Source organism: Pseudorhodoplanes sp., from assembly GCF_059499825.1.
The window spans coordinates 112,284-338,726 of sequence record NZ_JCABZI010000009.1 but is presented as its reverse complement, the minus strand read 5'-3'; the positions used below and the strand labels follow the sequence as shown (position 1 = coordinate 338,726).

The following is a 226,443-nucleotide window of genomic DNA, read 5'->3' as shown; positions in this document are numbered from 1 at the left end:
GAGAAACGAACTGCCGCCGGGGCCCGGGACGATTGTGGTCGCCACTTCGGTTGGATCGGTCGCATCGGCTTTCACATCGGAACAGGTCGCCCAAACGAATGACGACGCGAAACCCGGTGTATGCTCAAAGTCCTTCGACCATGGCGGTGTACCGTCATGCACGATGACAGATTTGCCTTGGCTGTCTCGGCCTGTAACGATGCGTCGGACGATCATCGGCGGTCTCCAGCTATCCGATCCATCTGAGAACCCCAAGTGACAGGAATGGAATGTAGGTAATCAGCATCAGCACGACGATGCTGAGCCAGATGAAGGGCAGCACACCTTGATAGATGACGCCAACAGGCTCCTTAAATACGGCCTGCGCGATGAAGATGTTCACACCAAAGGGCGGCGTGAAGCAGCCGATGCTTAGGTTGGCCGTCATCACCACGCCAAAATGAATCGGGTCGATCCCGGCGTCTTTGACGATCGGCATCAGGATCGGCGTGAGGAGAAGGATGGCCGGTGGCGGATCGAGAAAGATCCCAATAAGCAGAAGAAATACGTTTATAAGAAGCAATAGCAACCAGGGTTCCAGCGCCCATTGCTTGAAGATAGCGGTGATCGCCGGGGCCGCGCCGCTGGTTGTGAGAAGCCAAGAGTAAACACCCGCTGCCGCCAGCACGATCATCACCTGCGCGGTGATGTAGCTTGCGCGCATCCCCAAATTACCGAGGTCGTTCCAGCGGACTTCGCGGTAGATCAGAACCGATACAAGGATGGCATAGACGCATGCGACGCCCCCGGCTTCGGTCGCGGTAATAATCCCGGAATAGATTCCCCCGAGTATGAGGACCGGCAAACCTAGCGCCCAGAATGCATTTCCAGTCTGCGCCATGAGCCGCGGCACGCTGAAAGGCTCCGGTTGATCCACTGCACTGCGATGGCCCTTGACCCAGACATAGGAAGCAAAGGCCAGCGCGAACAAAATGCCCGGCACGATTCCCGCGGAAAACAGGCTTACCACCGACTGCTCCGCGATCGCGGCGAACAGGATCATCGCAATCGACGGCGGGATCATGTTGTCGATCAGCCCAGACGCCGTCAGAAGTCCGACCGCAAACTTACGATCGTAGCCGGCTTCGATCATCGGCCTGTAGGTGATCCGGCCGACTGAGGCTACGGTTGCTGCAGATGAGCCGGAGATAGAACCGAACACCACGCAGGTCGAGATCGTCGTGATCGGCAAACTGGCCCGCGTGCCGCCGAACAGCGACCTCGACCAATCAACCAGACGGCGGGAGATGCCGCCAGTTCCCATGATCTCGCCAGCCAGTATGAAAAAGGGCACCGCGAGGAGCGCGGAATTGTCCAGCGACCCGAACATGATCTGTGGCAGCGCGGTCGCTGGAATCGAATAGAAGAACACGATAACGATCGCACAGGTCGCCAGTAGTGTGATGTAAATCGGTAGGCCCGCAAGCAGCAGAGCAGCGGGCAGCAGCGTCATCGCCCAAGTCATAAGCCGGTCTCAACGCGACCTGGTCCTAACGGTCCGGCATCTTTCTCGTTCAGAAGGAATCGGGCCGTGACGGCACCCGCGATCATCACGAACCCAAACGTCAGGGAGGCCTGTGGAACTGCCATCGGAACGTCCAGCGCCACAGAATTCTGGCCGTTGCGCATGAGTATGCGCAGTAGCGCAAGTGATTGTGTCGCCATGAACAGGCACACGAGAACCGTCGCACTCGTCATGACCGCGTCCGCCAACCGCTTCCATCGCTTCGGTAGCCAAGAGGAGAAGAAGTCCATGGCAAGTTCTGCGCGATCATAGGCGACCGCTATAGCGGCCAGGAATACGGCCCAGATCGCAAGAAAGACCATGGCTTCTTCAGCCCAGAAAATCGCAGCCCCGAAGAAATAGCGGCCGACCGCATTAATGAAGTTGATCGTGACGCCGGTTGCCAGCAACGCGGCCGCGAGCCCAAGCGGAAGCTGACGGAAAACAAGTCGGCAGAAGCGAGATATACTCGGTTGATCCATCCGATCGGCACTCAGCGTGTCGAACGCGCCTGCCTGGACAGGCACCCCCAGGCAGACGCGGTCTCGATAACCTGCGACTTCAGTTCTTTTCCACCACTGACTTTATACGATTGTAAAAGGTGTTCAGCGCCGGATTTGATTTGGTCACTTCGGCGCCAACCGGTTTCAGAATCTCGGTCAGTCTGGCCTGATCCGCGGCCGGCAAAGTCACAATCTCGCCGCCGGCGTTAATCCACTTCTTGCGCATTTCATCGACGACCTCAAACGAGCGCGCCTGAACCTTGCCTTGCAACTTTCGGCCTTCATCGATCACCAGCTTTTGCAGGTCGGGCGGCAGCTTGTCGAGCCACGCCTTGCTGACCACAGCAATCGGTACCAGCATCGTATCGTCGGTCTGAGTGAGAACCTTGCCTAGGTCGCTGTATTTGAAGTTGACGAAAAGGGCGATCGCGCTTTGGGTGCCGTCGATCGCACCCCGTTGCAGGGCGGGCACAACTTCATTAGTCGGCAGTGGTACCGCGGTCGCGCCCAGTACGCGCATTCGCTCGCGTTCGGCGGGGGTAGCATTGATGCGGAATTTCTTGCCCTTAAAGTCGTCGAGTTTGCGGATTGGATCCTTGCCGAAATAATCGGCCGCCGAATAGACGAAGGCGGTAATCCCGACCATGCCTTTGCTTTCGCCGAGATCGAGAATTTCTTTGTTTAGCGCGGGATCGGCGATGGCGGCAGCCGCGTTTTTCATGTCCTTGAACAGGCCGGGAATGCTGAACACGCCATATCGTGGGTCAAGGCCCACGAAGAAATCGGCCGGAAGCAGGACGGCTTCGATGGTCCCAAGCTGCACGCCCTCTATCTGTCGCGGAACAGGTCCGAGTTGGCTTGCCGGGAAGATCTGCACTTCGATGCGCCCGTTACTGCCCTTTTCGACGGCTTCCTTGTACCAGTTGGCCCATTGCTGATTCTGGTCGTTGATAGTGACGAAGCCGATTTTCATGGTGAAGTCGGCGGCGTGAGAGAAGCCTGCGCTGGCGGCGATGAAGACCGCGGCGACCAAGTTTGCAGCCAGTCGTTGTGACGCTGTTTTCATAATCTCCTCCCATGCGACTTGGCGCTTGCGCGCTCGTTGCGTCGTCTGGGAAAAACCTTCCCATAGTTTTCGACCCATGGCAATATTTTCGAAAATCATGTATTTGTCGAATATTGCCTGATTGCGGGTGTCACGGAGGCCGGATTTCAACATGCAGACGACGATGCGGGCCGCGCGAATGCACGCGGTGGGTCAGCCGATGACGATTGACACGATCCCGGTGCCGAAACCTGGCTCAACTGATGTGCTGGTTCAGGTTAAGGCCTGCGGAATGGTGCCCAATCTAGGCAATGTGCTTGCCAACTGGACGAAGTGGTTTCCGCAACTTCCGCTGCCCAAGCTGCCGGCGATCTTCGGGCTGGATCCCGCTGGTGTTGTGGTCGAAGTCGGCGACCAGGTCGTGGACGTGCGTGTGGGGGAGCGAGTCTATGTCAATCCGCTGCGGTCGTGCGGTGCCTGCCAGATGTGCCGCGGTGGCGAGCGCAATCGTTGCCGATACTTCGTGTTCAACGGCTACTTCGGTTTCGGCCCAGATGCCCAGAAAATCTACGACATCTATCCGTATGGTGGGTTCTGCGAATACATGACTGCGCCGCAATATGCGCTGGTCAAGCTGCCGGATAACGTGACCTTCGAGCAGGCCGCCCGTTTTGGATATACCGGCACATCATATGGGGCCTTGAAGAAGGCGCAGGCTGTTGCTGGCCAATCCATGCTGGTGGATGGGATCAGCGGTACGCTTGGGCTCGGTGCCGCCCTTCTCGGTCTTGCGATGGGGATTACGCGCATCTTCGGCACTGGCCGCAACCGCCAGCTTCTTGGGAGGGTTAAGGCGCTCGCGCCCAACCGCATCGAGGTTCAGTCGCTCGATGACGGCTCGACGTCCGCGTGGGTTAAGTCGCGCACAGGCGGCGAGGGAGTCGATTTCATGATCAGTGCGCTCGGGCCCGGTGCGCCAGCGAGCACCATGGTCGACGCCCTGCAATCGGTCCGGCGAGGCGGTCGGGCAGTCAATGTCGGCGCCGTCGCCGAGACATTGCCGCTCGACATTCACTGGCTGATGGACGAGCAGATCCAAGTCATCGGGTCGAACTGGTTCACGGCGGCCCAAGGCCAGGAGATGGCGGAACTTGCGCGCGCCGGCTTGCTCGACATGTCGGTGTTCGAGCATCAGCGTTTCCCGTTGGAACAGGTCAACCACGCCATTTCGGGCTTGTCCGATCGTAACGGCGGTTTTAGCAACTATGTCATCGTTCCCTGACCGAATCGGAGCAGGCTTTTGACCTCCCCCAGCTCACGACCGCGGAAGGCGCCGGCCTTGGCCGAAGGGCTGGACGCGCGCGGATTCGTGTCGATCACAAGCGCTCCTCGGACTGACGCGGAGGCAACCTCGTCCTTCGACGTGCTACGGCAGATCCGCGAGGACATCGTTTCCGGCGTATTCCAGCCCAACGATCGGCTGAAATTCGAGGATCTGCGGGATCGCTATCAGGCCAGTATCGGAACCTTGCGGGAGTCGCTCCTGCATCTTCTTTCGGAGGGATTTGTCCGTTCGGAGTCGAACCGCGGCTTCACGGTTGCTCCGGTTTCGGCAGCTGACCTCATGGACATCACCAACCTGCGCGTCCAGTTTGAACTTCAGGCGCTGGAAGATTCGATCCGGCACGGCGACGATCAATGGGAAGCAGAGATCGTGACGTCACTACATCTCTTGATGAAGCTGATATCCGGAGATACCCCACCGACGCGTTCGCCGGATTGGCCCGGGCGGCACCGGCGTTTCCATTACGCGCTTGTGTCAGCTTGCCGGTCGCCATGGCTGCTTCATTTTCGCGGCACTCTTTTCGATCAGGCGGAACGATATCGCAGTCTCGGCCGGATGTATCGGAGGTCGCCACGCGACGTAGGCGCCGAGCATCAGGCGCTTGCCGACGCAGTGCTGGCGCGGAACGTTGAACTGGCTTGTGATCTCGGTGAGAAGCATATCAGGAGCACGGTCGACAATGTCGTGCGGAATGTGCCCGCCCTAAAGCAGAGCCGCAAGAGCGTTTGACACGCCACGTTCGATTGATCGGTCCGCTCTGTTTCGGTAGCTCAGAAACGCTCGGCTTGGCCGACCAAAAGTCCGATGAACGTGTTGGACGTCATGATGCCGGTGGACAGAACTCGCAGCGTCAGCAGCGCAGCCTCGTGATGAGAGGGGTCCGAGGAGCAGCAGCAGTCCTCCAGTAAGATCGTACGAAAGCCATATTGAACCGCGTCGCGCACGGTGTGATCGACCGCGACATTGGTAGCGACACCTGTGACCGCCACGGTCTCGATGCCGTGTCCGATCAGCATATCGAGAAGATCAGTACCGTGAAATGAACTGATGCGGCTGTGCTCTACGATAGCGTCGCCGGCATGTGGCTTTAGCCGAGCGATGACGTCGACGCCCGGCGTCCCGCGAATAAAGCCCTTTTTCTCCACCACGGAATTGAACAGCGCGTTGTTACGGACATGACCGACATAGTTGGGCCAATACTGCACGTTGACGTAGACCACCATTGCGCCGGCCACGCGAGCCGCGTCCAGAACTTCGGCTGTGCGGGGAATGACGCCGGATGCTTCCACGGTGGGCGCGAAGGTTTTGCCGAACACACCTTCGGGCGCGACCACATCGACCTGCCAGTGAATGGCAAGCACCGCAGTGCGCTTTGGATCAACCGCGCTGAGGTCGCGGAGACGGTTTTCGATGAGGCCCTTCATCCTGTTACGTCCATTCTTCGCGAGTTATCCGCGCTTTACGCCCACAGCGGAATCGGAGAGAAGGCCGCCATCCACCAGGAAGGAGGATCCGCTGATATATCCGGCACGATCCGATGCGAGGAAAACACAGATCGATGCAACTTCATCAGTAGTGGCCGCGCGCTTCATCGGCAACCCGGCCATGACATCGCGCCAGCGGTTCTCGTCTCCGAATTTTTCCTTGGCGAGACGGCGCGTGTCCTTGATGTGCTTTTCGGTCTCTACAGGTCCAGGATTGACGGCGAGCACGCGTACGCCATACCGAATACTGTCGCCGCCCAGCGAGCGCGAGAACATGGAAAGCGCCACGTTGGCCGTGCTCCCGGCGATGTAATGGGCGTCGGGACGCTCCGCCGCGAGACCTGCGATATTGATGATGACGCCACGGCCGCGCTCGCACATCGGGCCGTAGATCTCGCGGGTGAGGTTGATGGCACCGAAGAGCTTCAGGTCCCAAGCCTTGCGCCAACGCTCTTCATCGATCTCGAGCAAGGTGCCCCGGGGGATCGCGCCAGCCGAATTGACGAGGATATCGACCGCACCGGCTTCAGCGGCGACTCGTCTCACCTCGCCGCTTACACTGAGATCTGCGGCCAATCCTCTCGCATCGACAGCGAAGTCTGAACGGATTTGCGAAGCTGCGGCGTCGACGTCGGATCGGGTGCGCGACACGAGGATAACATTGCAGCCTTCCTCCGCGAGGGCGCGAGCAATCGCAAGGCCGATGCCCTTGGACGATCCCGTCACCAGCGCGTTGCGTCCCTTCAACCCCAGATCCATTCTCGGCCTCCCGTTGCGCCAGCGTGTCTTAGCTTATAATTCGAAAATGACAACGAGTTTCGAATATATTGCCATCCATCGAAATGACGTCTAGCGTGCTGTAAACGCGCGAAAAAGCGCAAGACGACGGATCAGGGAGGGCAACCGAATGCTGTCTGGAAAATTCAGTATCGTGAAAATTGCTCTGGGATGGGTTTGCTTGACGATCGTTAGCGGGTCGGCGCTTGCCCAGAATTATCCATCTCGGCCGATCAAGATTGTTGTTGGTTTCCCGGCGGGCGGCGGCGTCGATACGTCAGCGCGCGTTGTTGGCGAGGCATTGTCGCGCGGACTTGGGCAACCGGTTGTCGTCGAGAACAAGCCGGGCGCAGCTGGAACCATCGCTGCGGGCGAGGTCGCCCGCAGCGAGGCGGATGGACACACGCTGCTCGTCACGCCTGGCGGACATTCAATTTATGGCGCGATTTTCAAGTCATTGCCGTTCGATACGGTGAAAAGCTTCGACTGGATATCCAGCATTGTCTCGGCTCCATTTATTGTCGTGGTGCCGGCCGATTCCGAATTCAAGACATTGTCGGATTTGATTGCAAAGGCCAGATATGCACCGGGCACGATAAATTTCGGTAGCGCCGGGCCGGGGACCACGCATCATCTGGCGCTCGAACTGCTGGCGCAGCGCTCGGGCACGAAGCTGCAGCACGTGCCCTATCGCGGTGACGCGCCGCTGAACACAGCATTGCTTGCGGGTGAAGTTCAGTTCGGGCTTGCTACACCGACGCTTGCTATCGGCAACATCCAGTCGGGCAAGTTGCGCGCCCTCGCTGTCACTTCCAACGAGCGGCTTGATCGCCTCCCGGAGGTTCCGACTGTCGAGCAAGCGCTCGGCATCAAGGATTACGATGTTCGCACATGGTTTGGGCTCGCCGCACCATCCGGGACACCACCGGCTGTGCGTGAAAGGCTGAGCGCCGAAGTGCGGAAAGGGTTGTCCGATCCGGAGGTCCGCAAGCGCTTGTCTGGTATCGGCGATACTGAGCCTACATCGCCCGAGCAGATGCGAGACCGCGTGGCGCGCGAATTGCAGATTTGGACCACAACCGTCAACGATGCGGGCATACCCAAACAATAAGCGGCCACCACGGCCTACTGCCAGCCTTCAGACGAACGCCACGGATTTGCGGACATGGATTTGGGTATCGAAGGACGAACCGCGCTGATTTGCGGCTCAAGTCGCGGGCTCGGTTTGGCGTGTGCCGAGGCCTTGGCCCGTGAAGGTGTGAATGTGGTTTTGAATGCACGAACGCGGCAGTCACTCGACGACGCGGTCCGCAAGGTTAAGGAGATCGGGCAGGGAACGGTGACGGCCATTCTTGCCGATCTCAGTACAGCTGAGGGGCGGGATCTGATATTTCACGCCTGCCCTGACCCCGACATCCTCGTCACCAACAATGGCGGGCCCGGCACGGGATTTATTGCCGACGTCGATCATGACATGTGGGTGCAGGCGCTCGAAGCCAACATGATTGCGCCTTTGCTGCTGGTCAGAGCGATGGTTCCCAAGATGAAGGAGCGGCGGTTCGGCCGTGTTGTCAACATTACCTCCGCCATGGTGACCGCGCCGCGTCCCCACATGGTGATGTCAGCCGGCGCGCGCGCAGGGCTTACCGCTGCGCTCAAGGGCCTCTCGCTTGAACTGGCCCCGTTTAACGTCACAGTCAACAACATGCTCCCCGAACGCTTCGATACCGACCGCCAGCATCGAATGGCTCAGGCCACGATGAAACGTGAAAACATCTCGTACGAAGAAGCGCGGGCACGCCAAGTCGAATCAATTGCAGCGAAGCGACTTGGCGATCCGAAGGAATTCGGTGCGGCCTGTGCATTTCTATGCAGTGCCTATGCAGGCTATATCTCTGGACAGAATCTCCATCTGGATGGCGGCTCCTATCCGGCCCTGATCTGAGCCAACTCGACATGACCATACCGAAATCTGCTTATCCGCCCCCGTTCAATGTCACCCGCGCGAGTCATGTGGTCATCACCAGCCGCGATCTTGCGGCGGCACGCGCCTTTTACGTCGACATGCTTGGTTTGATTGTAAGCGACGAGGACGCGAGCACGCTTTATCTGCGCGGACTGGAGGAGTCGTGCCACCACAGCCTCGTGATCCGGAAGTCCGATGCCACTGTGTGCGAACGGGTCGGTATGCGCGTTTACTCGGAGTCCGACCTCGATGCCGCCTTCGATACGCTATCAAGGCGTTCAATTTCATGCCGTTGGGTCGAGGCGCCACATCAGGGCAAAACCTTGCGCTTCAACGATGCGAGCGGCGCGCCGATTGAGTTATGCGCGCGTATGGACGTCAAGCCTCGCTTGGTTGTCGCATTCGATCAATTCCGCGCAGGTGCGCCGCACCGGCTTGACCATTTCCAGATTCTGACGCCAGAAGTGCAGGCTGCAGCGGATTTTTATACGCAGATTGGCTTCAGGTTGTCCGAATACGTGGCCGTTGATGGCACCGACAATCTCGTTTTCATCTTCCTTCAGCGCAAAGGCAATCCGCACGACATTGTATTTGCCAACGGCTCCGGTCCGCGGCTGCACCACTTCGCCTACACGGTACCCGATGCGAGCCACATCATTCATGCCTGCGATGTGGCAGGACGCATGGGCTTCAGCAAAAACGTTGAATATGGACCCGGCCGTCACGGGCCTGGACATGCGCTGTTTGTGTATTTTCGCGACCCGGACGGGCACCGGGTGGAGCTTTTCACCACGCACTATCAATGCATGGATATCGAGAACGAGCCGGTGCGCTGGGATGTCTCGTATCTTGCGAACCGGCCTTGGGGTTTTCCCCCGCGTGAGCGCTGGTATGAGGAGGCGAGCTTGTTCGCTGGCGTCACACCCACAGATCCGACGAAAGGTGCCGGCCCTGCGACGCTCGAAGGTATGCTTCGTGGCAGCGCCGATACAATCCAGAAATGATTTGCAATTTTATGTCGAGCGGATCATGGCGGCCCGCCATCGGTTGATCAAGGGGCTAAAAACCACGCAGCAGATAAGTAATTGGACCCGATTGCCTCAAGGTGCGGTCGCATCGCCTTATCGCTTTTGCGGCATTCAATGCGAACCCTCTTGCGCAAGTTACATCCGAAGTCGCGGCGTTGACTGGAAGCCCTCGAAGCCGGCAACCGTGAGGTACGATCCTTCGCCGGCTCGCGCCTCGCGATGCAGGTTGCACGCGGGTTGCAATTGTCTCGTTTCAATCCCCTTCGAGACGCTCCACCCGATCAGCTTGAGGTGCATTCTCATCGGCAGACTCAGTTTCGTAAGACGGCCCGTCGAACCGGTGCCATCCGCATCAAAAGAGGGCACTGAGGGGCACTTATGTAAAACATTGAAACGATTGAAATTTTGGCCTCTTAAGTGGGTGGTCGGGGGTTCAAATCCCTCCGCCGGCACCAACTGCTTCTGTTTGTCCAGCCCGAACACAGAGATTACAGATCGCATTCCCGAACACATTGCGCCCAAGACATGGGCGACAATCTCGCGCCGCACGGATTGTCGATGCGGAGCAAGCATCTCTCTCCATGTGCATGAAGGTCTGCAGCCTGACTCTATGACGGTTCTGACTCGTTCGGTTTTGGCTTCAGGCGACCTGATTTACGAGCCACATGCCGTCATCGACCTGACTGATGCTGAGCGCTAACTCCCATTGCATGGTTGCAGGCGACCGGCGTTGACCACGTCGCGGTCATGCGTCGTTTTTGCAGGGCTATGGAAGTTCGTGGCTGGACCGGGCAATCTCTCTTGGCTCACAGGGAGGTGTCCAATGCTGAAGACCAGCAATCCGAAAACGATCGCGCCGCCGGTCGCCATGTACAGCCACAGTGTTGAGGTGCCCCCCAACGCGCGATGGCTTTACACGGCGGGACAGGTCGGTGTCCGACCTGACGGAACCTTGCCGGAAGGCTTCGAAGCACAACACGATCAGATTTGGCAGAACACCCTGGCCATTCTCGCCGATGCCGGGATGGGGCCGGAGAACATCGTCCGCCTCAACGTCTATTCGACCGACCCCGAAGGACTTAAATTCCTCAAGGTGCATCGCGAGAAATATCTGAAGCCTCACCATATCCCGGCGTCGACATGGGTCGTTGTCAGCCGTCTCGCCAATCCAGCCTGGGTGGTCGAGATGGAAACGGTCGCCGCCAAGGTTTAGTTGGGCATTGTGAAATGCGAAGCGCTATTCGCAGTGAAATCGCGGCAAAGGCATTGCCAAGCCGAAGGTGAGTAGACAATCTGCTGCTGCGCCCGTTGAACGTTCGGGCCGAATGAACCGTCAGCGCTATTGGAGCTTCCGGAATGACCGTTCGCGGGCCAGCCTTTCAGGTTTCTCCCACCAACCCTTCAATCGGGGACATTCAGACCAATCCGTCTCGCAAGAAGGATATGCCCTACGCGCCGGCGATTCGCATCGAGTCGCCCGGTGATCTGCTCTTTATTTCCGGCGCGACTCCGTCGCCGCTCTACCACAAGCATCCGCACGAACTGCATGAGCACAACCATCCGGTCGGCATCAAGGACCAGACCCGGCTGGCGATGGAAAACGTCAAGGGTATTCTGGACCATCAGGGGCTGACCTGGACCGATGTGGTCAAGGTCACGAAATACCTGACCGACATGCGCGACATGGATGGGATGGTCGAGGTCCTGGCCGAGTATTTCGGCAACTGGACTCCAGCAAGCACCACGGTCTGCGTCAACCAGCTGTCTACTCCGGGTGCTCGCGTCGAGCTCGACATGATCGCGGTCTTTCCCAAGTGACAGCAGAGACGTCGCTGCGGCATTGTGCGATCTTGTTCATAATCAGCGATACAACAGCCACAGGCTCAAATCCGGGACCAACATCACCAGCAGCGTGACCAGCGTCATCATGATGACGAACGGTAACGCGCCTGCGAAGATGGTGTTGAGAGGGACGAAATCCTTCGGCAGCACACCCTTCACGACATAGACCGACAATCCGAACGGCGGCGTAAGCAGGCCGATTTCCACGGCGATCGTGGTCACGATACCGAACCAGATCTTGTTGCCGTCCAGCGCGTCCAGAACCGGCAGCATGATCGGGAGCACGATCAGCAGGATCGACACCGAGTCGATGATCATGCCGAGCAGGAACACCACGACGACATGCACCACGAGGAAGGCCGTCATGTCGAGGCCCGCACCGGTCACCCAGTCGGCGAATTTGCTCGGGATGCCGGTGAGAGCCACCTGCCGAGTATAGAGGTTGGCGGCGACGATCAGAAACAGGATCACCGCCGAGATAAAGCCGGTCTCGAGAAGGATCGACTTGAAAATTTTCCAGTCGAGACGTCGGCGCACCAGCGCAATAACGAACGCGATGGCGGTGCCGATCGCTGCCGCCTCGGTTGGTGTGAAAATGCCGCCATAGATGCCGCCGATCACCGCAACCACCAGCAGGGCGATCGGCGCGAGCTTCGCCAGCATTTCGACAAAGCCGATAACCGGCAAGTCCGCGGCAGGACGCGGCGCGCCAACGAAGCGCGGCATAAACACCGCCATCAGATAGATGCCGATGCAGAACGCGATCGCCAGAATGATGCCGGGGACGATCGCCGCAATGAACAGGCGGCCGACGGATTGTTCGGCAACGAGTCCGTAGATAATCAGCAGAAGGCTCGGCGGAATTAGCATGCCAAGCACCGAGGAGCCGGCAACGCAGCCGACAGAGAATTTCTTTGTATAGCCGTGATCGACCATCGCCGGTACGGCAATGCGGCTGAACACGGCGGCGGAGGCAACCGAAGAGCCTACGATGGAGGCGAAGATCGCGTTGGCGAACACGGTGGCCATGCCGAGGCCGCCGCGCAGGCGGCGCAGTAGCGCGGCCGCGACCTGGAAAGCATCCTGGCCGACATCGGCCTTTTCCAGGATCACGCCCATCATGATGAAAAGCGGGATGACGCCGAACTCGTAAGAGCCGACCGCGCTCGAGGCTGCAAGTCCGAGCGTGTTGAGCGCGTAAAATTCTCCGCCGCGCGCGATCCAGATACCGAGATAGGAGATGCCCATCAGCGCAATTGGAATTGGCATGCCGAGCAGGACAAGAACCAGCATCGCACACAAACAGTAAATGCCGACATTGATCGGCCGCGGATCGGTACTGAACATGAAGGCCAGAAAACCCACGACGGCGGCGAGGAAAACGAGGCCGGCCAACAGACTCGCGGCATCGGTCGGCTTGTCCGGATCGCGGCGGATCAGGAGGGTCAATTCCTGCACAGACAGTTTGACGAACTGGACCAGCGAGAAGCTGCACCCCACGATCAACGCAAGCTTGAAAGGCCACAGCGGAATTTTATAGGCGCCGGGCGTTCCGGCGAATTCGTCCGAATTCCAGGCTTTCACGAAATCCGGCCAGGCCCATTGCAGGATCTTGCAGAACAGAAACAGCCCGACCAGCATGTAGACCAGGTTGAAGATCGCCGCCGCGCGCGGCGCGTGTTTTTCCAGCGGTTCGATGATCATTTCCGCGCGCAACAATCGCCGGTGTGCGATGGCGCCCGGCAATTGAAGAAATACGAAGCCGGCCACCGACAGGGCGACGAACTCGACCACGCCCGAAATCGGCGCGTTGAAGAACGTGCGCATCGCCACATCGAGGCAAATCAACGCCATGATGGCGAAGATCCAGATCGAGCTGACGACCGAAAGCAGGGAATTGAAGCCTGCGTCGACGCGGCCGATGAGGCTTTCGGCCCGGGTTTCTTTGACCGGAATATCCATGTTCAAGCGCCGTTTGTAATCAAACGGGCGCCAGCATCAGCCGGCGCCCGGATAGCGTCGTGAAGGTCCGGCGAGGCCCTCGCGGGATCGCCGTTCGGTGTCAGAGACCCGCGTCCCAGTCGCGGAGCGGCTTGGCACCAGCCTTGCGCAGCGCGTCCATGTATTCCTTCATGATCTGACGGGCAGGCACACCCTTCTTCTCATTGTCCTCGACCCAGGCCTTCGCGAGGTTCGGCATGGCATCCGCCCAGCGCTTGCGCTCGTCATCCGGCAGGGTCGAGATCTTCGCCCCTTCTTTCTGGATGCGTGCCATGCCGGCCTGCTCGCGCTCCTTGACGATGCGAACATTTTCCATCGCGTATTCGAGCGCGATTGGCTTCAACACATCGCGGACCTCGGCGGGAAGACTTTCCCACTTCTGCTTGTTGACGGCGAAGCCTCCGAACGCCACCGCCCCGAGATTGACGATGGTCACGTACGGCGCCACCTCATGGAGCTTGATCGGAATGGCGCCCGATGGAATCAGAATGACGCCGTCGCCGACGCCGGTCTGCAGCGCATTGTAGAAGGTCGGAATTCCGGCATTGACGAACGTGGCGCCGAGACCTTCAGCCCAGGCGCCAACCGCGCCGGCTGCGAGCAGTTTTTTGCCCTTCAGATCGGCAAGCGTCTTGACCGGGAATTTGGTGAACAGCTGATAGCTGTCGGACGTCGTGGTCGAGAAGAACACGGCGTTGTTGGATTCCCATTCCTTGATGAAGGCCGGATTCTTGGTCGACAATTCATCCATCACCTTGACGATGATGTCAGGATTGTCGTTGGCGAAGGGTGTGACGAAGCCGATATTGTGGAGCGGCATCTTGGCCGGCTCCCACAGCGTACCCACCCATGCGAAATCGGTGATGCCTTGCTCGACGGCCTCGATGGTGTTCTCGAAATTGAACAGCACGCCGCCATAGGCTTCGTTCCATTCTATGCGGTATTTCGATCCCTTGGCTTCGAGCGCCTTGTTGGCCTTCGCGACCACCGTATTCTTCATCGACAGAACCCACGGGATCACCGGCGGGTGGCTCGATCCAATCGTAAGCCGGATTGTCTCGGTCTGCGCGCTCGCGGCCGAGGTCCAGGCGAGCGCGGCTGCCGCGAACACCAATGCTTTCAGCGTCATGTCTTTCTTCCCTATCTCGAGACGAACTTGAGTGCCGACCCTTGCACTCATTGAAGCATGGACTTCGTTCCTGAGCGAGCCCCGGAAAGCAAAATGCGACACTTGAGCCGGTTGTTGCGGGCAGGGCCCGCGTCGCGAGGTGGCGGATGAGCGGGCATTCCAATTGCCACATCATGAAAATTTGCGGATGGGCAATTTGCGAGCTCAATGCGATCTGTGCGTGCGATTTCTGGCTGCGATACTTTGCGGCGAGACTTGGCATCGAGACTTGGCATCGAGGCTTGGCATCGAGCGCCCAAGCGTGCTTCGATCCAACCGTCCCGACCGGACTGAATATTCAAGGTAGGTTGCGCAATGACCCCGCCGGCTTCGCAAAACGGTGTCCGCATTCTGACGCCGCCTGGCGCCATTGCGCCCACCGGCACGTGGAGTCTCGCTGCGCGAGCCGGGGATTTTCTGTTTGTCGCCGGCATGCGCGGTATCGATCCCGCGACCAACCGGCTGGTTGACGGAGACGAAGCACGCATTCGTCAGGGCTTTCTCAACATGCAGGCGATCGCCGCGTCAGAGGGAGCGCATCTGCGCGATGCCGTGCGTCTCGTCGTTTATGTAACCGACATGCCGCTGAGGCGTCCTCTGGTGAATAAGGTTCAAGAGGAGTTATGGGCCGGCGGTCCATACCCGCCTCGCACCATCCTGGAAGTCGCGAAACTGAACCAGGATGACATCTTCGAGGTGGAAGGGACATTCTATGTCCCGCGCGATAATGCGCCACGATAAGAGTTTGCGGCGCGGATCGTGATGACAGTTGCAAACGGCGCCAAACGGAATCTCAGACTTCGAGCTATCCGATATTTCCCGACGATAAGGCGGATAGATTTGCGGGCTGTCGATCGTTTGCGGCGTTCCTGCGTTGCAGTAGCAACTCACCAAAAACAATCAGGGCTTCAGACGACCGGCTTGGATTAAGAATAAATCCAAACAAGAAAAATAGATTGCCGACTGCCCGCTACCACGTGTAGTGAGACCGAAAGCTCTGCAGAGACATCTGCATATCGACGCTAGCAAGCCAGACAAGCCAGCCAAGCGGTTCCTTCATCGCAGGAGGCCTGGCTATGGCAATTACGATTACCGCTGGCATCAACGGCATTAATGTAGCGGCCTATCTGGCTCAGTTCGACGCGAGCTTCGCGCGCTCGGGGTTTGGCTGGTTCGACGGTAACCCGAGCTCCATGTCGGGCTCGCAATTTGCAACCACCGAAGCTCCGAACCTTCTCGGCGATCCGACCAAGCAAGCGGTGGTCTTCGACTCCACCGGCGGCTTTTCCTATTCGATGGCGACACATGACGTCAGCGGTTCCGTCAGCGCGATCACGTTCGGCTATGGTCTGACCTACGGTTCCGGATCGTTTCAGTTATCGCAGATGGACATGCGGATTTCCGGGATAACGTCCGGCAACTCCGCCCGGGATCTTCTCTGGGACGCGATGAACGGAAACATTGGTACCCTCAGTAGTCTGCTGAACAGTAACGAGATCAATTTCATAGGGGGCAGCGGTAACGATACGTTCTCCGGGTTTGCCCAGGATGACGTCATCGACGGCGGCGACGGCAACGACACGTTTGGCGGCGGAGGCGGAAACGACACGCTGACCGGGGGTACCGGCAACGACACCTTCATCTATGACGCGCAAGGTGCGGACACCATCACCGATTTCGAAGCTGGTAGAGATGTGATCCGAATCACCTCGGGCTACGCGAGCTTTTCGCAGGTCCTGGCCAATTCCTCGGTGGCTGGCGGCGACACGGTGATCAACTTCGGTGGCGGCAATTCGCTGACGCTGACCGGCTTCAACGGATCGCTGAGTGAAAGCTACTTTGAGTTTGACGCCGTTGTGCCCCCGGATCCCGGTCCGGAAGTGTCGGTGTCAGGCAACGGATTCAACATCGCCGACGGCGATTCCGATCCGGGAATAGCGGACTGCACTTCATTCGGCGCCGCAGTCACCGGAGATGTGGTCATTCACACCTTCACCGTGACCAACAGCGGCGACGAGGCGCTCTCGACCTCCAAGCTCAAGTTGCCGAAAGGCTTCTCGCTGGTGGGGCAGACACTGCCGGCGAGCATCGCTCCGGGGGGCTCCGCGACGTTCCATGTGCAACTCGACACCAGAAAGGTAGGCATTTTCGGCGGGGATATCAGCTTCAAGACCAACGATGCGGACGAAGGAGTCTTCAACTTCAGGGTTTCCGGCTCTGTCGTCGAGCCGAAGATCAACGTGCTGGGCAACGGCGTCAGCATCAAGGACAATTCCAACAAGGCGTCCATCGCCAACCACACCCAATTCGATGCCGGTGTCGGCTTCGAGGATGCGCCGCCGGTCCGCACCTTCACGATCAGCAATGCCGCAGGCGCGGCCCCGCTGACCATCAGCAACGCCACGTTGAGCGGCTCGGGCTTCACGCTCCTGACCAATCTGACCGGAGTGGTGCTGCAGGGCGGCGAGTCCATCTCGTTCGATGTCGAGATGGACACCACGATCGCCGGCACGCGCTCGGCGAAGATCATCATCAACAACAATTCCGGAAAGCTTTCGGAATATGACTTTGTCGTCACCGGAACGGTCGGTCCGCGCAATGTCGTCGGTAGTGACGGGGTCAACGATGTCTTTGACGCAACCGCGAATGCGGAGAACTTCGACGGCAAGTCAGGCATCGATACGGTGAGTTATGCCAATGCCACAGCCGGTGTCGTCGCAAGCCTCATTAGTCCCAAGAAGAATGCCGGCTTTGCGGCCGGCGACGGCTACACCTCGATCGAGAACCTGGTTGGCTCGGATCACGACGACACGCTGACGGGGAGTGCCGAGAACAACATTCTCGAAGGCGGCAAGGGCGCCGACAAGCTCGACGGCGGCAAGGGTATCAACACGGCCAGCTACGCCAATGCCGAAACCGGTGTGACAGCCGACCTGATGAGCGCCAAGACCAGCAACACCGGGGAGGCCGCCGGCGATACCTACAAGAATATCCAGAACCTCCTCGGTTCTGCATTCGACGATACCTTGGCGGGTGACAAGAAGGACAATGCACTCGACGGTGGCACCGGCAGCGACAGGCTGATCGGAAATGGCGGCTCCGATACGCTGACTGGCGGGCTCGGTGCCGACACCTTCGTTTTCCTCAACGTGAAGGACGGCGGCAAGACCGGCGACGTCATCACCGATTTCGTGTCGGGGAAGGATCTGATCGGCATTTCCAAGAGCGGGTTCAAGCTCTTCGCCGGTCTCGATCTCAACGGCTTCGTCACCGACGACTACTTCGTCAGTAATGTAAGTGGCGTGACCGCAACTGCCACCGATCACGGCCAATTCCTGTTCGAGGAGAGCACCAGCAAATTGTGGTGGGATGCGGACGGCGCCGGCAAGAAGCCGGCGGTGCTGCTGGCCACCTTCACGAACGGGGCCCATGTGCTGGCCACAGATTTTGACTTGCAGTGAGCGTCAGTTTCCGCAGCCAGTGTGTGATCTTTGAAAGAGGGGCGCAGGCGGGCGGGATGCTCGCCGCGCCCGCTGGCGTTTCTGGCGCAGACCCGTCCTGCGCAACTTTCATATTGCGATCGCAGCGTCTCGCGTGTAGCTCACTCAAGTCATTGATTTTACTGCTTAAAATCGATCTAAACTGATGCGCTTCTTGGAGGCGCTCAAAACTGTGCCGCAAAGGCTCGAGTGATGGCGGACCACGATAACGCGAAGATGACCCCGCTGAGCCCCGCATCGTCGTCGGTCGCGCGCACGCTGACGCTGGCCGGCAATCAACTCGACAGCCGTGACCTCTTCGCTTCGGTGCGCGAAATCGTCATTGCGCATGGTGCCGATCGTTACCGTCTTCGCCTCACCTCGCAGAACAAACTCATCCTGACAAAGTAAACGGCTCGACTATGTTTCTGCGCCGACTTGCAAGCCTTCCGCTGTTCGCCGCGATGCTGATGCCGATGCCGGCGATGGCTCAGGCCGTCGCTGTGACGGATGCGGGCGGTCGCGAAGTCGTGGTCGGGGACAGCGCGCGCATTGTGTCGGTCGGTGGTTCGATCACCGAAATCCTCTATGAACTGGGTGCCGACAAGCGGATCGTCGCGGTCGACTCGACCAGCCAGTTTCCGCCCCGTGCGCTGACTGAGAAAAAGAATGTCGGGTATATGCGCGCCTTGTCTCCCGAGGGGGTGCTGGGCGTTGCGCCGACGCTGATCCTGGCGCTGCATGGTGCCGGCCCCCCACAGACGCTGTCCGTGCTGGATTCGGCCGGCGTGCCGATGGTGATGGTTGGGGATGAGTATTCCGGCGATGGCATTCTCCGCAAGATCGAGCTGATCGCGAAGACGATGCATCTTGAAGAGCGCGGTCAATGCCTCGCGAACCGCGTCCGTCGCGACCTCAAGTCGCTGGAGCAATGGCGCACCGGCATCGACCGGCCTCTGCGCGTGGTCTTCGTCATGTCCTTCGTCAACGGTCGCGCAATGGTGGCCGGCCGGAAGACTGCGGCCGATGGCATTATTCGCATGGCGGGGGCAACGAACGCCGCGGACCAGTTCGAGGGCTACATGCAGCTCGAGGACGAAGCCGTGGTCGCGGCTCAGCCCGATGCGGTGCTGGTCATGGTGCGTGGCGGCGCTGACCCGCTGACCGCGAAGGAGGTCTTCGCGCACCCGGGTTTTGCGCTGACGCCGGCCGCCTCGCGCAACGCCTTCGTCGCGATGGACGGTCTGTATCTGCTCGGCTTCGGTCCGCGCACGGCGTCGGCGGCGCGTGATCTGGCGCAGAAGCTCTATCCCGACCTGCAGCCGCCGCAGACCTTGGGCGTGGCTCCGCCAGCTGCGCCTCCCGCCTGCGACCGATGAGCGTCGCGGACGTATCGCATCGCGGCTTCGGGCGATTGCGGCATTCGCCCGCAGCGCGGCGGACCCTTGTGCTTGCGCTGGCCATATCCCTGCTTGTCGTGGCCGCGCTTGCGGCCACCATCGGCGCTGCGGGCATTCCGCTGCAGCGCCTTCCGGCGGCGCTCGGATGGTTCGGGGTTGACGGAGATCCAGCGCTACTGGCGCGCGACCGGCTGGTGCTGTGGACCATCCGTCTGCCGCGTATCGCGATGGCGGCGATCATCGGCGCCTTGCTGGCCGCCGCTGGCGCCATCATGCAGGGCTTGTTTCGGAATCCGCTCGCCGATCCAGCGCTGGTCGGAGTCGCCGGTGGCGGCGCGCTGGCCGCCGCCGTCGTTATCGTGATCGGTGATCGACTGCTGACGGCGAGCGGCATGCATCTGTCGATCTGGCTGCTGCCGGCGGCCGCGTTCGCAGGCTCGCTACTGGCGACAATGCTGCTCTATCGCATCGCCACGCGAGAGAACCGGACCTCCATCGCCGTGTTTCTGCTCGGCGGGTTGGCGATCGCATCGCTGTCGAATGCCGGGATTGGCATGCTGGTGTTTACCGCCGACGACCGCCAGCTCCGCGATATGACCTTCTGGATGCTGGGTTCGATCAGCGGCGCCACCTGGACCAAGGTGTCGATCCTTGCGCCGTTTGTCTTCGCGATGCTGGCGATGGTGCCGAGCATCGGGCGCGGTCTCGACCTGCTCGTGCTGGGTGAAAGCGAAGCGTTTCACATGGGGGTCGAAGTCGAACGGCTGAAGCGCCGTGCCATCCTGCTGGTTTCGGCGATGACCGGCGCTGCGGTGTCGTTCGCCGGTATCATCGGATTCGTTGGAATCGTCGTTCCGCACCTGCTTCGCCTGGTCATCGGCCCCGGCCATCGGCTGCTGCTGCCAGCGTCCGCTGTGCTTGGCGCCATCCTCCTGCTTGGAGCCGATACGCTGGCCCGCACGCTCGCCGCGCCTGCTGAAGTGCCGATCGGAATCCTGACCGCGATCGTCGGCGCGCCGGTCTTTCTGTCAATCCTGCTGCGGCAGCGCGGGCTGATTGGCTTATGAACGCGCTCGTCGAAGCCAGCGAGATCGCGGTGCGATTGCCGGGCAAGGCGCTGATCGAAAGCGTGTCGCTGCGGATCGCGCCGGGCTCGGCCGTTGCCATGATCGGACCGAATGGCGCCGGCAAATCGACGCTGCTTCGGGTCATCTCCGGCGACCGCACGCCGAGTTCCGGTGTTATCAGGCTCATGGGACGCGCCCCTGCGGATTACAGCCCCCGTGAGCTGGCCCTGCGCCGAGCGGTGCTGGCGCAAACGGTCAGCGTTGCCTTTCCGTTTTCGGTGATAGAAGTCGTCCGCATGGGTGCAGGCGAGCGCACCGGCTCGGCGATTGAAGCGATGGTCGAGCAGGCGCTGTCCGAGGTCGATCTGCTCGACATGCGTGACCGCATCGTGAACACCCTGTCGGGGGGTGAACAGCAACGAACGCATTTCGCGCGGGTGATGGTCCAGCTGGCTTGCGGCGAGGCGAAGAATGGACCGGGCCTGCTGTTGCTCGACGAACCGACGTCGAGTCTCGATCTTCGCCATCAGCTTGATCTGCTGTCGTCGGCGCGGCGCTGCGTTGCCCGCGGGGTCGCGGTGGTTGCCGTGATGCACGATCTCAATCTGGCGGCTATGTTTGCCGATCGCATTCTGATCATGCAAAGCGGTCGCGTCGTGCGCGATGGGCCGCCAGGCCAAACGATCACCGAGAGCAATGTGTCCGACGTATTTGGCGTTACGTCCGCAGTCGGTGTACTTCCACCCGCCTCGGTTCCATTTTCACTGCCTCATTCTGCCCGACCGACGGTGCCGGTATAGGGTAGGCCGGCCTCGCATCGCTTAATCGTATCGAAGGAGACAAGAAGTGACCAAGCCATTGAATGCGGATTCGCTGCAGGCGAATGCCAGCGGTGACTTGTCCGGCCGCGCAAAGCGTCTCAAGGAGGCAACGCATTCGACCCATGACCGGCTGGACAAGTCGATCATGATGCACAAGCCGTTCGAGAGCCGCGAGCGCTACAGCCTCTTCGTAAAAGTGCAGCATCAGTTTCACCGCGAAATCGACGCGCTGTATGCGAACCCGGAGCTTGACAAACTGCTGCCCGACCTTGCCGGCCGCAGGCGGTTCGATCAGATCGAGCAGGATCTTGCCGATCTCGGGGCAAGCGCTTTCGCAGCGAGTGTGCCGCCCGTTTTCGAGAGCGGTGCCGATGGCGATCTGCCGACTGCGCTTGGATGGTTGTACGTGGCCGAAGGGTCCAATCTCGGCGCGGCCTTTCTTCTCAAAGAGGCGAAGAAGCTCGGTCTCTCCGAAACTTTCGGCGCACGCCATCTCGCGGCGTCACCGGAGGGCCGCGGGCTGCATTGGAAGACCTTCACGGCTGCGCTCGATGGTGTCAGGCTGACCGGCCCGGAAGAAGAGCGCGTCGTTGCCGGTGCGCGTGCCGCCTTCACGCGCGTCCAGGGACTGGTCGACGAAATTTTCGTCGGCTGATGGAATCGCCAAGCGTTGTGGGTGCAGTTGTTTCGCTTTTCAGAATGGATCAATTCCAATCTTGTCCCGAGCGATTGACATCAAACCCGTCGACGATGCAAGCAACTAAGGCGACGTGAATTCATGTCGCAAGCCAGCCAGCCCCCGCGAGCCAGCTAATCATCTCAAAGCATGGAATGTGGCTGCATGCGTTGCGCCATGCATGCATCGGATCGCTGTGTCCGGTGCAGTAGCGCGACGCCGCTGGGGCATAACGGTTCACATGGCGTGTCGTAGCAAGGGCCGATCGGGGATACTGCGAAGGGTCGCAATAGGGGCGCTTGGCGCCACAGCTCTGTGCGCTTATGCGACCCCATCTGCCGCGCAGGTCACTCTCGACCCGATCGATGTTGCCGCCGGTAAGCCCCGCAAGAAGCGAGGGGCGCAAGTCCCGCCCGTTGCCCCCGCAAGCACCGGCGATCAGGATGGTGGAGCGCAAAGCACGCCGAGTGCCGCCCCTGCCGGCAGCAGTGAGCCCAAGGGTTTCCAGGGAACGCCCGACTGGGTCTACAACACGCCGGCATCCGTAAGCGTCATCAGCCGCGAGACACTCGAACAGCGCACACCCCGCAACACCAGCGACCTGTTCCAGGACATGTCCGGGGTTTTCACGCCAACCGACCGACAAAATCCCGGCATGACCGTGAATATTCGCGGACTGCAGGAGCAGGGCCGCGTCAACGTGTCGATCGATGGCGCGCGCCAGAATTTTCAGCAGGCGGGCCATAATGCCGTCGGCTTCGTCTATGCCGATCCGGAGTTGATCGGCGGGGTCGTTGTCGAGAAGGGGCCGATCTCGACTGTCGGCGGCGCCGGCGTGATCGGTGGCGTCGTCTCCATGCGCACGCTCGAGGCCGACGATATCCTTTTGCCAGGCAAGGATTACGGGATCCGCTCGCGGGCCACGACCGGCACCAATGCGTTCCGGTATACGACCAGTCATGCGGTTGCGGCCCGCGGCGACAATGTCGAGATGGTCACTGCGGTGTCGCGCAAGGAAACCGGCGCCTATTTGCCCGGCCAGAATGGCGTGCTCGAATTTGTCGGGCCGGGCGATCCGGTGACGTTCACCAACCAGAATAACTGGTCGGGTCTCACCAAGCTGATGCTGCGCCCGACGCCGGACCAGACGGTGAAATTCGGCTACGTCGCGCTGCAGAATTCGTTTTCGACCGGCCAGGGACAGTACATCGACACCAATCGCCTGGTTACGCAGACTGCGACCGCAGATTATTCCTGGAAGCCCAACCAATGGATCGATTTCAACGCCAAGGCGTGGTGGTCATCGACCGATAATCATCAGTTCCGGCCTCCACGGACCACCTACGGCTATTTCGACCTGCAATACGGACTGAATTCATTCGGCGGCAGTGGGTCGAATACGTCGCGCTTCGATATCCCGCTGTTCAACGTCGAATGGATCAACGGCGTCGAGTATTTCAAGGATCAGACCAAAACCGGAGTCCTGACGGATCAGACCAATCCGTCCGACTCCGAGTGGTTTTCCGGTCCGACCCCGTCGGGCGCGCGCGACATCGCCAGCGCCTTCAGCCAGATAAAACTGAAACAGGGCGAATGGCTCGAACTTATCGCGGGCGGGCGTTACGACCTCTATTCGCTGAATGGCTCCGGCAACTTCATCAACGCCTGTGGTCCGTTCGCAGTCCAGTGCACACAGCCCTTCTCTGTCGACAAGTCGGAGGGCCGGTTCTCGCCGGCCTTCACCGTGGCGGTGACGCCGTTCAAGGGGCTGCAGTTCTACGGGAAATACGCCGAAGGCTTTCGGCCGCCGCAGATCATGGAAACCCTGCAATACGGCCAGCATATCGGCAACGGCGTGCTGTTCGGCCCCAATCCGAACCTCTTGCCCGAGACGTCGAAGACCTTCGAGGCGGGTGCCAATTTCAAATACGACAACGTCTTCTTCCAGGGCGACGGCTTCCGCGCCAAGGCTGCGATTTTCGAGACCAAGGTCGACAATTTCATCGCCAATGGCGTCGGTCGCTATCCGCAGGCCGGTAGCGGGGGCGATAGCGTCCAGACGGCCTATGTGTTCGTCAACCTGCTCGGCCCGACCACGACGATGAAGGGCTTCGAGTTGGAGGCGTCATACGACGCCGGCCAAGCCTATATCGGCGGCAGCTATACCAGCCTGAAGGCAACCTATGACGGTGTGTTCGACCCGTTCTTCGCCGGCCCGCCGGATGGAGATGCCTATCTGCCGCTGTTGCCGAAATGGGAACGCGACTACTTTTTCATTTTCGTGCCACCGAAGGAAAAGTACACCCTAGACGGAGGCCTGCGCTTCTTCGATCGCAAGCTCACGGTTGGCGGCCGCATGACCTACGTCGCCCCGACGGTTCCGATTGCGACGGCGGAGCTTCTGCAGACCTACGAGCAGAGCAGCTATCACCTCTATGGCCTCTACATGTCGCTTGCGCTCAACGAAAATCTGACCGCGCGCATCAACGTCGCTAACCTGATGGACAAGGCCTATGTCGATGCCATGGGCATCCCGACCTATCCGGCGCCCGGACGCACGATAACATTTTCAATGCAGGGCAAGTTCTGAGGCCAGATTTCCCATCCCAGTATTGGATCGTTCCAAAGAGTGCGCTGGCTTATCTGTTTTCTAAATTTGAAGCGTACTTTCTGTGATGACACGCTCGATTTTGTGATGCAGTAGTTGGCGCATCAAGCGCCAGCAAGCCCTCCCAGCCAGCCACGCTAGCAATGTTTACGGGGAGTTTTGGCGTGCTCACATATCCGTCGCAAGCAAGAATGCAGGCTGCCTCCGATGCGTGAGGCGGCGGCATCGACGTTACGGCTGGTCTCGCGAACGTCCTCGCGATCGAAATAGGGCCAGACCCTCCAGCATACCGACCGGCATCCCGGACACCTGCACGCCACCGCATTGCTCCACTTCGGTCCAAAACGATTGGGCTTAGAGCGGTCGCAGCGTGCGTCATGAATCAAGGAACGAGAATATGGCAACTTTGATCACCATCGATGCATCGACCGCAACGTCGGCGATGAATTTCGAGGAATTCATTCGCGGCGGCTTCATCGCCGATGCCGCCAGCGGCGGTCTGCCGGTCTTCGACAATTCATCGCAGTTCTCCGGCACCGAGATGATGATAAGCTATGGCTCGGACCCGTCGTCGAAATACGTTCTCGCGCAGGGCTCCCTGGAATATTTTTTCGATACCCACACGGTATGGGGAGATATCGGCAGCATCGAATTCGGCGTCAGGGGCTCGGGCACCTACGACATCAACGGGTTCTTCATCGGCGGCGCCGTCGAACTGAAGATCACCGGCCTTGTCGACTTCGCCAACGCGGTTTCCCCTGAATTCGAAGTCGAGGCGACCGGCGAAGTGCATAACTTTGCGATCGCCTACATGTATGGTTCCGCTGCCAGCGAGGAGCGGCTCGATCTGTTCGGCGAGCAACTCGACCAGTACGCGCAATATTTCATTGGCTCGGCGTTCAACGACGTGTTCACCGGCACGGACTTCGAGGACGTCGTCGAGGGCGGCGATGGCGACGACACGCTGACGGGTGGAAGCGGCAACGACACTATTGACGGCGGCGAAGGCAGGGACACCGCGGTCTATGGCGGCAACCGGGACGACTACTCGATCGTCAACAATGGTGACGGCACCTGGACGGTGACCGACAACCGCACCGGCGACGACAACGATGGCGAAGACACTCTCACCTCGGTCGATGTCGTAAAATTCGCCGATACGTCGGTGTATCTCATGACCGAGGGAGACGACGTATTCTCCGGCGATTCGCTGGGGCTACGGTTTGCCGGGATTGAAGTGCACGGTGGCGCCGGTGACGATTATATCGTCACCAGTAATTCTGCTGCGCAACCCGACAAGATTCATGCAGGCGCCGGCAACGATCTGATCTTCACCGGCGGTGGCAACGATTACGTTGACGCCGGCGATGGCGACGATGTGATTCACGCGCGCGGCGGCAACGAAACCGTCATCGGTGGCGCCGGCGAAGACACTTTCGTTATCCGCTTCACCGATACCGGGACCACAACGATCATCGATGATGACGGCGCGTTGTGGCACGGAACGTTCCGGCCTGAAACTTATCCGGGCTCATGGAGCCCGGTACCCGGAGCGACCAGCGGTTATGGCATCGGTGGCGCTGCGACCTATGTCGGCGCCGGTGTCTGGAACCTGGAAGTGCTCGACCAGAGCAGCAACGTCGTGAGCCTCACGCTCAGCATGACGGGAGACGACCTCACCATTGTGCGCGAAGGCAGCCCGCAGACCGTGGTGATCAAGGACTATGTCAACGGCACGTTCGGCATCACCCTCGAAAACACGCCACCTGTTGCTGCCGATGACAGCGCTGCGACGGTAAAGGATCTCCAGAAAGTCATCGACGTTCTCGCCAACGACGCCGATGTGGTCGGTACGCTGCACCCGACCACAGTAACCATCGTCGACCAGCCCGCCAACGGGACGGTGACCGTCAACGCCACGACCGGCGCCATCACCTACAAGCCGAATACCGGCTATGTCGGACCGGACAGCTTCACTTACACGGTTCAGGACAGCGACGGCGTCACGTCCAATGCGGCGACCGTGACCCTCGATGTCGCGGCGGCTCATATCCTGACCGGCGGTGACGACGTGTTCTCGGGCGACTCGCTTGGCCTGCGCTTCGCCGGGATCGAGGTCCACGGCGGCGCTGGCGACGACTACATCGTCACCAGCAACAGCGCTGCGCATCCCGACACGATCTATGGCGGCGACGGCAACGACCTGATCTTCACCGGCGGCGGCAACGACTTTGCCGACGGTGGTGCTGGCGACGATGTGATTCACATGCACGGCGGGAACAATACCGCGAACGGCGGAGCGGGCGACGACACCTTCGTTATCCGCTTCACCGATATCGGGACCACCACCATTCAGGACGACGACGGCGCGCTGTGGCACGGTACGTTCCGGCCGGAAAGCTATCCGGCCTCGTGGAGTCCGGTGCCTGGCCCCACCAGCGGCTACGGTATCAGCGGTGATGCGAAATACATCAGTCCGGGCGTCTGGAACCTGGCGGTGCTCGACCAGACCAGCACTGTGCAGATCCTCACGCTCACCCTGGTCGACGGCGACCTCGTAATCACGAACGGCAGTAATCCGCAGAACGTAGTGATCAAGGACTATGTCAACGGTACATTCGGCATCAACCTGCAGCCCTCGGGCCCGGAGGTTGAAGTTTCGGGTAACGGTGTCGATATCCCCGACGGTGCTGTCATCCCGGATGGGACGGATGGCACCGCGTTCGGCACGCACGCAGTCGGTGCATATTTCGAGCGCACCTTTACGGTGACCAACAGCGGCACGCAGGACCTCAAGCTATCGGGGCTGAAACTTCCCAAGGGCTTCAAGATCGTCAAGACCGACAAGCTCGAATCGATCATCGCGCCCGGCGAGACTGGCTCCTTCACCGTGATACTCGACACCAAGAAGGTTGGCGTCTACGGGGGCGTGATCAGCTTCAAGACCAACGATCCGAACGAATCGCTGTTCGACTTCGCGGTGTCCGCCTCTGTGGAGGTGATTCCGCCTGAGGAGCAGCTCGGCGATTCCAGCGACAATGTTTTCGTCGCCGCGACCCATCCGCAAGCATTTGTCGGCGGCGAGGGTAGCGATACGGTGAGCTATGCGGACAGCACCAGCGCGGTTGTCGTGGACCTCGGCAAGCCGAAGAACAATGCGGGGTTTGCATCCGGCGACATCTATGACTCGATCGAGAATCTGACCGGGTCCGCCTACGACGACAAGCTTACCGGCGATACCGGGAACAATATCCTCGAAGGCGGCAAGGGCGCCGACAAGCTCAACGGCGGCAAGGGCATCGACGCCGCAAGCTATGCCAATGCCGAGACCGGCGTGACTGCCGATTTGTCGCGGTCGAAGAACAATACCGGTGAAGCTGCAGGCGATACCTACAAGAACATCCAGAACCTGATCGGCTCGGCTTTCGAAGACAGGCTGGTCGGCGACAACAAGGACAACGCAATCGATGGCGGCGACGGCAATGACGTCCTGATCGGCAATGGTGGTTCAGACACGCTGACCGGCGGGCTCGGATCCGACACCTTCGTGTTCGGCAGGACCAGCGATGGCGGCAAGTCCGGCGATGTCATCACCGATTTCGTGTCGGGCGAGGACCTGATCGGGATTTCAAAGAGCGGTTTCAAGATCTTTGCCGGTCTCGATCTCAACGACTTCACCGCGGATTACTTCGTCAGCAATGCAAGCGGAGTGGACGCGACCGCCACCGGCCACGGCCAGTTCGTGTTCGACGAATCGACCAGCCAGCTTTGGTGGGATGCCGACGGTGCGGGCAGGAAATCGGCCGTGCTGCTCGCCACCTTCGAGAACAATGCGCAGTTGCTGGCTACGGACTTCGACCTGCTTTGAGAAGCAGCTTCGGGAGCGGCGCGCCGTCGCTCGCGCGCGGACGTCATGGCTGCGGGCGGAACAATCTTCCGCCAGCAGACTCTGATGCAGCCAAAAGGTCTTTCCTGAGAGAGGCGACGCCCGCGGACGGCCGGCGTAGATGCCCGTTATGCGACCCCGCACGCGCAGCCTAGGGCAACATTGAACGTCATCGAGCTCGGCGTGCCGCTAGCGGGCAATGATCCATTGCCACGATAGCTCGTGAGGTCGAGGTAAGTGGAGTTCAGAAGGTCGATGTAGGCCATGACGCACTACCTCCACGGACTCAAGCCGAATTGCTTGCAGCAGATTTCCGCCGGCGCACCTTCGAGCAGTATTTGTGAGAATGCTAGCTTGGCATTGATGTTTTAACTAGCTTCCCTTGTAGTACAAAATCTCACATTGGTGATTATGAAGAGCCGTTCACTAGCTGCGCCGGTCGCGCTGCTGACTAGGATTGCGATGTCTGCCACCCGATAATGACGGCTATTGAAGCCTTATCTCAGCAACCATCTCACGTTTGCTTTGGTAACCGATAAGAATGCTAACGCGTTAGCGGCGGCCAAGGCGATCAGCCGGCCGGAAAATGATCAAGGGACAAATCCTTTGCAATAATTGGGTCAGGAAAGGGCATTGAGATGTGAGGTTTGGACAGGATCATCAGCGCCAAACTCGGAATCCGATCGAGACGTTTGAAGTACTGCCTAAAGATTTTGTTGGGTCAAGCTGCAGAAAGCGTGTTGGACGCGGTGCATCTCGGAAGCATCTTAGTACCCATCAGCGGTCCTTTGTGTCCACAGCGCTCTGATTGTGGCGATGGGAGGCCTCGTCAATGCGACGAATGTAGGCGGCCCGTCTCTCTTCATCGATCCATGCGCCGAAGAAGGCGTCCTTTACATGGCGGACAACAGCGCTCGCATCCCATTGTGCAGTGGCTGCGACCGCCGTCATCATATTGTTCAAATAGCCGCTTTCGAAATAGGCAGGATCATCAGTGTTCAGCGATACCGACAGGCCAAGACTGCGCATTTTTTCGATACGCTCGACGCGACGCGGTTTCGGATCGCCCTTCCGCCAGGTCGGACAGGTCGTGAAGTGGATGCCGCGCTCGAGCGCGGCGTCGATCAGCGACGGATCGTCCAGCACGTTTATGCCGTGGTCGATGCGCTCGACGCGGATATCGTGGATGCATTGGCGGATATGTTCCCGCGCGTCGATCATGTCGACGTCGCAATGAGCGGTAAGTCGATATCCCTGATCGCGTGCCGCATCGTAGACAGTCCGGAACTTGTTCGGCGGGTGACCTTCTTCGACATTGTCGAGGCCTAGGCCGGCAATTCTGTCGCGATAAGGTCGTGCGGCGTTCAGCATGTCGACGGCGCTCTCCAGCGTCAGGTCGCGATTGATGCACATGAGGAGCTGGCTCTCGATGTCGAAAGTCTCGCGTGCGGCCTTTTGCGCCGCCACGAGCCCTTCAATTACCGCGCCGAAGGCGACGCCGCGATCGGTGTGGGCCTGCGGATCGAAAGAGACTTCGGCATAGACAATATTGTTGGCCTTGCACTGGCGGAAATATTCGATTGCGAGTTCGAAAAAGTCCTGCTCGGTATACATAACCTTCAGCCCCTCGAAATACAGGGCGAGAAACATCTTGTATTGCTGAATGACGATCGCTTGGCTGCCGGGCTCTTCCGGGACCTCCAATAGCGGCGCGAAGCTCGCGTCGCCCAGACGGAGCCTGTTTCGATCCGCAAAGCGCCGCTTCATCTCGACAGAAAGCGTTCCTTCAATATGAAGGTGTAACTCCGCCTTCGGCAGGCCGGAGATGAATTCGGCGCTGGCAATCGCTTCCATACCGTTTACCGCAGAGCGAACCGGGATCGACCCGAAGGAGGCTCGGGCCGACAATTGCGTAATACGAACGGCAGCCGAATCAGGCGGCTGCCACACGATATTTCTGGACGTCGCGGAAGCGGCTGAGCAGATAATCGCCAGAGGTGATCGGCTGGTATTTTGGCGGATTGCTCGGCGACTGGCAGGTCGGCAAACAGGTCATCAGCGTCCGATAATCTAGATTGAAAAACATCGGGATCGAATAGCGTTCCTTGCCGGTGCGATTGACCACACGATGCTGGTTCGATGTATAGACGTCGTTGGTCCAGCGCTGAAAAAGGTCGCCGATATTGATTACCAACGTGCCCGGGATGTAAGGCGCGCTCACCCATTCCCCGTCGCGTTTTTTCAATTCGAGGCCGCCGATCGGGTCCTGCAACAACAGCGTAATCATGCCGTAATCGGTATGCGGAGCCACACCGAAGGCCTTCTCGTCGCTCATCGGCTCTTGCGGCGGATAATGAAACAGCCGCATCTGCACCATCGGTTTTTTGCAGAATTGAAGGAAATAGTCCTGCGGCATGTCGAGACTCACGGCACATACCTTCAGCAGACGGAGACCGAGGGACTGTGCTTCCTCAAAATAGGTTTCGGCCGCCGGACGCAGCCACGGGCAATCGGTCGGCCAGCGGTTTGGCCCATGTAGCGGAAGGTCCGCCGCCACGTCCGGATCGGTGAGCGGAAGATCGGTTCCGATTTCGTAGCTTTCCTTGAGGTCGGGCGCGAAGCCAGGGTGCTGGTTGATGCCCTGCGGCATAAACCCACGTCGATACTTTTCGTCCATGCGGTGCGGCATGCGCTGCTCTATCGGCAGATCGAAGTAACGCCTTGTCGCGTCGAATACGCCGCTGACGACGCTTTCCGGAATGCCGTGATTGGCCACGTAAAAAAAGCCTGTGGTCACGCAGGCATGTCGCATCTTCTTGGCAATCGGCCCGAGGTCGCCGCCGTGATTCAGCGCAGTAAGATCGAGGATCGGCATTTCATCGGCGCTGGCAGCGCGGACGGGTTCATGCATTGGCGGCCTCCTTTGGCTGGTCTGCTTAATCACGCGGGTCTAGCGCGCATGGATCTCAGGCGCCCACGACGCGGTCGTTATCGGTGTCCATCCAGAACACAATGCGTCGCTGCAGGAAATTGATGATGCTGTGCAGGCCGACACCGATCAACGACAGGATGATCAGAATGGCGAAAGTGCCGGCCATGTCGAAGTTGAAATTCTTCTGCAGGATCAGATAGCCCAGGCCGGCTTTTGCGCCGACAAACTCGCCGACAATGGCGCCGATCACCGAAAGAACGATAGCGACATCGAGGCCGACAAAAATGTAGAGCAGGGCCTGCTTCAGCCGCACCATGGTAAACACCTGCCAGCGCGAGGCCGTATAGGAGATCATCATTTCGATCTGGTCGCGTGGGGCGGCGCGTAGCCCCACAATGGTATTCGCGAGCAGCGGGAAGAAGGCAATGGTCGCAGTGATTACGACCTTGGAGGCGACGCCGTAGCCGAACCAGATCACGATGATCGGCGCGATTGCGACCTTCGGTACGGTCTGGAATGCGACCACGTAGGGATAGAGGATTCGCTCGGCGAGGGGCACCAGAGCGATGAGAAAGCCCAACAGGAGGCCGCACACCGACCCGACTAGGAAGCCCGCGAGAATCTCATACATTGTGACCGCGAAATGCCAGGCGAAATCGCCGCTCAGAAGACCGTCGCTGAACGACTGGGCGATCGCGGAAGGTGCCGGGAACACGATCTTCGGAATATTGAAAAGGTATACAATCAGTTCCCAGCTGCCCACGAAGAAACAGAAGGTCGCAAGCGGGACCAGCACGACATTGGCGAGATGCGACAACTTTGCCCTAGTCATCAGTCGATCGCTCCACTCGCATTGAAGTGCGCGCGAATACGCGCGGTGAAGCGTCCGAACTCGGGCGTGTTATGCATCGCGAGCGTGCGCGGACGCGGAAGGTCTATCGGTACGACATCCACGATGCGGCCCGGGCGCGGCGTCATGACAACCACGCGATCGGCGAGATAGACCGCTTCGGGGATCGAATGGGTGACGAGCAGAACCGTCTTTTTGGCGTCGGTCCAGATGCGTTGCAGCTCCTCGTTCATCTGCTCGCGCGTCATGGCGTCGAGTGCGCCGAACGGCTCGTCCATCAGCAGAAATGATGGGTCATGAACCAGCGCGCGGCAGATCCCGACGCGCTGTTGCATGCCGCCGGAAAGCTCACCCGGATACTTGCTCTCAAATCCTGAGAGTCCGACCATCGCCAGCAATTGCCGTGCGCGCGCTTCGAACTTTCCGTGCTCGCGCTTTTGCACCTCGACCGGTACCATCACATTCTGCAGAACATTGCGCCAAGGCAACAGAACCGGCGCCTGGAAAACAACGCCGATCTCGCGGCTCGGGCCGCTCACCGCCCGGCCGTCGATGCTCACGTCACCTGACGACCGCTTCAGGATACCCGCCAGGATTTTCAGAAGAGTAGTTTTGCCGCATCCGCTCGGCCCGACCACGCTGATGAACTCGCCCTTGGCAATTGCGAGATTGACGTCCGTCAAGGCCTGAATCGTCTGACCGTCCTTGGTCGTATAGATTTTTTCGAGATCGGTGACCTTGACTAGGGTTTCCTGCGGCGGCGCGTCCACGATTTGTGGTGTCGACGCAGGAATTGGGTTTGCAACGCGGACGAGCGGCACGGGATCCGGCATCACGGTTCCGCTTCTTGGGTTATGACTTGCAGGCCTTGGCGTCCGCCTCGATGGCCTTGGCGTCAAAGTCGTTCACCTTTTCGTAGAAGTTCGGGATGTTGACCATCATCGATTTCGCGGTGACGGACTTGTCGATGAGCTTGGCCTCCTGCATGAACTTGACTAGCCGATCGAAGGAGTCGGCATTGGGTTGGCCCCAGAGCTTGCCTCCGCCGAGCTTGAAGCCTTCCGCAAGCGAATCGAGCTGTGCCTGCTGGGCGTTGATATCCCACTTCAACAACGTCGCCTCGTCGGCACCGCTGGGCTTGCTGGACGGATAGCGCTGCCAGTGCAGTTTGACCGCACATTCCGGATTGGCGAGCGCAAACACCGTCGCCTTGGCGACGCCGCGCGCGATACCGATCACCATCGCCGGATCCTTGTCGACCGCGCCCTGCATGGTGGCCAGCGAGAAATCCGGATAGGTCCGCCAGTCCTCGCCGACCAGCTTGTTCAGCTTCAGGCCGGCATTCTGGAAGCTCGCGACAGCGGCCGCCCAATAGAGCAGAGCCTGGACGCGGTTCGATTTCATCGCTTCCAGCGGGGCGGCGCCGAGGCCAAGCGGAACAAGATCGACGTCCCGTGGATCGAGACCATTGGCGCGTAGGAGATTGTTGAAATAGGCTATGCCGCCGGTCGCGAGACTGAACACGCCGACGGTCTTGCCTTTCAAGTCCTTCACCGATTTGATCGGGCCGTCGGCATCGACCGCAATCGACCAGTCGAGTATGCCGTTTGCCATCACCACACGAACCGGCAGGTCGTTCTTCGCATTGGCCTGCACAATAACGCTGGCATTGATCTGCCCGAACTCGGCATTGTTGGCGACCATCTGCTGCAGCGCTTGCAGCGAAGCGCCGGCCGGAAGCAGTTCGACGTCATACCCCTCCGCCTTCCAGTAACCAAGCGTCGAGGCTAAGGTCAGCTGCGGATAGGCGATATTGAGAACAGTTGTGCCGATTGCGATCCGGACTTTCTTGAGCGGTTTGTCCTGTGCCTGACCCGGTGCCGCGAGCAGCGCCAGCAGGATGGCGGCAAAGATGGCAAGTTTACCGACTGAATGGCGGCAAAGCATAACGATCTCCCTATTGTACTTAGTTGTACTCACTTGGCCTTTAACCGGCGATGGATATACCCGAACAACTTCAGCAAGATGCGTGCCAATGTCCCTGTGGCGCAACGCCTCGCAATTCGCCGAAATCCAGCTAAGGTCCGCCTTCCTCGGTTAGAAAGCGTATCCGGTGACGCCAATCGAATCAATGCGGATGCATAAGAAGTGGGCGAATGCTAACAGGCCGATCGTTGCGCTTCGCAAAGGACTTCGCCAATGACCCAGACACCCGCATCGGACTTCATCTCAAGCCTGCCAAAAGCCGAATTGCACATGCATCTCGAAGGTTCGCTCGAGCCGGAGACGCTCATCAAACTCGCAGCGCGTAACGGAATCCGGCTTCCTTACGCCGACGCAAGCGAGGTCCGGCGTGCTTACAGCTTCGACGACCTGAAGTCGTTCCTTGACCTTTTTTATCTGGGCCTGACCGTTTTGCAGAAAGGCGACGACTTCCACGAGATGACCGCCGCCTATTTCGCGCGCGCGGCACGCGACAACGTGCGGCATGCGGAGGTCTTTATAAGTCCCCAGGCTCATCTGCGCCGCGGGATTCCGATAGAGGCCGTCATGGACAATATCCTGCGCGCCATCGACGAGTCCTCCGCGAAACACGATATGACCGGGGGACTGATCGTCGGAATTCAGCGGCAATATGATGAAAGCGATGCGCTGGCGATGATTGAGGCGGTCAAACCCTGGCGCGACCGTATTGTAGGCCTGGGTATGGGAGGGCCGGAGATCGGCAACCCGCCGTCAAAGTTCAAGCGGGCCTATGAGACGGCGGCCTGCGACTGCGGGTGGCACCTGATGGCACATGCCGGGGAGGAGGGCGGGGCGGATTATGTGCGCGATGCGCTCCACACTCTGAAATGCGAGCGCATCGACCACGGCGTGCGGTGCGAGGAGGATCCGAGCCTCATGAGCGAACTGGCCGAGCGCGGTATACCGTTGACGGTTTGTCCGATGTCGAACTGCATGCTCAAGGTGTTCCCGGACATGGCCTCGCACAATATTCGCCGGCTGCACGAGGCGGGCCTATGCATCACGGTGAATTCGGATGATCCGCCTTATTTCGGCGGCTACGTGAACGAGAATTATGCAGCCATCCAGGCGTCGCTTGGCGTCTCCGACCTTGAATTGTGGCAGATGGCCCGCAACGGGTTCGCGAGTGCGTTCATTGCCGAAGACCTGCGGAGCAAATACCTTGCGGAAATCGACACGTTCAAACCTGCTGCCAACTGACGCCGCCGCCGGACGTGTAGTTGACGCGTCGCGGCGCTTTCAGGAGGCGTGCATTCGATACGAAGGCCCTGACGGACGGCGCTTCCGCGTCGGTTAGTCTGCCCCACTCATAAGCGCTGCTTGGAGAAACAAGATGCAAGATCCATTGTTCATCAGAGACGACTGGCGGTGGAGCGACGACAAACCGATGTGTTACATGGTCAAGGCTGGCGACTTTCTCTTTCTCACGGGGCAGGTGGCGCTTGACGAAAGCGGTAACGTCGTCGGTCCGGGAGACATTGCGGCGCAGGCGCGGCAGGTGTTCACGAATATGCGCCGGGTCCTCGGTCTTGCCGGCTGCGATCTTACATCGGTGATCCGGTTGACCAATTATCTGACCACATCGATGTCCGACATGGTGGCGACACGCGCATATTGGGACGTGCGGCGCGAATTTTTCGGGCACCATCGCCCGGCCAGCACCGGCGTCAAGGTCGCAGCCCTCATGCTTCCCGAATTGCTGATCGAGATCGATGCCATCGCGTACGCGCCGAAGATCGAACTGAGTCCGAACGCGCGGCTGCTGGATGGTAAATCGTAAGGATTGATCGGACTCGATGCGGGTATCGATCCGCGTCCCAGCCCTGCCTTTGAGGTTGATGCGAGATGACAAAGACGATCGATGCCGGTGTGTTCATTCCGGTCGGCAATCACGGTTGGATTCATTCGGTCAATTCGCCCGCGGTGGAAGACGGTTCGTTCCGGCGCGTGCTTGATGTAACGCGGAACGCCGAGGCGCTAGGATTCGATTTCGTGCTGAGCCCCGGAATATGGCGGGGCTTCAAGGGCCCTTCGGAACACTGGATGCGTACGCTCGAATCCATGACGACCTCCGCCGCACTGCTTCAGGCGACGACCAAAATCGGGGTGTTCGGCACGATACACATGACGGTCTATCAGCCGGCCATCATCGCCAAGATGATGACGACGCTCGACCAGATCGGGCCGGGCCGGGTGGGCCTGAACCTCGTGACGGGCTCCAGCTATCTCGATCTGTCCCATGTCGGGCTGTGGCGCGATGGCCTCGATCATGACGAGCGTTACGATCTCGCGGACGAGTGGATCGCGGTGGTGAAGCGGCTCTGGACAGAGAAGGTAGTCTCGCACAAGGGCCGGTTCTTTGAGCTGACCGAGGCCACGATGGGACCCAAGCCGTCGCGCATGCCGCCGCTTGCGAACGCGGGCGCGTCCGGGCGCGGGTTCAAATTTGCGGTGGAAAATTGCGACATCGCATTCATCGGCGCTAGTGACGACCAGAAATCTATTGCGTCGGGAAGGCAGGCCAAGGCTATGGCACGGCAGATGAACAAGCCGGACCTCAAGGTCTATGGACTGTTTGTCGTGATTCCAGGCGCCACGGACGAGGAGGCTCAGGCGCGGTTTCAACACTTCAATGACGGCGTCGACATGGAATGCCTTGAGGACATCGCTCTAGGCTATACGCTGAATCCCAACGTCAAGGATGTGAGTGCCGCATCGTTACGGCGCGCCGCCGCCAAGGAGACGCGCAGCTCCGTGTCGCCGGGCGCCATAGTTGGTTCATACGAGACAATCGCGAATCGCCTGTCGAACGCGATCCTCGAAGGGGAGCTTGATGGCATGATCCTGATCGTACCCGACTACATTAAAGATATCGATGCGATTGCGAAGCGGTCGTTCGTCCGCATGGCGGAGCATGGAGTGAGTTCCAGAATCTGTGGGTCCTGAGCTCGATACCTGTCTCGGCAGGGTCGTCTGGACCGGCGATTCCGCGGAGCTGATCAGAAACGACGACTTGCGACATCGGTTTCTGGGCGTCTGACGTCGAACGTCAACGTGTGGCGTCAAGTCGATCCTGCGCTGCTTCTGGAAAGCGGACTGCATGACAACCGGACCGGCATTTTGCACACACGCAGCCCCTGGGGATGCCAGGCACCACGCTGTTTCCGGGTGTTCACAGTCGCAAAACCTGTGCTACATCGCCTCTCGTGCGGTCCCGTAGCTCAGCCGGATAGAGCAGCGGTTTCCTAAACCGAAGGTCGGAAGTTCGAGTCTTCCCGGGACCGCCATGAGGCGCGGACGCGCCTCGTGCGGGAGCTCCGTCCATCGATCGGATATGCGTCCCTTATCCAGCTGGAACTAGACCGGGCAGGAACGCGTGTACGGCGGCTCGCAGCTGACCGGGCCGCGGCGCTCAGTTGCTCTTGAACCGGGGGACAAATCGCAGCGCATTGTCCCGATCAACGGCCCGCAAATCCTCTGGTTTGAAGAATGCGGTCAGGCCTTTGGTATGGTCGACCGCGGTGCGATAGGGAAAATCAGTCCCGTAGACGATCTGTGATATCGGAACCATTTTTGACAGGGCCGAAAGCGTCACCTCGTTCGGAACGGCTGCGGTGTCGTAGTAGAATCGGTTGATCTGCTTCTCGACGTCATCACGGGTAAACTTGCCCCGGTACGGCGGCGTCATTAGCGCTTGCACGGTAAACCGCTCATAGAATGCCGTCAGTGATCCGCCTCCATGCGAGAAGATCCAGTTGATATCTGGATATTTCTGCGCCACACCGCCGAAAATAAGCGTGAAGATCGTTCTCGTCGTATCGGTTCCGAATTCGATATAGGCATCTCCAACGCCACGAACGAGATTGACGCAACAATTCGCTGCCGTTGGATGCGTGTACACGGTCGCTTTACGACGGTTCAGCTCGGCCCAGACCGGATCGAATTCTGCATAACCAAGCCACTTGTCTCCGTAACTCGTCATGCAACCGACGCCGTCGACTTTCAGCGTATCGAAAGCGTACTCGATCTCCTTGAGGCTTGGATCGATGTGTGGCAGCGGTAGCATGGCAAACGTGCCGAAGCGGCCTGGGTGTTGAGTTTCCAGCTTTTTGGCATATTCGTTGGATTCACGTGCCAGCCTCGCTGATTCCTCGGCAGAAAAGTCACTGACCTGCGGCGTAGTCGGGGAGGTGATGGCTGTTGCCACGCCACCCTTGTCCATATCGTCCAAGGTTTTCTGCACGGACCAATTCGCAAGCGGAGGGTTGTCCTTCTTGATGCGCTTTACGGCATCAAGCCACGTCGGCGGCGAAATGTGGTGGTGGACATCGATGCGATGTGGTTTCGCCTCCTGCGCCCATGCGCTCACGTTGAAGGCGTGGGTTGCGACCCCCACAGCAGCTGCTGCAGCGCCGGCGGTGAGAAAGCTACGTCGGCTTGGATTCGGACCAGACGTATGAGGTAAGCCGCAACTGCAGCCGGAGAAAAATGAAGTCAGCGGCGACAGTCTTGATTGCACGGCATCCTCCACAGCGCTGTTTTTTGTTAGCTTCCAAACTCTTTTGGAAAATTGCAAGCGCCTTACGTGCGGCACCGCAACAGGGTGGTGTGTGTGTACGGAACCGAGTACGAAACATCGTGCCCCGATAGCGGCGTCGCATGCGCGGAGTTCTCAGGATGACCACCAAGTCGAAGCCAGCCGGATCGAAGCTGGCGGCGCGATTGAAAGAGCCGGGTCTGATCTCGGCGCCCGGTGTGTTCGACATGATCTCGGCGCGCATTGCCGACGGGATGGGCTTCGACGCGCTCTATATGACCGGCTACGGGACCGTCGCGTCGCATCTTGGCCTGCCGGATGCGGGACTTGCGAGCTATACCGAAATGGTCGGGCGTGTGCGGCAGATCGCCGAGGGTACGGTTACGCCGCTGATCGCCGATGGCGACACCGGCTATGGCGGACTTTTGAATGTCGATTTCACCGTGCGTGGCTATGAGGCCGCCGGCGCCGCGGCGATCCAGATCGAGGACCAGGAATTTCCGAAAAAATGCGGTCATACGCCGGGTCGTCGCGTGGTGCCGCTCGCCGATGCGGCGCGGCGTATCAAGGTGGCGGCCGAAGCACGATCCTCGAAGGATTTCCTGATAATCGCGCGCACCGACGCCCGCACCTCGCTGGGGCTTGATGAGGCGTTGCGGCGCGGTGAGGCTTTCGTGAAGGCCGGGGCCGACATCCTGTTCATCGAATCGCCGGAAAGCGAAGCAGAGATGGAGACGATCGGCCGTAGCTTCGACGTGCCGCTGCTGGCCAATATGGTCGAAGGCGGACGAACCCCCATTCTGAGCCGCGCGGACCTCGAGCGGCTGGGCTTCAAGCTCGCGATTTTTCCGGTAGCGGGCTTTCTGGCGATGGCCGCCGCGCTGCAATCGGTCTATGGCGAAATTCGCGCGACCGGATCGACAAAGTCCTGGAGCGGCGAACTCTATCCTTTCGAGGCGTTCACGCGACTGATGGGCTTCGAGCGGATCTGGGCGTTCGAGCGCGACCACGCGGAACCCTGACCCGGACAGGCGCGGTCGATCCTGGAACTTCGCCGTCGCCGCGTACAGTGATGCAGGCGACGCTGCATGGCCGCGGCTCGCGCCGTAATCCCTCGATTTGGCCACTCTGTCGCCGTCATCACTCAGCAAGGGTTGATCTCACTGGCCCGGGCTCGGGGCCAGCCGACACATCCGGTGCAATGATATCGATGGCGCCATCGTCAGGTTTCCTCGGATCGGTCACGCGATCCGCCATGCTGCTGCTGGTTCTTGGCGCTGCCGCCTTCGGGGCAGCCGGCTGCTCGACTGCGCCCGGCGGTGGGTCGTCCGCTTTCGCGGCGACGGGCACCCAGCAGCCGGCCAGGACCGGGATTGCCGCCGATCCGACCCTGACCGTCGTGACCACCCGGAACGCGGTGAAGGGCGCCCGCTCCAAACCGTGGTTTGGTTCGCAGCGCGCCAACCAGCCCAGCAATGTCCGGGTGCATCTGGCGTCGCCCGCCGACGGCGCGTTTTCCGCGGTCGGTCTTGGCGACTGGAGCATCAAGTCTGTCGAAACGGTGCCCGTCGGCGAAAGCTTTGCTTCACGCCCTGGCCGTCGCGACGTGCTGGTCTATGTGCACGGATTCAATCAGTCGTTCGAGACCGCCGCGCTGGATGCCGCGCGGCTGTCGGACGGGCTCGCATTCCGCGGCGAGACGATGCTGTTTTCCTGGCCGTCCAAGAACAGCCTGATGGGCTACATGTACGACCGCGAAAGCGCGATGTGGTCGCGTGACGCGCTTGAGGGCATGCTCGACGAGCTGATTGTCGATCCGTCGGTCGGCACCGTCCACATCATCGCGCATTCCATGGGGACAATGGTTGCGGTCGAGGCGCTGCGCCAGCTTTACGACCGGCGCGCCGCCGCGATGACCAACCGCTTCGGGGCGATCGTGCTTGCATCGCCCGACATCGACATGGACAGCTTCACGTCATCGGTCGCGCGGCTGGGCTCGATGTCGCGAAAAATCACCGTTCTCACGGCCGCGAAGGATCGCGCGCTCGGAACCATGCGCGATATGGCGGGAGGCGTAACCCGTGTCGGCATCGCGGAGAAAGAGCGGCTCGAAGCGCTGGGCATCCGCGTCATCGATGCATCGGATTATGACAGTGGCGGATTGAACCACGATCTGTTCATGACCAATGCGCAGGTCCGGCAGGCGATCGGGCGCTTCATCGCCGAGTCGGGCGCTCCGGCCATCAGCGGCGCCAGCGCGATTCAGTAGCTGCCCGCGCTTGCTTGCCGCAAGCTCCTGAAGACAATACACATCCTGTCGTGCGGCTTGGGCGCCGGACCATTCGGCGTCCGCTGCGCCAGCCAGTTTTGTGACAGCCGAATCCCGCAGCCGGGTCTGGTCCGGTCCTGATCGGGATGCATGATCGCCGAGGGGAGACCGTACCATGAGCAACGCGCCACAGGCACTCGAAAGCTATCTGTCCGGCGCGTGGCGGCGCGGCGAGGGCGTCGAGACCGAACTGGTCGATCCTGTTCGCGGTGATGTGCTTGCAACCGCAAGCGCCCGCGGCCTCGATCTGGCCGCTGCGCTCGACTATGCGCGCAAGCATGGCGGCCCGGCCCTGCGCGGGCTGTCTTTCGCCGAGCGCGCGAAGCTGATCGGCGCCGTCGCCGATGTGCTGATCGCCAACCGCGCCAAGTACGAGGGGATCGCGATCGCAAACTCCGGTAATACGAAGGTAGATGCCGCGATCGATATCGATGGCGGCATCGGCACCCTGAAGTATTATGCGCGCCTCGGCGCCGGGCTTGGCGGCGCCACCTTTCTGCTCGACGAGAAGCCGGTACGGCTCGCCAAGGCCGAGAATTTTCAGGCCATCCACCTGCTGGCGCCGCGTCATGGTGTGGCGGTGCATATCAATGCTTTCAATTTCCCGAGCTGGGGTCTGTGGGAAAAGGCTGCGGTATCGCTGCTGGCAGGCGTTCCGGTGCTGGCAAAGCCGGCGTCGTCAACCGCCATGCTCACGCACGAGATGGTGCGCGATGTCATTGCAGCGAACGTGCTGCCCGAAGGCGCGCTCAGCCTCTTGTGCGGCAGTGCGGGCAATCTGCTCGACAGTGTCACTGCGGACGACGTGATCGCATTCACCGGCTCGTCCGAAACCGCCGGGCGCATCCTGCGGCACCCGAATATTCTCGCCCGCGGCGTCCATGTGAATATCGAAGCCGACAGCGTCAATGCCGCGCTGCTCGCACCCGATGCAAGCAGCGCCGCCTTCGATGCCTTCATCAAGGAAGTCGGCCGCGAGATGACGGTGAAGGCCGGACAAAAATGCACCGCCATTCGTCGCGTGTTTGCACCCGCCGATCGTGCCGATGCGGTTGTGGAAGCGCTGCTGGCACGGCTGAAGAAGACCACGCTGGGCGATCCGCGCGACGAGGCCGTGCGCATGGGTCCGGTGGTCACGCGCGCGCAGCAGGCCGCCGCGTTCGAAGGCATCGGCAAGATCACAAAGGACGCAAAGGTGCTGACAGGCGGCGCCAGTGCGCCGTCGATTGATGGCATCGATCCGGCAAAGTCCGCCTTCGTGGCGCCGACCCTGATGCAGGTCGCGGATGGCGCCGGCGCCGATGCAGTGCATGACACCGAAGTGTTCGGCCCCGCTGCCACCATCATCCCTTACAAGACCGAAGCCGAAGCGTTTGCGCTGGTCGCGCGTGGCGGCGGTTCGCTGGTCGCGTCGGTCTATGGCGACGATCGTGCGTTCCTGGCGCGTGCCGTCGCCGAACTCGGTCCGTCGCACGGCCGCTTGCTGATGGTCGAGCAGTCCATCGCCGATGCGCATACCGGCCACGGCATCGTGATGCCGCAATGCCATCACGGCGGACCGGGCCGCGCCGGAAACGGCGAGGAACTCGGCGGATTGCACGGCCTGCGGCTCTATCATCAGCGGCTCGCGGTGCAAGGCTCGACCGATCTGCTGACCGAATTGCAGGCGAAGGCTTACGCGCTGCATTAGAAGAAGAAACGGACACGATCTCCGTTCGTCCCCGCTGTGCGCGGATGAACGGGTCAATGACCGAAACGGTCCAAGAAGAAGCGGCATAAGAAGAAGCGGCCAAGAACAAGAAACGGCAACGGGACGGAGGGAGCGCCTGTGTCGGAGCCATTCCTGGAGCGTCGGTCGTATTATAATGCGGCCGCGGATTTCGTCGACGCCAATATCGCGCGTGGACATTCCGGCAAGTCCGCCTTCATCGACCCGCAGCGCTCCATCACCTATGGCGAGTTGCAGCAACAAACCTGCCGCTTCGCGTCGGGACTTCTTGCGCTCGGGCTGAAGGCGGAAGATCGCGTCGCCCTGCTGCTGCCCGACACCATCGACTTCCCGGTCGCATTCTGGGGCGCGGTTCGCGCCGGCATCGTGGCGATCCCGCTCAACACCTGGCTCAAGCCCGAACAATACGCGTTCATCCTTGCCGACAGCCGGGTCAGCGCCGTCATCGCGGATGCCACCCTTGTAGCAGTGCTGCGCGACGCCATCGCCGCCACGCCGTCGCTACGCCATGTGATCCTGGCGGGCGACAATGCAAAAGGCCAGCCCACGCTGGCCGGCCGCACGCCGGTGCCATTCGAAGCGGTCTGTCGCATGGGCCGCGACGACGTGTTCGCCGCGCCCACATTGTCCGATGAGGTTGCGTTCTGGCTCTACACCTCGGGCTCGACCGGCGAACCGAAGGGCGTCAAGCATGTCCATTCCAGCCTGAGTGCGACCGCATCGCTGATGGGGCAGGGCATTCTCGGCATCGGCCCGGACGATGTCGTGCTGTCGGCGGCGAAACTGTTCTTCGCCTATGGGCTCGGCAACGCGATGACGTTTCCGATGTCGGTCGGTGCCACCGCGATCCTGTGGCCCGAACGGCCGACGCCTGACGCGATTTTCGCGCTGATGCGGCAGCATCGGCCGACCATCTTCTATGCGGTGCCGTCGCTCTACACCGCATTGCTCGCCCATGACGCAATGAGCCGCGGCGCGGGCTCCGACCGCCTGCGGCTCTGCGTATCGGCGGGCGAGGCGCTTCCGGCCCATATCGGCGAGCGCTGGCGCGAGATAGTCGGCGTCGATGTGCTGGACGGCATCGGCTCGACTGAAATGCTGCAGACGTTTCTATCCAACCGGCCGGGCGATGTGCGCTACGGCTCCACTGGCAAGGCGGTGCCGGGCTACGATGTGAAGATCGTCGATGAGAACGGCGGCGAGCTTCCGCCCGGCGAGATCGGCGAACTGATCGTGCGCGGGCCGTCTGCCGGCGAGGGCTACTGGAACCAGCGGCGCAAGAGCCGCCGCACCTTCGCCGGCGAATGGACCTTCACCGGCGACAAATATTATCGCGACGAGGACGGCTATCATTTTTACTGCGGGCGTACCGACGACATGTTCAAGGTGTCCGGCATGTGGGTGTCGCCCTTCGATGTCGAAGCGGCGCTGGTGTCGCACGAGGCCGTGCTTGAAGCCGCGGTGATCCCGAAAGAGGATTCCGACGGACTGATCAAGCCGAAGGCGTTCGTGGTCCTCAAGAATGGCCATGCGGATGACGAGGCCGTCGTGCACGCGCTGAAGGAGCATGTAAAGACGCATGCCGGGACATGGAAATATCCGCGCTGGATCGAATTGCGCAGCGACCTGCCGCGTACCGCCACGGGCAAGGTGCAGCGCTACAAGCTGCGCGAGGAAGAAGAGTCGCGGGGGGAGGCAGAAGGATACGGCGCGCGCACGTGACCTACATTGGCCTGGTCACCAGCGGCACCTGCGCATCGCCGATGCGGATCATGTCGACTTCCACGCCGAAAATCTCCGCGATGCGTTGCGGATTGAGCGCCAGTTCCGGTCTGTCGTCGGCGACGATCCGGCCCTTTTCCAGCACCAGCACGCGGGTCGCGTAGCGTGAGGCCAGCGCCAGGTCGTGAATGACCGCGAGCACGGCGCCGCCTGCGCGCGCGGCATGGCGCAGGACATCCATGACCACGAATTGATGGCGCGGGTCGAGCGACATGATCGGCTCGTCCGCGAGGAGGACTTTCGCCTGCGTCGCCAGCACGCGGGCAAGCGCCACCCGCGCGCGCTCGCCACCGGACAAAGTGGTGACGATGCGGTCGGCAAAATCCTTTGTGCCGGTAATGTCGAGCGCATGTGCGACAGCTTCGCGGTCCTTGTCCGACACCGGCGAGAATGGATCGGCATGCGGGTAGCGCCCGAGCGCCACGATCTCTCCGGCCGGCAGGGGCCAGGAGAACGAGTGACCCTGCGGCAGATAGGCGAGGTGGCGCGCCTTTTCTCGCGCTTTCAAGGTGCTTGCCGCCTTGCCTTCGAATTCAATATCGCCGAACGCCGGGACGAGACCGGCCAGCGCCTTGAGCAGCGTGGTCTTGCCGGCGCCATTCGGCCCGACCAGTGCCACGAACTCGCCTACGGCCAGCGTCACGCTGGCATTGTCGACGATGGTGCGGCCGCCGAGCCGGACCGAGAGGTCTTTTGCGGACAGCAGGGGCGCGGTCATGACGGCTCTCCCTCGAGCCAGCGCCGTTCGCTGAAGATCATATAGAGAAAGAACGGCACTCCGATCAGGGCCGTCACCACGCCGACCTTCAGCTCGATCGCAGACGGTACGATCCGCACCGCGATATCGGCTGCGAGCAGCAGCGCTGCGCCGGCGAGGGCGGCCGGCACCATGATGCGGGCGGGATCGGCATTGACATAGCGGCGCACCAGATGCGGCGCCACCAGGCCGACAAAGCCGATCGCGCCTGCCACCGCGGTCGCGGCGCCGACGCCGAAGGCGGTACCGAGCACCACGGCGAAGCGTGTGCGTTGCAGGTCGACGCCGAGCGACATCGCCGCATCTTCGCCCAGCGTGAGCGCGCGGAATGCGCGCGCATTGACGAGCAGCATGATCCAGCCTGCGATCATGAACGGTGCCGCGATCATCAGGTGGTCGCGCGAGCGGTCTTCCAGCGAGCCGAGCAGCCAGAACGCGACTTCAAGCGCAATGAAGGGATTGGGCGCGAGGTTCAACACCAGCGCGGTCATCGCACCGGCAAAGCTCGCCAGTGCCAGTCCGGCTAGAAGGATCACGGTCAGGCTGGTGCGCGGCCCTGCGATCAGCACCAATGCGCCAACAGAAATCAGCGCGCCGAGAATCCCGGCCACAGGAACGAACAGCGAGGTCGCCGGCAGGAAACCGAAGGCGATCACGAACGAGGCTGCCGCGGCCGCAGCCTGCGGCGCGCCGAACAAGGCCGGCTCGGCCAGCGGATTGCGAAACAAGCCCTGCAGGGCGGCGCCGGAAAATCCAAGGGTCGCGCCGATCACTGCCGCGAGCAGGGTTCGCGGCAGGCGGATTTCGCGCACGATTACGCCGGCGACGCCATCGCCGCTCCACAGCGCCTCCAGGGCGGTGCGCGCCGACAGGCCGGCCGGGCCGACGGCCAATGACGTCGTCATCAATGCAAGCACCAGCACGGCAAGTGCAGCATTGAGCCGCCAGACGGATTTCGATATCGCTTGCATGAATGGTTGAGGCCCCGAATCCCTATGCTCGCATGATGCGCGTCATCGGAACAGTGCCGCTGCTGGCCTTGTGCGTGGCCCTGTGGGCGGGCGCCGCACCGGCATCCGACGCCCCGCGCCGCGTCGTCTCTTTCAATCTGTGCGCCGACCAGCTGGTGGTGGCCTTGGCCGACCCCGACCAGATCGCGGGGCTGTCGCCCTATGCGACCGATTCGGCATTGTCGGTGGTGGCCGACAAAGCGCGTGCGTTTCGCAAGGCCGATTGGCAGGCGGAATCCACGCTTCTGCTCGAGCCCGACCTGGTGCTGATCGGGCCGAACGATCGCTCGGTGACGCGGCGGATGCTGACAGCGCAGGGGTTGCGCGTGGTCGAGACTGGCTTCGTCAGCGATTTCGACTCCGCACGAAAACAGATCCGCGAGATGGCGGCCTTGCTCGGCCATCCCGAGCGAGGCGAAAAGCTGATCGATGAGCTCGACCGCGCGCGGGCGCGGCTCGCGACCGTGGCGCCCAAAAGCGATCGCACCGCTTTGGTGGTCGAGCGCGGTGGCTATACGCAGGGGCCGGCCAGCCTGGCGGCGACGTTGCTTGTAGAGTCCGGCCTCAAACCACCAGCCGGCGCGCCCGCCGGTTATGGCGGGTTTATTCCGCTGGAGAAGTTTCTGGTACTCAGGCCAGACCTCGTGTTCCTGAAGGATCCGCCAAGCGCCGCGACCGATCAGGGCGCGATGTTTCTCGTGCATCCGGCGTTGCGCGATCTGTATCCGCCCGAACGGCGCCTCGCGCTGCCCACGCGCTACACCATGTGCGGCGGTCCGGCACTGGTCGCGGCGTTCGATTACATGGCCGACGAGATTGCCCGCCTTACGCGGTCCGAGCTTCGACCCAGTCGCGAATGATCGCGGCGAGCGCGTCAAGTCCGTCGGTCAACGCCGCCGGTCCCGGCTGCAGGATCAGCGGAGACTTGATCTCGCGCAGCCAGCCGTCTCGTACTGCGGGGATCGCGTCGAAGCCCGGCCGCGCCGCGACCTTGCCCGGCACGAACTTCTTGCCGCACCACGAGCCGATAATGATGTCGGGCGCCGCCGCGATCACCATGTCCGGTGTGACGATGCGTTCGGGCGCGGATTTGTGGCGCGACAGGTCGGGGAACACATCGACACCGCCCGCGATCTCGACCAGTTCCGACACCCAGCGGATGCCGGAAATCATTGGCTCGTCCCACTCCTCGAAATAGACGAGCGGCTTTCGCGGCAGTTCTTCGGCTTGCGCCCGGACAGTGTTCAGCTTCGCTTGCAGCGATGCCGCCAGCACCTCCGCCTTGTCCTGCGCGCCGACAAGCGCACCGAGGGTGTGGATCATCGCGAAGATGCCGGCGATATCGCGCTGGTTGAAGGCATGGACCTCGACGCCGGCGCGGATCAGTCGCGCCACGATATCGGCCTGCAGATCGGAAAAGGTGAGAATCAGGTCCGGCTCCAGCGCGAGGATTTTCGGCACATCCGCGCTGATGAAGGCCGAGACCCGCGGCTTCTCCTTGCGCACCCTCGGCGGGCGCACCGCATAGCCCGACACGCCGGCGATTCGATCCTGCTCGCCGAGGAGGTAGAGCGTCTCCACGGTCTCTTCGGTCAGGCAGACGATGCGTGCGGGCGCGTTCATGCAGGACGCCGAGCTTACACGAACGCGGCTTCGTCCGCCTTGCTCAAAATATCCGGCCCGCCGATTGCGGAAACCCGGCCGCCGTCGATACGAACGATCACATTGGCGATACGCTTCAATTCGCGTGCGTAGTGGCTGACATAGACCATCGGAATGCGCGCCTCGTCCCGCAGCCGCAACAGATAGGGCATAATCTCGTTCTTGCGCGCCGGGTCGAGCGAAGCCAGCGGCTCGTCCATCAGCAGCAATCGCGGCTTCAGCATCAGTGCGCGGCCGATGGCGACGCGCTGACGCTCGCCGCCGGACAGCTTCCCGGGCCTGCGCTGCAACAAGGGCTCGATATCGAGCATTGCGACAATGCGCGCGAACGCGGCATCGTCATGCGGCAGACCCGCCATCCATCGTCCGTAGTCGAGGTTCTTCGCGACCGTCATATGCGGAAACAGACGGCCTTCCTGGAACACGTAACCGATCCGGCGCTGGTGCGAGGGAACGTCTATTCGCTTGTCGTGATCGAACAGAACATCGCCATTGAGCGCGAGCCGGCCCGCATCCGGCCGCACCAGTCCTGCAATCATGTTCACCAGCGTGGTCTTGCCTGCGCCGGACGGGCCGAACAGCCCTGTGACCGGGCCATCGCTCTCGAACGCGATCCGCAGATCCAGGTCGCCGGCTTGCTTGCGAAGATCGACACTGAGCAACGTCATTCTCCGTGCAGCCGGCGCGTGGCGCGGCGTGCGAAGTATTCCGACGCCAGCAGCGCCGCCATCGCAATAACGATGGCGACGATGACCAGCCGTAGCGCGGCTGCATCACCCGCAGGGGTCTGCGTATAGGTGTAGATCGCCGCCGAAATCGTCTGGGTCTCGCCGGGAATGTTCGACACGAAGGTGATGGTGGCGCCGAATTCGCCGAGCGCCTTGGCGAAGCACAGCAGCGTACCGGCGATGATACCGGGCATCGCGAGCGGCAGTGTCACCGTGGCAAAGCGCCAGAAGGCATTGGCGCCGAGCGTCGACGCCGCATCTTCGAGCTTGCGGTCGATCGCCTCGAAGGAAATCCGGATCGGCCGCACCAACAGCGGAAATGCCATGATTCCACAAGCGAGCGCTGCGCCGGTCCAGCGGAATGACAACACAATGCCGAACGTCTCGTACAGGAAGTTGCCGACCGGTCCGCGGCGTCCGAACGAGATCAGCAGCAGATAGCCGGTGACGACCGGTGGCAACACCAGCGGCAGGACGATCAGTCCGTCGAGCAGTGCCTTGCCCGGAAAATTCTTGCGCGCCAGCAGCCATGCGACCGCGATGCCGAGCGGCAGCGCCACGACGGTCGCAACAGTGGCGATCCGGAGCGAGAGCCGGATTGCCGTCCATTCTTCGGGAGTCAGTTCGAACACGTGACGGATTTATGCCGAAGTCAGGTCGAAGGCTTCGCGGCCAGTACGGTGAAACCGTACTTTTCGAAAATGTCCTTCGCTGCCTTGCCCCGAAGGAATAAGAGATAGCCGGCTACGTCGGGCTTTGCGGTGGCCGTCGCCGCCACCGGATAGGTGATCGGTGGGTGCGAACCCTCCGGAAACGCACCGATGATCTTCACGCCGGGATCGACCTTGGCGTCGGTCTCGTAGACGATGCCGAGCGCCGCTTCGCCGCGCGCGACCAGCAACAGCGCCGCGCGGACATTGTCGGTCATCGCGAATTTCGGTTCGGCCGCCGTCCACGATCCGAGCTTTTCCAGCGCAGCCTTCGCATAGAGGCCAACCGGAACCGCCCTGACGTCGCCGGTCGCAATACGTCCGTCGCCGGCAAGCCTGGCGAGATCGAAGCCCTGGCCGATGGTCACATTGTCGAGCTTGGAGTCCTTCGGCGCAATCAGCACCAGCTTGTTGCCGAGCAGGTTGACGCGCGTATCGGTCTTGATCGCCTTCTTGTCCTGAAGGTAATCCATCCACTTCAGGTCGGCGGACACGAACGCGTCGGCCGGGGCCCCGCCTTCGATCTGCTTGGCCAGCGCGGAACTTGCCGCATAGCTCGACACAACCTTGGTCCCTGTCGCCTTGGTGTAGGCAGCGTTCACGTCGTCGAGCGCGTTTTTCATCGACGCCGCGGCGAAGACGGTGATGGTCTTGTCCTGCGCGACAGCGGATTGCGGCGCGATTGCGAATGCGCCGGCAAAGAATGCGGCGCCAAGGCCCAGTGCGAGTACGCGTCTCAGCATGGCGGTTCTCCAAAAACGGGTCGCCCGACAACATGGCTGTGCCACGCCGGGGAGGGCAAAGGTCAAAAGACGAAAGCGATGTTTCTGGAACCGCCGTTCCGCAAGGGCAGGGAGCGCGCACAGCGCCGCCCGGATCGCGAGGGGACTTTAGCAACCTTCCGCCATTTGCCAAGACCGGAAAAGGACGCAGACTGGATGCGCCATTGCCGGGCCAGACCCGCCAATCCATCATTTGGCGCGTAAGATGGACCTACGGATCAAGGCCGGGGTAACGAGGATCGATGTCGCAGGGTAAACGTATGGCTGCACCGACGCCGATCGAAGGCGACTACGACACCATCATCGTCGGCGCAGGCTCGGCGGGTTGTGTGCTGGCGAACCGGCTTTCGGCCGATCCGGGCAAGCGCGTGCTGCTGCTGGAAGCGGGTGGCCGCGACAACTGGATCTGGTTTCACATTCCGGTTGGCTATCTGTTCGCGATCGGCAACCCGCGCTCCGACTGGATGTTCCGCACCGAACCGGTACCCGGCCTGAACGGTCGCTCGCTGGCCTATCCGCGCGGCAAGGGGCTCGGCGGGTCGTCGGCGATCAACGCGATGATCTATATGCGAGGGCAGGCCGGCGACTACGATCACTGGCGGCAGCTTGGGCTCACCGGCTGGGGTTGGGACGATGTGAAGCCGCTGTTCCGCAAGCAGCTCGACCATTTCCTGGTCGACAGCGAGCATCACGGCACGGGCGGCGAGTGGCGGGTGGAATATCCGCGGCTGCGGTGGGACATCACCGACGCGTTTCGTGAAGCGGCGGCGCAGGCGGGCATCCCGAAATGCGACGACTTCAACACCGGCGACAATGAGGGCTGCGGCTATTTCCACGTCAATCAGAAGATGGGACGGCGCTGGTCGTCGGCGCGGGGCTTTCTCAGGCCGGTGATGAAGCGGCCTAATCTGCGGGTCGAAACCGGATGCCTGGTCGAGAAAATCGAATTCGACGGCAGGCGCGCGACAGGCGTGCGCTTCTTCCAGAACGGCGAGAGCAAGGTCGCGCGCTGCCGCGGCGAGGTCATCCTGTCGGCCGGCGCGGTCGGATCGGTGCAGGTGCTGCTGCTGTCCGGCGTCGGACCGGCGGGGCACCTTACCGAACACGGCATCGCACCCGTTCTCGACAAGCCCGGCGTTGGCGAGAACTTGCAGGATCATCTGCAATTGCGTTTGATCCACAAGGTCTCCGGCGTCACCACGCTGAACGAGACATATAAATCGTTGATCAGGCGCGGGATGATGGGGCTCGATTATGCGCTCCGCCGCCGTGGACCGCTGACCATGGCGCCTTCGCAACTCGGTGCGTTCACCCGGTCGAGTGCGCGCTACGAGCGGCCGAACATCCAGTTTCATGTGCAGCCCTTGTCGCTCGACAAGTTCGGCGATCCGTTGCACGACTTTCCGGCCTTCACCACCAGCGTCGCCAATCTGCGGCCAGCGAGCCGCGGCCATGTCCGCCTGCGAAGCACCGATCCGGCGGACAAGCCCGTCATCCAACCGAATTACCTCGCAACCGACGAGGACCGGCAGGTCGCCGTGGATTCCATCAGGGTTGCGCGCAACATCGTGGCGCAGCCGGCGCTGCAGGCATTCAACCCGGTGGAATATCTGCCCGGCGCCCAATTGCGCAACGACGACGAGGCGGCGCTCGCGAAAGCAGCGGGCGATATCGGCACCACGATTTTCCACCCGGTCGGCACCGCGAAAATGGGCCGCGCGGACGACCATATGGCCGTGGTTGACGAACGGCTGCGCCTGATCGGTCTTGCCAATGTGCGGGTGATCGACGCGTCGGTCATGCCGACGATTACCTCCGGGAACACCAACTCACCGACCATGATGATTGCGGAGAAGGGGGCTATGATGGTGCTGGAAGATGGGCGCGGATGACTGACAGCCACACCATTTCCTAAGATTCGACGGATACGACGGCTCCATGACCCTGCACCCGCTTCTTGCGCGCATCCGAAATATCGTCGCCGACCCGCGCAGCGAATGGCCGCTGATTGCGACCGAACCGGGCGACCCGATGCGGCTGTTCGTCGGTTATGTCGCGGTTCTGGCCGCAATACCGGCAGTCTCGGGTTTCATCGGATCGAGCCTGGTCGGTGTATCGGTGTCCGCCGGGAGGCTGCACGATCCGCTGATGATGGGATTGGTGCGAGCCGTCATGAGCTATCTCTTCAGCTTCGTGATCGTATATCTGACCGCGCTCGTCATCACCGTCATGGCGCCGCTGTTCCAGACCGAGCGCAATTTCACCAATGCCCTGAAAGTCGCGGTCTATTCGTTCACGCCGGTCTGGCTGATCGGGGTCGTGCTGATGGTGCCCGGACTGCGGTTCCTGTCGATCCTGGGCCTTTACGCGATCCGCCTGATCTGGACCGGACTGCCGCCGCTGATGGGTACGCCGCGCACGAAGATTCTGCCCTACGCGCTGTCGATTGTGGTCGCGGCCTTCGGAATCACGCTGGCGATGTCGGTGATCCAGGCTGCGGTTCTCACCCTGCCGTTTCGGGGCGATGCCGGCGAATGACTAGGGCATCGCCCGCAGATACCGGATCGGCCGGCCGGCGGTAAGGCCTTGCGCCGCGGCGATGATCGCGTTCGCGTCGATCCCGTAATGCCGGTACAGATCGGGAAGCGACCCGGTCTGTCCGAAGTGCTCAACGCCGAGCCCGCGCGTCCTGTGGCCATGCACGCCGCCGAGCCATGATAGCGTCGCCGGATGCCCGTCCAGCACGGTGATCAGTCCGCAATGCGGCGGCACGTCGTCCAGCAGTCGCTCGATATGCGAGCGCGCATGAACCAGGCCGCGCTCGCGCGCGCGTTGCGCCGCCGTCCAGCCGGCATTGAGACGGTCGGCGGAGGTCACGGCGAGCAAGCCGACATCGCGGCGGTCCTCGCTCATCAATCCGACTGCCTGAATTGCCTCCGGCGCGATGGCGCCGGTATAGGCAACAACGGCCTGTGCGTTCGGCCCCGGCTTGCGCAGCCAGTATGCGCCATCGATGATGCCTTGCCGCAGGTCATCGGTCATCATGCGCTGTGGCTGCTCGATCGGGCGGGTCGACAGCCGCAAATAGACCGAGCCCCCGGTCTCGTCGCGCAGCCAGTTTTTTTCGTCAGGAGCGTCGTCCGCGTCCTTCTGGATATAATCGAGCGCGAAGCGCAGGATCACCGCGAGTTCATCAACGAAAGCCGGCTCGAAGGACGCAAGACCGTCCTGCGCCATGCCGATCAACGGCTGCGCGATCGACTGATGCGCGCCGCCTTCGGGCGCGAGCGTAATCCCGGACGGCGTCGCCACGACGATGAAACGCGCATCCTGGTAGCAGGCATAGTTCAGCGCATCGAGGCCGCGGGCGATGAATGGATCGTACAGGGTGCCGATCGGCAACAGCCGTTCGCCCTCGATGGAATGAGACAGCCCGAGCGCCGACAGCAGGATAAACAGATTCATCTCCGCGATGCCGAGTTCGATATGCTGGCCTTGCGGCGAGAACTCCCAGGCGAACGTGGAGGGGATGCGTTCGTTGCGGAAGGTATCCAGCATCGACTCGCGTGCGAACAGGCCGCGCCGGTTCACCCAGGCGCCCAGATTGGTCGAGACCGTGACGTCCGGCGAGGTGGTGACGATGCGCGAGGCATAAGCCTCCTTCGACTTGCCGATCTCGTTCATCAGCGCGCCAAAGCCGGTCTGGGTCGACGTTACGGCCTGCGCCGGCACGGAAATCGTTTCCGGGATCTCGATCCGCGGGATTTTTGACGCAGGCTTTCGCTGCGCGAACGGCACCGCGTCGAGATAGCCTTGCAGCGTGTCGCCAGGCAGTGTCAGGCCTTCGAATTTCTCCCACTCATGCCCCGGCCGCACATCGTTCTGTGTGCGGAAGGCTTCCATCTGCGCTGGCGTCATCAGCCCGGCATGGTTGTCCTTGTGTCCGGCCATCGGCAGACCGAAGCCCTTCACCGTGTAGCAGATGAAGCAGACCGGCTTGTCGTGATCGATGCTCTTGAAGGCCTTGAGCAGTGCCGGGAGGTCGTGGCCGCCGAGATTGTTCATCAGCCGCGCCAGCTCGTCGTCCGAGCGCTTTTCAATCAGCGCCGTGACATCGCCCTGATCGCCGATCTCGTCGAGCAGCCGCTTGCGCCAGGCGGCTCCGCCCTGAAACACCAGCGCGGAATAAAGCGGATTCGGGCAGGCATCGATCCAGGCGCGCAGCTTCTCGCCGCCCGGCTCGCGGAACGCGGCCTCCTGCAGCGCGCCGTATTTAACGATCACCACCTCCCAGCCGAAATTCTTGAATAGTTGTTCGTAGCGTTCCCACAGGCCTTCGCGCACCACGGCGTCGAGGCTCTGGCGGTTGTAATCGATGATCCACCAGCAATTGCGCAGATTCTGCTTCCAGCCGTCCAGCAACGCCTCGAAGATATTGCCCTCGTCGAGTTCGGCATCGCCGACGAGCGCGATCATGCGCCCTTCCGGCTTGTCCTTGGCCAGGCCATGCGCGCGCACGTAGTCCTGCACGATCGACGAGAACAAGGTCTGCGCCACGCCGAGGCCGACCGAACCGGTGGAGAAATCGACATCGTCGATATCCTTGGTGCGCGACGGATAGCTCTGCGCGCCCTTGTAGCCGCGGAAATTTTCCAGCTTTGCGCGGGTCTGCTTGCCGAGCAGATACTGGATCGCGTGGAAGATCGGCGATGCATGCGGCTTGACGGCGACGCGATCCTGCGGCCGCAGGATGTCGAAATAGAGTGCCGTCATGATGGTCGCGAGCGACGCCGACGAAGCCTGGTGGCCGCCGACCTTCAGCCCATCGACGCTGTCACGCAGATGATTGGCGTTGTGGATGGTCCAGCTTGCCAGCCACAGCACCTTCTTCTCGAGTTCGGACAGAATGTCGATGCGGGACGGCTGCATGCTGCGCTCCTCGATGCGTTCCCTGGCGGCGCAATACGTGTCGGATAGGCGGAGTTTGCCATGCTGCCGGTGGCAGGGGCAGCCAATCTGCGCTATGATCAAATTCAGAATTGGCATAATCAGCCAAATTAAAAGAGAATTGTGGCGGGATCATTCAATAATGCAGGCCGACGCCATCGACCGGAAAATTCTCGCTCTGCTGCAGGAGGACGGGCGGCTCAGCCTTGCGGCGCTTGCCGAAAAGGTCGGGCTGTCGCCGTCGCCCTGCCTGCGGCGGGTGCGACTGATGGAGAAAGCCGGCATCATTTCGCGCTACGTCGCGGTGTTGAATCAGCGCGCGGTTGGCCTGCCGGTCTCCGTTTTCATTTCGATCAAGCTGGAAAGCCAGCGCGAGGAAGCGCTGACGAAATTCGGACGCGCCATCGCGCGCTGGCCGGAGGTTCTCGAATGCTACCTGATGACCGGGCCGCGCGATTATCTGCTGCGTGTCGTGGTCGCGGACCTATCGGCCTATGAGCAGTTTCTGAAAACGAAGCTGACGCGACTCGATGGTATTGCCTCGATCGAGTCGAGCTTCGCGCTGGAGCAGGTGAAGTACACGAATGTGCTGCCGGTTTAGTGACGGCGCATCACCCCCGGTTCCTCAGCACCAGGCACGCACCGCCGGCCTTGCGCAACGCGTTGCACAGCGCATTCGCTTCATTGCGGGTGTCGGCGCCGATCCGCACCTGATAGAAGGTTGCGCGCCCGCGCGTGCGCAGCACCGACGATTGCAGCCCCGGGTCCTTGTCCTTCAGCACGCTCTCGAAGCGCCGCAGCGCGCGGGCATACATCGCCATGGCGCGATCGCGCGAAAATCCGGCGCCCAGTTGCACGCCCCAGGGCTGCGCCAGCGAATGCACCACGCGCTGCCGCAATTCGTCGAGGAATGGCGATGGCGAGCGCTTGAGCATCGCCATCAGTTCGCCGCAGCCAGGCTTGGCCTTTTGCTCCGGCTTTATCGTCTCCTTGCCGTCCCGCACCTTGGTCCGCTCGGCCGCCCATTCGTCGACGGTCATGCCGGTGATGGCGGACACGTAGTTGCGGGTCTCGCCCGGCATATAGCCGCTCCCGGCGAGCCATTCGCGCACCCGCCGCGGGCCCGCATTATAGGCCGCGGCCGCAAGCCCGAGATTGCCGAATTGCAGCCATAGCTCCCTCAAAAACTCCGCCGATTTCGGCAGCGCCTGCACCGGATCGAACGGGTCGAGCAACCCGCGTTCGGCGGCGGTGCCCGGCATGAATTGCGCCATGCCCTGCGCGCGTTTTCCGCTGCGGGTCACGGGACCCACGGCGTCGGCGCGGAACCGGCTTTCCTGCCAGATCACACGGGCGAAAAACTCGAACGGCAGACCATGATCGCGCGCCGCGGATTCGATCATCAGGCAGATGGAATCATCGGATGCGGACGCTTGCGCGGCTGCTGACGCCTGCGGCGCAGCGGCGTCTTGCGCGCGGGCATCCGGCAGTGGTGCCGAAACGAGCAACAGCGCCGCCACAGCGATGGCGCCGCCATATGCCCTATGAAGAACGCCCGGCACGGCAATGGCCCGTCCAACTTGCATGCGCCCGGGCGCGGCCCCGAGCCATCGGCTCGCGGCCAAGCCTAGTCGCTTAGAACGTGCTCTTCAGCTTCAGATGATCCATGCGGTTAATCGATTGCACGTTGATATGCCGATCCTTGCCGTCGCGCTGAATGTCAAGCGGCACGGTGGCTCCGGCGGCGCCAAGCGACCAGAGCTTGCGGTAGAAATCCGGCAGGGTTTTCGGCGCGTCGCCGGCGATGTTGACGATCACGTCACCCTTCTGCAGTCCGGCCTTCTCGGCCGGAGAACTCGGCGTGACGCGCGCGATCACCAGGCCGAAATCTGTCGCTTGCGTGCTCAGCCCGATCCAGGGTTTGGGAACGCCGCCAGCCGCGCCGTTGGCGATCAGATCGGCGAGGATGGGTTTGAGAATATCGGTCGGAATATAGAGATTGCCGGCGCCGCCGCCGTTCCCGGAGGCATCGCCGACGATCAGCGAGCCGACGCCGACCAGCTTGCCCTCGCGCGTGATCAATGCGGCGCCGCTCCAGTGCGAATGGGCGGGCGCGGTGTAGATCGCGCCGTCGACCAGATATTCCCACGAGCCGGCGAATTCGCGCAGCGACACCACGCGGGCCGGTGCGATGCCGTCACGTCCGCCGAAGCTCGCCGCCAGCACCGGGTCGCCGACTTTCAGGTCGGACGACTTGCCGAACAGCATTGGCCGGACCTTGAGCGGCGCCACCGCCTTCAGAAGTCCGAAGCCGGTATCGTGGTCGTAGCCGATCACCTCCGCCGGTATCTTGCGGCCATCATTGGTGATCGCCTCCGCGGCATGCGCCTCCACCATCAGATAACCGATGGTAAGGATCAGGCCGTCGTCGTCGATCACGATGCCGGAGCCGTCCCGCTCCTGGCCGAGATTGTCGACCGTGCGGCCATCCGGGTTGATGTAGGTCTTGATCCTGACGACCGACGACAGAAGTTCCTCGGTCAGGGCCTTGGCGCCGTCACCCTGCTGCGCAAGGGCGGGGCCGGACGCGGCTGAAAGACACAGAACCGAGACCAGCAACAGCACCACGCGCAAGGGCAGTGACTTTCGCATCCAGGCCTCCTTTGGCTCGCCACCGGTACCAGACCGGCAGGAATCAGGTGTGCAAATCGGGTGCCAATTATAGAGGCACAGATCTGCAGATCAGCAAGAGGCGATGACGTCTTGGTGGCGGCTTTTAGGCCTGATCGCGGCCGGCACGCGCGCTTGTGAACGCCTTTTGCCGAAGCAAGGGCGCGTCGGCCGGTCTTGTCGCGCGATAACGGTTCCGTGACACGCGGATCGCCGCGATGTGCGCAGCGCCCTCAGGCTGTCAGCTCTTTCCGCTTTTCCTGCAGATGCGGGAAGCGTTCGGTCAGGAGCGATCCGAAATAATAGGTCACCGGATAGGCCGGGTGAGCCCGGATGTGATCGAGCCAGCGGCCAACCGAGGGATAGTCGCGCCACATATTCTCGAGGCTCAGATCGGCAAGCCTCACGATCACCGGCATTACCGCTACATCGGCCAGCGAAATGTCGGAGCCGAGCAGCCACGGGCCGCCATGCGCCGAGATGGCTTCGTCCATCCGCACGACCGTGCGGCGCAGCCGGTCCATCGCGGCATCCATCTCCTTGCGCGGGAAGCCGGTCTGGCCCATCGCCAGCATGAACTCCTTGCGCAGCGGCTTCGATTCGGCGAAGGCGCGGAATTCCTCGGCGCTCATGGCCTGAAAGCGTGGCAGGAAGGCGAGGTTGAACGTCGGCACGCGGATCGCCGCCGCCGGCATCTCGTCGATGAAGCGCATCAGCGCGCGCATGTTTGCCCGGCCGAACGCTTCATCCGGCGTGAAAGATACGGGCTCGGGCGAGACTTCGTCGAGATATTCCATGATGACCGATGAGTCGATCACGACCGCGCCATCATGGTTGAGCGTCGGCACGACGCCGTTGGGATTGAGCTTCAGATATTCCGGCTTGAGCTGGTCTCCCGCCAGCAGATCCAGCTTGTGTTCCTCGAATGGCAATTGCTTCGCGTTCAAAACGAACCGCACGCGCTGGCTACACGTCGATTGCGGTGCGTTGTAAAGGATCATCGCCATTCGAACCGTTCCTCGGTTGGATCGTTGCGCGTGGGGCTCACTCCAGCCCGGTCGGAACGTTTTTCTTTTCGCTCTCCAGTTTCATGCCGGACGCCGCCGCCATGGTTTCCATCAGGGTCGCGAAATCCTTCTCGAGATAGGCCTTGGGATCCTGTTGCAGGATCGCGTTGCCGATATGCCCCTGCAGGATTTCCCGCGTGGTCGCGGTCACCGGCATCGGCACTTTCCATTCGCGGCCGAGTTCGAGGCCGAGGTCGAGATCCTTCAGCAGCAATTCCGGCGTGAAGGTCGTGGTCCAGTCGAGATTGACCAGCGCCGGCGACTTGTAGCGGGTGAACATCGAGCCCATCACGCTGTTGCTCATAAAGCGCAGGAACGCCTCGCGCGGCACGCCCATCTTGTTCGCCAGCAGCGTGATCTCGATCAGGTTCTGGATCACCACGCCGAGCATGACGTTGTGCGCGATCTTGCAGATGCGGGCGAGTTCGCCGTCGCCGACATAGGACACGCCGTTGGGCGCGAACTTGAGAACCATGTCCTCGACCTTGCGGAAGGCCGCTTCCGGGCCGGACGCGACGGCCGACAGCTTGCCGGCGTTGATCACCTTGGCATTGCCGGAGACCGGACAGGCCACGAACTCGGTGCCGAGCGCGGTCAGCTTTTCGCGGATGTCGACCGAATCGTCGACCGATATGGTGGAGCAGTCGACCACGATCTTCGGCATCTTGCCCTTGCCGTTGGGCGCGACGCCGTCCGGGCCGAACAGCACTTCCTTCACGTCCTTGCCGGCCGACACGATGACAAAGAGCACGTCCACGCCGGAGAGGTCTGACAGCTTGTCGACCACCTTGCCGCCGATCTTGGTCAGCGGTTCGGCCTTTGCCTTGGTCCGGTTCCAGATCGAGACGTCGTAGCCAGCTTTCAGCAGCCACTCGGCCATTGCGTAGCCCATGCGGCCCATTCCGATCCAGCCGATGGTCTGCCCTTTGGTCGCCATTCATTCCTCCCGCGGATTGTTCGCATGTTTCGTAACACAGGCGGCAGATGCCGCAAGCACTTCGCATTTGTCGCGCGGGGACCTATGATTGCAATGCGGAGGTCCCATGCCGGTTATCTGTTCGCTCGTAGATGCGCTCGCGCCGATCGCCGATGGCTGCCTGCTGGCGGTGCCGCGCGAGCAGGCCGGGGTCGCGATGGAGGCGACCCGCGCGCTCATCCGCCGCCAGCGGACTCATCACAATGTGAAAAATCTGCATCTGGTAGCGCTGCCCGCCTCCACCCTGCAGGCCGATCTGCTGATTGGCGCCGGCTGCGTGGAAACGCTGGAGACCTCGGCGGTCAGCCTCGGCGAGTTGGGGCCGGCGCCGCGTTTCACCGCGGCGATGACATCCGGCACATTGCGCATGAAGGATGCCACCTGTCCGGCGCTCTATGCCGCGCTGGAAGCGGGCGAGAAGGGTAATCCGTTCATGCCGCTGCGCGGCATCATTGGATCGGACCTGATGACCATCCGCGGCGACTGGCGGGTGATCGACAATCCATTCGGTAACGACGATCCGATCGTGCTGCTGCCGGCGATCCGGCCCGATGTCGCGCTGTTTCACGCACCGATGGCCGATCGGTACGGCAATGTCTGGGTTGGGCGGCAGCGCGATCTGACCACGCTCGCGCATGCGTCGCGCAAGACCGTGGTGACGGTGGAGCGGATCGCCGGCGGCAATCTGCTCGACGATCCGGTGATGGCGGCAGGCGTGCTGCCCGGCTTTTACGTTGAGACGATTGCCGTGGTCGAGAACGGCGCCTGGCCGCTGTCGCTGCCCGATTATTATCCGGTCGACGTCGCGCATCTGTCCGAATATGCGCGGCTTGCGAAGACCGCCGAAGGCTTCGCGCGCTATTGCGATGAGTATGTGTATGCGAAGCAGGCGGCGTGAATCGTGGTAGCGACCTTCCAGCCCGAAGAACTTCTCATCGCCAGTGTCGCCGACCTCATCGGCGATGTGCGCCACATCGCGGTCGGCAACGCGTCGCCTATTCCCGCGGCGGCGGCGCTGCTGCAGAAGGCGCGCTGTGGCGGGCGCCCCTATGTGTCGCTGTTGCAGAGCCGCAAGCACAACTTCTTCACCGAGGGCGGCGCCGAATTGTTCGATTGCGCCGGCCAGGGGCGGATGGATGTGTTCTTTCTGTCCGGCGGCGAAATCGACGGCGAGGGTAACATCAATCTTGTCGGCATCGGCGACCACGACAAGCCGCAGGTTCGCTTCCCCGGTTCGTTCGGATCGGCCTATCTCTATTTCGTCGTGCCGAAAGTGATCCTGTTCCGCACCGAGCATTCGCGCCGCACGCTGGTGCCGAAGGTCAATTTCATCAGCGCGCCGGGCGTGAGCGCGGACAATGTCTATCGAACCGGCGGCCCGGTGGCGCTGATCACCAATCGCTGTCTGTTCGCCTTCGATAAGGAGCGTCGCCGCTTTCGCCTGCAAAGCGTGCATCCCGGCCATAGCGTTGCGGAGATCGAGGAGCATACCGGCTTCGATTACGACTGCCCGGACCACGTACCCGAAACGCCCGCGCCGGATGCGGAGATCTTGCGCCTGCTGCGTGAGGTGGTGGCGCCGGAACTCGCAGAGGTTTATCCGCAATTCGCGGAGAAGGTTTTCGGCATTGTGAAAGCGGCATAACGCCGTCATTGCCGGGCTTGACCCGGCAATCCATCTCGCAGTCAATGCTTGCAACAACAAGCTGCGGGGTGGAGACGAAATGCCAGTCGAGCCAATTGAAGTCGCCGTCATCGGCACCGGATGGTGTGGCGGTATTCGCGCGGAAACGCTGTCGCGCTATCCGCTGGTCAAGAAGCTTCATGTCTGCGAGATCAGGCCGGACCGGCTGAAGGAAATCCAGCAACTGACCAATGCAGCGGTCGCGACCGCCGACTATCAGGACATCGTCAGGAACGATGCGGTCAAGGTGGTCTACATTTCCACGACGCCGGAGAATACGCATTACCCGATCGCGCGCGATTGCCTGAAGGCCGGCAAGCACGTGCTGCTGGAAAAGCCGATCGCGCTAGAACTCTATGAGGCCGACGAACTCATCGCGATCGCGAAGCGCAACCACGTCAAGTTCACCATCGGCTATTCGCAGCGTTTCAATACAAAATTCGCCTATGCCAAGAAAAAACTGAATGACGGCACGCTCGGCAAGCCGGTCTCCATCATGGTCAGCCGGCATCTGTCGAGGAGTCTCGGCAAGAAGATCGCGAGCCGGGTGCGGCTGTCGCCCGCCGCGATGGAATCCACCCACGACCTCGACATCGTGTTCTGGCTGCTGGAGCCGGCCAAGCCGGTGAGTGTATTTTCGCAGGGCGCCTATGGCTTCATGAAGCCGGTCAACGGCTCCTATGACATCATGTGGTCAACGGTGAAGATGGACAACGGCGTCCTCGTCGCCATCGGCGGCGGCTGGAATCTGCCGCCGAGCTATCCGAACTATTGCGCCACCACGATCGAGATCACCGGCACCGAGGGCTCGCTATTCCTCGACGACACCGCGCGCGACCATTGGCTGAACACCGTGAAGGACGGCATGCAATATCCGATGTCGACCATGCCGGGCGAGCAGGTGGACCATGTGTTCGCCGGCCAGATGGGCCCGGAGACCATCCATTTCCTGGAATCCTGCATCATGGACCGGCCGCCCATGGTGTCGCCGGAAAGCGCCCGCACCGTGATGGAATGCTACCTGGCGGCGGACCTGTCGGCCGAGCGCAACCAGCCGGTCGACATTCCGCTCACCAACGAGACGCTGGCGGGCATCGCCGACATGATCAAGGCGCAGCGCGCGCCTCTTCCCTAAGGCGTCCCGGCCGCTTATCACCTAGCCATGGCTGCTGATTCCGACCACCCCCACCACGGTCCCCGTGTCGAGGACGATGCCCTGATCCGCGGACGCGGAAACTTCGTCGACGACGTCGACAAGCAGGGCGTCGCCCATGCCGCTTTCGTCCGCTCGCCCTATGCCCATGCCGCGATCGCGTCGATCTCGCTTGACGAGGCGCTGCAGGCGCCCGGCGTGCTGGGGATCCTGACCGCGGCCGATCTCGACGGCATCGGCAGCGTCACCCGGCATCCGCCGATTCCGGGACGCGGCGGCGCCAAGGCGATTTTCGCGCACCGGCCCTGCCTGGCCGAGGGCAAGGTGATGCATGTCGGCGAGGCCGTCGCCATGGTGGTTGCCGACAGCCTCAGCCAAGCGCTGGACGCCGCCGAAAAGGTCGTGGTCGAGTACGAAGAATTGCCCGCCCTGGTCGATGCGCAAGAGGCGCTGAAATCCGGTGCGCCGCAGCTTTACGACGGCATCGCCGGAAACCTCGCGGTGGATTATCCGGGCCCGGTCGACGATCCGGCCAATGTCGCCGCGATCGACGACATCATCAAATCGGCCGCGCATGTCGCACGCGTCAGCGTGGTGCAGCAGCGCATGGTGATGGCGCCGATGGAAACCCGCGGCGGCACCGCGAGCTTCGACGCCAAGGCCGGCCGTTACACCCTGCGCGTCTGCTCGCAGGGTGCCGGTCCGATGCGCGACATGCTCGCGGCCATCATGGGCATCGACAAGCAGAACTTGCGCGTCGTCACCGACGATGTCGGCGGCGCATTCGGACTGAAAAGCGGCGCCTATCCGGAATATCCGGTGCTGCTTGCGGCCGCCAAAAAATACGGCCGCAAGGTGCACTGGATGGCGAGCCGTTCGGAAGCCTTCAACAGCGACAACCAGGCGCGCGACAATGTCACGGCGGGTGAGCTTGCGCTCGACGCCGACGGCAAGTTCTTGGCCCTGCGCGCGCGCCAGATCCAGAATCTCGGCGCTTACGTCGCTTCCGCTGGCATCCAGCTTGCGACCAACAATTTCGCCCGCTGCTTTCCGGCGATGTACGACATTCCGAAGATCGATATCGGCGTGCAATGCGTCTACACCAACACGATTCCAACCGGGCCCTATCGCGGCGCCGGACGTCCCGAGGCCAATTATCTGATTGAGCGGCTGGTCGATGAGGCCGCACGTATTACCGGCATCGACAAGGTCGAGATCCGCAAGCGCAACCTGATTCCGGCTGCCGCGATTCCGTTCAAGACCGCGATCGGCACCACCTTCGATTCCGGCGAGTTTCCGCAAATCTTCGACAAGACGCTGGCGCTCGCCGACATCCGAGCGTTCGAACAGCGCCGGCGCGAGTCGGCCGAGCAGGGCAAGCTGCGCGGCATCGGTATTTCCTGCTTCCTCGAACATTCCGGCGGCGTGCCGAATGAAGGTGCGTGGCTGACCTTCCCCGGCAACGGCACGCTGGTGGTGAGCCTGAATGTCGGCAATACCGGCCAGGGTCACGCCACGGTCTATACGCGTCTGGTCGCCGACCAGCTCGCGATCGATCCGGCGCAGGTGAAGCACCGGCAGGGCGACAGCGATTTCGAGATCAAGGGCTGGCCGTCGGTCGCCTCGCGCTCGACCATCACCGCAGGCACGGCGGTGGTGCGCACGGTCGAGGCGATGGTGGAGAAGGGACGGTTGCTCGCCGCGCAATTGCTCGAGGCCGACGAGAAGGACATCGCCTATCGCCGCGGCCTGTTCGAAGTGGTCGGCACCGACCGCTCCATCGGCCTGTTCGATCTCGCGGCCAGGGCCGCCGAGATGGCGGAGAAGGGCGAGATTGCGGAGAGCCTCGACACCAAGCGCGATGTCGACACCCCGCAGACCTTCCCGAATGGCTGCCACATCGCCGAGGTCGAAGTCGAGCCGGAGACCGGCGAGGTCGCATTGGTCGGCTATTATGCGGTCGACGATTGCGGCATCATGCTCGATCACACGCTGGTGCATGGCCAGGTCCATGGCGGTATCGCGCAAGGTTTGGGGCAGGTGCTGTTCGAGCACGCGGTCTATGACGAGGGCAGCGGCCAGCTCGTGACCGGCTCGTTCATGGATTATGCCATGCCGCGCGCGCACAACATGCCGTCGCTGCTGCGCGACGATTCGCACCCCGTTCCCGCAACCACCAATCCGCTCGGCGTGAAGGGTGTGGGCGAAGCCGGCACCACAGCCTCGCTTGCCGCGATCATGAATGCGATCGCCGATGCAGTTCCGGCGGCGGCGCGTATGGACATGCCCGCGACCATGGAGAAGGTCTGGCGCGCCTGTCAGGGGATGGAGCTTCCGCGCCGGTTGGAAGTCGATACTGGCGCCTAACAATGTCATGCCCCGTGAAGGTCGGGCATCCAGTCATAACAAGCTTTATGAATCGCGGGCGATGACAAGCAACGCATCACCGCTGCGCGCTGTCGTTGCGCGGTCCGCGCAGCGACAGGCTGATCCGCGTCACGATGCCGTCCCACGCGCGCAGTTCCCGCTTGGGATAGGAAATGTAGATGCAATGCATGGTGCCGTGAAAATTGCAGCGGCTGTAATAGACTTCGCCGTTACGCACGCCTGACACCGCAAAGAAGCGGTCGGTGACACGCCGGTAGTCGATGGTCGACGGATTCACCTTCAGGAACTTGCGCAGATAGGAACGCGGCGTGTCGCCCTCTTCGTTTTTGAGTGCGTAGGCGGAGAACTTCGCGCGGCCGTCGTCACTCTCGAACACCCGGCCGACACCGCGTTCGGTCGTGCCGCCATCGACGGAAAACAGCGCGGACGGAAAATCGACGCGCGTGCCGGTTCGTTCGTCGACATAGGCGCGCCAGCCGAGGTCGCCCGCGCGCATCTGTGCCTGCGCGGCGTGGGACAAGGCAGAGATCGCTGCAAGAGCGCAAACGGCGGCAAAACCGGAACGAAGAGGGCTCATCTTCTATCCACCTCACGTTATTCAATGAGGCAATTGTGGAACCCGGACTACGTTCCCTAGATGAACGCGATCTGATGAACGCTCTTCCCTCTCCCCGTGCTTACGGGGAGAGGGTGGCGAGCATCTTTAGATACGAGCCGGTGAGGGGCGATTTTGCCGAAGCGTCGGCGTCGGCCCCTTACCCGACTTCTCGCTTTGCTCAGAAGTCACCCTCTCCGCCGCTGAAGCGGGGAGAGGGAAGAAAAGTGTAGGGAGAGCAGGCACTACCCCTGCGAGATGAACTTGCGGTTGGTGTAGGCCTCGAGCCCTTCGATGCCGCCTTCGGAGCCGTAGCCGGATTCCTTGATGCCGCCGAACGGCGTTTCCGGGGTCGAGATCGCGACCGAGTTCACGCCGACCATGCCGGATTGCAGCGCATCGCCGATCATGGTCGCGGTCTGCGCGCTCGAGGTGAAGGCATAGGACGCAAGCCCGAATGGCAACGAATTGGCGCGCTCCACCACCTCGTCGAAGCTCTTGAACCGCACGATCGGCGCCACCGGTCCAAACGGCTCCTCGGTCATGATCTTGGAATCGTCCGGCACATCGGTGATCACGGTGGGTTCGAAGAAATTGCCCTGGTTGCCGCGGCGCTTGCCGCCGGTGACGATCTTGCCGCCGCGCGCCTTGACGTCTAGCACGATCGCTTCCATCGCGTCGAGGCGGCGCGGATTGGCGAGCGGGCCCATCGTGGTGTCCTTCTCGAGGCCGTCGCCGAGCTTCACATTCTCAGCGAATTCGGTGAAGCGCTTGAGGAAGCGGTCATAAGCGTTCTCCTGCACATAGAACCGCGTCGGCGAGATGCAGACCTGACCGGCATTGCGGAACTTGAAGGCCGCGATGGTGTCGGCGGTCTTTTCAGGGTCGGCATCGCCGAACACCACGACCGGCGAATGTCCGCCCAGTTCCATGGTCGCCCGCTTCATACCCTTGGCGGCGAGACCGGCCAGCAGCTTGCCGACCGGGACCGAGCCGGTGAAGGAAATCTTCTTCACGCTGTCCGAACCGATCAGGTGTTCCGAGACTTCCGCCGGCACGCCGAAGACGAGGTTGAGCACGCCCTTCGGCAGACCGGCATCGGCAAAGCATTTCACCAGTTCGACGCAGGAGCCGGGCGTTTCCTCCGCGGCCTTCAGGATGATCGAGCAGCCAGCTGCAAGCGCGCCAGCAATCTTGCGTACCGGAGTCAGCGTCGGGAAATTCCACGGCGTGAACGCCGCGACCACCCCGACCGGTTCCTGCAGCACCAGCTGGCGGATGTTCTTGCCTCGGCCCGGCACGATGCGGCCATAGGCGCGGCGACCTTCTTCGGCCATCCAGTCGATGATGTCGGCGGTGGTGATGACCTCGATGCGGGATTCGGCGAACGGCTTGCCCTGTTCCTGCGTCATGATGCGGGCGATATGGTCGGTGCGTTCGCGCACCAGATCGGCGGCCTTGCGCATGATTTTCGCGCGGTCATAGGCGCTGGTCGCGCGCCACACGGCGAGGCCCGTGTTGGCGGAATCGAGCGCGCGATCGAGGTCGGCCTTCGAGGCATGCGGCAGTGTGCCGAGCGACTTGCCGGTGGCGGGGTTCATTACCTCTTCGCCCTTGCGGTCCTTGCCGTTAAGCCATTCGCCGTCGATGTAGAGCTGAAGGTCGGTGTACATGGTGCTGTTGCCTCTACGGAATGTCGACCCGTCATCCTGAGGCGCGAGCATAGCGAGCCTCGAAGGATGCACGGCCAGTGATGGGGCCGTCGCCCTTCGAGGCCCGCGCGTGCGCGGGCACCTCAGGGTGACGGAGCGGATGCAGAGGCGCGCGTCTTAGCAGACTTGGCCCGGCGCGACCACCTCGCGGTCGCCGCAACTCATTTCACGAAGTGAAATTGCAGCGGTTCAAATCTACTGTCCCTTGAACGACGGCTTGCGCTTTTCCATAAAGGCGGTGCGGCCTTCGATGTAATCCTTGCTGTCGAAGCAGCGCTTCACCGCCGCGACGACGCTGTCGATATCGCGCTCGTTCTCGTCTTTCAGAAGTTCGCTGATGGCATGCTTGGCGGCGCCGATCGTCAGCGGCGCATTGGCGGCGATCGTGTCGCCATAGTTCTTCACGTAGTTTTCAAGCTCGGCATCCGTCACCACGCGGTTCACGAAGCCCATGCGGCGCGCTTCCTCGGCGTCGAATTGCCGCGCCGTGAAGAAAATCTCCTTCGCGAACGAGGGGCCGACCACATCCATCAGCCGCCGGATGCCCTTGTGATCGTAGCCGAGGCCGAGCTTGGCTGCGGGAATGCCGAATTTCGAACCCGGCGTGGCGATGCGCATGTCGCAGCAGGTTGCGAGCGCCATGCCGCCGCCGATGCAATAGCCGCGGATCATTGCGATGGTCGGCTTGGGGAACTCGTGCACGGCGGAGAAAGCCCGCTCGGTGGTGGCGTTGTATTTCGCAATGCCCTCTTCGCTCGCCCGCTCCGCGCCGAATTTCGAGATATCGGCTCCGGACACAAATGCCTTGCCGCCGGCGCCGGTCAGCACCACCACGCGCACGTCGGGATCGTCGCGAAATCGTTCGAGGATATCGCCGGTCGCCGCCCACATCTCCATCGAGACCGCATTATGCCGCTCGGGATTGTTGAAGATCACGTAGCCGATCCCGCCATCCTTGCGCGAGAGCATCTTGTCGGTCATTCACCCGGTCCTTTGCCGTTCGTTCGCTTCATTTGATTTCCGTTCTTAGTTACGTCGCGCCTGCTTTCCTCAGCGCCTCGATCTCATCCTTGCTGAATCCGAACTCGGATAGAACTTCGTCGGTATGCTCGCCGCGTTCGGGCGTATGCATCACGACCTTGCTCGGCGTGCGCGACATTGTGAACGGCTGGCGAATGACCTGCAGCGTGCCGCGATCCGGTGTCGCCATGTCGGTGGCGACACCCAGGTGCCGCACCTGCTTGTCCGCGAACACTTCGTCCATTTTGTAAATCGGCCCGGCCGCGACGCCCGCCGCATTCAGCCGCTCGATCCAGTTGGCGCTGATGTCGGAGGCCAGCGTCTTTTCGATATCGGCATTCAGCGCGTCGCGATTTTTCAGTCGCAGCGCATTGGTCGCGTAGTCCGGATGCTCGATCAAGTGTTCGCCGTCGATGGCCTTGCAGAACCGCACCCAGGTCGGCGAGCCGGTGGTGGCGATGTTGATGTGGCCGTCGCTGGTTTTGTAGACGCCGGTCGGCACCGAGGTCGGATGATTGTTGCCGGCCTGGCCGGGGACTTCCTTGTCGATCAGCCAGCGTGCGGCCTGAAAGTCGAGCAGGAAAATCTGCGCTGCGAGCAGAGAGGTTTCGACATATTGGCCTTCGCCGGACTGCTCGCGTTCGAGCAGCGCGGTCATGATGCCAAGCGCGGCGAACAGTCCGGCCGCCATGTCGGCCACCGCCGCACCCGCCCGCACCGGCCCCTGACCGGGCAAGCCGGTGACCGACATGATGCCGCCCATGCCCTGGGCGATCTGGTCGAAGCCCGGCCACTTCTCGTACGGCCCGTCCTGGCCGTAGGCCGAGATGCTGGCATAGACGATGCGCGGGTTGACGCTCTTCACGTCCGGATAATCGATCCTCAGCCGTCTCTTCACGTCGGGCCGGTAGTTCTCGATCACGACGTCGGCCTGTTCTGCGAGCCTTAACAGCGCCGCGCGGCCGGCTTCGCTCTTCAGATCGAGGGTGATACTGCGCTTGTTGCGATGCAAATTCTGGAAATCCGAGCCGTGGCGCGCCCCGCCGATCGGATCGCCCCCCTCCAGCCGTTCCGGCGCTTCGATCTTGATCACATTGGCGCCCCAGTCCGCCAATTGCCGCGCGCATGTCGGCCCCGCCCGCACGCGGGTCAGATCCAGGACGGTAAAACGGGACAGCGCGCTGGAGGCGCGGGGAATATTCGTCGAGACCGGCAAGAGATCCTCCGGGGCAGGGCCGGCGACAATCCCCGAAGCGGACGGCAAATTCAACCAACAGAATGAGGACGCTACGCCTTCCTGATCCGGAAGATCAGGAGATCCTCGGACCGATCGGTGGCTTCCAGCACATCGCCGGTCTGGTTTATCAGGTTCGGGATATCGATCGCGGCCAGCGGATCGGTGCATTCGACCAGGATGATGTCCCCGGCAGCCAGACCCTTGAGCACCTTTTTGGTGCGCAATGCCGGAAGCGGGCATTTCAGGCCGCGCAAATTGATGGTCTTTTCGGTCATCCCCATAGGCCCAGGCTATGCCGCTCAGGTTTTGCGTGCTCGCAAACCAACAAATATTTCAGTGGCTTGACCCAGTATGGTGCGTTCGTCAGAAACGCAACCATGATTGCGGACACAGATGCCAACCAGCGCATCACGCGCCTTACCCCGCTCGCGGACGTGCTGGCGGCGATCGGCGGCGTCTCGCCCGTTGCGCCGCGTGAGGTCGCTGTCGCGGAAGCGCAGGGCTGTGTCCTTGCGCACGATGTTTGCGTCGCTGCCGCTTTGCCGGCGGCGCCGGTCGCGCTTCGTGACGGATGGGCGGTATGCTCGGACGCGACCCGCGATGCCGGACCCTATGCGCCAATGACATTGCAGCCCCCACCGCAACGCGTCGATGCGTTTGCTGCCTTGCCGCCCGGGACCGACGCGGTGGCGCCGCTGGATGCGGTTTCGGCGCTCGGTGGGATGATGCAGATCATGACCTCGGCCGCCCCGGGAGAATGGGTGTTGCCTTCCGGCGGCGATATCGAAGCGAATGCGGTCATGTGCCGGGAGGGAGCGCGGCTGCGTGCGAGCGATATCGCTGTGCTGATCGCTGCGGGCTTCGCCGCCGTCGGCATCCGGCAGCCGAGCATTCGTATCGTCAAGACGCATCGGAACGACGCGCGTGTGGGATCGGCGGCCGCGCTGCTCGCGGATGCAGTCATCGCGGCCGGCGCGACGTCCGACATATGCAACGATCTCGATGCGAGCCTGGTTCGCAACGATGCCGACGCAATCATCGTTATCGGCGGCACTGGCGAAGGCCGCAATGATCGCTCTGTGATGACACTGTCTCGCGCTGGTACCGTCGCCTGCCACGGCATCGGGTTGTCGCCCGGCGAAACCGCTGCATTCGGTTTTGCAAACGACCGGCCGGTCTTGCTGATGCCCGGCCGCATCGATGCCGTGCTCGCCTGCTGGCTGGTGCTTGGCCGTGCGTTGCTCGACCGGTTGAGCGGCGCGCGTAATGGCGAGATTGTCGGCAAGGCCATGCTGGCGCGCAAGGTAACGTCGACCGTAGGCATCGCCGAAGTCGTTCCGCTTCGCCGCGCCGGAACAGAGGTCGAGCCATTGGCGTCGGGCTATCTGCCGCTGCAGTCTCTGGCGCGCGCAGATGGATGGATGCTGGTGCCGGCGGAAAGCGAAGGCTACCCCGCAGGGACCTTTGTCGAGATGAGGCCGCTGCCGTGAGCCACATGACAACGCCGGAAAGCGCCTTGATCGATGCCGTGCGCCGTGCCGCGCGGCAGGAACAATTCCTGGAAGTGGTGTCAGCCGAGGAGGCGACGCAGCGCTTCCGCCGCCACCTTGACCTCTCGCCGCGCGGTGTCGAATCCGTATCGCTGGCGGCTTCGCTCGGCCGCGTCCTCGCGCACGATATTGGCGCACCGATCGACGTGCCGCCGTTCGACCGGTCCGGCGTCGACGGTTTCGCCGTGCGCGCCGCCGACACAACAGGCGCAAGCGACCATGCACCACGCCGGCTGACATTGAATCGCGAGGTCATCGCCTGCGGACATGCGCCGCAAATCGAGGTTCATCCCGGGACGGCCACCGCTCTTGCGACTGGCGGCGTCATTCCGCGTGGCGCGGATGCAGTGGTGATGATCGAGCATACCGACCTGCTCGACGATGCGCAGGCTCCGGCAATCGCGCTTCGCAGGCCTGCGGCGCCCGGGCAATTCATTGCCTATACCGGGTCGGATATTGCGCGCGGCGAAACGTTGCTGCGCAAGGGCACGCTGATCGGATCGCGCGAGATCGGCATGCTCGCGGCCTGCGGCATCGCGCAGGTCGAGGTGGTGCGGCGGCCGCGGGTTGCCGTGCTCTCGACCGGCGACGAACTGGTGCCGGTCGGCGAAGCGTTGCGGCCCGCCGGCATCTATGACTCCAACGGTGCGATCGTTGCGGCCGCCGTGACCGAAGCTGGCGGCGAGCCGGTGGCCCATGGTGCATTCCCGGACGATGAGGCCGCGCTCGCCAGCGCGATGCGCACGGCGCTGGCCGAGGCCGACATGCTGGTCCTGTCCGGCGGCACGTCGAAGGGCGCGGGCGATCTCTCGCATCGCATCGTGTCGAATCTGGGCAAGCCCGGCATCCTCGTGCACGGTGTTGCGTTGAAGCCCGGCAAGCCGCTCTGTCTTGCGGTGGCGGATGGCAAGCCGGTGATCGTGCTTCCCGGATTTCCGACCTCCGCGATCTTCACCTTTCATGCGTTTGTCGCGCCGGTGATCCGCGCGTTGGCCGGACTGCCCGCCGAGGATGCGCGCAAGGTCAGCGCGCGCATTCCGATGCGGGTGCCGTCCGAACTGGGCCGCAGGGAATTTGCGCTGGTCGCGCTGGTGCAGGGCGAGGACGGGATGATCGCGTTTCCTTCCCCGAAGGGTTCGGGCTCGGTGACGGCATTCTCGCAGGCGGACGGGTTCGTCGAGATCGACGCACTCGCCAGTGCACTCGACGCCGAAACCGTTGCCGACGTGACGCTGATCGGCGCGGCCGTGCGAGCGCCCGATCTCGTGATCATGGGCAGTCACGATGTGGCGCTGGATGTCGTGGTCGGCGCGCTGGCCGATCGCGGCTTCAGCGCGCGGGTGATCGCGGTCGGCAGTCTGGGCGGTGTTGCCGCCGCGCGCCGCGGCGAATGCGATATCGCGCCGGTGCATCTGATCGATCCGGACAGCGGACGCTACAACACGCATCTGCTCGAACCGGGCCTGTCGCTGGTCAAGGGCTGGGAGCGGTCGCAGGGCCTGCTGTATCGAACCGGCGATGTCCGTTTCGAAGGCAAGACCGCGGACGAGGCGATTGCAGCCGCGCTCGCCGATCCTGCCTGCCTGATGGTCAATCGCAATGCCGGTTCCGGAACCCGCGTGCTCATGGACCAGAAGCTGAAAGGGGCACGGCCACCCGGCTATGCGAACCAGCCGAAATCGCACAACGCTGTTGCCGCGGCGATCGCGCAGAACCGTGCCGATTGGGGCTTTGCCATCGAGCCGGTCGCGCGCATGTATGGGCTTGGATTTCTGCCGGTGGCGCCCGAAGAGTACGACTTCATCATGGTCGAAAGCTGGCGCGAGCGTCCGGGCGTCCAGGCCTTTCGCGAGGTGTTGCGTGACGAGGCGACACGGAACCGCATCCTGGCGCTGGGCATGCGGCCCGCGGATGACTAACTTGATCGGGTCGTCTGCCGGGACATTCGTATGCTGGTTCGCACGGTCTTCTCTGCCCTAGCCGTCATCCTGATGTGTCAGCCCGTGCTCGCGCAGATGCGCGGGCATGGCGGGCCGGTGCGCGCGGTCGCGGTTGCGCCTGATGGTGCGAGCGCCATCTCCGGCAGCTTCGACACCTCGGCGATCCGCTGGTCGCTGCCGCGCAGCGCCGCCGAGCAGGTGCTGCGCTTCCACGACAGCGCGGTGAATGCGGTGACGTTCCTGAAGGACGGTCGCGCGGTCACCGGCGGTGAGGATGGACGCATCGCGATCTGGAAGCCTGGCGTGCCGCTGCCCGAACGCACCTTCGAAGGCCACACCGCGCCGATCGTCGCGCTGGCGATTTCGCCGGACGGCAACACGATTGCATCCGCGTCCTGGGATCGCACCATTCGGCTGTGGCCGGTCGCAGGCGGCGCGCCGCGTGTGCTCGAGGGCCATTCGCAGAATGTGAACGGTGTCGCCTTCACTGCCGACGGCCAGTCGCTGGTGAGCGCTGGTTATGACGCCACGCTGCGGATCTGGCCGCTGACCGGAACGACTGCGCCGGTGATCGTCACGCTGCCGACACCACTCAATGCCGTCGCGGTTGCGCCGGATGGCGAGATCGTCGCATCGGGCGCCAACGGCTATCTGTATTTCGCGTCGATGCGAGGCGAGACGTCGGCTGAACTCAAGGTCACCGAAACGCCGGTGATTGCGTTGTCGATGACACCAGACGGAATGCGGATCGCGGCCGCCGGCATCCGCGGATCGGTGTCGATCATCGACCGCAAGACGCGCGTGATCGAGCGCACTCTGGTTGGCCCCGGCTTGCCGGTCTGGTCGGTGGCGTTCTTTCCCGATGGCAGAACGCTGCTCACCGGTGGCACCGACCGCATGGTGCGGCGCTGGGATGCGAGCACCGGCGAACATATCGGCGCGGTGCCGTTGAACGACGCGGCCGATCCGCTCGCGGCCTATGCCGGTGATCGCGGCGCCGAGATCTATCGCGCCTGCATCGCCTGCCACACGCTGTCGAGTAATGAGGGCGCTCGCGCCGGACCGACGCTCGCGGGTATTTTCGGCCGCAAGATCGCGTCGCTGCCGGGATACGATTTCTCGGATGCGTTGAGGAAGCTCGACATTGTGTGGACGCCGGAGACGGTCTCGAAGTTGTTCGAGATTGGTCCCAACGCCTACACGCCGGGGACGAAGATGCCGGAACAGACCATCGGCTCGGCGGATGACCGCCACGCGCTGATGGAATTCCTGAAGAAGGCGACCGCGGGAAAGTGACTCTTCTCTTTACCTCCCCCTGAAAGGGAGAGGTCGGCTGCGCTCGCATCGCGAGGGCAGTCGGGAGGGGGTCACGATCGTACTCTCAATAATGACCCCCACCCGCTCTCTTTCGCTTCGCTCAGTCGAGCGACCTCCCCCTTTCAGGGGGAGGTAAGACCGCCGCGGGGCGTCGCAGTATATGAGGAAGCGGACGGAGCACGTCGGAGCGATTACCCCCGCCCCTTCTCCTCCGCCTCGCGCAGATAATCCTCCGCGGTGCGCGGCCTGGGCCGCTCGGGAATGCCGCTGCCATACGGATCGAAGGCCTGCTCGGTGACCGCGATCACGCGGCAATCCTCGCACATCTTCAGCACGTTGAGCCGCTCGGCATGGCCCTTGAACATCCAGTGCTTGCCTTCGAGCTTCGCGGTCACCCGCTCGATCGTGCTTTTGACGCCGAACGGCTTGCCGCAGCTGATGCACTCGAACGGGTCTTCCTGCTTCATGATGCGCGGTGCGGCGGTGGCGGCGCGGAAGTCGAGCTGCGGCTTGAGCGTAATCACCTTCTCCGGGCATGTCGCCGCGCACAGCCCGCACTGCACGCAGGCATCTTCAGTGAATTTCAGCATCGGGCGGTCGGGGTCGGCCGACACAGCGCCAGTGGGACAGGCCGAGACGCAGGCGAGACATAGTGTGCAGCCTTCGGCATTCACCTCGATCGCACCGAACGGCGCGCCCTGCGGCAGCGCGATGACGTCGACCGGCTGCGGTGCGGCGCGATGCAGTTCGCGCAGCGCAAGCCGCTGCACGTCGCGCTTGCCGCCCGCCGGATGGAAACTGGCATGTGCCGCGCGCGGCTGGCCCGGATCGATCGCACGCAAGGCCGCGCCGAGTGCATCGGGGTCATCGGTCTCGATGGTGGCGACGCGGCCGGCACCATAGCCAAGTCCCGTGAGGATCGGATCGGCCAGCGCAATGGTCCGCTGCAGGCCGGTCACGTCGTGGCGCGGACGCGCGCGCAGCAGAAAGCGGACGTCCGATGCGCCGTAGGCGAAGGCGGCGGCAATCGCTTCCAGTCCCACCTGCGTGATTTCGTTGACCGCAAGCGGCATCGCGTTGGCAGGCAAGCCGTCGCCATGTCGCGCCAGCGCGTCGATCAGTTCGGTGCCATGGTCGTCATCGTGAAGCAGCACGATCGCATTGCGTCCGCCGGCTTCGCGATAGGTCGTCAGCATTGCGCGCAGCTTGCGCATCAGCACGTCGGCCGGCGGCAGGGCGTAGCTTGCCGCGCCGGTCGGGCACACTGCTGCGCATTGCCCGCATCCGGCGCAGATTTCCGCGCTGATGGCGACATGATCGCCCGCAGGCGTGATCGCGCCGGTCGGGCAGAGATCGAGGCAGCGGCGGCAGCCGACGATGCGCGACCGCGAATGCGCGCAGAGTTCGGAATCGTAGGTGACATAGCGCGGCTTGTCGAAAGTGCCGGTCAGATCGCGCGCCTTCATCACCGCGCGCAGCATTGTGGCCGGATCGCCCGGATCGGCGCGCAAATAGCCGTCACGCAAATCCGCCGCGGGAAACAGCGAGGCGCCGCCGGACACATCCAGTACGATGTCGCATTTCGACACCGCGCCGTTGCGCCCTGCGCCGAATGTCAGCGCATCGCGCGACGAGGGCGCCGGCTGCGCATAATCGTCCACGGTCAGTTCGAATGCGCCGAGCCAGCCCTTGGCGGCGCGGATCGTGCCGCGCACTACGGGAAACTCGGTCTTGCGGCGCGGGCTGAGATGATCCGGCTTCGAGATCAGCACGGTGACATCGAGATGATCCTTCAGCAGTTCCGCTGCCTCGATCGCGCGTTCATCGCGGCCATAGATCAGGACCACGCCGTCGCTTTGCAGGCCGACAAACGGAATGGCGGGCAGCGGCTCCGCGGCCGCGGCCAGCAGCGCGGCGATTTTCGGAGTGGCCTTGGCGGCCTCGTTCGACCATCCGGCATTCTCGCGAATATTGACGAAGGTCAGCGCGCGGTCGGGGGCTTCGGCCGCTGCTTCCTCGAAGACCGGTGTCTCCTGCGTACAGGCGACGATCAGTTCGCCGGCGCCCGGCAACAGCGCACGGAACCGGTCGAGTTCTGCGCGGCAGAATTGCCGGCCCGACACCACATCGGCGGCACGGCCGGCCTTGGTACAGGCCTTCGCGATCGCATCGATATCCAGCGGCATCGTGTCTTCGCACGAACACACAACGATTTGCCGCTTGTTCTCGACCATTCGGTCTCCCGTTCCGGCGCCCCCGGATTTGCCTGCGGACTCGTCACCCGCCGCGACGATGCTATATGCAGATAGAGAGAAACTATAATTGGTCCAAACAAAAAGTAAGGCTCACGGCGCGAACGCGCCAGGAACGCGACACCAAGCCCCGATTGCCGATGCTGACCGACGCCGATATCCGCCTGCCGCCACCGTTTCGCCTCGTCAGCCTGCGTGAGGTCGGCGACGCCTTCGCACATGCGAAGGCGAATGCCGCGGAGGAAGGCGCCGGCACGCTGGTGTTCGTCGGGCGCTTCGATCTGGCGGAATTCGCCGTGGTGCTGGAACCCGACGAGCCGCTGAGGATCGCGCGCCGGACCTTCTATGCCTGCATGGCTGCGCTTGCCGATACGCTGAGCGCGCAGGCGCCGCCGGAGACCGATATTGCAATCGGCTGGCCCGATGCCGTCAGCGTCAATCTCGGTCTCGTGGGTGGCGGGCAGATGGCCTGGCCGGACGATGCGAATGAAGACGAGCCGCCGGCCTGGCTGGTATTCGGCGCGATGGTGCGGCTGGTGTCGATGACCGGCACCGACGCCGGCCTGCATCCGCTGAGTGCGGCGCTTGAGGATGAAGGCTTCGATGAATCGGGCGCCGAGCGGCTGATGGAATCCTATGCGCGCCACCTCATGGTGATGCTCGATGCGTGGCAGGAGCAGGGCTTCGCCGCGGTCGCAAAAAGCTATCTGCAGCGCCTCGCGCCCGAGACGGAAAAAAGTGTCCGGCGCGATCTCGACGAGAATGGCGACCTGCTGGTGCGGCGAATGGGTAATGCACAAGTCGAGCGACGCGCGCTCATTCCGGCACTGGCAACGCCGTCATGGCTCGATCCGGCGACACGGGGGCCACGGCTGTGAAACTGCTCAAAACCATCAGGCTCGATCCCTCCGACACCTTCGTGTTCGAGCGTGCCGCCGAGCCCGGCGAATGGGCGGTGCCGGGCACGTTCGCGTTCGCGGACGCGGATCCCGCGGACCTTACGGGCAAGCAGCGCTCGGCGTTTCGTGCGGGCTTTCTCGGTGTGACGTCGCTCGGATGGTCGACGCTGGTGCAGATCGTCGAGACCGACGATGTGGGCCGCGCCAATGCGGTCGACGAACTGGCGCAACGGTTGGTCGACCATTATGGCGCGCCGCACATTGACGTTGCGCGCGCTGCGGCCGAGGAGGAGATCACCTTCGCAGCCTCGCTCTGCAATCATGACGTCGACACGCTGATCGCGCTTCATCGCACTGCCGAGGACGGCGACATCCGCGAGGCCTTCCGCACGTTGAAGCCGCGCGCGGACCGCAAGAGCTTCCGTGCATTTTCATTCATGGATGTCGAGGGCGAGGAAGACGAGCCGGGCGAACGCATCGATCTCGCCAATCTCGCGCAGGGAGACCGCACGTGAAGGATTTCTGGCTCGCCTGCGGCCATCATCTGCTGGATCGTGATCAGGCGGGCGGACTCGTCGTCACCGACGATTTCCTGAAAATCTATCTCGCGCGGCCCGAACTGGTGCCGCCGCCGGAGGCGTGCGATGCCGAGAGGGCGCTGTATGCGGCCTTGATGAGTGAGCCACGCCGGCCCGTGCCGCCGGAGGAGATCGCGGCGATTGCCGACGCCGACGCGCGCGAGAACTGGACCTTCATGCTGGCGTTCCGCGATCGCCTGCTGCGCCATCCGACGCTGGAGGCGGCCTATGTCGATCTCATCCGCAACGGCGCGGGCGCGATCCCGCCGATCTTCGTCAACCAGCTGGTCCATGTGATCCTTCGCAACGCATTGGACGGCTGCGAGGACCCCTATGTGCTGCGCGCGGCCGAATTGCTGTTCCGCCCACAAAGGCTGACCCTGCATGAGGGCTCGCTGATTGCGGCCGATGAGGAAACCATCAGCGGCACAGGTGCGACGCCTGCCTCGCCGCTGGTGTCGATGCTCGGCATTCCCGCGCAGGCCGATATCGATGTGATGAACGATGATAATGCCGAGCATTATTTCGAGCACAGCGATCTGTTCCACACCGCGATCGATCTCACCGCCGGACGCCAGGGGCTTCAGGCGCTGGCGCAGGTTTTGACCCGCTGGGTTTCGCATCTGCTGGGAGTCGCGGTCGATATCGAGCCACTGACCGAAATGCGCGACGTCAATCTGGTCTGGTATGTCGGACTGGATTCCGATGCGACCAGGATCGGCGATGCGTTGTGGAACGGCGAGGAACTTGACGAGGCGACACGCGGCCGCGTCGTCGGCCTATTCCGTCTGACCTTCCGCGATCCCGGCGCCGTTCTCGAAACGGTTGGGCGCGAACCGGTCTATCTCATTCTGGCCATGTCGCCGGACAAGATCATCCGCATGAAACCGCAGAATCTGATCGGCGGATTGCCGGTCCGGCACATCGAATCGGTGACGTGATGGCCGCGCTGGTCTCGATCCCCGTCGGCGTCGTGGTCGACCGCATCAAGGCGGAGAGCCAGTGGATCGATTACATCTGGCAACCCACCGCCGTGCTGGTTGGCCAGCCCGATGTGCAGCCATGGACGCTGCTGTCGGGCGACAAAGACCGCGCGTCGTTTTATGCCGGCAGCACTTCGATCGATCTCTATCGTTCCGACACCGGCAATTATCGCGACAATCTGCTCGGCGACAGCAAGTTGTGGGTGGTGCTGACACCGACCGAGTCGGATCCGCCGTACAGCCTTTTCATGGTCACGGCCGATCCGACCGAAGGCGAGGCGCAGACCGAAACCGGCGTCAATCTGGTGGAGGCGGTCGCGATGCCTGACACCGTGCGCGCGGTGCTGGACACCTTCGTTGCCGAACACCATGTCGAACAGACATTCTACAAGCGCAAGCGTGACCGCGCCAATCCTGAGGCACTCGGCCGGCGCGCGCCGTCTGATCGGGACCGCGACGATGACTGATCCGGAAGACTTCCTGTCGCGATGGTCGCGGCGAAAGCGTCACGCCAGGGCAGAGGTCAAGGCCGAAAGCGCTCCAGCCGATCTGCCGAAGCACGATCAGGCCGTCGTCACGGCGTCCGTGGAACACGGCGCGGCCGCGCCCCAACAGGCGCGCGGCGACTCTGATGATGCAAAGCCAGACAACGTTTTCGACCTCTCGAAGCTGCCATCGCTCGATTCGATCGGACCGGCGACCGACATCCGGATATTCATGCAGCCGGGCGTACCGGAAGCGTTATCCCGTGCGGCGCTTCGACGCGCCTGGTCGGCCGATCCCGGCATTCGCGACTTTATCGGCCTTGCCGAAAATTCATGGGACTTCACGGCCAGTGATGGCATGCACGGTTTCGGCGCGCTCGATCCCGCAGATGCGAAGCGATTGCTGGCGCAGCTGTTCAGCGAGCATGACGGCGAGGATGGCAAGCAAGACGAGCGCGAGCTGCACGAACCGTCATCCGACGATGCGGTGAGCACCGCCGAAGCACGGCAAGACGAGCCGGCTGACTCGGATTCGTCCAGCAATACAAACGAAGAGACGAAGTCCGGCGCAGTCGCTTCGGACACCGACGCTGACAAGCCGCAGGGCGACGTCGATACGGCTGCCGACGTTGCGCCGCAACACGCAGCGGCTTGTGTTGCGTTGCAACAAAACACAGCGGGAACGTCGCGCGAGCCCGCATTCGTCCCTCGCAATCATGGCCGAGCGCTGCCGCAATAGATCCACACGCATCGCCATGTTGTTTATAGCTGTGCACTATTGACCCATTCCAATTTACCGCTCTATTGTTTGGAACGCCTCCGAAGAAGGCGTGTGTGCACCTTTTTTCGGCATTGCAACCATAACGATAAGAATGCGCGATCAGGGACTCGACGAAGCAATCCGTGCGGCCGGTGGTGTGAGCGAGCTCGCACGTCGTATTGGAATCTCGCAACCCTCCGTTTCGAACTGGGACCGGATACCGGCGGAGCGCGTAATCGCGGTCGAGCAGGCGACCAATGTGAGCCGGACGGTGCTGCGCCCGGATCTCTATACCGAAGCGGCGTCGCCCTCCGACATCGATGAAATCGATCTGGCGCGGGCCCAGGAATACCGGCTGCTGACTGCGCTGCTCGCGCGGGCGCCGGATGCTTCCCTGCTGAAAAAACTCGCCATGCTGCGCGGCGACGCCTCTCCGCTCGGGATGGCGCATGTCGCGCTGGCTGAAGCGGCTGCCGCCGCCAACGTCGAATCGGTTGAGCGCGAATTCTTCAATGTCTTCATCGGCGTCGGCCGCGGCGAGTTGCTGCCCTATGCGTCGTATTACCTGACCGGGTTCCTGCATGAGCGTCCGCTGGCGCGGCTGCGCGACGACCTGAACGCGCTCGGCATCGAACGTGGTGAGGGCGTTGCCGAGCCGGAAGATAACGCAGCGATGCTGTGCGAGATCATGGCCGGCCTGGCCGATGGCACGTTCCCGGCACCCGCCGGGACCGACAAGAAGTTCTTCGAAAATCACCTCGCGCCCTGGATCGGCCGGTTCTTCGCCGATCTCGAGCACGCGGAAGAAGCGGACTTCTACCGCAAGGTGGGAACGCTGGGGCGGCTGTTCGTTGACATAGAAACCGAGGCTTTTGCGTTGCCGTCGTGACGGTGCGGCGAAGGCGAGCGACAGGGATGAAAGAGGAGACGGCAATGACACAGGAACGCAAGACGTCGGTCGGACGCCGTGATTTTCTGCGCGCGCTGGGCGCAGGAGCGGGCGTGGCCGTGACGGCCGCCGCACCGCTCGCAACACCGGCTCATGCCGATACCGAGACCCACGAGGACAAGCGCAAGGCCCGCTACAAAGCCAATTCACCGGAAGTGCAGACCTTCTATCGGGTCAATCGCTATCCGGGCGCGAAGTAAGGGAGGCAATGCCGTGCTGATCAAAAGGACAGAACGCGAAAAGCGCCGCGGCCAGCTCGCCGCCCAGCTTTCAAGTCATTCCGCCGGCGGGATCGACCGCCGCACCTTCCTGCGCCGTTCGGGGCTCGTGGCGGGCGGCCTGGCCGCTGTCGGCGCCGTGCCGCTTACCGGCATGCGCAAGGCCAATGCTGCGGCGGCCGCGGCCGGTCAGCCGGGTGGGGCGCCGGTCACCATCCGCAAGAATATCTGCACGCATTGCTCGGTCGGCTGCACCGTCATCGGTGAAGTGCAGAACGGCGTGTGGGTCGGGCAGGAGCCCGGCTGGGATTCGCCGATCAGCCGCGGATCGCATTGTGCGAAAGGCGCGTCGACACGCGAACTCGTGCATGGCGATCGCCGGCTGAAATATCCGCTCAAGCTGGTCGACGGAAAGTGGACGCGGATTTCCTGGGAAACCGCGATCAACGAGATCGGCGACAAGGTCGAAGCCATCCGCACCAAGAACGGACCTGACTCGATCTATTGGCTTGGCTCGGCGAAGTTCACCAACGAGGGCTCGTATCTGTTCCGCAAGTTTGCGGCCTTCATGGGAACCAACAACGTCGATCACCAGGCGCGTATCTGCCATTCGACGACCGTCGCGGGCGTGGCCAATACCTGGGGCTACGGCGCGATGACCAATTCATATACCGACATCCGCAATTCGAAGACGATCCTGTTCATCGGTTCGAATGCCGCGGAAGCGCATCCGGTCTCTCTCCAGCACATTCTCGAAGGCAAGGAGATGAACCGCGCGAACATGATCGTGTGCGATCCGCGCATGACCCGCACCGCCGCGCATGCGACTGAATATGTCCGCATGCGTTCGGGCACCGATATTCCGCTGACCTGGGGCATGCTGCACGTCATCTTCAAGAAGGGCCTCGAGGACAAGCAGTTCATCGACCAGCGCGTCTACGGCATGGACGACATCCGCAAGGCCGTCGAGCAGTGGACTCCGGAGGAGACCGAGCGCGTCACCGGCGTTCCGGCCGCTCAGCTTGAGCGCATCGCCACCACCTTTGCGACGCAGAAGCCGGCGACCCTGATCTGGTGCATGGGCGCCACCCAGCACACCGTCGGCACCGCCAACGTGCGCGCGTTCTGCACGTTGCTGCTTGCCACCGGCAATGTCGGCTCGTCCGGCACCGGCGCCAACATCTTCCGCGGTCATACCAACGTGCAGGGCGCGACCGATCTCGGCCTCGATGTCGTGACGCTGCCGCTCTATTACGGCCTGGTCGAAGGCGCGTGGCGGCACTGGTCGCGGGTCTGGGAAGTCGACTATGCGTGGCTCGACGGCCGCTTCAACACGATCACCGGCGCCGATGGCAAGCCGGTGCGGATGATGAACACGGCCGGCATCCCATCGACGCGCTGGTTCGATGCGACGTTGATGGACCAGAAGGATGTGTCGCAGAAGGATACGATCAAGGCGATGATGGTGTTCGGGCATGGCGGCAATACCGTCACCCGCATGCCGAAAGCGCAGGAAGGCATCGAGAAGCTCGACCTGCTGGTGGTCGCCGATCCGCATCCGACCACCTGGGCGTCGCTCGCGCCCAAGCGCAAGAACAACACCTATCTGCTCCCGATTGCCACCAGCTACGAAACCAACGGTTCGCGTACGGCATCGAACCGGGCGATCCAGTGGGGCGAGCAGATCGTCAAGCCGATCTTCGAGTCCAAGGACGACAACGAGGTCATCTATCTGCTCGCGAAGAAGCTCGGCTTCGCCGACATGATGTTCAAGAACATCAAGGTCGAGAACAACCTTCCGGTGCCGGAAGATGTGCTTCGCGAAATCAACCGCGGCGGATGGTCGACCGGCTATTGCGGCCAGTCGCCCGAGCGGCTGAAGATGCACATGGCCAACCAGAAGGACTTCGACATGCTCACGCAGCAGGCGACGTCCGGTCCGGCCAAGGGCGACTATTACGGCCTGCCATGGCCGTGCTGGGGCACGCCGGAATTCAAGCATCCCGGCACGCCGCTGCTCTACAACACCAATCTCTCGGTCAAGGAGGGCGGCGGTACGTTCCGGGCCCGCTTCGGTCTCGAGCGCGAGGAGAAGCTGCCGGACGGTACGACCCGCAAGGTCAGCCTGCTCGCCAACGGCTCTTATTCGGCCGGCTCGCAAATCCGGGACGGCTATCCCGAATTCACGCTTGGCGTACTCAAGAAGCTCGGCTGGGATACGGATCTGACGGCAGCCGAACTGGCGGTCATCAACAAGATCAATCCCGCTAATCCGGACGCGGTTGCCTGGTCGATCGATCTGTCGGGCGGCATCCAGCGGGTGGCGATCGAGCACGGCTGCATCCCCTATGGCAACGGCAAGGCGCGCGCCAATGCGTTCGGTCTGCCGGATGCCGTCCCGGTGCATCGCGAGCCGATCTACACCCCGCGGCCCGATCTGGTGGCGAAATATCCGACGCTGCCGAATGCTCGGCAGTTCCGGGTGCCCAACCTCGGCTTCGACGTGCAGAAAGCCGCGGTCGACAAGGGCATCGCCAAGCAATTCCCGCTCATCCTCACCTCTGGCCGGCTGGTCGAATACGAGGGCGGCGGCGAAGAGACCCGCTCCAACAAGTGGCTCGCCGAATTGCAGCAGGACATGTTCATAGAAATCAATCCTGCGGATGCGGCCGAACGCGGCATCACCGACGGCGGCTGGGTCTGGGTCACCGGCGCGGAGCATAACTCCAAGGCACGGATGAAGGCGCTGGTCACCGAGCGCGTCGGCAAGGGCGTGACCTGGTCTCCCTTCCACTTCGGCGGATGGTTCCAGGGCGAAGACCAGCGCGGCAATTATCCGCAAGGGACCGACCCGATCGTGCTCGGCGAAAGCGTCAACACGCTGACCACCTACGGCTTCGATCCGGTCACGGGCATGCAAGAGCCCAAGGCCACCCTTTGTCAGGTTCGTGCGGCTTAAGGAGACGCAACTATGGCTCGTATGAAATTTCTTTGCGACGCCGACCGTTGCATCGAGTGCAACGCTTGCGTCACCGCCTGTAAGAACGAACATGAAGTGCCGTGGGGCATCAATCGCCGGCGCGTCGTCACCATCAATGACGGCAAGCCGGGCGAGCGCTCGGTGTCGATGGCCTGCATGCATTGCACCGACGCGCCTTGCGCGGCGGTGTGCCCGGTGAACTGCTTCTTCACCACCGCCGACGCCGTGGTGCTGCATTCGAAGGATCTGTGCATCGGCTGCGGCTATTGCTTCTACGCCTGCCCGTTCGGCGCGCCGCAATACCCGCGGGTCGGCAATTTCGGTTCGCGCGGCAAGATGGACAAGTGCACCTTCTGCGCCGGCGGTCCCGACAACGACTACACCGTCGCGGAATATCAGAAATACGGCTCCAACCGTCTGGCCGAGGGCAAGCTGCCGCTTTGCGCGGAAATGTGCTCGACCAAGTCGCTGCTGGCCGGCGACGGCGAGATCATCGCCCAGATCTATAAGGAGCGCGTCACCCGTCGCGGTTACGGCTCCGGCGCTTGGGGATGGCAGACCGCCTACAAGGAAACGATCGCGTCCTGACGCGCGTCTGACGGGCCGGCGCGGGTCGTGCCGGCCAGGGTCCCGACGATACAAAAAAGTGAGGAGATGGGGATGTCGACGCTCACACGGACGTTTCAGACTGTCATTGGCGCACTGGCGATATTGTGCGTGGTCATGCTCGCCGCGCCTGCAAGCGCCCAGGTGCGCAATCCGGATGGATCGGTGAACCCGACCGCCAGTGCCGTGCAGGAGCAGCAGCTCCTGAATTCGCTCAGGGGCGGCGGCAGCATCGATGGCCGCGTTTCGATTCCGAATCAAAGCGCCGGCGTTCTGATCCAGCCGGCCGGCCAGAGCTGGCGTCATTTCCATGAAGTGACACTGCGCTGGATCGGCGGCATCGCCATCCTCGGCATGCTGATCGTGCTGGTCGCGTTCTATCTGATCCGCGGCATGGTGCGGCTGAAGAGCGGGAGATCCGGACGCACGATCGTGCGGTTCAGCGGGTTCGAGCGCTTCGTGCACTGGATGACCGCGACCTGCTTCATCATCCTTGCGATCAGCGGTCTCAACATCACCTTCGGGCGTCCGCTGCTGATGCCGCTGATGTCGGCGTCAGCCTTCACCACCTGGTCGGAGGCGGCGAAATACGCCCATAACTTCGTCAGCTTCCCCTTCACCATCGGCGTCGTGCTGATCTTCCTGATGTGGATCACCGGCAATATCCCGAACCGCGTCGATGCCGAATGGATCAAGCGCGGCGGCGGCATCCTCGGCGACGATCATCCGCCGGCCTACCGCTTCAATGCCGGCCAGAAGATGATCTACTGGATCGTTGTGATCGGCGGCGGCGCCTCGGCGATTACCGGCTATCTGCTGATGTTCCCGTTCTATGGCGACCTGACCGTCTCGGGCATGCAGACCGCCCAGATGGTGCACAGCGTCGTCGCGGTGCTGTTCGTCGCCGCCATGCTGGCCCACATCTATATTGGCACCATCGGCATGGAGGGCGCCTTCGAGGCCATGGGCACGGGCGAGGTCGACGTGAACTGGGCGCGCGAGCATCACAGCCTGTGGCTCGACGAGGAGCAGGCCCGCAACCGCACCGCCACGCCGCCCGGAGCGCGGGCGACGCCGGCCGAATAGCGCTGAAGTCACGCATTGCAAGGTTGAAGCGCCCGGCGGTACCCCCGCCGGGCGCTTTGCTGTAAGAAGCCCGTCATGCGCATCATCGGCCTCGCCGGCTGGAGCGGTTCCGGCAAGACAACCCTGCTCACCAAGCTGATCCCGTGCCTGACGGCGCGCGGCAAGCGCGTCTCGACGCTGAAACACGCGCACCATGCTTTCGATGTCGACCGCCCCGGTAAGGACTCGTTCGAACACCGCTCCGCCGGCGCGACCGAGGTTCTGGTCGTGTCGGGCAATCGCTGGGCGCTGATGCATGAATTGCGTGGCGCGCCGGAGCCGCCGCTACCGGACATGCTCGCCAAACTGTCCAGGGTGGATCTGGTGCTGGTCGAGGGTTTCAAGCGCGAAAGCTTTCCGAAGCTGGAAGTCCATCGCGCCTCGAACGGCAAGCCACTGCTGCATCCGGAGGACCGCTGGATCGTTGCGGTTGCCTCAGATACGCCGCTGCCGGACGCGCGGGTACCGGTCGTCGACCTGAACGACGTCGAAGCTATTGCCGACCTTCTGCTCGCGCAGGCGATTGCGGTCGAGCAGGTGAAGGAACACGCGGACCTTCCCTGATGGCGCAACTCACCGACGATTGCTTCGCGTTTTCCGGACCGCTGCTGCCGGTCGACGACCTCGAGCAGATCATTCGCGAGCGAGTCACGCCGGTTGCGGAGATCGAAACGGTCGCGCTTGCGCTGGCACGGGGGCGCACGCTTGCGCGTGACATACAGGCGCCGATCGATCTGCCGCCGTTCAATAATTCCGCGGTCGACGGTTACGCGGTGCGGCACGCCGATCTGTCGGCTCAGTCCGACACCGCCTTCACCGTCGCCGATCGCATCACCGCCGGCCGGGCCGCCGCGCATCCGATCGCGCCGGGCACCGCTATCCGCATCTTTACCGGCGCGCCGATGCCCGAGGGAGCGGACACCGTGTTCATGCAGGAGGACGTGCGAACCGAAGGCGGCAGCGTGATCGTGCCGCCCGGCCTCAAGCAAGGCTCGAACCGCCGGCTGGCCGGCGAGGATATCCGCGCCGGTTCGGTCGCATTGCCGGCGGGGCGCGTGCTGTCGATCGCCGATGTTGCCCTCGCCGCAGCGCTCGGGCTGACCGCGCTTCCGGTGCGGCGGCGTATTCGCGTGGCGCTGTTCTCGACCGGTGACGAACTCATCGAGCCCGGCCAGCCGCTCGCGCGTGCAGCGCTTTACGATGCGAACCGCACCCTGCTCGGCGGGATGATTGCCGCGCTCGGCGGAATCGTCACCGACCTCGGCATTCTGCCGGACGATCCCGCGATCCTCGCGCCGGCGCTGAGAGACGCCGCCGGCGGCCACGATCTCGTGCTCACGTCCGGCGGCGTATCCACCGGCGAGGCCGACCATGTGCGTGACGCCGTCGAAGCGGTCGGCAAACTGGTGTTCTGGCGCGTGGCGATCAAGCCGGGGCGTCCGGTGGCAATGGGGGTGATCCCGGGTGCTTCAGCGGAGAGCAGCGCAGCCTTTGTCGGTCTGCCCGGCAATCCGGTCGCCGCCTTCGTTACCTTCGTGCGGGTGGTGCGTCCGCTGATCATGCGGCTTGCCGGTGCCGATGCGCCGGCGCTAGTGCCGTTGCCGGTGCGCGCCGGCTTTGCCTATCGCAAGAAGCTCGGGCGGCGGGAATACGTGCGGGTGACTCTGACGCGGGATGCGGACGGCGCGATCGTGGCCGTCAAGCACAGGCAGGAAGGCGCCGGCGTTCTGACCTCGCTCACCGAAACCGGCGGCCTCGTCGAACTGCCCGAAAATGCAACGACGGTCGAGCCGGGCTCGACCGTCGGATTTCTGCCTTACGCGTCGCTGGTCAGCTGACGCAGCGTCGAATCAGATTCGCGCGCCGGTCGACGTGAATGCCACCGATGACGGCTCCTGGAACCGGTCCAGCACCATCCAGCCACCGAAGGCGAGAATGACGATTGCCGCACAGGCGGCCAAAAAGCTCTTCATGGACGCGATCCTCCCCGCATAAGCTTAGAGCTATTCAATACTATGGCGCGTCTGGCTTCAAGCCGACGCCGCGCCGGTCATTGTCGCGCCGGCTTCAGGCGAGCCGTTGGCCGGTTTGCGTAACGGCGTCCTTTTGCAGCGCAATATCGTTGGCGCGCGCGCGGTCGTCCGGCGTGTTCACGTTGAAGAATGGATCGACCGGCCGGTCCGGCCATTCGGCAAGCGCGATGCCGTGACGGGCGGTCCAGACTTCGATCTTGTGCAAATCTTCGTCGACCAGCGCGCGCCGGAGGTCGGCCCGCAACGCGACCGGCCAAAGCCCGGCGACCGGATGCCGCCAGTCGCCTGATTTGGCACAAGCGAGCGGCGTGCCGGCGGCGCTGCGCGCCGCATGCAGCCGCGCGACGAGATCGGCGGGAAGAAACGGGCAATCCCCTGGCACGCTGACCATCCATGCGATCTCCGGCCGATGGATGGCAGCCCAGTCGAGGCCCGCGAGAATGCCGGCGAGCGGACCGGCAAAGTCGGGGATGTCGTCGGCGACAACCGGCAGGCCAAAGCGCGCAAAACGCGACGGATCGCCATTGGCATTCAGGATGATGCCGTCGCATTGCGGCACCATGGTTTCGAGCACGCGGTCGAGGATGGTGCGGCCGCCGATGTCGATCAGCGCCTTGTCGCCGCCGCCCATGCGGCGTGCCAGTCCGCCGGCGAGAACGAGTCCGAGGGTGGCGGGAGTCACAACCGGCGCCACGAGTCACCTCCCCCCTTGCGGGGGAGGTCGACCGCCGAAGCGTCAGCGCAGGCGGTCGGGAGGGAGGTGAGCGATGAGTGGAGGCGCAAGTTTTGCCCCCCTCCCCAACCCTCCCCCGCAAGGGGGGAGGGAGCGCACCGCGTGCGCTGCGAGGGCGCTGATTCAATCGTCATGCATCGCGGCCTTGCGTCGATGCTTCGCGCTCTCGTCCTCCACGAAGCTGAGATCCTGGTCGAACACGATGCGGTCGAGGCCGGCGAGGGCGGTGAAGCGCTTGCCGCGCGCGCGGCCGATCAGCGTGAGGTTGGCCTTGCGCGCAAGCTCGACGCCCCAGGCGGTGAAGCCCGAGCGCGACACCAGAATGGGGATTCCCATGCGCACGGTCTTGATCACCATCTCGGAGGTGAGGCGGCCGGTGGTGTAGAAGATCTTGTCATGCGTCGGCATCTTCTGCTGGAACATCCAGCCGGCGATCTTGTCGACCGCGTTGTGGCGGCCGACGTCCTCCATATAGACCAGCGGCTTGTCCTGGTGCGCCAGCACGCAGCCATGAATCGCGCCGGCTTCGAGGTAGAGCGAAGGCGTGGTGTTGATCTTGTGGGTCAGCGCATAGAGCCACGAGGTGCGCAAGGGCGTGGCCGGCAGCGTGACGCCTTCCAGCGCGTCCATCAGGTCGCCGAAGATCGTGCCCTGCGCGCAGCCCGACGTCTGCACTCGCTTCTTGAGCTTTTCCTCGTAATTGGTTTCGCGCTCGGTGCGGACCACGACGACGGACAGCTCCTCGTCGTAATCGACACCGGTCACCACGTCGTCCGGCTGCAGCATGTTCTGGTTGAGCAGATAGCCGATCGCGAGATAATCGGGATGATCGGCGATCGTCATCGCGGTCACGATCTCCTGCGCATTCAGGAAGATCGTCAGTGGCCGCTCGACCGTGACCAGCGTCTCGATCTCCGCACCTGTCTGGTCGACACCACGCACGCGCTCGGTCAACCGCGGATCGTGCGGGTCCGGAGCGAGCAGATAGTCGTCGTCCGCCATGATCAACCGAACGGCAATTTCATGCCCGGCGGCAGCGGCAGGCCGCCGGTCAGTGCCTGCATCTTTTCCGCCATCACCACTTCAAGCTTCTTGCGGGCGTCGGCATGCGCGGTGACCAGAAGGTCTTCGACGATTTCCTTCTCGTCCGGCTTCATCAGCGAATCGTCGATCTTCACGCTCTTGAGGTCGCCCTTGCCGGACAGCGTCACCTTGACCACGCCGCCGCCGGAAGCGCCCTCGACCGATACGGTCTCGAGCTCGGCCTGCATCGACTGCATCTTGGATTGCAGCTCGGCCGCCTTCTTCATCATGCCCATGAAATCGGCCATGTCTCACCTTTCAAAGTTTTACCTGTCGTTGTCGCTGTCATCGTCGTCCGGATCGATGGGAGTAGCGTCGAAGTCGGGCTCAGCCGTCGGCTGCTCGATTTCGCGCGGGCGTACCGCCACAATCTCCGCGCCCGGGAAGCGTTCCAGCACCGCCTGCACCAGCGGATCGGCGCGCACGCCGCGCTTCAGTTCCGCCTCGCGCGCATCCATCTGCGCTTTCAGTGTCGGCTGACCCGGCTCGCGCGACAGCACCACCACCCAGGGCCGTCCGGTCCACATGCTGAGTTTGCCGGACAATTCGTTGACCAGGGTCTGGGCCGCCCCGGGTTCGAGCGCGATTTCGAGCTTCCCGTCCTCGCAACGGACCAGCCGCATGTCGCGCTCCAGCGCCGCCTTGATCCTGAGGTCGCGCTTCTCTGCCGCCAGTTGCACCACGGCTTCGAAGCTGCCGAGCACCATCGGTTGCGGTGACGGCGCGGCTTGTAGCGGACGCGGCGCTTCGTTCAGCGCCGGCGCGGCCATGGCGCGCGGTCCGCTGCGCGGCGCGTCGGAATGCGAGGCCGCCATCACCGCCGGTGCCGGCGTTGTTGCGAACGGAGCCGATGAAGAAGTGAGGCCGCCATTGCTGCGGGGAGCGGACAAAGCTGTCGTCTCGATAGACGTGCCGCCGGCGAGCGCGCGGATCGCTTCGTCCGGCGTCGGCAGATCGGCAGCATAGGCGATCCGCACCAGCAGCATTTCCGCGGCCGCCACCGGGCGCGCCGCCTGCTGCACCTCGGTAAGGCCTTTCAGCAGCATCTGCCAGGTTCGCGACAGGATGCGCATCGAGAGCTGTGCGGCGAAGGCGCGGCCGCGCACGCGCTCTGGCTCACTCAGGGACAGATCGTCCGCGACCGAGGGCACGAGCTTCACGCGCGTGACGAAATGCGTGAACTCGGCAAGATCAGACAGGATGATGGTTGGATCGGCGCCGGAATCGTATTGATCGCGCAGTTCCTTTAGCGCCCCGCCGATATCGCCCTTCAGCAGCATTTCGAACAGGTCAACGATGCGAGAGCGATCCGACAGCCCGAGCATCTGCCGGATGTCTTCGGCCCGCACCTCGCCGGCGGCGTGCGAAATCGCCTGATCGAGCAGCGACAACGAATCGCGCACCGAGCCTTCCGCCGCGCGCGCGATCAATGCCAGCGCCTCGGTTTCGGCTTTGACGTTTTCCTTTTCGGCGATGCCGGCCAGATGACGCACCAGAAGATCGCCGTCCACGCGCCGAAGATCGAACCTCTGACACCGAGACAGCACCGTGATCGGCACTTTTCTGATCTCGGTGGTCGCGAACACGAACTTGGCGTGCGGTGGCGGTTCCTCCAGCGTCTTCAGCAAGGCGTTGAACGCAGCCGTCGACAGCATGTGGACTTCGTCGAGGATGTAAACCTTGTAGCGCGCGCTGACCGGCGCATAGCGCACCGCATCGTTGATCTGCCGCACATCGTCGACGCCGTTATGTGAGGCGGCGTCCATTTCATGGACGTCGATATGGCGGCTTTCGATGATCGCCTGGCAATGCTCGCCCATCACCGGCATGTCGATGGTCGGTCCCTTGATCGACCCATCCGGCAATTGATAATTCAGCGCGCGGGCCAGGATGCGGGCGGTCGTGGTCTTGCCGACCCCGCGGACCCCGGTCAGGATCCAGGCTTGCGGAATGCGCCCGGTCTCGAAGGCATTCGAGACGGTGCGTACCATGGCGTCCTGACCGATCAGGTCGGTGAAGGTGGACGGCCGGTAGCGCCGCGCCAGCACCCGATAGCCGCCCGCGCCAAGTGCCGTAGCTTGGGGCGCAGCTTCTACCGGCTTCTGATTGCTGGTCTCGCTCATGGCGCTTCCGGTTTGGCGCTTCCGGGTTCGCGGCGCCGGCGCGGCCGGATACCTGTATTGGCCGCGGAAAAAGGGTGGGAGGCTGACACGCGACCCGAACCGAAGCTCGTTAGGGCTGCTTCCTTCCGGACCTGACCCGGTTGGCGAGTGGCTCGCCCACCGCCAACCTCCCGCGTGATATATCGGGCCTCGCCGCCCCGAAAGCAAGCAAAACGGCGCCCGGGGTGATAACCTGACGCGCCCCGCAATGCCTTGGACAATCTCATGAATTCGGATCAATGGTCGCTGCACCCGCAACTTGTGCGGGACACCATCGAACTTGGCGATCTCGCACTGTCGCGGGTCCTGGTGATCCGGGACGCGAATTACCCCTGGCTGCTGCTGGTTCCGCGCCGGCCCGGCATCGTCGAGATCATTGATCTGGAGGAGGTCGAGCAGGCCCAGCTGATGGTGGAGATCGCTCGCGTCAGCCGGGTGTTGAAGGCGGTGACCCAATGCGACAAGCTCAATGTCGCGGCGCTCGGCAATGCCGTGCCGCAGCTTCATGTGCATGTCATCGCGCGCCGCAAGACCGACAAGGCCTGGCCGAAACCGGTCTGGGGCGTCGCCCCGCCGCTCGACCATGATTCCGGCGAGGTCGAGCGCTTTATGGCTGCAATCAAGAAGAAACTCTGGGTGTCCTGATCATGCAGAATGCAATGCACTTCGGACCGTGGCCTGCGCTCGGCTATGTCGACAGCCTGCTCGACCGCGCGGCGGCGCGGCGCGTCGATCCGGATTTCCTTGAAGCCTGCTGCGTGAGCGCGGGGTCTGGCTTCTACCTGATCGGCGGCGAGATGATCGTGCTGAAACGGGCGGGGGATGCGTTCGATCCAATGTTTCTGCCGGATGAGCTTGCAGGCTTCGCGGCCGGGCCGGATCGTCTGTTTCTCGGGTTGCAGCAACAGACCGGCCGGTTCGGCATGTCGCTTGCGCAGGATGCCATCGAGACGCTGAAGGCCGACGCGCGGTTTCATGTCGTCGACCTGCGGTCGATCGCGGTGCAGGGCCTGGTGGCGCCCGAACATCTGCCGCCGCTCGCGGAAGCCAAGGCGCTGCTGCATTGGCATGCACGCCACCGTTTCTGCAGCAATTGCGGTCATCCCACCAATGTGGTGGAGGGCGGCTGGCGCCGGGATTGCCCCAACTGCCGGGCGCAGCATTTTCCGCGCACCGATCCGGTGGCGATCATGCTCGCGGTGCGCGGCGATCGTTGTCTGCTCGGCCGGCAAGCCCATTTCGCGCCGGGTATGTGGTCGTGCCTCGCGGGCTTCGTCGAGCCGGGCGAGAGCATGGAGGAAGCGGCGCGCCGCGAGACTCTGGAAGAAGCCGGAATCCGTTGCGGCCGCGTGCGTTATTTCGCCTCGCAGCCCTGGCCGTTTCCGTCCTCGCTGATGATCGGCTGCCACGCCGAGGCGATTTCGGAAGACATCGTGGTCGACCGCGACGAGCTCGAGGATGCGCGCTGGTTCTCGCGCGACGAGGCCGCGACGATGCTGATGCGGACCCATCCGGATGGACTCGGAACGCCGCCGCCGGTCGCCATCGCCCATCACATCATCCGCGCCTGGGTGGAGAAGGGCGACGATGTCCTTGCCTGACCGGACACGAGGGAAGCTTATTGTCTGCGCCGGGATGGCGGTCATCGATCATGTCTATCGCCTCACGACGTTTCCGGCTCCTGGCACCAAGACCCGCGCCCAGGATTTTTTTTCGGTGCTGGGTGGATGCGCTGCGAATGCTGCGATTACCATCAGCCGGCTCGGCGGACGGGCCCGTGTGGTGTCACCGCTGGGAGGCCCGGCCGGGCAGGATCTGACGGGCGACAACGTTGTTGCGAAGCTTGCGCGCGATGCGATCGACGTTGGGCATGTCGTGCGGCTGGATGGCGCCGTGTCCTCGCGATCCTCCATCTTCATCTCGGGCGATGGCGAACGGACCATCGTGAGCTATCGCGATCCGGCCTTGGAACGCGCTCGCCCGCATGACCCCACAGGCGCGATCTTGGGCGCCGATGGTCTCCTCGCCGACAACCGCTTTCAGGAATTCGTTCTGCCGACCGTTCGTGCCGCGGCAGCCGAGGGCAAGCTCGTGGTGCTGGATGCGGACAAGCCGATGGGACTGACCGACGAGTTGCTGACGCTCGCGACCCATATCGTGTTTTCCGCCGACGGTCTGCGCGCCACTGCTCAGACCGACGATCTGGCGACGGCGCTCGGCGTGGTCGCGGGGCATACGGACGCTTTCGTCGCCGTCACCGACGGACCACGCGAGATGCTGTGGCGGGAGAATGGTGGCATCGGCCGTCTGCCAGCTTTCGCGATCGAGGCGGTCGATACGCTTGGCGCGGGTGACGTTTTCCACGGCGCCTTCGCGCTGGCTATGGCCGAAGGCGAGCCCGTCGCGGCCGCCATGCGATTTGCCGCCGCCGCGGCCGCAATCAAATGCAGCCGCCTGGGCGGCGGGGCAGGCGCGCCGGATCGCGCCGAGGTCGCCGCGTTCCTGAGCGCCCGTGCCGAAAATTAGGCCTTTCTTGTGGAAGGATATTCTATATATAGCGGATCGCTGCTATTATTTTAGAATAATATTCCAGGTGACGCATGGATGCCATTGACCGGAAAATACTGCTGACCCTGCAGGAAGATGCCTCGCTGTCGGTTGCCGAGATCGGCCAGAGGGTCGGGCTGTCGTCGACGCCATGCTGGAAGCGGATTCAGCGGCTCGAGGCTGACGGCGTGATCCAGAAGCGCGTCGCGATCGTGGACCAGGACAAGGTCGGCCTGGGCATCAGCGTCTTCGTCTCGGTGGAGACCGACGATCATTCGGAGGAGTGGCTGGGCCGCTTCGCCGGCGCTGTCAGCGCGATGCCCGAGGTGATGGAATTCTACCGGATGGCCGGCGATGTCGATTACATGCTGCGCGTGGTCGTGCAGGACATGCAGGCCTACGACACCTTCTACAAGAAGCTGATCGCCGCCTCGCCGCTGAAGAACGTGACTTCGCGCTTTGCGATGGAGAAGATCAAGTCGACGACCAGCCTGCCGATCCCGTGACCCAATGCGTCGCTACGGGCGCGTAGGCCCGGACCCGACACTCAGATCTTGGTCACGGTCTCCGACAACCGCGGCCGCATGTAAATCTGATCGTTCAGATTCATGGCGCCGGTCACCACATAGCCGATCGACGGCTGGTACTTGTAGGTTGCTTCGCCCCAGACAAGCGAGGTGGACGGCGTATTCAGCGCGGGCGGGATGGTCACGGCGGAGCCGACCGCGCGCGCGGTGCCGTTCTTGGTGCTGCTCCACTTGATCTTGGCGTTGCCATTCTTGTCGATCTCAACGACCGACACCGTCACCTTCACGTCCTTGTCCGGATAAGGCGCCATGATCGCGGTCGCGGCTCCGAGTACGGCATTGATTCCGTTGTTGTCGATGCTTGACACCTGCGCGACGAGATCGGCCACGGTGCGAGCCGTCAGTGTCACCTTGCGGTCGATGCTGACGCCTTGCGACACCTCGACACCGCCGAGATACAGCGTGAGCATCAGCGGCAGCAGCATCGCAAACTCGACGGCCGATACGCCCCGCTTGTCTTTTGCGAAGTTGGACAGCCGCAGCGCGGCTGCGCGAACCATCATGCAATCGATCCGGTTGAGCATGGTGCGTCTCACTGGAAGGGTTCGTTGCGGAACGCGGCCGTCGCCATCAGCAGGCGCTTGCCGCCGGACAGGTCTGCGAGGTTGAGGCCGAGCAGCGATACATGGACGGGCCATTCGTAAAGCAGCCGGACAACGACGATGTCGCCCGGCGATCCGGGCTGCCAGGCAGGCGTGAAGGTGACATTGCCGTTGGCGTCGATCGGCTTCGAGGTATTGGCGGCGGCGAAAGACGAATAGGTGCGAACGTCTACCTTGATCCCGCCGTCGCAATCGAACAGCGCCAGGACCCGCTTGCAGACCTCTTCCTTGAACTGTTGCTGGTTGAGACCGCCTTTCTGCGCCTGCCCGGTCATGACCAGACGCGCGGAATCCGCCGTGGCGGTTTCAAGAACCTGACCGGCGAAGAACACGATCGCGGTTTCAAGAATGGCAAACATGAGCGCGAGAAACGGCGCGGCCACCATGGCGAATTCGATCGCCGCGGCGCCATCGTCTTTCCTGGCGAAGCGGCGAACGATGCGCGGGGTGATCCGTCGCATGAAACCCGATCGGGAAGTCTCTTTCACGGCCTCTGGCATGGCGATGATCCATTGGTCCGGACGTGCGGCCGGAGCAACGCGGTTCTAGCAAAGGCGCGTTTGTGAATTATTGCCCGGATTTCCGACAAAGGCCGGGGCGTCGTTTACCGGTTCGAAACCATGTCGGGCCGACCGATGCCGCGGCTTCATCTTACGCCGCGTCGGGACCGCTGCGTCAGCGCCCCGACGATATCGAGGTCGCCTGCGTGTTGCGGGTCGTTGTCTGCACCAGGGCCTGGTTGAAGTATTCCTGGTTGTCACCCGGTGCAATCACCGGCTGACAGGTCGGCACGCAGCTATAGGTCTCGCGGCTTGTGCCTTTGAAGACGACCACGGTGTTCAGCGCGCCGCGGACTTCGACGATTTTCTCGAACAGCGCGTTGCCCTTGCGATCCAGGGCAATGAAGTTGGTGGCTCCGTAGCCCTTTCCGGTCAGGACGGCGAGCCCGCCTGCCTGCAGCGAGGCGTCGACGATCAGCGGGTTTCCAACCACGATCGTGGCAACGCGCTCCGGCAGCTTGATGAGCTTGGCCTCGTCCATCGCTACATTCAGCCTCTCACCGGGCGGAAAGTCGCCCGCTTGCGCTGGAACTGAAACAGCGAACGCGACGATACCGGCGAGAGCGGATTGCCGAAACAGGCTCCAGAAGCCATGACGCGCCGCCATGATGTTACTCCGCACAAACGCACACACACGAGAGACCGAACGGCAAAACTCGGCGGCACACTCCGCCCCGTCGAACTCACACCAAAATGGTGAATCAATCGCCAACGGGACCGTTTAAAAAAATCCTCAACGCACGGACCTCCGCGCTACGCGTGTGGTCGCATAGATTGAGCGCGCGTTTTGTGCATCTGCATCAAATCTTCCTTAACCGCAATTTCGGACGGCGGAACTTCCAAAGCCCGCTTGCAGACAGGGAAAAGGCCTCCTCGATGCGGTGCAGGGATAGGGTGCGCTCCACAGTTTCGCGATGCGTTCATCGATCCCGTGAGAGCAAACACTGACCGGCTGCAACGTGAGCGTTGACGCATTTTGCCATGTAGAATTTGGGAAAATCTGCCGGTTGATCGCACCGGATCAAGCGCCGCCGCGCTTCATTGGCAGCGGGCTACAGGATGCGCATCACGAATGCTCACCGCCGACATCGCTAACGGATTCTAAAATCGTGCCCCGGATTCCCGAATGCCGGGCTTACAGATTCTTCAAACGCCACTGCTAGTTTCGCGTCACTGCCGGTCACCCGGCGGTCTGGTTCTAAGTCTGGTTCAACGCTGTCTCAACGGAGCTACAACAATGGTGACCTTCAAGAAGTTCATTCGCGACGAGTCGGGTGCAACCGCCATCGAATACGGCCTGATCGCAGCCGGAATCGCCGTCGCCATCATCACGGTCGTGCAGGGCATCGGTACGAGCCTGGAAGCAAAGTTCCAGGAAGTTAAAGCCGGTCTCCAGTAATATCCTGGATCGACTGCCAAGCCGCGCCCCCTGGCTTTGTCCCGCGGGCGCGGTTTCGCATTTATGGACCCTGCACCGGGCGCTTCCGGCGCGGTGCTAACCGGACGGCAAGAACGGGCCGGTTAGGTTCACGGTCGAATACGAGTAGATGTTGCGAGTGCGGCCATGACATTGATGATGACAGACGCGATCCGGCTGTTTTTGTTTCCGGCGCTCATGGCCTTCGCCGCCTTCAGCGACCTGTTCACGATGACGATCTCGAACCGCGTGTCGCTGCTTCTGGTCGCCGGCTTCTTCGTCATGGCCATGTTGGTCGGCATGGGTGGCGCGGATATTCTGTCGCATATGGGGGCCGGCCTCGCCGTGCTCGCCGTTACCTTCACATTGTTTGCCTGTGGCTGGATCGGCGGCGGAGATGCCAAACTTGCCGCCGCAACCGCGCTGTGGGTCGGCTTCGGTCCGCTGATGGATTATCTGGTCTACGCCTCGATCTTCGGCGGCATCCTGACGCTGGCCATCATCCGATATCGGGTTACGCCGCTGCCTGGGCTGCTGCAGGGCCAGGATTGGGCCTTGCGCCTGCATCGGGCAGACGAAGGCGTGCCTTATGGAATCGCGCTCGCGGGCGCCGCGCTCGCGGTCTATCCGCAGACCGTTTGGATGAAGCCGCTGGGCCTCGGCTGACCCCCGGGGTCGCGGTCGGTCAGAAAAAATTAACTTGGTTTGCAAACCGCTCATTAACCACGAATTGACCTTTGGGTGGTGAAACTCACCCTCACGGCCATGTCGGGCCGATTGCGTCATTCGTGGAAAGTGCAGCGTATGAAAGCCGCGCGACTTATCGTTCTTGGAGTTGCGGTCGCCGCAGGTGGTCTCGCCGCATTGCTGGCGGGTCGGTCAGCCTATCGCGCGCCCCCGCCGCCGCCGGTTGCCAAACTCGAGACCGTCGACGTTCTGATCGCAAAAAGCGATATCGGCCAGGGCACCACGGTGAAAGCAGACGAACTGAGCTGGCAATTATGGCCGGCGTCGTCCGCGAATTCGAATTTCATTCGCAAGAGCGATCGGCCCGATGCCATCGAACAGATCGCCGGTTCGATCGTGCGCGGCGGAACCTTCTATGCGGGGGAACCGATCCAGGAATCGCGTCTCGTGAAGGGAAGCGCCTCGGGTTACCTGTCCGCGATCCTGCCCGCCGGAATGCGCGCTGTGGCGACGGAAATCAGCGCCGAGACCAGCGCCGGCGGCTTCGTGATTCCAGGCGACCATGTCGACGTGCTTCTGACGCAGCGCGACCGCGAGGCGGAGAAGCGCACGGGCATTGAGACATTTGTCAGCGAGACCATCATCCTGAATGCGCCCGTTCTCGCCGTGGACCAGACGGTCGCGGACAAGAACGGGCAAAAGGTCGTTATCGGCAAGACCGTGACTCTCGAACTGTCACCTCGCCAGGCGGAAGCTCTGGCGCGCGGCAAGCAGGTCGGCACGCTCTCACTGGCCCTGCGCAGTGTCGTCGATACGTCCAAGAACGCCGACGACACCGACGAGGGTTCGTCCCGTGGCGGCGTGAACATGGTGCGTTTCGGCGTGTCCACCACCGCCGGATCGAAATAGGCCGAAGGAAGGAAACTGTTTATGGCGAACCAGACGACGATCCGGACGCTGTTGATCGCCGCCTCGCTTGCCGCGGGTGCAATGGCTGCGGCGCACGCCGCGGAACCCGATCTGCACCGCACTCCGGTGATTTCCGTGGTCGGCAGCGAAGCGAGTTCGCGCCCGGTGAATCTCGGCGTCGGCAAGGCGGTGGTCATTGATCTGCCGCGCGACGCCAAGGACGTCCTTGTCGCCGATCCCACCATTGCAAATGCCGTCGTCCGCTCGGCTCGCCGCGCCTACATGATCGGTGTCAAGGTCGGCCAGACCAGCATCTTCTTTTTCGACGCCGAAGGCCGCCAGATTGCGGGCTTCGACCTCGCGGTGAAACGCGACCTGAACGGCATCCGCGATGCGATCCGCCAGTCGGTTCCGGATAGCGATATTCGGGTCGAAGCGCTCGGTGCCGATGGCGTGATCCTGACGGGCACGGCGAATACACCGGTGGATGCGCAAACCGCTTTTGCCGTTGCGGGCCGGCTGCTCAATGCCGGAACGAACACCATGACGGCTGCAGGCGACAAGGTGGTGAATGCCATCACGGTTCGGGGCCGCGACCAGATCAATTTGCGGGTCACCGTAGCGGAAGTTCAACGCGAGGTGATCAAGCAGCTCGGTGTCAACCTGAACGGCACTGTCGGCGTCGGTTCCGCCGTGCTCAGGTTCAACAACGAAAATCCGTTCCCGGCCTTCGGTGCGCCGCTGGTCCCGGAAAACTTCGCCGCCGGGACCTTTACGTCGGGGAGCGGCAACCGCGTCAATGCGATCCTGCGCGCCATGGAGCGCGCCGGGGTGATCCGTACGCTCGCCGAGCCCAACCTCACCGCAATCTCCGGCGAGTCGGCAAACTTTCTGGCTGGCGGCGAATTTCCGATCCTTGCCGGTTACTCGTGCAGCGCCGTAACCGGCGGGACGGCGAATTGCCAACCGACGGTCGAGTTCAAGAAGTTCGGCATCAGCCTCGGCTTCACGCCGGTGGTGCTGTCGGAAGGCCGGGTCAGCCTCAAGGTGACGACCGAGGTCTCGGAATTGTCGAACGAAGGCGCTTTGCAGTTCGGCACCGCTGAAAATGCCCGTCAGATCCCGTCGCTGAAGGTGCGCCGCGCCGATACCACCGTCGAGATTCCGTCCGGCGGTGCGCTCGCCTTGGCCGGCCTCATTCAGGAACAGACCAAGCAGCAGATCAGCGGTTTGCCGGGCATGATGCAACTGCCGGTGTTGGGCGCGCTGTTCAAGAGCCGCGATTACGTCAACCGGCAGACCGAACTGATGATCCTGGTGACGCCCTACGTGGTGCGCGCCGTCGCGCCGAAGGATCTGTCGCGACCGGACGACGGCTATGCCGACACGTCCGATCCGTCGAGCTTCTTCATGGGCCGCCTGAACAAGATCTACGGCATCGCCGGCAAGGTCGATCCGAACCGCATGTATTACGGCAAATATGGCTTCATCGTTGACTAAGGGCGGACGAGGAGAGGATCGCATGTCACTCCCAATTTCGATCGGCCGCAGGCGCCCCGGCTGGCTGACGCCCCGGCTTCTCGCTGTCGTGGTCGCCGGTTTCTCGCTGGGCGGGTGCAACCTGCCGGCTTATACCGTGAAGGAAACGATCAGCTATCCGAACGACTATCGCAAGCGCCATCAGATCGGCTTGCGGGATGGGTCGCGCACGGTCGAAGTGTTTATCGGCCAGAGCCGCGGTTCGCTCACGCCGACGCAGCGTGCCGAGGTGCTGGCTTTCGCAAAAGTCTGGAAGGATGAAGCGACCGGCGGCGTGGTGATTGATGTGCCGACCGGCACGCGAAACCAGGTCGCGGCATCGCAGGCGCTGCGCGAAATCAATTCGATCTTCGCGGCCTCCGGCGTGCCGATGCAGAGCGTCGCGGTTCGCTCCTATACGCCGGAAGATCCCACCAAATTCCCGACATTGCGGCTGAACTATTCCACCATCGTCGCCGAAGCCGGACCCTGCGGATTGTGGCCGCAGGACCTCGGGCCGACGATGGACGCGGCCTATAACGACAACAACAATTACTGGAATCTCGGCTGTTCGAATCAGCGCAATCTCGCGGCGATGGTGGCCAACCCGGCAGACCTTGTTCAGCCGCGCGCCGAGACCCCGGCCTGGACGTCGCGCCGTACCACCGTACTTGAGAAATATCGCCAGGGTGTGAGCCCGGCGACGACCTATCCGAAAGACAACGACGGCACGGTGAGCGACGTAGCCCAATGATGAAATCCGCATTTCACAGCGCGATGGAAGACGCTGCGGAGGATTTGCCGGCGCGTGACGAGCACATCGCTCCTTCGCCCCGCATCTCGATCCAGGCCTTCTGCGAATCGGTGGAAACCGCCGCTGCGGTGCAGTCGGCGGGCGAGGATCGCCGCCTCGGCAAGGCGCATCTGAAAATCCAGATGGGCGGCATGACCGCGGCGCTCGAGGCCTATCGTTCGGCGCCGACGCCGAACGTGATCGTGCTGGAATTCGAATCGCTCCCGGAGACCGTTCTCGCCGGCCTCGATTCGCTGGCCGATCTCTGCGACCCCGGCACCCGCGTGATCGTGATCGGCCGCCATAATGACGTTGCGCTGTATCGCGAACTGGTCCGCCGCGGCGTCAGCGACTATCTCATCGCACCGGTCAACACGCTCGACATCGTGCGCGCGGTCTGCGGCCTGTATTCGGCGCCGGATGCGAAGCCGGTCGGCCGCATTCTTGCTGTGATCGGCGCCAAGGGCGGCGTCGGCGCATCCACCATCGCCCACAATGTCGCTTGGTCGATCGCCCGCGACCTGTCGCTCGACGCGGTGGTGACCGATCTCGATCTGGCCTTCGGCACCGCGGGTCTCGACTACAACCAGGATCCGCCGCAGGGCATTGCCGATGCGGTATTCTCGCCGGATCGCATCGACAACAATTTCATCGACCGGCTGCTGTCGAAATGCTCGGATAATCTGAGTTTGCTGGCGGCGCCGGCGACGCTCGAGCGGGTCTATGATTTCGGCGCCGACGCGTTCGACTCGATCTTCGATACGCTGCGCGCCAGCGTGCCCTGCATCGTGCTCGACGTGCCGCATCAATGGACCGGCTGGACCCAGCGCACGCTGCTCGCCGCCGACGATATCCTCATCGTCGCGGCGCCGGACCTCGCCAATCTGCGCAACGCCAAGAATCTCATCGACTATCTGAAGGCCGCACGGGTCAACGACCATCGTCCGTTCTATGCGCTCAATCAGGTCGGCGTCCCGAAGCGGCCGGAGATCAAGCCGTCCGACTTCGCCAAGGCGCTCGACAGCGAGGCCGCGGCCATCATCCCGTTCGAGCCGCAGCTGTTCGGAACCGCGGCCAATAACGGGCAGATGATCGCGGAAGTGTCCGGCAGCCATAAGGTCACCGAGACCTTCCGTCAGCTCGCGCAACTGATGACAGGTCGGTCCGAGGCGAAAAAGTCAAAGCCGGGTCTGCTGAGCCCGTTCATTCAGAAGCTTCGCAAGAAGGCGTAGGCCTGGAGTCTGTAGCCAGTGTTTGGAAAGCGTACCGCGTCAGGTCCTGCTTCGAGCGCATCCGGTGGAGGTGCCGCAACGCTCGCGCCGCCGCCGGCGCCGCAACCGGCCGCCCCGAAGCCGGCGGCGCCACCGCCCGCCGCAATCTCGAGCGAGGGCCGCGCGCCGCTGCCGGCCTCCGGGCTCGGCGCTCAACTGTTCTCTGCGCCGGCCGCGCCGCCGAAAGCCGCTCCGCTGCTCGCCACAGACAGCCGCCGCTCGGATAGCTATTACGAGGTCAAGGGTGCGATCTTCGGCGCGCTGATCGAGGCGATCGATCTGGCCCAGCTCGCCCGTCTCGATGCCGATGCCGCGCGCGAGGAAATCCGCGACATCGTCAACGAAATCATCGCCATCAAGAATGTGGTGATGTCGATCTCCGAGCAGGAAGAACTGCTCGACGATATCTGCAACGACGTTCTCGGCTACGGTCCGCTCGAACCGCTGCTGGCGCGCGATGACATCGCCGACATCATGGTGAACGGGTCGGGTACCGTTTATATCGAAGTGGCCGGCAAGATCCACAAAACCGGAATCCGCTTCCGCGACAATCAGCAGCTGCTGAACATCTGTCAGCGCATCGTCAGCCAGGTCGGCCGCCGCGTCGACGAATCCTCACCGATCTGCGACGCGCGTCTGCCGGACGGTTCGCGCGTGAACGCCATTGTCCCGCCGCTCGCCATCGACGGCCCCGCGCTCACCATCCGCAAGTTCAAGAAGGACAAGCTGCGCCTCGAGAACCTGGTCAAGTACGGCTCGATCACGCCCGAAGGTGCGGAAATCCTGAAGATCCTCGGCCGCTGCCGCGTCAACACCATCGTGTCCGGCGGTACCGGCTCCGGCAAGACCACGTTGCTGAACTGCCTCACCGAATTCATCGACGACGACGAACGGATCATCACCTGCGAGGACGCCGCCGAACTTCAACTGCAGCAGCCGCATGTGGTGCGTCTCGAAACCCGGCCGCCGAACCTCGAAGGCGAAGGCCAGGTCACCATGCGCGATCTGGTCAGGAACTGTCTGCGTATGCGTCCCGAACGCATCATCGTCGGCGAAGTGCGCGGACCGGAAGCCTTCGACCTGCTGCAGGCGATGAATACCGGCCACGACGGCTCGATGGGCACGCTGCACGCCAACTCGCCGCGCGAGGCGCTGTCTCGCGTCGAATCGATGATCACCATGGGCGGCTTCTCGTTGCCGTCCAAGACCATCCGCGAAATGCTGTGCTCCTCAATCGATGTGATCATTCAGGCCGCCCGCTTGCGAGATGGCTCGCGTCGCATCACCCACATTACCGAAGTGCTCGGCATGGAAGGCGATGTCATCATCACCCAGGATCTCTTCGTCTATGAGATGCTGGGAGAGGATGCCAACGGCAACCTGATCGGCCGCCATCGTTCGACCGGCATCGGCCGTCCGCGCTTCTGGGATCGTGCCCGCTATTACGGCGAGGAGAAGCGGCTTGCCGCCGCGCTCGATGCCAGCGCACAGGCCGATGACGAGGTGATGGCCTGATCATGCTCGATCCCAGCAACCAGCCCCTGATCATGGCAATTCTCGCGGCGGTCGCCGTGGGCGGGCTTGGCTGGGTGTTCGTGTATCCACTCCTGTCCGGCGAACGCAATGTCGAGCGACGCGTCGCCTCCGCGGCGCAGACGCACACGGTGCAGCGCGTGTCGCGGGGCGTGCAGAAATCGCGGCGCGAGCAGGTCGAGGAATCTCTGAAAGACCTCGAGCTTCGCCAGCGCAAGAATTCAAGGCCGACGCTCTCGCAGCGCATCGGGCAGGCCGGCCTGAGCTGGTCGGTGCGCCAGTATATTCTGATCTCGGCGGTCATGGGCATCGTCGCCTTCGGCCTCGTGATCGGCAGCGGTTTGGGGCTGATGCCGGCGCTGGGCTTTGGCTTCGCGGCCGGTTTCGGGCTGCCGTTCTGGATGCTGTCGTACCTGAAGAAGCGCCGCGAGGCCCGGTTTCTCACCATGCTGCCCGACGCCGTCGACGTGATCGTGCGCGGTATCAAGTCCGGCTTGCCGTTGCTGGATAGTCTCAAGGTGGTCGCGGCCGAAGGCCAGGAGCCGGTGAAGAGCGAGTTCAAGGCCATCATCGAGACCCAGACGGTCGGCATCCCGCTCGGCGATGCCTGCCTCAAGCTGCATGAGCGGATGCCGCTTCCGGAAGCGAATTTCTTCGGCATCGTGATCGCGATTCAGCAGAAGGCTGGCGGCAACCTTTCGGAAGCGCTTGGCAACCTGTCGAAGGTGCTGCGCGAGCGCAAGAAGATGAAGGCGAAGATCCAAGCCATGTCGATGGAGGCGAAAGCCTCCGCCGCCATTATCGGCTCGCTGCCGCCGGCCGTCATGGCGATCGTCTGGATCACCAGCCCGACCTATATCGAACTTCTCTGGACTCATCCCACCGGGCAATTGCTGCTGCTCGGCAGCGCGACGTGGATGCTGATCGGAGTGATGGTGATGAAGAAGATGATCAATTTCGACTTCTAGTGCTCTTTCCGGACGTCGTCGGTGGTTTCCGCAACTTCGAATGCGAACGCCGGAAGCGGAAGAACACTGGCAACGCGACGACTATAGGGCCGCCGTTCGATCTTCGGGTTTTCGATCGAATGTGCGGCAACGATACAGGACCTTGAATATCGGCGGCACCCAGGCTCACCATGTCCCAGATCATCATCGGCATTCTGAATGACACCCGGCTCCTCGCGATGATCCTCGCCGGGATTGCCGCGGTGGCGACGGTGCTGACTCTCGCGATGCCGCTGCTGGCCTCCGATCCGCTGCCGCGCCGCATGAAGTCGGTCGCGCTCGAGCGCGAAAAGATCAGACAGCGCGAGCGTGAGCGCATGGCGCGGGGCGAGAAGATTTCGCTGCGGGCAACGCCCAAGCAATTCATGCAGCGGGCGGTCGAGAATTTCCAGCTCAACAAATGGGTCGGCCAGGAAGAGGCGCGCGAGAAGCTGGTCCAGGCCGGCTATCGCGGCCACGCGCCTTATGTCACCTATCTGTTCTTCCGGATGGTGACACCGATCGCGGCGTTGCTGATCTCGGTTCTGTACGTGTTCTTCATCCTGAAACTCGACAAGCCGATCACTGTGAAGATCGGTATCTGTCTGTTTGCCACCTATGTCGGCATGCATTTGCCGTGGCTGTTCCTGAAGAACAAGATTCAGAAGCGGCAATTATCGATTCGCCGCGCTTTCCCGGACGCGCTCGACTTGCTGCTGATCTGCGTCGAATCCGGCATGTCGATCGAGGCCGCCTTCAGGAAGGTCTCGAACGAGATCGGATCGCAATCGATCGCGCTGGCCGAGGAGTTCACGCTGACCACGGCCGAGTTGTCCTATCTTCCGGACCGGCGACAGGCTTACGACAATCTTGCCAAGCGCACCGATATGGAAGGCGTCAAGTCGGTCTGCATGGCCTTGCAGCAGGCGGAGCGCTACGGCACCCCGCTGGCGCAGACCTTGCGGGTGCTGGCGCAGGAAAATCGCGACATGCGCATGTCCGAGGCCGAGAAGAAGGCCGCGGCACTCCCGCCCAAGCTGACCGTGCCGATGATCCTGTTCTTCCTGCCGGTCTTGTTCGTCGTCATTCTCGGCCCGGCTGCGATCCGTGTGATGGCGATCCAATAGCCAGCACTCTATTGCCCTTCAGAGGCGAACCCTGGCCTGTTTCGTTGACGGTGCGACGCGACGCAGCGCATGCTGTCTGATGGCATAGTCAAATGACGGCAACGAAGGCCTGGTCGCGCGCTCAATAATTGTTCGCGGCCTGTCGTAACGCCTGCTGCGTCGGTTTGCTCTTGTTGGACTTGTTCTCAGCCAGCATCTGTTTGAGATAGTGCAGGTTGGCGGCCGCTTCTTCCGGTGACAGATCGGCTTGTGCGATCTGCTGGGCTTCCTGGAAACGGCCCTGCAGGCCGACCACCAGCGCGAGGTTCTGGCGCACGCGCGGCTCGCGGTTGTTGGCGGTGTTGGCCCGCCGCAGGGTTTGCTCGGCTTCGCTCAGGTTCTTGGAAAGAGCATAGGACAGGCCGAGATTGGACATCACCGACGGCTCGTCGGGAACGATCTTCAGCGCGGCGATGTATTGGCGACGCGCTTCCTGGTGCCGTCCCATCTGGTCGAGCACCACACCCTGCACCGACAGGATGCGCCAGTCGGGCTGGTCCGGCGTGTGCGCGCGGCTCAGGACGTCGAGCGCCTGCACGAACTGGCCCGTATCAGCGAGCGCGCGTCCATAGGCGCCGAGAACCGCCGTGTTGTTGGGGTTGCTGAGCGAGGATTGTTCGAGCACAGCCACCGCCTGCGCGCGCTGACCGGTGGCGCGCAGGGCCTGTGCGTACCGGATGCCGGCTTCGGCATCTTTCTGGTTCTTGGCGTAGCGCTCACCCCAGATTTGCGCCTCGCGCCGCCAGTCGCCCTCGGGCGAGGATTGTCCGGCAGCGTCGGCGATGGTTCCGATCTGGGCGGACTGGCAACCGCCGAGCATCAAGGCCGCCATGAGGGCCGCGCCGGCCAGAAGGCTGGACTTGGGACGATACTTCGATTTGCAACGATACATGGCGCGCCTCGATCGGCGCCGGGGACCGCCCGCACGCCACCCTTGCTCAATAAAGCGTTAACCCTAACGGTCGGTTAAAGCGGCCCCTTGGCGGGGCGGCACCGGACCCGATAAGAAGCCTCATGCACCACGCCTTCGCCGAATCGGGCCGCGACACGGCCATTCCCATCTGGTTTGTCACCAAGACGACATGGCCCGGCATCCGGGACACCCTGAGCCCGATGGCCCGCAGCTTTGCCGAAGCCGCTGGCTTCGAGCCGAAGCGCGGCGCGCATCTCGCGCTGCCGGCAGCGGAGGGCGGCATCGCCGGGATTCTGTTCGGTCTCGAGGACAGCGCCACCGAAGCGAACCCGATGCTCCCGGGCAATCTGCCGGGATTGCTGCCGGACGGCGTCTACCGCTTCGCCAATTTGCCGCACGATACCCGCCTCGCGGCATTGGCCTTTGCGCTGGGCAGCTACCGCTTCGACCGCTATCGCAAGCGCAAAGCCAAATCGGTGACGCTGGTGCCGCCGGACGGGGTCGATGCCGCAGATCTGTCGCGCATTGTCGAGGGCGTGACCTTGGCGCGCGACCTGATCAACACGCCGTCGAACGACATGGGACCGGCCGAGTTGCACGAGGCCGCGCGGCTCCTCGCCGAGCGTCACGACGCCTGGATCGAGGCGGTGACGGACGACGAATTGCTGCTGAAGAATTTTCCGCTGATCCATGCGGTCGGGCGCGCCGCGGCGCGGCCGCCGCGTCTGATCGATCTGCATTGGGGCGACCCGACGCATCCGAAGGTGACGGTGGTCGGGAAGGGGGTCTGCTTCGATACCGGCGGCCTCGATCTGAAGCCGTCGAGCGCAATGCTGCTGATGAAGAAGGATATGGGCGGCGCCGCCGCGGCGCTGGCGCTGGCGCATATGGTGATGGACCGCAAGCTGCCGGTGGCGTTGCGCGTGCTGATCCCGGCGGTCGAGAATTCGGTGTCGGGTTCGGCTTTCCGGCCGCTCGATGTGTATCCGTCGCGCAAGGGCCTGACCGTCGAGGTCGGCAATACCGATGCCGAGGGCCGGCTGGTGCTTGCGGATGCGCTGACGCTCGCCGACGAGGCGGCGCCCGATCTTCTGATCGATCTCGGAACGCTGACGGGGGCTGCTCGGGTGGCGCTCGGGCCCGAGCTTGTGCCTTTCTACGTGCATGACAACCAACTCGCGGAATCGATGGCGCGGCACGGCACCGCCGAGCACGATCCGCTCTGGCGCATGCCGTTATGGGCGTCGTACGAATCCATGTTGGATTCCAAGGTGGCGGACACCGGTAATGTCAGCAACGGCGCGTTTGCCGGTTCGATCACCTGCGCGCTGTTCCTGCAGAAGTTCGTAACCGCGGCGAAAGCGTGGTTGCATTTCGACATTTACGGCTGGAATCCGGCAACAAAGCCCGCCCGCCCCGAAGGCGGCGAGTGCCAGGCCGCCCGCGCGCTCTACGCGCTGTTGTGCGAACGATACGGCTGAGATCTCGTGACGCTCGATCCACGTCTCACGCCGGCGCGTCCCGATCTCGCTGCCAAACATCTTGAAGGCCAGGTCGAGGCCGAACGCTTCGCCGAAGGGTCAGTGTGCGAAGTGTTCGACCCACGCGCGCCGTTGCGGCGCGCGCCGGTGCCTGACGCGCCGCTGGAAACGGAGGCGCTGAAGGGCGAACGCATTACGGTTTATGAAACGACCGAGGAAGGCTGGTGCTGGGGCCAGCTCGCTTCTGACGGTTATGTCGGATGGATCCCGGCGAACGCGCTCACGACTACACTTACGGAACCGACCATGCGTGTGCAGGCTCTCAGCACGCTGGCCTTTCCTGCTCCCAATATCAAGATTCCGCCAATCGAGGCGCTGCCTCTTGGCGCATGTGTTGCAGTTGAGAAAATCGAGCAACCGTTTGCGCGCACCGTGCATGGCGGATTTATCCCGGCGCAACATCTCGCGCCGCTCGACCAGCATGAAACCGACTATGTCGCGGTTGCGGAACGTTTCCTGGGAACGCCCTATCTCTGGGGCGGAAAGACCAATCTTGGCATCGACTGTTCCGGGCTGGTGCAGATGGCGATGTCAGCCTGCGGGATCGCGTGCCAGCGCGACAGCGACATGCAGGAGAATTCGCTTGGTGAGCCGGTCAGCGTGCTCGGCGCGCTGTCGATGCCGCAGCGCGGAGACCTGCTCTTTTGGCGCGGTCACGCCGCGCTGGTCCGCGATCGCAAAACCATCATTCACGCCAATGCACATCACATGTCAGTCGCGATCGAGCCGCTTGATCAGGCTATAGCGCGCATTCGGGAGGCGGGCTCCGACGTAACGTCGGTAAGGCGGGTGATTATCCGCACGCAATCAGGCGGATAGTTTTCGTCAGCAAGCTGCAGCCTTGCCGCATTTGCGGACCGAGTCGATCACCGCTTTGAGGCTCTTGCGGCCGGGATGACCCTGAATGGCGATATCCTGAATCAGATAGGACGGCGTTGCCTTCAGCCCGAGCGTATCGGCGAAGCGCACATGCGCTTTCATGATGTCGGTAATGCCGTCGTCATTGGCCGCGTCGAGAATTTTCTGCTGATCGAGCTTGAATGTTGATGCGGTGGAGAGCGCGCGCTGGCCGTCGATAACGCCCCTTCCGGCGTACAAAGCGCGGTGATACCGGTAGAATTCCTCGGGTTTCATGCTCCTAGAAACCGCGATCTCCACCCGTCCAGCAAGGATCGAGGGTATTCCGAGCACCGGAAACGGCACCAGAACAAGCCGCAGCTTCTTGTCCGCCTTCAGAAGCGCATCGACATCCGCCGACGCGCGACGGCAATAGGGGCAGTTCAGGTCGTAGAACTCGACCAGCGTCACATCGCCGTCCGGATTGGCGGCGACCACCGCACCCGGAAGCTTCTCGGCCGCTGCGACGCTGCCCGGTGCGATCGTGTGATTGGCGACCGGGCTGCCATCTTCGCCGACGATCGGCCTTTCCGCTTTCAGGCCCTGGGCATGGGCAGACGCGGACAGTGCAACGATGAGCGACAGGACGAGTAGACAGCGAGGCATGAGATTCCAATCATGTGAGATCACATGCGACATTGCGCATGTGGCGCCCAAAGCTAAATCAAGTTTGCGTTATGCGGCGACTGGCAGCCCTGCGCGCCAAGTGCGGGCGCGGCTCGGCGCTATTGCGCCAGGATATCGGCGGACGCCGTCTCCAGGTCGAACGCCGCCGCGAACAACGCGCGGGTATAGTCCGATTTCGGATTGGCGAAGAGTTCCTTGGCCGGGCCTTCTTCCATGATCTTGCCGTTACGCATCACGATCAGGCGGCTTGCGAGCGCGGCCACGACCTTGAGGTCATGCGAGATGAACAGATAGGTGAGACCGAGCCGCTTCTGCAGACTGCGCAGGAGGTCGCAGATCTGGCACTGGATCAGCATGTCGAGCGCCGATGTCGGCTCGTCCAGCACGATGAATTTCGGCCGCAGCACGATGGCGCGCGCGACCGCGATGCGCTGGCGCTGGCCGCCGGAGAATTCGTGCGGATATCGGAACCGCGTATCGGGGTCGAGGCCGACATCAGTGAGCGCGCTCACCACCTTGGCCTGACGCTCCTGCGCCGACAAGTCCGGGTAATGAACCCGCAGGCCTTCCTCGATGATATCGGCGACCGACATCCGTGGGCTGAGCGAACCGTAAGGATCCTGGAACACGACCTGCATCGCGTGACGATAGGGCAGCATCTCCTTGAAGGTGAGATCCTGAACCTCCTTGCCCATGAAAACGATCGGCCCTTCCGACGAAATCAGCCGCAGGATCGCAAGCCCGAGCGTGGTCTTGCCCGAACCGGATTCGCCGACAATGCCCAGCGTTTCCCCCTTGCGCACCTCGATCGAGATTCCGTCGACGGCCTTGATGTGCCCGATGGTCGACCGCAGGATGCCGCGCTTGATCGGAAACCAGACCTTGAGATCGTCGGTCTTGACCATGACCGGCTCGGTCGGCTGCAGCGGTGCGGGGTCGCGGGCCGGCTCGGCCGTAAGCAGCGCGCACGTATAGGGATGCTCCGGCTTCTTGAAGACCTGTTCGACCGGGCCCTGCTCCACGATCTTGCCCTGGTTCATGACGCAGACCCGGTCGGCGATCTTGCGCACGATGCCGAGGTCGTGCGTGATGAACAATATCGCCATGCCAAGACGGGCCTGCAGATCCTTGAGCAACCGCAGGATTTGCGCCTGCACGGTCACGTCGAGCGCGGTGGTCGGCTCGTCTGCAATCAGCAATTCCGGTTCGTTGGCAAGCGCCATCGCGATCATCACGCGCTGGCGCTGTCCGCCCGACAATTGGTGCGGATAGCTTTTCAACCGACCGGTCGGGTCGGGGATGCCGACCTGGGTGAGCAGGTCGACGATTCGGTTCTTCGCCGCGTCGCCGCGCAAGCCGACATGAAGCTCGAGTATTTCGCGGATCTGGCGCTCGATGGTGTGGAGCGGATTGAGCGATGTCATCGGCTCCTGGAAAATGATGGTGATGTCGTTGCCGCGGATCGAGCGCATGCGGCTCTCCGGCATCGCCAGCAATTCCTTGCCCTTGAAGTGGATCGTTCCGCTCGGGTGGCTCGCAGCCGGGTAGGGCAACAGCTTCATCACCGACATCGCGGTGACGGATTTGCCGGAGCCGGATTCGCCCACCAGCGCGACGGTCTCTCGCGGCTTGATGTCGAACGAAATCCGGTCGACCGCGAGCGTGGTGCGGCCGGCCTGGGTGAAGGCGATGGACAGGTCCTTCACACTGAGAAGCGGGGGCACGCTCATGAAAAGATCTTTCGCGGATCGAAGGCGTCGCGCACCGCCTCGCCGATGAACACCAGCAGCGACAGCATGATGGCGATGGTGAAGAAGCCGGACAGGCCGAGCCACGGCGCCTGGATATTGGCCTTGCCCTGCGACAGCAATTCGCCGAGCGAGGGCGAGCCGGGCGGCAGGCCGAGCCCAAGGAAGTCGAGCGATGTCAGGGTCCCGACCGATGCCGACAGCAGGAAGGGCAGCATGGTCAGCGTCGCGACCATCGCATTCGGCAGCAGGTGGCGGAACATGATCTTGAAGTTCGAAACCCCGAGCGCGCGCGCGGCCATGACATATTCGAAGTTCCGGCCGCGCAGGAATTCGGCGCGGACCAGCCCGACCAGCGAGACCCACGAAAACAGCAGCAGGATTCCGAGCAGGACGAAGAAGCTGGGCGTCAGCACCGAGGAAATGATCATCAGCAGGAACAGCGTCGGCACCGAGGTCCAGATCTCCAGTCCGCGCTGGAAGAACAGGTCCACCTTGCCGCCGAAATATCCTTGCACCGCGCCGGCGATGACACCGATGACAGATGAAATGCTGGTCAGGATCAGCCCGAACAGAACCGATATCCGGAAGCCGTAAATGATCCGCGCCAACACGTCGCGGCCCTGATCGTCGGTGCCGAGCCAATTATATTCAAGGTCGCGACAGCTCGACAGATTTTTGCGCTGCACTACCGGCTTGCATTGCTCTTCCGTCAGCAGCCAGGTCGGCTTCGACGGCGCCGGCGTCGGCAGATCGAGGTTGTGCGTGGAGTACGAATAGCGGATCGGCGGCCACCACATCGTGCCGCCGGCTTCAGCGATCTTTTTCTGCAGATACGGGTCGCGATAATCGGCCGCGGTCTCGAATTCACCGCCGAACCTGGTCTCGGGATAAGTGAACAAGGACGGAAAATAGAGTCCGCCCTGGTATTGAATCAGGAAAGGCTTGTCGTTCGCGATCACCTCCGCAAACAGCGAGGTGACGAACAGGAACAGGAATATCCAGAGCGAATAAAAGCCGCGCCGGTTACGCTTGAAGTTGGCCCATCGCCGCTGATTGATCGGGGACAGACGGAGCGGCCGGCGCTCCGGCGGCAAGACGAGACCGGACGGCCCGATCGTCTCGGTCTCCGGCATGGTGGTGGGCACACGCGCATCCATATCAGACCTCGCGCGCCTCGAAGTCGATGCGTGGATCGACCAGCGTATAGACCACGTCCGAAATCAGGCTGACGAACAGGCCGACCAGCGCGAAGATATAAAGCGTCGCGAAGGTGACGGCGTAGTCGCGGTTCATGATGCTCTCGAAGCCGAGCAGGCCGAGCCCGTCGAGCGAGAAGATGGTCTCGATCAGCAGCGCCTCGGCGAAGAACGCGGCGATGAAGGTCGAGGGGAAGCCCGCGATGATGATCAGCATCGCGTTCCGGAATACGTGGCCATACAGCACGCGGGCATTCTTGCAGCCCTTGGCGCGTGCGGTCAGCACATATTGCTTGCGGATCTCGTCAAGGAACGAATTCTTCGTCAGCAACGTCATGGTGGTGAATGCGCTGAGAGACATCGCGATCAGCGGCAGCGTCAGGTGCCAGAAATAATCCAGGATCTTGCTGTACCAGGGCAGTTGCGACCAGTTGTCGGAGGTCAGGCCCCGGAGCGGAAACCAGTCGAAGAACGAGCCGCCGGCGAACAGGATGATCAGCAAAATCGCGAACAGGAAGCCCGGAATCGCATAGGCGATGATGATGATTCCCGAGGTCCAGGAATCGAAGCGGGTCCCGTCCTTCACCGCCTTGCGGATGCCGAGCGGAATCGACACCGCGTACGCGATCAGCATCATCCACAAGCCGAGCGAGATCGAGACCGGCAGCTTTTCCTTGATCAGCTCGATGACAGTCACGTCGCGGAAATAGCTCTTGCCGAAATCGAATCGGATGTAGTTCCACAGCATGATGAAGAAGCGTTCGTAAGCCGGCTTGTCGAAGCCGAATTGCTTCTCGAGCTGCTTGATGAATTCCGGGTCGAGACCCTGGGCGCCGCGATATTTCGACGAGCCACCGTCGATGCCGGCAGCGCCTTCCATGCCCCGGCCGGCGAAATCGCCGCTTTGCGAGCCGGAAATCCGGGACGTCGCGCCTGTGTCCGAGCCGGACAATTGCGCGATCACCCGCTCGACCGGGCCGCCGGGGGCGAACTGGATCACCACGAACGACACCAGCATGATCCCGAACAGGGTCGGAATCATCAACAGCAGGCGTCGAAGAATGTAGGCACTCATGTCGTTCGGCCCATCATGGCTGCTTTTGTCGTCCAGCGGGTATCGGGCACTGCTACAATGCTAGCCCCGCCGCTCCAGTTGCGCCGCTTTGGCCGGATCGTACCACCATGTTTCCGGAATGCCGCGGGCATATTTCGGCTTGCCCTGGGCGGGCCGGTCGAACATGTCCCAATAGGCGATCCAGTGCGTGCCCTTATACCAATGCGGGACCCAGTAGCGGCCGGACCGGATCACCCGGTCGAGGGCGCGGCAGGCGGTGACGAGTTCCGGCCGGGTAGGGGCCGCGACAATGGTGTCGACCAGCGAATCGATCACCGGGTCGGAAATGCCCGCCAGGTTCTGCGAGCCCTTGATCGCGGCAGACCGTGACGAAAAATAGGAGCGCAGCGATTCGCCGGGGACGGTCGAGAAGCTGAAGCGCTGGATCACCACGTCGAAATCGAATTCGTTGGTGCGCGCCTTGAGCTGGACCGGATCGACCATCCGCACATTGGCGTCGATCCCGAGCACGGCGAGATTCTTGATATAGGGCATGTGATGCGCCTGGAAGCTTGGCTCTTCCAGCAGAAATTCGACGGTCATCGGCTCCCCCGACGGCGTCATCCGCTTGCCGTTCTTGATCGGATAGCCGGCCTCGTTCAACAGCCGCGTCGCCTGCCGCAGCAGATTACGGTCGTTGCCCGAGCCGTCGGTCACCGGCGGCACGAACGGCTCGCCGAACACCTCGTCCGGGACCTTGCCGCGGAACGCTTCCAGCAGCTTCAGTTCGTCGGCGTCCGGCTTGCCGACGGCCATCAGATCGGAGTTCTGGAACACCGAGTGGGTCCGGTCGTAGGAGCCGTACATGATGGAGCGGTTGGTCCACTCGAAATCGAAGGCGTAGATCATTGCCTCGCGCAATTTCGGATTCTGGAATTTCGCGCGGCGTGTATTGAGGAACCAGCCCTGCGCACCGGATGGAGTCTCGTCCTTGAGGACGTCGCGCTTCACGCGACCATCGCGCATGGCCGGGAAATCGTAGCGGGTCGCCCAGATACGGGAGGTGAATTCCTCGCGGAACGTGTAGCTCCTGCCGGTGAAGCCCTCGAAGGCGACGTCGCGATCGCGGAAGAATTCGTAGCGGATCACATCGAAATTATGCAGGCCGCGCTGAACCGGAAGCTTTGAGCCCCACCAGTCCTTCACCCGGTCATATTCGATATAGCGTCCGGCCTCGAAGCGGCCGACCTTGTAAGGCCCGCTGCCGAGCGGGACATCGAGGCTGGATTCCTCGAACGGCCGCTTACTGTAATAGGCGCGTGAAAAGATCGGCAAGCCGGCGACGAATAGCGGCACGTCGCGGCCACGCTTCTCCTTGAAACGCACGACGAGAGTGCGGTCGTCGGTGGCTTCGGCGCCATCGAAATCCCGCAGCAGCGCCTGGATGATGGGGTGGCCCTTGTCCTTCAAAACGGTGAGCGAGAACACCGCATCATGCGCATCGAGCGGTGTACCGTCGTGAAAGGTGAGGCCCGGCCGCAGCGTGAAGCGATAGACCAGGCCGTCGTCGGAGATCTGGACCGACCGCGCGGCGAGGCCGTACATCGAATCCGGCTCGTCGGCTGCGCCGGTCATCAGGCTGGTGAAGGTGCGCTCCATGCCAAGCGCGGCATCGCCGCGCAGGATGTAGCTGTTGAGCGAGTTGAAGGTGAGGAAATTCTGATTGAATTGCCGGCTCGCGCCGATCATCGAGAACGCGCCACCCTTCGGCGCGTCCGGATTGACGTAATCGAAATGCGGGAAATCGGCGGGATATTTGAGATCGCCGAATGCCGAGATGCCGTGCCGCTCGCGCGTCTCCGCAAATCCCGTCCGCTGCAATGCCAGTGCGCCGGCGCCGGCCGCAGCGATCGTCAGAACCTTGCGGCGCGTCAGCCTCACGAACGGGACCCTACCTTGGCGGCCTTCTCCGCGTCCCACCACCACACCGTCGGAAATGCCGCGAGGCCGTATTTCGGCAACGGATCGGGCTTGCCGAAGCGGTCCCAGCGCGCGGTGCGGACCTTGCCGTAGGTCCATTGCGGCACCACGAAATGGTGCGCCAGCAGCACGCGGTCGAGCGCCTTGGTGGCCGCGACCAGTTCGGTACGGTTCTTGGCGAAGATGACGCGGTCGATCAGTGCATCGATCCCGTCGTCGCGGATGCCGGCGAAGTTACGGGTGCCGGGCTGGTCGGCGGCTTTCGAGCCCCAGAAGCCGCGCTGCTCGTTGCCGGGCGACAGCGACTGGCCCCAGGAGGCCAGGATGATATCGAAGTCCCAGTTGCGCTGGCGGTTTTCGTATTGCGTGGCGTCGACGACGCGGATCGACACCTCGACGCCGACGCGCTCGAGCAGCGGCTTCCAGAAGCTGACGATGCGTTCGAAGGTCGGCTGCGACAGCAGCACCTCGACCGACATCTTCTCGCCGGTCTTCACGTTCGTCAGCTTCTGGTCCTTGATCTCCCAGCCGGCCTCGCGGAATAGCCGCAACGCCTCGCGCATGTTGTTGCGCACCGCGCCCGCATCGCCGCCCTTTGGATTGGTGAAGGCGGTGGTGAAGACGTCCGCCGGCACCTTGTCCTTCACGCTCTGCAGGATTTCCAGCTCCAGTCCTTCCGGCAGGCCGCTGGAGGCGAGTTCGGTGCCTTCGAAGAAGCTGTTGATGCGCCGGTATTGCCCGAAGAAAATCTGCTTGTTCATCTCCTCGAAATCGAACGCGTAGTTGAACGCGCGCCGCACCTTCGGATCCTTGAACTTGTCGCGCCGCGTGTTGAACGCGAACGCCTGCATGATGCCGAAATTGCGGATCTCGAATTCTTCCAGGATGACGCGCTTCTCGCGCACCGCCGGGAAGTCGTAGGCGGTCGCCCAGTCCTTGGCGCTGTTCTCGTAACGCCAGTCAAGATTGTCCGACTTGAAGGCTTCGAGCGCGACCGTGGAATCGCGGAAATATTCGTAGCGCAGCTCGTCGAAATTGTTGGTGCCGACATTGACGTTGATGTCCTTGCCCCAATAGTCGGCGACGCGCTCGTAGGTGATGCTGCGGCCGGCGACGAAGGACTTCACTCGATAGGCGCCGGAGCCGAGCGGCGGCTCCATCATCGTCAGCGAGACGTCGCGCGGGCGGTCCTGCGCGTCTTTGCCCTCCCACCAGTGTTTCGGCAGCACGCTGAGCTGGCCGACGATCTGCGGCAATTCGCGATTGCCCGCCTGATCGAAGGTGAAGGTGATGTCGCGCTCGCCGGACTTCTCGGCCTTGGTGACATGCCGGTAATAGGCCGCCGATTGCGGATCGTATTTCTTGAACGCTTCGAACGAGAAGATCACGTCTTCCACCGTGATGGGCTTGCCGTCATGCCACCTGGCTTCGGCGCGCAGCCGGTAGGTGCAGCTCGAGAAATCGTCGGGATGGCTGACCGATTCCGCGAGCAGGCCGTATTCGGTCGACACCTCGTCGAGCGCGGAGGTCATCAGCGTGTCGTAGATGCTGCCGATGCCCGCCGCCATCGCGCCCTTCACGCGTCCAACCACCATGTTGAAATTATCGAAGGTGCCGATCGCCACCTGGCGCACCAGGCCGCCGCGCGGGGCCTTCGGGTTGACGTAGTCGAAATGCTTGAAGCCGGCCGGGTATTTCAACTCACCGAACAGCGATAATCCGTGCCGCCAGGTTTGCGCCGGCACCGAGGTCTGCGCCTGCGCTTTTACCGGCCCGAGGCCTTGAACGGAGGACATTGCGGGGGCGGTCAGCGCGAGCGCGCCAGCTTTCATCAGGGTACGGCGGGACAGGCTCACGGTCTTGCTCCGGTCACTATCGGGATGATCGCAACTTGCCCTTTTATCTATGACAGTTTTGCGGACAACCCCAGCCACGGCGTCTTAAAATGCGGTAATTTACCGCCTTCACCGCCTCAGGCTTAACGGTAGCGCGCGCCCCCCAAAACGCAAACGGCCGGGCAGGGCCCGACCGTTGGAAAGAAACACGTTTCTGCGACTTCAGGTCTTGGCGCCAGTATTGGACGCCGGTCTCGGACCTCAGTTCTTGGCCGGCGCGGGTGCGGCTGGAGCCGCCTCGGCGGCCTTCGGCAGCGGAACCGGGTTGTCGGACAGTGTATGCAGATAGTTGATCAGGTCGGCCCGCTGCCCACCCCGGGCGAGGCCGGCATAACTCATGCTGGTCCCGGGGACGTAGGCCTTGGGGCTTGCAATGAAGGCGTCGAGGTTTTCGTAGGTCCAGGCGCCGCCTTTTTCTTTCAGGGCCGCCGAATAGTTGAAGCCGGCGACGGCCGCCTTGGCGCGATCGACGATGCCGTAAAGGTTCGGGCCGACGCGGTTCGCGCCGCCCTTTTCAAAGGTATGGCAGGCCGCGCATTGCTTGGCAGCGGCCTGGCCCTTGGCCGGATCGGAGCTCGCAAGCCGCACCGCGATCGGTTCGGCCGGTTCCGGCTTGGCGGTCTCGGTGCCTCCCGCCGGCTGATCCGGCACGGCGATCGCGTAACCGGGCTTTTCCAGCTTTCCGGGCGTAAAAATCGCCCCGGCGGCGATATTCAGCGTCAGGATGCCGAGGCAGGTCGCCAGAACGGCGCCCATGATTTTGTTGAGTTCGAAGGAGTCCATCGGCGTTCCGCAGCAGGCCGTGATCAAGGGGTCGCGCGCGGGGAACAAGACCCCGCGGCGGGGCACCATTAGCCGGTTTGCGGCGGATGTTGCAACCCGTATAAGCGGCCATTCCCTGCGACATTGGTACATTGGGGACCGCCCGGAAACATGGCCTAGATCAATGCAGAAGCGCGATATTCTGATCCTGATCCCGGCCCGCCTGGCGGCGACACGGTTGCCCGGCAAGCCGCTGGCCGACATCGCCGGCAAGCCGATGATCGAGCACGTGATCCGGCGCGCCGAGGCGGCGCAGCTCGGCGAGGTGATCGTGGCGACCGATTCCGAGCCGATCCAGGCCGCGGTCGAGAAGGCCGGCGCCCGGGCGCTAATGACCAGCGCCGACCATGCCTCCGGCTCCGACCGCATTTTCGAGGCGCTGCAGATCGCCGATCCGGACGGCCGGGTCCGGATCGTGGTCAATGTCCAGGGTGATCTGCCTATGCTCGCACCAGACGATCTGCGTTCGGCGGTCGCTTTGCTGGACGATCCTGCGGTCGATATCGGCACGCTTGCCGCCGAGATCGTCAGGGACGAGGAGCGCACCAATCCCAACGTGGTGAAAGTCGTCGGCTCGCCGGTGGCGCCGCAGCGGTTGCGCGCGCTGTATTTTACCCGCGCCACGGCACCCTATGGAGAGGGGCCGCTGTACCATCACATCGGGCTCTACGCGTACCGGCGTGCCGCGCTGGAGCGCTTCGTGGCGCTGCCCCAATCGGCGCTCGAACGGCGCGAGAAGCTCGAGCAGTTGCGCGCACTGGAAGCCGGCATGCGGATCGACGCAGCGATCGTGTCCTCGGTGCCGCTTGGCGTCGACACGCCCGAGGACCTCGAAACCGCGCGCCGGCTGCTGGCACGCGATCAGTGAAAGTGGGTACCGGTTTTACGTCCGATCGCGTGCCCGCCCAGATGCAATTGACTCCCCACTTTTGTTAAGCGTAACCAACCCCATGACCAAAAAGCGTATCTCCTTTCAGGGCGAACCCGGCGCCAACTCGCATCTGGCGTGCCGCGAGGCCTATCCCGATTACGAACCGTTGCCGTGCCCGACCTTCGAGGACGCATTCGCCGCCGTGACCAGCGGCGAGGCCATGCTGGGCATGATCCCGGTCGAGAATTCGGTCGCGGGCCGCGTCGCCGACATCCATCACCTGATGCCGCGCTCGAACCTGCACATCGTCGCCGAGTGGTTCCTGCCGGTGAAGCATCAGCTGGTCGCGCCGAAGGGTGCGACGCTGGAGGGCATCAAGACGGTCGAAAGCCATGTCCACGCGCTCGGCCAGTGCCGCAACATCATCCGCAAGCTGAAGATCAAGCCGATCGTCGCCGCAGACACCGCAGGCTCCGCGCGTGAAGTGTCCGAGCGCGGCGACAAGAGCTGCGCCGCGATCTCCTCGCGTCTCGCGGCCGAGATCTACGGGCTCGATATTCTCGCGGAGGACGTCGAGGACGAGGCCCACAACACCACGCGCTTCATCGTGCTGGCGCGCGAACCGCAATGGGCGGAAGGCGGCAACGGCCCGGTGGTGACGACCTTCATCTTCCGGGTGCGCAACATTCCGGCCGCGCTCTACAAGGCGATGGGCGGCTTCGCCACCAACGGCGTCAACATGACCAAGCTCGAAAGCTATATGATCGAGGGCAATTTCTTCGCCACCATGTTCTACGCCGACATCGAGGGCCACCCCGACGATCACAATGTGTCGCTGGCGCTGAAGGAGCTGGAGTATTTCTCCAAGGAAACGAAGATCCTCGGTGTGTATCCGGCGCATCCCTATCGCGCGACGTTCCGCGAGCAGGCGGAGTAGGTCGCTGCGGCCTTACCTCCCCCTGAAAGGGGGAAGTCGGCGGACGAAGCTCGCCGGGTGGTGGTCAATCGATACGGGGTTTCCGTTAAACCCCTCGCCAACCCTCCCCCTTTCAGGGTGAGGGAGCGCGTTGTGCCCACGGCACGAGCTCGCTGATCAAATCGTCTGATTATACTCGCCGACTTCCGGATGGGTGCGCAGCACGCCGTCGACTGCCGCGAACATCTCGCGCATGCGCGCTTCCGACGCCGGGCTTTCAACCACCACCACCAGCTCCGGCTTGTTCGATGACGCGCGCACCAAGCCCCAGGTGCCGTCCTCGACTGTAACGCGCACGCCGTTGACGGTGACGAGATCGCGGATCGGCTGGCCCGCAACCTTGTCACCCTTCTTCTGCGCCGCCTCGAAATGCTTCACCACCGCATCGACGATGCCGTATTTCTTTTCGTCGTCGCAATGCGGCGACATGGTCGGCGACGACCATGTCTTGGGCAGCGCGTTTTTCAGATCGCTCATGCTCTTGTCCGGGTTGCGATCGAGCATGTCGCAGATCGCGATGGCGGACACGAAGCCGTCGTCATAGCCGCGGCCGAACGGCTTGTTGAAGAAGAAGTGGCCGGACTTCTCGAAACCGACCAGCGCGCCGGACTCGTTCACGCGGCGCTTCATGTAGGAATGGCCGGTCTTCCAGTAATCCGCTTTCGCTTTGTTCGCGATCAGCACCGGGTCGGTGGCGAACAGACCCGTGGACTTGACGTCGACGACGAAAGTCGAGCCGGGATGCAGCGCCGACATGTCGCGCGCGAGCATGACGCCGATCTTGTCGGCGAAAATCTCGTCGCCCTCGTTATCGACCACGCCGCAGCGATCGCCGTCGCCGTCGAAGCCAAACGCCACATCGGCGCCGGAATTGATCACCGCATCGCGCATCGCATGCAGCATCTTCATGTCTTCGGGATTCGGATTGTATTTCGGGAAGGTGTGGTCGAGTTCGCAATCGAGCGGGATCACCTCGCAGCCGATCTTTTCCAGGATCTCCTGCGCGAAGGCGCCGGCGGTGCCGTTGCCGCAGGCCGCGACCACGCGCAGCTTGCGCTTGATCTTCGGGCGGTTGGTGAGGTCGGCGATGTAGCGGGCCGGGAAATTGTCGATGAACTGGTACGAGCCGCCCTCGCGGGTCTTGAACGCGGCGTTCAGCACGATCTCCTTCAGCCGGCCCATCTCGTCGGGACCGAAGGTCATCGGGCGGTTGGCGCCCATCTTCACCCCGGTCCAGCCATTGTCGTTATGCGAGGCCGTCACCATCGCGACGCAGGGCACGTCGAGATCGAATTGCGCGAAATAGGCCATCGGCGACAGCGCGAGGCCGATATCGCGCACCCGCATGCCGGCCGCCATCATGCCGGAGGTCAGCGCCATCTTCACCGAGGCGGAATAGCCGCGGAAGTCGTGGCCCGTGACGATGTCGGGCTTCACGCCCATCTCGTGCACCAGCGTGCCGATGCCCATGCCGAGCCACTGCATGCCCATCAGGTTGATTTCCTTGCCGAGCAGCCAGCGCGCGTCGTATTCGCGGAAGCCGGTGGGCTTCACCATCGGCTGCGATTCATAGGCATAGGTATTGGGCGCAAGCTGCGGCGCGGGCTTCGGAAACATGATTGTCCTCGGAAGGGCGGTCAAAACTGGCGGGAGCAATAGCCTAAACGCGGAAGGTGGGGAAATGGTTGCGCATTATGGTCATTGCAGGGCGCCGGGGAGGCCGAGGCTCAGTTCTCCAGCACCAGCTTGTTGTTGGCGTATTCGAAGCGCTTGAGCCGCGTCAGATAGGACAGTCCGAGCAGATTCTCGGCGAGCCCGCCGCCCGGCACGACCAGCGCCCGCACATCGCGCACCACAAGTCCGCCGATATCGACCGAATTCAGTGTCACCGGCGCGGCGCGCACCATGCCATTCGCGGTCTGAACAGAAGCTGTGAAAGCGGTGCGCGACGGCCGGATGCCGAGCCGGTCGGCCTCACGCTCGGTCAGGGCGATGACCGATGCGCCGGTATCGACCATGAACGACACCTGCCGGCCATCGATCCGGCCATGCGCTTTGAAGTGACCGCGGTGATCGCGGCCGATGCTGACGATGCGCGCGCTGTTGCTCGCGGGTGGCGCAAGCGAAGCGGCCGCGTCCGGCTGTTTCGATGCTGCCGTGGTGCCGCGGTCCAGCAACCCGCCGAACACGGCGGCCGCTCCGAGCGCGAGGCATGCAAAGACAATGAATGAACGCATCGGCTTAAGTCCGCTGCAGCTCCTGGGTCCGCTGCGACAAGAGCAGATGTCGGGAAACGGCGCGCTAACGGCGGCTGGTTGCGGGTGGTATTGCGGGCGTCATGACGACCCGGTGCTGAATCGGGTCGTTAAAATGTTACCGACCGGTGGCTTACGTCCCCGCGCGCTTGGTTCGCCGCGTCGGCAAGGCATTCGCCGGATCGTCCGGCCAGGGATGACGCGGATAGCGGCCGCGCATCTCGGCTTTCACCGCGGCATAGCTGCCGGCCCAGAAGCCCGGCAGGTCCTTCGTCACCTGGACCGGTCGCTGCGCGGGCGACAGCAGTTCGATTACCAGCGGCACACGGCCGCCCGCGATCGATGGGTGGCGGCTAAGGCCAAACAACTCCTGCACCCGGATCGCAATCGTCGGTCCGGCTTCGGCCTCGTAATCGATCGGAACGTTGGTGCCGGTCGGCGCCTCGAAATGCGTCGGCGCCTCAGTGTCGAGCCGCCGCCGCATAGCCCACGGCAACAATTCCATGATCGCGTTCGAGAGATCGTCCGCGCCGATATCCTTCAGCGCGGTCTTGTCCACGAGGAGAGGCACGAGCCAGTCCTGCGCGGTCGCGGTGAGCGCTGCTTCGGAAAGGTCCGGCCATTCGTTGCCTTCGGATGCGCGCAGGAACATGACGCGGTCGCGCCATTGCTTGAGATGCTTGCTGAAGGGCAGGCGGTCGATTCCGGCGCTGGCGATGGCATTCGCGAGAAGCGCGGCATTTTCAGGCGAGGGGATAACCGGGGCGATCTGTTCGGCTAGCGCGATGGCGCCGAGCTTCTTCGCCCTGCGTCCGCGCAGGCTGAGTGTCGCCGGATCGACGATGACCTCGTCGCGCTGTGCGATGCGATCGGCGAAGCGCGTTTCGACCTCGGCCTGCGTGATGGGAGCAGCGAGCAGAATGCGCGCCTGCTGCGCGGTGCCGGACAGGTCTGCCGCCACGATGAACGGCTCGCGCGCCAGCGACAGCGCGGGATCGAGCATGGCGCCGCGTCCGTTGGCCAGAAGGAAGGCGCCCTGTCCGCCGCCGCGATTTTTTGCGATGCGATCCGGATAGGCGAGCGCGAGCAGAGCGCCGACGCTCGCGTCGTCATTACGGGACAAGACTCTCTCTGCTTCACCTCCCCCTGAAAGGGGGAGGTCGGACCGCGAAGCGGTCCGGGTGGGGGTCTCGTCCGATGACCCCTCCCCAGACGACCTGCGGTCGTCCGACCCTCCCCTTTCAGGGGAGGGTGACGAAAGCGCCGCCCATCGCTTCGCCATGCCCCGCGCCTCATCCGCGCGCCGCGAGCGGTCGCGCCGGAACTGATCGAGGCGGTGCGTGAGATCGGCATCGTTGCCGCCGAGTCCGCGCTCACCGACGAGGACCGCGATCTGCGCTGCGGTTTCGCCCGCGCCCTCGCGCGCGGCATCGACCACCATGCGCGCCAGCCGCGGCGGCAGCGGCAACGCGCGCAACTGCTTGCCATCACCGGTGATGCGGCCGTCGTCGCCGAGTGCGCCGAGTTCGGTCAGCAGCTTGCGCGCTTCCGTGTAGGCGGCCTGCGGCGGCGGATCGAGGAAGGTGAGTGTCGCGGGATCGCTAACGCCCCATTGCGCGAGATCGAGCGCAAACGACGACAGATCGGCCGAGAGAATTTCCGGCCGCGCATAAGCCTCGAGCGAGGCCGTCTCCTGTTCGCTCCAGAGCCGGTAGCAGACACCCGGTTCGGTGCGGCCGGCGCGGCCGCGGCGCTGATCGGCGGCGGCACGCGACACCCGCACGGTCTCCAGCCGCGTCAGACCGGTGCCCGGCTCGTAGCGCGGCACGCGGGCGAGCCCGGAATCGATGACGATGCGCACGCCTTCGATGGTGAGCGAGGTCTCGGCGATGGAGGTCGCGAGCACAACCTTGCGGCGGCCGGCCGGCGAGGGCGCAATGGCGCGATCCTGCACCTGCGCGTCCAGCGCACCATAGAGCGCGACGATGTCCACTGCCGGATCGCTGACGCGCTCCTTCAGCAGCGTTTCGGTGCGTCGGATTTCCGCCTGTCCCGGCAGGAAAACAAGAACCGAGCCGGGATCGGCGCGCAGGGCGCGCGTCACGGCGTCGGCCACCTGCGGCTCGATATGTGTGCGGGCGTCGCGCGGCAAATAGCGCGTCTCGACCGGAAAGGCGCGGCCCAGACTTTCGATCTGCGGCGCCTCACCAAGCTTGCTGGCGACCCGCGCGCCGTCGATGGTGGCCGACATCACCAGCAGCTTCAGGTCTTCGCGCAGACCCTGCTGGGCATCGCGGGCGAAGGCCAGGCCGAGATCGGCGTCGAGCGAGCGTTCGTGGAATTCGTCGAACAGCACGGCAGCGATGCCGCTCAGCTCCGGATCGTCGAGGATCATGCGCGTGAAGATGCCCTCGGTAACGACTTCGATCCGGGTGCGCTTCGAGACTTTCGAGCCGAAGCGAACGCGTAGGCCAACGGTGTCGCCGACCTTTTCGCCGAGCGTCTTTGCCATCCGTTCGGCGGCGGCGCGGGCGGCCAGCCGGCGCGGTTCCAGCACAATGATTTTTTTGTCCGCCGCCCAGGGCTCGTCCATCAGCACCAGCGGAACCCGGGTGGTCTTGCCGGCGCCGGGCGGCGCCACCAGGACGGCGGCCTCGCGCGCCCGCAGCGCGGTGGTCAGCGCCGGCAGCGCGTCGTCTATCGGGAGGGGGGAATCGAAGCGTTGCATCACGTCATCCTACGCCGTTCCCCTGCCGCGAATGCATGACGGGAACAAGCGGGATATCCACCGCCTCCGTTGCCATCGCGCGCCGAACGGCCCACATTCCGCGCCATGCCAGCATCGAAATCCGCCAAGCCGGCCGCGAAAGCCGCCGCCGCTCCCGCCTCGACAAAGACCGCACCGGTGACCGCCGGCGCGTTGAAAAAAGGCGACCACGTCTTCCTGGTCGACGGCTCGGGATACATCTTCCGCGCCTATCACGCGCTGCCGCCGCTCAACCGCAAGTCGGACGGGCTGCAGGTCAATGCCGTGCTCGGCTTCTGCAACATGCTGTGGAAGCTCCTGCGCGACATGAAGCCTGAGGAGCGGCCGACGCATCTGGCCGTCGTCTTCGACAAGTCCGAGAAGACCTTCCGCACCGATTTCTATCCCGACTACAAGGCGCACCGGCCGGACGCGCCTTCGGATCTCATTCCGCAATTTCCGCTGATCCGCGAAGCCGTGCACGCCTTCGACATTCCGTGTCTCGAACAGGCGGGCTACGAGGCCGACGATCTGATTGCGACCTATGCGCGGCTCGCCTGCGAGGCCGGGGCCAGCGCAACCATCGTGTCGTCCGACAAGGATTTGATGCAGCTCGTGACCGACTGCGTCGTCATGTACGACACCATGAAGGACAAGAGGATCGGTGTCGCCGAGGTGATCGAGAAATTCGGCGTGCCGCCGGAAAAGGTCATCGAGGTGCAGTCGCTGATCGGCGATTCTACCGACAACGTGCCGGGCGTGCCGGGCATCGGCGTGAAGACCGCGGCGCAGCTGATCGGCGAATATGGCGATCTTGAAACGCTGCTGTCGCGGGCTGGCGAGATCAAGCAGGAGAAGCGGCGCCAAACGTTGATCGATAATGCCGAGCAGGCCCGCATCTCGAAGCGGCTGGTCACGCTGGACCAGAATGTCGATCTCGCCGTTCCGGTCGAAGACCTTGCGGTGCATGAGCCGGATTATCGCAAGCTGGTCTCGTTCCTGAAAGCGATGGAGTTCACCACGCTGACGCGGCGCGTTGCGGAACTGGCCGACATCGATGTCAGCCAGATCGAGGCGGATACGAAATTGAGCGCCGGCGCGCCTCCGCTTCCTCCGGTGCGGCCGGAGGATGGCGCGCCTCTCTCTTCACCTCCCCCCTTGCGGGGGAGGTCGACCGCCGAAGGCGGTCGGGAGGGGGGGCAACCTCAGACCGATCTTTTTGGCTCACCCCCCTCCCCAACCCTCCCCCGCAAGGGGGGAGGGGGCGCAGCGGAGCAAGCCGTCCTTACTCCAATTTCGCTGGCCGAAGCGCGCCTCGCCAGACTGAAGGCGCTGCCGTTCGACCGATCGAAATATGAAATCGTCCGCGATCTCGCACGACTGAAAGCCTGGATCGTGCGCGCCATCGATGCCGGGCAGATCGCGCTCGTGACGCAGACCTCCTCGCTCGATCCGATGCAGGCGACGCTGTGCGGCTTCTCGCTCGCGGTCACGCCGAACGAGGCCTGCTATGTGCCTCTCGCACATCGCAGCACCGGCGAGGGCGAGGGCCTGTTCGATGCCGGGCTTGCCCCGCACCAGATTGCCGAGCGGGATGCGCTGGACGCGATCAAGCCGCTGCTCGAAGACACCGGTGTCCTCAAGATCGGTCACAATCTGAAATTCGCCTGGCAGATTTTCGCGCAGCGCGGCATCGACGTCGCGCCCTATGACGATGTCATGCTGATGTCCTATGTGGTCGATTCTGGCCGCGTGTCGCACGATGTCGCTTCGCTCTCGAAGCGCAATTTCGATCATGGCGTGATCGACTTCAACGAGATCACCAAGGCCGGAAAGACCCGCGTCACGTTCGATTGCATGCCGGTCGAGCGCGCCGCTGAATATTCTGCGGAAGATGCCGACGCGACATTGCGGCTGTGGCATGCGCTGAAGCCGCGGCTCGCCGCCGAGCACATGACCAATGTGTACCAGACGCTGGAGCGCCCGCTGATCGCGGTGCTGGGCCGCATGGAAGGTCGCGGCATTTCGATCGACCGGCAGACCCTGGCGCGGCTTTCCGGAGAATTCGCAACCGAGAGCGCGCGGCTCGAAGAGGAAGCGCAGAAGATCGCGGGGCAACCGTTCAATCTCGGCTCGCCGAAACAGATCGGCGACGTGCTGTTCGGATCCATGGGTTTGCCGGGCGGCAGCAAGACCAAGACCGGCGCCTGGTCGACATCGGCGCAGGTGCTGGAGGAATTGGCCGAACAGGGTCACGAACTGCCGCAGAAAATTCTCGACTGGCGGCAGGTGTCGAAGCTGCGCTCAACCTATACCGACGCGCTGCCGACCTATGTCGATCCGAAGACGCAGCGCGTGCACACCAATTACGCGCTGGCCGCGACCACGACCGGACGGTTGTCGTCGTCCGAGCCCAACCTGCAGAACATTCCGATCCGCACCGAGGCCGGGCGCAAGATCAGGAAAGCGTTCATCGCCAAGCCCGGCCACAAGCTGGTTTCCGCCGACTATTCGCAGATCGAATTGCGGCTGCTGGCGGAAGTCGCCAACGTGCCGGCGTTGCGGCAGGCGTTCAAGGACGGCACCGACATTCATGCGATGACGGCGTCGGAGATGTTCGGCGTGCCGGTGAAGGACATGCCGGGCGAGGTGCGGCGGCGCGCCAAGGCGATCAATTTCGGCATCATCTACGGCATCTCAGCATTCGGGCTGGCCAACCAGCTCGGCATCGAACGCAGCGAAGCGGGCGATTACATCAAGAAGTATTTCGAACGCTTCCCGGGCATACGCGACTACATGGACGAGACCCGCGACTATTGCCGCGAGCACGGCTATGTCGAAACGCTGTTCGGGCGCAAATGCCATTACCCGGACATCAAGGCGGCGAACCCGTCGCTGCGCGCGTTCAACGAGCGCGCCGCGATCAATGCGCGGCTGCAGGGCTCGGCGGCGGACATTATCCGGCGCGCGATGACGCGGATGGACGATGCGCTGCGCGACGCGGGTCTCTCGGCGCAAATGCTGCTGCAGGTGCATGATGAACTGGTGTTCGAGGTGCCGGATGCGGAAGTGGAGCGCACTCTCCCGGTGGTGAAGCGAGTGATGGAAGACGCGCCGATGCCGGCGGTGCAGCTTCATGTGCCGCTGCAGGTGGATGCGCGCGCTGCCGACAATTGGGACGAGGCGCATTGATCACGTTCGTTCCCACACCCACACGCTCATCTCCGTCATCCTGAGGTGCGAGCGTAGCGAGCCTCGAAGGATTAGCGGCCGATGTTGGCCGTCGCCCTTCAAGGCCATCGCTGCGCGATGGCACCTCAGGGTGACGGATCACAGATCACTCAACTCGAAAGGCAATTTGCCCACATGTGCTCCCTCGCTTCCTTCCCCATCACCAAGAAGTGGCCCGCCAAAAATCCGGATATCCTGCAGCTCTATTCGTTCCCGACGCCGAACGGGGTGAAGGTCTCGATCGCGCTGGAGGAGATGGGGCTGCCGTATGAAGCGCATGCAGTGAACATCACAAAGAACGAGAGCTGGACGCCGGAATTTCTCTCGCTCAATCCGAATGGAAAAATTCCCGCGATTCTCGATCCGGACGGGCCGGGCGGACAGCCGCTGGGCTTGTGGGAATCCGGCGCGATACTGCAATATCTCGCCGAGAAGACCGGCAAGCTGATCCCGGCCGATCCGGTGGCGCGCTGGCACACCATCCAGTGGGTGCATTTCCAGATGGGCGGGCTCGGTCCGATCTTCGGGCAGCTCGGTTTCTTCCATAAATTCGCGGGCAAGGATTACGAGGACAAGCGTCCGCGCGACCGCTACGTCAACGAGTCGAAGCGGCTGCTGGGCGTGGTCGAGACTCGCCTGAAGGATCGCGCCTGGATCATGGGCGATGACTTCACCATCGCCGATGTCGCGATGATCGGCTGGGTGCGCAACCTGATCGGCTTTTACGGCGCGCGCGAGATCGTGGAATTCGACACGCTGACGCAAGTGCCGCGCTGGCTCGAGACGGCGCTGGCGCGTCCAGCGGTGCAGCGCGGGCTTGAGATTCCGAAGCGGCCGGTGTGAGTGTGTTTTCTTACTTCACCTCTCCCCGTAAGAACGGGGAGAGGGAGCGCACCGTGCTCGCGGCTAGTGACTCACCTCACATCCACACGCATACCTCATCCAGCGGCTTCTTTTCGATCGCGGGCACCCTGCAATCCTCCGCGGGATAGCCGGCCACCAGCAGGATATAGGCTTTCTCGTTGTCGGGCCGGCCGCAGATCTCGTTGAGAAAGCCCATCGGCGATGGCGTATGCGTCAGGGTTGCGAGCCCGGCATTGTGGAGCGCGGCGATCAGGAAACCCGCGGCGATGCCGACCGATTCCGGCACGTAATAATGCTTCACCCTGCCACCGTCCGGCGCAGTGCCATAGCGCTGGCCAAAGATCGCGATCAGCCACGGCGCGTCTCAAGGAACGGCTTCTCCCAGTCGGTGCCGAGATGGCTGAGCGCCTTAAGCCATTCCTCGCCGGCGCGACCCTCATAGAACGACTTCTCCTCCTCCTCCGCCGCCACGCGGATACGCGACTTGATCGCCGCATCGGAGATGCAGACAAAGGTCCAAGGCTGCTGGTTGGCCCCGGACGGCGCGAGGGATGCGGTTCGCACCGCATTGGCGATGATCTGGCGTGGCACCGGCCGGTCGGAATAGTCGCGCACGGTCCGGCGCCTCGCCATCAGCGCCAGGAAATCCTGCGATCGCTGCAGCATCTCGTCCGGCGCCAGTTCCTCGAAGTGCAGCTTTTGATAGACAGGGTTGAGCATGGTCGATGGTCCCGATCGCGGCTGAATTCGATCAAGATCATTGGGGAAAATGCGCCGCGCGGCCAGCGTCAAATGGCAGGACCTGCGTGTTGATGCTAGGGAGGCATCCATGACACAGACAGCCGCACCATCGAGCCGACCGCTTGCCGAGACGCGGGCACGCCTGCGCGACATCATCCGCAAGCGCTCGTTCGGCTTCGGCGAGATCACGCTCGCCTCCGGTCGCAAGAGCAATTTCTATTTCAACCTGAAGCCGACCATGCTCGACGCCGAAGGCGCGGCGCTGCTCGCCGAACTGACGCTCGATGCGCTGTCGGGTGAGAACATCGATTATGTCGGCGGGCTGGAGATGGGTGCGGTGCCGCTCGCCGGCGCCATCGCGCAACTCTCCTACATGCGCGGCAAACCGATCCAGGCGTTTTTCGTGCGCAAGAAGCCGAAGGAGCATGGCGCACGGCTAGCGGTCGAGGGGCTCGCGCCCGGCGAGTCGCTGGCCGGCAAGCGGGTGGTGATCGTCGAGGACGTGACCACCACCGGCGGTTCGGCGGTGAAGGCGGTGGACGCGGTCCGCGAGTCCGGCGCACAGATCGTGATGGTCTTCACCATGGTCGACCGCGAGGAGGGCGCCACGGATACCTTCCGCGAGGCCGGACTGGAATTCCGGTCGCTGTACAAGGCCGCGGAATTCCTCAACGGCTGACGCCAAAAATTTGCGGCCGTGGTTAGCGGATCGTTTACCGGCGATCCCTATACTCATCCGCCTACCCGTGGCGTAGGGCGCCCGGGCCAGCATATTCGGCGCAACCAAATCGTCTCTGGTGCGTTGGCTGGGCTTCGGCGCTCGCGGATGAAAGGAGCCCGTCGTGATTCGGGCTGGATCGTTGCGTTACCGGAAACTGCTCGCGATTGCGGCATTGGCCGCGTTGTTCGTGACCGAACTTCCGTCCCCCACTCCCGCATCGGCGCAGAATCTGCTGGAAGCCCTGTTCGGCGGCTTCCGCCGCGCGATGACGCCGCAGCGTCCATCTTACGTCGATCCGAACCGCACCGCCGATGGTGCCATATCCTCCGGCTATTGCGTCCGGACCTGCGATGGCCGCTATTTCCCGGTCAGCGGCCGCGGCAAGATGAACGCCGCCGAGATGTGCCGCGCATTCTGTCCGTCGGCGCCGACCCAGATTTTCTCCGGCGGCGGTATCGATCGCGCCACCGCTCCCAACGGCCAGCGCTATACCGACCTGCCGAATGCCTTCGTCTATCGCGAGAAGATGGTGGCGGATTGCAGTTGCGACGGAAAAAGTCCGTTCGGCCTGGTGCGTTTCGATGACGTCGACGATCCGACCCTTCGTACCGGCGATATCGTGGCCACCGCGAACGGCCTGATGACCTATCGCAACGATGGCCGTAGCGGCGAGTTTTCCCCCGCCAACGCCGCCCCCGGTCTGTCGCCAGCGCTGCGCCAGCAACTGACCGCGACACGGGTGACGCCGGGTCGCAGCGCACCGGCCGCGGAGTAAGCGGCCGGCGGCTCGAGCGCTTGGAGGACACGAGCCGCAATCTACCGATTGAGCGGTGTGACGATTGTGCGCGCAACGTCACCGGCTCCCATGCGTTGGACAGAGGTCATCCTGTCCCCGTTATGGAAAATCGTGTCGTGTCAGCCGCACATCGATCCCAGTTCCGTCGCCGCGGGAGTTTCGTGCTCGTCGCCATCGCGCTGATCATATCCGGCGGTCCCGCGCAGGCCTTCTTCGACATGTTCTTTCGTGGCCAACCGCGCACCGCACCGCCGTCGCTGCGGTCCTACGCCGATCCAAATTTCGATGCCCGTTCGGCTGTCCCGCGTCGTGAACGGCATGACCGCATCCGTGCCACCGGAGCCGGCGGTGTTGTCTATTGTGTCAGGCTGTGTGACGGGCGCCACTTCCCGATAAACTTCCGAGGCGGTGGCCCCGAATTATGCAAGGCATTCTGTCCGGCGTCGCCTACCAAAACATTCAGCGGCAGCTCGATTGCGGAAGCGCGTTCAACCGACGGCAAACGTTACACCGACATCCCGAACGCTTTCCTGTATCGAGAGAGACTTGTCAGCGACTGCACCTGTAACGGCAAGAGCCCGCTTGGGCTTGCGCGCCAGGACATCGCGGAAGACGAGAGCTTACGCCGCGGCGACATCCTGGCAACGCAGCAGGGCTTCATGTCGTATCGCGGTAATACGCGGCGCCATGCGGATTTCGTGCCGCTGGACTTGAAAAAAGCGCCGAAGGACGTGCGAAGACTGGCGGATACGGGAATCCAGCGGGAACCGGTAGTCAGCTCGCCGGTCGAGACCACCGGCACGGCCGGCCGCTATGTCGAGCGAGGTGATCAGGCCTCAAGATAAGACACCACCTCGTCCGCCAGCGGCAGCGACGATGTCAGTCCCGGCGATTCGATTCCGAACAGGTTGACCAGTCCCGCCATGCCATGATCGGCCGGTCCCGCGATCATGAAATCCGCCGCGGGCTCGCCTGGGCCCGTCAGCTTCGGGCGGATACCTGAATAGTCCGGCACCAGCGATCCCTCCGGCAGGCCCGGCCAGTAGGTCCGGATCCGTGCATAGAACGATGCGGCACGCGCCGGATCGACCTCGTAGGTCTCGTGCTCGATCCACTCCACATCCGGCCCGAACCGCATGCGCCCGGCCAGATCGAGCGTGACATGCACGCCGAGGCCGCCGTCCACCGGTGTCGGATAGATGAGCCGCGTGAAAGCCGGCCGGCCCGCATATGCGAAGTAATTGCCCTTCGCCAGAACCTGCTTTGGAATCCGCGGCGCCGGATAGCCCTCGATCGAACGGGCCACTGTTTGCGCCGACAGCCCCGCGCAATTCACGACGGCGTCCACGTCGAGTTGTCCCGGCTCGCGTCCGCCGAACATGACGCGCCAGCCATGCAGGGTGGGAGTGAGCCGCTCGACCGGTGTCTCAAAAGCAATGGCGCCGCCATGCGCTTCGATATCGCCCTGAAGCGCGAGCATGTAGCCATGCCCGTCGATGATTCCGGTGGCGGGAGAGACGAGCGCGGCGATGCAGGACAGGTCCGGTTCGAGATCGCGGGCCGCATTGCCGCCGATCAGTTCGAGTCCCTCGACGCCGTTGACTTGACCCTGCGCATGGATCGCTTCGATCCGCGTGCGCTCGGCCTCGTTGGTTGCCACAATCAACTTGCCGCAGCGGCGATGAGGCACGCCGTGGCTTTCGCAGAAATCGTACAGCATGCGGTTGCCTTGCGCGCACAGCTTCGCCCGCAGCGATCCGGTCGGGTAATACATCCCGGCATGAATGACCTCGCTGTTGCGCGAGGAGATACCGGTGCCGATTGCGTCGGCCTGTTCGGCGACGATCACGTCATGGCCCGCAAGGGCTGCCGCGCGCCCGACGGCAAGACCGATCACACCTGCGCCGATGACCAGAATCTGCATGAGCCGAACCCATAAAAAAGCGGCCCGGTGGGCCGCTTTTGTCGTCGCCGTCGATGCGCCTGCGGCGCCTATTCCGCCGCCAGCCGCACTTCCGGAGCGGCGGCCAGCACTTCGGCGTCCACCTTGCTCTCGAATTTGGTGAAGTTGTCCTGGAACATCTTCACCAGCGAACGGGCGGTTTCGTCGAAGTCCTTTTTGTTCTGCCAGGTCTTCATCGGATACAGCAGGTGCGGCTCGATCCCCGGCACCGAGGTCGGCACCGCAAAACCGAAATACGGATCGGTGCGATACGACGCGCTCTTCAGCGAGCCGTCGAGCGCTGCGGTCACCAGCGCGCGCGTCGCCTTGATCGGCATGCGGCGGCCTTCGCCGTATTTGCCGCCGGTCCAGCCTGAATTGACCAGCCAGCAATCGACATTGTGCTTGGCGATATAGTCGCGCAGCAGGTTGCCGTATTCCGCTGGCGGACGCGGCAGGAACGGCGCGCCGAAGCAGGTGGAAAATTCCGGCTGCACGCCGACGAGGCCCTTCTCGGTGCCGGCGACTTTCGCAGTGTAACCCGACAGGAAGTGATACATCGCCTGCGCCGGCGTCAGCTTGGCGATTGGCGGCATCACGCCATAGGCGTCGGCGGTGAGGAAGATGATGTTCTTCGGATGCCCGGCGCAGCCGGTGCGCGAGGCGTTCGGGATGAAGTCGAGCGGATAGGCCGAGCGGGTATTCTCGGTCTTCGAGATATCGGTGTAGTCCGGGACGCGCGTGTTCGGATCGAACACCACGTTTTCCAGCACCGCGCCGAAACGGTTGGTGGCGTCCCAGATCAGCGGCTCTTTCTCGTGGGTGAGATCGACGCATTTGGCGTAGCAGCCACCTTCGAAATTGAAGATACCGTCCGGGCTCCAGCCGGTCTCGTCGTCGCCGATCAGGGTGCGGCTCGGATCGGCCGACAGCGTGGTCTTGCCGGTGCCGGAGAGGCCGAAGAACAGGGCGGAGTCGCCGTTGGGGCCGACATTGGCGGAGCAATGCATCGGCATCACGCCCTGTGCCGGCAGATAGAAATTCAGCGTGGTGAAGACCGACTTCTTCATCTCGCCCGCATAGGACGAGCCGCAGATCAGCACGATCTTGCGGGTGAAATCGATCGCGACCATCGTGTCGGAGCCTTCGCGGCCGCCGTGGCGCGCCGCATCCGGCCGGAACGACGGCAGGTCGATGATCGTCATGTCCGGAGCGAAGGAGGCGAGTTCGGCGCGCTCGGGACGGATCAGCAGGGTGCGGATGAACAGGGAGTGCCAGGCCAGTTCGGTATAGACGCGCACCTTGATGCGGTAGGTCTTGTCGGCGCCGCCATAGAGGTCCTGCGCGAACAGCGACTTGCCTTTGCAATGGGCGAGGAAGTCCGCATAGAGATTGTCGAAATGCTCTTTCGAGAGCTTGCGATTGCCGTCCCACCACACGCTGTCGCGGGTGAGGTCGTCGACCACGGTATGCTTGTCCTTCGGCGAGCGGCCGGTGTGATGGCCGGTCTCGGCGCAGAGCGCGCCGCCCGCGACGATGTTGCCCTCGCCATTCTCGATCGCGCGCTCATAGAGCGGCGCTTCCGTCAGGTTCCAGTGGACGGCCTTTAGATCCTTCAGGCCGAATTTGTCTGCCCCGTAAGCCTGGTTTCTGACGCCTGTTTCCTGCACGAAATGCCCTCCGCAACGCACCGGCTGCCTAGCGCCGCCAGCTTTCAGTCACACGTCAATGTCGGTGTGGCCCTTGAGATAACTCAATCACGGCCCGGCGGCCGCGCGATTTCTTAGAGCCGCGCTTGCGTCATGCCAAGTCCTTTGAGGCTGGACGGTTGCAGGCAAAGCTCCGCTGCAATGCAACAAGTGTTGATCTGCCGCACGGTAACGCCGTTAAGAATACTTTGAGCTTCCGGTGATGCGCGCGGCTTGTGCAGTTTTTGCAGTGCACCGCGGGCGCTCCAGTCAGCGTCCATGCAAATGAAAAGGGGCGGCCATGCAAGGCCGCCCCTGAAAAACGGTCGTCGGCAGTCGCGCGCGACGTCAGTTCGAGGTGTTCACCACCTCGACCCGGCGGTTCTCGCCCGAGAGCGGCTGGTCCGGAAGCTTCAGCCGTTCGAAGCCGAAGCCGGCGACCAGCAAGCGGTCTTCCGGAATCTTGAAGGTGTGGATGAGATATTTGCGCACCGATTGCGCGCGCCGGTGCGACAGCGCGAGATTGTAGTCGGGGCTGCCGGCGGCGTCGGTATGGCCGTTGAGCAGAATGGTCGAGCCTTTCAGCGCCGGCGACAGCAGCGCCACGCCCAGTTCGTTGACCGCGCCGACCGCCTTCGGGCCGATCACGTCGGAATTATAGTCGAAGAAGATCGCGATATCGATCTTCGGCTTGTCGACGATCACCTTGGCAATCTCTTCGCGCTCTTCCTTGCTCGCGGGCGCCACCGCCTCGATGGAGATCGCGCGGGTGCGCGCCTTCTGCAGCACTTGCTGGTCAGCCGCGGCGTTTGGATTGCCATTCAGCGAACGGGTCAGGCTGCGGGTCTTGCCCGGCGTGCTCTTAGGCGTCAGCGCCTCTTCGATCCGGCTCGATTGCGCATAGGACGGAACCGCGCCTGCAATCGCGAACGCGGCTGCGATGCCGGCGATGATGACTCTTGAAATCGGCGTCATGAGACTTCCCCTCGGTCGGACGGCAAATGCGGACACATTTATACCACAGCACGTCAGTGACGTGCAGACCGCCCGCCGGTGCAGACGGTCACAGCTTGGTCGCGCCGGCGTGATCGCAGGTTCAACCGCCGAGACCGTATCGTCAGCGGTTTCGCGCTTCTTCCGCCATCTTCACCAGCACCGCCCGCAGCGGACCGGCACCGTTCACGCGTTGCGGGAAGGGGACCCGCACCGCGACGCGGCCGTGCTGCAATTCCAGGCCCTCGGGATCGAAACCGGCACAGCGCCACTCGCCGTCGGCCGCGCCGGACAGCTTCGTCGCGTAGAGCCGCAATGCATCCGCATGATCCTCGTTCATATGCGCCGACGCGCGTTCTTCCGCTTCCAGCAGTTCGTCCGCGCCCGCGATATCGACAAGGACATCCTGCGGCTTCAGGTCGACGATACGGCCGAAGCCGGCCACCAGATGCGCCGCCGAAATCTCGATCCGGTAGAACGCGAAATCCGCAAAGCCCGCGAACATTTCGGCTTCCGGCTGGCGCGCGAGGTAGCGGCGCCGGTCATGCTCGTCGGTGGTCACGACCGCGCGGCCCATCAGCATGACGCGAGCGCCTTCCAGCGGATCGCCTTCCTTGCGCTCGTCGAGCATCAGGGACACCCGGGCGTCGGCGGTCAGGTTCTTGGTATGGATCGCCAGCGTCGAGATCAGCAGCAGCGGCGCGCCGTTGAAGGCGGTGGCCACATTGACCAGCGAACAATAGGGGTCGCCCGAGCCCGGCATCAGCGTCGCGAGGGCGCCGGAACGGGCTTCGCGCATGAGTTTCCTGGCGGCGACTTTCGGGTCGAAATCGGCTTGGGGCTTCATCGGACTCTCATTCTGGCATCGCCAGGCGCACATCGACTGAAAGCATTCGTGTGCTGGCCGGGGGAACAAAAGAGGGATATGGTCGTCATTCAAGCAGAATCATGGAGTTGTTGCCGAATAGTCACATTTCGGCCCAGCTTTACGGGCTTCAAGCCACTCGGGGATTCCACCGAGCCGAAGAAAAGAGGCGTCATGCCGACCATTGCTCTCGTCGACGACGACCGCAACATTCTCACGTCTGTGTCCATCGCGCTGGAAGCGGAGGGGTACCGCATCATGACTTACACCGACGGCGCTTCGGCGCTCGACGGGTTTAAGTCGTCGCCACCGGACCTCGCGATTCTCGATATCAAGATGCCGCGGATGGACGGCATGGAGTTGCTGCGCCGGGTCCGCCAGAAGACCGATATGCCGGTGATCTTCCTGACCTCCAAGGACGAAGAGATCGACGAATTGTTCGGCCTGAAAATGGGAGCGGACGACTTCATCCGCAAACCGTTCTCGCAGCGGCTGTTGGTCGAGCGCGTCAAGGCGGTGCTCCGCCGCGGTGCGCCGAAGGACGGCACGGCGCCGAAGGAGGTCGACACCGCCAAGGTTCTGGAACGCGGCCTGCTGCGCATGGATCCGGAGCGTCACACCTGCACCTGGAAGAACGAGCCGGTCACGCTGACCGTCACCGAATTCCTCATCCTGCAGGCGCTTGCGAGCCGCCCCGGCGTGGTGAAGAGCCGCAACGCGCTGATGGATGCGGCCTATGACGATCAGGTCTATGTCGACGACCGCACCATCGACAGCCACATCAAGCGGTTGCGCAAGAAGTTCAAGGTGGTCGACGACGACTTCGACATGATCGAGACCCTGTACGGGGTTGGCTACCGCTTCAAGGAGGCCTGAGGCCGTAGCGGCCGTGCCGCAGAAGCAGCCTGCATCGGCCGTCCGATAGCGGACGATCCAGTCTGACATTCCGGCCGCCTTGCACTAGATTGGGAGAGGCCAGAGGCCGCTCCCAATGCGGCCGGGCCGATAAACCCAAGGCTCAGCAAGCGTGCTCGATCGGACCAAGCAGCTGACATCGGAAAGCCCGGCCGCCGAGCGGCCGGCCGAGGATGCCGTGGCTGTCCCGGCCGGACGCGGCGTGCTCCGGCGGGCCGCCGATTTCTGGCACTATTTCGTTGGCCAGGGCTCATCGAGCCTCACCCGCCGGATCGTCTTCCTCAACGTCGCCAGCCTTTTCGCGCTGTTCATCGGCATTCTCTACCTGTCGCAGTCGCGTCAGTTTTTCATCGAGGCGCGCATCCGCAGCCTTCAGGTGCAGGCGGAAATCATCGCCGGCGCGATCGCGGCATCGGCGACCGTCGAGACCGACTCGATCACCATCGATCCGGACCGTCTGCTGGAATTGCAACTCGGCGAAACCTACGGCGCGGATGAGGCGACGCTGGAATTCCCGATCAGTCCGGAGCGGGTGGCCCCGGTGCTGCGGCGTCTGATTTCGCCGACCAATACGCGTGCGCGGATTTACGATCGCGAAGGCGTTCTGCTGCTCGACAGCCAGAGCCTTTATGGCCGCGGTGACATTCTGCGCTTCGATCTGCCGACATCCAATTCCGAACAGCTCGGTTTTTTCGAGCGGCAATGGCAGTCGATCCGCAAGCGGATCACGCGCGGCGATCTGCCGCTCTACGAGGAGCGCGGATCGCTGAACGGCAAGGGCTATCCCGAGGTTGTTGCCGCGCTGACGGGAAGCACGAGTTCGATCGTTCGCATGAATGCGCGCGGCGAAGTGATCGTGTCGGTGGCGACACCGGTGCAGCGCTTCCGCGCCATCCGCGGTGTGCTCCTGTTGTCGACGCAAGGCGCCGATATCGAAGACAGTGTCGCCGCCGAACGGCTGGCGATCCTGAAGGTGTTCCTGATCGCGGCGCTGATCATGACAGTGCTGTCGATGTTCCTCGCCCGCACCATCGCCGGTCCGGTGCGGCGTCTTGCCGATGCGGCCGAACGCGTTCGGCGGCGGGTGCGCTCGCGTGTCGAGATCCCCGATTTCACGCACCGGCGCGACGAGATCGGCGATTTGTCCGGCGCGCTGCGCGAAATGACCAACGTGCTCTACAGCCGCATTGAGGCGATCGAAAGCTTCGCCGCCGATGTTGCGCATGAACTGAAAAATCCGCTGACGTCGCTGCGCTCCGCGGTGGAGACCATTCCGCTTGCCAGGACACAGGAAAGCAAGGAGCGCCTGTTCGCGGTGATCCAGCATGACGTCAGCCGGCTGGATCGTTTGATTTCCGATATTTCCGACGCCAGCCGGCTCGATGCCGAACTGCAGCGTCAGGAATCAGCGCCGGTCGATCTGCATACGCTGTTGACCACGGTGGTTACGGTTGCGAACGAAGTCCGTCAGGATGACGGCGTAAAGGTCTCGCTGTCGTTCGAAGGCGGCGGGCCGCAGGCCTTTGTCGTGCCGGGCCACGATTCGCGCATCGGGCAGGTGATCGACAACCTGATCGCCAATGCACGCTCGTTCTCTGCGCCCGGCGGCACGGTGCGTGTCACCGCGCGGCGCATCCGCGACAAGGTCGAGATCATTGTCGATGACGACGGGCCCGGCATTCGGCCCGACGCGATGCAGAAGATCTTCGACCGCTTCTATACCGACCGGCCGCACCAGGGCTTCGGCAACAATTCCGGCCTCGGTCTGTCGATTTCCAGACAGATCATCGAAGCGCATGGCGGACAGATCTGGGCCGAGAACCGGCGCGGTGTTCCGACCCATGACGGCGCCGAGCCGCTGGTGCTTGGTGCGCGCTTTGTCGTGCAGCTTCCGGCGGCGTGATCGGGGTTCATGACCCCGTGACGCAATCGCCGTCCACCGTCCATGCGACCGCGCTGATCGTCGGCCATCGCGGCATCCTGATCCGCGGGCCCTCCGGATCGGGCAAATCGCGACTGGCGCTGTCGCTTCTGCAGTCGGCCGGCTCCGGCTTTGTCCGGCTGGTCGGCGACGACCGCATCCATCTCGCGGCGGTCAATCGCCGGCTGCTGATGCGGCCCGCGACGGCGCTTGCCGGATTGATCGAACTTCGCGGCCTCGGCATCGTCCGCCTGCCGTTCGAGCCGGTGGCGGTGGCGCATCTCGTGGTCGATCTGGCGGCACCCGATGCGGCCCGGATCCCCGATCCTGCGGCGCGTTCGGTCGAGATCGCCGAGGTCCGGCTTGCGCGGCTTCCGGTCGCACCGGGGGGCGACGCTTTCTCGCAACTTCTGGGGTTTTTGCAGTTTAGCGAGGCATTGTGAGGCCCTCTGCCGGGGCGAAGCGCTGCAAGCGGCGGCCCCCCTCGCAAAATGCCTGTGGCTTTCCTAGCTAGTGCGATGCAACATGACGCCGAAAACGCCCGGGCGGGCCTTGCAATGGGTTTTCGGATGGTCAAGATGAGCGCCCTTTCGTGCGGCGCCCGCATGCAGAAAAGTGCCCGCCGGAGTCCTTGATGATCGGCCTTGTTCTCGTCACCCACGGCCGCCTTGCCGTGGAATTCCGCTCGGCGCTTGAGCACGTGGTCGGTCCGCAGAAGCAGATCGAAGCCATTACAATTGGGCCCGACGATGACGTCGAGCAGCGCCGCAAGGATATCATCGAAGCGGTGAAGCGCGTCGACACCGGCGATGGCGTGGCGATCCTGACCGACATGTTCGGCGGTACGCCGTCCAACCTCGCGATTTCCTGCATGAGCCGGCCGAAGGTCGAGGTGGTGGCGGGCATCAACCTGCCGATGCTGGTCAAGCTCGCCAAGGTGCGCGGCGACCAGCCCTTGCCCGAAGCGGTCGCTGCGGCGCAGGATGCCGGCCGCAAATATGTGACCATTGCCAGCCGGGTGCTTGCCGGAAAATGACCGTCGACGGCGCGATCGTCCGCGTGCTTGAGATCTGCAACAAAAAGGGTCTGCACGCGCGCGCGTCGGCGAAGTTCGTGCAGACGGTCGAACGGTTCGATGCGGACGTGAAGGTCACCCGCGGCGGCGAAACGGTCGGCGGGACATCGATCATGGGATTGATGATGCTGGGGGCCGGTCCCGGTTCGACCGTCACGGTCGAGGCGAGCGGCAAGGACGCGGCTGCGGTCATGGATGCGATCGAAAGCCTGATCGGCGGGCGCTTCGACGAAGACGACTGAACTGCCCGATGCGCGCAGAGTTTGTCACAAAAGCCGGCTAAAGCATCGCCGGCCTGCGGCGTCTTCGCAGATGCCTCGACGCCAGTGCAGGACAAGAGCACGAATCGAGTTGCTGAACCCCGGCACCAGTTAAGCCACCGCCTGAAGGACGACATCATGGACAATCCCGGAAATCAGAATACCGGCAAGCCGCAGGCCGCCACCATCCGCTATGTCGATCAGCCGGAATGCCGGGAGACCTTTGCGGATTCCATCAACAGCGTGTTCTTCGACGGGCAGACCATGCGGGTCGAATTCGGCATCACGCGCATGGACGAGATGAAACAGGGTCAGCAACTGTCGGGTCGTCGCTATCCGGCCTGCCGGCTGGTTCTGCCGGTCAGCGCTGCGATCGAACTGATCAACAAGATGCAGCAGACCGCAAATGCCCTGCAGCAGGCCGGGCTGGTGAAGCCGGCGCAGCCGAAGCCGGCGGCGTGATCGCCTGACCGGCCCGTCTCCCCGGAGCTGCAATCAGGGGTAGCAACTCCCGCATGTTCCCGCCATAATCACATGGGGATTGGGGCCGCCGCAGCGCTGTTGCGGCGGGACAGGGTCGTGTCCGTATCGGTCGAGGATATTGCGAAGCAGATGCTGGTGCTGCTGCCGGAGGATGGCACACCGGTCCTGAACCGCGTCATGCGGGTGATGCTGGCGCGCGCATTGTCGACAGCGATCGCCGAGGACCGCTACGTCGCCGCTCGCCAGAAGCTCGTCGATCGCGGCCAGGCCGGCGTGAAGGGCGGGCAGGGGGGCCGCATCTTTCTCAAGACCCGCAGTCCGGCCGAGCAGGCCAAGCGTCAGCAAGCCTCGGACGGCTGGACCGAAGCCCGGCTGATGCCATGTCTCGGAAGATATCTCGACGGCCCGATCCAGGCCGAACTCGATATCCTGCGTGGCGCGAGATGTTTCGCCTGCGACACCTCGAGCGTCGGCAGGACCGGTGTACAATGGGCCCGTCCGGACTTTACGCTGATCAGCGTGAAGCAGTTCAAGCTCCTGCCGGGAGTCGAATTCGACGTGCACAGCTTCGAACTGAAGACCGAAAGCGGCGGCGCCACCGATCTCGCCGTGTTCGAGGCGCTGGCGCAAACCCGATTCACCAATTTCGGCTATCTCGTCTGGCATCTTCCGCGCGGCTCGAAATTCGAGCGGAAGCTGCCCCTCATCGAGAAGCAATGCAGCCAGTATGGCATCGGCTTCATCCGTGCGCACGAGCCGCGACAATGCGAAGGCTGGGAGATCCTCGTCGAGCCTGAGCGCAAATCCACGCCGCCGGCTGAAATCGATCTGTTCCTCGACGAGCGGCTGCAGGATGCGCAGCGCAGGCAGATCCGGTCGCTGCTCAACGGTGCGCCCGCATGAAGGGCAAGGTCATTGCCGTCGCCAACATGAAGGGCGGTGTCGGCAAGACCGCGACCGTCATCGGCCTGGCCGAGGCCCTGGCCGCGCGCGGCGCGGAGACGCTGGTGATCGATCTCGATCCGCAGGCCAACGCCTCGATCTGTCTCGCGGGCGACCAGTTTCTCAAGGACATCATCGAAGGTGGTCACACCATCGACGCCTTCGTCGAAGACCATTTCATCAAGGGCCAGAAGGACGCACCGCTCGAGCAGCGGATCAGGACGCATATCAGCAACGTCTCGCATCTCGGACGGCAATTGCCGCTGTCGCTCTTGGCGTCTAGCTCGGCATTGCGTCTGGTCGAACGCGACCTGATCTTCACCCTGACCAAGATGGGAATGTCGCTCGAACGCGTCGTCGAGGCGCTTCACACCATCATCAAGGAGCAGCTGAAGCGGACGCGGAAGTCCTACGACTACGTGCTCATCGATTGCGCGCCCGGAATTTCGGTGATGACCGAGGTGAGCATTCGCCTCGCCAATCTGGTGATCGTACCCACCATACCGGACTTTCTGTCGACCTACGGACTCAACTCATTCTGCAGCAATCTCTGGAGCGGCCCGATTGCCGACCAGAGCCAGCTGAAGAAACCCAAGCGGCCGCCGCATGTCCTGATCACGCGCCGCCGCCCGATCCGGGAGCACGAGAACACAGCGGAACGGCTGCGCGCGGAAGCCAAAAAGGAGAATGCGAAATTCTCCGTCTTCCGCACCGAGATCATGGAGCGCGCCGCGATTGCCGAAGCGCTCGGCAAGATCGACACCCATCCGACCTTTTCCCAGAAATGGAAGGACGGGACCGACATCATGCTCGCAGACCTCGTCAGAGAGGTGAAGGAGGCCTTGCATGGCTCTTGAGTTCGATGGCTTTGAGGCATGGCGCGCCGTCGCCGAAAGCCCCGACAGTTTTGCATCGCTGCGCGCGGAGGCAGCGAAGTCCGCGCGCGCCGCATTGGTCAAATATCTCAAGGCGAAGACGACGGGCCTTGTGGAGCTTCGCCGCGCCCGCAAGGCGCTCGGCAAGCAGACGTTCGGACTCCTGATCGATGGCATGAAGGATGCCGAGGTGAAGACGCTCGTGACCCGCCTCGACAAGCATCAGCCGCAATTGAAGGCGGCCGATGCGGCGTGGTGGCGGCAGCATATCCTGCAACTGGTCAAGGGTGACGCCGAGCCTGCGCCGAAACCCGACAAGCCTGTGAAGAAAGCCAGGGCGACGCCCAAGCCGAAGCAGGACAAGAAGGACGGCGAATGGTTCGCTTCCGCCGGTGCGGTGCGGAAGCGCTGACATCCGGGCCGCGCGCTTTCGATGCGCGCGGCGCAACGAATCAGGCGTAGGCCACCCAGCCGCGCCAAGTGAAGGCGGCATAAAACAGCGTGACATTGGAAAATCCGGCGTCACGCAGGATCGCTTGATCCTGGTCAGGATCGAAGAGGGGCAAATGTGTTCCGACCGCAGCGCGCATTTTCGCCATCTGCGAAGCATCAATGCCGGACGTGACGGCGTAAGCCGCATACCGCGATAGCCATTGCCCGCGTTCTTCGTCATCTTGCGGAAAGCTGAGATGAACGGCCACGAATGGCGCACCGGGTTTGAGGCGATGCCTGATCTCTCGCAAGGTGTGCAGACGTTCGTCGGCTTGCAAGAAATGCAAGGTCAGCAAACAGGTCGCGGCATCGAAAGGGCCGTCCGGCGCGATATCGATCAAGCCTTCATGCAGACGAACGCGCGGCGCATGCGCACCGACCGTCTGCTTGGCCAGTGACAGCATTTCCGGCGACGGATCGACGCCGTCGAAAGTCCACCCGTCATGCATGTCAGCCAGCGCCTTCAGTTCGAGGCCGCCGCCGGCCCCCAGCACCAGCACCCGTGCATCGGCCGGCGCGTTTTCGCCGAGCAGCAGTCCGGTCATCCTGTGCAGATCGGCAAAACCCGGCACGGTACGACGCGGTCCATCGGTATAACGCGCCACCGCCTGCGGATCGCGGAAGGGCGCGACAAAATCGGTCATGATGCATCCTTGTGGAAAAGCTGCGCGCTGCCGCGGGCGGTCATGCGGTCGTGAAAATCCTTGCTCAGCGCGGCCAGCGTGACGTCGCCGAGCCGCGCCAGCAGCAGCGCTTCGGCATCGCGGAAGGCTGGATCGAGCGCGGCATTCACCGCCTGCTCGACCAGGCATTGGGGCGATTGCGAGCGGTGGCCGATCGCCAGAAGCGAGGGGCAGCCGAGCGCGGTGTAAACGTCCCGCAACGTCAGCGCCGACAGATCGCAGGCGAGCGTCCAGCCGCCGCCATGCCCCTTGTCCGAGCGGACATAGCCTTGCTCGCGCAAGCCACCCATGATCCGGCGGATCACCACCGGGTTGGTGCTCATGGTCTTTGCCAGCGCTTCGGAGGTTACCGGGCGATCCAGTTCCGCCATGTGCAGCAGCACATGCAGCACGCCGGAGAGCCGACTGTCGTATCTCATGTAACTCTGTATGTTGCATGACTGTAGGGCAGGTCAAGCGATCCGCGCGGTCACGGTCGGTAAAGGACACATAAAGAAATCTTTATATCCGCATTGCGCTGGCGCGCCGGGCCTGCTATAGCCCCGCCCGAACGTCGGCTCGCGCGCGGGCCGCAACCGCCATTTCCGTCACATCCACAGCACGACACAGCGTCAAGGGAGCGTCATGACTGCAGCAACCGCCAAGAAGTCCGACTTTTCGGATTACATCGTCGCCGACATCGGCCTCGCCGCCTTCGGCCGCAAGGAAATCTCCCTCGCTGAAACCGAAATGCCGGGCCTGATGGCCACCCGCGAGGAATATGGCCCGAAACAGCCGCTGAAGGGCGCGCGCATCGCCGGTTCGCTGCACATGACCATCCAGACCGCGGTTCTGATCGAGACGCTTGCCGCGCTTGGCGCCGACGTTCGCTGGGTCTCCTGCAACATCTATTCGACCCAGGATCACGCCGCTGCCGCCATCGCCGCTGCCGGCATTCCTGTCTTCGCGGTGAAGGGCGAGACGCTGAAGGACTACTGGGATTACACCGCCAAGCTGTTCGACTGGCATGGCGGCGGACACCCGAACATGATCCTCGATGACGGCGGCGACGCCACCATGTACGTGCATCTCGGCCTACGCGCCGAGAAGGGCGACACCGCCTTCCTCGACAAGCCGGGCTCGGAAGAAGAGGAAGTGTTCTTCGCGCTGCTGAAGAAGCAGCTCAAGGAGAAGCCGAAGGGCTATTTCCAGGCGATCGCCGACTCGATCAAGGGCGTGTCGGAAGAGACCACCACCGGAGTGCATCGTCTTTACGACATGCAGAAGGCCGGCACGCTGCTGTGGCCCGCGATCAACGTCAACGACTCGGTCACCAAGTCGAAATTCGACAACCTCTATGGCTGCCGTGAATCGCTGGTAGACGGCATCCGCCGCGGCACCGACGTGATGATGTCGGGCAAGGTCGCGATGGTTGCCGGCTTCGGCGATGTCGGCAAGGGCTCCGCGGCGTCGCTGCGCCAGGCCGGCTGCCGCGTGATGGTGTCGGAGATCGACCCGATCTGCGCGCTGCAGGCGGCGATGGAAGGCTATGAGGTGGTGACCATGGAGGATGCCGCCCCGCAGGCCGACATCTTCGTCACCGCCACCGGCAACAAGGACATCATCACGCTCGATCACATGCGCAAGATGAAAGACCGCGCGATCGTTTGCAACATCGGCCACTTCGACAACGAGATCCAGGTCGGCGCGCTGAAGAACATGAAGTGGGACAACATCAAGCCGCAGGTCGACGAGATCACCTTCCCGGACGGCCACCGCATCATCATGCTGTCGGAAGGCCGGCTGGTAAATCTCGGCAACGCCATGGGCCATCCGTCCTTCGTGATGTCGGCGTCCTTCACCAACCAGACGCTGGCGCAGATCGAACTCTTCGCCAACAACAAGGACGGCAAGTACAAGAAGGAAGTCTACGTGCTGCCGAAGTCGCTCGACGAAAAGGTCGCGCGTCTGCACCTCGCCAAGATCGGCGTGAAGCTGACCGAACTGAGCAAGGACCAGGCCGATTATATCGGCGTGAAGCAGCAGGGTCCGTACAAGTCGGATCACTACCGGTACTGATGCCTGTTCGTTCTCCCCGCTTCAGCGGGGAGATGGTGCCGAGCGAAAGCGAGGCGGATGAGGGGGGCTGTGTTGAATTTCGGAATGGCCGGGCAATGCCCGGCCATTTTTTTTTGGTATATCCTTGTCATAACTGGGGCGTGCGCGATGGCAAAGACGGCGTCAAAGACCGCAGCGAAAGCCGGAAAGAAGGGCGCGAAGACGGTTGCGGCAAAGCGCGCGCCGACAAAGCCCGCGAAACCGACGCTGCTCTCCGGCGGCAATCCGCAGATCGCGAAGTGCTACGGCGACGAGCCGGTGCAGGCTTACATCGCCGCGATGCCGGGCTGGAAAAGCGATGTCGGCCGCAAGCTCGATGCGCTGATCGGACGTGCTGTCCCCGGTGTTGCAAAGGCGGTGAAGTGGAACTCGCCGTTCTACGGCGTGCAGGAAGGCCTCTGGTTCCTCAGCTTTCATGTGTTTGCGAAATACATCAAGGTGGCGTTCTTCCGTGGCACCTCGCTCGATCCCGTACCGCCTGGCACCTCGAAGCAGAAGGAGGTGCGTTATCTCGACATTTACGAGGACGGCTTCGACGAGGCGCAATTCGCGAATTGGGTGAAGCAGGCCAGCGCATTGCCGGGCGAGAAGATGTGAAGCGTAGCAGGGTGTAGGATGGGTTGAGCGCAGCGAAACCCATCGGGTCATCGGACGCAATGTGATGGGTTTCGCAAGAGCTCAACCCATCCTACAAATCAAGCATGATGGGCACCGCAGTCACCACAACCACCCAAACGATCACCGCCCGCGACGGCCGCACGCTCTCCTGTTGCGAAGTCGGCGATCCGAACGGTCCGCTGGTGATTCACAATCACGGCGGCCCTAGCAGCCGCCTCGAGGCGAACCTGTTCGCGGATGTCGCGGCGAAACACAAGCTGCGCTTTGTCTGTGTCGACCGTCCCGGCATCGGCCAGTCCAGTCCGCAGCAAGATCGCAGCTATGCCGGCTGGGCCGACGACATCACGGCGGTCGCCGACGCATTGGGACATCGCGAATTCGGCGTGACCGGCTGGTCGGAAGGCGGGCCTTGGGCGCTGGCTGCGGCAGCGTATATCGATCCGGCGCGTTTGCGCCATGTCACGAATATCGCCGGCGGATGCTACGGCGCGTTCGGCGATAACTGGGCGGCGGATCGCCTGTCGAAAGCCGATGCGCTCGGCGGATTTCTCGCGTTGCATGTCGAGCCGGGCTTTCGCCTCATGTACGCGGCGATCGGCATCACCGCCGAGCATTTCCGCGCCACCTATTTCAGGGAATTGCAGAAGGCGGTGAACGATTACGATCGCGAGATCCTGCTTCGGCCCGGCTTCGAAGCCGCGTTCTGCGACGCCAGCGCCGAGTGCTTCGCGCAAGGCAGCGAGGGCCTGGTGCGCGACAGCGAACTGCTTTATCGCGCCTGGGCGTTCGACGTGACCAGGATCGAACGGCGGGTCCATATCTGGCAGGGTCTGTCCGACACGCTGGTTGCACCGTTCATCAATCTGGCAATTGCGGATCGCATGCCGGGCGCGGTCTGGCATTCGGTGCAGGAAGCCGGCCATTTCGTGGCGATCGGTGCCGCGAACGATATTCTCGCGATCGCCGCCGAGGAGTTGCGCGCATAGCCGACAGCGACAACCGTGCGCCATCCGTGTCGTCATGTTATGCTGCCGCTCACAAAACGGGAGGAACCGCATGGATCAGCGCACCTTGCCCGCGCCGCGGCTTGCGCCGCTGTCGCCGGCCACCACGCCGGAGCTGAAAGAGCAGTTCGATCTCACGCAAAAGCGCATGGGCTTTATCCCGAATTCCATGCTGATCATGCAGCGCGATCCGGCGCTGACGCGCGCCTTTGCGGCCATGTCGGGCGCGGTGTGGCGGCCGGACAGCAAGGTCGATCTGAAACTGAAGCGGTTGATGGCGCATGTCGCGAGCCGCGCGTCCGGCTGCCAATATTGCATGGCGCATACGGCCGAAGGCGCTTCAAAGCTCGGCGTCGACCAGCAGAAGCTGGATGCGGTCTGGGATTACAGGACCAGCGATCTCTACACGCCCGCCGAACGCGCGGCGCTCGATGTCGCTGTTGCCGCCGGTTGCGTGCCCAATGCGGTAACCGACGAGATGTTCACGGACCTGCGCAAGCACTGGAGCGACGACCAGGTGGTCGAAATCGTCGGGCTGATCTCCCTGTTCGGGTTCCTCAACCGCTGGAACGATACCTTCGCCACGCCGCTGGAAGACGAGCCGATGCATTTCGGCGAAACGCATCTGGCGGATAAGGGCTGGGACGCCGGCAAACACCGGCGCTGAGAGCATTTCACAGTTTATTGAAGAGCGGCGGCGGCTGTAACGTTTCTGCCCCGGCTGCGAATACCGGAGAGGCGCATGGCGCAGACCGTGCGCCTTTCTTCAGAGCTCTTCATTGGATGGGAAAAGCGATGTTCAACAAACGCCAGTTTCTGACCGCTCTTGGCCTGGCCCTAACGCTGGCTTACACCGCCTCCGCTTTTGCGTCAGGCGCCAGGCCTTTCGACCGCGCAGCCTTTAACGCCGCGCAGGCGGCGGGCAAGCCGATCCTGATCGACGTCTCGGCCCCCTGGTGTCCGACCTGCAAGGCGCAGGCGCCGATCCTGTCGAAACTGATGAGCGATCCCCGCTTCAAGAATGTGGTCGCGTTCAATGTCGATTTCGATTCACAAAAGGACGTGCTGAAGAGCTTCAACGTGCAGCGGCAAAGCACGCTCATCGTCTACAAGGGCAAACAGGAGGCCGGCCGCTCGGTCGGCGATACCAATCCGGCCTCGATCGAGGGGCTGCTGGCCAAGGGTCTGTAGCGATCCGTGACCGGTATCGCCCTCGCATTGCTAGCCGGCACGCTGTCGGTGCTGTCGCCCTGCGTGCTGCCGCTGATCCCGATCGTTCTGGGTGCGGCCGTGGGCGAACACCGGTTCGGTCCGGCCGCGCTCGCGGCCGGGCTTGCCTTGTCGTTCGTCACCATCGGGTTGTTCGTCGCGACCATCGGCTTTTCGATCGGCCTCGATCTGGATGTCTTCCGCTCGGTTGCAGCCGTCCTGCTGATCGTCATGGGCGCGGTACTGCTGATCCCGCGCGTTCAGGCGCAGGTCGCCGCCGCGGCCGGTCCGGTCGGCAACTGGATGCAGGCGCAGGCGGGCGAAGTCCCCGGCCGTGGTCTCGGCAAGCAGTTCACCGTCGGCGTGCTTCTGGGTGCCGTCTGGAGCCCCTGTGTCGGTCCGACGCTGGGCGCCGCTTCGCTTCTTGCCGCGCGCGCGGAGAATCTCGGCCTTGTGGCCCTGACCATGTTCGCGTTCGGGATCGGCGCGGCGCTGCCGCTACTGCTGATCGGGATGATGTCGCGCGAGGCGATGTCGCGCTGGCGTGGCAGATTGCTGGCGGCCGGACAAGGCGGCAAGGCCGCCATGGGTGCGATCCTTGTTGCCACCGGACTTCTGATCCTCTCCGGCCTCGACAAGCGGCTTGAAGCGATCCTGGTCGCGGCGTCGCCGGCGTGGCTGACCGACCTGACGACGCGGTTCTGAAACGCGTCACGCGCGCCGCCACCTCACAACGTCAACTGCACCAGCACCAGGTCGAGCCGCGCGCCGAATTTCTCGCCGACGCCGGGCAGGCGGCCGGTTTCCTCGAACCCCATATTCTCGTGAAGCGCGAGCGATGCCCAGTTGGACGCATCGATCGCGCCGATCATCACCCGCTTGCCCATGCCGCGTGCTTCCGCGATCAGGGCGGCCAGCAGCATCCGGCCCAATCCCTTGCCCTGCGCCTCGTCCAGCACATAGACCGAATGCTCCACCGTGTGCCGGTAGCCCTCGAAAGGCCGGAACTCGCCGAAGCTGCCATAGCCCTGGACCCCGTCAACGTCGGCCACCAGCACCGGAAACCCGGCCCTGCGCCGCCTCTCGAACCAGATGCGCCGGCCCTCGAGGTCGGAGGGCGCCTCGTTCCAGATCGCCGTGGTCTTCATGACGGCGTCGTTATAGATCGCGAGAATCGCGGGCAGATCGGCTTCCGTCGCGGGCCGGATCGTCGCCACCAGATGCGCCTCCCTGACGCTGCTGAGGGCCTGCTTTCGTTGCTTGTGGCCCTTTCCGGCGGATGCTATCCCGCCCGCCATGACAGCGGCAACCATCGATAATATCCGCAACTTTTCCATCGTCGCGCATATCGACCATGGCAAGTCCACGCTCGCCGACCGGCTGATCCAGCTCACCGGCGGGCTGGAGGCGCGCGAAATGACCGAGCAGGTGCTCGATTCCATGGATATCGAGAAGGAGCGCGGCATCACCATCAAGGCGCAGACGGTGCGCCTGAAATACCACGCCAAGGACGGCAAGGATTACATTCTCAATCTGATCGACACCCCGGGCCATGTCGACTTTGCCTATGAGGTGAACCGTTCGCTCGCCGCCTGCGAGGGCTCGCTGCTCGTGGTCGATGCGTCGCAGGGCGTGGAGGCGCAGACGCTCGCCAACGTCTATCAGGCGATCGAGAACAACCACGAGATCGTTCCGGTCCTGAACAAGGTCGATCTGCCGGCCGCCGAGCCAGAAAAGGTCAAGCAGCAGATCGAGGACGTGATCGGCATCGATGCGTCCGAAGCGATCCCGATTTCCGCCAAGACCGGGGTCGGCATTCCCGACGTGCTGGAAGCCATCGTTCACAAGCTGCCGGCGCCGAAGGGCGACCGCAATGCGCCGCTGAAGGCGCTGCTGGTCGATTCCTGGTACGATGTCTATCTCGGCGTTATCGTGCTGGTGCGCATCGTCGACGGCACGATGAAGGAAGGCGACCAGATCCAGATGATGCGGACCGGCGCCGAATACAACGTCGACCGCGTCGGCGTGTTCACGCCGAAAAAGACCGAAGTGAAAGAGCTGGGTCCGGGCGAGATCGGCTTCCTCACCGCCTCGATCAAGGAAGTCGCCGATACCCGCGTCGGCGATACCATCACCCATGCGAAGAAGCCGACCGCCGAGCCTCTGCCGGGCTTCAAGGCCGCGATCCCGGTGGTGTTCTGCGGATTGTTTCCGGTCGATGCCGCGCAATTCGAGGATCTGCGCGCGGCGATGGGCAAGCTGCGGCTGAACGATGCCAGCTTCTCGTTCGAGATGGAGACCTCGGCCGCACTCGGCTTCGGTTTCCGCTGCGGATTCCTGGGGCTGTTGCATCTCGAAATCATCCAGGAGCGGCTGGAGCGCGAATTCAATCTCGACCTGATCGCGACCGCGCCCAGCGTTATCTACAAGATGACGCTGACCGACGGCACGCAGCTCGAGATTCACAATCCCGTCGACATGCCGGACGTGGTGAAGATCGAGGAGATCCAGGAGCCGTGGATCGAAGCCACGATCATGACGCCCGACGAATATCTCGGCTCGGTGCTGAAGCTGTGCCAGGACCGGCGCGGCAATCAGAAAGAGCTGACCTACGTCGGCAACCGCGCGATGGTGAAATACGACCTGCCGCTGAACGAGGTCGTTTTCGATTTCTACGACCGGCTCAAGTCGGTGTCGAAGGGCTATGCCTCGTTCGACTATCACCTGACCGATTATCGCGTGTCCGATCTGGTCAAGATGCAGATCCTGGTCAATGCTGAGCCGGTCGATGCGCTGGCGATGCTCGTGCACAAGACCCGCGCCGAGGGCCGCGGCCGCGCCATGGTGGAGAAACTCAAGGAGCTGATCCCGCCGCACATGTTCCAGGTGCCGATCCAGGCCGCGATCGGCGGCAAGGTGATCGCCCGCGAAACCGTGCGCGCGCTGCGCAAGGACGTGACCGCGAAATGCTATGGCGGCGACGCCACCCGCAAGCGCAAGCTTCTGGAGAAGCAGAAGGAAGGCAAGAAGAAGATGCGCCAATACGGGAAGGTGGATATCCCGCAGGAGGCGTTTATTGCCGCGCTCAAGGTGGATACGTAGCAGAGTAGTTGCTTAAGCGGCTAATCTCTCTTTGCGGAGAGTGATAAAGAGACGCCGGCGTTCTCCGCGCCGTCAAACAACAGGAGCGATGATCCGCCCCCGCTATGGCCGTGCCGACGCCGCAAGCCTCGCCATCTTCTCGCGAAACAGCGCCATGACCTCGTCCGCCAGCACGCCGCCGGTGATCGACACCGGCGCGAACGTTTCGCGTGCAGCGATCTCGGTGCTTGGTACCATGATCTGGTCCATCACGGTCGCGAGTTGCGTGATCGAGGCAGCATAAACGACACGCGAGATACCGCACCACACGATCGCACCCATGCACATCGGGCAAGGTTCGCCGGTCGTATACAGCGTTGCGCCTTTCAGCGCGTCGGCGCCCGGATAGTCAACGGCGTTGCGGATCGCCACCATTTCTCCATGCGCGGTGGGATCGCGTTGGGAGCGGCCATGATTGCCGCCACGCGCGATCACGCCGCCGGCGTGAACGATGACGGCGCCGAAGGGCAAGTCCGCAGCGCGCCCCTCATCGATCGCCATGCGCATGAAGCGCTGGTCCTCGGCAGCAGGCGACCGCGTAAAGGCGGACGCGGCTTGCGGGACTACGACGCTGCATGCGAGTCCGGCGATGACCGAACGTCGCGACGGCATATGACAATCACAGGCCACACCCTTTAGGCACTCTGAATAATGCTGCATCGCGCGCGCTCCGTAGAAAGCAGGAGACGCGATGTTACACACCGATGGTTGATCTCTTTGAAGACGAATGCGCTTGACAAGCGTAAAGTCTGAAACGAGGTTGCAACGCTTCATACATCATGACGGAGGGCACATGCCGTATTCATTCGAAATCTATAAAGACAAGAAGGAAGAATTCCGCGTGCGCTTCAAGGCGCCGAACGGTGAGAAGATGTTCGCTTCGGAAGGCTATTCATCGAAAGCCGCAGCGAACAACGCGATCAAGTCGATCCTGAAGAACGGCCCGACTGCCATGGTCGTGGACAACACCAAGGCTGTGAAGAAGGCCAAAAAGGCCTGATTGGTCCGCGGCCTGCGAGATAGGCCCGCAAGATTGGTCAACATGATGGCCCGCAAGATGAGCTGCTGGAGCGGCTTCATCTTGCGGGCCATGGCGTTTTCATCGGCGCGGATGGTCAGGCTCAGCGGAAGCTCGACGTCTCCATCGTACATGGCAGCGCCGGCACAACCGGCGGTGCCGGCATCTCCGGCAGCCTGCTCCGGCGTGCCCGGGCCACGCCGATAGCGTCGTCACGCCGCGTGGCCGCGGCGCGCAGGGCATCGCGGCGGCCATACCATCCCCGGCTCTCCTGCGCCGCGCTGACAACATCGAAGCGCGTCAGGCCGATATCGGCGAGCATGCGGTCGTCGGCATGCATCAGGAGGTCGAGTTCGTGGTGATATCGCGAGGTCCAGGCCAGGCGCGTGCAGAATGCGCGCAATCCGGCCTGTACCTTTCGAAGCGCAATCCGCAACAGGCGGCTAAACGCGTGCGCCCGTCGGGTGCGCGCCTGCGCGATCGTGCGGGGGGCGAAACTCACATCGAGGTCGGCGTTCATGGCAGTCTCCATCGGTTCATGACGCGGCATATGCGCTCCGGCCGCTGCCCCGGCCATGATCGCCTGTCCGCCTCTCTTGATTGAAATGCCGGGTGTGCCCGGCCTCACGATCGTATGATCGATCGCAGACGAAGCTGTATGTCGCTGCGGCGCGGCCTGAGGTTCAAACAGTCGGTTCGGCGCCGTTCTGGCGGCTCTTGCGCCATGCGGCGGGCGGCATCCCGACCACCTTTTTGAAGGCGCGGCTGAATGCGGCTTCGGATTCGTAGCCGACATCGACCGCAATTTTTGCGATGTTCGACTGTCCCTGTGTCAGCAGACCCGAGGCGATCTGCATCCGCCAGCGCGCGAGATATTGCATCGGCGGCACGCCGACGAATTCGGTGAAGCGGTCGGCGAGCGCCGAACGGGACAAGCCGACTTCGCCGGACAGCGTTTCCAGCGTCCAGTCCCTGGCGGGATTGGCGTGCATCAGCGACAGCACGTGTCCGACATGCCGGTCCCGCAATCCCGCAAGCCAGCCGGTCTGTTCGCTGGGCAGCGATTCCAGATACATGCGGACCAGTTCGATGAACAGAAGCTCGCTCAGCTTGGCGAGGATGCTTTCGCCGCCGATGCGCTGGCCATGCGCTTCCATCACCGCCATCTGGTAGAAATGGCTCAGCCGCGCGTTGCATTCGGGATTCTGGCCGCTGCAATGGATGCGCGGCGGCAGCGCCGCCAGCAGTGGATTGAACGGCCGCACGTCGCAGCCGAGAAAGCCGCAAACGAGCTTGAGCTTCTCGCCGCCACCGCCGGTCTCGACGAGTTTCCAGGGCCGCTGCGTCGTCAGATCGAGCTGCGATACGTCGAAGCTCGCCGGTGCGCGCATCGACGGTTCGGTCGCCAGCGTATGATGATCGCCGTGCGGAAATACGATCAGGTCGCCAGTCTGCAGCCTGACCGGGTCCTGGTCCTTCTGCACCGCATAGCACTCGCCCTGGGTGACTAGATGATACGAGATCAGATGCTGCGCGTCCGGCATGATCAGGGGAATGAGATGCCGCGAGCGCGGGGCGAATGTCACCCAGGGCGCGGTGACGTCAACGTCGATGAATACTGCCCCGGTCAGACGAACCGCGCGCAACACGTCGGAAAGCGTATCGCTGCCCATCTCTCGCCTCGGCAAAAAGACAGAAGGTCAATTCATTCGGACGATCAGGCAAAAGTGAGCCTTCCGGAGGCTGGCTTGTCAACACGCCGGGACCCGGATTCGTGCGGCTTTGAAGCGACCGGGAGCGCTATTCGACCTTGGGGCTTCCTGATGCCGCAGCGGTCTCTGCCCGCTTCTCGGCCGGAGCCATGGCAGACCGGCTCGACGGTTCGATGACGATGCGGGTCTTCCCCATGCCCTGCTTCTTCACAAGGTTGAAGAGGACCGCGGCATCGCGCGGATGCAGCCGCACGCATCCCTTGGAGGCGCGCCGGCCCAGCCGGCTGACCTGGTTGGTCCCGTGAATGGCGTAATGACCGTGGAAGAAAATCGAGTACGGCATCGGCGCCATGTTGTAGAGCCGCGAATGCCAGGTCCGCTCCATCCGCTGCGGCCTGAAGGTGCCGACCGGCGGTCCGCCGGCCAGCCCGGTCGAGACCACGAAATTGTGGGTCGGAACGCCGTCCACGATCACCGACATGCGCTGCGCCGATTTGTCCACCCGGACCACGACCTCGGCCTCGGCGGCGGAACCCGCCAGGAATGCGATGATTGCGGCAATGGCGGGAAACACACGCATGACCAACCCCTACGCGGCACTGTGCAAACCGGCTTCCAGACTCAATTCAAGCATGTAAAGTCAGCGCGCAAAAATACCGTTAAGAGGTGTGGTCCAATGAGGGTGTTTTTGTTCACTTTCGCGTTTGCCCTGACGCTTGCGCAGGCGGCATCGGCGCAGGACAAGGGGACGCTCGACCCCAAACCGCTGCCGCCGCTGGCCAATCCGGACGATCCCAAGACGCCGGCCAAGGATCTGTTTGGCCGCAAGCTGACACCGGCCAATCTGCAGGCCCGCGCGATCGGCTTCTACACCCGCGGCTGCCTTGCCGGCGGCATTGCGCTGCCGGTGAACGGCAAGAACTGGCAGGTCATGCGCCTGTCACGCAACCGCAACTGGGGGCATCCCGACCTGATCGACATGCTTGAGCGGCTCGCGGCCAAGGCGCCCAGCGTCGGCTGGAATGGCCTTCTGGTCGGCGATCTGGCGCAGGCGCGCGGCGGCCCGATGCTCACCGGCCATGCCAGCCATCAGGTCGGGCTCGATGCCGACATCTGGCTGACGCCGATGCCAGACCGCGAATTGACGAGGCGCGAGCGCGAGGAAATGTCCGCCACCAATGTGGTGCGCGCGGACAAGCTCGATGTCGATCCGAACGTCTGGACACCGGGCCATGTCGGCATCATCCGGGCGGCGGCACAGGACCCGGCGGTGGAGCGCATCCTGGTCAATGCGGCAATCAAGAAGGCGCTGTGCCGCGATGCCCGCGGCGACCGCGCATGGTTGTCCAAGGTACGCCCCTGGTACTGGCACAACTATCATTTCCACATCCGCATGGGATGCCCGAAGGATTCGCCGGGCTGCAAGCCGCAGCCGCCGATCGGAGAGGGCGACGGCTGTGGCGCCGAACTGGCCTACTGGTTTCAGCCGAAGATATTGCAGCCGGAAGAGCCGAAGTCGGACCGGCCGCGCAAGCACATGACGATGGAGGCGCTGCCGGCGGAATGCCGTCAGGTGCTGGTGTCGGATTAGCGTCACAGCGTGTCAGGGCTCCAAGCGGACCCGTTTCAAACGCAATTTACGCATTCTCCGCTTCGATCGCGCGCACCACGGCGTCGGTGACCTGCCTGGTCGTGGCGCTGCCGCCAAGATCGGGCGAGTGCAGATCGGGATCGGCGGTGACGCGTTCGATCGCCTTCATCAGCCGCGCTGCTGCGGCCTTTTCGCCGAGATGCTCGAGCATCATCACGCCGGTCCAGAACGAACCGATCGGATTGGCAATGCCCTTGCCGGTGATGTCGAACGCCGAGCCATGGATCGGCTCGAACATCGACGGCGTATGCCGCTCCGGGTTGAGATTGGCGGTCGGTGCGATGCCGAGCGAACCGGCCAGCGCCGCGGCGAGATCGGACAGGATGTCGGCGTGCAGGTTGGTGGCGACGATGGTGTCGAGCGTCTGCGGCCGCAGCGTCATGCGCATGGTCATCGCGTCGACCAGCATCTTGTCCCAGGTGACGTCGGGATAATTGTGCGCCACCTCGGCCGCGATGTCGTCCCACATCACCATGCCGTGACGCTGCGCATTCGACTTGGTGACCACGGTCAAGAGCTTGCGCGGGCGCGAACGAGCCATCTCGAAGGCGAAGCGGATGATGCGCGTTACGCCGGCGCGCGTGAACATCGCGACATCGGTCGCGACCTCCTCCGGCAGGCCCTTGTGGACGCGGCCGCCGACGCCGGCATATTCGCCTTCGGAATTCTCGCGCACGATCACCCAGTCGAGCTCGGGCCCGGTGACGTTGCGGAGCGGGCTGACAATGCCGGGCAGGATGCGCGTGGGGCGCACATTGGCGTATTGATCGAGCGGCTGGCAGATCGCAAGCCGCAGGCCCCACAGTGTGATGTGATCGGGGATATCGGGCGCGCCGACCGAGCCGAAATAGATCGCGTCGAACTTGCGCAATTGGTCCGCGCCGCCTTCCGGCATCATCACGCCGTGCTTGCGATAATAGTCCGAGCCCCAGTCGAAATGGCTGACGTCGAGTGCGAAGCCGCCGTCGCGTGCGGCGCAGGCGGCAAGAACGTCGAGACCGGCCGCGATCACTTCGGGCCCGATGCCGTCGCCGCCGATGGCGGCGATCTTGTGGGTACGCATGTATCCTCTTTGAGCTGAGTGGTTCTGGTCGCGTCGGAATATGCGAGCGAGGCTTTATCAAGCCTCGCTGGTTTTAGGGAAGTGCGTCTATTTTTGAGCTGCGCCCCCCAGCAGCTTGCTCCAGCGCGCCGTTTCCGATTTGAAACGCTCGTCGAGCGCCGCTGGCGTGGCCAGCGCGGCAGGCACCGGAACGGTGCCGAGAGTCGCAAACCGTTCGATCACTTTCGGATCCTTGAGGGCCTTCTGCAAAGACGCCGCAAGTTTCTCGCGGATTGCGGCAGGAGTACCTTTGGGCGTCCAGATGGCGTGCCAGGCCGAGAGCTCGAAGCCCTTGACGGCACTCTCGTTCAAAGTTGGCACCTCGGGCAGTACATTGATCCGGTCGCGTGTTGTTGCGGCATAGGGTTTGATATTGCCGGATTTGATGTGGTTGGTCGTGTTGGTGGTCTGGTCGCACATGAAGTCGATCTGTCCGGCAATCAGATCGTTCATGGCCGGTCCCGTACCCTTGTACGGCACTACGGTTGGCTTGATCGCCGTCGCGTCGATCAGCAGCCGGCCGCAGAGGTCCGAGACCGCGCCCACGCCGGCAGTCCCGAAGGTTGCGCCGGAGCCCTTGCCCCTGAGCCAGTCGAGAAGCGCCGCGACGTCGGCGGGTGGCAAATCCTTTCGGCCGACAAGCGTAAGCGGCACGTCTGTTACGAGCCCGACGGAGTCGAAAGCCTCTTCTTGATTGTAGGGCAGGTTGGGATAGAGCGCGCCGAATGTGGCGACCCCGATGTGATAGAGGAGGATCGTGTACCCGTCGGGTGCCGATTTGGCGACGCGCGCCGCGCCGAGCGAGCCGCCCGCGCCTCCAGCATTCTCGATGACGATACGCTGGCCGAGGTCGGCGCTCATCGTCTCGGCAACCAGCCGCGCGACGGTATCGCTCGGGCCGCCGGCGGCCGCAGGCACGATCATCGTGATGGGTTTGTCAGGATACGTCGCCTGGGCCGCGGACGGACCGGCCGTCACGACCGCGGCGGCGAGCCCCATGGCTGCGGCAAACATCCGCTGGAGTTGGATCATCTCTGCTTCCTCCTGATGACGTCTAAGACCCAGCTTTCTTGTATGGAAGCTTCCATGTATTTAAATGGACGGTGTGCGGCAGGTCAATGCCTCCGCTTTTTGCTTGCGTGGGCGCCCGCGTTCGTTGCTCGGTCGGCTAGGGAGACACCATGGCCACAAAGCTGCTGGCGCCAGCCGTCCCGGACGGCAGCAGAAAACCCTCGCTGGTCGAGGAAGCCTACGCGGCGCTGAAGCAGGCGATCCGCGACAATGTTTTTGCGCCTGGCTACCAGGGCTCCGAGCAGGAAATCGCGGTGCGCCTCGGAATGAGCCGGACGCCGGTGCATGAGGCGATCATCCGGCTACAGGAGGATGGGCTCGTCCGGGTCTTGTCCAAACGCGGCGTCCTGGTCTGTCCGCTTGCGCCGGAAGACGTGCGCGAAATCTACGATGTCATCATCGCCATCGAATCGATGGCAGCGGAGCTGCTGGCTTCCTTGCCCGAACCGGAACGGCATTCCGTCGCCGACGACCTCGAAGCCGCGACCGCGCGCATGGAGGCAGCGCTGCGCGCGGACGATCTTGTCGCCTGGGCAAGCGCCGACGATGCATTCCATCGCATCCTTGTCACGCGCTGTGGCAACAGCCGGCTTCGCCGCATTTCCCAGACGGTCACCGACCAGGCGCATCGCGCCCGGATGCTGACACTCAAACTTCGCGCGAAACCCGTCGGCTCCGCTGCCGCTCACCAGCGGATCAGCGCTGCCATTCGGGACGGAGCAGGTGACGAGGCTCATCTTTCCGCGCGGCAGCATCGCGTTGCTGCGCGCGACGAGCTTGTTCCGTTGATCGTCAGCATCGGCATGAAGCACCTCTGAAGCCGACCCGCGCGGGTGGCGCCGTTCGATGCCGTCGGCTGGAAAGCGCTAGGGCTTGTCGCCGAAATTCAGTCCGCGCACGACCACGATCTGGGTACGGGCGCCGGAGATCCCGAAATCGTCGTCGTTGATCAGGACCAGTGAACGGTCCGGAAGCACGGCAACGCCTTCGGTCTTGCCCAGGATTTTCGGAAAGTCCGCGGTATCGAAACGCAGCGACTTGTTCACCGGCTCGATCAGGGCCTCGGCGACGCTGAGTTGCTCCAGCGAGGGCGACGTCGCGATCTGGTCCCACGGCGTGCCAATGATGTTGGTCGCCTTGCCGAGATCGACTTCGTAGAGCTTGGTGGTGGCCTCGGTTCGCTCCAGCACCACAAGATGGGTGGTCCCGACCACCGTCATTTCGCTGACGCGCGGGTCGTACTGGTTGGATGACGGGTCGCGCCGGAAGGTTTTCGGGTCGTCCAGGACATAGACATATTCGGCGACGATCTGCATCGAGGTGCGTTCGACCTGGAATAGCCGCACATTGCGAGAGGTACGAAAGGCTGCGACGTCCGGATTGGCGAGCGGGCTCTGCAGCGCGAAATACAGGAAGCGCTCGTCGCGCGAGACCGCGAGGGCCTCGATCCCGCGATTGAGCTGACGTCTTGCGAGGATCGCCGGCAGCGAGCCGACGACGCCGTAGCGCGCGCCGGCAAAGTCCTCTTCCATGCCCTGCGGCACATGGCGCGTGATGATCCGGCCGTCGGAGGATACGTGAATGATCGAGGGCGCGTTCTCGTCCGAAATCCAGAAGGTGCCGTCGGTCAGACGGATGACCGCCTCCGCATCGACCCCATGCACATTCTGCTCGAGCGGCTTGCCGTGTCCGTCGAATGGAGGCTCGGTAACGGCATTGCGCAACGCATTGGGCATGCCGTTGAGTGGCGTACCGTCGCGATCCTTGAGCGTGATGACATCGGTGATCCGGAACGTCCCGGTATCGGTCAGGATCACGCGATAGATCGACGGGGCGTAAGGCGGCGTCAGGAAAATCCTGGCGCTCTTGGTCTCGCGGCAGGCCGGAAGCTCCATCTGCGCCGCCGACTTGAAATCGCCGCAGGTGAGGTTCGGACCGCGATCGCCGACCGTCCAGATCACATTGGGTGGGTCGTCCGGATGACGGAAGGCGCCGCTGCCGATGCCGACAGACAGGTTCAGCATGCGGCCATTGTCGAAGCGATAGCGCGCCATCGTCAGCAGCGTGTCGTCGCTGCGGAATTCACGAACGGCGATATCGGACGCGATGACAGAGGTGGGCAGGGCGAGCAAAAGAGCGGCTAAAAGGCGAAAACGCATCGGCGCCATCGGTTATGCTGGGGGCCGGGCGCGACGTGCGCCAGACGAGTGTCCCGAATCCGAAGTCCGCTTCATTGCGCGGCGTGCTGGTGAGCGGACTTCGGGTCCGAAGGACACTAGCAAGCCTGTGACGCTGGTGCGAACCACCTGTTGGCTGGTTGTCTCACGTTACCGGTGGTCGAGGCAAAGGTCCGCGGGGCGCGACAGCCGCCCCGGCTGCCGAATTGAGGGCGGTCAGGCCGGGTTTTCCCCGGCGAACGGCTATCCGTTGAATTTTTGTGAGCCCCACACCCCATGCTTCGGTGGAAAGGCCGGGCTTTTGGTTATTTAGTTAACGGACTGTGGCAATAATGCACTAGTGGCCTTTGTCACACCGCACTATCGTGTTTTGGTTGATTCACCTGGGGGCTCCCTATGAAGAAGTTTGCGATGGCATCCGCTGCTGTGCTCGTGCTTTTGAGCGCTGCTGGCTGCACCATGTACGGCAAGGCTCCGGTCGGCAAGGCGCCGGTCGTCGCCAAGTACTAACGGTTTAGGCCGAGAAAGGGCCGGCTTTCACGCCGGCCCCTTTCTGTTCCTGACGTTGGTGGCATTCAGGTCCGTGACCGAAAGGTTGTGGGGCTGAGTGAATTGAGCCTTATGGTGCCTACAATATCGGCGTATGCGGCGTCCCCGCATAGGCCGCTTTTTGTTTTTGGGTGGCGTTGCGGCCGATCGAGCCCTGGCCGCGTGTCTCACGGTCGCCGGCCGCCTCTCTCGCATTCGTCCGTATCTCGGGACTTCCGGTGAACCCCGGCTCCTTCGCGAGTCGAGGCCTGCTATGAGGCCACCTGAAGCCCTGGCCGCTGCGAAGGCGGGAGCCTTCGCAAGCCATCCTGAGGCTCTTTCGCAACGCCGCCGACAGAACATTGCCCGGACCTCGACTATGGGCGTCCAGCGGCTTGACTCCGGCGTCCGCCGGCGCATGTGATGAGCGATGCAGGATCCGGCAACGACAGTGTTTCGGGGGACGTCAATGCGAGCCAGAGACCAACACGTAATCGGGCACGGCGCCCGTCTCGGCATGGCAGCGGTGGCTGCGGCTTGTGTGCTCTCGGTCGGCAGCAGCGGGGCGATGGCTCAAGGCCGCCCGACGCCCGCGCCCGCCGCCGCCGTGCAGGCTTCCGCCGCGCCGGTCGCCGCGGCCCAGGCATCCGCTGGCGTCACCGTGGCCGCGCCGACCCGGACAACACAGGCGCCGGAACCGGCAAGCACCGGTTCCACAGGCTCCAACCTGCCGGCCATCAATGTGGACGCCGAAAAGCCGAAGCAGAAGCCGGTGCAGCGTCAGGTGATGACGCAGGGTCCCAAGCGCGAGCCGATCAAGATCCCGGTGAATTCGAGCGGCTGCAAATCGGCCCGCGCGCCCGGCAAGCCCTACTTCATCGAGTTCCGTTCACGCACCGCGGTCAGCTACGGCCACACCTTCGTTCTTCATGGGCGGCTCGGCGACGGCAATCGCTTCGCAAGCTACCAGATCGCCGGCCTGCATCCGAAGGGCGATGATCCCAACGTCTACATGCAGGGCATGATGGTGCCGGTCGAATCGGAAACCGGTCCGTCATGGGGCGACCAGGACGAGCAATATCTGACGGCGCGCTTCTGCGTGACGCTGACCGAGGCCGAATACCGAAAGGCGCTGGCCTATATCAAGCATCTGCAGGCGACCAAGAAGACCTGGCACGCGACGACCTATAACTGCAACGCCTTCGCCGCCGACATCGCCCGGCATATCGGTCTCGATTCGCCGAACCCCAACATGTATCTGCCGCAAAGCTTCATCAATCGGATGGCGGATCTCAATCGCGGCGGCAAGTCAGGCAATCCGTTCGCGGCAAGCTTCCCGGGCTTCCAACAGCAGCAGCCGGCAGCCCAGCCGCAGCGGCGGGCCCGCACCGCGCAGCCGGCCAGCCAGCAGCGCCAGCAGTAACGACGGCGCCTCCAGTCTGTGCTTCGAAAGGCCCGCAGCGATGCGGGCCTTTTCTTTTTGGGTTGTATCGCTGTGGTTAGCGATCCACCGGCCACGACGCGCGCTATTTCGCCGGGGGGCGAATGAGCGACCAGACCGGCTGGCCCAGGGCGCCATCCAGTTGCAATGTGAAGCTGCGCAGGAATGCCGGCGCCTGGTCGCTATATCCATAGACCATGAGCACGAACAACAGCGGCGGGATCGCCGCGAGCCAGAGGATCGTCCGGATCATGTCGGCGCGCTGCGCGGCCGCCTGCTTCGGATTGCGATAGTTTGGAGGCGGGTATTGGCTCATGATGCCGACAATCGCGGGAGCGTCCGATGGATACGTTGATTGACGATTTGACCCGGAAAATTCGCGAACTGGAAGCGCAAATGGATGCCCATCTCGCGCAGCGCCGGGCCGAATTGCGGGTCGGGATGGAGCGCGGCCGGGTCGTGTTCGAACAGGAGGTGCTGCGCCGGCATCGCGAGTTGAAGACCGCTCTGCTCTCCTATGTCTGGAACGCCAATCTTCTTGTCATCGTCACGGCGCCGGTCATCTACGCGATGATCGTGCCGCTGGTCCTGCTCGATCTGTTCGTCACTGTGTACCAGATGATCTGCTTTCCGGTCTATGGCATCCCGAAGGTCAGGCGCGCGGACTATTTCGCGTTCGACCGGCATCATCTCGCGTATCTGAATGCGCTGGAAAAGCTCAACTGCGCCTATTGTTCCTACGCCAATTGCCTGATCGCCTATGTGCGCGAGATCGCGGCCCGGACCGAGCAATATTGGTGCCCGATCAAACATGCGCGCCGGGTGATCGGGTCGCACGCGCGCTATCTGAAGTTCGACGATTACGGCGATGCCGAAGGCTTCCGCGCGCACGCAGCGGGTCTGCGCGACGACCTCGCGAAGGGAAAGGAATGACAGCGCGGGCGCATCAGCGCTGCGGCCTCAGTCGTCGCCCCAGACCCTGAGGCCGACCTCGGTTGAGGCCTCGCCGGGCTTTCGCTGCGCCTGGAACTCGGCGTCGATATACGGTTTGATTTCGCAGACCAGGGCCACGCCGCCGGCCGTGCCGTCACCGGGTTTAGAGTGCGACTCGCGCGTGATCTTCAGGCCCATCTCCCGGCACCGCTGCGCATAGGCCGCGATGACGGCCTCCGGCATCGCGGTACTGCGATAGGTCAGCACGCTCCAGCCCGGAAAGGTCCCGTCCTGCAGGCTGACGCTGTACTTGCCCGGCTCGTTCGTCGGCTCGATCAGCCCGAAGCTCTCGAGCCGCGACCCCTTCACAAACACCCAGTAGCGCAGGCCATTGCGGCCTTCGAAGTCCCAGCTCCCGTCGGCCGCCCAGAAAACAAAAGCGAGAAACCCGAAGGGCAGGATGACCATCAAGAGCAAGGCAGTGGCGAGCGGGACAAGGCAGCCGAAGCGCGAGGCCGCCTTGCGGGCCGGCTCGGCCATTGGAGCGCTCGCGGACCGCGCGGGGTGTCAGGCCTTGTCGATCTTGCCGCCGCTCTCCGCCCAATCCTTGAAGGCGCCGAGATTGTAGACCTTTTCGTAGCCGAGATCCTTCAGCGTCTTTCCCGCCAGCGCCGACCGGCCGCCCGATGCGCAATACAGGATCACCGGCTTGCTGCGGTCGAGGCTCTTGTCATGGGCGGGCGATTCCGGATCCGCCTTGAACTCCAGCAGGCCACGCGGAATGTGGACTGCGCCGGCAGCCTTGCCGCTCTGCGCGACTTCCATCGCATCGCGCACGTCGAGCATCACGGCGCCGTCCTTCTCGACCATTTCGGTCGCCTGCGCGGAAGTAATACGCGGCACGGCCGCGTTCGCAGCTTCCATCATCGCCTTCACGCTCGTCGCCATTTAGCTCTCCCGAATGGATTCAAGGCCCACGGCAACTCGCCGGCGGGCGTCACGTCGTTCGCGGGTTATCACGTATGCAACGGGTCGGGATAGATAACCCCGACCCGCCGTTGTAGCCAGAATGTCCGCGGCGGCGTCTCCCGCGCGATCAATATTTCGCGCTGATCGGCAGTTCCTCCGCCGGGAACAGCGAGATCACCTTGCAGCCCTTGTCGGTGACCACGACCTCTTCCTCGATGCGCGCGCCGGAATAGCCGTCGGTCGCCGGGCAATAGGTCTCGATCGCGAACACCATGCCTTCCTTGATTTCGGTCGGGTGATCCATCGACACGACGCGCGAGATGATCGGCCGCTCGTGCAGTGCGAGACCGAGGCCATGCGCGAATTGCAGGCCGAACGCGCTCATCTCGTCCGGGAATCCGAACTCGCCAGCGACCGGGAAAGCCTCGGCGATATGCGCGGTCGACGCGCCCGGCTTGATGCGGTCCATCGCATTGTCCAGCCATTCGCGCGCCTTCTTGTAGGCGTCGCGCTGGCTGTCGGTCGCCCGCACCACGTTGAAGGTGCGGTAATAGCAGGTGCGATAACCCATGAAGCTCTGCAGGATGTCGAAGAAGGCCTGGTCGCCCGGGCGGATCAGGCGATCGGTGAAATTGTGCGGATGCGGGTTGCAGCGTTCGCCGGAAATCGCGTTGACCGCTTCGACGTCGTCGGAGCCATGGGTGTAGAGGAACTTGTTGACCTCGGCGACGATGTCGTTCTCGCGCACGCCGGGCCGCAGCTTCTCGTTGATCAGGTCGTAGGCGCCGTCGACCATGGCCGCGGCGCGATTGAGCAGCGCGATCTCGTCGATCGACTTGATCTCGCGCGCTTCCAGCATCACCTGCTGGCCGTCCTGCACTTTCAGTCCGGTCTTTTCGAGTTCGAACATCATCGGCGGCTCGATGATGTCGACGCCGAGCGGCATATCGGCGACGCCATGCTCGCGCAGGATCGCGGCGATCTCCTCGGCATGCCGCTTCATCAGACCGAAATCCGGATGCACGGTGCCGCGCAGGCCGACGAGGCCGGCCTTGCAGTTTTCCGGCTTGAGCCACGGCGAATAGAGCTTGTGATGGACCGCGGCCGAGCCGAAATCCCACAGGATCGGGTCGGCCGAGTCGCGGGTCAGCAGCGCCCAGCGTGAAAGCTTGTCGCGTTCCCATTCGCCGATCTTGGTCGAGGTGAGATAGCGGATGTTGTTGACGTCGAAGACCAGCAGGGCGCCGAGGTCGGACTTCTCCAGCGCCATGCGGGCGCGGCTCAGCCGGTAATTGTGCAGGCGCCGATAGTCGACCCGTTCCTCGAAATCGACCCCCATGATGCCGAGCGAGGGCAGGGCGCGGCCCCAATTGTACCGCGGGTTGATGTCTTCGGCGCTGACCTTGCGGATGGCGGACTGGTCCATGAGGTTCCTCGGGTGTTGTTGGCGCTTTCGCGCGGGTCTGGCACTAGTCTATACGGCATGGCGCGCAAGGGGGAGGGGTGACGTGACAACCCGATCGGCCCTTTATCTGGAAGATTTTTCACCTGGTCAGACTTTTGCCTCGGCATCGGTCACCATGGACGCCGATGCAATCAAGGGCTACGCGAGGCAGTTCGATCCGCAACCCTTCCATCTCGACGAGCAGGCGGCCGAAGCAACCTTTTTCAAGGGACTCGCCGCTAGCGGCTGGCACACCGTCTCGGTCACCATGCGGCTTCTGGTCGATGGCGGCCTGCCCATCGCGGGCGGCATCATCGGCGCCGGCGTGGACGAGATCCGCTGGCCCCGACCGACCCGGCCGGGCGACACCCTGCGGCTGGTCACCGAGGTGCTCGAGGTGCGGCCGTCGAAATCGAGGCCGGACCAGGGGTTGATGAAGGTACGCACCACCACGCTGAACCAGAATGACGAGCCGGTACAGGTGATGGTGTCGAATCTCGTGGTGATGCGGCGGCCGGTGTGAGAGACCCGCTCGAGCCTCGTTGTCCTGCGGCGCAGCAGGCAGTATGCGGTGGACCGGGTGTTTCGAGGTAGACACTGCGTCCGCGTCGAGACGGCGCATCGGCGAAAGACATCAGGCTACAGAAAGCGATCCGCGCGCGCATGAGTAAAAAGGAAGCCCTGTCCCCGCTGGACCGGATCAGCACGAAAGAGTGGCTCGTCTTTGCTCTTGTCATGGTGCTGATGGCGTTGGTGCTTGCTGCCGATCTCGAAACGACGCCGGACCACGTCACCATCTGTTTCATCTACACGGCGATCATTTTTCTGTCGATCTTCAGCTTTTACCGGTCGGCCTATATTGCCGCGGCGGTCGCGACCCTGTTCTCGGTGATCGGCTCGTTCGTCAACCCGCCGACCGAGGCCGTGAGCGTGGTGTTTTTTGCAAACCGGGCCATTGCGATCGTATCCCAGTGGATCGTCGCGGTGCTGGTGACAACACGCAAGGATGCCGAGGCGTTGATGCGCTCTGATCTTGCGGAGCAGACCGCTAGCGCCGAAACGCGTCGCCGGTTCATCGATGTGCTGTCGCACGAGATCGGTACGTCGCTGACCACGATCGACGGCCAGGCCTTCCTGTTGCGCCGGACGCTGGATGAGCCCGACCAGCCGCGTGCCGACAAGATCCGCAGCGCGGTCCGTCATATCCAGGCGATCGTCCAGCAGGTGCAACTCGCATCCGAAGTCGGGGAACGCGCCTCCGACATGCGATCCGAGTCAATAAACCTGCGTCGGTTGCTGGAGGATCTGTTCGTCGACCTCGACACCAGCGCGGTGTTTTTCAAGGCGGACCTCGCCGCATTGCCGGACACCATTCTGGGCGACCCGGACATGTTGCGGCAGATCGTCGGTAACGTGCTCTCCAACGCCATTAAGTTTTCTTCGCCCGGTGGCGAAGTGCGGATCGCCGGTGAAAGCGTCGGCGATCGGGCGGTGCTGACGGTCATCGACAAAGGCCGCGGCGTCGCGCCCGACGAGCGCGAGAAAATCTTTGAACCCTATTACCGCGCGCGCAACAGCCGCGGCGTCCATGGCGCGGGGATCGGGCTCTATGTCGCCAAAAAGTACGTCGAACATCACCGTGGAACCATCACGGTCGATGGCGCGCTTAATGCCGGCACATCGGTGACGATATCCCTGCCGGTCGCAGGGCCGGTTGCCGAAGATGTCCAGGGCGCCCCGAATGTCCTAAACAACCCCAAGACCGATGCCACACTTCCTTTGCATTGAGGATGATCCCGACACCTGCGAACTCCTGGTCGAGGTGCTGACCTCGGAGGGCTTCGCCGTGTCGGCCGTCGCGTCAGGTGAGGCAGGCTTGTCGGCGCTCGAGACGCGGCCGGATCTCGTGCTGTGCGATATCGATCTGCCGGATGTCTCGGGTTTCGATATTCTGGCCCGGATCCGCGCCGGCAGTCTGCTGCCGCCCGGTGTGCCCTTCATCTTTCTGACGGCGTTTTCGCAGCGGTCGCATCAATTGCGGGCCCGGCAACTGGGTTGTGACGACTATGTCACCAAGCCGATCGATTTCGAGTTGCTGATTGCGATCATCCGGCATCGTCTGACCGCGGCCGGCGACAGGAGCGCGGAAAAGACCGAACTGCACCTGACGGACCGGGAGCTGCAGGTCCTCACCTGGGTGGCGCGCGGCAAGTCGTCATCCGACATCGCGACCATCCTTGGCATCAGCGAGCGCACCGTCAACTTCCATCTGGACAATGCGATGCGGAAGGCCGGCGTCGCGACCCGCGTTCAGGCTGCGGTCAAATGTGCCTTGCTGGGCTTGATCAAGCCCTGATCTCCGATCCCTTGGGCCCCGATCCCTGGGCCCCCTGTCAACCTTGACAGGTTTGCGACAGGCCGTGGCGGGCGCAGGTTCAGGCGGTCACTCGCCTGAGAGGCTGCAATGTCATCGTCGTCCCTAGTCCTGATGCTCGTGTACACTCTGATCGCCCTGGTGATACAGGGTCTCGGGATCGGTTTGATCGTGCTGATCGAGCCGCTGATCGAGGGCTGGAGCGGTGTCGCGTTCATGACCTCGTTTCTGCTGGCCTTCTGGGTCGCCTGGATCATCGCGGTCCGGTTGACCGAGCCCCGGATTGTCGCAGTCCCCGCTGTCTAAATCCCGGCTTGCCCCCAAAGCCGATGCGATCTTCGGCTGCCGGTCAGGCAGCCGAGGATCGCCTTCTGCAGACACCAGATTAGGCCGCGGTTTTCTTGCCCCACAGTCGCGCCGAGGCGATGTCCGCACCCTCGCGCAGCGACTTGAGTTTCTTCCACACCACCGAAGCCGCCACCCATTCGCGCCCCGCGAATGTGCCGAAGCCGCAGTCGGTCGAGGCGATGACGCGCTCCCGGTCGCCGACGACCGCGACCGCCTCGGCGATCCGCTTTGCCACCACCTCCGGATGCTCGACGAAATTGCTGGTCGATTCGATCACGCCCGGAATCAGGATCAGGTCCTTCGGCCAGCCGGCGCGCTTGATCGCGTCGTATTCGTGGGCGTGACGGGGATTGGCAAACTCGATCGTGAGTGCGCCCGCCGTCGTCTTGTAGAGGATCGGCAGGATCGAGCCGAGCGCGACGTCATGCTCGTGCGGCCCTTCCCAGTTGCCCCAGCAGACATGCAGGCGCCAGCGGTCGCGCGGGATGCCGTCCACCGCCGTGTTGATCGCATGCAGGTGCAGTTCGCACATCTTCAGGAAGTCTGCATCCGGCAGATCCTGGAACATCATGGTGCGTTCCATCGCAAGATCGGGCGCGTCGATCTGCAGGATCAGGCCGGCATCGTGGATCGCCATGTATTCGTGACGCAGTTCTCGCGCCAGCGCGTCGAGATATTTCTCGTGGCTGTCGTAAAAGACGTTCTGCAACGTAGTAGCGACGATGCCCGGCGATGGCGCGGTCGCGAACTCTTCGACGAATGTGCCCTTCGGCGCGCAGCGTCGGAAACGGGCGAGTTCGCTCTTGATCTGGCTCAGGTCGTGATACTTCACCTCGGCCTGCGCCTGCGGTGCGTTCGAGATCTTGCCGCGCTTGGGGAAGCGCCGCAGGAACTGCTCGATCAATTCCGGTGTCTCGGCGAAATCCTTGCCCACCTTGCGCTTCGATTCGCCGGCAAAACCCGACATGCGCTCGGGCACATAGGTCTGGAAGCCGACCCTCTGTTGCTCGCCGTCATTGCCGATATCGATGCCGGCCGCGATCTGCCTCGCCACCACATCGCTCAGCGCGGCGTCCATTTCGGCCGCGAGCAAAGCGGGGTCGATCGCTTCGCCGGCCTCCCGCCGGATCAACAGGTCGGTGAGCTTGCCGTTGCGCGGCAGGCTCCCGACATGCGTCGTGAGGATGCGTTCGTTGCTGGTCAACATCGTCGTTCTCTCCCGGACGTCCGGTCTGTCGCCTAGCACGGCCCATCAGCCGGTTCAAAAAACTGATGTCGCGCAATGGCTTGAGCCGGGCTGCCCACCGGGAATTGACGGGCCAAACGCGACATGCATTATAGTTCATGTTTGGAATGGATCGAATTGGGCTCGCTACGGCCCAACAATAAGAAACAAGCAAGCGGGATAGGATATGGCTCAGGCTGCGGCAGCGGCGTCTTCGGGGCGCGACGAGACGGTTGGGACTGTCAGGCTCCCGGATATCGCGCGCGACTACAATTTCGCTGCGGACATTCTCGAAACGAATCTTGCTGCGGGTCGGGCCGACAAGGCTGCCTTCATCGATGCAAATGGCAGCTGGAGCTATGGCCAGCTCGCCGACCGCGCCGCGCGCTTCGGTGCGATGCTGCGCGCGAAAGGGATCCGCCGCGAAGAACGCATCCTGATCTGCCTGCTGGACACCATCGATTGGCCGACCGCATTTCTGGGCGCGCTGAAAGCTGGCGTTGTTGCGATCCCCGTCAACACCCTGATGACGGAAAGCGACTACGAATTCATGCTGAGCGACAGCCGCGTCCGCATGCTGGTGGTGTCGGAGGCTTTGTATCCGAAATTTGCCGGTCTGATCGCAAACGCGCCGGACCTTGCGCATGTGGTGGTGTCGGGCGCGAACGCGCATGGCCATGACCATTTCGAGACGCTGATCGCAGCGTCCGAGCCGGACGATTACACGGCGCCGACCACGCGCGACGACATCGCCTTCTGGCTCTACACCTCGGGTTCGACCGGCAAGCCAAAGGGCGCGGTGCATGTACATGCAAGCCTGAAACTTACCAACGATCTTTATGCCGCACCGATCCTCGGCATCCGCGAGGACGACGTCTGCTATTCTGTGGCGAAGCTGTTTTTTGCCTATGGGCTCGGCAACGCGATGACCTTCCCGATGTCGGCTGGCGCCACCACCGTGTTGCTCGCGGACCGGCCGACGCCGGACGGGGTCGCGGCGCTGCTGCGCAAGCATCCCGTGACGATCTTCTTCGGCGTGCCAACCTTCTATGCGGGCTTTCTCGCGAGTCCCGGCATGCCCGATCGCAGTGAGACGAAATTCCGCCGCTGCGTATCCGCAGGCGAGGCGCTACCGGCCGATGTCGGCAAGCGCTGGAGCGACACCTATGGCTGCGACATTCTCGATGGGATCGGGTCCACCGAGATGCTTCACATCTTCCTGTCGAACGCGCCGGGTGCCACGAAATACGGCACCACCGGAAAACCGGTGCCGGGCTATACCCTGAAGCTGATCGACGAACACGGACAATCCGTGAAGCCCGGCGAGATGGGCGAACTTCTGATCAACGGCCCAACCAGCGCGGTGATGTACTGGAACAACCGCGAGCGCTCGCGCACCACCTTCATGGGCGAATGGACGCGCTCTGGCGACAAGTACTTGCAGGATGAGGACGGCTATTACGTTTATTGCGGGCGCAACGACGACATGCTGAAGGTGTCCGGCCTCTACGTTTCGCCGTTCGAGGTCGAGGGTGCGCTGCAAACGCATGCGGATGTGCTCGAATGCGCGGTGGTGGCCTGGCTGGACGGCGACGGCCTGATCAAGCCGAAGGCCTTCATCGTGCTGAAGGATCATGGCAAGGCCTGCGATGCACTCGCCCGTGCGATGCAGGATCACGTCAAGGCGATGCTCGCACCGTTCAAATATCCGCGGTGGATCGAGTTCCGCACGGAGCTGCCGAAAACAGCCACCGGGAAGATCCAGCGCTTCAGGCTGCGTGCGGAAGCGGCAGAAAGCAGATGAATTCGCGGTCACTGTGCCGATCTTAACCGCAGCGGAATGTCGCGCGCTGACAGGGCTTCCTGTGGCCGGGACAGTTCAATAGAGTGAAAGGCAGCTCAAGCGGGCGACCCAAAAAACGGAGGAACTGCAGGATGAAAAAAACGCTTATCGCTGCCGGCGCGGTGCTCGCGCTCGCAGCCGGGCCGGTTGTGGCCCAGGACAAGGACAAGCCCATCAAGATCGGCTTCGTGTCGACATTCAGCGGCCCGACCGCGGTGATCGGCAATGACATGCGTAATTCGTTCGAGTTGGCGCTCGATCACATGGGCCGCAAGATCGGCGGCCGCCCCGTCGAAGTGATCTACGAAGACGACATGCAGAAGCCGGATATCGGCAAGCAGAAGACCGAGAAGCTGATCCAGTCCGACAAGGTCGATTTCCTCGCCGGCTTTATCTGGTCGAACGTGCTGCTGGCCTCGCTGAAGCCGGCGGTGGATTCGCAGACCTTCATTATCAGCGCCAATGCCGGCCCTTCGCAGATCGCCGGTGAACTGTGCTCGCCGTTCTTCTTCTCGACCTCGTGGCAGAACGACCAGACGCCGCAGGCCGTCGGCGAATACATGAACCAGAAGGGCGTGAAGTCGGTCTATCTGATCGGCCCGAACTACGCCGCCGGCAAGGACATGCTGTCCGGGCTCGCCTCGACCTTCAAGGGCAAGGTGCTCGGTCAGGACCTGACCAAGTGGCCGGATCAGCTCGACTTCTCGGCCGAATTGTCGAAAGCGCGTGCGGCCAATCCCGACGCCGTGTTCGTCTTCTATCCGGGCGCTTCGGGCGTGCAATTCCTGACGCAATATGCGCAGGCCGGCCTGAAGGGCAAGATTCCGCTCTACACCGCCTTCACCGTCGACGAGCTGTCACTGCCGCTGCAGAAGGAACTTGCACTTGGCGTTCCGGGCGCGCAGCAATGGGTTCACGACCTGCCGAACGACCAGAACAAGAAGTTCGTGGCCGATTATCGCAAGAAATATCCGGGACTGCGTCCGACCTATTATGGCGCGCAGGCCTACGATGCTGCGCAGCTGATCAACAGCGCGGTGACTGCGGTGAACGGCGACACGAGCAAGAAGGACGCCATGCGCGACGCGATGCGCAAGGCCGACTTCAAGTCGGTCCGCGGCTCCTTCAAATACGGCAACAATCACTTCCCGATCCAGAATTTCTATCTGCAGGACGTAGTCCAGGGCGAGGACAAGGACTTCCCGCTCTCGCTCAAGACGGTTGCTACGATCGTCGAGGGCAGCCAGGACCGCTTCCACGGCAAATGTTCGATGAAATGGTAGTCTGACATCGGGGCCGGACGGCGGAGCGTGCCCGCCGTCCGGCCCTTTTTTCTTCGTTGACTCCGCCCGGCGTCGCGGGGCAATTCCGGATCTGCCGTGTGGGGGCGGCGCCAGTCCATGCTGCTTTTTATCGAACAATCCCTGAACGGGTTGCAATTCGGGCTGCTGCTGTTCCTGCTCGCGGCAGGGCTGACGCTCGTGTTCGGGATCATGGATTTCGTCAATCTCGCGCACGGTTCGCTCTATATGCTCGGGGCGTATTTCGCCGCGACTTTCGCCGCGCTGACCGGCAGCTTTGTGTTCGCAATTATCCTGGCGCTGGCGGCGACGCTTGTCGTCGGCATGGCGGTGGAGGTGATCGCGCTGCGGCGGCTGTATGGCCGCGACCATCTCGATCATGTGCTCGCGACCTTCGGCCTGATCCTGTTTTTCAACGAGATGGTGCGCCTGATCTGGGGGCCCGCGGGCCTGAGCCTGCCGCTGCCGGCCTGGCTGACCACAAATTTCGAGATCTTCCCCGGCGTCTATTATCCGACCTATCGCATCTCGATGATCCTGGTGTCGCTGGCGGTCGCGATTGCGCTCTATTTCGTCGTCATGCGCACCCGCGTCGGCATGCTGATCCGCGCCGGCGCATCCAACCGTGAAATGATCGGCGCGCTCGGCATCAACATCAAGCTGCTCTACACCTTCGTGTTCGGCATGGGTGCCGCGCTGGCCGGGCTCGCCGGCATGATGCAGGCGCCGATCCTGACCGTGCAGATCGGCATGGGCGAGAACATCCTGATCCTCGCCTTCGTGGTCATCATCATCGGCGGCATCGGTTCGATCCGCGGCGCCTTCGTCGCCTCGATCCTGGTGGGCATGATCGATACCGTCGGCCGTGCCTTCCTGCCGGACGTGTTGAAGCTGTTCCTCTCCAACGCGGCCGCCTCCACCGCGGGGCCGGCCTTGTCCTCGATGCTGATCTATCTGGTGATGGCGGTCATTCTGGTCTGGCGTCCGGAAGGTCTGTTCCCGGCGGCGAGCAAATGACCCGAAAGCTGACCGTCCGCAATATCGCCGTCGCGGCGCTGATGATCTTTCTAGCGCTGATCCCGGTCTATTCGCAGATGACCGGCAACGTCTTCATCATGACGCTGTTCACGCGCATCGTGATCCTCGCGATTGCCGCCGTCAGCCTGAATCTGATCATGGGCTTCGGCGGCATGGTGAGCTTCGGGCATGCCGCCTTTCTCGGCATCGCCGGCTATGCGGTCGGCATCCTCGCTCATGAGGGGATCAATTCCGGCTTCGTGCAATGGCCGATCGCACTCCTGGCCTGCGCGCTGTTCGCGCTGGTGACCGGCGCGTTGTCGCTGCGCACCCGCGGCGTCTACTTCATCATGATCACGCTCGCCTTCGCGCAGATGGTCTATTACATCGGCGTCAGCCTCGACCGCTATGGTGCCGACGACGGGCTGACGATCTACAAGCGCAGCGATTTTGCCGGCCTGATCAATCTGTCCAACCGGACCACCTTCTACTATGTCTGCTTCGTCTGTCTGGTTGGCACCTGCTATCTGGTCTGGCGCATCGTCAACTCGCGGTTCGGCATGGTGATCCAGGGCGCGCGGTCGAACGAGCGTCGCATGCGCGCCATCGGCTTCCCGACCTATCGCTACCGGCTGACCTGCTACGTGATCGCCGGCGTGCTGTGCGGGCTTGCTGGCATCCTGCTCGCTAACCAGGCCGACTTTGTCAGTCCGGCGATGATGCATTGGACCCGGTCCGGCGACCTGATCGTGATGGCGGTGCTGGGCGGCATGGGCTCGGTCCTCGGCCCGGTGATCGGCGCGGTTGCGCTGCTGGTTCTGGAAGAGACGCTGCCGGGCATGATCGGCGCGGTCGGCGAATTCGTGACCGGCAAGCCGGTGGTTGCGGCGAAAGAATACTGGGCGCTCATTCTCGGACCGATGCTGCTGCTGGTGGTGCTGTTCGCGCGCGGCGGCATCGATGGCCTGCTGGAGAAACTCCGTCGTGACTGACACCCTTCTCGCCATCGAGGGGATTACCAAGCGCTTCGGCGGCGTGCTGGCCTCCGACGCGATCACGCTGTCGGTGCCGCAGGGCGAGCTGCACGCGATCATCGGTCCGAACGGCGCCGGCAAGACCACGCTGATCGGCCAGCTCACCGGCGAGATCATCCCGAACAGCGGCCGCATCATGTTTGGTGGGCGCGAGATCACCGCGCTGCCGACCTATGAACGCTCGATGATGGGACTGGCGCGCTCGTTCCAGATCACCTCGCTGTTTCAGGATTTCACCGCTCTCGACAATGTCGCCTTCGCGGTTCAGGCGCATGCCGGCCACTCGTTTCATTTCTGGCGCAATGCGCGCAGCGAAGAGGCGTTGCGTGCGCCCGCCCGCGCGGCGCTCGATCGCGTCGGCCTGTCGCATCGCGCCGATACGCTGGTGTCCAGCATCAGCCATGGCGAGCATCGCCAGCTCGAGATCGCGATGGCGCTCGCCACCAATCCGCAAATGCTGCTGCTCGACGAGCCGATGGCCGGCATGGGTCCGGAGGAATCCGCGGCGATGGTTCGGACGCTGCAGGAGTTGAAGAAGGAATATACGATCCTGCTGATCGAGCACGATATGGAAGCGGTGTTCGCGCTTGCCGACCGCATTTCGGTCCTCGTCTACGGCCGGGTGATTGCGACCGGCCTGCCGGACGCGATCCGCGCCAATGCCGATGTGCGCCAGGCCTATCTCGGCGAGCAGGAAGCGGTGGTGAGCCATGGCTGACACCTTGCTCGAAGTTTCAGGCATCGAGACCTGCTACGGCCGCAGCCAGGTGCTGTTTGGGCTGTCGCTTGCCATCGCCGCCGGCGAGATGGTGACGCTGATGGGCCGCAACGGCATGGGCAAGACCACGACCGTGCGCTCGATCATGGGGCTGACGCCGGCGCGCGCCGGCACCATCCGTTTCGGCGGCAAGGATATTCGCGGCTTTCCATCCTATCGCGTGGCGAAGCTGGGCGTCGGTCTGGTGCCGGAAGGCCGGCAGATTTTTCCGAATCTCACCGTGCGCGAAAACCTGATCGCGACTGCCGCCAATGCGTCGGGAGCGAGCGACCCCTGGACCTATGAGAAAGTGGTCGAGCTGTTTCCGCGTCTCGCCGAGCGCGCTGGTCAGATGGGTAATCTGCTATCCGGCGGCGAGCAGCAGATGCTCGCGATCGGCCGCGCGCTGATGACCAATCCGCGCTTGCTCATTCTCGACGAGGCGACCGAAGGCCTCGCGCCGCTGATCCGCCAGGAAATCTGGCAATGTCTGACGCGGCTGAAACAGGCCGGGCAGTCCATCCTTGTGATCGACAAGAACGTGTCGGCGCTGATCGCGATCGCCGACCGCCATTACATGATCGAGCGCGGCTGCACGGTGTGGAGCGGCACATCGAAAGAACTCGGCGCCGCGCCGGATATCCAGCACCGCTATCTGGGGGTTTGACGGACGAGTCGTCGCGCCTCAGATCGACCCCAGCTTCACCCGCGCCTCGAGCTTGGCTGCGCTTTCCTTGCGCTCGCTGTATCGGTCGGTCAGGTAATCGGCGGCATCGCGCGTCAGCAATGTGAACTTCATCAGTTCTTCCATCACATCCACCACGCGGTCGTAAAAGGCGGACGGCTTCATCCGGCCCGCCTCGTCGAATTGCTCATAGGCTCTTGCGACCGACGACTGGTTGGGGATCGTGATCATCCGCATCCAGCGGCCGAGCACACGCAGTTGATTGACGGCGTTGAAAGATTGCGACCCACCGCTCACCTGCATCACGGCCAGCGTCTTGCCTTGCGTCGGACGCACCGATCCGATCGACAGTGGAATCCAGTCGATCTGCGCCTTCATGATGCCGGTCATCGCGCCGTGACGCTCCGGGCTGGTCCATACCTGACCTTCTGACCAGGCTGACAATTCGCGCAACTCCTGCACCTTCGGATGGTCGGACGGCGCATCGTCGGGCAGCGGCAGGCCGGACGGATTGAAGATGCGCACCTCCGCTCCAAACGCTTCGAGTAGTTGCGCCGCCTCCATCGTCAGGAACCGGCTGTAGGAACGCTCACGCAGCGAGCCGTAGAGCATCAGGATGCGCGGCTTGTGGTGTGAGACCGCGGGCCGCAATGCGGCAGGATCGGGCAAAGCAAGGGATTCAGGCGAGATGTTCCGCAGGTCGGACAGATCAGGCTTCATAGCGACTCCGGACCTGTGATCACGTCGCCGTCTTCTTTCACAAACTGCCCGATCGTCGAATTCGGCAGGATCCCCAGCACCGTCTCCGACGGCCGGCACAAGCGCACGCCCTTCGGCGTCTCCACGATCGGCCGGTTGATCAGGATCGGATGCTTTATCATGAAGTCGATGAGTTCATCGTCGGTCCATTTCGGATCGGCGAGCCCGAGCTCCGCATGCGGCGTGCCCTTTTCGCGCAGCAACTGGCGCGGTCGCATTTCCATCTTGCCCAGCAAGTCGACGAGGCGCTCGCGGCTTGGCGGGTGTTTGAGGTACTCAATCACGACAGGCTCCACGCCGCTCTGCCGGATCATCGCAAGCGTGTTGCGCGACGTGCCGCAGGCTGGATTGTGGTAGATGGTGACGGTCATGGCTTGGACTGGACGGTTGTTGTCACCGGTGGCGTTGCGGGATTGCCGGCTTCATACCATCCGCGCGTCGCCTTTACGATCTTGACCACCGATAGCATCACCGGGACTTCGACCAGAACGCCGACCACTGTGGCCAGCGCCGCGCCGGAATTCAGGCCGAACAGGCTGATCGCCGCCGCTACTGCCAGCTCGAAGAAATTGCTGGCGCCGATCAGCGCTGCCGGCGCGGCGACACACCATGCAACGCCAAAGCGTCGACTGAGCCAATAGGCCAGCCCGGCGTTGAAGTAGACTTGAATCAGGATCGGTATCGCCAGCAACACAATCACGATCGGCTGCGCCAGAATCTGTTCGCCCTGGAAACCGAATAGCAGGACAAGGGTGGTCAGCAGCGCGCAAAGCGATACCGGCTGCAGGATCGCCAGCGTGCGATCCAGGGCCGCGGGTCCGGATGCCAGAATCATCCGGCGCCAAAGCTGGGCGACGATCACCGGCACGACGATATACAAGACCACGGATAGGAGCAGCGTGTCCCAAGGCACGACGATTGACGCGACGCCGAGCAGAAGTCCAACCAGCGGCGCGAACAGGAACACCATGATGATGTCGTTCAGCGCCACCTGGCTGAGCGTGAAATGCGGCTCACCGTCACAGAGGTTCGACCATACGAACACCATCGCGGTGCAGGGTGCGGCCGCGAGCAGGATCAATCCCGCGATGTAGGATTGAGTCTGGTCTGACGGCAGCATCGGCGCAAACAGATAGCCGATAAAAAAGGTACCCAACAGCGCCATCGAGAACGGTTTGACGGCCCAGTTGATGAACAGCGTGACGCCGACGCCGCGCCAATGTTCACGCACCTGCCCGAGTGCCCCGAAGTCGATCTTCAGCAGCATCGGAATAATCATCAGCCAGATAAGAACGGCGACCAGCAGATTGACCTTGGCGATCTCGGCTTGCGCAATCAGTGCGAACAACCCCGGCAACAGATGTCCGAGCGCAATGCCCGCGACGATGCACAGGGCCACCCAGACCGACAGATAACGTTCGAATACGCTCATGACGCGTTCACGCGACGTTCGATTGCGACGTCGAGCCGTCGAGCCGGCCGATCTCGCGCAGCTTGGTACCGAGCGCGAGCTTGTCGATCGAACTGAGCGGCAGGTTGGCGAAAGCGACGATGCGGTTCTTCAGATAACGCTGGGCTTTCACGAACGCGGCCTCTTTCTCGAGGTCGGTGCCGTCAACAGCGGCGGGATCCTCGATGCCCCAATGCGCCGTCATCGGCTGCCCCGGCCATACCGGGCAGGCTTCGCCGGCGGCGTTGTCGCAAACTGTGAACACGAAATCCATCACCGGTGCATCCGGGCTCGCGAATTCAAGCCAGCTTTTCGAGCGCAGGCCGTCGGTCGGATACTCAGCGCGCTCCAGCACCCGGATCGCGTATGGATTGACCTGTCCCTTGGGTTGGCTCCCGGCCGAGAAGGAGCGAAAGCGTCCGCGGCCTTCCTTGCGCAGGATGGACTCGGCCATCACCGAACGCGCGGTGTTGCCGGTGCACAGAAACAGGACGTTAAACACGCGATCGGACTTTGACGTTTCCATCGGGCTTTTCCTTTTTCGGGGAGCAGCAAGGCTTGATCGATTCGATAAGCGACGCGCACAGTCCCGGCTCGCCGCCGCAGCAATCCTGCAGCAGGAACAGCGTCATCGATTGCAGCGTCGCGAGGTTGGCGCGATAGACGATTGAGCGGCCGTGCCGCTCGGACGAGATCAGGGCGGCGCGCGTCAGGATCGCCAGATGCGACGACATGGTGTTGTGTGGCACCGCAAGGTGCTGCGCGATGTCGCCGGCCGGCAGGCCCGTCGGTTCATGCCTGACCAGCAGGCGGAATACGTCGAGCCGCGTCGGTTGCGCGAGCGCGGCAAGGGCGAGGATCGCGCTGGTTGAATCCATATGTCGATAATTCTCGACATATGGACGAATGTCAAGCCGGCCCCGCTCAGGTTCCGGTATAATGCGGCCTTCGACGCGCCATCCACGCGTCGAGCGCTTCCCGATTGTCTCTGGTCGGCACCATGCGCGCGAATTGCTCGCCTTCGATTGCAAGTCCCTCAGCGATCGAGGCGTTGAGCCCGCGTGTCACGGCCGTGATGATCCGCGATGCTGCGAGCGGGGAATGCCGCACGATGCGGTCCGCCAGTTCCAGAGCTGCCGGTATCAGCTGCTCATGCGCCACGACGCGATTGACGAGCCCGATCTCGTAGGCGCGTTGCGGCGTGAAGGTGTCGCCGGTGAGGAGCAATTCCAGCGCGCGCTTCCGGCCTGCGAGGCGAGGCAGGCGCTGCGTTCCTCCAAACGTCGGCGGAATTCCGATGTTGATCTCCGGCTTGGCGAAAACAGCGCGCTCGCTGGCGACCGCAAGATGAGCAGCTTCGGTGATCTCGCAGCCGCCCCCGAATGCAATCCCGTTGACGGCAGCGATGACGGGTTTCGGAAATGATTCAAGCCGCGCCGTCATGGCCTGACCACGCCTGACAAATGCTTTCAGAGCCGCGTCCGGACCCTGCCTGATGCTTTCTGAGAACTCGGGAATGTCTCCGCCGGCGGAAAACGCACGATCGCCGGCCCCGGTGAGGATCACCGCGTGAATGCGGGCGTCGTCCTCGATCCGGTCGAGGATGTGCATCAGGCGGTCAATCAACGCATAACTCAGGGCGTTCAGCTTTTCGGGACGATTGAACGTCAGCAGCGTTATTGCGCCATGCGTCTCGGTTAGAATCAGCTCAGTCATCTTTCAATCCTGTTGCAGCCGCCTTCGTGCTGATCGAGGCTACGGCGCTCCGCGCCTTAAGTCCGCTGCTCGCTTCGGACATTGAGGTCCGGTCAGAGTCTGAAGCCGTGGTTCCGCATGAATCGTTGCGCAATTCTCCGCTCCAGCTCGTCGGTCAATTTCATCTCAGAGCATCGTTGTTCGCGCTTGGCCCGCTTTGCGGCCCTGCGTTCGTCGGCATAACGCGCGCCCGTTCGGATGACGCCGCGCATCAGGGACAGGCATCGGGCCACCCCGAAGGGCGACAGGTTCGCAAAGCCTTCCGGCAGAATCCTGCGCATGGCGCGGCCTTTCGGATATGAGGTTTTCTCAGACAGGGGCTCTATTTCCTTCCGTCCAGTTTCAATTACAAAGGATATGATCTCGCTCGATAGATGAGAAAAGCTCATGCATGCGATCCCACCGCTGACCGCGCTTCGGGCGTTCGAAGCCGCGGCGCGGCATATGAGCCTGACCAAGGCAGCAGCGGAGCTCAACGTCACGCCCGGCGCCGTGAGCCATCAGTTACGCGGCCTCGAGGCCATGTTGGGCGTCAGTCTGTTCGAGCGCGGTGTGAGAAAGATTGCGCTGACCCCCGCCGGCAAGATGCTCTATCCGGGACTTCAGCGCGGCTTCTCACAGATTCTCGAGGCGGTTGCGGATCTCAGGCAATCGGGCAATCAGCAAGTGCTTGTCGTGAGCGCGTCGCCCGGCCTCACATCCAAGTGGCTGGTGCCAAGGCTCTATCGCTTCGCCAGTGCCGGTCCCGATATCGACGTGCGCATCTCGTCCTCGCTTCAGAATGCAAATTTCACCACTGACGGCGTCAATGTCGCTGTGCGCAATCTGCCGACCGGCGCCAGGTCCGATGCATCTCTCGTCGTCGAGAAGCTGGTCGAGATAACGCTCGTGCCGGTCTGCAGTCCGCGTCTGCTGGAAGGCGGTTCGCTACCGACACCGCATGCGCTCTCAAAGATGCCGCTCATTCACGATGACACGCTCGCACAGCGCGCCACCGTACCGACCTGGGCGGACTGGTTCGCAGCCGCGAAGGTCGAAAACATCGATCTTCGTCGCGGCCTTCGCTTCGATAGCCCGGATCACGCGCTCAACGCGGCCACCGAGGGTGCCGGAATATTGCTGGCCGCCGACCTGCTCGCACACGATGACCTGCGCAGCGGACGGCTGGTGATCCCGGTGCCGCTGGCCCTGCCCTCGGGCCGGGGATACTACCTGGTCTATCCAAAGCGCGAGCGGCGCCGCCCCAGCGTCCAGGCGTTCCGCGACTGGATCAAGGACGAGGCGGCGCAGCTCGATTGGAGTGTCCTGCCCCAGCCGGCCTGAGGGCCGAGAGGGAGCCGATCCGCTGGCTTGCGGATCGGTCTGCATGCACTATTGTGCATACAGAACATGGCGTGGTGCTCCCTTGTCCGAGACTCATGAAAAACGTCGCGAAAAGGCCGCTCCCGACGCGAGCGATCAGACTTCTACGAGCATGGCATTTGCGGAGGCCGTTGGGCGTCTGGTCCGCCGCGGCCGGGCCCGCCGGGGGATCACCCGCCGCCAATTGGCCACCGATTCCGGCATCTCGGAACGCTATCTGGCGCAGATCGAAGGCGGCTATGGCAACCCCTCGCTGACGGTTCTGAAGGCCGTCGCCGATGCGCTGGAAAGTCCGATCACCGCATTGCTGCCGCTCGACGACCGGCACGAACGGCTTAACCGCATCGTCGATCTCGTGAACCGGCTCGCGCCGTCGGAATGGCCGGCGCTCGAAGATCTGATCGAAAGCCGCATCGTGCAAAGCGCGAAGTCCGAGCGCGCGCACAGGATCGCACTTGTCGGCCTCCGGGGTGCCGGCAAGTCGACTCTCGGCAAGATATTGGCCGAGCGGCTCGGCTATCCGTTTGTCGAACTCAATCGCGTCGTGGAGCAGGAATACGGCGCCAACATCTCGATGCTGATCGAGATGTCCGGTGTGTCGACCTTCCGTCGTTACGAACGCGCGTCGCTCGAGAAAGTGATCGGCAACCACGACAAGGTCGTGATCGCGACCGCGGGCGGCATCGTGTCGTCGCCGGAAACCTATGCGCTGCTGCTGCGCCGTGCGCACACGGTGTGGATCAAGGCGCAACCGCAGGAGCATATGAGCCGCGTGATGGCGCAGGGCGATCTCCGTCCGATGTCGGAGAACAGAGAGGCGATGGCCGATCTCGTCGCCATTCTGGAAGCGCGGTCGCAGGATTATGCGCAGGCCGAGGCGCAACTCGACACCTCCGGCCTCACGGTCGAACAGAGCACGGATCGGTTGCTTCGCCTGGTGCAGGAGTGGACGAGATGAGCGCGCTTGCGGACCAGGGGATGCTCGATTTAGGCCCGGAAATGCTGGAATATCGCATGATCGGGCCACGTCCCGACGTCGCGCCGACCCTGGTGCTGCTGCACGAAGGACTGGGCTGCGTCGGCATGTGGGGCGACTTCCCGGACAAGCTTGCGGCGGCAACCGGTTGCGGTGTGTTTGTCTATTCGCGCGCGGGATACGGCAAGTCGAGCCCGGTCACGCTGCCGCGGCCGATCTCATATATGCATCACGAGGCGCAGGACAGTTTACCGCGGCTGCTCGACGCGATCGGGTTTCAGCGCGGCATCCTGATCGGTCACAGCGACGGAGCATCGATCGCGTCGATCTATGCCGGCGGCCATCAGGATCATCGGGTGCGCGGGCTTGTGCTGATGGCGCCGCATTTCATCTGCGAGGACGTGACAGCGAAGTCGATTGCGGAGGCGCGCGACGCCTACGACAACGGCGACCTGCGTGCGCGGCTTGCGAAATATCATCCGAATGTCGACAACGCGTTTCGCGGCTGGGCCGATGTCTGGCTCGATAACGATTTCCGGCAATGGGATATTTCGGAACATCTCGCTTACATCCGCATCCCGGTTCTGATCGTGCAGGGCGAGGACGATCAATACGGCACGGTTCGCCAGATCGAGATCGCGCAGGAGGAATGCTATTGCCCGGTCGACGTCGCACTGCTGCCGGGGGTCAAGCACAATCCGGCCCGCGAGGCACCGGAGGTAACCCTGCGCACCACGTCGGATTTCGTGAGCCGCATCCTGCAACAGCATGAGCAGACGGCCCCGGTGGCGTAGGCGGCCGACGCGTCCGATTCCGCGGTCACAATCCAATCTAAAGGGCAGGGACATCCCGCGCGCCCGGCTTAGAACGATGCCAAGTTTCCGCTGGACTCGCGATCAACATGCACTATAGTGCATGTCAACAAACCAAGCGCAAAACGGGATTTCAGGGATGGCAGAACACGCCCGCAAGCTTGCTAACGGCTTGACTCGTATCGGTTTTGAGACCGAGCCCGCCCGCTACAGGCACTGGAAATTGTCGATCGATGGCGACGTCGCCACCCTTGCCATGGACGTCGACGAGAATGGCGGCCTGTTCGAGGGCTATCAGCTCAAGTTGAATTCCTACGATCTCGGCGTCGATATCGAACTCGCCGACGCGCTGCAGCGGCTGCGCTTCGAGCATCCGGCGGTGAAGGTGATTCTGCTCCGCTCTGGCAAGCCGCGCGTGTTCTGCGCCGGCGCCAACATCCGCATGCTGGCGGGTTCGACCCACGCGGATAAGGTCAATTTCTGCAAATTCACCAACGAGACCCGCAACGGCATCGAAGATTCCAGTGAAAATTCGAAGCAGAAGACCATCTGCGTGGTGACGGGGTCGTGCGCCGGCGGCGGCTATGAACTGGCGCTGGCGGCGGATCACATCATGCTGGTGGATGACGGCTCGTCGGCTGTGTCGCTGCCGGAATTGCCGCTGCTTGCGGTGTTGCCGGGTACCGGCGGACTGACCCGCGTCACCGACAAGCGCAAAGTGCGCCGCGATCATGCGGATGTTTTTTGCACGACGGAAGAAGGGGTTAAGGGCAAGCGCGCGGTCGACTGGCGTCTGGTGGATGAGGTCGTGGCCGCGCCGAAGCTCGACGAGATCGTCGCCACCCGAGCAAAGGAATTTGCGGCCAGGTCTGACAGACCGTCTGACGCGGTCGGCATTGTTCTGGCCCCACTGAAGAAAAAGTGGAGTGGCGACACCTGCGACTATCAATCCGTGAGCGTGGCCATCGACCGCCCGGCGCGCACCGCCACGATCACGCTGCGCGGACCCGATCTGCCGCCGCCGGCAAGCCTCGTAGAAATGCAGAAGCTCGGCGCCGAGTTCTGGCCACTCAGGCTTGCTCGCGAGCTGGACGACGCAATCCTCGATCTGCGCACCAATGAAGGCGACATCGCCGTGATCGTTTTCAAGTCGGAAGGTGATCCGGCGCAGGTTCTCGCCTATGACGCCTTCCTCGCCGACAACCAGTCGAACTGGCTGGCGCGCGAAATCCGCCTGTACTGGAAGCGCGTGCTGAAGCGCGTCGACCTGACCTCGCGATCGCTGGTCGCGATCATCGAGCCTGGCTCCTGCTTTGCCGGCACGCTGGCGGAAATTCCGTTCGCCTGCGACCGCTCCTACATGCTGATCGGTCAGCTCAATGGTGGCAACCGCCCGCCCGCCGCGATCGCGCTGAGCGAAGCCAATTTCGGCCCCTATCCGATGCCGAACGGCATCAGCCGTCTGGAGAGCCGTTTCCTCGACGACCAGGCCTCGCTCGACAAGGCCAAGGCCGCGATCGGCACGATGCTGAACGCGGAAGAGGCCGAGAAGCTTGGTCTCGTCACCTTCGCGTACGACGATATCGACTGGGAGGACGAGATCCGCATCTTCCTGGAAGAGCGCGCGAGCTTCTCGCCCGACGGTCTCACCGGACTCGAAGCCAATCTCCGCTTCGGCGGTCCCGAGACGATGGAATCGAAAATCTTCGCGCGCCTGACCGCGTGGCAGAACTGGATCTTCCAGCGGCCGAACGCAGTTGGCGAGGAAGGCGCGTTGCGCCGTTACGGCAGCGGCCAGAAGCCGGTGTTCGATACGCGGCGCGTGTAGCAAAAATCAGAGGAGCGTCCCATGAACTTCATGAATGTCGACTACTCGACCCGCATCCCCAACAATGTCGGGCTCACCGAGGACGCGCGCGTCCTGAAAGCGCTCGAAACCTGGCATCCCGGCTATCTGAGCTGGTGGCAGGACATGGGACCGGAAGGCTTTCAGCAATCGCTGGTCTATCTGCGCACCGCGGTCTCGGTCGATCCCAAGGGCTGGGCCAAATTCGACTATGTGAAGATGCCTGACTATCGCTGGGGCGTGCTGCTTGCTCCCGCCGAAGAGGGTCGCAAGGTCAATTTCGGTCAGCACAAGGGTGAGCCGGCCTGGCAGGAAGTGCCGGGCGAGCATCGTGCGCTGCTGCGCCGCCTGATCGTGATCCAGGGTGACACCGAGCCGGCGTCGGTCGAACAGCAGCGCCATCTCGGCAAGACCGCGCCGTCGCTCTACGACATGCGCAACCTGTTCCAGGTCAATGTCGAGGAAGGCCGCCATCTCTGGGCGATGGTTTATCTGCTGCACAAGTATTTCGGCCGCGACGGCCGCGAAGAGGCCGATGATCTCCTGCGCCGCCGTTCCGGCTCGGCCGAGGCGCCGCGGATGCTCGGCGCCTTCAACGAGGCGACGCCGGACTGGTTGTCCTTCTTCATGTTCACATTCTTCACCGACCGCGACGGCAAGATGCAGCTCGAAAGCCTTGCCCAATCGGGCTTCGATCCGCTGTCGCGCACCTGCCGCTTCATGCTGACCGAGGAAGCGCATCACATGTTCGTCGGCGAGACCGGCATTTCCCGCACCGTGCAGCGCACCTGCGAGGCGATGAAGGAAGCCGGCATTGAAGACCCGAACGAGATCGAGAAGGTGCGCAAGCTCGGCGTCATCGATCTGCCGACGATCCAGAAGAAGCTGAACCTGCATTACTCGCTGTCGCTCGATCTGTTCGGCTCCGAAGTCTCGACCAACGCCGCCAATGCCTACAACAACGGCATCAAGGGCCGCTATCAGGAGACCCGGATCCAGGACGATCATCGTCTCACCAATGATACCTATCCGGTGCTGAAGATGGTCGATGGCCAGATCAAGCGGGTCGACGAGCCGGCGCTGACCGCGCTCAACATGCGGCTGCGCGACGACTACACCGCCGACTGCGCCAAGGGTGTCGAGCGCTGGAACAAGGTGATCGAGAAGACCGGCGTGAATTTCCGACTCGAACTGCCGCATGTCGCCTTCCACCGCCATGTCGGCGAGTTCAAGGACGTGCATGCCACGCCGACCGGCGTCATCCTCAGCGATGGCGAATGGGCAAAGCAGCGCGACAATTATCTGCCGTCGAAGGCCGATGGCGATTTCATCGAAGCGCTGATGAAGCCGGTAGTCGAGCCCGGCAAGTTCGCCGGCTGGATTTCACCGCCCAAGGTCGGCATCGACAACAAGCCGGGCGACTTCGAATATGTGAGGATCGCGGCGTAGCCTTCTTTCTTATCCCTCCCCCGCATGCGGGGGAGGGTGGCGAGACGCGAAGCGGCGAGCCGGGTGGGGGCTTCGTGCGCATAAGAAAATGCCCCCCACCCCGATCTCCTGCGCATCGCTTCGCTCGCTTAGTCGATCGACCCTCCCCCGTAAACGGGGGAGGGAGAGGAAGCGCTGTGCATTGCCGAGAGCAGACACATGGACGCAACCACAACCACATCCCCGCAAAAGCAGCATCTCATCGATCCCGAGATCTGCATCCGCTGCAATACCTGCGAAGAAACCTGCCCGGTCGATGCGATCACGCATGACGACAACAATTACGTCGTCGATGCGGAGAAGTGCAATTTCTGTCTCGACTGCATTTCGCCGTGCCCGACCGGATCGATCGACAATTGGCGGATCGTGGCGAATGCCTATTCGATCGAGGATCAGTTCGGCTGGGAGGAACTGCCGCCGCAGGAGGAGATTGCGGTCAGTGAGACTGGCGGTGAGGGGGACGACGACGAGGCTGCGAGACTGATTGCCGAGGCGCATGCCGGCAGCGGCGGCAAGAGTGTCGCGCCGCAATCGGCCAGCAAGCCCACCATCAATCTCTACAACCGCAGCCGGCCGGCGACGGCGACCGTGACGGGTAATTTCCGCCTGACCGCAGCCGATGCGGACAACGACGTGCGTCATATCATTCTGGATTTCGGCGACACCACGTTTCCGGTGCTGGAGGGCCAGAGCATCGGCATCGTTCCGCCGGGCGTGGATGACAGCGGCAAGCCGCATGTGATCCGGCTCTATTCGGTGGCCAGTTCGCGCGATGGCGAACGGCCGAAGCACAACAACCTTGCGCTCACCGTGAAGCGCGAGCCGCAGGGGCTGTGCTCCAATTATCTGTGCGACCTGAAGAAGGGCGACCGGGTGCAGGTGACCGGGCCGTTCGGCGCCACCTTCCTGATGCCGGACGATCCGTCCGCCAACATCATCATGATCTGCACCGGCACCGGTTCGGCGCCGTTCCGCGGCTTCACCGAGCGCCGGCGACGCACCATGCGCGATGCGCCCGGCCGCATGATGATCTTTTTCGGCGCGCGGCGGCCGGAGGAATTGCCGTATTTCGGACCGCTGCAGAAAGTGCCGGACGGGCTGCTGCGTAAGTTCTTTGCGTATTCACGCGTCGCGGGAGAACCGAAGACCTATGTGCAGGATCGCATGCGGGCCACGCCCGACGAGGTGTCGGTGTTCCTGAAGCACGACAAGACGCACATTTATATCTGCGGCCTGAAAGGCATGGAGACCGGCGTCGATGAGGCGCTGGCGGATATCTGCCGCGGCTCCGGCATGGACTGGGCCGAACTGCGCCAGGCCATGCGCGCGCAGGGCCGCTACCACGTCGAGACCTATTAGCGACGCCGCTTCTTCGCGCTATGCTGGCCGTCCCTGCTTGTGACAAGAAGGACGGAATGATGCGCCTGCAGTCGCTCACACCAATGCTGCAGAGCGCTGATCTGCAGCGTAGCATCGACTGGTATGAATCGGTGCTTGGCTTTCGCTGCACGGGCCGGCAGGACGGCTGGTGCCGTCTGGAACGCGACGGTGTCGCTTTGATGTTCATACAGAACGCGCACCTTGGCGATCCGCATGCCAGCGCCACCCAATACATTCACGTCGACGATCTGTCCGCGCTCTGGAGCGGTATCAAGGACCGCGTGACCGCGGAATGGGGGCCGGAAGAAATGCCCTACGGATCGGTGGAGTTCGCCATCCGCGATCCTGATGGGTATTTGCTGAGCTTCGGAGAGCCGTTGGATCGACGGGCCACCACATAAAAAAATGGCCGGGGCAGGCCCGGCCATTTGAACATTATTTTGACAACGCTCGCTTACTCCGCCGCCTGCCGTGCTGGCGTGGAATGCGCAGTGATCAGGTAATCCATCGCCACCTGCACGCCGCCCTTCTTGTGCGGCACGCCGGCAAGTGACAGTGCCATTTCGGTCGCTGCCAGCGCGCCGATGATGGTGGCGTCGTTGGTGTCGCCGAGATGGCCGATGCGGAAATACTTGCCCGCGTAAGGACCGAAGCTCGCGCCATAGGAGATATTGAAGTGCTCCAGCGCAAGCGTGCGGAAGGCGTCGGCGTTATGCCCCTCGGGCAGCAGGATCGCCGTGACCGTCGACGAATAATGCTTCGGGTCCTTGCAGAGGATTTCGAGGCCCCAATGCGTGACGGCCCGGCGCACGGCTTCGCCCAGACGATCGTGGCGCGCGAACACGTTGTCGAGGCCTTCCTCGTGCAGCATCGCGATGCCTTCGACGAGACCGCTCAGCATCAGCGTTGCCGGCGTGTAGGGGAAGAAGCCGACCTTGTTCATGTTGATCATGTCTTCCCAGTCGAAGAACGACTTGGGCAGCTTCGAGGTCTTGTAGGCTTCGAGCGCCTTCGGGCTCAGTGCGTTGAACGACATGCCAGGCGGCATCATCAGGCCCTTCTGCGCACCGCCGACCGCGACGTCGACGCCCCATTCGTCATGCCGGTAATCGGTCGAAGCGAGAGAGGAGATGGTGTCGACCATCAAGAGTGCCGGATGGCCGGCGGCGTCGATCGCCTTGCGGACCGCCGGGATCGAGGTCGAGCAGCCGGTCGAGGTCTCGTTGTGAACGACGCAGACCGCCTTGATCTCCTTGTTGGTATCCTTGCGCAGATGCGCCTCGATCTCGGCCGGGTCGGCGCCGGTGCGCCAGTCGGTCTTGATGAATTCAGCCTTGAGGCCGAACTTCTCCGCCATCTTCTTCCACAGCGTGGCGAACTGGCCGGTCTCGATCATCAGCACCTTGTCGCCGGGCGACAGCGTGTTGACCAGCGCGCCCTCCCAGGCGCCGGTGCCGGTCGCGGTGTAGATGATGACCGGGTTGGCGGTCTTGAAAATGGTCTTGATGCCCTCCAGCGCGGTCTTCGCCATCTTGGCGAATTCCGGACCGCGATGGTCGATCACCGGCCGGTCGATGGCGCGCAACACGCGGTCCGGCACCGGGGTCGGCCCGGGGATCTGCAGGAAATGGCGCCCGGCGGCGCGCGAGGAATTCTGGGCCATCGTCGAAAAGCTCCGGTGATCAAGGCTTGCCCATAGGGCAAAACGGCCGCATGCCGCGGCCCGAACTTGCCGGGATGAACACCGAATGCCAAGGTCCGGTCAAGCCCAAAGGCGGCATGGCCGGATAGCAAAATGGCCCGATAGCAGAGCCGTATCGACGGCGCCCTGGCCATGGGCGGATGGGCGACGAGCGGGAGGGAGTCACGTTTGGCTGACACTTTGCGGCCGGGTCTGGAACGGCGCCTGAGAGTCGAGGTCGCGGGCGATGTCGGGTTCGATCGCTTCACCCGTGGGCGTTATGCCACCGACGCGTCCCATTATCAGATCATGCCGCTCGGCATGGTGGCGCCTCGTACGGTCGACGAGGCGGCACGGGCGATTGCGATTGCGCGCGAGGAGGGCGTCTCGGTCCTGCCGCGCGGCGGCGGCACCTCACAATGCGGGCAGACGGTGAATGCGTCGCTGGTGATCGACTGCTCGAAATATCTCAACCGCATTGTATCGCTCGATGTCGAGAACCGCCGCTGCGTAGTCGAGCCGGGCATCGTGCTGGACGATCTCAACCGCGCGCTGAAACCGCATGGCCTGTGGTTTCCGGTCGATATCTCGACGGCATCGCGCGCCACCATCGGCGGGATGACCGGCAATAACTCCTGTGGCGCGCGGTCGATGCGCTACGGCAATACGCGCGAGAACGTGATTTCGGTCAACGCGATTCTCGCCGATGGACGGGCGCAGGTTTTCGGCCCGGCTTCGCCGAGCCTGGCGGAGTTTCCGCCGTCGTCGCCAATGCACGCGCTCGCCTCCGATCTGCTGGCGCTGGGCGCGCGTGAAGCCGGAGAGATCGAAGCGCGCTTCCCGAAAGTACAGCGCCGGGTCGGCGGCTATAATCTCGATGCATTTCTGCCGGGTCGCAACGATCTCAATCTCGCGCATATCCTGATCGGCTCGGAAGGCACGCTCGGCTTCACCACGCAGGTCGAATTGAAGCTGGCGCCGCTGCTCGGCCGCCGCGCGGTGGGAGCGTGCCATTTCGGCCGCTTCTATGACGCGATGGACGCCGCCCAGCATATCGTGCGGCTGAAGCCGATCGGGGTCGAGCTGATCGACCGCACCATGATCGAGCTGGCGCGGCAGATCGCGATGTTCCGGCCGACGCTGGAGCAGTTCGTGCGCGGCGATCCGGATGCGATCCTGCTGGTCGAATTCGGCGAGGACGATCAGGCCGAGAATCTGCGGCGCCTGAAGCAGCTCGGCGAGCTGATGGGCGATCTTGGTTACGCGTGGAGCAACACCGGCGCGAAGCAGGGCGGCGTGGTCGAGATTCTCGATCCGGCGTTGCAGGCTGCGATCACCGAGGTGCGCACGTCGGGCCTCAACATCATGATGTCGATGAAGGAGGAGGGGAAGCCCGTCTCTTTCGTGGAGGATTGCGCCGTGCCGCTCGAGCACCTCGCCGAATACACCGCAAAGCTCACCGCGGTATTCGAGAAACACGGTACCCGCGGCACCTGGTACGCGCATGCGGGCGCCGGCTGTCTGCATGTGCGGCCGGTGCTCAATCTGCGGCTCGACAAGGATGTGAAGGCGATGCGTGCGATCGCCGAAGACGCCTTCGCGATGGTGCGCGAGTACAAGGGCTCGCATTCCGGCGAGCACGGCGACGGCATCGTGCGCTCCGAGTTTCACGAATTCATGTTCGGCTCGAAGCTGGTGCGCGCGTTCGAACAGGTGAAGGCGCGGTTCGATCCGGACGGGCTGTTCAATCCCGGCAAGATCGTGCACGCGCCGAAATTCGATGACCGCAGCAATTTCCGGTTCAAGCCCAGCTATCGCGGCGAAGATATTGCGACAAAGCTTGACTGGTCGGCGTGGCCCGGCGCGGGCGGCGGTTTCCAGGGCGCGGTCGAGATGTGCAACAACAATGGCGCCTGCCGCAAGATCGACGGCGGCGTGATGTGCCCGAGCTATCGCGTCACCCGCGACGAGCGCGATGTGACGCGGGGGCGCGCCAATTCGCTGCGGCTTGCGGTCACCGGCCAGCTCGGTCCCGATGCGCTCACGTCGGACGAGATGGCGGAGACCATGAAGCTCTGTGTCTCCTGCAAGGCGTGCCGGCGCGAATGCCCGACCGGCGTCGACATGGCGCGCATGAAGATCGAGGTGCAGGCCGCGCGCGCCGCGCGCTTCGGGTTTTCGCTGCGGGACCGCCTGATCGGCTGGCTGCCGCGCTATGCGCCCTACGCCGCGAAAGTGCCGTGGCTGATGAATCTCCGCAATGTGCTGCCCGGTGCGGCGTGGCTGTCGGAACAGGTCGCCGGTTTGTCGGCGCGGCGGAGCTTGCCAGGGTGGCGTCGTGATGTGTTTGATGATGTCGTGGCGAATGCAATCGTCGCTCCCCATGCTCGGTCGAACTCCCTCCCCCTTTCAGGAGGAGGAGAGGGTCGAGCAAGTGGCGACGATGTACGCCAGGTCATCCTCTTCGCCGATACCTTCAACCGTTACTTCGAGCGCGAGAATCTCGATGCCGCGATCGCCGTGCTGACGGCGGCCGGCTACGCCGTGCAGGTTGCGCAACCCGCCGACGCCAGCAAGCGCCCGCTCTGCTGCGGCCGCACGTTCCTCTCCGTCGGTGCGGTCGATCAGGCGCGGGAGGAAGCCGAACGTACGCTTGCGGCACTTGCGCCTTTCATCGACAAGGGCATTCCGGTGATCGGCCTCGAGCCGAGTTGCATCCTGTCGTTCCGCGATGAGGTACCGGCGCTGGTGAAGTCGGGGACCGCACAGAAGCTTGCGTCGCTTGCGCTCACATTCGAGGAATTCCTCGCGCGCGAGCACAAGGCCGGCCGGCTGGATCTCAAGTTGAAATCGCTGCCGCAGCGCGCACTGCTGCACGGTCATTGCCATCAGAAGGCATTCGAGGCGTTCGGTCCGGTACAGACTGTCCTCAAGCTTGTGCCCGATCTCGCGGTGGAAACGATCGAGTCGAGCTGTTGCGGCATGGCTGGCGCGTTCGGCTATGCGGCCGACACCATTGATGTATCGCTGGCGATGGGCGAGCTCTCGCTGCTGCCGGCGGTGCGCAAGGCTGCGGACGACGCGATTATCGTTGCCAACGGCACCTCATGCCGGCACCAGATCCACGACGGCACCGGACGCGACGGGGTGCATGTGGCGCGCGTCCTCGCCGGGTGTCTGGCTTAGGGCGCTCGGTCGATGTTCGACAACTTGATAAACCTGATGGTTTTTCTGTCGATCGGCTTCCCCGCCGTGCCCTGGCTGTTTCGCTTTCGATCGGGACGGCGCGGAATCTGGATCGGCACCGCACTCGTTATTGTCACTCTGATTTGCTTTCCGTTCCTGTTTTTCAGTGCGTGCGTTGCGGTAAATTGCGGGCAGGGCGCCATCGCAATTTTCATGCTGGGGCCGATCTGGATCGCTTCGGCGGTGTTCACGGTGGCGTCCGCTGCGATTGCGTCCTACAGCCTGCGGCAAGGCGGGCGGCGCGACTGAGGAGCCATCGGGCTTGCTTGGTCGTTGCCTGCGCCGTTCCTACTTGCGCCACATCGCCTCTGCCAAAGCGGCCGCCAGCGCGCCCTGTGCCGCCGGGCGCTCGGGGGTGCGCTGTGCGCCACCCTGCGGACGGCTATTGCTGAACTTGGCTTTGCCGTCACCCGCATGGGCCGTGCTGGTGCGCGGCGCCGCCGCCGCTCCATCCTTGCGCATGGTGAGGCCGATGCGCTTGCGCTTCACGTCGACCTCGACGACGCGCACCTTCACCACATCGCCGGCTTTCACCACCTCATGCGGATCCTTCACGAAGCGGTCGGCCAGCTGCGAGACGTGAACCAGCCCGTCCTGATGGACCCCGATATCGACGAAGGCGCCGAAAGCGGCGACGTTGGTCACCGTGCCTTCCAGCAGCATGCCGGGTTTCAGGTCGGTGATTTCCTCCACTCCGTCGGTGAAGGTCGCGGTCTTGAAACTGGGGCGCGGATCGCGGCCCGGCTTTTCCAGTTCCGTCAGAATGTCGCGCACCGTCGGCAGGCCGAAACGCTCGTCGACGAACACGCCCGGGTCGAGCGCCTTCAGCGCGGCACTGTCACCCATCAGCGACCGCACATCGCGGCCACAGGCCGCAACGATTTTCTTGGCGACGCCATAGGCTTCCGGGTGGACCGAGGACGCATCGAGCGGCTCGTCGCCGTTCGGGATGCGCAGGAAGCCGGCGCAGAGTTCAAAGGTGCGCGGTCCAAGCCGCGCCACTTCAAGCAGCTGCTTGCGGTTCCTGAAGGCGCCGACCTTGTCGCGATGCGCGACAATCATCTCGGCGAGCGACGCGCCCAGGCCCGACACCCGCGCCAGCAACGGCGCCGACGCGGTGTTGAGATCGACACCGACCGCGTTCACCGCGTCTTCCACCACCGCGTCAAGCGAACGCGCCAGCCGGTATTGGTCGACGTCGTGCTGATACTGGCCGACGCCGATCGACTTCGGCTCGATCTTGACCAATTCCGCCAGCGGATCTTGCAGGCGCCGCGCGATCGATACCGCGCCGCGCAGTGACACGTCGAGGCCCGGAAATTCGGCCGCTGCGGTCGCCGAGGCGGAGTACACCGACGCACCGGCTTCGCTCACCACCACCTTGATCGGCTTCGGCGGCGGCATGTCGGCCAGGAGATCGGCGACCAGCTTGTCGGTCTCGCGGCTCGCGGTGCCATTGCCGATGGCGATCAGTTCGACCTTGTGGCGCACGATCAGCCGCCCGATTTCGGCCTGCGCGCCGCGAATGTCGTTCTTCGGCTGAAACGGATAGACCGTGGCGGTTTCCAGCAGCTTGCCGGTGTTGTCGACCACTGCGACTTTCACGCCGGTGCGGATGCCGGGATCGAGTCCGATCGTGGCGCGCGAACCGGCCGGCGCCGCCAGCAACAGATCCTTGAGATTGCGCGCGAAGACCGCAATGGCCTCTTCTTCGGCGCGCTCGCGCAACTCGGTCATCAGGTCGATCGACAGCGTGAGCGAGAGCTTCACCCGCCAGGTCCAGCGCGCGACATCCATCAGCCATTTGTCGGCGGCCCCGGCATCCGGGCGGATCGCGTAGGCGTCGGCAATCATCTGCTCGACCGGCTTCACCGGCGCGGTGCTGTCGGCATCGATCTCGATATCGATGGTCAGGATCTCCTCGTTGCGCCCGCGCAGCATGGCCAAAGCGCGATGGCTTGGCGTCGTCGCCCAGCGCTCGGTGTGATCGAAATAGTCGGAGAATTTCGCGCCGGCCTCCTGCTTGCCGTCAATGACCCTGGCATGCACGGCGGCCTTTTCCTTGAGATAGCTGCGCAGGCGGCCGACCAGATCCGCGTTTTCCGAGAAGGTCTCGACCAGAATGTCGCGCGCGCCATCGAGCGCCGTCTTGGTGTCGGGCACGTCTTCGGTGATGAACTGCGCGGCGAGTTCGAGCGGCACCACCACACGATCGGACAGAATGGTTTCGGCTAGCGGGCCGAGGCCGCGTTCGCGCGCAATTTCGGCGCGGGTGCGACGCTTCGGCTTGTAGGGCAGGTACAGGTCTTCGAGTTCGGCCTTGGTCGTCACCGCGCCGATCTTCGCCTCGAGATCGTCGGTGAGCTTGCCCTGCGAGCGAATCGATTCGAGCACGGTGTCCCGCCGCGATTCAAGATCGCGCAGATAGGCAAGGCGCTCCTCAAGCTGGCGCAGCTGTGTGTCGTCGAGTCCGCCGGTGACCTCCTTGCGGTAACGCGCGATGAATGGGACGGTCGCGCCTTCGTCGAGAAGTCCGATCGCAGCGGTAACCTGCGGCGGCTTTGCAGCAATCTCGTCGGCAATCGTGCGCGCAATACGCGAAAGGTCAGCAGCCATCAGCACCCTCAATCGATTCGGGGCGGCGACCATATGCGCGGCGATGCTCCCTGCCAACGGGCCGAGGGTTTCATTCCGCATCTATTCACGACAAACGGCAGGTCGCACCGCATACTGGAATGTGTCGGGCCAGCCCCTGAAAAAACACGAAATTGGCGAGTGGGGCCCTGCGCAGTGCCTAGTTCAACTGAACCGCAAGCTTGAAGCGGAACTGTGCGCGCGTGAACGTATCCAGTTCGAAAGGCAAAGTCGGATTGTCGGACGAGCGGCCGGCGACCTGCGGCTGCCAGGTTGTGTTGAAAGCGACCTTGTCGGTGATTTTCCACAGCAGCGTCGGGCCGAGGTAATAGGCATAGCCCGAGCGTTCGTTGAAGAAGCTCCCGTCATACGCGGCGAATTGCATGATTTCCGCGCCGACAAAGAGCTTCTCGTTAAGCTGAAAGGTGAGAGCGGTCGACAATTGGCTGGCCGAACTCGTGGTCCAAACGCTGTGATCGGTGACGTCCTGCCCGCGAACCGGGGCCCAGATGATGTTGGCGGCCCAGAAAATCTTGTCCGGCACCACCACGGCATCGACGAACAGCTTGAAGGCTGCGCCGTAGGCATTGGATTTCTGGCCGGTCGGAAGATCGACAAAAGCGTCGGCCGCCTCGACTGAGACCGAGAGTGCGAATGGATTGGAAGCGCTACGCTTGATAAGCCGGTACTCGATTTCGGCTGAGAAACCTTCGAACTGGGTTTTATTGATGTCCAGGTAGCCGTGGACGCCGCTCATAAAGTCGTATGCAACAAAGGCGGATGCTGCGATCCACCAGTCCTCAGCCGGTGTGTAGCTGAATTCCATCTTGTTACTCAGCGCGAGATACTTGCCGGAGCGCTTTCCGCGAAAGCCGGTCAGTTCGTTGGCGAAACCGAAGTCACCCTTTTCGCCGGTATCCGTCGGCGCGGTGAAGCCGAAAATGTCGTCGCCGGGAACCTCGGGGATGGCATTGGCGGCAGGCTTTCCATTGGTCTTGCCATTGATCGACTGAGCGCGCGCCGCGTCCGGCAAGGCCAACGAAGCTCCTGCGACGATCACTATCAGGAAAGCCAACCCGACGCGTGGCCACGCGACCGGTTGCGCCAGAGTTTCACACCGCCCCATCACGCCCCCGCGTCACGTACGATTCGTACAATCGGAGCATGTTGCCCCGGAACCGTCCAATTCTCATGCCGCTATTAAGAAGCATTCGCAACTAGAAAAGCGAGTTTTCTGACCCTGGCTGGAAAAAAACTGATCCAGCGCTCCGTGAGAGAATCTCCGAGAACGTCTCCTTGTGGCCGGGATCGCTCGCTTCAGAGACGTCGTACGGCGATCACTGAAACGCTGATCGGGCTGCATCCGCATGTGCCCGACAGCGCGCGGAACGCTTGCCGGAAAGACAGATCGGCGGGCGGGGCGATCAGTCCTGCCCGTAGGCCACGGTGGACAGCAGCGCGATTTCGGCGCGGCGCGAGTCGAGCCGGGTATGCTGCACCACGATCGGCACGTCGGATTCGAATACCGACGCATAATCAGTATCGAGCGGCACCGGCTCGGGGTCGGACAGGTCGTTGAAGCGCAGATGCAGCGTCCGCCGCGCCGGCACCGTGACGCGATACACCACCGGCTCGCGATCCGCGAAGTAAACCGTCAGCCGGATATTGGCGTCGCGCTCCCCGGCGTTGAGGATGCACGCGGTTTCGTGCGACAGCAGTGTGCGGTCCTGCGACACGCTGCCCGATGGAATATAGCCTTCGGGAATGGCCCATCGCGTTTTGCCGATCGCGGGCATCACGTATCTCCCTTTTAGTCGTCAGTGTCAGTTCCGGCGGATGGCGGCGCCTCGCTCCGCAAACGGGACCACATCGTTCGGTGGTGGCAACGGGCCGGAGCCGGTCTCTGCGCCCAGCGTAGCTTTACCGGTCAACGCGGACAGGAAGCGTCCAGGCCAGTCGTTGATGTCGCTTTTCAAAATGATGTCGTAAAGCGCGCGATGGCGGGCGCGACGCTCTTCGAGCGGCATCGTCAGTGCGCGATGGATCGCGGCGGCAACGGCCTCAGTATCATGGGGATTGACCAACAGCGCCGGCTTGCACTCCATCGCGGCGCCGGCGAAGCGGGAGAGGATCAGCACGCCAGGATCGTCTTCATCCTGGGCCGCCACGAATTCCTTGGCGACCAGGTTCATGCCATCGCGCAGCGGCGTGACCAGCGCCGCGCGCGCGCCGCGATACAATCCTGCGAGCGCGGTTCGCGTGTGCGCGCGATTGACATAACGGATCGGCGTCCATGCCGCTTCACCATATTTGCCGTTCACCCGTCCGACCGTCGAGGAGACGTTGCGCTCCATGTCCATATACTCGGGAATCTCGGATCGGCTCTTGGGCGTGATCTGCAGATAGGTGACGTTGTCGCGCCATTCGGGATAGGTCTCGAGAAACCGCTCGAAGGCTTCGAGACGGTTCTGGATGCCCTTCGAATAGTCCAGACGGTCGACGCCGATGATCATCGCGCGGCCGGTGAGCGACGACAGCACGCCCTCGACGAAGGACGAGGTGACCGCCCGGCGCGCCAGCTTGTTGAAACTCTCGGTCTCGACGCCGACCGGGAAGCTGCCGATCCGTACGATGCGTTCGCCGGTGTCGTAACCCTTCTCGCGATTGCCGGGATAGTGGCATTCGCTTTCCAGATAACGCGCGAAATTGGCGGAGTCGGTTTCGGTCTGGAATCCGACCAGGTCGTAGTGAGCAAGAGCGGAGATCACGCGCTCATGGTGCGGAAGACCGGTAATGATTTCGACCGGCGGGAACGGCGTGTGCAGGAAAAAGCCGATGCGGTTGTTGTGGCCGCGCTCGCGCAGCGCCTTGGCCAGCAACAGGAAATGATAGTCGTGAACCCAGACGACATCGTCGGGCTTCAGGATCTCGTTCAATTCGTCGGCGAAATGATCGTTGATCTGGGTATAGCCGGACAGGTCCTGGCGCGAGAATTCCGCGAGGTCGAGCCGGTAATGCAGGATCGGCCACAAGACGCGATTGGCGAAGCCGTAATAGAACTCGTCATAGGCTTCCTTCGGCAGGTCCGCGAGCACGAAGGTTACGGGATCGCCTTCGATGGTGCGGGTCGCCAGGATGTTGGTCGACAGCTTTCCGCTCCAGCCGAACCAGACGCCCGGATTGCGCTTGAGCGCCGCCATCACCGCCACCTCGAGGCCACCCGCCCGGGTGCCCGATTTCGGCGACGACACTCTGTTGGATACGACGACTAGCCGCGCCAATACCGATCCTCCCAGCTTCGCGACAGACGCATCGCGGTCAAGATCAGGCCCGCCATCGAGTAGGTTTGCGGAAAATTGCCCCAGAGTTGTCCGTTCTGCATATGGATATGCTCCGCCAGCAGCCCGTATCGGTTGGTGTATTTCAGCGCGTCCACGAACAGATCGCGCGCTTCCTGCTTGCGGCCGAGTGACCACCATGCGTCGATGAGCCAGAAGCGGCAGATGAGAAATTCGCCTTCAGGAACGCCAAAATCGTCGGGGCTGGCGTAACGCATAACGTGGTTGCCGCGTAAAAGTTCGCGCTCCATGGCGGCGACGGTCGATACGAAGCGCGGGTCTTCCGCCTCCACCACGCCAAGCTCGTGCATCAGCAGCACGCTGGCATCGAGATCGTCGGAGCCGAAGGCGGCGGTAAAGGCGCCACGCTTCTGATTCCACGCCTTGTCCATCATCGCGGCGTGCAGGCGGTCGGCCACGTCGTTCCAGTGATTGGCGCGCTCGACGAAGCCGAGGCGTTGCGCAATGGCGGCGAGACGGTTGCAGCCGGCCCAGCACATTGCGACCGAGTGCGTGTGGATGCGCTGGCGCCCGCGATATTCCCAGATGCCGGCATCGGGCGTGAGCGCCAGCCGTTCGGCCTTGCGGCCGAGGACTTCGAGCAGATGAAACAGCGATTCGTCGCCCATCTGCGGCAGCCGGCGGTCGAAGAACATCGGCATCGCGGCAAGGATCACGCTGCCATAGGTGTCGTGCTGCGCCTGCTCGGCGGCGGCATTGCCGACACGCACCGGTCCATCGCTGCGAAAACCCGCGAGGTTCTCCGCGATGCGTTCGTCCATCGGATCGTCCGGCACGATCGGGTACACCGGACGAATCGTCTCCGCTTCTTCCGACACCAGGTTGATGATGTAGAGGATAAAATCTTCCATCGTGCGGGTGGCGCCGATGCGGTTGAGCGCCTTCACCACGAAATACGCATCGCGCAGCCAGCAGAAGCGGTAGTCCCAGTTGCGTTGCGAACCCGGCGATTCCGGAATCGAGGTGGTGTGCGCGGCAATGATGCCGCCGGTCTCCTCGAAATTGGACAGCTTCAGCGTGATGGCGGAGCGGATCATCGCGTCCTGCCAGTCATAGGACAGGTTCAGGCGCCGCACCCATTCGCGCCAGTAATCCCTCGTCTTGTCCAGAAAGTCGCGGCAGGTCGGTCCGAGCGCGGCGGGGAACGGCTCGTCGGCGCCGAACACCATGTAATGCGGACGCGTCAGAACGAATGACGATTCGCGCTCGATGTAGGAGAGCGGAGCGTCGGTGGTGAGACGCAGTTGCATCTCGCCGCCCCAATAGCGGATATGATTGCTGCCGAGCGCCTGATGGGTAACCGGAGTGCCGTAATTGTAGGTCGGGCGGAAACGAATGGTGATACGCGGCAAGCCCGCAATCGGCTCGATGATGCGAATCAGTTGCGGGGCACGATAGGTGCGGTCGAGATTTTGAAAGCGCGGCGCGAAATCGGTGATGCGGACGCCGCCGCCGTATTCGTCGGTCAGTTCGGTGACCACGATCGGCGTGTTGCGCAGGTATTGCGATTTCACGTCCTTGACGCCGTCGAGAACGACGTCGGTAAAGCCCTTCTCCTCGTCACCCGCCACCAGGCGGCAGAAAACCGGGTCGCTGTCGAAGCGGGGAAAGCACCACCAGGTGATGCGCGAGGACGGCTCCAGCAGGGCCGCGGTGCGGCCATTGCCGATGATTGCGAGGTCAAGACCGTAATCGGTCTTCGGGCTTGTCATCGGCCGGCCTCGCTCAGGTGCCGCAACCAGCCGCGCACGTCCTGCGGTCCATCGAAATTGAAGCTCGTGCCGGGCACGACGCCGCCGACCGAAAAGCCGGTGCCGGCGAAATCCTGCAGAACCGCAAAAGCAGCGCTGTCGGTGACATCGTCCCCGACAAAGATCGGCGTCCGTCCGGTGAAGGGCGGCACGCTCATCATCTCGCGCAGACCGGTGCCCTTGTCGTAACCGCCGGGCTTGATCTCCACCACGGCCTTGCCGGGCAGGATTTCGAGCGCGCTGCAGCGGTCGTCCTTGCAGACGGCGGTGACGCTTTTCATGATCTCGCCGCCAAGTTGCGGCGCGAGACGAAAATGGATCGCCAGTGAATAGCCCTTGTCTTCGACGATCACACCGTCGCCGATGCGGCCGATCCGCGAGAATTCCGCGCGCAAGTCCTCGTCGAGTGTCGCAATCTCGCTGCGCCTGATCTCGCCGGCGGGTGCGTAGCGGATTTCAGCCCCGTGACCGCCAACGGCGGCGAGCCGCAGCGGGTCGAACAGCCTGTCCATCTCGGCAATCGGCCGGCCGCTGACGAAGGCGACGGCGCCGTGGAACATGCGCGACAGGGATGCCAAGGTGGCACGCAGCGCGTCGGACACTTTCACTTCCAGCGGCGTGGGTGCGATGTCGAGCAGTGTGCCGTCGATATCCAGGAAGATAGCTGTGGTCTGCGGGTCGATCGGTGTCGGCGGCAGCTGGTCTTGCCTGGGCTGCGCTGGAGCAGCGTCCTTGGCGAGGCCTGCGGCATCTAAGTTACTCTGGGCAAGGGTATCAGGCATGAGGCGAGGCTGAACTCATCTTCCCGCCGTCGCGTTCGCTGAATATGCGACGCGCGCGGCCGATTGTTTCTGGGGCGACCATCAGGCCTTGCCCCATCGAAATGGCGATTATGAGAGCCGCGCAGGGCGCACGGTGATCGTCAGAACTGTAATCCCCCTCTCGCTGCAGCCGCGGGGCGCAGCATCAGGCTTGCCCAAGGCCGCTTCACGATCCGCGGTGACTTGTTGTGCAACGCGAAAGCCGCCGAAAAGTTCCATGTCTTCGGCAGCGGAATACCGCACTTGACCCGGCGGCCGGAAATTTCGACGATTTAACCAGTGAGTTAATCAGCAGATTTTGGGTGGGGCATGGCGCCGCGTTTGCGTATCGTTTCAATTGACTGGTTCGAGCGCCCGGTTCAGTTCCGCGTGCCATTCCGGTTTGGCGCAGCCACCGTCACGGCCGCGACCCAGGCTTTCCTGTTTGCAGAGATCGAGACCGAAGACGGCCGCCGCAGCCTCGGTGCGACCGCCGAACTGATGGTGCCGAAATGGTTCAACAAGGACCCGGCATTGTCGCCCGAGCAAACCGTAGAGCAATTGCGGCGCGCACTGGTGATCGCGCGTGATGCGTATCTTGAGCGGGCGCAACTCGACACGGCGTTTGGCCATCACGCGATAGCCCACGCGGCGGTGCTCCAGGCCTGCGCACGCGAAGGCATTCCGGGCCTCGCCGCCGCGTTCGGCCCGGCGCAGATCGACAAGGCGGTGCTGGATGCGCTGCTGCGCGCATACGGGCGCGACGTGTTCGGTGGCCTCGGAGACAATATCGCGGGGCTCGATGCCAGGCTCACACCGGATATCGACGATGGCGTCATTGCCGCCTATCTGCGAAGCCGGAATCCGCAGCACCGAATCATGCTGCGGCATACCGTCGGCATGGCGGATCCGGTGTCGCAGCTTCCGGATATCCATGCGCAGACCGGCTGCCGCTATTTCAAGCTGAAACTGTCGGGCGACGTCAGCGCCGACACGCAGCGGCTCGGCCATATTGCCGCGACGCTCGAAGCGGACGGCATCGATTACCGCGTTACGCTCGATGCCAACGAGCAATATGCCAGCCACGATGCCCTGGCCGCCCTTGGCGAAGGGATGCTGAGCCGGCCGCAATTCGAAAATTTCCTGCAACGGTTGCTTTATGTCGAGCAGCCGTTGCCGCGCGACCTGACCTTCGCAACGCCGCTCGGCGAATTCGGCAAGAGCTTCGCCATCATCGTGGACGAAGGCGAGAGCGACTACGACACCTTTCCGAAAGCGGTCGCGCTCGGCTATCGCGGCATCTCATCGAAGGCCTGCAAGGGGATCTACAAGTCGCTGATCAACGGCGCGCGCGCGGCACACTGGTCCGCGGCCGGCGGCGCGCGCACCTTTCTGGCCGGAGAAGACCTCACCTGCCAGGCCGGTCTCGCCGTCCAGCAGGATACGGCGCTGCTGGCGTTTCACGGCATCGCGCATTCGGAGCGCAACGGACACCATTATGTCGGCGGCTTTCCGGCAACGCCCGCGGACGAGGTGCGCGCCTTCCAGGCCGCCCATCCCGATCTGTACGAGGAGCGGGACGGGCAGGTTCGGCTCGCGATCCACGGCGGGGCGCTGACCATCGCTTCGCTCGGGCAGCGCCCGGGCTTTGCGTCCGGTGTCGATCCGGAGGTGATCCGACGCGGTGCGATCGATCGTCAGACGGGCTGAAGCGGCAGACAAAATGGCTCTTTTCATCTTTTAACTATCCGGTTAAAACATCCGCAAAGAGCTGAACGGGGGACCACGAGGAATGGCGGCAAAGCGTCTCGGAATCATCATGCATGGCGTCACCGGACGCATGGGCATGAACCAGCATCTCATCCGCTCGATCCTGGCCATTCGCGATGCCGGCGGTGTCGTCTTGTCCGACGGCAGCCGCGTGATGCCGGACCCGATCCTTGTCGGGCGCAACCCGGACAAGATTTCCGCGCTGGCGCAGCAATATGGCGTGACGCGCTGGGCGACCGATCTCGACAAGGCGCTGCTCAATCCGGACGACGAGGTGTTCTTTGATGCCGGCACCACGCAGATGCGCCCCGAGCTTCTGGAAAAGGCGATCGCTCACGGCAAGCATGTCTATTGCGAGAAGCCGATCGCGACCGATCTTGCCTCGGCGGTGAAGATCACCAGGATCGCCAACGAATCCGGGCTCAAGAACGGCGTGGTGCAGGACAAGCTGTTCCTGCCTGGTCTCCTGAAGCTGAAGATGCTGCGCGATTCCGGTTTCTTCGGCCGCATGATCGCGGTGCGCGGCGAGTTCGGCTACTGGGTGTTCGAGGGCGATTGGCAGCCGGCGCAACGGCCGTCCTGGAATTATCGCGATGAGGATGGCGGCGGCATCATCCTCGATATGGTTTGTCACTGGCGCTATGTGCTGGACAACCTGTTCGGCGAAGTGAAAAGCGTGTCGTGCCTTGGCGCCAAGCATATCCCTGCGCGCTGGGACGAGAACGGCAAGGAATACAAGGCGACCGCCGACGACGCGGCTTACGCGACGTTCGAACTCGAAGGCGGCGTGATTGCGCATATCAACATGAGCTGGGTGACACGCGTCTATCGCGACGATCTCGTGACCTTCCAGGTGGACGGCGTGAACGGCTCGGCCGTTGCCGGGCTGACCGAATGCGTCATCCAGCCGCGTCAGGGTACGCCGCGCCCGGTCTGGAATCCCGACGTCAAGCAGCCGATCGATTTCTACGAGACCTGGCAGCCGGTGCCGGACAATCAGGTCTACGACAACGGCTTCAAGGTGCAGTGGGAAATGTTCATCCGCCACGTCGCGGAGAATGCACCCTATCGCTACACGCTGCTGGAAGGCGCCAAGGGCGTGCAGCTTGTCGAATGCGCGCTGCAGAGCTGGAAGGAGCGGCGTTTCGTCGATGTGCCGCCGTTGAAGGTTTAATGTTGGTGTGAGGTCCTGAGATGAACCGCTACGAACGCCCGCGCGCCAATCTCACCATCGCGCTGCCGCGCGCCGACCGCAGCATGGAGAATTTCGCAGTGTCGGCGCCGGGCGATTTTCCGGCGACGGTCAATGCGCCATTGAACCGGATCGCGTTTGCGGCTGCCCATGTGGTGGCCGATCCGCTCACCGAGTCCGATCCGTGGCTCGATGCGGCGGTGGACTGGGACCGCACCATCGCGTTTCGTGAACATCTCTGGGACCTTGGTTTCGGCGTCGCGGAGGCGATGGACACCGCCCAGCGCGGCATGGGCATGAGCTGGCCGCAATCGCTCGAACTGATCCGCCGCTCGGTCGCGGCGGCAAAGCCGCGTGGCGGTCTGGTGTTCTCCGGCGCCGGCACCGACCAGCTTGCGCCGGAAGACGCGAGGAGCATCGACGATGTAATCCGCGCCTATGAGGAGCAGATCGCGGCGATCGAAGCCTTCGGCGGCCGCATCATCCTCATGGCCTCGCGTGCGCTGGCACGGGTCGCGACCTCGGGCGACGATTACCGCAAGGTCTATGGCCGCGTTCTGTCGCAGGTGAAGGAGCCGGTGATCATCCACTGGCTGGGCGACATGTTCGATCCGGCGCTGGCCGGCTATTGGGGCACGGACAATCTCGAGGCGGCGATGGATGTCGCTGTGGAGATCATCAATACGCATGCCGCCAAGGTCGACGGCGTCAAGATTTCGCTGCTCGACAAGGACAAGGAAATCGCGATGCGGCGCCGCCTTGCGAAAGGCGTGCGGATGTATACCGGCGACGATTTCAATTACGCCGAGCTGATCGCGGGCGACACGCACGGCTATTCGGATGCGCTGCTCGGCATTTTCGACGCGATCGCGCCGGCCGCGGCCGCGGCGTTGGTGGCGTTGTCGAAAGACGATGGCGAGACCTTCCACGGCATTCTCGGACCCACGGTGCCGCTGTCGCGGCATATCTTCCGCGCGCCCACGCGCTTCTACAAGACCGGGGTGGTGTTCATGGCCTATCTCAACGGCCACCAGGATCATTTCACCATGGTCGGCGGGCAGGAGAGCGCCCGTTCGACGCTGCATCTCGCCGAGATTTTCCGGCTTGCCGATGCTGCCGGCTTGCTGCGCGATCCGGAGGTTGCGGTTGCGCGCATGCGCGCCGTACTGGCGGTGCGGGGCGTCGGCGCCTGATGCGCGACCTTTCCAGGGATCACAACTGGCTGTCGATCAACACTGCCACGGTGCGCCAGCAGGCGGATTTCGTCGGCATTGTCGAGGCCTGCGCGCGGCGCGGCATTCGCGCCGTATCACCCTGGCGGGATCAGGTCGCCCATGTCGGGCTGGAGCGCGCGGTCAAGGCGGTGCGCGACGCCGGATTGAAGCTGTCCGGCTATTGCCGCGGCGGCATGTTCACCGCCGATGCCGCGCACCGGCAGGAGATGCTGGACGACAATCGCCGCGCCATTGATGAGGCCGCGGCGCTGGGCTCGCCCTGTCTGGTGCTGGTCGTCGGCGGATTGCCGCAATACTCCCGGCCGGGATCGGCACCCTCGAAGGACATTCGCGGCGCCCATAGCCAGGTGACCGACGTACTCGCCGAGCTGCTGCCTTATGCGCAGAGCGCCGGCATGCCGCTTGCGGTCGAGCCGCTTCACCCGATGTACGCCGCCGACCGCGCCTGCGTGAATACGCTGCGTCAGGCGCTGGATATCTGCGACCGGCTCGATCCGGCGCAGAGCGGCGCGATCGGCGTGGCGATCGATACCTATCATGTATGGTGGGACTCGGACGTGTGGTCGCAGATCGCACGCACCGGAAAGAACCGGCTGTTGGCGTTTCACGTCTGCGACTGGTTGGTGCCAACCAAAGATATGCTGCTCGACCGCGGCATGATGGGCGACGGCGTGATCGATATTCCGCTTTACCGGCGCGACGTCGAAGCGCAGGGCTTCGATGGCTTCATCGAAGTGGAGTTGCTGTCGAATGACTGGTGGTCGCGGCCGATCGATGAGGTGCTCGATACGGTGATCGCCCGTTACAAAACGGTGGTGTGAACATTTCCTACTGAGCGCGATCCGTCCGAAAGCCGGTGCCCCCTGTTCGGGGTCGCGCTCTAATCCGGCGTCGCGCGCTCGCGATCCGGCATCGGTCCGTCAGGTGTCGCTGGCGCGTTGCGCTCGTCGCCGCCCTGGCGTTCCGGGCTTTGCTCGTAGGTCTCGAGCGCGACATCGTCTTTGTGCTTGGTAGGCTGGATTTCGGAGCTCTTGCGGGCCGGCCGGCCTTCATTCGACTTTGCGTCAGGCGATGAGCGATCTTTCGGCGATTCCATGACGCTGTCTCCGTTCAGGGCCCATAAACAACGTGTGATGGGGGCTGTGGTTCCCGATGGAACGTCTTCCGCGTCGCAGCGTTGTCGGGGCACTAATTCTCACAACAAACGCGGAGGTCTCACGATGGACTGGAATCGTGTGGAAGGTAACTGGAAGCAGATGAAGGGCAAGATCAAGGAGCAATGGGGCAAGCTCACCGACGATGATCTCGACGTCATCAACGGCAAGCGCGATCAGCTCGAAGGCAAGATCCAGGAGCGCTATGGCATGGCCAAGGATCAGGTGAAGTCGGACGTCGACACCTGGTATGGCTCGCAGCGCTGGTAAACAGAGTCGCAATACGGCTCTGTCCTAACACGAAGGGCTTCCCGCAAGGGGAGCCCTTTTTGCGTTGCGTGGTGGAAAAATTCACCATTCATGCAAGCGACAGCCCGGTTTAACCGGATGACATGCTTCTGCTGCTAACGGTTGCGCTGCCGCAGCGATTACCGATGCACAAGACACGGGTTCGCGCGGTTGAGGGGACCGGTCATGCGGCGCGTCTTCGGAATGGCATTCGGATTGGTTGTGCTGGCGTCTGCGTGTCTGGGGAACAGCCCGGCTCACGCCGATGATCGCGAGTCGTACGCGATCGATGCTGCGCCCTCGCCGATACTGGCTGCGAAGTGGCGAACGATGCAGCGTCGCCTCGCGGAGGATGAAGCCCGGCTCGGTGCATGCCGTGCGGATATCTGGACATGCAGCGATGACGAATTGCGCTTCGAGGCCATCGTTGCCGCCGGACGTCTGCGTGACGGACGCGCCCGGATCGGCGAGATCAATCGTGCAGTCAATCTTGCAATCCGGCCGGTCAGCGACGAGCGCCGCTTCGGTGTCGCCGACCAATGGTCAAGCCCGCTGGAGACGATTACCGACGGCGTCGGAGATTGCGAGGACTATGCCATCCTCAAACTGCTGGCGCTGAAGGAAGCCGGTTTTGCCAATGACGACCTGAAGCTGCTGATCGTGCACGACGCCGCGACCCGCAGCGATCATGCGCTGGCCGCGGCAAGGCTCGACGGGCGCTGGCTGCTGCTCGACAATCGCAGGTTCGCGCTGGTCGATCTGGAGTTCACCCAATATCGCCTGCTGGCCAAACTCGATTCGGATGCCGAAGGCCTGCACCATGCCGCGCTCGATACGCCCGCGGCCGACACAGCTTCAACGCAAGCGCCGCGCGACATCATGTAAGGCGCGATGCGGCGGCGGCGGCCTCAAGCGCCTGGATGCGTGCCTTGTGAGTGTCCACCTCACTCTCCAGCCGCGCGATATTCTGCAGCAGTCGTTCGCTGGTAAGCTTGAGAAGGTAGAATCCGAAATCCGGATCCTGGAAATACAATTCGCGCACCTTGTCGTAGATGATGAACAGCACTTGGCCATCCTCGATGCATTCGACGGTGGCGGTACGCTTGTTGTCGGGCGCGAGGAAGCCGAGTTCGCCCATCACCCGGCCGGGCGGCAATTCGACGCCGAATTCCTTGACCAGGAATTTGCCCGTGACGGTGTAATACATCGCGTTTGCGACATCGCCCTTGTTGAACAGAACGTCGCCGGCCTTGAAGTTCTTCTTGGTCATGAACGGCTTCAGCCATTCCATGTCCAGGTCGCCCTGCGAGGCGATCTTCACGCGTTTCACCAGTTGCTGAATCTGGTAGAGCCGGAAGCAGTTGATCGGCAGCAGCACCGCGTACATGAAGAAGGTCGGCAACGCCTTCGCCATCAGCCCATAGCCCATGAACAGGATATTGCTGATGATCGCGGCGATACGCAGCGGGATCATGGTCCGCAGCGTCATCGAGGCAACGTAGAATATGGCGCCGATCAGGCCGAGCAGATTTGCCAGGTCCATTTTGGACCTGATGAAATCGACCAGATAGGTGACGAGATAGCCAAAATCCATTGGTCACTCCACGACCGATCGGGAGAACACGGCGTGTCCCGATTCCTTCCATGTCCGCCGCGCATGAGCAAGAATCGAATAGTTATCGCACGGGAATAAACGACCCGGCGATCACTACAAACGAATGACTTCGGTCGCCGTCCGGGGACGGTAGACCTAAAGGCGAATGGTCTCGCCCTCAATGGCCGCGATCGTGCCCGGCCGCGCGGCCTGCGCCTGCGCCAGCATGGCGTCCATCGCCGCGTCGTCATGCTCCGGCGCGTGATGAAACAGGCAGAACGTCCTGGCGCCTGCGGCATCCGCGAGCCGCATGCCGTATTGCCAGGTCGAATGACCCCAGCCTTTCTTGTCGTCGATCTCTTCCTCGGTATAGGCGGTGTCGTAGATAACGAGATCGGCGCCGCGGGCCGCGGCGATCAGGGCCTCGTCGCGTCCCTCGCGGTCGCCTTCGTTGTCCGTCAGGTAGGCGACCGATCGCCCCCCATACTCGATCCGAAAGCCGGTTGCGCCGCCCGGGTGATTCAGCGCAACCGTGCGGATGGTCACGCCGGCGCCCGGGGCGACGCTCTCACCGGCGCGGAAGTCGCGGTAGTCGATATCCGCCTTGAAGGTGTCGATGCCGATCGGGAATAGCGGCTCGCTCATCATCCTTTGCATGACCGATTTCAGCCGGAATTCGGGGAGCAGGTTGCCGGCCCACATCCGGAAGCGGTGCTGCGGATGGTAGAAGGGTGCAAAGAACGGGATGCCGATGACGTGGTCGTAGTGGCAATGGGTCAGCAGGATGTCGGCGTCGATGGCGCCGCCGTCCTGCACCAGCTGGTCGCCGAGTTCGCGCAGTCCGGTGCCGGCGTCCAGGATGATCAGACGCTCGCCGCAGCGCACTTCCACACAGGGGGTATTGCCACCATAGCGTTTGGTCGCCGGCCCGGGGCAGGGGAGCGAACCACGCACGCCCCAGAACCGGATTGTGAAGTCAGACATTGACCGTGTCGCCCCCGCGTTGCGGCCGTTCATGGCTCTGTTTGCATCGTAAGCGGCCCGTCCGGCCTGTCACAAGTGCTATCACGCGTATTTGCGCGGACCCCGGTTAACACCGCCCTTTCAAACAAGGTAACTGAAGCTGAGTTCATGCGGCGCAACGTTCGTTGTCATTTGGTATCGAACGCGAACACGCCATCCCATGATGGCGGCGGCGGGGTGATGCGGAAGGCTTCGATACGGGACTGATAGAGTTCGAATACCCCGGCAAGTCCGAATGTCTGTTCCGCCTGCTTCGCTCGCTGCAGTGCATTCTCGGCGCCGCTCCAGTCGCGGTCACGGTAGCAGCCCAGCATTTCACGGGTCAGCCCGGTGATGGACTTGAAGCCCTCGCTGGCGGCGACGTTGCTGTCTCCAACGAGCGCATAGATGCTCTCGGGTTCATGCTTGCCCTTGACCGTGATCAGGTCGATCTGCAGCGCGGCAAAGTGGCCATTGACCTTTTCAGCCGTGCGGGAGCCGATGATGATCGGAACGCCGTAGGTCTTGGTCTGGCCCTCCAGACGCGAGGCCAGGTTCACCGGATCGCCGAGCACCGAATAGTCGAAGCGCAGATCCGAGCCCATATTGCCGACCACGCAGGTGCCGGTGTTTATGCCGAGCCCGATTTTCATCGGCAGGAACGGAACGTTGTCTTCGAGAGCCTCTGCTTCCCGCTCGTGATTGAGTTCGTCGATCTTGTGCAACATGTCGAGCGCAGCGGCACAGGCGTGTATTTCGTGCTGCGGATCGTCGATTGGCGCGTTCCAGAACGCCATGATGGCGTCGCCGATATATTTGTCGATGGTGCCCTTGCGATCGATGATCGAGTTGGTCAGCGGCGTGAGCAGCCGGTTCATCAGCTTGGTGAGACCCTGCGGATCGTTCTTGAAGGTTTCCGAAATGCTGGTGAAGCCACGGACGTCGCTGAACAGTATCGTCATGTCGCGGGTTTCGCCGCCGAGCACGAGCCGCTCCGGCGCATTCGCGAGCTGCTCGACCAGCGTCGGCGAGAGATAATGCGCGAAGGCGGACCGGATCCTGCGCCGGTCCACCTGCTCGCGGAAGTAATTGATGAACACCAGCGTCAGGTAGATGAAGAAGATCGCGATGAGTGGAAACGTTATGTCGAACAGCAATCCGTATTGCGAATAGAAGTGCCACGAGCCGTACAGCATCGCGGCCACGATGAAAAAGCCGAAGATCAGCAGTCCGGTAACGCCCATCAGCGGCGCAACCGCCACGGTCACAATCCCGGCGACAGCCGTCAGCAGGATCTCCGCGCCGTTGGCGTAGTCGGGACGCGACAGCAGCGACTGCGAGAAGATGTTCTCCAGGATCTGCGCATGCACCTCGACGCCGGGCATGTCGCTCTCGACCGGCGTTGCCTTGAGGTCGAGAAGTCCTGCGGCCGACGTTCCGATAATGGCCACGCGTCCCTTAAAACGGTCCGGTGGAAAAGTGCCTTCCATCACCTCCTTCGCCGACACGAAGCGCGCGGCATCGTGCTTTGCGAAGTTGATCCAGAGCCGGCCGTTCTTGTCGGTCGGGATCTGGACGGGAACGCCCTGAATGGCGACCCACTGGATCCCTGTGACCTTGTCGGTGCTGATCAGAAGCGCCCCGGCTCCGGTCGCCACCCGTAATATCTCCATCGTCAACGCAGGCACTTTCTGGCCCGCCGCTTCGGCGATCAGAGGCACGCGCCGGACAACGCCGTCACGTTCCGGCACGAGCGTGAGATTGCCGCGTCCGGCGGCGGCCTTTTCCAGCGCCGGAATGTTGCGCAGAAGGCCGGCAAACTTGAAAAGGAACGGCGTCGGGTCTGCCCCGAGCATCGCGATGCCGGGCGTTTCGTCCGGCGGTGGCGTCGGCGTGATCATGGCCGCCTGCCCCAGCACCACGCGACCTCTCTCGATCACCGACGCAAGGACCGCGTCGTTACTTGGCAGCGCATTCATCTTCTCGCGGGTTGCCGCGTCGATCTGCGGCAAGGATTGCGCGACGATGGCCGGCGACATGCGGTCCGGTTCGGACATCAGAATGTCGAACGCGATGACGGCGGCGCCCGCCTTTTGCAGCTTGTCGACCAGTTCGGCGACCTGGGTGCGTGGCCATGGCCACTGACCTTGCGTTTGCAAGCTCGCTTCGTCGATGTCGACGACGACCGCCGGCCGCTTGTCGGGTGCCGCCACGCGCGGCTTCAGCAACTGGTACGTGTCGAAGCTGCGCCAGCGCAGATTTTCCAGCTGAGCAGGATCCCACAACCGGAATACAACGAAGCCGGCAAGCAGTGCAAAGCCCGCCGTTCGCGTCAGGCCGAACCAGCGAAGCAGGCTGAAACGCTTGCGGAGCGCGGCGCGCTGCTCGCGTTCCTCGCGCCGCTGCTCGCGAATTGCGAGGCGCCGTTCATTGAGGCGCTGGATCTGTTCTTTAAGGTTCGGAGCCACGGGCGAACGCTACTAAAGAGACCGGGGCTGCGCCAGTTTGCGGGGCCCTGCTGCATGCCATAGCGATCTTCGCCGCTGTCTGAAAGAGGGCCGGACACCGGTGCGCAGACAACCCCTGTCGGCTGACATTTGGGTGTGCTGCGCCATGTCGCGGCGCGTCATCAAAGGTGGTTACAAAATACCTGCGATCGGGCGGGCCGAGGGTGGCGTCAACCAAGGTTGATTGATTTTGTTGCGCTTTTGGGCGCCCGTCGCGCAAGATGGGCGGCCGGAGCGTGAGGGTTCAAGGAATGAAGGCAATCATCGTCGGGGGCGGGGTCGGTGGGCTGACCACAGCGCTGATGCTGCATGCGCGCGGCATCGATTGCGAGGTGTTCGAGCAGGCCGACCAGATCCGCGAGCTCGGGGTCGGGATCAACACCTTGCCGCATGCGATCAAGGAGCTGGCGCAGCTCGGCCTTCTGGAGCGCCTCGACGACGTGGCAATTCGCACCTACGAACTGTTTTATTGCAATCGCCTGGGCCAGGAGATCTGGCGCGAGCCGCGCGGCACCGATGCTGGCTTCGACTATCCCCAGTTTTCCATTCATCGCGGACGCCTTCAGGGCGTGATCTATGCCGCAGCGCGGGCGCGGCTCGGTGAATCCAGGGTTCATACCGGCCACCGGCTGGGTTCATTCACCCAGGACGACAGCGGCGTCAGCGCCTATTTCTTCGACCGAAACGGATCGCATATCCGCACCGTGCGCGGCGATATCCTGATCGGTGCCGACGGGCTGCATTCGTTCGTGCGCGCGCAGCTCTTCCCGAGCGAGGAGCCGGCGCGCTTCACCGGCACGGTGCTGTGGCGCGGCGCGCTGGACTGGCCGAAATTCCTGACCGGCCGCTCGATGGTGATCGCCGGCGGCATGGCCGGCAAGCTGGTGCTGTATCCGATCGCCGAAGGCTCCCGCGAAGACCGCTGCCTGATGAACTGGGCGGTGATGGTGAAGGTCTCGGAAGGCGGCGGCACACCGAAGAAGGAGGACTGGTCGCGGCCGGGCCGCTTCGAGGATCTGATGCCGCATGTACAGAAATTCGCGATCCCCTATTGCAACGCCAAGGCGCTAATCGAGGCCACGCCGGAATTCTGGGAATATCCGCTCTGTGACCGCGATCCGTTGCCGCGCTGGTCGCACGGCCGGGTCACGCTTTTGGGTGACGCGGCTCATCCGATGTATCCGGTCGGATCGAACGGTGCGTCGCAGGCGATCCTCGATGCGCGCTGTCTCGCCGATCGGCTGGTCGACAGCGATCATGCGCGGCACGCCCTGTTCGCCTATGAACAGGAGCGGCTGCCGATGACCACCCAGATCGTGATGGCGAACCGCAAGGGGGGTCCGGAAGGCGTGATCGATGCGGTGGAAGCGCGCGCCCCGGACGGCTTTGCCAATGTCGAGGACGTGTTGCCTTACGAACAGCGCAAGGCGATCGTGCGCGGCTATGCATCGGCTGCGGGCTTTGCGCGCGAGCAGGTCAACCGGCCGGCCGCGAAGGCAGCCTAGCCCTCGCGATCCTTGCCGCGCTTGAACTGAATTGCGGCCCCTGCGTACTCCGCAAGCGGGGCATTGCCGCCATTAGCCGCGAGGTCGCGCGCATCGGAGCGAAATCCGCTGATGCCCCACAGCGCACTTATCGCCGAAATGGCGATGGCGGCAATTCCGAGGACGATCGTTCTTATGATACAGCGCGGCGTGACGCGCTGTATCCGTTATTCAGGTCGCGGCTTCCCCACATCACTCCGCGGGCGGCGGCGGCAGGAAGATCACTTCGTGCCGGGCCGACAGCGCCACCACCTCGTCGGGATTCTGCTCCTTCATGGAGTGAATGCCCCAGAACAGGTCGTAGAGCTTGCGGGTCGGCGTCACCCAGAACATGCATTTCACCGGCTGGTCGGACTTGTTGAAGATGCCGTGCGGGATTTGCATCGGCAGCCGCACCGTGTCGCCGGCGGTCGCTATATAGTCGCGCCCGTCGAGCAGGAAATCGAGCCGGCCTTCCAGCATGTAGATGAACTCATCCTGGGTCGGATGAATATGCGGCGGCACGAAGGTGCCGGGGGGGAAGGTGGCGTGCCAGGCGAAGCTCTGCTCCGACAGGGTTTTCGGGACATAGGTCTGGCCGAGGATATTCCAGCTGATGCCGTCGATGCCGGTCGAGGCCTTGGTGATTCCTGCCGTAAGCGGTTGCATGGGACCTGAACTCCGTTCGCTTCCGAATTCCGTTGCCTCATTAAACCAGAAAGGGAACGAAATCGAAAAGCATCCGTGTGGCACGGGCCTTCTCTCTGACAAGAGCGTAAACGGCTCCGTTCATCTCGGCGCTTGCAGCCGGCGGCGCAATTTTCACACCCGCTTAATATTAAAGTTGCGCGTTTACCGACCCGGGCGCAACCGGCGGTGTCAGGAATTCAGCCCGCGCGGGCCTTGGGACGCGCCTCGGGACGCGCTTTGGGAGGAGCCGGGGATGGCGTCGGCCCGCGTCATGCCGATCTCGGAGGGGCGCCGCCCCGACAGCCGCTTGTGCAGGTGCACCATCATCGCCATGCCGAACAGGGGCGTGGCAAGGTTTACGATCGGGATCGACACGAAGGCCGCGATCAGCAGGCCTGCCGTGAATACGGTCGCCTGATTGGCCTTGCGGAAGGCCTTGGCCTCCTCCGGCGGGCGAAAGCGCATTCCGGCCAGATCGAAATATTCGCGGCTCAGCAGCCAGGCAGCGGCGATGAACAGAATCAGAAATCCGAGCCCCGCGAACAGGATGAAGGGCAGCGCGACCAGATAAATCGTAACCGCGATCAGCGCGGTCTTGGTGCCCTCGAAGATCGAGCGTCCGAGCGGCAGCGCGGTGCCGACCGGGTCGGCGGGATAATAGGTGCGCTCCACGATCTCGGCGATCTCGTCGACGAAGAAGCTGCCGACGAAAGCCGTCACCGCCGGCATCAGGAAGATGCCGCCGACGACGATGCCGAGCGCGCTTGCGATCGAGGCAATCCAGATGATCCAAGATAGCGGCGTATGCGCGCCCGGGCCCAGCGCGCCCTCCGCCCAGACGCCGCCCGAGACCGTCAGCCAGTCGAGAAACTTGTAAAGCCCGACGCCCAGCAGGACGATCATCACCAAGGCCAGCAGCATCGACTTGATCAGCACCGACCGGAAGGGCGGCGAGAACATCTGCTGCAGGGCCTTGAAAGCCGCGTCGAACATCGAAAATCTCCAGCCCCGTATGGCGTCATGCCTGGCCGCGCCGGTTTGACGTCGCCGCCGCAGGACAAGCCGCGGCTAGAGATAAAGATGCAATTCGTCGCGACAAGACCGGTCGGTTGGCCCTGCAAAATGAAAAATGGCCGGACATAGGTGGCGCGAAGCGACGCCGTTCTTCGAACGGCTTTGTCCGGCCATCGACATAATTCTTATGAGTGGCGGAGGATCAGCGCCGCCGGTCAGCTTTCTTCAGCCGGACCACGACGTCGATGCGCGCGATCTCATAACCCTCGGGCGCGACCGGCATCTTGTCGACGATGACGTCGGCGCCCGGAATGTCGACGAGCTCGTTGTCGCCCTCGACAAAGAAATGATGATGCTCGGAGGCGTTGGTGTCGAAATAGGTCTTGGAGCCGTCGACCGCGACCTGGCGCAGGAGGCCCACATCGGTGAACTGGTGCAGCGTGTTGTAGACCGTGGCGAGCGACACCGGCACCTTCGCCTTGGACGCCTCCTCGTACAGCATTTCCGCCGTCAGATGCCGGTCGCCCTTGGCGAACAGGATCCAGCCCAGCGCCATGCGCTGGCGGGTCGGACGCAATCCCACTTCCCGCAGCATCGACTTCACGTCATGCCAAGGGCACCCGTTCAGATCGGTGCGAGAATGGCCAGGCGCCGGATGCTGGTGCACCGGAACGGAGTCCTGCGGCGTGGAAAATACGACAGTACGCGGTGGGTTCATTGCTCTCATTGCCCCTTGGTCCCGGTTCAAGGCCGGGATTGGTTGCATATGTAATTATAGCCGGGGGCGGCCGCCACTTGCAACCGTTTCGCATCTGGCCAGATTAGAATAGCACGAAACCGCAGCTTTGCCGGCAACTTCCCCTGTGTTAGGAACCGCCGGACTTTTCCACGCAAATTGAGGTACGAGACCGGCATGCAGAGCCGCCGAACCAGTTTTGAATATGAGGATCTCCTGGCCTGTGGTCGCGGGGAATTGTTCTCCGAGGGGCCACAATTGCCGCTGCCGCCGATGCTGATGTTCGATCGGATTTCGGAAATCTCCGAACAGGGCGGCGAGTTCGGCAAGGGGCTGGTCCGGGCGGAACTCGCGGTGAAGCCGGATCTCTGGTTTTTTGCCTGTCATTTCAAGAACGACCCGGTGATGCCGGGGTGCCTCGGGCTCGACGCGCTGTGGCAGTTGCTGGGCTTTTTCCTGGGCTGGACCGGGTCGTCGGGCAATGGCCGCGCGCTCGGCATGGGCGAGGTGAAATTCTCCGGCCAGGTTCTGCCAAGCGTTCAGAAGGTGACCTACGGGCTTGAGATCAAGCGGGTGATGCGCTCGAAGCTCGTCCTCGGCATCGCCGATGGCTGGCTCTCGGCGGACGGCACCGTGATCTACCGCGCCAGCGACCTGAAGGTCGGACTGTTCAAGCAGGATGCACCGGCGGCGGCCGGCGGCTGATCCGGTACGCCTTGCGATATTGCGCGGGACCGGCCAAGTGTGCCTAACAAGTGGGCCTGCAATTTGGGCCCTATCATAAGCGTCCTTGGTGATCGCGGGCGCTGGCGAGACATCTGACGAACGAGGCAGTCATGCGGCGAGTGGTCGTGACAGGGATGGGCATCGTCTCGTCCATCGGCAACAACACGCAGGAGGTTCTGGCCAGCCTGCACGAAGCGAAATCGGGGATCTCGCGCGCGGACCAGTTCGCCGATCACGGCTTCAAGTGCCAGGTTGCCGGCATTCCCAATATCGACGTCGAAAGCATGATCGACCGGCGCGCGATGCGTTTTCTCGGGCAGGGTGCTGCCTGGAACCATATCGCGATGGAGCAGGCGATCCGTGACAGTGGCGTCGAACAGGGCGACATCGTCAACGAGCGCACCGGCATCATCATGGGATCGGGTGGGCCGACCACTTCGACCATCGTGGAGGCCGCTGACATCACCCGCGAAAAGGGATCGCCCAAGCGGATCGGACCGTTCGCGGTGCCGAAGGCGATGTCGTCGACGGCGTCGGCAACGCTCGCGACCTGGTTCAAGATCAAGGGCGTGAATTATTCGATCTCGTCCGCCTGCGCGACCTCCAACCATTGCATCGGCAATGCCGCCGAAATCATCCAATGGGGCAAGCAGGACATGATCTTCGCCGGCGGCTGCGAAGACCTGCACTGGACGCTGTCGAACCTGTTCGACGCGATGGGCGCGATGTCCTCGAAATACAACGATACGCCTGCGACCGCATCGCGCGCCTATGACGAAGGTCGCGACGGCTTCGTGATTGCGGGTGGGGCCGGCGTGCTGGTGCTCGAAGAACTCGAACACGCCAAGGCGCGCGGCGCGAAAATCTATGCCGAAGTGGCGGGCTATGGCGCGACCTCCGACGGTCATGACATGGTGGCGCCGTCGGGCGAGGGCGCAGTGCGCTGCATGCGGATGGCGCTGCAGGATGTGAAAGCGCCGGTCGACTACGTCAATCCGCATGCGACCGCGACGCCGGTCGGCGACGCCAAGGAGATCGAGGCGCTGCGCGAGGTGTTCGGCGACAAGTGTCCGCCGATCTCGGCGACGAAATCGCTGACGGGACATTCGCTCGGCGCTGCCGGCGTGCAGGAGGCGATCTATTCCCTGCTGATGATGCAGAACGGTTTCATCTGTGAGAGCGCCAACATCCAGACGCTCGATCCCGCCTTCGCCGACATGCCGATCGTGCGCCAGCGCAAGGATAACGCGAAGCTCGGCTGCGTGCTGTCGAACTCGTTCGGTTTCGGCGGCACCAATGCCTCGGTCGTGTTCAAGCACCTTGACGCCTGAGCGCCGATGCGGCTCGCCGACCACGGCATCGACTGGCACGACGGCAATCTCGTCGACATTCACGTCGCTGGATTGCCGGGCACGAAGCAGACCGTCCGGCTGTTCCTCGATCTCTATCCCGACGAGGACGGCGCCGACCGCCGCAAGCGCTATCTCTGCACTGGCGACGGGCTCAAGCGGATCCTGTTCGCAGGCGAGACCGGCCGCATTCGCAAGCACAGCAAATCCGGTAATATCGATTTCATGCGGATCGAGGCCGGGGACGACACCGAGATCCTGACCGTCACCCTGTTCGGCGGGGTGGTGGAAGCAGAAGCGCAAAGTTTCCATCTGACAGAAGCTGCCAAATGACCAAATTGATGCAAGGAAAACGCGGCCTCATCATGGGCGTCGCAAACGACCACTCGATCGCGTGGGGAATCGCGAAGACGCTGGCGGAGCATGGCGCGGAGCTGTGCTTCACCTATCAGGGCGATGCGCTGCTGAAGCGCGTCAAGCCGCTGGCGCAAGCGGCCGGTTCGGATTTCCTGATGCCGTGTGACGTCGAGGATATCTCGACCGTCGATGCGGTGTTCGACGCGATGAAGCAGAAATGGGGCACCATCGACTTCTTCGTCCATGCCGTCGGATTTTCGGACAAGAACGAACTGAAAGGGCGCTTCTGCGATTCCTCGCGCGAGAATTTCGTGCGCACCATGGTGATCTCGTGTTTCTCGTTCGCGGAAAGCGCCAAGCGCGCGGCAGCGCTGATGCCGAATGGCGGCGCGATGCTGACACTGACCTACAACGGCGGCGACCGCGCCATGCCGAACTACAACGTGATGGGCCTCGCCAAGGCGGCGCTGGAATCCTCGGTGCGCTATCTCGCAGTCGATTTCGGCGATCAGAAGATCCGTGTAAACGCAATTTCGGCTGGCCCGATCCGCACCCTCGCAGGCGCCGGCATTCACGACGCGCGCTACATGTTCGCGTTCCAGCAGCGGCATTCGCCGCTCGGCCGCGGTGTGACGCTGGAAGAACTCGGCGGCGCCGGGCTGTATCTGTGTTCGGATCTGTCGACGGGCGTCACCGGCGAAATCCATTTCGTCGATTCAGGCTACAACGTGATCGCGATGCCGCTGCCGGAGGCGCTGCGTGCCGAAGCGGGTGGAAAAGACGGCGAGTAGCTGAGGCGGTTCTCAAGATCAGCCTGTCGATATTTTTTTCCGTCGTGCCGACGGCTCCTGCACGATACATTGCGTGAGAAGGGCGGCGGCCTGCCGGTGGCTGCCGTTCGTTTTTGGAATGCATTCCCGATGCCTGAGGCTTTCTTTACCGAGCGAACCACCGGCTATTGGCAGGAGATCACGGCGGATATTCCGCCCCGCTTTACCGACGCGCCACCCTATCGCTATGGCTATCCGGTGCGCCTGCCGGACGGCCGGATTCTGGTGCTGCCGCTGCGGCAATTGCCATCCGGCGAGAATGCCGTCGCGTCGCTGATTGCCAACCAGGCCGCTCATGTCGTGATTGCCGCGCTCGCCGACGCGATGGCCGAGCAAGCGCGCATTCTCGAAGCCGACATGGTTGTCGGCCTACCGACGCTCGGCTTCGCGTTCGCCGATCGTGTCGCCGAACGGCTCGGCCATCCGCGGTTTGTGCCGCTCGGTTATTCGCGCAAGTTCTGGTACGACGACGCGCTCTCGGAAGCGGTTCAATCCATCACCAGCCCCGAGCCCGGCAAGCTGCTGCGGCTCGATCCCAACATGCTTCCGCTGCTCGATGGTCGACGCATCGTGCTGGTGGACGACGCGATTTCGACCGGCGCGACGGCAGTCGCCGCCGTGCGGTTGCTGCGGCGGATCGGCGTGCAGGTTTCGGGCATCGTGTTGGCGATGAAGCAGACCAATCGCTGGCAGGCGGAGCTTGCAAGCTTGTCCGCGCCACCGCAGGTCAGGGCCGTGTATGGCTGTCCGCTATTTGAGCGCGGCGATGACGGCTGGTGGCCCATTGCCGAGACCCAGCCGGAGATTCCCTGAGAGTCTCTGCGTCACTTAAAAAGGGCGGCCGTTCGGCCGCCCTTTTGCCTTCTCGCGTGACAATCTCCGCTTACGCCGCTTCGCGCAGCGAGTCCTTGTGGAGATCGAACCGGTCCGCGTTCATGACCTTGTTCCACGCCTTGACGAAGTCCTTCACGAACTTCTCCTTCGAGTCCGCGCACGCATAGACTTCCGCGAAGGCGCGGAGCTGCGAATGCGAACCGAAGATCAGGTCGACGCTCGTTGCCGTCCACTTCGGCGCCTTGGTCTTGCGGTCGTGTCCCTGGTAGATGCCTTCGGCGTTCGGGGCTTCCCACTCTGTGCTCATATCGAGCAGGTTGACGAAGAAGTCGTTGGTCAGCTTGCCCGGTTGCTTGGTCAGGACGCCATTTTTGGAATCGCCGGCATTCGCACCGAGCACCCGCAGGCCACCAACCAGCACGGTCATCTCCGGCCCGGTCAGTGTCAGCAATTGGGCCCGGTCCACCAGCGCTTCCACCGGCGACAGGAACTGCATCTTCTTGTCGTTGATGTAGTTGCGGAAGCCGTCCGCACGGGGCTCGAGCGGCGCGAAGGATTCGACGTCGGTCTGATCCTGCGACGCATCCATGCGACCCGGCTTGAACGGCACCTTCACATCGACGCCCGCATCCTTCGCGGCCTTTTCCACGGCCGCGTTGCCTGCGAGCACGATCATGTCGGCGAGCGATACCTTCTTGCCGAAGCCCTTCTGGATCTCCTCGAGCTTCGCCAGCACCGTCTTCAACTGAGCGGGTTGATTGACCTCCCAGTCCTTCTGCGGAGCGAGACGAATACGGGCACCGTTGGCACCGCCGCGCTTGTCGGAGCGGCGGAACGTCGAGGCCGATGCCCAGGCCGTCGAAACCAGTTGCGGCACCGTCAGACCGGAGGCGAGAATCTTCGCCTTCAGCGCATCGGCATCCGTGTCGCTGATCAGCGGATGATCGACCTCAGGGATCGGATCCTGCCAGATCAGCACTTCCTTCGGCACCAGCTTGCCGACATAGCGGGCGCGCGGGCCCATGTCGCGATGGGTCAGCTTGAACCAGGCGCGGGCGAAGGCGTCCGCGAACTGGTCCGGGTTCTCATAGAAGCGCCGCGAGATCTTCTCGTAGGCCGGGTCGAAGCGCAGCGACAGGTCGGTCGTGAGCATGGTCGGCCGGTGCTTCTTCGACGGATCGAACGCATCCGGCACGTCGGCGACGGCGTTCTTGGCCACCCATTGCTTGGCGCCGGCCGGGCTCTTTGTCAGCTCCCATTCGTTCTCGAACAGGTTCTTGAAGAACAGGTTCGACCACTGCGTCGGCTTCTGCGTCCAGGTGACTTCCGGACCGCCGGTAATCGCATGAGCGCCGATACCGCTCTCATACGTGCTCTTCCAGCCAAGCCCCTGATCCTCGAGCGCGCCGGCTTCCGGATCGGGTCCGACCAGCGAGGGATCGCCCGCACCATGGGTCTTGCCGAAGGTATGACCGCCGGCAATCAGCGCGACGGTTTCCTCGTCGTTCATCGCCATGCGGTAGAAGGTTTCGCGGATGTCCTTCGCCGCCGCGATCGGGTCCGGGTTGCCGTTCGGACCTTCCGGATTCACGTAGATCAGCCCCATCTGCACCGCGCCCAGCGCGTCGTGCAGCTGACGCTCGCCGCTATAGCGTTCGTCGCCGAGCCAGGTGCCTTCCGGGCCCCAATACAGTTCTTCAGGCTCCCATACGTCGGCGCGCCCACCGGCAAAACCGAACGTCTTGAAGCCCATCGATTCCAGCGCGGCGTTTCCGGCCAGCACCATGAGGTCGGCCCAGGACAGCTTGCGGCCGTATTTCTGCTTGATCGGCCACAGCAGGCGGCGGGCCTTGTCGAGGTTGGCGTTATCCGGCCAGGAGTTGAGCGGCGCGAAGCGCTGCTGTCCGGCGCCGGCGCCGCCGCGGCCATCGGTGATGCGGTAGGTGCCGGCCGAGTGCCACGCCATGCGAACCATCAGGCCGCCGTAATGGCCGAAATCAGCCGGCCACCACTCTTGCGAGTCGGTCATCAGGGCCTTCAGGTCCTTCATCACCGCATCGAGGTCGAGCGTCTTGAATTCTTCCGCATAGTCGAAGTCCTTGCCCATCGGGTCGGACAGCGCGGAATTCTTGTGCAGCATTTCGATGTCGAGCGCGTCCGGCCACCAGTCGCGGTTCCTGTGTCCACGCGAGCCGCCGGTGAACGGGCATTTGCCCGCGCCTTTATCGTCCGTTTTTGCGTCCATGTTCTTGCACTCCTCATCGTCGAAAATTTTGGCTGCCGGGCCGGACCATGCTCCCTAGTTTTTATAAGGTCCAATCGTATTGATTAGGATCAACGATAAGATTATCTTATCGGAATGGTCACGCTCCGGCAGCTCCGCTATCTGAACGCGCTTGCCCGCCACCGCCATTTCGGACGCGCGGCGGAGGCTTGCGCCGTCAGCCAGCCGGCTCTGTCGATGCAGATCAAGGATCTCGAGCAGGACCTCGGAGTGGCGCTGGTGGAGCGGCGCACCAACGACGTCTCGATGACCGAGACCGGACTCGAAATCGCCCGGCGGTCGGAGCGGATCCTCAGCGAAGTCTCGGACCTGGAGGATTTCGCGCGCCATCGCGGCGCGGTGCTGTCCGGCACGCTGAAATTCGGTGTCATTCCCTCAGTCGCGCCGTATGTGCTGCCGCATCTCTTGCCGGTGCTGCAGGCGACGCATCCGGACCTTGAACTGGAATTGCGCGAAACGCAGACGCGATTTCTGGTCGAGGAGTTGATCCGCGGCGCGCTCGACGTGGTGATGATCGCGCTCCCCGCGCCGCATGCGGAGATCGAGACGCTTCCACTGTTTGACGATGCGTTCCTGCTCGCAGCCCCGGCCGGTGACGACCTGCCGAACCGCGCCCGCATCACGGCCGACGATATCGATCCGAGCCGCCTGATCCTGCTCGAGGAGGGCCATTGCCTGCGCGATCAGGCGCTTGCCTTCTGCAACGAGGCCACCGGCGGCACGCTGCGCGAGCTTGGCGCGACCAGCCTCACCACCGTGATGCAGATGGTGGCGAACGGTTACGGCGTGACGCTGATCCCGGAGATCGCGGTTCCGGTCGAGGTGCGCGACGGACGCGTCAAGCTGTTGCGTTTCGCCAAGCCCGAGCCGTTCCGCACCGTAGGCTTGGCCTGGCGCAAGACCTCGTCGCGCGCGCGCGACTTCAACGCATTGGGAAAGATTGTAACGGAGGTTGTGGGTTAGCGGCCCGCGCCCGCGCCCGCCATTCGTTCAGCAGCGATGCGAGCGACCAAGCGTCCATGCCATAGGTATCGGGCAGGGCGCCGCTATGCCCGATCACATTCTGGTTGATGGTGGCGACAGCACCGCTGTCGATCGTCTCATTGTTGAACACGACGATGAGCGCGCCGACATCGGCAACCGAAAACTCGCCAGTGTCACGCCAAAGGAAACGGCTGCGCTTCATTCCCTGAAGGACT

At 62.9% G+C, this 226,443-nt stretch carries 215 protein-coding genes, 1 tRNA gene, 1 other RNA gene and 1 pseudogene (2 of these 218 running past the window's edge); 123 read left to right on the top strand and 95 right to left on the bottom strand.

Going from position 1 to position 226,443, the window contains the following annotated elements; genetic code table 11:
- The 4 genes from AC5I5I_RS13055 to AC5I5I_RS13040 all read right to left on the bottom strand — a co-directional run.
- A protein-coding gene (locus AC5I5I_RS13055) for a cupin domain-containing protein (RefSeq protein ID WP_495973619.1) crosses the window boundary here: on the bottom strand, nt 1-216 show its 5' portion. The gene continues 318 nt to the left of window position 1, outside the view; 216 of the gene's 534 nt are visible here — the first part of the coding sequence; its start codon is at nt 214-216; its stop codon lies beyond the left edge, outside the window.
- Between the two features lie 13 nt (nt 217-229).
- Complete coding sequence (locus AC5I5I_RS13050) at nt 230-1,492, bottom strand: TRAP transporter large permease (protein ID WP_495973617.1); 1,263 nt, start codon at nt 1,490-1,492, stop codon at nt 230-232.
- 8 nt (nt 1,493-1,500) lie between these two features.
- The gene (locus tag AC5I5I_RS13045; RefSeq protein ID WP_495973615.1) at nt 1,501-2,025 is read right to left on the bottom strand and encodes a TRAP transporter small permease; all 525 of its coding nucleotides are present in this window, start codon (nt 2,023-2,025) and stop codon (nt 1,501-1,503) included.
- 79 nt (nt 2,026-2,104) lie between these two features.
- Entirely contained in the window at nt 2,105-3,265 is a 1,161-nt protein-coding gene (locus tag AC5I5I_RS13040) for a TRAP transporter substrate-binding protein (RefSeq protein ID WP_495973613.1), read from the bottom strand.
- On the opposite strand from AC5I5I_RS13040, the gene AC5I5I_RS13035 reads away from it, so the two are divergent.
- From AC5I5I_RS13035 to AC5I5I_RS13025, 3 genes and pseudogenes are all read left to right on the top strand, one after another.
- The gene (locus AC5I5I_RS13035; protein ID WP_495973611.1) at nt 3,264-4,373 is read left to right on the top strand and encodes an alcohol dehydrogenase catalytic domain-containing protein; all 1,110 of its coding nucleotides are present in this window, start codon (nt 3,264-3,266) and stop codon (nt 4,371-4,373) included. The two genes, AC5I5I_RS13040 and AC5I5I_RS13035, sit on opposite strands and share 2 nt — an antisense overlap.
- An 87-nt stretch (nt 4,374-4,460) precedes the next feature.
- Nucleotides 4,461-4,631, top strand: a pseudogene (locus AC5I5I_RS13030) (GntR family transcriptional regulator); the annotation flags it as partial.
- Nucleotides 4,632-4,715: 84 nt separating this feature from the next.
- Nucleotides 4,716-5,165, top strand: coding sequence for an FCD domain-containing protein (locus AC5I5I_RS13025; RefSeq protein WP_495973898.1), 450 nt, complete (start codon nt 4,716-4,718; stop codon nt 5,163-5,165).
- Nucleotides 5,166-5,206: 41 nt separating this feature from the next.
- Here AC5I5I_RS13025 and AC5I5I_RS13020 read toward each other — a convergent pair whose 3' ends face one another.
- Together AC5I5I_RS13020 and AC5I5I_RS13015 are read right to left on the bottom strand one after the other, a co-directional pair.
- Entirely contained in the window at nt 5,207-5,860 is a 654-nt protein-coding gene (locus AC5I5I_RS13020) for a cysteine hydrolase family protein (RefSeq protein WP_495758508.1), read from the bottom strand.
- 24 nt (nt 5,861-5,884) lie between these two features.
- Nucleotides 5,885-6,679, bottom strand: a complete 795-nt coding sequence (locus tag AC5I5I_RS13015) for a short-chain dehydrogenase/reductase (RefSeq protein ID WP_495758507.1) — start codon at nt 6,677-6,679, stop codon at nt 5,885-5,887.
- Between the two features lie 148 nt (nt 6,680-6,827).
- On the opposite strand from AC5I5I_RS13015, the gene AC5I5I_RS13010 reads away from it, so the two are divergent.
- The 5 genes from AC5I5I_RS13010 to AC5I5I_RS12990 all read left to right on the top strand — a co-directional run bounded on the left by AC5I5I_RS13010 (nt 6,828) and on the right by AC5I5I_RS12990 (nt 11,509).
- A complete protein-coding gene (locus AC5I5I_RS13010; protein ID WP_495973608.1) occupies nt 6,828-7,808 on the top strand; it encodes a Bug family tripartite tricarboxylate transporter substrate binding protein in 981 nt (326 codons plus the stop codon).
- A gap of 54 nt (nt 7,809-7,862) precedes the next feature.
- The gene (locus tag AC5I5I_RS13005; protein WP_495758302.1) at nt 7,863-8,642 is read left to right on the top strand and encodes an SDR family oxidoreductase; all 780 of its coding nucleotides are present in this window, start codon (nt 7,863-7,865) and stop codon (nt 8,640-8,642) included.
- Between the two features lie 11 nt (nt 8,643-8,653).
- Nucleotides 8,654-9,667 (top strand): VOC family protein, encoded by a 1,014-nt coding sequence (locus AC5I5I_RS13000; RefSeq protein WP_495973606.1) that lies wholly within the window; start codon nt 8,654-8,656, stop codon nt 9,665-9,667.
- Nucleotides 9,668-10,514: 847 nt separating this feature from the next.
- Nucleotides 10,515-10,904: a RidA family protein gene (locus AC5I5I_RS12995; protein WP_495973604.1), complete on the top strand. Its 390-nt coding sequence runs from the start codon at nt 10,515-10,517 to the stop codon at nt 10,902-10,904.
- A 143-nt stretch (nt 10,905-11,047) separates the two neighbouring features.
- Entirely contained in the window at nt 11,048-11,509 is a 462-nt protein-coding gene (locus AC5I5I_RS12990; protein ID WP_495973602.1) for a RidA family protein, read from the top strand.
- 42 nt (nt 11,510-11,551) lie between these two features.
- On the opposite strand, the gene AC5I5I_RS12985 is transcribed toward AC5I5I_RS12990, so the two are convergent.
- Both AC5I5I_RS12985 and AC5I5I_RS12980 read right to left on the bottom strand, forming a co-directional pair.
- Nucleotides 11,552-13,495: a TRAP transporter large permease subunit gene (locus AC5I5I_RS12985; RefSeq protein ID WP_495973600.1), complete on the bottom strand. Its 1,944-nt coding sequence runs from the start codon at nt 13,493-13,495 to the stop codon at nt 11,552-11,554.
- Between the two features lie 100 nt (nt 13,496-13,595).
- On the bottom strand, nt 13,596-14,663 hold the full coding sequence (locus AC5I5I_RS12980) for a C4-dicarboxylate TRAP transporter substrate-binding protein (protein ID WP_495973598.1): 1,068 nt from the start codon (nt 14,661-14,663) through the stop codon (nt 13,596-13,598).
- A 354-nt stretch (nt 14,664-15,017) separates the two neighbouring features.
- Here AC5I5I_RS12980 and AC5I5I_RS12975 point away from each other — a divergent pair, with 354 nt between their 5' ends.
- The 9 genes from AC5I5I_RS12975 to AC5I5I_RS12935 all read left to right on the top strand — a co-directional run bounded on the left by AC5I5I_RS12975 (nt 15,018) and on the right by AC5I5I_RS12935 (nt 28,621).
- Nucleotides 15,018-15,443, top strand: a complete 426-nt coding sequence (locus AC5I5I_RS12975; RefSeq protein ID WP_495973596.1) for a RidA family protein — start codon at nt 15,018-15,020, stop codon at nt 15,441-15,443.
- A gap of 335 nt (nt 15,444-15,778) precedes the next feature.
- Nucleotides 15,779-18,163 (top strand): choice-of-anchor D domain-containing protein, encoded by a 2,385-nt coding sequence (locus tag AC5I5I_RS12970; RefSeq protein ID WP_495973594.1) that lies wholly within the window; start codon nt 15,779-15,781, stop codon nt 18,161-18,163.
- A 255-nt stretch (nt 18,164-18,418) separates the two neighbouring features.
- Nucleotides 18,419-18,592 carry a hemin uptake protein HemP gene (locus AC5I5I_RS12965; protein ID WP_495973896.1) on the top strand — a complete coding sequence of 58 codons (174 nt, stop codon included), beginning with the start codon at nt 18,419-18,421 and terminating at the stop codon, nt 18,590-18,592.
- Between the two features lie 11 nt (nt 18,593-18,603).
- Complete coding sequence (locus tag AC5I5I_RS12960; protein ID WP_495973592.1) at nt 18,604-19,560, top strand: heme/hemin ABC transporter substrate-binding protein; 957 nt, start codon at nt 18,604-18,606, stop codon at nt 19,558-19,560.
- Nucleotides 19,557-20,648 (top strand): FecCD family ABC transporter permease, encoded by a 1,092-nt coding sequence (locus AC5I5I_RS12955; RefSeq protein WP_495973590.1) that lies wholly within the window; start codon nt 19,557-19,559, stop codon nt 20,646-20,648. The genes AC5I5I_RS12960 and AC5I5I_RS12955 overlap by 4 nt, the downstream gene beginning before the upstream one ends.
- Entirely contained in the window at nt 20,645-21,448 is an 804-nt protein-coding gene (locus AC5I5I_RS12950; RefSeq protein ID WP_495973588.1) for a heme ABC transporter ATP-binding protein, read from the top strand. Before AC5I5I_RS12955 ends, AC5I5I_RS12950 begins: the two co-directional genes overlap by 4 nt.
- A gap of 46 nt (nt 21,449-21,494) precedes the next feature.
- The gene (locus tag AC5I5I_RS12945; protein ID WP_495973586.1) at nt 21,495-22,124 is read left to right on the top strand and encodes a biliverdin-producing heme oxygenase; all 630 of its coding nucleotides are present in this window, start codon (nt 21,495-21,497) and stop codon (nt 22,122-22,124) included.
- Nucleotides 22,125-22,386: 262 nt separating this feature from the next.
- A complete protein-coding gene (locus AC5I5I_RS12940) occupies nt 22,387-24,735 on the top strand; it encodes a TonB-dependent hemoglobin/transferrin/lactoferrin family receptor (RefSeq protein ID WP_495973584.1) in 2,349 nt (782 codons plus the stop codon).
- A 415-nt stretch (nt 24,736-25,150) separates the two neighbouring features.
- A complete protein-coding gene (locus tag AC5I5I_RS12935) occupies nt 25,151-28,621 on the top strand; it encodes a choice-of-anchor D domain-containing protein (protein ID WP_495973582.1) in 3,471 nt (1,156 codons plus the stop codon).
- A 795-nt stretch (nt 28,622-29,416) separates the two neighbouring features.
- On the opposite strand, the gene add is transcribed toward AC5I5I_RS12935, so the two are convergent.
- From add to AC5I5I_RS12910, 5 genes are all read right to left on the bottom strand, one after another.
- Nucleotides 29,417-30,493, bottom strand: coding sequence for an adenosine deaminase (add, locus tag AC5I5I_RS12930; protein WP_495973580.1), 1,077 nt, complete (start codon nt 30,491-30,493; stop codon nt 29,417-29,419).
- 79 nt (nt 30,494-30,572) lie between these two features.
- On the bottom strand, nt 30,573-31,583 hold the full coding sequence (locus AC5I5I_RS12925; protein WP_495973578.1) for an isopenicillin N synthase family dioxygenase: 1,011 nt from the start codon (nt 31,581-31,583) through the stop codon (nt 30,573-30,575).
- A 22-nt stretch (nt 31,584-31,605) separates the two neighbouring features.
- A complete protein-coding gene (locus AC5I5I_RS12920) occupies nt 31,606-32,403 on the bottom strand; it encodes an ABC transporter permease (protein ID WP_495973576.1) in 798 nt (265 codons plus the stop codon).
- Nucleotides 32,403-33,191 carry an ABC transporter ATP-binding protein gene (locus tag AC5I5I_RS12915; RefSeq protein WP_495973574.1) on the bottom strand — a complete coding sequence of 263 codons (789 nt, stop codon included), beginning with the start codon at nt 33,189-33,191 and terminating at the stop codon, nt 32,403-32,405. Before AC5I5I_RS12915 ends, AC5I5I_RS12920 begins: the two co-directional genes overlap by 1 nt.
- An 82-nt stretch (nt 33,192-33,273) precedes the next feature.
- The gene (locus AC5I5I_RS12910) at nt 33,274-34,368 is read right to left on the bottom strand and encodes an ABC transporter substrate-binding protein (protein ID WP_495973572.1); all 1,095 of its coding nucleotides are present in this window, start codon (nt 34,366-34,368) and stop codon (nt 33,274-33,276) included.
- Nucleotides 34,369-34,620: 252 nt separating this feature from the next.
- Here AC5I5I_RS12910 and AC5I5I_RS12905 point away from each other — a divergent pair, with 252 nt between their 5' ends.
- From AC5I5I_RS12905 to AC5I5I_RS12890, 4 genes are all read left to right on the top strand, one after another.
- Nucleotides 34,621-35,646: an adenosine deaminase gene (locus tag AC5I5I_RS12905; protein ID WP_495973570.1), complete on the top strand. Its 1,026-nt coding sequence runs from the start codon at nt 34,621-34,623 to the stop codon at nt 35,644-35,646.
- Between the two features lie 133 nt (nt 35,647-35,779).
- Nucleotides 35,780-36,226, top strand: a complete 447-nt coding sequence (locus tag AC5I5I_RS12900; RefSeq protein WP_495973568.1) for a RidA family protein — start codon at nt 35,780-35,782, stop codon at nt 36,224-36,226.
- Between the two features lie 65 nt (nt 36,227-36,291).
- Nucleotides 36,292-37,392, top strand: coding sequence for an LLM class flavin-dependent oxidoreductase (locus AC5I5I_RS12895; RefSeq protein ID WP_495973566.1), 1,101 nt, complete (start codon nt 36,292-36,294; stop codon nt 37,390-37,392).
- 264 nt (nt 37,393-37,656) lie between these two features.
- Nucleotides 37,657-37,733, top strand: a tRNA-Arg gene (locus AC5I5I_RS12890).
- A gap of 125 nt (nt 37,734-37,858) precedes the next feature.
- Here the strand turns inward: AC5I5I_RS12890 and AC5I5I_RS12885 are convergent.
- Nucleotides 37,859-38,965: an amidohydrolase family protein gene (locus AC5I5I_RS12885; RefSeq protein WP_495973564.1), complete on the bottom strand. Its 1,107-nt coding sequence runs from the start codon at nt 38,963-38,965 to the stop codon at nt 37,859-37,861.
- Nucleotides 38,966-39,123: 158 nt separating this feature from the next.
- Between AC5I5I_RS12885 and AC5I5I_RS12880 the strand changes: the two genes are divergently transcribed.
- The 4 genes from AC5I5I_RS12880 to AC5I5I_RS12865 all read left to right on the top strand — a co-directional run bounded on the left by AC5I5I_RS12880 (nt 39,124) and on the right by AC5I5I_RS12865 (nt 44,763).
- The gene (locus AC5I5I_RS12880; protein ID WP_495973562.1) at nt 39,124-40,005 is read left to right on the top strand and encodes an isocitrate lyase/PEP mutase family protein; all 882 of its coding nucleotides are present in this window, start codon (nt 39,124-39,126) and stop codon (nt 40,003-40,005) included.
- A 188-nt stretch (nt 40,006-40,193) separates the two neighbouring features.
- Nucleotides 40,194-41,252, top strand: a complete 1,059-nt coding sequence (locus AC5I5I_RS12875) for an alpha/beta hydrolase (protein WP_495973560.1) — start codon at nt 40,194-40,196, stop codon at nt 41,250-41,252.
- A gap of 175 nt (nt 41,253-41,427) precedes the next feature.
- Nucleotides 41,428-43,002: a 3,4-dehydroadipyl-CoA semialdehyde dehydrogenase gene (locus AC5I5I_RS12870; RefSeq protein ID WP_495973558.1), complete on the top strand. Its 1,575-nt coding sequence runs from the start codon at nt 41,428-41,430 to the stop codon at nt 43,000-43,002.
- 138 nt (nt 43,003-43,140) lie between these two features.
- Nucleotides 43,141-44,763 (top strand): benzoate-CoA ligase family protein, encoded by a 1,623-nt coding sequence (locus tag AC5I5I_RS12865; RefSeq protein WP_495973556.1) that lies wholly within the window; start codon nt 43,141-43,143, stop codon nt 44,761-44,763.
- 1 nt (nt 44,764) lies between these two features.
- Here the strand turns inward: AC5I5I_RS12865 and AC5I5I_RS12860 are convergent, their stop codons facing one another.
- Together AC5I5I_RS12860 and AC5I5I_RS12855 are read right to left on the bottom strand one after the other, a co-directional pair.
- A complete protein-coding gene (locus AC5I5I_RS12860) occupies nt 44,765-45,541 on the bottom strand; it encodes an ABC transporter ATP-binding protein (protein ID WP_495973554.1) in 777 nt (258 codons plus the stop codon).
- Complete coding sequence (locus AC5I5I_RS12855) at nt 45,538-46,551, bottom strand: FecCD family ABC transporter permease (protein ID WP_495973552.1); 1,014 nt, start codon at nt 46,549-46,551, stop codon at nt 45,538-45,540. Before AC5I5I_RS12855 ends, AC5I5I_RS12860 begins: the two co-directional genes overlap by 4 nt.
- Before the next feature lie 53 nt (nt 46,552-46,604).
- Here AC5I5I_RS12855 and AC5I5I_RS12850 point away from each other — a divergent pair, with 53 nt between their 5' ends.
- Nucleotides 46,605-47,450 (top strand): ABC transporter substrate-binding protein, encoded by an 846-nt coding sequence (locus tag AC5I5I_RS12850; protein ID WP_495973550.1) that lies wholly within the window; start codon nt 46,605-46,607, stop codon nt 47,448-47,450.
- On the opposite strand, the gene AC5I5I_RS12845 is transcribed toward AC5I5I_RS12850, so the two are convergent.
- Genes AC5I5I_RS12845 through modA form a run of 4 tightly spaced genes read right to left on the bottom strand, consistent with a single transcriptional unit; the run spans nt 47,416 to nt 50,433 of the window.
- On the bottom strand, nt 47,416-48,213 hold the full coding sequence (locus AC5I5I_RS12845) for a cobalamin-binding protein (RefSeq protein ID WP_495973548.1): 798 nt from the start codon (nt 48,211-48,213) through the stop codon (nt 47,416-47,418). The two genes, AC5I5I_RS12850 and AC5I5I_RS12845, sit on opposite strands and share 35 nt — an antisense overlap.
- A 14-nt stretch (nt 48,214-48,227) precedes the next feature.
- Nucleotides 48,228-48,914 carry a molybdenum ABC transporter ATP-binding protein gene (gene modC / locus AC5I5I_RS12840; RefSeq protein WP_495973894.1) on the bottom strand — a complete coding sequence of 229 codons (687 nt, stop codon included), beginning with the start codon at nt 48,912-48,914 and terminating at the stop codon, nt 48,228-48,230.
- Between the two features lie 2 nt (nt 48,915-48,916).
- On the bottom strand, nt 48,917-49,612 hold the full coding sequence (modB, locus tag AC5I5I_RS12835; protein ID WP_495973546.1) for a molybdate ABC transporter permease subunit: 696 nt from the start codon (nt 49,610-49,612) through the stop codon (nt 48,917-48,919).
- Nucleotides 49,613-49,632: 20 nt separating this feature from the next.
- The gene (modA, locus tag AC5I5I_RS12830) at nt 49,633-50,433 is read right to left on the bottom strand and encodes a molybdate ABC transporter substrate-binding protein (RefSeq protein ID WP_495973544.1); all 801 of its coding nucleotides are present in this window, start codon (nt 50,431-50,433) and stop codon (nt 49,633-49,635) included.
- Nucleotides 50,434-50,732: 299 nt separating this feature from the next.
- Here modA and AC5I5I_RS12825 point away from each other — a divergent pair, with 299 nt between their 5' ends.
- Together AC5I5I_RS12825 and AC5I5I_RS12820 are read left to right on the top strand one after the other, a co-directional pair.
- Nucleotides 50,733-52,364, top strand: coding sequence for a GMC family oxidoreductase (locus AC5I5I_RS12825; protein ID WP_495973542.1), 1,632 nt, complete (start codon nt 50,733-50,735; stop codon nt 52,362-52,364).
- Between the two features lie 46 nt (nt 52,365-52,410).
- A complete protein-coding gene (locus AC5I5I_RS12820; RefSeq protein WP_495973540.1) occupies nt 52,411-53,010 on the top strand; it encodes a Yip1 family protein in 600 nt (199 codons plus the stop codon).
- Here the strand turns inward: AC5I5I_RS12820 and AC5I5I_RS12815 are convergent, their stop codons facing one another.
- Nucleotides 53,011-55,401 carry a thiamine pyrophosphate-binding protein gene (locus AC5I5I_RS12815; protein ID WP_495973538.1) on the bottom strand — a complete coding sequence of 797 codons (2,391 nt, stop codon included), beginning with the start codon at nt 55,399-55,401 and terminating at the stop codon, nt 53,011-53,013.
- Nucleotides 55,402-55,558: 157 nt separating this feature from the next.
- On the opposite strand from AC5I5I_RS12815, the gene AC5I5I_RS12810 reads away from it, so the two are divergent.
- Entirely contained in the window at nt 55,559-56,020 is a 462-nt protein-coding gene (locus AC5I5I_RS12810; protein WP_495973892.1) for an Lrp/AsnC family transcriptional regulator, read from the top strand.
- 10 nt (nt 56,021-56,030) lie between these two features.
- On the opposite strand, the gene AC5I5I_RS12805 is transcribed toward AC5I5I_RS12810, so the two are convergent.
- From AC5I5I_RS12805 to AC5I5I_RS12790, 4 genes are all read right to left on the bottom strand, one after another.
- On the bottom strand, nt 56,031-57,005 hold the full coding sequence (locus AC5I5I_RS12805) for a transglycosylase SLT domain-containing protein (protein WP_495973536.1): 975 nt from the start codon (nt 57,003-57,005) through the stop codon (nt 56,031-56,033).
- Nucleotides 57,006-57,054: 49 nt separating this feature from the next.
- The gene (locus AC5I5I_RS12800; protein ID WP_495973534.1) at nt 57,055-58,071 is read right to left on the bottom strand and encodes a S1C family serine protease; all 1,017 of its coding nucleotides are present in this window, start codon (nt 58,069-58,071) and stop codon (nt 57,055-57,057) included.
- A 251-nt stretch (nt 58,072-58,322) separates the two neighbouring features.
- Nucleotides 58,323-59,096 (bottom strand): glutathione S-transferase family protein, encoded by a 774-nt coding sequence (locus tag AC5I5I_RS12795; protein ID WP_495973532.1) that lies wholly within the window; start codon nt 59,094-59,096, stop codon nt 58,323-58,325.
- Nucleotides 59,097-59,133: 37 nt separating this feature from the next.
- Nucleotides 59,134-60,093: an NAD(P)-dependent oxidoreductase gene (locus tag AC5I5I_RS12790; protein WP_495973530.1), complete on the bottom strand. Its 960-nt coding sequence runs from the start codon at nt 60,091-60,093 to the stop codon at nt 59,134-59,136.
- 106 nt (nt 60,094-60,199) lie between these two features.
- Between AC5I5I_RS12790 and AC5I5I_RS12785 the strand changes: the two genes are divergently transcribed.
- The 4 genes from AC5I5I_RS12785 (at nt 60,200) to AC5I5I_RS12770 (ending at nt 65,336) form a co-directional block, all read left to right on the top strand.
- Entirely contained in the window at nt 60,200-61,030 is an 831-nt protein-coding gene (locus AC5I5I_RS12785) for a CoA transferase subunit A (protein ID WP_495973528.1), read from the top strand.
- Nucleotides 61,031-61,777: a CoA-transferase gene (locus tag AC5I5I_RS12780; RefSeq protein ID WP_495973890.1), complete on the top strand. Its 747-nt coding sequence runs from the start codon at nt 61,031-61,033 to the stop codon at nt 61,775-61,777.
- Nucleotides 61,778-61,856: 79 nt separating this feature from the next.
- Entirely contained in the window at nt 61,857-62,951 is a 1,095-nt protein-coding gene (locus tag AC5I5I_RS12775) for a Gfo/Idh/MocA family protein (protein WP_495973526.1), read from the top strand.
- Between the two features lie 27 nt (nt 62,952-62,978).
- Nucleotides 62,979-65,336, top strand: coding sequence for a xanthine dehydrogenase family protein molybdopterin-binding subunit (locus AC5I5I_RS12770; RefSeq protein WP_495973524.1), 2,358 nt, complete (start codon nt 62,979-62,981; stop codon nt 65,334-65,336).
- A 76-nt stretch (nt 65,337-65,412) separates the two neighbouring features.
- Here the strand turns inward: AC5I5I_RS12770 and AC5I5I_RS12765 are convergent, their stop codons facing one another.
- The 5 genes from AC5I5I_RS12765 to AC5I5I_RS12745 form a co-directional block, all read right to left on the bottom strand.
- Nucleotides 65,413-65,934 (bottom strand): hypothetical protein, encoded by a 522-nt coding sequence (locus AC5I5I_RS12765; protein ID WP_495973522.1) that lies wholly within the window; start codon nt 65,932-65,934, stop codon nt 65,413-65,415.
- Between the two features lie 263 nt (nt 65,935-66,197).
- Nucleotides 66,198-67,625, bottom strand: a complete 1,428-nt coding sequence (locus AC5I5I_RS12760) for an NAD-dependent succinate-semialdehyde dehydrogenase (RefSeq protein WP_495973520.1) — start codon at nt 67,623-67,625, stop codon at nt 66,198-66,200.
- A 234-nt stretch (nt 67,626-67,859) separates the two neighbouring features.
- Nucleotides 67,860-68,645 (bottom strand): enoyl-CoA hydratase, encoded by a 786-nt coding sequence (locus tag AC5I5I_RS12755; protein WP_495973518.1) that lies wholly within the window; start codon nt 68,643-68,645, stop codon nt 67,860-67,862.
- A gap of 49 nt (nt 68,646-68,694) precedes the next feature.
- Nucleotides 68,695-69,900, bottom strand: coding sequence for a CaiB/BaiF CoA transferase family protein (locus AC5I5I_RS12750; RefSeq protein ID WP_495973516.1), 1,206 nt, complete (start codon nt 69,898-69,900; stop codon nt 68,695-68,697).
- A gap of 71 nt (nt 69,901-69,971) precedes the next feature.
- Nucleotides 69,972-70,196, bottom strand: a complete 225-nt coding sequence (locus AC5I5I_RS12745) for a sulfurtransferase TusA family protein (protein WP_495973514.1) — start codon at nt 70,194-70,196, stop codon at nt 69,972-69,974.
- A gap of 102 nt (nt 70,197-70,298) precedes the next feature.
- Between AC5I5I_RS12745 and AC5I5I_RS12740 the strand changes: the two genes are divergently transcribed.
- The 3 genes from AC5I5I_RS12740 to AC5I5I_RS12730 are packed head-to-tail and all read left to right on the top strand — an operon-like array spanning nt 70,299 to nt 74,707.
- Complete coding sequence (locus AC5I5I_RS12740; protein ID WP_495973512.1) at nt 70,299-71,411, top strand: molybdopterin-binding protein; 1,113 nt, start codon at nt 70,299-70,301, stop codon at nt 71,409-71,411.
- A 5-nt stretch (nt 71,412-71,416) separates the two neighbouring features.
- Nucleotides 71,417-73,390, top strand: a complete 1,974-nt coding sequence (locus AC5I5I_RS12735; protein WP_495973888.1) for a molybdopterin biosynthesis protein — start codon at nt 71,417-71,419, stop codon at nt 73,388-73,390.
- Nucleotides 73,391-73,420: 30 nt separating this feature from the next.
- On the top strand, nt 73,421-74,707 hold the full coding sequence (locus tag AC5I5I_RS12730; protein WP_495973510.1) for a c-type cytochrome: 1,287 nt from the start codon (nt 73,421-73,423) through the stop codon (nt 74,705-74,707).
- Between the two features lie 212 nt (nt 74,708-74,919).
- Here the strand turns inward: AC5I5I_RS12730 and AC5I5I_RS12725 are convergent, their stop codons facing one another.
- On the bottom strand, nt 74,920-76,914 hold the full coding sequence (locus tag AC5I5I_RS12725; protein WP_495973886.1) for a 4Fe-4S dicluster domain-containing protein: 1,995 nt from the start codon (nt 76,912-76,914) through the stop codon (nt 74,920-74,922).
- Between the two features lie 206 nt (nt 76,915-77,120).
- Between AC5I5I_RS12725 and AC5I5I_RS12720 the strand changes: the two genes are divergently transcribed.
- From AC5I5I_RS12720 to AC5I5I_RS12665, 12 genes are all read left to right on the top strand, one after another.
- A complete protein-coding gene (locus AC5I5I_RS12720) occupies nt 77,121-77,858 on the top strand; it encodes a biotin/lipoate--protein ligase family protein (protein WP_495973508.1) in 738 nt (245 codons plus the stop codon).
- Nucleotides 77,855-78,394, top strand: a complete 540-nt coding sequence (locus AC5I5I_RS12715) for a DUF6505 family protein (protein WP_495973506.1) — start codon at nt 77,855-77,857, stop codon at nt 78,392-78,394. The genes AC5I5I_RS12720 and AC5I5I_RS12715 overlap by 4 nt, the downstream gene beginning before the upstream one ends.
- Nucleotides 78,391-79,398: a DUF6352 family protein gene (locus AC5I5I_RS12710; protein ID WP_495973504.1), complete on the top strand. Its 1,008-nt coding sequence runs from the start codon at nt 78,391-78,393 to the stop codon at nt 79,396-79,398. Before AC5I5I_RS12715 ends, AC5I5I_RS12710 begins: the two co-directional genes overlap by 4 nt.
- On the top strand, nt 79,398-79,907 hold the full coding sequence (locus AC5I5I_RS12705) for a DUF3305 domain-containing protein (RefSeq protein WP_495973502.1): 510 nt from the start codon (nt 79,398-79,400) through the stop codon (nt 79,905-79,907). The genes AC5I5I_RS12710 and AC5I5I_RS12705 overlap by 1 nt, the downstream gene beginning before the upstream one ends.
- Nucleotides 79,900-80,664 carry a DUF3306 domain-containing protein gene (locus tag AC5I5I_RS12700; protein ID WP_495973500.1) on the top strand — a complete coding sequence of 255 codons (765 nt, stop codon included), beginning with the start codon at nt 79,900-79,902 and terminating at the stop codon, nt 80,662-80,664. The genes AC5I5I_RS12705 and AC5I5I_RS12700 overlap by 8 nt, the downstream gene beginning before the upstream one ends.
- Before the next feature lie 133 nt (nt 80,665-80,797).
- Nucleotides 80,798-81,574 (top strand): Cro/CI family transcriptional regulator, encoded by a 777-nt coding sequence (locus tag AC5I5I_RS12695; protein WP_495973498.1) that lies wholly within the window; start codon nt 80,798-80,800, stop codon nt 81,572-81,574.
- Nucleotides 81,575-81,618: 44 nt separating this feature from the next.
- Nucleotides 81,619-81,834, top strand: coding sequence for a twin-arginine translocation signal domain-containing protein (locus tag AC5I5I_RS12690; RefSeq protein WP_495758504.1), 216 nt, complete (start codon nt 81,619-81,621; stop codon nt 81,832-81,834).
- Nucleotides 81,835-81,847: 13 nt separating this feature from the next.
- The gene (locus AC5I5I_RS12685) at nt 81,848-84,811 is read left to right on the top strand and encodes a formate dehydrogenase subunit alpha (protein ID WP_495973496.1); all 2,964 of its coding nucleotides are present in this window, start codon (nt 81,848-81,850) and stop codon (nt 84,809-84,811) included.
- A gap of 12 nt (nt 84,812-84,823) precedes the next feature.
- Nucleotides 84,824-85,420, top strand: a complete 597-nt coding sequence (gene fdh3B, locus AC5I5I_RS12680; RefSeq protein WP_495973494.1) for a formate dehydrogenase FDH3 subunit beta — start codon at nt 84,824-84,826, stop codon at nt 85,418-85,420.
- A gap of 72 nt (nt 85,421-85,492) precedes the next feature.
- Nucleotides 85,493-86,524, top strand: a complete 1,032-nt coding sequence (locus tag AC5I5I_RS12675; RefSeq protein ID WP_495973492.1) for a formate dehydrogenase subunit gamma — start codon at nt 85,493-85,495, stop codon at nt 86,522-86,524.
- Nucleotides 86,525-86,599: 75 nt separating this feature from the next.
- Entirely contained in the window at nt 86,600-87,127 is a 528-nt protein-coding gene (mobB, locus tag AC5I5I_RS12670; protein ID WP_495973490.1) for a molybdopterin-guanine dinucleotide biosynthesis protein B, read from the top strand.
- Nucleotides 87,127-88,401, top strand: a complete 1,275-nt coding sequence (locus AC5I5I_RS12665) for a molybdopterin molybdotransferase MoeA (protein WP_495973488.1) — start codon at nt 87,127-87,129, stop codon at nt 88,399-88,401. Before mobB ends, AC5I5I_RS12665 begins: the two co-directional genes overlap by 1 nt.
- Nucleotides 88,402-88,413: 12 nt before the next feature.
- Here AC5I5I_RS12665 and AC5I5I_RS12660 read toward each other — a convergent pair whose 3' ends face one another.
- From AC5I5I_RS12660 to ffs, 6 genes are all read right to left on the bottom strand, one after another.
- A complete protein-coding gene (locus tag AC5I5I_RS12660; RefSeq protein ID WP_495973486.1) occupies nt 88,414-88,536 on the bottom strand; it encodes a hypothetical protein in 123 nt (40 codons plus the stop codon).
- Between the two features lie 94 nt (nt 88,537-88,630).
- Entirely contained in the window at nt 88,631-89,290 is a 660-nt protein-coding gene (mobA, locus tag AC5I5I_RS12655) for a molybdenum cofactor guanylyltransferase MobA (protein WP_495973484.1), read from the bottom strand.
- Nucleotides 89,291-89,452: 162 nt separating this feature from the next.
- Entirely contained in the window at nt 89,453-90,331 is an 879-nt protein-coding gene (locus tag AC5I5I_RS12650; RefSeq protein WP_495973482.1) for a formate dehydrogenase accessory sulfurtransferase FdhD, read from the bottom strand.
- Nucleotides 90,332-90,333: 2 nt separating this feature from the next.
- Nucleotides 90,334-90,660 (bottom strand): YbaB/EbfC family nucleoid-associated protein, encoded by a 327-nt coding sequence (locus tag AC5I5I_RS12645; protein WP_495973480.1) that lies wholly within the window; start codon nt 90,658-90,660, stop codon nt 90,334-90,336.
- Between the two features lie 18 nt (nt 90,661-90,678).
- Entirely contained in the window at nt 90,679-92,535 is a 1,857-nt protein-coding gene (locus AC5I5I_RS12640) for a DNA polymerase III subunit gamma/tau (protein WP_495973478.1), read from the bottom strand.
- Between the two features lie 74 nt (nt 92,536-92,609).
- Nucleotides 92,610-92,706, bottom strand: an RNA gene (gene ffs / locus AC5I5I_RS12635) — signal recognition particle sRNA small type.
- A gap of 93 nt (nt 92,707-92,799) precedes the next feature.
- Here ffs and AC5I5I_RS12630 point away from each other — a divergent pair.
- The 4 genes from AC5I5I_RS12630 to AC5I5I_RS12615 all read left to right on the top strand — a co-directional run bounded on the left by AC5I5I_RS12630 (nt 92,800) and on the right by AC5I5I_RS12615 (nt 95,627).
- Nucleotides 92,800-93,219 (top strand): HIT family protein, encoded by a 420-nt coding sequence (locus AC5I5I_RS12630; RefSeq protein WP_495973476.1) that lies wholly within the window; start codon nt 92,800-92,802, stop codon nt 93,217-93,219.
- 2 nt (nt 93,220-93,221) lie between these two features.
- Nucleotides 93,222-94,175, top strand: coding sequence for an NAD(+) diphosphatase (gene nudC / locus AC5I5I_RS12625; protein WP_495973474.1), 954 nt, complete (start codon nt 93,222-93,224; stop codon nt 94,173-94,175).
- Nucleotides 94,090-95,100, top strand: coding sequence for a PfkB family carbohydrate kinase (locus AC5I5I_RS12620; RefSeq protein WP_495973472.1), 1,011 nt, complete (start codon nt 94,090-94,092; stop codon nt 95,098-95,100). The genes nudC and AC5I5I_RS12620 overlap by 86 nt, the downstream gene beginning before the upstream one ends.
- Nucleotides 95,101-95,174: 74 nt before the next feature.
- The gene (locus tag AC5I5I_RS12615; protein WP_495973470.1) at nt 95,175-95,627 is read left to right on the top strand and encodes an Lrp/AsnC family transcriptional regulator; all 453 of its coding nucleotides are present in this window, start codon (nt 95,175-95,177) and stop codon (nt 95,625-95,627) included.
- Between the two features lie 41 nt (nt 95,628-95,668).
- On the opposite strand, the gene AC5I5I_RS12610 is transcribed toward AC5I5I_RS12615, so the two are convergent.
- The 3 genes from AC5I5I_RS12610 to AC5I5I_RS12600 all read right to left on the bottom strand — a co-directional run bounded on the left by AC5I5I_RS12610 (nt 95,669) and on the right by AC5I5I_RS12600 (nt 97,477).
- Nucleotides 95,669-96,232: a TadE/TadG family type IV pilus assembly protein gene (locus AC5I5I_RS12610; protein ID WP_495973468.1), complete on the bottom strand. Its 564-nt coding sequence runs from the start codon at nt 96,230-96,232 to the stop codon at nt 95,669-95,671.
- A gap of 8 nt (nt 96,233-96,240) precedes the next feature.
- On the bottom strand, nt 96,241-96,771 hold the full coding sequence (locus AC5I5I_RS12605) for a TadE/TadG family type IV pilus assembly protein (protein ID WP_495973466.1): 531 nt from the start codon (nt 96,769-96,771) through the stop codon (nt 96,241-96,243).
- Between the two features lie 214 nt (nt 96,772-96,985).
- Nucleotides 96,986-97,477, bottom strand: a complete 492-nt coding sequence (locus tag AC5I5I_RS12600) for a pilus assembly protein N-terminal domain-containing protein (protein ID WP_495973464.1) — start codon at nt 97,475-97,477, stop codon at nt 96,986-96,988.
- A gap of 630 nt (nt 97,478-98,107) precedes the next feature.
- Between AC5I5I_RS12600 and AC5I5I_RS12595 the strand changes: the two genes are divergently transcribed.
- The 9 genes from AC5I5I_RS12595 (at nt 98,108) to AC5I5I_RS12555 (ending at nt 107,111) form a co-directional block, all read left to right on the top strand.
- Entirely contained in the window at nt 98,108-98,269 is a 162-nt protein-coding gene (locus AC5I5I_RS12595; protein WP_495973462.1) for a Flp family type IVb pilin, read from the top strand.
- A gap of 174 nt (nt 98,270-98,443) precedes the next feature.
- A complete protein-coding gene (locus tag AC5I5I_RS12590; protein WP_495973884.1) occupies nt 98,444-98,953 on the top strand; it encodes an A24 family peptidase in 510 nt (169 codons plus the stop codon).
- Nucleotides 98,954-99,091: 138 nt separating this feature from the next.
- On the top strand, nt 99,092-99,883 hold the full coding sequence (gene cpaB, locus AC5I5I_RS12585; RefSeq protein WP_495973460.1) for a Flp pilus assembly protein CpaB: 792 nt from the start codon (nt 99,092-99,094) through the stop codon (nt 99,881-99,883).
- 21 nt (nt 99,884-99,904) lie between these two features.
- Nucleotides 99,905-101,383, top strand: coding sequence for a type II and III secretion system protein family protein (locus tag AC5I5I_RS12580; protein WP_495973458.1), 1,479 nt, complete (start codon nt 99,905-99,907; stop codon nt 101,381-101,383).
- Between the two features lie 22 nt (nt 101,384-101,405).
- Nucleotides 101,406-102,155, top strand: coding sequence for a CpaD family pilus assembly protein (locus AC5I5I_RS12575; RefSeq protein WP_495973456.1), 750 nt, complete (start codon nt 101,406-101,408; stop codon nt 102,153-102,155).
- A complete protein-coding gene (locus AC5I5I_RS12570) occupies nt 102,152-103,426 on the top strand; it encodes a CpaE/TadZ family protein (protein WP_495973454.1) in 1,275 nt (424 codons plus the stop codon). Before AC5I5I_RS12575 ends, AC5I5I_RS12570 begins: the two co-directional genes overlap by 4 nt.
- A gap of 18 nt (nt 103,427-103,444) precedes the next feature.
- A complete protein-coding gene (locus AC5I5I_RS12565; RefSeq protein ID WP_495973452.1) occupies nt 103,445-104,980 on the top strand; it encodes a TadA family conjugal transfer-associated ATPase in 1,536 nt (511 codons plus the stop codon).
- A gap of 2 nt (nt 104,981-104,982) precedes the next feature.
- On the top strand, nt 104,983-105,966 hold the full coding sequence (locus AC5I5I_RS12560) for a type II secretion system F family protein (protein WP_495973450.1): 984 nt from the start codon (nt 104,983-104,985) through the stop codon (nt 105,964-105,966).
- 170 nt (nt 105,967-106,136) lie between these two features.
- Nucleotides 106,137-107,111 carry a type II secretion system F family protein gene (locus AC5I5I_RS12555; RefSeq protein WP_495973448.1) on the top strand — a complete coding sequence of 325 codons (975 nt, stop codon included), beginning with the start codon at nt 106,137-106,139 and terminating at the stop codon, nt 107,109-107,111.
- 121 nt (nt 107,112-107,232) lie between these two features.
- On the opposite strand, the gene AC5I5I_RS12550 is transcribed toward AC5I5I_RS12555, so the two are convergent.
- Nucleotides 107,233-107,982 (bottom strand): tetratricopeptide repeat protein, encoded by a 750-nt coding sequence (locus tag AC5I5I_RS12550; protein WP_495973446.1) that lies wholly within the window; start codon nt 107,980-107,982, stop codon nt 107,233-107,235.
- Between the two features lie 182 nt (nt 107,983-108,164).
- Between AC5I5I_RS12550 and AC5I5I_RS12545 the strand changes: the two genes are divergently transcribed.
- Both AC5I5I_RS12545 and AC5I5I_RS12540 read left to right on the top strand, forming a co-directional pair.
- A complete protein-coding gene (locus AC5I5I_RS12545; protein ID WP_495973444.1) occupies nt 108,165-109,544 on the top strand; it encodes a leucyl aminopeptidase family protein in 1,380 nt (459 codons plus the stop codon).
- Between the two features lie 6 nt (nt 109,545-109,550).
- Complete coding sequence (locus AC5I5I_RS12540) at nt 109,551-110,423, top strand: C40 family peptidase (protein WP_495973442.1); 873 nt, start codon at nt 109,551-109,553, stop codon at nt 110,421-110,423.
- A 6-nt stretch (nt 110,424-110,429) separates the two neighbouring features.
- Here AC5I5I_RS12540 and AC5I5I_RS12535 read toward each other — a convergent pair whose 3' ends face one another.
- From AC5I5I_RS12535 to AC5I5I_RS12505, 7 genes are all read right to left on the bottom strand, one after another.
- A complete protein-coding gene (locus AC5I5I_RS12535; RefSeq protein ID WP_495973440.1) occupies nt 110,430-111,107 on the bottom strand; it encodes a thioredoxin domain-containing protein in 678 nt (225 codons plus the stop codon).
- A gap of 119 nt (nt 111,108-111,226) precedes the next feature.
- Nucleotides 111,227-112,858, bottom strand: coding sequence for an ABC transporter ATP-binding protein (locus AC5I5I_RS12530; protein ID WP_495973438.1), 1,632 nt, complete (start codon nt 112,856-112,858; stop codon nt 111,227-111,229).
- Nucleotides 112,855-114,036, bottom strand: a complete 1,182-nt coding sequence (locus AC5I5I_RS12525) for an ABC transporter permease (protein WP_495973436.1) — start codon at nt 114,034-114,036, stop codon at nt 112,855-112,857. The genes AC5I5I_RS12530 and AC5I5I_RS12525 overlap by 4 nt, the downstream gene beginning before the upstream one ends.
- A gap of 1 nt (nt 114,037) precedes the next feature.
- On the bottom strand, nt 114,038-115,150 hold the full coding sequence (locus tag AC5I5I_RS12520) for a microcin C ABC transporter permease YejB (protein ID WP_495973434.1): 1,113 nt from the start codon (nt 115,148-115,150) through the stop codon (nt 114,038-114,040).
- A gap of 60 nt (nt 115,151-115,210) precedes the next feature.
- Entirely contained in the window at nt 115,211-117,070 is a 1,860-nt protein-coding gene (locus AC5I5I_RS12515) for an extracellular solute-binding protein (RefSeq protein WP_495973432.1), read from the bottom strand.
- On the bottom strand, nt 117,067-118,965 hold the full coding sequence (locus AC5I5I_RS12510; protein ID WP_495973430.1) for an extracellular solute-binding protein: 1,899 nt from the start codon (nt 118,963-118,965) through the stop codon (nt 117,067-117,069). Before AC5I5I_RS12510 ends, AC5I5I_RS12515 begins: the two co-directional genes overlap by 4 nt.
- Before the next feature lie 240 nt (nt 118,966-119,205).
- A complete protein-coding gene (locus AC5I5I_RS12505; RefSeq protein WP_495973428.1) occupies nt 119,206-119,787 on the bottom strand; it encodes a c-type cytochrome in 582 nt (193 codons plus the stop codon).
- 163 nt (nt 119,788-119,950) lie between these two features.
- On the opposite strand from AC5I5I_RS12505, the gene AC5I5I_RS12500 reads away from it, so the two are divergent.
- Together AC5I5I_RS12500 and AC5I5I_RS12495 are read left to right on the top strand one after the other, a co-directional pair.
- Nucleotides 119,951-120,694 (top strand): 3-deoxy-manno-octulosonate cytidylyltransferase, encoded by a 744-nt coding sequence (locus AC5I5I_RS12500; RefSeq protein ID WP_495973426.1) that lies wholly within the window; start codon nt 119,951-119,953, stop codon nt 120,692-120,694.
- 82 nt (nt 120,695-120,776) lie between these two features.
- Entirely contained in the window at nt 120,777-121,634 is an 858-nt protein-coding gene (locus AC5I5I_RS12495; RefSeq protein WP_495973424.1) for a prephenate dehydratase, read from the top strand.
- Between the two features lie 156 nt (nt 121,635-121,790).
- On the opposite strand, the gene AC5I5I_RS12490 is transcribed toward AC5I5I_RS12495, so the two are convergent.
- From AC5I5I_RS12490 to hrpB, 3 genes are all read right to left on the bottom strand, one after another.
- Entirely contained in the window at nt 121,791-123,290 is a 1,500-nt protein-coding gene (locus AC5I5I_RS12490; protein ID WP_495973422.1) for a phosphomannomutase/phosphoglucomutase, read from the bottom strand.
- Between the two features lie 110 nt (nt 123,291-123,400).
- Nucleotides 123,401-123,910, bottom strand: coding sequence for a TIGR02281 family clan AA aspartic protease (locus tag AC5I5I_RS12485; protein WP_495973420.1), 510 nt, complete (start codon nt 123,908-123,910; stop codon nt 123,401-123,403).
- Between the two features lie 151 nt (nt 123,911-124,061).
- A complete protein-coding gene (gene hrpB / locus AC5I5I_RS12480) occupies nt 124,062-126,656 on the bottom strand; it encodes an ATP-dependent helicase HrpB (RefSeq protein ID WP_495973418.1) in 2,595 nt (864 codons plus the stop codon).
- Nucleotides 126,657-126,761: 105 nt separating this feature from the next.
- Between hrpB and polA the strand changes: the two genes are divergently transcribed.
- Together polA and AC5I5I_RS12470 are read left to right on the top strand one after the other, a co-directional pair.
- Complete coding sequence (gene polA, locus AC5I5I_RS12475; RefSeq protein ID WP_495973416.1) at nt 126,762-129,866, top strand: DNA polymerase I; 3,105 nt, start codon at nt 126,762-126,764, stop codon at nt 129,864-129,866.
- Between the two features lie 174 nt (nt 129,867-130,040).
- Nucleotides 130,041-130,748 (top strand): glutathione S-transferase family protein, encoded by a 708-nt coding sequence (locus AC5I5I_RS12470; RefSeq protein WP_495973414.1) that lies wholly within the window; start codon nt 130,041-130,043, stop codon nt 130,746-130,748.
- A 76-nt stretch (nt 130,749-130,824) separates the two neighbouring features.
- On the opposite strand, the gene AC5I5I_RS12465 is transcribed toward AC5I5I_RS12470, so the two are convergent.
- Together AC5I5I_RS12465 and AC5I5I_RS12460 are read right to left on the bottom strand one after the other, a co-directional pair.
- Nucleotides 130,825-131,070 carry a nitroreductase family protein gene (locus AC5I5I_RS12465; protein ID WP_495758298.1) on the bottom strand — a complete coding sequence of 82 codons (246 nt, stop codon included), beginning with the start codon at nt 131,068-131,070 and terminating at the stop codon, nt 130,825-130,827.
- A 47-nt stretch (nt 131,071-131,117) separates the two neighbouring features.
- On the bottom strand, nt 131,118-131,489 hold the full coding sequence (locus AC5I5I_RS12460) for a nitroreductase family protein (protein ID WP_495758299.1): 372 nt from the start codon (nt 131,487-131,489) through the stop codon (nt 131,118-131,120).
- A 109-nt stretch (nt 131,490-131,598) separates the two neighbouring features.
- Here AC5I5I_RS12460 and pyrE point away from each other — a divergent pair, with 109 nt between their 5' ends.
- The 3 genes from pyrE to AC5I5I_RS12445 all read left to right on the top strand — a co-directional run bounded on the left by pyrE (nt 131,599) and on the right by AC5I5I_RS12445 (nt 133,872).
- Nucleotides 131,599-132,189: an orotate phosphoribosyltransferase gene (pyrE, locus tag AC5I5I_RS12455; protein WP_495758300.1), complete on the top strand. Its 591-nt coding sequence runs from the start codon at nt 131,599-131,601 to the stop codon at nt 132,187-132,189.
- Between the two features lie 163 nt (nt 132,190-132,352).
- On the top strand, nt 132,353-133,006 hold the full coding sequence (locus AC5I5I_RS12450) for a DUF2865 domain-containing protein (RefSeq protein ID WP_495973411.1): 654 nt from the start codon (nt 132,353-132,355) through the stop codon (nt 133,004-133,006).
- Nucleotides 133,007-133,188: 182 nt separating this feature from the next.
- Complete coding sequence (locus tag AC5I5I_RS12445) at nt 133,189-133,872, top strand: DUF2865 domain-containing protein (protein WP_495973409.1); 684 nt, start codon at nt 133,189-133,191, stop codon at nt 133,870-133,872.
- Here AC5I5I_RS12445 and AC5I5I_RS12440 read toward each other — a convergent pair.
- The 4 genes from AC5I5I_RS12440 to AC5I5I_RS12425 all read right to left on the bottom strand — a co-directional run bounded on the left by AC5I5I_RS12440 (nt 133,857) and on the right by AC5I5I_RS12425 (nt 138,497).
- Nucleotides 133,857-134,951: an NAD(P)/FAD-dependent oxidoreductase gene (locus AC5I5I_RS12440; protein ID WP_495973407.1), complete on the bottom strand. Its 1,095-nt coding sequence runs from the start codon at nt 134,949-134,951 to the stop codon at nt 133,857-133,859. The genes AC5I5I_RS12445 and AC5I5I_RS12440 overlap by 16 nt on opposite strands.
- Nucleotides 134,952-135,019: 68 nt before the next feature.
- Nucleotides 135,020-136,639, bottom strand: a complete 1,620-nt coding sequence (locus AC5I5I_RS12435; protein ID WP_495973405.1) for a phosphoenolpyruvate carboxykinase — start codon at nt 136,637-136,639, stop codon at nt 135,020-135,022.
- A gap of 366 nt (nt 136,640-137,005) precedes the next feature.
- Nucleotides 137,006-137,632, bottom strand: a complete 627-nt coding sequence (locus AC5I5I_RS12430) for an OmpA family protein (RefSeq protein ID WP_495973403.1) — start codon at nt 137,630-137,632, stop codon at nt 137,006-137,008.
- Between the two features lie 142 nt (nt 137,633-137,774).
- Nucleotides 137,775-138,497, bottom strand: coding sequence for a HugZ family pyridoxamine 5'-phosphate oxidase (locus tag AC5I5I_RS12425; protein WP_495973401.1), 723 nt, complete (start codon nt 138,495-138,497; stop codon nt 137,775-137,777).
- Between the two features lie 192 nt (nt 138,498-138,689).
- On the opposite strand from AC5I5I_RS12425, the gene AC5I5I_RS12420 reads away from it, so the two are divergent.
- The 9 genes from AC5I5I_RS12420 to AC5I5I_RS12380 all read left to right on the top strand — a co-directional run bounded on the left by AC5I5I_RS12420 (nt 138,690) and on the right by AC5I5I_RS12380 (nt 145,398).
- Nucleotides 138,690-139,391 carry a response regulator transcription factor gene (locus AC5I5I_RS12420; RefSeq protein WP_495973399.1) on the top strand — a complete coding sequence of 234 codons (702 nt, stop codon included), beginning with the start codon at nt 138,690-138,692 and terminating at the stop codon, nt 139,389-139,391.
- A gap of 151 nt (nt 139,392-139,542) precedes the next feature.
- Nucleotides 139,543-141,333, top strand: coding sequence for a stimulus-sensing domain-containing protein (locus AC5I5I_RS12415; protein WP_495973397.1), 1,791 nt, complete (start codon nt 139,543-139,545; stop codon nt 141,331-141,333).
- Between the two features lie 17 nt (nt 141,334-141,350).
- The gene (locus tag AC5I5I_RS12410) at nt 141,351-141,794 is read left to right on the top strand and encodes an HPr kinase/phosphorylase (protein WP_495973395.1); all 444 of its coding nucleotides are present in this window, start codon (nt 141,351-141,353) and stop codon (nt 141,792-141,794) included.
- A 191-nt stretch (nt 141,795-141,985) separates the two neighbouring features.
- Nucleotides 141,986-142,387 (top strand): PTS sugar transporter subunit IIA, encoded by a 402-nt coding sequence (locus tag AC5I5I_RS12405; RefSeq protein WP_495973393.1) that lies wholly within the window; start codon nt 141,986-141,988, stop codon nt 142,385-142,387.
- Nucleotides 142,384-142,668 carry an HPr family phosphocarrier protein gene (locus AC5I5I_RS12400; RefSeq protein ID WP_495973391.1) on the top strand — a complete coding sequence of 95 codons (285 nt, stop codon included), beginning with the start codon at nt 142,384-142,386 and terminating at the stop codon, nt 142,666-142,668. Before AC5I5I_RS12405 ends, AC5I5I_RS12400 begins: the two co-directional genes overlap by 4 nt.
- A gap of 156 nt (nt 142,669-142,824) precedes the next feature.
- Nucleotides 142,825-143,148, top strand: a complete 324-nt coding sequence (locus tag AC5I5I_RS12395; protein WP_495973389.1) for a hypothetical protein — start codon at nt 142,825-142,827, stop codon at nt 143,146-143,148.
- A 117-nt stretch (nt 143,149-143,265) separates the two neighbouring features.
- Complete coding sequence (locus AC5I5I_RS12390; RefSeq protein WP_495973387.1) at nt 143,266-144,072, top strand: hypothetical protein; 807 nt, start codon at nt 143,266-143,268, stop codon at nt 144,070-144,072.
- Nucleotides 144,069-144,968, top strand: coding sequence for a ParA family protein (locus AC5I5I_RS12385; RefSeq protein ID WP_495973385.1), 900 nt, complete (start codon nt 144,069-144,071; stop codon nt 144,966-144,968). Before AC5I5I_RS12390 ends, AC5I5I_RS12385 begins: the two co-directional genes overlap by 4 nt.
- Nucleotides 144,958-145,398, top strand: coding sequence for a hypothetical protein (locus AC5I5I_RS12380; RefSeq protein ID WP_495973383.1), 441 nt, complete (start codon nt 144,958-144,960; stop codon nt 145,396-145,398). The genes AC5I5I_RS12385 and AC5I5I_RS12380 overlap by 11 nt, the downstream gene beginning before the upstream one ends.
- 40 nt (nt 145,399-145,438) lie before the next feature.
- Here AC5I5I_RS12380 and AC5I5I_RS12375 read toward each other — a convergent pair whose 3' ends face one another.
- Complete coding sequence (locus AC5I5I_RS12375; RefSeq protein WP_495973381.1) at nt 145,439-146,122, bottom strand: class I SAM-dependent methyltransferase; 684 nt, start codon at nt 146,120-146,122, stop codon at nt 145,439-145,441.
- Nucleotides 146,119-146,580 carry an Rrf2 family transcriptional regulator gene (locus AC5I5I_RS12370; RefSeq protein WP_495973379.1) on the bottom strand — a complete coding sequence of 154 codons (462 nt, stop codon included), beginning with the start codon at nt 146,578-146,580 and terminating at the stop codon, nt 146,119-146,121. Before AC5I5I_RS12370 ends, AC5I5I_RS12375 begins: the two co-directional genes overlap by 4 nt.
- A 205-nt stretch (nt 146,581-146,785) precedes the next feature.
- On the opposite strand from AC5I5I_RS12370, the gene ahcY reads away from it, so the two are divergent.
- The 6 genes from ahcY (at nt 146,786) to AC5I5I_RS12340 (ending at nt 151,794) form a co-directional block, all read left to right on the top strand.
- Nucleotides 146,786-148,219, top strand: a complete 1,434-nt coding sequence (gene ahcY, locus AC5I5I_RS12365; RefSeq protein ID WP_495973377.1) for an adenosylhomocysteinase — start codon at nt 146,786-146,788, stop codon at nt 148,217-148,219.
- 147 nt (nt 148,220-148,366) lie between these two features.
- Nucleotides 148,367-148,855 carry a DUF1801 domain-containing protein gene (locus tag AC5I5I_RS12360; RefSeq protein ID WP_495973375.1) on the top strand — a complete coding sequence of 163 codons (489 nt, stop codon included), beginning with the start codon at nt 148,367-148,369 and terminating at the stop codon, nt 148,853-148,855.
- 104 nt (nt 148,856-148,959) lie between these two features.
- Complete coding sequence (locus tag AC5I5I_RS12355) at nt 148,960-149,862, top strand: alpha/beta fold hydrolase (RefSeq protein WP_495973373.1); 903 nt, start codon at nt 148,960-148,962, stop codon at nt 149,860-149,862.
- Between the two features lie 70 nt (nt 149,863-149,932).
- Nucleotides 149,933-150,547: a carboxymuconolactone decarboxylase family protein gene (locus tag AC5I5I_RS12350; protein ID WP_495973371.1), complete on the top strand. Its 615-nt coding sequence runs from the start codon at nt 149,933-149,935 to the stop codon at nt 150,545-150,547.
- A gap of 128 nt (nt 150,548-150,675) precedes the next feature.
- Nucleotides 150,676-151,071 carry a thioredoxin family protein gene (locus tag AC5I5I_RS12345; protein WP_495973369.1) on the top strand — a complete coding sequence of 132 codons (396 nt, stop codon included), beginning with the start codon at nt 150,676-150,678 and terminating at the stop codon, nt 151,069-151,071.
- Between the two features lie 6 nt (nt 151,072-151,077).
- Entirely contained in the window at nt 151,078-151,794 is a 717-nt protein-coding gene (locus AC5I5I_RS12340) for a cytochrome c biogenesis CcdA family protein (RefSeq protein ID WP_495973367.1), read from the top strand.
- 23 nt (nt 151,795-151,817) lie between these two features.
- On the opposite strand, the gene AC5I5I_RS12335 is transcribed toward AC5I5I_RS12340, so the two are convergent.
- Nucleotides 151,818-152,309 (bottom strand): GNAT family N-acetyltransferase, encoded by a 492-nt coding sequence (locus AC5I5I_RS12335; RefSeq protein WP_495973882.1) that lies wholly within the window; start codon nt 152,307-152,309, stop codon nt 151,818-151,820.
- 76 nt (nt 152,310-152,385) lie between these two features.
- Between AC5I5I_RS12335 and lepA the strand changes: the two genes are divergently transcribed.
- Nucleotides 152,386-154,191 carry a translation elongation factor 4 gene (gene lepA / locus AC5I5I_RS12330; protein ID WP_495973365.1) on the top strand — a complete coding sequence of 602 codons (1,806 nt, stop codon included), beginning with the start codon at nt 152,386-152,388 and terminating at the stop codon, nt 154,189-154,191.
- Between the two features lie 102 nt (nt 154,192-154,293).
- Here lepA and AC5I5I_RS12325 read toward each other — a convergent pair whose 3' ends face one another.
- Entirely contained in the window at nt 154,294-154,842 is a 549-nt protein-coding gene (locus tag AC5I5I_RS12325; RefSeq protein WP_495973363.1) for a nucleoside deaminase, read from the bottom strand.
- Between the two features lie 181 nt (nt 154,843-155,023).
- On the opposite strand from AC5I5I_RS12325, the gene AC5I5I_RS12320 reads away from it, so the two are divergent.
- Nucleotides 155,024-155,230 (top strand): YegP family protein, encoded by a 207-nt coding sequence (locus AC5I5I_RS12320; RefSeq protein WP_495973361.1) that lies wholly within the window; start codon nt 155,024-155,026, stop codon nt 155,228-155,230.
- Nucleotides 155,231-155,351: 121 nt separating this feature from the next.
- Here the strand turns inward: AC5I5I_RS12320 and AC5I5I_RS12315 are convergent, their stop codons facing one another.
- The 3 genes from AC5I5I_RS12315 to AC5I5I_RS12305 all read right to left on the bottom strand — a co-directional run bounded on the left by AC5I5I_RS12315 (nt 155,352) and on the right by AC5I5I_RS12305 (nt 157,540).
- Entirely contained in the window at nt 155,352-155,768 is a 417-nt protein-coding gene (locus tag AC5I5I_RS12315) for a hypothetical protein (RefSeq protein ID WP_495973359.1), read from the bottom strand.
- 163 nt (nt 155,769-155,931) lie between these two features.
- Entirely contained in the window at nt 155,932-156,921 is a 990-nt protein-coding gene (locus AC5I5I_RS12310) for an AraC family transcriptional regulator (RefSeq protein ID WP_495973357.1), read from the bottom strand.
- A gap of 127 nt (nt 156,922-157,048) precedes the next feature.
- On the bottom strand, nt 157,049-157,540 hold the full coding sequence (locus AC5I5I_RS12305) for a L,D-transpeptidase (protein WP_495973355.1): 492 nt from the start codon (nt 157,538-157,540) through the stop codon (nt 157,049-157,051).
- A 96-nt stretch (nt 157,541-157,636) separates the two neighbouring features.
- Between AC5I5I_RS12305 and mepA the strand changes: the two genes are divergently transcribed.
- Nucleotides 157,637-158,551 carry a penicillin-insensitive murein endopeptidase gene (gene mepA, locus AC5I5I_RS12300; protein ID WP_495973353.1) on the top strand — a complete coding sequence of 305 codons (915 nt, stop codon included), beginning with the start codon at nt 157,637-157,639 and terminating at the stop codon, nt 158,549-158,551.
- Between the two features lie 46 nt (nt 158,552-158,597).
- Here the strand turns inward: mepA and AC5I5I_RS12295 are convergent, their stop codons facing one another.
- Both AC5I5I_RS12295 and AC5I5I_RS12290 read right to left on the bottom strand, forming a co-directional pair.
- Nucleotides 158,598-159,674, bottom strand: coding sequence for a tartrate dehydrogenase (locus AC5I5I_RS12295; RefSeq protein WP_495973351.1), 1,077 nt, complete (start codon nt 159,672-159,674; stop codon nt 158,598-158,600).
- Between the two features lie 87 nt (nt 159,675-159,761).
- Nucleotides 159,762-160,745, bottom strand: coding sequence for a tripartite tricarboxylate transporter substrate-binding protein (locus AC5I5I_RS12290; RefSeq protein ID WP_495973349.1), 984 nt, complete (start codon nt 160,743-160,745; stop codon nt 159,762-159,764).
- A gap of 149 nt (nt 160,746-160,894) precedes the next feature.
- Here AC5I5I_RS12290 and AC5I5I_RS12285 point away from each other — a divergent pair, with 149 nt between their 5' ends.
- A complete protein-coding gene (locus AC5I5I_RS12285; RefSeq protein ID WP_495973347.1) occupies nt 160,895-161,602 on the top strand; it encodes a GntR family transcriptional regulator in 708 nt (235 codons plus the stop codon).
- Between the two features lie 48 nt (nt 161,603-161,650).
- On the opposite strand, the gene AC5I5I_RS12280 is transcribed toward AC5I5I_RS12285, so the two are convergent.
- The gene (locus AC5I5I_RS12280) at nt 161,651-162,943 is read right to left on the bottom strand and encodes an esterase-like activity of phytase family protein (RefSeq protein WP_495973345.1); all 1,293 of its coding nucleotides are present in this window, start codon (nt 162,941-162,943) and stop codon (nt 161,651-161,653) included.
- 1,114 nt (nt 162,944-164,057) lie between these two features.
- Here AC5I5I_RS12280 and AC5I5I_RS12275 point away from each other — a divergent pair.
- Nucleotides 164,058-164,912 (top strand): hypothetical protein, encoded by an 855-nt coding sequence (locus AC5I5I_RS12275; RefSeq protein ID WP_495973343.1) that lies wholly within the window; start codon nt 164,058-164,060, stop codon nt 164,910-164,912.
- Nucleotides 164,913-165,015: 103 nt separating this feature from the next.
- On the opposite strand, the gene AC5I5I_RS12270 is transcribed toward AC5I5I_RS12275, so the two are convergent.
- Entirely contained in the window at nt 165,016-165,246 is a 231-nt protein-coding gene (locus AC5I5I_RS12270; protein WP_495973341.1) for a hypothetical protein, read from the bottom strand.
- A 26-nt stretch (nt 165,247-165,272) separates the two neighbouring features.
- Between AC5I5I_RS12270 and AC5I5I_RS12265 the strand changes: the two genes are divergently transcribed.
- A complete protein-coding gene (locus AC5I5I_RS12265; protein WP_495973339.1) occupies nt 165,273-165,863 on the top strand; it encodes a hypothetical protein in 591 nt (196 codons plus the stop codon).
- A 27-nt stretch (nt 165,864-165,890) separates the two neighbouring features.
- Here AC5I5I_RS12265 and AC5I5I_RS12260 read toward each other — a convergent pair whose 3' ends face one another.
- The 3 genes from AC5I5I_RS12260 to AC5I5I_RS12250 form a co-directional block, all read right to left on the bottom strand.
- Nucleotides 165,891-166,403 carry a hypothetical protein gene (locus AC5I5I_RS12260; protein WP_495973337.1) on the bottom strand — a complete coding sequence of 171 codons (513 nt, stop codon included), beginning with the start codon at nt 166,401-166,403 and terminating at the stop codon, nt 165,891-165,893.
- A gap of 27 nt (nt 166,404-166,430) precedes the next feature.
- Complete coding sequence (locus AC5I5I_RS12255) at nt 166,431-166,811, bottom strand: rhodanese-like domain-containing protein (protein WP_495973335.1); 381 nt, start codon at nt 166,809-166,811, stop codon at nt 166,431-166,433.
- 148 nt (nt 166,812-166,959) lie between these two features.
- Nucleotides 166,960-168,258 (bottom strand): M24 family metallopeptidase, encoded by a 1,299-nt coding sequence (locus tag AC5I5I_RS12250; protein WP_495973333.1) that lies wholly within the window; start codon nt 168,256-168,258, stop codon nt 166,960-166,962.
- Nucleotides 168,259-168,340: 82 nt separating this feature from the next.
- Between AC5I5I_RS12250 and AC5I5I_RS12245 the strand changes: the two genes are divergently transcribed.
- From AC5I5I_RS12245 to AC5I5I_RS12230, 4 genes are all read left to right on the top strand, one after another.
- The gene (locus tag AC5I5I_RS12245; RefSeq protein WP_495973331.1) at nt 168,341-168,799 is read left to right on the top strand and encodes a MaoC family dehydratase; all 459 of its coding nucleotides are present in this window, start codon (nt 168,341-168,343) and stop codon (nt 168,797-168,799) included.
- Nucleotides 168,800-168,939: 140 nt separating this feature from the next.
- Nucleotides 168,940-170,064, top strand: a complete 1,125-nt coding sequence (locus tag AC5I5I_RS12240) for a sensor histidine kinase (RefSeq protein ID WP_495973329.1) — start codon at nt 168,940-168,942, stop codon at nt 170,062-170,064.
- A complete protein-coding gene (locus tag AC5I5I_RS12235) occupies nt 170,042-170,632 on the top strand; it encodes a response regulator (RefSeq protein WP_495973327.1) in 591 nt (196 codons plus the stop codon). The genes AC5I5I_RS12240 and AC5I5I_RS12235 overlap by 23 nt, the downstream gene beginning before the upstream one ends.
- 132 nt (nt 170,633-170,764) lie before the next feature.
- Nucleotides 170,765-170,956: a hypothetical protein gene (locus AC5I5I_RS12230; RefSeq protein WP_495973325.1), complete on the top strand. Its 192-nt coding sequence runs from the start codon at nt 170,765-170,767 to the stop codon at nt 170,954-170,956.
- A gap of 79 nt (nt 170,957-171,035) precedes the next feature.
- Here the strand turns inward: AC5I5I_RS12230 and AC5I5I_RS12225 are convergent, their stop codons facing one another.
- Nucleotides 171,036-172,205, bottom strand: coding sequence for a cobalamin-independent methionine synthase II family protein (locus tag AC5I5I_RS12225; RefSeq protein WP_495973323.1), 1,170 nt, complete (start codon nt 172,203-172,205; stop codon nt 171,036-171,038).
- Between the two features lie 205 nt (nt 172,206-172,410).
- Between AC5I5I_RS12225 and AC5I5I_RS12220 the strand changes: the two genes are divergently transcribed.
- The 6 genes from AC5I5I_RS12220 (at nt 172,411) to AC5I5I_RS12195 (ending at nt 178,842) form a co-directional block, all read left to right on the top strand.
- Nucleotides 172,411-174,027 (top strand): benzoate-CoA ligase family protein, encoded by a 1,617-nt coding sequence (locus AC5I5I_RS12220; RefSeq protein WP_495973321.1) that lies wholly within the window; start codon nt 172,411-172,413, stop codon nt 174,025-174,027.
- A gap of 131 nt (nt 174,028-174,158) precedes the next feature.
- Nucleotides 174,159-175,349 carry an ABC transporter substrate-binding protein gene (locus AC5I5I_RS12215; protein ID WP_495973319.1) on the top strand — a complete coding sequence of 397 codons (1,191 nt, stop codon included), beginning with the start codon at nt 174,159-174,161 and terminating at the stop codon, nt 175,347-175,349.
- A gap of 117 nt (nt 175,350-175,466) precedes the next feature.
- A complete protein-coding gene (locus AC5I5I_RS12210; protein ID WP_495973317.1) occupies nt 175,467-176,384 on the top strand; it encodes a branched-chain amino acid ABC transporter permease in 918 nt (305 codons plus the stop codon).
- Nucleotides 176,381-177,376, top strand: a complete 996-nt coding sequence (locus AC5I5I_RS12205; protein ID WP_495973315.1) for a branched-chain amino acid ABC transporter permease — start codon at nt 176,381-176,383, stop codon at nt 177,374-177,376. Before AC5I5I_RS12210 ends, AC5I5I_RS12205 begins: the two co-directional genes overlap by 4 nt.
- Complete coding sequence (locus tag AC5I5I_RS12200; RefSeq protein ID WP_495973313.1) at nt 177,369-178,136, top strand: ABC transporter ATP-binding protein; 768 nt, start codon at nt 177,369-177,371, stop codon at nt 178,134-178,136. The genes AC5I5I_RS12205 and AC5I5I_RS12200 overlap by 8 nt, the downstream gene beginning before the upstream one ends.
- Nucleotides 178,129-178,842, top strand: a complete 714-nt coding sequence (locus tag AC5I5I_RS12195; protein ID WP_495973311.1) for an ABC transporter ATP-binding protein — start codon at nt 178,129-178,131, stop codon at nt 178,840-178,842. Before AC5I5I_RS12200 ends, AC5I5I_RS12195 begins: the two co-directional genes overlap by 8 nt.
- An 18-nt stretch (nt 178,843-178,860) precedes the next feature.
- Here the strand turns inward: AC5I5I_RS12195 and arsH are convergent, their stop codons facing one another.
- The 7 genes from arsH to AC5I5I_RS12160 all read right to left on the bottom strand — a co-directional run bounded on the left by arsH (nt 178,861) and on the right by AC5I5I_RS12160 (nt 183,213).
- Nucleotides 178,861-179,580, bottom strand: coding sequence for an arsenical resistance protein ArsH (gene arsH / locus AC5I5I_RS12190; protein ID WP_495973309.1), 720 nt, complete (start codon nt 179,578-179,580; stop codon nt 178,861-178,863).
- Nucleotides 179,577-179,990 (bottom strand): arsenate reductase (glutaredoxin), encoded by a 414-nt coding sequence (gene arsC / locus AC5I5I_RS12185; protein WP_495973307.1) that lies wholly within the window; start codon nt 179,988-179,990, stop codon nt 179,577-179,579. Before arsC ends, arsH begins: the two co-directional genes overlap by 4 nt.
- Nucleotides 179,987-181,051, bottom strand: coding sequence for an ACR3 family arsenite efflux transporter (gene arsB / locus AC5I5I_RS12180; RefSeq protein ID WP_495973305.1), 1,065 nt, complete (start codon nt 181,049-181,051; stop codon nt 179,987-179,989). Before arsB ends, arsC begins: the two co-directional genes overlap by 4 nt.
- A 7-nt stretch (nt 181,052-181,058) precedes the next feature.
- Nucleotides 181,059-181,595, bottom strand: a complete 537-nt coding sequence (locus AC5I5I_RS12175) for an arsenate reductase ArsC (protein WP_495973303.1) — start codon at nt 181,593-181,595, stop codon at nt 181,059-181,061.
- The gene (locus AC5I5I_RS12170) at nt 181,564-181,947 is read right to left on the bottom strand and encodes an ArsR/SmtB family transcription factor (RefSeq protein WP_495973301.1); all 384 of its coding nucleotides are present in this window, start codon (nt 181,945-181,947) and stop codon (nt 181,564-181,566) included. The genes AC5I5I_RS12175 and AC5I5I_RS12170 overlap by 32 nt, the downstream gene beginning before the upstream one ends.
- Nucleotides 181,948-181,993: 46 nt before the next feature.
- Nucleotides 181,994-182,785 (bottom strand): crotonase/enoyl-CoA hydratase family protein, encoded by a 792-nt coding sequence (locus AC5I5I_RS12165; RefSeq protein ID WP_495973299.1) that lies wholly within the window; start codon nt 182,783-182,785, stop codon nt 181,994-181,996.
- 92 nt (nt 182,786-182,877) lie between these two features.
- Nucleotides 182,878-183,213: a hypothetical protein gene (locus tag AC5I5I_RS12160; protein WP_495973297.1), complete on the bottom strand. Its 336-nt coding sequence runs from the start codon at nt 183,211-183,213 to the stop codon at nt 182,878-182,880.
- Between AC5I5I_RS12160 and gcvA the strand changes: the two genes are divergently transcribed.
- From gcvA to AC5I5I_RS12125, 7 genes are all read left to right on the top strand, one after another.
- The gene (gcvA, locus tag AC5I5I_RS12155; RefSeq protein WP_495973295.1) at nt 183,212-184,147 is read left to right on the top strand and encodes a transcriptional regulator GcvA; all 936 of its coding nucleotides are present in this window, start codon (nt 183,212-183,214) and stop codon (nt 184,145-184,147) included. The genes AC5I5I_RS12160 and gcvA overlap by 2 nt on opposite strands.
- Before the next feature lie 43 nt (nt 184,148-184,190).
- Nucleotides 184,191-185,144, top strand: coding sequence for a helix-turn-helix transcriptional regulator (locus AC5I5I_RS12150; protein ID WP_495973293.1), 954 nt, complete (start codon nt 184,191-184,193; stop codon nt 185,142-185,144).
- Nucleotides 185,141-185,956, top strand: a complete 816-nt coding sequence (locus AC5I5I_RS12145; protein WP_495973291.1) for an alpha/beta fold hydrolase — start codon at nt 185,141-185,143, stop codon at nt 185,954-185,956. Before AC5I5I_RS12150 ends, AC5I5I_RS12145 begins: the two co-directional genes overlap by 4 nt.
- A gap of 157 nt (nt 185,957-186,113) precedes the next feature.
- Nucleotides 186,114-187,802: a 2,3-epoxybenzoyl-CoA dihydrolase gene (gene boxC / locus AC5I5I_RS12140; RefSeq protein ID WP_495973289.1), complete on the top strand. Its 1,689-nt coding sequence runs from the start codon at nt 186,114-186,116 to the stop codon at nt 187,800-187,802.
- 21 nt (nt 187,803-187,823) lie between these two features.
- Nucleotides 187,824-189,269, top strand: a complete 1,446-nt coding sequence (boxB, locus tag AC5I5I_RS12135) for a benzoyl-CoA 2,3-epoxidase subunit BoxB (protein WP_495973287.1) — start codon at nt 187,824-187,826, stop codon at nt 189,267-189,269.
- Between the two features lie 198 nt (nt 189,270-189,467).
- Complete coding sequence (boxA, locus tag AC5I5I_RS12130) at nt 189,468-190,667, top strand: benzoyl-CoA 2,3-epoxidase subunit BoxA (protein WP_495973285.1); 1,200 nt, start codon at nt 189,468-189,470, stop codon at nt 190,665-190,667.
- 56 nt (nt 190,668-190,723) lie between these two features.
- The gene (locus tag AC5I5I_RS12125; RefSeq protein WP_495973283.1) at nt 190,724-191,089 is read left to right on the top strand and encodes a bleomycin resistance protein; all 366 of its coding nucleotides are present in this window, start codon (nt 190,724-190,726) and stop codon (nt 191,087-191,089) included.
- 53 nt (nt 191,090-191,142) lie between these two features.
- Here AC5I5I_RS12125 and AC5I5I_RS12120 read toward each other — a convergent pair whose 3' ends face one another.
- On the bottom strand, nt 191,143-192,351 hold the full coding sequence (locus tag AC5I5I_RS12120) for a pyridoxal-phosphate-dependent aminotransferase family protein (protein WP_495973281.1): 1,209 nt from the start codon (nt 192,349-192,351) through the stop codon (nt 191,143-191,145).
- A 171-nt stretch (nt 192,352-192,522) separates the two neighbouring features.
- On the opposite strand from AC5I5I_RS12120, the gene AC5I5I_RS12115 reads away from it, so the two are divergent.
- Nucleotides 192,523-195,555 (top strand): FAD-binding and (Fe-S)-binding domain-containing protein, encoded by a 3,033-nt coding sequence (locus AC5I5I_RS12115; RefSeq protein WP_495973279.1) that lies wholly within the window; start codon nt 192,523-192,525, stop codon nt 195,553-195,555.
- Nucleotides 195,556-195,567: 12 nt separating this feature from the next.
- Nucleotides 195,568-195,864, top strand: coding sequence for a hypothetical protein (locus tag AC5I5I_RS12110; protein WP_495973277.1), 297 nt, complete (start codon nt 195,568-195,570; stop codon nt 195,862-195,864).
- Between the two features lie 39 nt (nt 195,865-195,903).
- Here AC5I5I_RS12110 and AC5I5I_RS12105 read toward each other — a convergent pair whose 3' ends face one another.
- From AC5I5I_RS12105 to otsB, 6 genes are all read right to left on the bottom strand, one after another.
- Nucleotides 195,904-198,231, bottom strand: a complete 2,328-nt coding sequence (locus AC5I5I_RS12105) for a Tex family protein (protein WP_495973275.1) — start codon at nt 198,229-198,231, stop codon at nt 195,904-195,906.
- A 178-nt stretch (nt 198,232-198,409) separates the two neighbouring features.
- Complete coding sequence (locus AC5I5I_RS12100; protein ID WP_495973273.1) at nt 198,410-199,288, bottom strand: DUF6662 family protein; 879 nt, start codon at nt 199,286-199,288, stop codon at nt 198,410-198,412.
- Between the two features lie 385 nt (nt 199,289-199,673).
- Nucleotides 199,674-200,045, bottom strand: a complete 372-nt coding sequence (locus AC5I5I_RS12095; protein WP_495973271.1) for a sensory rhodopsin transducer — start codon at nt 200,043-200,045, stop codon at nt 199,674-199,676.
- Nucleotides 200,046-200,072: 27 nt separating this feature from the next.
- On the bottom strand, nt 200,073-201,530 hold the full coding sequence (locus tag AC5I5I_RS12090; RefSeq protein WP_495973269.1) for an alpha,alpha-trehalose-phosphate synthase (UDP-forming): 1,458 nt from the start codon (nt 201,528-201,530) through the stop codon (nt 200,073-200,075).
- Nucleotides 201,518-203,320 (bottom strand): glycoside hydrolase family 15 protein, encoded by a 1,803-nt coding sequence (locus tag AC5I5I_RS12085; RefSeq protein ID WP_495973267.1) that lies wholly within the window; start codon nt 203,318-203,320, stop codon nt 201,518-201,520. Before AC5I5I_RS12085 ends, AC5I5I_RS12090 begins: the two co-directional genes overlap by 13 nt.
- Entirely contained in the window at nt 203,317-204,141 is an 825-nt protein-coding gene (gene otsB / locus AC5I5I_RS12080) for a trehalose-phosphatase (RefSeq protein ID WP_495973265.1), read from the bottom strand. Before otsB ends, AC5I5I_RS12085 begins: the two co-directional genes overlap by 4 nt.
- A gap of 348 nt (nt 204,142-204,489) precedes the next feature.
- On the opposite strand from otsB, the gene AC5I5I_RS12075 reads away from it, so the two are divergent.
- The 4 genes from AC5I5I_RS12075 to AC5I5I_RS12060 all read left to right on the top strand — a co-directional run bounded on the left by AC5I5I_RS12075 (nt 204,490) and on the right by AC5I5I_RS12060 (nt 209,177).
- Nucleotides 204,490-205,869, top strand: coding sequence for an enolase-like domain-containing protein (locus tag AC5I5I_RS12075; RefSeq protein ID WP_495973263.1), 1,380 nt, complete (start codon nt 204,490-204,492; stop codon nt 205,867-205,869).
- An 82-nt stretch (nt 205,870-205,951) separates the two neighbouring features.
- On the top strand, nt 205,952-207,103 hold the full coding sequence (locus AC5I5I_RS12070; protein ID WP_495973261.1) for a Gfo/Idh/MocA family protein: 1,152 nt from the start codon (nt 205,952-205,954) through the stop codon (nt 207,101-207,103).
- Between the two features lie 20 nt (nt 207,104-207,123).
- Nucleotides 207,124-208,314, top strand: coding sequence for a dihydrodipicolinate synthase family protein (locus AC5I5I_RS12065; RefSeq protein WP_495973259.1), 1,191 nt, complete (start codon nt 207,124-207,126; stop codon nt 208,312-208,314).
- Nucleotides 208,314-209,177, top strand: coding sequence for a sugar phosphate isomerase/epimerase family protein (locus tag AC5I5I_RS12060; protein WP_495973257.1), 864 nt, complete (start codon nt 208,314-208,316; stop codon nt 209,175-209,177). Before AC5I5I_RS12065 ends, AC5I5I_RS12060 begins: the two co-directional genes overlap by 1 nt.
- Before the next feature lie 59 nt (nt 209,178-209,236).
- On the opposite strand, the gene AC5I5I_RS12055 is transcribed toward AC5I5I_RS12060, so the two are convergent.
- Nucleotides 209,237-209,452 carry a hypothetical protein gene (locus AC5I5I_RS12055; protein ID WP_495973255.1) on the bottom strand — a complete coding sequence of 72 codons (216 nt, stop codon included), beginning with the start codon at nt 209,450-209,452 and terminating at the stop codon, nt 209,237-209,239.
- A gap of 124 nt (nt 209,453-209,576) precedes the next feature.
- Here AC5I5I_RS12055 and AC5I5I_RS12050 point away from each other — a divergent pair, with 124 nt between their 5' ends.
- Together AC5I5I_RS12050 and AC5I5I_RS12045 are read left to right on the top strand one after the other, a co-directional pair.
- Complete coding sequence (locus AC5I5I_RS12050) at nt 209,577-209,780, top strand: CsbD family protein (protein ID WP_495973253.1); 204 nt, start codon at nt 209,577-209,579, stop codon at nt 209,778-209,780.
- 348 nt (nt 209,781-210,128) lie between these two features.
- Nucleotides 210,129-210,683, top strand: a complete 555-nt coding sequence (locus AC5I5I_RS12045; protein ID WP_495973251.1) for a transglutaminase-like cysteine peptidase — start codon at nt 210,129-210,131, stop codon at nt 210,681-210,683.
- On the opposite strand, the gene AC5I5I_RS12040 is transcribed toward AC5I5I_RS12045, so the two are convergent.
- From AC5I5I_RS12040 to AC5I5I_RS12030, 3 genes are all read right to left on the bottom strand, one after another.
- On the bottom strand, nt 210,676-211,392 hold the full coding sequence (locus AC5I5I_RS12040; RefSeq protein ID WP_495973249.1) for a Crp/Fnr family transcriptional regulator: 717 nt from the start codon (nt 211,390-211,392) through the stop codon (nt 210,676-210,678). The two genes, AC5I5I_RS12045 and AC5I5I_RS12040, sit on opposite strands and share 8 nt — an antisense overlap.
- Before the next feature lie 156 nt (nt 211,393-211,548).
- A complete protein-coding gene (locus AC5I5I_RS12035; protein WP_495973247.1) occupies nt 211,549-212,376 on the bottom strand; it encodes an MBL fold metallo-hydrolase in 828 nt (275 codons plus the stop codon).
- A 167-nt stretch (nt 212,377-212,543) separates the two neighbouring features.
- Nucleotides 212,544-214,862 (bottom strand): CHASE2 domain-containing protein, encoded by a 2,319-nt coding sequence (locus AC5I5I_RS12030; protein ID WP_495973246.1) that lies wholly within the window; start codon nt 214,860-214,862, stop codon nt 212,544-212,546.
- 290 nt (nt 214,863-215,152) lie between these two features.
- On the opposite strand from AC5I5I_RS12030, the gene AC5I5I_RS12025 reads away from it, so the two are divergent.
- Complete coding sequence (locus AC5I5I_RS12025; RefSeq protein WP_495973244.1) at nt 215,153-216,406, top strand: flavin-dependent oxidoreductase; 1,254 nt, start codon at nt 215,153-215,155, stop codon at nt 216,404-216,406.
- A 231-nt stretch (nt 216,407-216,637) separates the two neighbouring features.
- Here AC5I5I_RS12025 and AC5I5I_RS12020 read toward each other — a convergent pair whose 3' ends face one another.
- The 3 genes from AC5I5I_RS12020 to irrA form a co-directional block, all read right to left on the bottom strand.
- Nucleotides 216,638-217,093: a cupin domain-containing protein gene (locus AC5I5I_RS12020; protein WP_495973242.1), complete on the bottom strand. Its 456-nt coding sequence runs from the start codon at nt 217,091-217,093 to the stop codon at nt 216,638-216,640.
- 210 nt (nt 217,094-217,303) lie between these two features.
- Nucleotides 217,304-218,107 (bottom strand): sulfate transporter family protein, encoded by an 804-nt coding sequence (locus tag AC5I5I_RS12015; protein WP_495973240.1) that lies wholly within the window; start codon nt 218,105-218,107, stop codon nt 217,304-217,306.
- Nucleotides 218,108-218,330: 223 nt separating this feature from the next.
- Entirely contained in the window at nt 218,331-218,846 is a 516-nt protein-coding gene (gene irrA, locus AC5I5I_RS12010) for an iron response transcriptional regulator IrrA (protein WP_495973238.1), read from the bottom strand.
- Nucleotides 218,847-219,041: 195 nt separating this feature from the next.
- Between irrA and fabA the strand changes: the two genes are divergently transcribed.
- The 5 genes from fabA (at nt 219,042) to AC5I5I_RS11985 (ending at nt 222,939) form a co-directional block, all read left to right on the top strand.
- Nucleotides 219,042-219,569, top strand: coding sequence for a bifunctional 3-hydroxydecanoyl-ACP dehydratase/trans-2-decenoyl-ACP isomerase (gene fabA / locus AC5I5I_RS12005; RefSeq protein WP_495973236.1), 528 nt, complete (start codon nt 219,042-219,044; stop codon nt 219,567-219,569).
- A gap of 131 nt (nt 219,570-219,700) precedes the next feature.
- A complete protein-coding gene (fabB, locus tag AC5I5I_RS12000) occupies nt 219,701-220,921 on the top strand; it encodes a beta-ketoacyl-ACP synthase I (protein WP_495973234.1) in 1,221 nt (406 codons plus the stop codon).
- Between the two features lie 6 nt (nt 220,922-220,927).
- The gene (locus AC5I5I_RS11995) at nt 220,928-221,272 is read left to right on the top strand and encodes a hypothetical protein (RefSeq protein WP_495973232.1); all 345 of its coding nucleotides are present in this window, start codon (nt 220,928-220,930) and stop codon (nt 221,270-221,272) included.
- Nucleotides 221,269-222,087, top strand: a complete 819-nt coding sequence (gene fabI / locus AC5I5I_RS11990) for an enoyl-ACP reductase FabI (protein ID WP_495973230.1) — start codon at nt 221,269-221,271, stop codon at nt 222,085-222,087. Before AC5I5I_RS11995 ends, fabI begins: the two co-directional genes overlap by 4 nt.
- A 129-nt stretch (nt 222,088-222,216) precedes the next feature.
- Nucleotides 222,217-222,939, top strand: a complete 723-nt coding sequence (locus AC5I5I_RS11985; RefSeq protein WP_495973228.1) for a phosphoribosyltransferase — start codon at nt 222,217-222,219, stop codon at nt 222,937-222,939.
- A 70-nt stretch (nt 222,940-223,009) separates the two neighbouring features.
- Here the strand turns inward: AC5I5I_RS11985 and katG are convergent, their stop codons facing one another.
- On the bottom strand, nt 223,010-225,205 hold the full coding sequence (gene katG, locus AC5I5I_RS11980; protein ID WP_495973226.1) for a catalase/peroxidase HPI: 2,196 nt from the start codon (nt 225,203-225,205) through the stop codon (nt 223,010-223,012).
- Nucleotides 225,206-225,319: 114 nt separating this feature from the next.
- On the opposite strand from katG, the gene AC5I5I_RS11975 reads away from it, so the two are divergent.
- Complete coding sequence (locus AC5I5I_RS11975; RefSeq protein WP_495973224.1) at nt 225,320-226,207, top strand: LysR substrate-binding domain-containing protein; 888 nt, start codon at nt 225,320-225,322, stop codon at nt 226,205-226,207.
- Here AC5I5I_RS11975 and AC5I5I_RS11970 read toward each other — a convergent pair.
- Nucleotides 226,167-226,443 carry the end of a hypothetical protein gene (locus AC5I5I_RS11970; protein WP_495973222.1) on the bottom strand. The gene runs 440 nt beyond the window's last position, so only the last 277 of its 717 coding nucleotides appear in the window; its start codon lies off the right edge, out of view — the gene reads right to left on this strand; the stop codon is at nt 226,167-226,169. The two genes, AC5I5I_RS11975 and AC5I5I_RS11970, sit on opposite strands and share 41 nt — an antisense overlap.

Bases quoted from the DNA above. Each gene is read 5' to 3' on its own strand.
- AC5I5I_RS12570 (WP_495973454.1), top strand. From the start codon at position 102,152: ATGATGAAATCCGCATTTCACAGCGCGATGGAAGACGCTGCGGAGGAT.
- AC5I5I_RS12990 (WP_495973602.1), top strand. From the start codon at position 11,048: ATGACCGTTCGCGGGCCAGCCTTTCAGGTTTCTCCCACCAACCCTTCA.
- AC5I5I_RS12250 (WP_495973333.1), bottom strand. From the start codon at position 168,258: ATGGACCAGTCCGCCATCCGCAAGGTCAGCGCCGAAGACATCAACCCG.
- AC5I5I_RS12590 (WP_495973884.1), top strand. From the start codon at position 98,444: ATGATGACAGACGCGATCCGGCTGTTTTTGTTTCCGGCGCTCATGGCC.
- AC5I5I_RS12725 (WP_495973886.1), bottom strand. From the start codon at position 76,914: ATGCCGCTGGATATCGATGCGATCGCGAAGGCCTGTACCAAGGCCGGC.
- AC5I5I_RS12545 (WP_495973444.1), top strand. From the start codon at position 108,165: ATGCACCACGCCTTCGCCGAATCGGGCCGCGACACGGCCATTCCCATC.
- AC5I5I_RS12260 (WP_495973337.1), bottom strand. From the start codon at position 166,403: ATGGCCGAGCCGGCCCGCAAGGCGGCCTCGCGCTTCGGCTGCCTTGTC.
- AC5I5I_RS12060 (WP_495973257.1), top strand. From the start codon at position 208,314: ATGCGCGACCTTTCCAGGGATCACAACTGGCTGTCGATCAACACTGCC.
- AC5I5I_RS12105 (WP_495973275.1), bottom strand. From the start codon at position 198,231: ATGGCTGCTGACCTTTCGCGTATTGCGCGCACGATTGCCGACGAGATT.
- AC5I5I_RS12800 (WP_495973534.1), bottom strand. From the start codon at position 58,071: ATGCGAAAGTCACTGCCCTTGCGCGTGGTGCTGTTGCTGGTCTCGGTT.
- AC5I5I_RS12605 (WP_495973466.1), bottom strand. From the start codon at position 96,771: ATGCGACGGATCACCCCGCGCATCGTTCGCCGCTTCGCCAGGAAAGAC.
- AC5I5I_RS12370 (WP_495973379.1), bottom strand. From the start codon at position 146,580: ATGAGATACGACAGTCGGCTCTCCGGCGTGCTGCATGTGCTGCTGCAC.
- AC5I5I_RS12220 (WP_495973321.1), top strand. From the start codon at position 172,411: ATGGCTCAGGCTGCGGCAGCGGCGTCTTCGGGGCGCGACGAGACGGTT.
- add (WP_495973580.1), bottom strand. From the start codon at position 30,493: ATGGAAGCGATTGCCAGCGCCGAATTCATCTCCGGCCTGCCGAAGGCG.
- modA (WP_495973544.1), bottom strand. From the start codon at position 50,433: ATGCTGAGACGCGTACTCGCACTGGGCCTTGGCGCCGCATTCTTTGCC.
- AC5I5I_RS12855 (WP_495973552.1), bottom strand. From the start codon at position 46,551: ATGCAAGCGATATCGAAATCCGTCTGGCGGCTCAATGCTGCACTTGCC.
- AC5I5I_RS12035 (WP_495973247.1), bottom strand. From the start codon at position 212,376: ATGTCTGACTTCACAATCCGGTTCTGGGGCGTGCGTGGTTCGCTCCCC.
- AC5I5I_RS12735 (WP_495973888.1), top strand. From the start codon at position 71,417: ATGACAACGCCGGAAAGCGCCTTGATCGATGCCGTGCGCCGTGCCGCG.
- AC5I5I_RS12095 (WP_495973271.1), bottom strand. From the start codon at position 200,045: ATGCCCGCGATCGGCAAAACGCGATGGGCCATTCCCGAAGGCTATATT.
- boxB (WP_495973287.1), top strand. From the start codon at position 187,824: ATGAACTTCATGAATGTCGACTACTCGACCCGCATCCCCAACAATGTC.
- AC5I5I_RS12775 (WP_495973526.1), top strand. From the start codon at position 61,857: ATGCCAGTCGAGCCAATTGAAGTCGCCGTCATCGGCACCGGATGGTGT.
- AC5I5I_RS12490 (WP_495973422.1), bottom strand. From the start codon at position 123,290: ATGTTTCCGAAGCCCGCGCCGCAGCTTGCGCCCAATACCTATGCCTAT.
- AC5I5I_RS12740 (WP_495973512.1), top strand. From the start codon at position 70,299: ATGATTGCGGACACAGATGCCAACCAGCGCATCACGCGCCTTACCCCG.
- AC5I5I_RS12785 (WP_495973528.1), top strand. From the start codon at position 60,200: ATGCCGGTTATCTGTTCGCTCGTAGATGCGCTCGCGCCGATCGCCGAT.
- AC5I5I_RS12065 (WP_495973259.1), top strand. From the start codon at position 207,124: ATGAACCGCTACGAACGCCCGCGCGCCAATCTCACCATCGCGCTGCCG.
- AC5I5I_RS13005 (WP_495758302.1), top strand. From the start codon at position 7,863: ATGGATTTGGGTATCGAAGGACGAACCGCGCTGATTTGCGGCTCAAGT.
- AC5I5I_RS12660 (WP_495973486.1), bottom strand. From the start codon at position 88,536: ATGAAGAGCTTTTTGGCCGCCTGTGCGGCAATCGTCATTCTCGCCTTC.
- gcvA (WP_495973295.1), top strand. From the start codon at position 183,212: ATGCATGCGATCCCACCGCTGACCGCGCTTCGGGCGTTCGAAGCCGCG.
- AC5I5I_RS12955 (WP_495973590.1), top strand. From the start codon at position 19,557: ATGAGCGTCGCGGACGTATCGCATCGCGGCTTCGGGCGATTGCGGCAT.
- irrA (WP_495973238.1), bottom strand. From the start codon at position 218,846: ATGAACCCACCGCGTACTGTCGTATTTTCCACGCCGCAGGACTCCGTT.
- AC5I5I_RS12495 (WP_495973424.1), top strand. From the start codon at position 120,777: ATGACCAAAAAGCGTATCTCCTTTCAGGGCGAACCCGGCGCCAACTCG.
- AC5I5I_RS12640 (WP_495973478.1), bottom strand. From the start codon at position 92,535: ATGAGCGAGACCAGCAATCAGAAGCCGGTAGAAGCTGCGCCCCAAGCT.
- fabI (WP_495973230.1), top strand. From the start codon at position 221,269: ATGACCAAATTGATGCAAGGAAAACGCGGCCTCATCATGGGCGTCGCA.
- AC5I5I_RS12825 (WP_495973542.1), top strand. From the start codon at position 50,733: ATGGCTGCACCGACGCCGATCGAAGGCGACTACGACACCATCATCGTC.
- AC5I5I_RS12075 (WP_495973263.1), top strand. From the start codon at position 204,490: ATGGCGCCGCGTTTGCGTATCGTTTCAATTGACTGGTTCGAGCGCCCG.
- AC5I5I_RS12325 (WP_495973363.1), bottom strand. From the start codon at position 154,842: ATGCCGTCGCGACGTTCGGTCATCGCCGGACTCGCATGCAGCGTCGTA.
- AC5I5I_RS12700 (WP_495973500.1), top strand. From the start codon at position 79,900: ATGACTGATCCGGAAGACTTCCTGTCGCGATGGTCGCGGCGAAAGCGT.
- AC5I5I_RS12405 (WP_495973393.1), top strand. From the start codon at position 141,986: ATGATCGGCCTTGTTCTCGTCACCCACGGCCGCCTTGCCGTGGAATTC.
- AC5I5I_RS12355 (WP_495973373.1), top strand. From the start codon at position 148,960: ATGATGGGCACCGCAGTCACCACAACCACCCAAACGATCACCGCCCGC.
- mobB (WP_495973490.1), top strand. From the start codon at position 86,600: ATGCGCATCATCGGCCTCGCCGGCTGGAGCGGTTCCGGCAAGACAACC.
- AC5I5I_RS13015 (WP_495758507.1), bottom strand. From the start codon at position 6,679: ATGGATCTGGGGTTGAAGGGACGCAACGCGCTGGTGACGGGATCGTCC.
- AC5I5I_RS12805 (WP_495973536.1), bottom strand. From the start codon at position 57,005: ATGCAAGTTGGACGGGCCATTGCCGTGCCGGGCGTTCTTCATAGGGCA.
- fabB (WP_495973234.1), top strand. From the start codon at position 219,701: ATGCGGCGAGTGGTCGTGACAGGGATGGGCATCGTCTCGTCCATCGGC.
- AC5I5I_RS12210 (WP_495973317.1), top strand. From the start codon at position 175,467: ATGCTGCTTTTTATCGAACAATCCCTGAACGGGTTGCAATTCGGGCTG.
- AC5I5I_RS12150 (WP_495973293.1), top strand. From the start codon at position 184,191: ATGCACTATTGTGCATACAGAACATGGCGTGGTGCTCCCTTGTCCGAG.
- AC5I5I_RS12695 (WP_495973498.1), top strand. From the start codon at position 80,798: ATGCGCGATCAGGGACTCGACGAAGCAATCCGTGCGGCCGGTGGTGTG.
- AC5I5I_RS13045 (WP_495973615.1), bottom strand. From the start codon at position 2,025: ATGGATCAACCGAGTATATCTCGCTTCTGCCGACTTGTTTTCCGTCAG.
- AC5I5I_RS12870 (WP_495973558.1), top strand. From the start codon at position 41,428: ATGAGCAACGCGCCACAGGCACTCGAAAGCTATCTGTCCGGCGCGTGG.
- AC5I5I_RS12240 (WP_495973329.1), top strand. From the start codon at position 168,940: ATGAGTAAAAAGGAAGCCCTGTCCCCGCTGGACCGGATCAGCACGAAA.
- ahcY (WP_495973377.1), top strand. From the start codon at position 146,786: ATGACTGCAGCAACCGCCAAGAAGTCCGACTTTTCGGATTACATCGTC.
- arsC (WP_495973307.1), bottom strand. From the start codon at position 179,990: ATGACCGTCACCATCTACCACAATCCAGCCTGCGGCACGTCGCGCAAC.
- AC5I5I_RS12430 (WP_495973403.1), bottom strand. From the start codon at position 137,632: ATGACGCCGATTTCAAGAGTCATCATCGCCGGCATCGCAGCCGCGTTC.
- AC5I5I_RS12770 (WP_495973524.1), top strand. From the start codon at position 62,979: ATGGCTGCTGATTCCGACCACCCCCACCACGGTCCCCGTGTCGAGGAC.
- AC5I5I_RS12895 (WP_495973566.1), top strand. From the start codon at position 36,292: ATGACAAAGACGATCGATGCCGGTGTGTTCATTCCGGTCGGCAATCAC.
- AC5I5I_RS12165 (WP_495973299.1), bottom strand. From the start codon at position 182,785: ATGACTGAGCTGATTCTAACCGAGACGCATGGCGCAATAACGCTGCTG.
- AC5I5I_RS12120 (WP_495973281.1), bottom strand. From the start codon at position 192,351: ATGGCCCAGAATTCCTCGCGCGCCGCCGGGCGCCATTTCCTGCAGATC.
- AC5I5I_RS12505 (WP_495973428.1), bottom strand. From the start codon at position 119,787: ATGGACTCCTTCGAACTCAACAAAATCATGGGCGCCGTTCTGGCGACC.
- AC5I5I_RS12235 (WP_495973327.1), top strand. From the start codon at position 170,042: ATGCCACACTTCCTTTGCATTGAGGATGATCCCGACACCTGCGAACTC.
- AC5I5I_RS12905 (WP_495973570.1), top strand. From the start codon at position 34,621: ATGACCCAGACACCCGCATCGGACTTCATCTCAAGCCTGCCAAAAGCC.
- AC5I5I_RS12975 (WP_495973596.1), top strand. From the start codon at position 15,018: ATGACCCCGCCGGCTTCGCAAAACGGTGTCCGCATTCTGACGCCGCCT.
- AC5I5I_RS12580 (WP_495973458.1), top strand. From the start codon at position 99,905: ATGGCGAACCAGACGACGATCCGGACGCTGTTGATCGCCGCCTCGCTT.
- AC5I5I_RS12790 (WP_495973530.1), bottom strand. From the start codon at position 60,093: ATGGCGACCAAAGGGCAGACCATCGGCTGGATCGGAATGGGCCGCATG.
- AC5I5I_RS12020 (WP_495973242.1), bottom strand. From the start codon at position 217,093: ATGCAACCGCTTACGGCAGGAATCACCAAGGCCTCGACCGGCATCGAC.
- AC5I5I_RS12645 (WP_495973480.1), bottom strand. From the start codon at position 90,660: ATGGCCGATTTCATGGGCATGATGAAGAAGGCGGCCGAGCTGCAATCC.
- AC5I5I_RS12935 (WP_495973582.1), top strand. From the start codon at position 25,151: ATGGCAACTTTGATCACCATCGATGCATCGACCGCAACGTCGGCGATG.
- AC5I5I_RS11995 (WP_495973232.1), top strand. From the start codon at position 220,928: ATGCGGCTCGCCGACCACGGCATCGACTGGCACGACGGCAATCTCGTC.
- AC5I5I_RS12795 (WP_495973532.1), bottom strand. From the start codon at position 59,096: ATGGCGATGATCCTTTACAACGCACCGCAATCGACGTGTAGCCAGCGC.
- AC5I5I_RS12960 (WP_495973592.1), top strand. From the start codon at position 18,604: ATGTTTCTGCGCCGACTTGCAAGCCTTCCGCTGTTCGCCGCGATGCTG.
- AC5I5I_RS12055 (WP_495973255.1), bottom strand. From the start codon at position 209,452: ATGGAATCGCCGAAAGATCGCTCATCGCCTGACGCAAAGTCGAATGAA.
- AC5I5I_RS12015 (WP_495973240.1), bottom strand. From the start codon at position 218,107: ATGTTCGACGCGGCTTTCAAGGCCCTGCAGCAGATGTTCTCGCCGCCC.
- hrpB (WP_495973418.1), bottom strand. From the start codon at position 126,656: ATGCAACGCTTCGATTCCCCCCTCCCGATAGACGACGCGCTGCCGGCG.
- AC5I5I_RS12070 (WP_495973261.1), top strand. From the start codon at position 205,952: ATGGCGGCAAAGCGTCTCGGAATCATCATGCATGGCGTCACCGGACGC.
- cpaB (WP_495973460.1), top strand. From the start codon at position 99,092: ATGAAAGCCGCGCGACTTATCGTTCTTGGAGTTGCGGTCGCCGCAGGT.
- AC5I5I_RS12375 (WP_495973381.1), bottom strand. From the start codon at position 146,122: ATGACCGATTTTGTCGCGCCCTTCCGCGATCCGCAGGCGGTGGCGCGT.
- AC5I5I_RS12530 (WP_495973438.1), bottom strand. From the start codon at position 112,858: ATGAGCGTGCCCCCGCTTCTCAGTGTGAAGGACCTGTCCATCGCCTTC.
- AC5I5I_RS12875 (WP_495973560.1), top strand. From the start codon at position 40,194: ATGGCGCCATCGTCAGGTTTCCTCGGATCGGTCACGCGATCCGCCATG.
- AC5I5I_RS12900 (WP_495973568.1), top strand. From the start codon at position 35,780: ATGCAAGATCCATTGTTCATCAGAGACGACTGGCGGTGGAGCGACGAC.
- AC5I5I_RS12195 (WP_495973311.1), top strand. From the start codon at position 178,129: ATGGCTGACACCTTGCTCGAAGTTTCAGGCATCGAGACCTGCTACGGC.
- AC5I5I_RS12755 (WP_495973518.1), bottom strand. From the start codon at position 68,645: ATGACCGACAAGATGCTCTCGCGCAAGGATGGCGGGATCGGCTACGTG.
- AC5I5I_RS12305 (WP_495973355.1), bottom strand. From the start codon at position 157,540: ATGCGTGTGTTTCCCGCCATTGCCGCAATCATCGCATTCCTGGCGGGT.
- AC5I5I_RS13050 (WP_495973617.1), bottom strand. From the start codon at position 1,492: ATGACGCTGCTGCCCGCTGCTCTGCTGCTTGCGGGCCTACCGATTTAC.
- AC5I5I_RS12920 (WP_495973576.1), bottom strand. From the start codon at position 32,403: ATGACTAGGGCAAAGTTGTCGCATCTCGCCAATGTCGTGCTGGTCCCG.
- AC5I5I_RS12265 (WP_495973339.1), top strand. From the start codon at position 165,273: ATGGATACGTTGATTGACGATTTGACCCGGAAAATTCGCGAACTGGAA.
- AC5I5I_RS12760 (WP_495973520.1), bottom strand. From the start codon at position 67,625: ATGTACACCGACCTTCAGCTCTACATCGACGGCGAATGGCTTAACGGC.
- AC5I5I_RS12615 (WP_495973470.1), top strand. From the start codon at position 95,175: ATGGATGCCATTGACCGGAAAATACTGCTGACCCTGCAGGAAGATGCC.
- AC5I5I_RS13040 (WP_495973613.1), bottom strand. From the start codon at position 3,265: ATGTTGAAATCCGGCCTCCGTGACACCCGCAATCAGGCAATATTCGAC.
- arsH (WP_495973309.1), bottom strand. From the start codon at position 179,580: ATGAAGCCTGATCTGTCCGACCTGCGGAACATCTCGCCTGAATCCCTT.
- AC5I5I_RS13000 (WP_495973606.1), top strand. From the start codon at position 8,654: ATGACCATACCGAAATCTGCTTATCCGCCCCCGTTCAATGTCACCCGC.
- AC5I5I_RS12290 (WP_495973349.1), bottom strand. From the start codon at position 160,745: ATGATCCAACTCCAGCGGATGTTTGCCGCAGCCATGGGGCTCGCCGCC.
- arsB (WP_495973305.1), bottom strand. From the start codon at position 181,051: ATGAGCGTATTCGAACGTTATCTGTCGGTCTGGGTGGCCCTGTGCATC.
- AC5I5I_RS12665 (WP_495973488.1), top strand. From the start codon at position 87,127: ATGGCGCAACTCACCGACGATTGCTTCGCGTTTTCCGGACCGCTGCTG.
- boxA (WP_495973285.1), top strand. From the start codon at position 189,468: ATGGACGCAACCACAACCACATCCCCGCAAAAGCAGCATCTCATCGAT.
- AC5I5I_RS12880 (WP_495973562.1), top strand. From the start codon at position 39,124: ATGACCACCAAGTCGAAGCCAGCCGGATCGAAGCTGGCGGCGCGATTG.
- AC5I5I_RS12205 (WP_495973315.1), top strand. From the start codon at position 176,381: ATGACCCGAAAGCTGACCGTCCGCAATATCGCCGTCGCGGCGCTGATG.
- AC5I5I_RS12295 (WP_495973351.1), bottom strand. From the start codon at position 159,674: ATGCGTACCCACAAGATCGCCGCCATCGGCGGCGACGGCATCGGGCCC.
- AC5I5I_RS12045 (WP_495973251.1), top strand. From the start codon at position 210,129: ATGCAGCGTCGCCTCGCGGAGGATGAAGCCCGGCTCGGTGCATGCCGT.
- AC5I5I_RS12460 (WP_495758299.1), bottom strand. From the start codon at position 131,489: ATGCTCAACCCTGTCTATCAAAAGCTGCACTTCGAGGAACTGGCGCCG.
- AC5I5I_RS12280 (WP_495973345.1), bottom strand. From the start codon at position 162,943: ATGCGTTTTCGCCTTTTAGCCGCTCTTTTGCTCGCCCTGCCCACCTCT.
- AC5I5I_RS12555 (WP_495973448.1), top strand. From the start codon at position 106,137: ATGTCCCAGATCATCATCGGCATTCTGAATGACACCCGGCTCCTCGCG.
- AC5I5I_RS12170 (WP_495973301.1), bottom strand. From the start codon at position 181,947: ATGGATTCAACCAGCGCGATCCTCGCCCTTGCCGCGCTCGCGCAACCG.
- AC5I5I_RS13025 (WP_495973898.1), top strand. From the start codon at position 4,716: ATGGACATCACCAACCTGCGCGTCCAGTTTGAACTTCAGGCGCTGGAA.
- AC5I5I_RS11985 (WP_495973228.1), top strand. From the start codon at position 222,217: ATGCCTGAGGCTTTCTTTACCGAGCGAACCACCGGCTATTGGCAGGAG.
- AC5I5I_RS12345 (WP_495973369.1), top strand. From the start codon at position 150,676: ATGTTCAACAAACGCCAGTTTCTGACCGCTCTTGGCCTGGCCCTAACG.
- AC5I5I_RS12125 (WP_495973283.1), top strand. From the start codon at position 190,724: ATGATGCGCCTGCAGTCGCTCACACCAATGCTGCAGAGCGCTGATCTG.
- AC5I5I_RS12995 (WP_495973604.1), top strand. From the start codon at position 10,515: ATGCTGAAGACCAGCAATCCGAAAACGATCGCGCCGCCGGTCGCCATG.
- AC5I5I_RS12085 (WP_495973267.1), bottom strand. From the start codon at position 203,320: ATGACAAGCCCGAAGACCGATTACGGTCTTGACCTCGCAATCATCGGC.
- AC5I5I_RS12980 (WP_495973598.1), bottom strand. From the start codon at position 14,663: ATGACGCTGAAAGCATTGGTGTTCGCGGCAGCCGCGCTCGCCTGGACC.
- AC5I5I_RS12400 (WP_495973391.1), top strand. From the start codon at position 142,384: ATGACCGTCGACGGCGCGATCGTCCGCGTGCTTGAGATCTGCAACAAA.
- AC5I5I_RS12550 (WP_495973446.1), bottom strand. From the start codon at position 107,982: ATGGCGGCCTTGATGCTCGGCGGTTGCCAGTCCGCCCAGATCGGAACC.
- AC5I5I_RS12360 (WP_495973375.1), top strand. From the start codon at position 148,367: ATGGCAAAGACGGCGTCAAAGACCGCAGCGAAAGCCGGAAAGAAGGGC.
- AC5I5I_RS12310 (WP_495973357.1), bottom strand. From the start codon at position 156,921: ATGGGCAGCGATACGCTTTCCGACGTGTTGCGCGCGGTTCGTCTGACC.
- pyrE (WP_495758300.1), top strand. From the start codon at position 131,599: ATGACACAGACAGCCGCACCATCGAGCCGACCGCTTGCCGAGACGCGG.
- AC5I5I_RS12675 (WP_495973492.1), top strand. From the start codon at position 85,493: ATGTCGACGCTCACACGGACGTTTCAGACTGTCATTGGCGCACTGGCG.
- AC5I5I_RS12705 (WP_495973502.1), top strand. From the start codon at position 79,398: ATGGCCGCGCTGGTCTCGATCCCCGTCGGCGTCGTGGTCGACCGCATC.
- AC5I5I_RS12950 (WP_495973588.1), top strand. From the start codon at position 20,645: ATGAACGCGCTCGTCGAAGCCAGCGAGATCGCGGTGCGATTGCCGGGC.
- AC5I5I_RS12470 (WP_495973414.1), top strand. From the start codon at position 130,041: ATGTGCTCCCTCGCTTCCTTCCCCATCACCAAGAAGTGGCCCGCCAAA.
- AC5I5I_RS12815 (WP_495973538.1), bottom strand. From the start codon at position 55,401: ATGCAGCCGTCCCGCATCGACATTCTGTCCGAACTCGAGAAGAAGGTG.
- AC5I5I_RS12765 (WP_495973522.1), bottom strand. From the start codon at position 65,934: ATGAGCCCTCTTCGTTCCGGTTTTGCCGCCGTTTGCGCTCTTGCAGCG.
- AC5I5I_RS12145 (WP_495973291.1), top strand. From the start codon at position 185,141: ATGAGCGCGCTTGCGGACCAGGGGATGCTCGATTTAGGCCCGGAAATG.
- AC5I5I_RS12175 (WP_495973303.1), bottom strand. From the start codon at position 181,595: ATGGAAACGTCAAAGTCCGATCGCGTGTTTAACGTCCTGTTTCTGTGC.
- AC5I5I_RS12620 (WP_495973472.1), top strand. From the start codon at position 94,090: ATGGACTCGGAACGCCGCCGCCGGTCGCCATCGCCCATCACATCATCC.
- AC5I5I_RS12650 (WP_495973482.1), bottom strand. From the start codon at position 90,331: ATGGCGGACGACGACTATCTGCTCGCTCCGGACCCGCACGATCCGCGG.
- fdh3B (WP_495973494.1), top strand. From the start codon at position 84,824: ATGGCTCGTATGAAATTTCTTTGCGACGCCGACCGTTGCATCGAGTGC.
- AC5I5I_RS12500 (WP_495973426.1), top strand. From the start codon at position 119,951: ATGCAGAAGCGCGATATTCTGATCCTGATCCCGGCCCGCCTGGCGGCG.
- boxC (WP_495973289.1), top strand. From the start codon at position 186,114: ATGGCAGAACACGCCCGCAAGCTTGCTAACGGCTTGACTCGTATCGGT.
- mepA (WP_495973353.1), top strand. From the start codon at position 157,637: ATGAGGGTGTTTTTGTTCACTTTCGCGTTTGCCCTGACGCTTGCGCAG.
- AC5I5I_RS12820 (WP_495973540.1), top strand. From the start codon at position 52,411: ATGACCCTGCACCCGCTTCTTGCGCGCATCCGAAATATCGTCGCCGAC.
- AC5I5I_RS12230 (WP_495973325.1), top strand. From the start codon at position 170,765: ATGCTCGTGTACACTCTGATCGCCCTGGTGATACAGGGTCTCGGGATC.
- AC5I5I_RS12255 (WP_495973335.1), bottom strand. From the start codon at position 166,811: ATGGCGACGAGCGTGAAGGCGATGATGGAAGCTGCGAACGCGGCCGTG.
- AC5I5I_RS12985 (WP_495973600.1), bottom strand. From the start codon at position 13,495: ATGGATATTCCGGTCAAAGAAACCCGGGCCGAAAGCCTCATCGGCCGC.
- AC5I5I_RS12040 (WP_495973249.1), bottom strand. From the start codon at position 211,392: ATGGATTTTGGCTATCTCGTCACCTATCTGGTCGATTTCATCAGGTCC.
- AC5I5I_RS12910 (WP_495973572.1), bottom strand. From the start codon at position 34,368: ATGCTTTGCCGCCATTCAGTCGGTAAACTTGCCATCTTTGCCGCCATC.
- AC5I5I_RS12115 (WP_495973279.1), top strand. From the start codon at position 192,523: ATGGGCGGATGGGCGACGAGCGGGAGGGAGTCACGTTTGGCTGACACT.
- AC5I5I_RS12160 (WP_495973297.1), bottom strand. From the start codon at position 183,213: ATGAGCTTTTCTCATCTATCGAGCGAGATCATATCCTTTGTAATTGAA.
- AC5I5I_RS12425 (WP_495973401.1), bottom strand. From the start codon at position 138,497: ATGAAGCCCCAAGCCGATTTCGACCCGAAAGTCGCCGCCAGGAAACTC.
- AC5I5I_RS12690 (WP_495758504.1), top strand. From the start codon at position 81,619: ATGACACAGGAACGCAAGACGTCGGTCGGACGCCGTGATTTTCTGCGC.
- AC5I5I_RS12385 (WP_495973385.1), top strand. From the start codon at position 144,069: ATGAAGGGCAAGGTCATTGCCGTCGCCAACATGAAGGGCGGTGTCGGC.
- AC5I5I_RS12525 (WP_495973436.1), bottom strand. From the start codon at position 114,036: ATGGATGCGCGTGTGCCCACCACCATGCCGGAGACCGAGACGATCGGG.
- AC5I5I_RS12350 (WP_495973371.1), top strand. From the start codon at position 149,933: ATGGATCAGCGCACCTTGCCCGCGCCGCGGCTTGCGCCGCTGTCGCCG.
- AC5I5I_RS12520 (WP_495973434.1), bottom strand. From the start codon at position 115,150: ATGAGTGCCTACATTCTTCGACGCCTGCTGTTGATGATTCCGACCCTG.
- AC5I5I_RS12970 (WP_495973594.1), top strand. From the start codon at position 15,779: ATGGCAATTACGATTACCGCTGGCATCAACGGCATTAATGTAGCGGCC.
- AC5I5I_RS12535 (WP_495973440.1), bottom strand. From the start codon at position 111,107: ATGCCTCGCTGTCTACTCGTCCTGTCGCTCATCGTTGCACTGTCCGCG.
- fabA (WP_495973236.1), top strand. From the start codon at position 219,042: ATGCAGAGCCGCCGAACCAGTTTTGAATATGAGGATCTCCTGGCCTGT.
- AC5I5I_RS12440 (WP_495973407.1), bottom strand. From the start codon at position 134,951: ATGCAGATTCTGGTCATCGGCGCAGGTGTGATCGGTCTTGCCGTCGGG.
- AC5I5I_RS12050 (WP_495973253.1), top strand. From the start codon at position 209,577: ATGGACTGGAATCGTGTGGAAGGTAACTGGAAGCAGATGAAGGGCAAG.
- AC5I5I_RS13035 (WP_495973611.1), top strand. From the start codon at position 3,264: ATGCAGACGACGATGCGGGCCGCGCGAATGCACGCGGTGGGTCAGCCG.
- polA (WP_495973416.1), top strand. From the start codon at position 126,762: ATGCCAGCATCGAAATCCGCCAAGCCGGCCGCGAAAGCCGCCGCCGCT.
- otsB (WP_495973265.1), bottom strand. From the start codon at position 204,141: ATGCCTGATACCCTTGCCCAGAGTAACTTAGATGCCGCAGGCCTCGCC.
- AC5I5I_RS12285 (WP_495973347.1), top strand. From the start codon at position 160,895: ATGGCCACAAAGCTGCTGGCGCCAGCCGTCCCGGACGGCAGCAGAAAA.
- AC5I5I_RS13010 (WP_495973608.1), top strand. From the start codon at position 6,828: ATGCTGTCTGGAAAATTCAGTATCGTGAAAATTGCTCTGGGATGGGTT.
- AC5I5I_RS12110 (WP_495973277.1), top strand. From the start codon at position 195,568: ATGTTCGACAACTTGATAAACCTGATGGTTTTTCTGTCGATCGGCTTC.
- AC5I5I_RS12965 (WP_495973896.1), top strand. From the start codon at position 18,419: ATGACCCCGCTGAGCCCCGCATCGTCGTCGGTCGCGCGCACGCTGACG.
- lepA (WP_495973365.1), top strand. From the start codon at position 152,386: ATGACAGCGGCAACCATCGATAATATCCGCAACTTTTCCATCGTCGCG.
- AC5I5I_RS12720 (WP_495973508.1), top strand. From the start codon at position 77,121: ATGCTGACCGACGCCGATATCCGCCTGCCGCCACCGTTTCGCCTCGTC.
- AC5I5I_RS12575 (WP_495973456.1), top strand. From the start codon at position 101,406: ATGTCACTCCCAATTTCGATCGGCCGCAGGCGCCCCGGCTGGCTGACG.
- AC5I5I_RS12595 (WP_495973462.1), top strand. From the start codon at position 98,108: ATGGTGACCTTCAAGAAGTTCATTCGCGACGAGTCGGGTGCAACCGCC.
- nudC (WP_495973474.1), top strand. From the start codon at position 93,222: ATGCAGAATGCAATGCACTTCGGACCGTGGCCTGCGCTCGGCTATGTC.
- AC5I5I_RS12315 (WP_495973359.1), bottom strand. From the start codon at position 155,768: ATGAACGCCGACCTCGATGTGAGTTTCGCCCCCCGCACGATCGCGCAG.
- AC5I5I_RS13020 (WP_495758508.1), bottom strand. From the start codon at position 5,860: ATGAAGGGCCTCATCGAAAACCGTCTCCGCGACCTCAGCGCGGTTGAT.
- katG (WP_495973226.1), bottom strand. From the start codon at position 225,205: ATGGACGCAAAAACGGACGATAAAGGCGCGGGCAAATGCCCGTTCACC.
- AC5I5I_RS12630 (WP_495973476.1), top strand. From the start codon at position 92,800: ATGAATTCGGATCAATGGTCGCTGCACCCGCAACTTGTGCGGGACACC.
- AC5I5I_RS12215 (WP_495973319.1), top strand. From the start codon at position 174,159: ATGAAAAAAACGCTTATCGCTGCCGGCGCGGTGCTCGCGCTCGCAGCC.
- AC5I5I_RS12485 (WP_495973420.1), bottom strand. From the start codon at position 123,910: ATGCGTTCATTCATTGTCTTTGCATGCCTCGCGCTCGGAGCGGCCGCC.
- AC5I5I_RS12610 (WP_495973468.1), bottom strand. From the start codon at position 96,232: ATGCTCAACCGGATCGATTGCATGATGGTTCGCGCAGCCGCGCTGCGG.
- AC5I5I_RS12025 (WP_495973244.1), top strand. From the start codon at position 215,153: ATGAAGGCAATCATCGTCGGGGGCGGGGTCGGTGGGCTGACCACAGCG.
- AC5I5I_RS11975 (WP_495973224.1), top strand. From the start codon at position 225,320: ATGGTCACGCTCCGGCAGCTCCGCTATCTGAACGCGCTTGCCCGCCAC.
- AC5I5I_RS12420 (WP_495973399.1), top strand. From the start codon at position 138,690: ATGCCGACCATTGCTCTCGTCGACGACGACCGCAACATTCTCACGTCT.
- AC5I5I_RS12940 (WP_495973584.1), top strand. From the start codon at position 22,387: ATGGCGTGTCGTAGCAAGGGCCGATCGGGGATACTGCGAAGGGTCGCA.
- AC5I5I_RS12380 (WP_495973383.1), top strand. From the start codon at position 144,958: ATGGCTCTTGAGTTCGATGGCTTTGAGGCATGGCGCGCCGTCGCCGAA.
- AC5I5I_RS12600 (WP_495973464.1), bottom strand. From the start codon at position 97,477: ATGGCGGCGCGTCATGGCTTCTGGAGCCTGTTTCGGCAATCCGCTCTC.
- AC5I5I_RS12225 (WP_495973323.1), bottom strand. From the start codon at position 172,205: ATGTTGACCAGCAACGAACGCATCCTCACGACGCATGTCGGGAGCCTG.
- AC5I5I_RS12730 (WP_495973510.1), top strand. From the start codon at position 73,421: ATGCTGGTTCGCACGGTCTTCTCTGCCCTAGCCGTCATCCTGATGTGT.
- AC5I5I_RS12845 (WP_495973548.1), bottom strand. From the start codon at position 48,213: ATGAACGCGCCCGCACGCATCGTCTGCCTGACCGAAGAGACCGTGGAG.
- AC5I5I_RS12275 (WP_495973343.1), top strand. From the start codon at position 164,058: ATGGCTCAAGGCCGCCCGACGCCCGCGCCCGCCGCCGCCGTGCAGGCT.
- AC5I5I_RS12270 (WP_495973341.1), bottom strand. From the start codon at position 165,246: ATGAGCCAATACCCGCCTCCAAACTATCGCAATCCGAAGCAGGCGGCC.
- AC5I5I_RS12745 (WP_495973514.1), bottom strand. From the start codon at position 70,196: ATGACCGAAAAGACCATCAATTTGCGCGGCCTGAAATGCCCGCTTCCG.
- AC5I5I_RS12560 (WP_495973450.1), top strand. From the start codon at position 104,983: ATGCTCGATCCCAGCAACCAGCCCCTGATCATGGCAATTCTCGCGGCG.
- AC5I5I_RS12395 (WP_495973389.1), top strand. From the start codon at position 142,825: ATGGACAATCCCGGAAATCAGAATACCGGCAAGCCGCAGGCCGCCACC.
- AC5I5I_RS12320 (WP_495973361.1), top strand. From the start codon at position 155,024: ATGCCGTATTCATTCGAAATCTATAAAGACAAGAAGGAAGAATTCCGC.
- AC5I5I_RS12860 (WP_495973554.1), bottom strand. From the start codon at position 45,541: ATGACCGCGCCCCTGCTGTCCGCAAAAGACCTCTCGGTCCGGCTCGGC.